Annotated in this window: 181 protein-coding genes, 1 tRNA gene and 1 pseudogene (1 of these 183 cut by a window edge); 77 read left to right on the plus strand and 106 right to left on the minus strand. The window is 51.7% G+C overall.

Annotated elements, in window-relative coordinates; translation table 11 throughout:
• Both Q4E93_RS05470 and Q4E93_RS05475 read left to right on the plus strand, forming a co-directional pair.
• On the plus strand, positions 1-1,878 hold a 1,878-nt coding region (locus Q4E93_RS05470; RefSeq protein ID WP_303583246.1), incomplete at its 5' end, for a T9SS type A sorting domain-containing protein.
• 112 nt (positions 1,879-1,990) lie between these two features.
• Complete coding sequence (locus Q4E93_RS05475) at positions 1,991-3,145, plus strand: T9SS type A sorting domain-containing protein (protein WP_303583247.1); 1,155 nt, start codon at positions 1,991-1,993, stop codon at positions 3,143-3,145.
• Positions 3,146-3,154: 9 nt separating this feature from the next.
• Here Q4E93_RS05475 and Q4E93_RS05480 read toward each other — a convergent pair whose 3' ends face one another.
• The 3 genes from Q4E93_RS05480 to Q4E93_RS05490 all read right to left on the minus strand — a co-directional run bounded on the left by Q4E93_RS05480 (position 3,155) and on the right by Q4E93_RS05490 (position 5,696).
• Complete coding sequence (locus Q4E93_RS05480; RefSeq protein WP_303583248.1) at positions 3,155-4,285, minus strand: amidohydrolase family protein; 1,131 nt, start codon at positions 4,283-4,285, stop codon at positions 3,155-3,157.
• 82 nt (positions 4,286-4,367) lie between these two features.
• The gene (locus Q4E93_RS05485; RefSeq protein ID WP_303583250.1) at positions 4,368-5,120 is read right to left on the minus strand and encodes a polysaccharide lyase family 7 protein; all 753 of its coding nucleotides are present in this window, start codon (positions 5,118-5,120) and stop codon (positions 4,368-4,370) included.
• 105 nt (positions 5,121-5,225) lie between these two features.
• Positions 5,226-5,696: a hypothetical protein gene (locus Q4E93_RS05490; RefSeq protein ID WP_303583252.1), complete on the minus strand. Its 471-nt coding sequence runs from the start codon at positions 5,694-5,696 to the stop codon at positions 5,226-5,228.
• Between the two features lie 185 nt (positions 5,697-5,881).
• Between Q4E93_RS05490 and Q4E93_RS05495 the strand changes: the two genes are divergently transcribed.
• From Q4E93_RS05495 to Q4E93_RS05530, 8 genes are all read left to right on the plus strand, one after another.
• Positions 5,882-6,532 (plus strand): alpha/beta hydrolase family protein, encoded by a 651-nt coding sequence (locus Q4E93_RS05495; protein WP_303583254.1) that lies wholly within the window; start codon positions 5,882-5,884, stop codon positions 6,530-6,532.
• A 146-nt stretch (positions 6,533-6,678) separates the two neighbouring features.
• Positions 6,679-7,587, plus strand: a complete 909-nt coding sequence (locus tag Q4E93_RS05500; RefSeq protein ID WP_303583256.1) for a hypothetical protein — start codon at positions 6,679-6,681, stop codon at positions 7,585-7,587.
• 35 nt (positions 7,588-7,622) lie between these two features.
• The gene (locus Q4E93_RS05505; protein WP_303583257.1) at positions 7,623-8,666 is read left to right on the plus strand and encodes a hypothetical protein; all 1,044 of its coding nucleotides are present in this window, start codon (positions 7,623-7,625) and stop codon (positions 8,664-8,666) included.
• A gap of 10 nt (positions 8,667-8,676) precedes the next feature.
• Positions 8,677-9,369 (plus strand): hypothetical protein, encoded by a 693-nt coding sequence (locus Q4E93_RS05510; protein WP_303583258.1) that lies wholly within the window; start codon positions 8,677-8,679, stop codon positions 9,367-9,369.
• A 209-nt stretch (positions 9,370-9,578) separates the two neighbouring features.
• Entirely contained in the window at positions 9,579-10,028 is a 450-nt protein-coding gene (locus tag Q4E93_RS05515; protein WP_303583259.1) for a cold-shock protein, read from the plus strand.
• Between the two features lie 32 nt (positions 10,029-10,060).
• Positions 10,061-10,567, plus strand: a complete 507-nt coding sequence (gene msrA, locus Q4E93_RS05520) for a peptide-methionine (S)-S-oxide reductase MsrA (protein ID WP_303583260.1) — start codon at positions 10,061-10,063, stop codon at positions 10,565-10,567.
• 244 nt (positions 10,568-10,811) lie between these two features.
• Positions 10,812-11,171: a hypothetical protein gene (locus Q4E93_RS05525; protein ID WP_303583261.1), complete on the plus strand. Its 360-nt coding sequence runs from the start codon at positions 10,812-10,814 to the stop codon at positions 11,169-11,171.
• A gap of 62 nt (positions 11,172-11,233) precedes the next feature.
• Positions 11,234-11,995, plus strand: a complete 762-nt coding sequence (locus Q4E93_RS05530; protein WP_303583263.1) for a rhomboid family intramembrane serine protease — start codon at positions 11,234-11,236, stop codon at positions 11,993-11,995.
• A gap of 14 nt (positions 11,996-12,009) precedes the next feature.
• On the opposite strand, the gene Q4E93_RS05535 is transcribed toward Q4E93_RS05530, so the two are convergent.
• Both Q4E93_RS05535 and Q4E93_RS05540 read right to left on the minus strand, forming a co-directional pair.
• Positions 12,010-14,034 (minus strand): tetratricopeptide repeat-containing sensor histidine kinase, encoded by a 2,025-nt coding sequence (locus tag Q4E93_RS05535; protein ID WP_303583264.1) that lies wholly within the window; start codon positions 14,032-14,034, stop codon positions 12,010-12,012.
• A 9-nt stretch (positions 14,035-14,043) separates the two neighbouring features.
• Positions 14,044-14,751, minus strand: a complete 708-nt coding sequence (locus tag Q4E93_RS05540) for a LytR/AlgR family response regulator transcription factor (protein WP_303583265.1) — start codon at positions 14,749-14,751, stop codon at positions 14,044-14,046.
• A 157-nt stretch (positions 14,752-14,908) separates the two neighbouring features.
• On the opposite strand from Q4E93_RS05540, the gene Q4E93_RS05545 reads away from it, so the two are divergent.
• From Q4E93_RS05545 to Q4E93_RS05555, 3 genes are read left to right on the plus strand one after another with little or no spacing between them, the layout of a single operon-like run.
• On the plus strand, positions 14,909-16,393 hold the full coding sequence (locus Q4E93_RS05545) for an IPT/TIG domain-containing protein (protein WP_303583266.1): 1,485 nt from the start codon (positions 14,909-14,911) through the stop codon (positions 16,391-16,393).
• A 23-nt stretch (positions 16,394-16,416) separates the two neighbouring features.
• Positions 16,417-17,862 (plus strand): tail fiber domain-containing protein, encoded by a 1,446-nt coding sequence (locus Q4E93_RS05550; protein WP_303583267.1) that lies wholly within the window; start codon positions 16,417-16,419, stop codon positions 17,860-17,862.
• A 5-nt stretch (positions 17,863-17,867) separates the two neighbouring features.
• Positions 17,868-19,247 carry a T9SS type A sorting domain-containing protein gene (locus tag Q4E93_RS05555; RefSeq protein ID WP_303583268.1) on the plus strand — a complete coding sequence of 460 codons (1,380 nt, stop codon included), beginning with the start codon at positions 17,868-17,870 and terminating at the stop codon, positions 19,245-19,247.
• Here the strand turns inward: Q4E93_RS05555 and Q4E93_RS05560 are convergent.
• Positions 19,244-21,232 carry a tetratricopeptide repeat protein gene (locus Q4E93_RS05560; protein WP_303583269.1) on the minus strand — a complete coding sequence of 663 codons (1,989 nt, stop codon included), beginning with the start codon at positions 21,230-21,232 and terminating at the stop codon, positions 19,244-19,246. The genes Q4E93_RS05555 and Q4E93_RS05560 overlap by 4 nt on opposite strands.
• Before the next feature lie 6 nt (positions 21,233-21,238).
• On the minus strand, positions 21,239-21,955 hold the full coding sequence (locus Q4E93_RS05565) for a LytR/AlgR family response regulator transcription factor (RefSeq protein WP_303583270.1): 717 nt from the start codon (positions 21,953-21,955) through the stop codon (positions 21,239-21,241).
• A gap of 176 nt (positions 21,956-22,131) precedes the next feature.
• Here Q4E93_RS05565 and Q4E93_RS05570 point away from each other — a divergent pair, with 176 nt between their 5' ends.
• The 7 genes from Q4E93_RS05570 to Q4E93_RS05600 all read left to right on the plus strand — a co-directional run bounded on the left by Q4E93_RS05570 (position 22,132) and on the right by Q4E93_RS05600 (position 33,625).
• Positions 22,132-22,773 carry a hypothetical protein gene (locus Q4E93_RS05570; protein WP_303583272.1) on the plus strand — a complete coding sequence of 214 codons (642 nt, stop codon included), beginning with the start codon at positions 22,132-22,134 and terminating at the stop codon, positions 22,771-22,773.
• 48 nt (positions 22,774-22,821) lie between these two features.
• The gene (locus Q4E93_RS05575; RefSeq protein ID WP_303583274.1) at positions 22,822-24,216 is read left to right on the plus strand and encodes an NHL domain-containing protein; all 1,395 of its coding nucleotides are present in this window, start codon (positions 22,822-22,824) and stop codon (positions 24,214-24,216) included.
• Between the two features lie 215 nt (positions 24,217-24,431).
• On the plus strand, positions 24,432-25,049 hold the full coding sequence (locus Q4E93_RS05580) for an RNA polymerase sigma factor (protein WP_303583275.1): 618 nt from the start codon (positions 24,432-24,434) through the stop codon (positions 25,047-25,049).
• A 51-nt stretch (positions 25,050-25,100) separates the two neighbouring features.
• Positions 25,101-26,303: a FecR family protein gene (locus tag Q4E93_RS05585; protein ID WP_303583276.1), complete on the plus strand. Its 1,203-nt coding sequence runs from the start codon at positions 25,101-25,103 to the stop codon at positions 26,301-26,303.
• A 167-nt stretch (positions 26,304-26,470) separates the two neighbouring features.
• On the plus strand, positions 26,471-29,773 hold the full coding sequence (locus Q4E93_RS05590; RefSeq protein ID WP_303583278.1) for a TonB-dependent receptor: 3,303 nt from the start codon (positions 26,471-26,473) through the stop codon (positions 29,771-29,773).
• Positions 29,774-29,855: 82 nt separating this feature from the next.
• Positions 29,856-31,412 (plus strand): RagB/SusD family nutrient uptake outer membrane protein, encoded by a 1,557-nt coding sequence (locus tag Q4E93_RS05595; RefSeq protein WP_303583279.1) that lies wholly within the window; start codon positions 29,856-29,858, stop codon positions 31,410-31,412.
• A 71-nt stretch (positions 31,413-31,483) separates the two neighbouring features.
• Positions 31,484-33,625: a hypothetical protein gene (locus tag Q4E93_RS05600; protein WP_303583281.1), complete on the plus strand. Its 2,142-nt coding sequence runs from the start codon at positions 31,484-31,486 to the stop codon at positions 33,623-33,625.
• Positions 33,626-33,642: 17 nt separating this feature from the next.
• Here Q4E93_RS05600 and Q4E93_RS05605 read toward each other — a convergent pair whose 3' ends face one another.
• The 11 genes from Q4E93_RS05605 to Q4E93_RS05655 form a co-directional block, all read right to left on the minus strand.
• On the minus strand, positions 33,643-34,224 hold the full coding sequence (locus Q4E93_RS05605) for a TetR/AcrR family transcriptional regulator (protein ID WP_303583283.1): 582 nt from the start codon (positions 34,222-34,224) through the stop codon (positions 33,643-33,645).
• Between the two features lie 63 nt (positions 34,225-34,287).
• A complete protein-coding gene (locus Q4E93_RS05610; protein ID WP_303583284.1) occupies positions 34,288-35,037 on the minus strand; it encodes an SDR family NAD(P)-dependent oxidoreductase in 750 nt (249 codons plus the stop codon).
• 198 nt (positions 35,038-35,235) lie between these two features.
• A complete protein-coding gene (locus Q4E93_RS05615) occupies positions 35,236-37,875 on the minus strand; it encodes a MutS-related protein (RefSeq protein ID WP_303583285.1) in 2,640 nt (879 codons plus the stop codon).
• Between the two features lie 9 nt (positions 37,876-37,884).
• Entirely contained in the window at positions 37,885-40,272 is a 2,388-nt protein-coding gene (locus tag Q4E93_RS05620; protein WP_303583286.1) for a Gldg family protein, read from the minus strand.
• 28 nt (positions 40,273-40,300) lie between these two features.
• Positions 40,301-41,221 (minus strand): ABC transporter ATP-binding protein, encoded by a 921-nt coding sequence (locus Q4E93_RS05625; protein WP_303583288.1) that lies wholly within the window; start codon positions 41,219-41,221, stop codon positions 40,301-40,303.
• Positions 41,222-41,243: 22 nt separating this feature from the next.
• Positions 41,244-42,743: a PKD-like family lipoprotein gene (locus Q4E93_RS05630; protein ID WP_303583290.1), complete on the minus strand. Its 1,500-nt coding sequence runs from the start codon at positions 42,741-42,743 to the stop codon at positions 41,244-41,246.
• A 32-nt stretch (positions 42,744-42,775) separates the two neighbouring features.
• On the minus strand, positions 42,776-43,531 hold the full coding sequence (locus Q4E93_RS05635) for a DUF4843 domain-containing protein (RefSeq protein WP_303583292.1): 756 nt from the start codon (positions 43,529-43,531) through the stop codon (positions 42,776-42,778).
• Positions 43,532-43,548: 17 nt separating this feature from the next.
• Positions 43,549-44,955, minus strand: a complete 1,407-nt coding sequence (locus Q4E93_RS05640; protein ID WP_303583294.1) for a RagB/SusD family nutrient uptake outer membrane protein — start codon at positions 44,953-44,955, stop codon at positions 43,549-43,551.
• A gap of 15 nt (positions 44,956-44,970) precedes the next feature.
• On the minus strand, positions 44,971-48,300 hold the full coding sequence (locus Q4E93_RS05645) for a SusC/RagA family TonB-linked outer membrane protein (RefSeq protein ID WP_303583296.1): 3,330 nt from the start codon (positions 48,298-48,300) through the stop codon (positions 44,971-44,973).
• Positions 48,301-48,353: 53 nt separating this feature from the next.
• The gene (locus Q4E93_RS05650; RefSeq protein WP_303583297.1) at positions 48,354-49,514 is read right to left on the minus strand and encodes a FecR family protein; all 1,161 of its coding nucleotides are present in this window, start codon (positions 49,512-49,514) and stop codon (positions 48,354-48,356) included.
• A complete protein-coding gene (locus Q4E93_RS05655; RefSeq protein WP_303583298.1) occupies positions 49,511-50,149 on the minus strand; it encodes an RNA polymerase sigma factor in 639 nt (212 codons plus the stop codon). The genes Q4E93_RS05650 and Q4E93_RS05655 overlap by 4 nt, the downstream gene beginning before the upstream one ends.
• A gap of 585 nt (positions 50,150-50,734) precedes the next feature.
• On the opposite strand from Q4E93_RS05655, the gene Q4E93_RS05660 reads away from it, so the two are divergent.
• Positions 50,735-51,832 (plus strand): baeRF3 domain-containing protein, encoded by a 1,098-nt coding sequence (locus Q4E93_RS05660; RefSeq protein ID WP_303583299.1) that lies wholly within the window; start codon positions 50,735-50,737, stop codon positions 51,830-51,832.
• A 19-nt stretch (positions 51,833-51,851) separates the two neighbouring features.
• On the opposite strand, the gene Q4E93_RS05665 is transcribed toward Q4E93_RS05660, so the two are convergent.
• Together Q4E93_RS05665 and Q4E93_RS05670 are read right to left on the minus strand one after the other, a co-directional pair.
• Positions 51,852-52,361, minus strand: coding sequence for a VOC family protein (locus Q4E93_RS05665; protein ID WP_303583301.1), 510 nt, complete (start codon positions 52,359-52,361; stop codon positions 51,852-51,854).
• An 87-nt stretch (positions 52,362-52,448) separates the two neighbouring features.
• A complete protein-coding gene (locus Q4E93_RS05670; protein ID WP_303583304.1) occupies positions 52,449-53,369 on the minus strand; it encodes an NADP-dependent oxidoreductase in 921 nt (306 codons plus the stop codon).
• Positions 53,370-53,597: 228 nt separating this feature from the next.
• Here Q4E93_RS05670 and Q4E93_RS05675 point away from each other — a divergent pair, with 228 nt between their 5' ends.
• Both Q4E93_RS05675 and Q4E93_RS05680 read left to right on the plus strand, forming a co-directional pair.
• A complete protein-coding gene (locus tag Q4E93_RS05675; protein ID WP_303583306.1) occupies positions 53,598-56,024 on the plus strand; it encodes an Ig-like domain-containing protein in 2,427 nt (808 codons plus the stop codon).
• A gap of 496 nt (positions 56,025-56,520) precedes the next feature.
• Positions 56,521-56,823: a hypothetical protein gene (locus Q4E93_RS05680; protein WP_303583308.1), complete on the plus strand. Its 303-nt coding sequence runs from the start codon at positions 56,521-56,523 to the stop codon at positions 56,821-56,823.
• Here Q4E93_RS05680 and Q4E93_RS05685 read toward each other — a convergent pair.
• The 11 genes from Q4E93_RS05685 to Q4E93_RS05735 form a co-directional block, all read right to left on the minus strand.
• The gene (locus Q4E93_RS05685; RefSeq protein WP_368501865.1) at positions 56,810-57,313 is read right to left on the minus strand and encodes an NAD(P)/FAD-dependent oxidoreductase; all 504 of its coding nucleotides are present in this window, start codon (positions 57,311-57,313) and stop codon (positions 56,810-56,812) included. The two genes, Q4E93_RS05680 and Q4E93_RS05685, sit on opposite strands and share 14 nt — an antisense overlap.
• On the minus strand, positions 57,306-58,628 hold the full coding sequence (locus Q4E93_RS05690) for a MutS-related protein (RefSeq protein WP_303583309.1): 1,323 nt from the start codon (positions 58,626-58,628) through the stop codon (positions 57,306-57,308). Before Q4E93_RS05690 ends, Q4E93_RS05685 begins: the two co-directional genes overlap by 8 nt.
• Before the next feature lie 4 nt (positions 58,629-58,632).
• Positions 58,633-59,760, minus strand: a complete 1,128-nt coding sequence (locus Q4E93_RS05695; protein ID WP_303583310.1) for a TlpA disulfide reductase family protein — start codon at positions 59,758-59,760, stop codon at positions 58,633-58,635.
• Entirely contained in the window at positions 59,757-61,055 is a 1,299-nt protein-coding gene (locus tag Q4E93_RS05700) for a MutS-related protein (protein WP_303583312.1), read from the minus strand. The genes Q4E93_RS05695 and Q4E93_RS05700 overlap by 4 nt, the downstream gene beginning before the upstream one ends.
• A gap of 9 nt (positions 61,056-61,064) precedes the next feature.
• Positions 61,065-63,425 carry an ABC transporter permease subunit gene (locus Q4E93_RS05705; protein ID WP_303583314.1) on the minus strand — a complete coding sequence of 787 codons (2,361 nt, stop codon included), beginning with the start codon at positions 63,423-63,425 and terminating at the stop codon, positions 61,065-61,067.
• Between the two features lie 11 nt (positions 63,426-63,436).
• On the minus strand, positions 63,437-64,357 hold the full coding sequence (locus Q4E93_RS05710; protein ID WP_303583316.1) for an ABC transporter ATP-binding protein: 921 nt from the start codon (positions 64,355-64,357) through the stop codon (positions 63,437-63,439).
• A gap of 19 nt (positions 64,358-64,376) precedes the next feature.
• Entirely contained in the window at positions 64,377-65,156 is a 780-nt protein-coding gene (locus Q4E93_RS05715) for a DUF4397 domain-containing protein (RefSeq protein ID WP_303583318.1), read from the minus strand.
• A 2-nt stretch (positions 65,157-65,158) separates the two neighbouring features.
• Entirely contained in the window at positions 65,159-66,583 is a 1,425-nt protein-coding gene (locus Q4E93_RS05720) for a RagB/SusD family nutrient uptake outer membrane protein (RefSeq protein WP_303583320.1), read from the minus strand.
• Positions 66,584-66,657: 74 nt separating this feature from the next.
• Positions 66,658-70,002 carry a SusC/RagA family TonB-linked outer membrane protein gene (locus tag Q4E93_RS05725; RefSeq protein WP_303583322.1) on the minus strand — a complete coding sequence of 1,115 codons (3,345 nt, stop codon included), beginning with the start codon at positions 70,000-70,002 and terminating at the stop codon, positions 66,658-66,660.
• Between the two features lie 128 nt (positions 70,003-70,130).
• A complete protein-coding gene (locus tag Q4E93_RS05730; RefSeq protein WP_303583324.1) occupies positions 70,131-71,318 on the minus strand; it encodes a FecR family protein in 1,188 nt (395 codons plus the stop codon).
• Positions 71,319-71,384: 66 nt separating this feature from the next.
• A complete protein-coding gene (locus Q4E93_RS05735; protein WP_303583326.1) occupies positions 71,385-71,981 on the minus strand; it encodes an RNA polymerase sigma-70 factor in 597 nt (198 codons plus the stop codon).
• Between the two features lie 117 nt (positions 71,982-72,098).
• Here Q4E93_RS05735 and Q4E93_RS05740 point away from each other — a divergent pair, with 117 nt between their 5' ends.
• The 3 genes from Q4E93_RS05740 to Q4E93_RS05750 all read left to right on the plus strand — a co-directional run bounded on the left by Q4E93_RS05740 (position 72,099) and on the right by Q4E93_RS05750 (position 74,148).
• On the plus strand, positions 72,099-72,620 hold the full coding sequence (locus Q4E93_RS05740) for a MepB family protein (RefSeq protein WP_303583328.1): 522 nt from the start codon (positions 72,099-72,101) through the stop codon (positions 72,618-72,620).
• 467 nt (positions 72,621-73,087) lie between these two features.
• Positions 73,088-73,330: a hypothetical protein gene (locus Q4E93_RS05745; protein ID WP_303583330.1), complete on the plus strand. Its 243-nt coding sequence runs from the start codon at positions 73,088-73,090 to the stop codon at positions 73,328-73,330.
• A 362-nt stretch (positions 73,331-73,692) separates the two neighbouring features.
• Complete coding sequence (locus Q4E93_RS05750) at positions 73,693-74,148, plus strand: OB-fold protein (protein WP_303583332.1); 456 nt, start codon at positions 73,693-73,695, stop codon at positions 74,146-74,148.
• A gap of 263 nt (positions 74,149-74,411) precedes the next feature.
• On the opposite strand, the gene Q4E93_RS05755 is transcribed toward Q4E93_RS05750, so the two are convergent.
• The 5 genes from Q4E93_RS05755 to Q4E93_RS05775 form a co-directional block, all read right to left on the minus strand.
• A complete protein-coding gene (locus tag Q4E93_RS05755) occupies positions 74,412-75,722 on the minus strand; it encodes an alpha-L-fucosidase (protein WP_303583334.1) in 1,311 nt (436 codons plus the stop codon).
• An 819-nt stretch (positions 75,723-76,541) separates the two neighbouring features.
• Entirely contained in the window at positions 76,542-77,369 is an 828-nt protein-coding gene (locus Q4E93_RS05760; RefSeq protein ID WP_303583336.1) for a KilA-N domain-containing protein, read from the minus strand.
• 455 nt (positions 77,370-77,824) lie between these two features.
• A tRNA-Arg gene (locus Q4E93_RS05765) sits at positions 77,825-77,898 on the minus strand.
• A gap of 129 nt (positions 77,899-78,027) precedes the next feature.
• On the minus strand, positions 78,028-79,155 hold the full coding sequence (locus Q4E93_RS05770) for a ScyD/ScyE family protein (protein WP_303583338.1): 1,128 nt from the start codon (positions 79,153-79,155) through the stop codon (positions 78,028-78,030).
• Between the two features lie 145 nt (positions 79,156-79,300).
• On the minus strand, positions 79,301-80,113 hold the full coding sequence (locus Q4E93_RS05775; protein WP_303583340.1) for a helix-turn-helix domain-containing protein: 813 nt from the start codon (positions 80,111-80,113) through the stop codon (positions 79,301-79,303).
• Between the two features lie 148 nt (positions 80,114-80,261).
• Between Q4E93_RS05775 and Q4E93_RS05780 the strand changes: the two genes are divergently transcribed.
• The 4 genes from Q4E93_RS05780 to Q4E93_RS05795 all read left to right on the plus strand — a co-directional run bounded on the left by Q4E93_RS05780 (position 80,262) and on the right by Q4E93_RS05795 (position 84,581).
• Entirely contained in the window at positions 80,262-82,406 is a 2,145-nt protein-coding gene (locus Q4E93_RS05780) for an elongation factor G (protein WP_303583342.1), read from the plus strand.
• A gap of 71 nt (positions 82,407-82,477) precedes the next feature.
• Positions 82,478-83,005 carry a DUF4833 domain-containing protein gene (locus Q4E93_RS05785; protein ID WP_303583344.1) on the plus strand — a complete coding sequence of 176 codons (528 nt, stop codon included), beginning with the start codon at positions 82,478-82,480 and terminating at the stop codon, positions 83,003-83,005.
• Positions 83,006-83,109: 104 nt separating this feature from the next.
• Positions 83,110-83,790 carry a uracil-DNA glycosylase gene (ung, locus tag Q4E93_RS05790; RefSeq protein WP_303583345.1) on the plus strand — a complete coding sequence of 227 codons (681 nt, stop codon included), beginning with the start codon at positions 83,110-83,112 and terminating at the stop codon, positions 83,788-83,790.
• On the plus strand, positions 83,787-84,581 hold the full coding sequence (locus Q4E93_RS05795; RefSeq protein ID WP_303583347.1) for a lysophospholipid acyltransferase family protein: 795 nt from the start codon (positions 83,787-83,789) through the stop codon (positions 84,579-84,581). The genes ung and Q4E93_RS05795 overlap by 4 nt, the downstream gene beginning before the upstream one ends.
• Here Q4E93_RS05795 and Q4E93_RS05800 read toward each other — a convergent pair.
• Positions 84,575-87,247: a putative LPS assembly protein LptD gene (locus tag Q4E93_RS05800; protein WP_303583349.1), complete on the minus strand. Its 2,673-nt coding sequence runs from the start codon at positions 87,245-87,247 to the stop codon at positions 84,575-84,577. The two genes, Q4E93_RS05795 and Q4E93_RS05800, sit on opposite strands and share 7 nt — an antisense overlap.
• A gap of 328 nt (positions 87,248-87,575) precedes the next feature.
• Here Q4E93_RS05800 and Q4E93_RS05805 point away from each other — a divergent pair, with 328 nt between their 5' ends.
• The 8 genes from Q4E93_RS05805 to Q4E93_RS05840 all read left to right on the plus strand — a co-directional run bounded on the left by Q4E93_RS05805 (position 87,576) and on the right by Q4E93_RS05840 (position 100,796).
• Positions 87,576-88,610: an N-acetylmuramoyl-L-alanine amidase family protein gene (locus Q4E93_RS05805; RefSeq protein WP_303583351.1), complete on the plus strand. Its 1,035-nt coding sequence runs from the start codon at positions 87,576-87,578 to the stop codon at positions 88,608-88,610.
• Positions 88,611-88,985: 375 nt separating this feature from the next.
• Complete coding sequence (locus Q4E93_RS05810) at positions 88,986-89,975, plus strand: MlaD family protein (protein ID WP_303583353.1); 990 nt, start codon at positions 88,986-88,988, stop codon at positions 89,973-89,975.
• Positions 89,976-89,983: 8 nt separating this feature from the next.
• Entirely contained in the window at positions 89,984-92,128 is a 2,145-nt protein-coding gene (locus Q4E93_RS05815; RefSeq protein WP_303583355.1) for an OstA-like protein, read from the plus strand.
• 173 nt (positions 92,129-92,301) lie between these two features.
• Entirely contained in the window at positions 92,302-92,760 is a 459-nt protein-coding gene (locus tag Q4E93_RS05820) for a hypothetical protein (protein WP_303583357.1), read from the plus strand.
• 186 nt (positions 92,761-92,946) lie between these two features.
• Complete coding sequence (locus tag Q4E93_RS05825; protein ID WP_303583359.1) at positions 92,947-94,887, plus strand: outer membrane protein assembly factor BamB family protein; 1,941 nt, start codon at positions 92,947-92,949, stop codon at positions 94,885-94,887.
• Positions 94,888-94,948: 61 nt separating this feature from the next.
• Positions 94,949-98,221, plus strand: coding sequence for a SusC/RagA family TonB-linked outer membrane protein (locus Q4E93_RS05830; RefSeq protein WP_303583362.1), 3,273 nt, complete (start codon positions 94,949-94,951; stop codon positions 98,219-98,221).
• Between the two features lie 33 nt (positions 98,222-98,254).
• Positions 98,255-99,949, plus strand: a complete 1,695-nt coding sequence (locus tag Q4E93_RS05835) for a RagB/SusD family nutrient uptake outer membrane protein (RefSeq protein ID WP_303583364.1) — start codon at positions 98,255-98,257, stop codon at positions 99,947-99,949.
• Between the two features lie 97 nt (positions 99,950-100,046).
• Positions 100,047-100,796 carry a DeoR/GlpR family DNA-binding transcription regulator gene (locus tag Q4E93_RS05840; RefSeq protein ID WP_303583366.1) on the plus strand — a complete coding sequence of 250 codons (750 nt, stop codon included), beginning with the start codon at positions 100,047-100,049 and terminating at the stop codon, positions 100,794-100,796.
• Between the two features lie 77 nt (positions 100,797-100,873).
• Here Q4E93_RS05840 and Q4E93_RS05845 read toward each other — a convergent pair whose 3' ends face one another.
• Positions 100,874-102,259, minus strand: coding sequence for a nucleoside recognition domain-containing protein (locus tag Q4E93_RS05845; RefSeq protein WP_303583368.1), 1,386 nt, complete (start codon positions 102,257-102,259; stop codon positions 100,874-100,876).
• Between the two features lie 161 nt (positions 102,260-102,420).
• Between Q4E93_RS05845 and ychF the strand changes: the two genes are divergently transcribed.
• Complete coding sequence (gene ychF / locus Q4E93_RS05850) at positions 102,421-103,521, plus strand: redox-regulated ATPase YchF (protein ID WP_303583369.1); 1,101 nt, start codon at positions 102,421-102,423, stop codon at positions 103,519-103,521.
• A gap of 93 nt (positions 103,522-103,614) precedes the next feature.
• On the opposite strand, the gene Q4E93_RS05855 is transcribed toward ychF, so the two are convergent.
• Positions 103,615-106,329, minus strand: a complete 2,715-nt coding sequence (locus Q4E93_RS05855) for a TonB-dependent receptor (protein ID WP_303583370.1) — start codon at positions 106,327-106,329, stop codon at positions 103,615-103,617.
• A 95-nt stretch (positions 106,330-106,424) separates the two neighbouring features.
• Here Q4E93_RS05855 and Q4E93_RS05860 point away from each other — a divergent pair, with 95 nt between their 5' ends.
• A complete protein-coding gene (locus Q4E93_RS05860) occupies positions 106,425-107,351 on the plus strand; it encodes a phosphoribosylaminoimidazolesuccinocarboxamide synthase (RefSeq protein ID WP_303583371.1) in 927 nt (308 codons plus the stop codon).
• A gap of 12 nt (positions 107,352-107,363) precedes the next feature.
• On the opposite strand, the gene Q4E93_RS05865 is transcribed toward Q4E93_RS05860, so the two are convergent.
• From Q4E93_RS05865 to Q4E93_RS05875, 3 genes are all read right to left on the minus strand, one after another.
• On the minus strand, positions 107,364-108,770 hold the full coding sequence (locus Q4E93_RS05865) for a sensor histidine kinase (RefSeq protein ID WP_303583372.1): 1,407 nt from the start codon (positions 108,768-108,770) through the stop codon (positions 107,364-107,366).
• Positions 108,771-108,971: 201 nt separating this feature from the next.
• Entirely contained in the window at positions 108,972-110,135 is a 1,164-nt protein-coding gene (gene trhO / locus Q4E93_RS05870) for an oxygen-dependent tRNA uridine(34) hydroxylase TrhO (RefSeq protein WP_303583373.1), read from the minus strand.
• The gene (locus Q4E93_RS05875) at positions 110,065-112,611 is read right to left on the minus strand and encodes a DUF5686 and carboxypeptidase regulatory-like domain-containing protein (RefSeq protein ID WP_303583374.1); all 2,547 of its coding nucleotides are present in this window, start codon (positions 112,609-112,611) and stop codon (positions 110,065-110,067) included. The genes trhO and Q4E93_RS05875 overlap by 71 nt, the downstream gene beginning before the upstream one ends.
• A gap of 138 nt (positions 112,612-112,749) precedes the next feature.
• Between Q4E93_RS05875 and Q4E93_RS05880 the strand changes: the two genes are divergently transcribed.
• A complete protein-coding gene (locus Q4E93_RS05880) occupies positions 112,750-114,678 on the plus strand; it encodes a tetratricopeptide repeat-containing sensor histidine kinase (protein ID WP_303583376.1) in 1,929 nt (642 codons plus the stop codon).
• Here the strand turns inward: Q4E93_RS05880 and Q4E93_RS05885 are convergent.
• The 3 genes from Q4E93_RS05885 to Q4E93_RS05895 all read right to left on the minus strand — a co-directional run bounded on the left by Q4E93_RS05885 (position 114,675) and on the right by Q4E93_RS05895 (position 118,852).
• Positions 114,675-115,025, minus strand: coding sequence for a hypothetical protein (locus tag Q4E93_RS05885; RefSeq protein WP_303583378.1), 351 nt, complete (start codon positions 115,023-115,025; stop codon positions 114,675-114,677). The genes Q4E93_RS05880 and Q4E93_RS05885 overlap by 4 nt on opposite strands.
• Positions 115,022-117,475 (minus strand): penicillin acylase family protein, encoded by a 2,454-nt coding sequence (locus tag Q4E93_RS05890; protein ID WP_303583379.1) that lies wholly within the window; start codon positions 117,473-117,475, stop codon positions 115,022-115,024. The genes Q4E93_RS05885 and Q4E93_RS05890 overlap by 4 nt, the downstream gene beginning before the upstream one ends.
• Before the next feature lie 234 nt (positions 117,476-117,709).
• On the minus strand, positions 117,710-118,852 hold the full coding sequence (locus tag Q4E93_RS05895; protein WP_303583380.1) for an aminotransferase class I/II-fold pyridoxal phosphate-dependent enzyme: 1,143 nt from the start codon (positions 118,850-118,852) through the stop codon (positions 117,710-117,712).
• Between the two features lie 39 nt (positions 118,853-118,891).
• Here Q4E93_RS05895 and Q4E93_RS05900 point away from each other — a divergent pair, with 39 nt between their 5' ends.
• The gene (locus Q4E93_RS05900) at positions 118,892-119,500 is read left to right on the plus strand and encodes a MiaE family protein (RefSeq protein ID WP_303583381.1); all 609 of its coding nucleotides are present in this window, start codon (positions 118,892-118,894) and stop codon (positions 119,498-119,500) included.
• Positions 119,501-119,505: 5 nt separating this feature from the next.
• On the opposite strand, the gene Q4E93_RS05905 is transcribed toward Q4E93_RS05900, so the two are convergent.
• From Q4E93_RS05905 to Q4E93_RS05915, 3 genes are read right to left on the minus strand one after another with little or no spacing between them, the layout of a single operon-like run.
• Positions 119,506-120,192 carry a uracil-DNA glycosylase family protein gene (locus Q4E93_RS05905; RefSeq protein ID WP_303583382.1) on the minus strand — a complete coding sequence of 229 codons (687 nt, stop codon included), beginning with the start codon at positions 120,190-120,192 and terminating at the stop codon, positions 119,506-119,508.
• 39 nt (positions 120,193-120,231) lie between these two features.
• Positions 120,232-121,260 (minus strand): GSCFA domain-containing protein, encoded by a 1,029-nt coding sequence (locus tag Q4E93_RS05910; RefSeq protein ID WP_303583383.1) that lies wholly within the window; start codon positions 121,258-121,260, stop codon positions 120,232-120,234.
• Positions 121,260-122,126, minus strand: coding sequence for a hydroxymethylglutaryl-CoA lyase (locus tag Q4E93_RS05915; RefSeq protein WP_303583385.1), 867 nt, complete (start codon positions 122,124-122,126; stop codon positions 121,260-121,262). The genes Q4E93_RS05910 and Q4E93_RS05915 overlap by 1 nt, the downstream gene beginning before the upstream one ends.
• A 41-nt stretch (positions 122,127-122,167) precedes the next feature.
• On the opposite strand from Q4E93_RS05915, the gene Q4E93_RS05920 reads away from it, so the two are divergent.
• From Q4E93_RS05920 to Q4E93_RS05930, 3 genes are all read left to right on the plus strand, one after another.
• Positions 122,168-123,202 carry a PrsW family intramembrane metalloprotease gene (locus tag Q4E93_RS05920; RefSeq protein ID WP_303583387.1) on the plus strand — a complete coding sequence of 345 codons (1,035 nt, stop codon included), beginning with the start codon at positions 122,168-122,170 and terminating at the stop codon, positions 123,200-123,202.
• Between the two features lie 111 nt (positions 123,203-123,313).
• The gene (locus Q4E93_RS05925; protein WP_303583388.1) at positions 123,314-123,556 is read left to right on the plus strand and encodes a hypothetical protein; all 243 of its coding nucleotides are present in this window, start codon (positions 123,314-123,316) and stop codon (positions 123,554-123,556) included.
• Positions 123,546-123,848 carry a type II toxin-antitoxin system RelE/ParE family toxin gene (locus tag Q4E93_RS05930; protein ID WP_303583390.1) on the plus strand — a complete coding sequence of 101 codons (303 nt, stop codon included), beginning with the start codon at positions 123,546-123,548 and terminating at the stop codon, positions 123,846-123,848. Before Q4E93_RS05925 ends, Q4E93_RS05930 begins: the two co-directional genes overlap by 11 nt.
• A gap of 40 nt (positions 123,849-123,888) precedes the next feature.
• Here the strand turns inward: Q4E93_RS05930 and Q4E93_RS05935 are convergent, their stop codons facing one another.
• From Q4E93_RS05935 to Q4E93_RS05955, 5 genes are all read right to left on the minus strand, one after another.
• Positions 123,889-124,290 (minus strand): hypothetical protein, encoded by a 402-nt coding sequence (locus tag Q4E93_RS05935; protein WP_303583391.1) that lies wholly within the window; start codon positions 124,288-124,290, stop codon positions 123,889-123,891.
• Positions 124,291-124,389: 99 nt separating this feature from the next.
• A complete protein-coding gene (gene rlmB / locus Q4E93_RS05940; protein ID WP_303583392.1) occupies positions 124,390-125,127 on the minus strand; it encodes a 23S rRNA (guanosine(2251)-2'-O)-methyltransferase RlmB in 738 nt (245 codons plus the stop codon).
• Positions 125,084-125,668: an NUDIX domain-containing protein gene (locus Q4E93_RS05945; protein ID WP_303583393.1), complete on the minus strand. Its 585-nt coding sequence runs from the start codon at positions 125,666-125,668 to the stop codon at positions 125,084-125,086. Before Q4E93_RS05945 ends, rlmB begins: the two co-directional genes overlap by 44 nt.
• Before the next feature lie 35 nt (positions 125,669-125,703).
• Entirely contained in the window at positions 125,704-126,957 is a 1,254-nt protein-coding gene (gene metK, locus Q4E93_RS05950; protein ID WP_303583394.1) for a methionine adenosyltransferase, read from the minus strand.
• Between the two features lie 117 nt (positions 126,958-127,074).
• Positions 127,075-127,887: a glycogen/starch synthase gene (locus tag Q4E93_RS05955; RefSeq protein ID WP_303583395.1), complete on the minus strand. Its 813-nt coding sequence runs from the start codon at positions 127,885-127,887 to the stop codon at positions 127,075-127,077.
• A gap of 132 nt (positions 127,888-128,019) precedes the next feature.
• On the opposite strand from Q4E93_RS05955, the gene panC reads away from it, so the two are divergent.
• The 5 genes from panC to Q4E93_RS05980 all read left to right on the plus strand — a co-directional run bounded on the left by panC (position 128,020) and on the right by Q4E93_RS05980 (position 131,681).
• Positions 128,020-128,892: a pantoate--beta-alanine ligase gene (gene panC / locus Q4E93_RS05960; protein ID WP_303583396.1), complete on the plus strand. Its 873-nt coding sequence runs from the start codon at positions 128,020-128,022 to the stop codon at positions 128,890-128,892.
• A 130-nt stretch (positions 128,893-129,022) separates the two neighbouring features.
• Positions 129,023-129,367 carry an aspartate 1-decarboxylase gene (gene panD / locus Q4E93_RS05965; RefSeq protein WP_303583398.1) on the plus strand — a complete coding sequence of 115 codons (345 nt, stop codon included), beginning with the start codon at positions 129,023-129,025 and terminating at the stop codon, positions 129,365-129,367.
• 11 nt (positions 129,368-129,378) lie between these two features.
• The gene (locus tag Q4E93_RS05970) at positions 129,379-130,416 is read left to right on the plus strand and encodes a lysylphosphatidylglycerol synthase transmembrane domain-containing protein (protein WP_303583400.1); all 1,038 of its coding nucleotides are present in this window, start codon (positions 129,379-129,381) and stop codon (positions 130,414-130,416) included.
• On the plus strand, positions 130,379-130,870 hold the full coding sequence (rfaE2, locus tag Q4E93_RS05975; protein ID WP_303583402.1) for a D-glycero-beta-D-manno-heptose 1-phosphate adenylyltransferase: 492 nt from the start codon (positions 130,379-130,381) through the stop codon (positions 130,868-130,870). The genes Q4E93_RS05970 and rfaE2 overlap by 38 nt, the downstream gene beginning before the upstream one ends.
• A 424-nt stretch (positions 130,871-131,294) precedes the next feature.
• The gene (locus tag Q4E93_RS05980; protein WP_303583404.1) at positions 131,295-131,681 is read left to right on the plus strand and encodes a hypothetical protein; all 387 of its coding nucleotides are present in this window, start codon (positions 131,295-131,297) and stop codon (positions 131,679-131,681) included.
• Between the two features lie 175 nt (positions 131,682-131,856).
• On the opposite strand, the gene Q4E93_RS05985 is transcribed toward Q4E93_RS05980, so the two are convergent.
• From Q4E93_RS05985 to Q4E93_RS06005, 5 genes are all read right to left on the minus strand, one after another.
• Positions 131,857-132,498 carry a DUF4294 domain-containing protein gene (locus Q4E93_RS05985; protein ID WP_303583406.1) on the minus strand — a complete coding sequence of 214 codons (642 nt, stop codon included), beginning with the start codon at positions 132,496-132,498 and terminating at the stop codon, positions 131,857-131,859.
• A gap of 78 nt (positions 132,499-132,576) precedes the next feature.
• Positions 132,577-135,018: a cytochrome c biogenesis protein CcsA gene (ccsA, locus tag Q4E93_RS05990; protein ID WP_303583407.1), complete on the minus strand. Its 2,442-nt coding sequence runs from the start codon at positions 135,016-135,018 to the stop codon at positions 132,577-132,579.
• Between the two features lie 9 nt (positions 135,019-135,027).
• Positions 135,028-135,441: a cytochrome c maturation protein CcmE domain-containing protein gene (locus Q4E93_RS05995; protein ID WP_303583409.1), complete on the minus strand. Its 414-nt coding sequence runs from the start codon at positions 135,439-135,441 to the stop codon at positions 135,028-135,030.
• 63 nt (positions 135,442-135,504) lie between these two features.
• Positions 135,505-136,764: a beta-ketoacyl-ACP synthase II gene (gene fabF / locus Q4E93_RS06000; protein ID WP_303583411.1), complete on the minus strand. Its 1,260-nt coding sequence runs from the start codon at positions 136,762-136,764 to the stop codon at positions 135,505-135,507.
• A 3-nt stretch (positions 136,765-136,767) separates the two neighbouring features.
• Positions 136,768-137,334: a TetR/AcrR family transcriptional regulator gene (locus Q4E93_RS06005; RefSeq protein WP_303583413.1), complete on the minus strand. Its 567-nt coding sequence runs from the start codon at positions 137,332-137,334 to the stop codon at positions 136,768-136,770.
• A 245-nt stretch (positions 137,335-137,579) separates the two neighbouring features.
• On the opposite strand from Q4E93_RS06005, the gene Q4E93_RS06010 reads away from it, so the two are divergent.
• The 6 genes from Q4E93_RS06010 (at position 137,580) to Q4E93_RS06035 (ending at position 142,161) form a co-directional block, all read left to right on the plus strand.
• On the plus strand, positions 137,580-138,623 hold the full coding sequence (locus Q4E93_RS06010) for an agmatinase family protein (protein ID WP_303583415.1): 1,044 nt from the start codon (positions 137,580-137,582) through the stop codon (positions 138,621-138,623).
• A 1-nt stretch (position 138,624) separates the two neighbouring features.
• On the plus strand, positions 138,625-139,212 hold the full coding sequence (locus Q4E93_RS06015) for a hypothetical protein (protein WP_303583417.1): 588 nt from the start codon (positions 138,625-138,627) through the stop codon (positions 139,210-139,212).
• Positions 139,213-139,272: 60 nt separating this feature from the next.
• Entirely contained in the window at positions 139,273-139,872 is a 600-nt protein-coding gene (locus tag Q4E93_RS06020) for a hypothetical protein (protein WP_303583419.1), read from the plus strand.
• Positions 139,845-141,161 (plus strand): radical SAM family protein, encoded by a 1,317-nt coding sequence (locus Q4E93_RS06025; protein ID WP_303583421.1) that lies wholly within the window; start codon positions 139,845-139,847, stop codon positions 141,159-141,161. The genes Q4E93_RS06020 and Q4E93_RS06025 overlap by 28 nt, the downstream gene beginning before the upstream one ends.
• Positions 141,162-141,219: 58 nt before the next feature.
• Complete coding sequence (locus tag Q4E93_RS06030; RefSeq protein ID WP_303583424.1) at positions 141,220-141,876, plus strand: SDR family NAD(P)-dependent oxidoreductase; 657 nt, start codon at positions 141,220-141,222, stop codon at positions 141,874-141,876.
• Between the two features lie 108 nt (positions 141,877-141,984).
• Positions 141,985-142,161: a hypothetical protein gene (locus tag Q4E93_RS06035; RefSeq protein ID WP_303583426.1), complete on the plus strand. Its 177-nt coding sequence runs from the start codon at positions 141,985-141,987 to the stop codon at positions 142,159-142,161.
• Positions 142,162-142,209: 48 nt separating this feature from the next.
• Here Q4E93_RS06035 and Q4E93_RS06040 read toward each other — a convergent pair whose 3' ends face one another.
• Entirely contained in the window at positions 142,210-142,665 is a 456-nt protein-coding gene (locus Q4E93_RS06040; protein WP_303583428.1) for a YbhB/YbcL family Raf kinase inhibitor-like protein, read from the minus strand.
• Positions 142,666-142,877: 212 nt separating this feature from the next.
• Here Q4E93_RS06040 and Q4E93_RS06045 point away from each other — a divergent pair, with 212 nt between their 5' ends.
• Together Q4E93_RS06045 and Q4E93_RS06050 are read left to right on the plus strand one after the other, a co-directional pair.
• Entirely contained in the window at positions 142,878-143,771 is an 894-nt protein-coding gene (locus Q4E93_RS06045) for a hypothetical protein (RefSeq protein WP_303583429.1), read from the plus strand.
• 25 nt (positions 143,772-143,796) lie between these two features.
• Positions 143,797-145,083: a bifunctional folylpolyglutamate synthase/dihydrofolate synthase gene (locus tag Q4E93_RS06050; protein WP_303583431.1), complete on the plus strand. Its 1,287-nt coding sequence runs from the start codon at positions 143,797-143,799 to the stop codon at positions 145,081-145,083.
• A gap of 19 nt (positions 145,084-145,102) precedes the next feature.
• Here the strand turns inward: Q4E93_RS06050 and Q4E93_RS06055 are convergent, their stop codons facing one another.
• The 5 genes from Q4E93_RS06055 to Q4E93_RS06075 all read right to left on the minus strand — a co-directional run bounded on the left by Q4E93_RS06055 (position 145,103) and on the right by Q4E93_RS06075 (position 150,136).
• Complete coding sequence (locus tag Q4E93_RS06055) at positions 145,103-147,499, minus strand: ABC transporter permease (protein ID WP_303583432.1); 2,397 nt, start codon at positions 147,497-147,499, stop codon at positions 145,103-145,105.
• A gap of 169 nt (positions 147,500-147,668) precedes the next feature.
• Positions 147,669-148,226: an NUDIX hydrolase gene (locus Q4E93_RS06060; RefSeq protein ID WP_303583434.1), complete on the minus strand. Its 558-nt coding sequence runs from the start codon at positions 148,224-148,226 to the stop codon at positions 147,669-147,671.
• 5 nt (positions 148,227-148,231) lie between these two features.
• The gene (locus tag Q4E93_RS06065; RefSeq protein WP_303583437.1) at positions 148,232-148,768 is read right to left on the minus strand and encodes a YfiT family bacillithiol transferase; all 537 of its coding nucleotides are present in this window, start codon (positions 148,766-148,768) and stop codon (positions 148,232-148,234) included.
• 24 nt (positions 148,769-148,792) lie between these two features.
• The gene (locus Q4E93_RS06070; protein ID WP_303583440.1) at positions 148,793-149,557 is read right to left on the minus strand and encodes an ABC transporter ATP-binding protein; all 765 of its coding nucleotides are present in this window, start codon (positions 149,555-149,557) and stop codon (positions 148,793-148,795) included.
• 42 nt (positions 149,558-149,599) lie between these two features.
• Positions 149,600-150,136 (minus strand): CAP domain-containing protein, encoded by a 537-nt coding sequence (locus tag Q4E93_RS06075; RefSeq protein WP_303583441.1) that lies wholly within the window; start codon positions 150,134-150,136, stop codon positions 149,600-149,602.
• 125 nt (positions 150,137-150,261) lie between these two features.
• Between Q4E93_RS06075 and Q4E93_RS06080 the strand changes: the two genes are divergently transcribed.
• The gene (locus tag Q4E93_RS06080) at positions 150,262-151,140 is read left to right on the plus strand and encodes an oxidoreductase (RefSeq protein ID WP_303583443.1); all 879 of its coding nucleotides are present in this window, start codon (positions 150,262-150,264) and stop codon (positions 151,138-151,140) included.
• Positions 151,141-151,171: 31 nt separating this feature from the next.
• Here the strand turns inward: Q4E93_RS06080 and fbp are convergent, their stop codons facing one another.
• Positions 151,172-152,182 carry a class 1 fructose-bisphosphatase gene (fbp, locus tag Q4E93_RS06085; protein ID WP_303583445.1) on the minus strand — a complete coding sequence of 337 codons (1,011 nt, stop codon included), beginning with the start codon at positions 152,180-152,182 and terminating at the stop codon, positions 151,172-151,174.
• Between the two features lie 259 nt (positions 152,183-152,441).
• On the opposite strand from fbp, the gene Q4E93_RS06090 reads away from it, so the two are divergent.
• Positions 152,442-153,737, plus strand: coding sequence for an aspartate kinase (locus Q4E93_RS06090; protein ID WP_303583447.1), 1,296 nt, complete (start codon positions 152,442-152,444; stop codon positions 153,735-153,737).
• A gap of 32 nt (positions 153,738-153,769) precedes the next feature.
• Here Q4E93_RS06090 and Q4E93_RS06095 read toward each other — a convergent pair whose 3' ends face one another.
• Both Q4E93_RS06095 and hppD read right to left on the minus strand, forming a co-directional pair.
• Positions 153,770-154,999 (minus strand): L,D-transpeptidase family protein, encoded by a 1,230-nt coding sequence (locus Q4E93_RS06095; protein ID WP_303583449.1) that lies wholly within the window; start codon positions 154,997-154,999, stop codon positions 153,770-153,772.
• 99 nt (positions 155,000-155,098) lie between these two features.
• Positions 155,099-156,232 carry a 4-hydroxyphenylpyruvate dioxygenase gene (hppD, locus tag Q4E93_RS06100; protein WP_303583451.1) on the minus strand — a complete coding sequence of 378 codons (1,134 nt, stop codon included), beginning with the start codon at positions 156,230-156,232 and terminating at the stop codon, positions 155,099-155,101.
• A 327-nt stretch (positions 156,233-156,559) separates the two neighbouring features.
• On the opposite strand from hppD, the gene Q4E93_RS06105 reads away from it, so the two are divergent.
• Positions 156,560-157,684: a 5-(carboxyamino)imidazole ribonucleotide synthase gene (locus Q4E93_RS06105; RefSeq protein ID WP_303583452.1), complete on the plus strand. Its 1,125-nt coding sequence runs from the start codon at positions 156,560-156,562 to the stop codon at positions 157,682-157,684.
• Between the two features lie 5 nt (positions 157,685-157,689).
• Positions 157,690-158,205 carry a 5-(carboxyamino)imidazole ribonucleotide mutase gene (purE, locus tag Q4E93_RS06110; protein WP_303583454.1) on the plus strand — a complete coding sequence of 172 codons (516 nt, stop codon included), beginning with the start codon at positions 157,690-157,692 and terminating at the stop codon, positions 158,203-158,205.
• Here the strand turns inward: purE and Q4E93_RS06115 are convergent.
• Together Q4E93_RS06115 and Q4E93_RS06120 are read right to left on the minus strand one after the other, a co-directional pair.
• Positions 158,202-158,861, minus strand: a complete 660-nt coding sequence (locus Q4E93_RS06115; protein WP_303583456.1) for a lytic transglycosylase domain-containing protein — start codon at positions 158,859-158,861, stop codon at positions 158,202-158,204. The two genes, purE and Q4E93_RS06115, sit on opposite strands and share 4 nt — an antisense overlap.
• 82 nt (positions 158,862-158,943) lie before the next feature.
• On the minus strand, positions 158,944-159,276 hold the full coding sequence (locus tag Q4E93_RS06120) for a hypothetical protein (protein ID WP_303583458.1): 333 nt from the start codon (positions 159,274-159,276) through the stop codon (positions 158,944-158,946).
• A gap of 208 nt (positions 159,277-159,484) precedes the next feature.
• On the opposite strand from Q4E93_RS06120, the gene Q4E93_RS06125 reads away from it, so the two are divergent.
• Positions 159,485-160,291 (plus strand): 3-keto-disaccharide hydrolase, encoded by an 807-nt coding sequence (locus tag Q4E93_RS06125; RefSeq protein ID WP_303583459.1) that lies wholly within the window; start codon positions 159,485-159,487, stop codon positions 160,289-160,291.
• A gap of 21 nt (positions 160,292-160,312) precedes the next feature.
• Here Q4E93_RS06125 and Q4E93_RS06130 read toward each other — a convergent pair whose 3' ends face one another.
• Entirely contained in the window at positions 160,313-162,151 is a 1,839-nt protein-coding gene (locus Q4E93_RS06130; protein WP_303583461.1) for a glycoside hydrolase family 9 protein, read from the minus strand.
• 134 nt (positions 162,152-162,285) lie between these two features.
• Here Q4E93_RS06130 and Q4E93_RS06135 point away from each other — a divergent pair, with 134 nt between their 5' ends.
• Positions 162,286-162,720, plus strand: coding sequence for a CBS domain-containing protein (locus tag Q4E93_RS06135; RefSeq protein WP_303583463.1), 435 nt, complete (start codon positions 162,286-162,288; stop codon positions 162,718-162,720).
• Positions 162,721-162,750: 30 nt separating this feature from the next.
• Here Q4E93_RS06135 and Q4E93_RS06140 read toward each other — a convergent pair whose 3' ends face one another.
• On the minus strand, positions 162,751-163,179 hold the full coding sequence (locus Q4E93_RS06140) for a response regulator (RefSeq protein WP_303583465.1): 429 nt from the start codon (positions 163,177-163,179) through the stop codon (positions 162,751-162,753).
• A 122-nt stretch (positions 163,180-163,301) separates the two neighbouring features.
• Between Q4E93_RS06140 and Q4E93_RS06145 the strand changes: the two genes are divergently transcribed.
• Complete coding sequence (locus Q4E93_RS06145) at positions 163,302-163,904, plus strand: TetR/AcrR family transcriptional regulator (protein ID WP_303583467.1); 603 nt, start codon at positions 163,302-163,304, stop codon at positions 163,902-163,904.
• Here Q4E93_RS06145 and Q4E93_RS06150 read toward each other — a convergent pair.
• From Q4E93_RS06150 to Q4E93_RS06205, 12 genes are all read right to left on the minus strand, one after another.
• The gene (locus Q4E93_RS06150; RefSeq protein WP_303583469.1) at positions 163,879-164,820 is read right to left on the minus strand and encodes a phosphatase PAP2 family protein; all 942 of its coding nucleotides are present in this window, start codon (positions 164,818-164,820) and stop codon (positions 163,879-163,881) included. The genes Q4E93_RS06145 and Q4E93_RS06150 overlap by 26 nt on opposite strands.
• A 5-nt stretch (positions 164,821-164,825) precedes the next feature.
• Positions 164,826-166,142: a DUF4833 domain-containing protein gene (locus Q4E93_RS06155; protein ID WP_303583471.1), complete on the minus strand. Its 1,317-nt coding sequence runs from the start codon at positions 166,140-166,142 to the stop codon at positions 164,826-164,828.
• Positions 166,143-166,151: 9 nt separating this feature from the next.
• Entirely contained in the window at positions 166,152-168,692 is a 2,541-nt protein-coding gene (locus Q4E93_RS06160) for a DUF5686 family protein (RefSeq protein ID WP_303583473.1), read from the minus strand.
• A gap of 15 nt (positions 168,693-168,707) precedes the next feature.
• Entirely contained in the window at positions 168,708-169,088 is a 381-nt protein-coding gene (locus Q4E93_RS06165; RefSeq protein WP_303583475.1) for a GtrA family protein, read from the minus strand.
• Positions 169,085-169,540: a phosphatidylglycerophosphatase A family protein gene (locus Q4E93_RS06170; RefSeq protein ID WP_303583477.1), complete on the minus strand. Its 456-nt coding sequence runs from the start codon at positions 169,538-169,540 to the stop codon at positions 169,085-169,087. Before Q4E93_RS06170 ends, Q4E93_RS06165 begins: the two co-directional genes overlap by 4 nt.
• On the minus strand, positions 169,540-170,856 hold the full coding sequence (locus Q4E93_RS06175; protein ID WP_303583479.1) for an inositol-3-phosphate synthase: 1,317 nt from the start codon (positions 170,854-170,856) through the stop codon (positions 169,540-169,542). The genes Q4E93_RS06170 and Q4E93_RS06175 overlap by 1 nt, the downstream gene beginning before the upstream one ends.
• Positions 170,857-171,120: 264 nt before the next feature.
• Positions 171,121-172,242: a D-TA family PLP-dependent enzyme gene (locus Q4E93_RS06180; protein ID WP_303583481.1), complete on the minus strand. Its 1,122-nt coding sequence runs from the start codon at positions 172,240-172,242 to the stop codon at positions 171,121-171,123.
• A gap of 10 nt (positions 172,243-172,252) precedes the next feature.
• A complete protein-coding gene (locus tag Q4E93_RS06185) occupies positions 172,253-172,723 on the minus strand; it encodes a RidA family protein (protein ID WP_303583482.1) in 471 nt (156 codons plus the stop codon).
• Positions 172,724-172,744: 21 nt separating this feature from the next.
• Complete coding sequence (locus Q4E93_RS06190) at positions 172,745-173,077, minus strand: hypothetical protein (RefSeq protein ID WP_303583483.1); 333 nt, start codon at positions 173,075-173,077, stop codon at positions 172,745-172,747.
• Positions 173,025-173,732, minus strand: a complete 708-nt coding sequence (locus Q4E93_RS06195) for a hypothetical protein (protein ID WP_303583484.1) — start codon at positions 173,730-173,732, stop codon at positions 173,025-173,027. The genes Q4E93_RS06190 and Q4E93_RS06195 overlap by 53 nt, the downstream gene beginning before the upstream one ends.
• Positions 173,677-174,390, minus strand: coding sequence for a hypothetical protein (locus tag Q4E93_RS06200; protein ID WP_303583485.1), 714 nt, complete (start codon positions 174,388-174,390; stop codon positions 173,677-173,679). Before Q4E93_RS06200 ends, Q4E93_RS06195 begins: the two co-directional genes overlap by 56 nt.
• A gap of 27 nt (positions 174,391-174,417) precedes the next feature.
• Positions 174,418-175,683 (minus strand): alkaline phosphatase family protein, encoded by a 1,266-nt coding sequence (locus Q4E93_RS06205; RefSeq protein WP_303583486.1) that lies wholly within the window; start codon positions 175,681-175,683, stop codon positions 174,418-174,420.
• A gap of 156 nt (positions 175,684-175,839) precedes the next feature.
• Between Q4E93_RS06205 and Q4E93_RS06210 the strand changes: the two genes are divergently transcribed.
• The gene (locus Q4E93_RS06210) at positions 175,840-178,224 is read left to right on the plus strand and encodes an ABC transporter permease (RefSeq protein WP_303583487.1); all 2,385 of its coding nucleotides are present in this window, start codon (positions 175,840-175,842) and stop codon (positions 178,222-178,224) included.
• Between the two features lie 118 nt (positions 178,225-178,342).
• Here Q4E93_RS06210 and Q4E93_RS06215 read toward each other — a convergent pair whose 3' ends face one another.
• The 3 genes from Q4E93_RS06215 to Q4E93_RS06225 all read right to left on the minus strand — a co-directional run bounded on the left by Q4E93_RS06215 (position 178,343) and on the right by Q4E93_RS06225 (position 182,702).
• Positions 178,343-180,454: an endonuclease MutS2 gene (locus Q4E93_RS06215; RefSeq protein ID WP_303583488.1), complete on the minus strand. Its 2,112-nt coding sequence runs from the start codon at positions 180,452-180,454 to the stop codon at positions 178,343-178,345.
• A gap of 380 nt (positions 180,455-180,834) precedes the next feature.
• Complete coding sequence (locus Q4E93_RS06220; RefSeq protein WP_303583490.1) at positions 180,835-182,160, minus strand: MFS transporter; 1,326 nt, start codon at positions 182,158-182,160, stop codon at positions 180,835-180,837.
• Between the two features lie 104 nt (positions 182,161-182,264).
• A complete protein-coding gene (locus Q4E93_RS06225; protein ID WP_303583492.1) occupies positions 182,265-182,702 on the minus strand; it encodes a MarR family winged helix-turn-helix transcriptional regulator in 438 nt (145 codons plus the stop codon).
• Between the two features lie 384 nt (positions 182,703-183,086).
• Between Q4E93_RS06225 and msrA (Q4E93_RS06230) the strand changes: the two genes are divergently transcribed.
• Entirely contained in the window at positions 183,087-183,659 is a 573-nt protein-coding gene (msrA, locus tag Q4E93_RS06230; protein WP_303583494.1) for a peptide-methionine (S)-S-oxide reductase MsrA, read from the plus strand.
• 6 nt (positions 183,660-183,665) lie between these two features.
• On the opposite strand, the gene Q4E93_RS06235 is transcribed toward msrA (Q4E93_RS06230), so the two are convergent.
• Together Q4E93_RS06235 and Q4E93_RS06240 are read right to left on the minus strand one after the other, a co-directional pair.
• Complete coding sequence (locus Q4E93_RS06235; protein WP_303583496.1) at positions 183,666-184,247, minus strand: hypothetical protein; 582 nt, start codon at positions 184,245-184,247, stop codon at positions 183,666-183,668.
• A gap of 40 nt (positions 184,248-184,287) precedes the next feature.
• Positions 184,288-186,042 (minus strand): ABC transporter substrate-binding protein, encoded by a 1,755-nt coding sequence (locus Q4E93_RS06240; RefSeq protein ID WP_303583498.1) that lies wholly within the window; start codon positions 186,040-186,042, stop codon positions 184,288-184,290.
• A gap of 29 nt (positions 186,043-186,071) precedes the next feature.
• On the opposite strand from Q4E93_RS06240, the gene Q4E93_RS06245 reads away from it, so the two are divergent.
• On the plus strand, positions 186,072-187,940 hold the full coding sequence (locus tag Q4E93_RS06245) for a M1 family metallopeptidase (RefSeq protein WP_303583500.1): 1,869 nt from the start codon (positions 186,072-186,074) through the stop codon (positions 187,938-187,940).
• Position 187,941: 1 nt separating this feature from the next.
• Here Q4E93_RS06245 and Q4E93_RS06250 read toward each other — a convergent pair whose 3' ends face one another.
• A complete protein-coding gene (locus tag Q4E93_RS06250) occupies positions 187,942-188,706 on the minus strand; it encodes a C40 family peptidase (RefSeq protein WP_303583502.1) in 765 nt (254 codons plus the stop codon).
• 161 nt (positions 188,707-188,867) lie between these two features.
• Here Q4E93_RS06250 and dnaE point away from each other — a divergent pair, with 161 nt between their 5' ends.
• The 3 genes and pseudogenes from dnaE (at position 188,868) to Q4E93_RS06265 (ending at position 193,625) form a co-directional block, all read left to right on the plus strand.
• Positions 188,868-192,503, plus strand: coding sequence for a DNA polymerase III subunit alpha (gene dnaE, locus Q4E93_RS06255; protein WP_303583503.1), 3,636 nt, complete (start codon positions 188,868-188,870; stop codon positions 192,501-192,503).
• 184 nt (positions 192,504-192,687) lie between these two features.
• A pseudogene (gene trxA, locus Q4E93_RS06260) lies at positions 192,688-193,020 on the plus strand (thioredoxin); the annotation flags it as partial.
• 176 nt (positions 193,021-193,196) lie between these two features.
• Entirely contained in the window at positions 193,197-193,625 is a 429-nt protein-coding gene (locus Q4E93_RS06265; RefSeq protein WP_303583504.1) for a hypothetical protein, read from the plus strand.
• Positions 193,626-193,645: 20 nt separating this feature from the next.
• Here the strand turns inward: Q4E93_RS06265 and Q4E93_RS06270 are convergent, their stop codons facing one another.
• Complete coding sequence (locus Q4E93_RS06270; RefSeq protein WP_303583506.1) at positions 193,646-194,899, minus strand: nucleoside permease; 1,254 nt, start codon at positions 194,897-194,899, stop codon at positions 193,646-193,648.
• A 96-nt stretch (positions 194,900-194,995) separates the two neighbouring features.
• Here Q4E93_RS06270 and mqnE point away from each other — a divergent pair, with 96 nt between their 5' ends.
• Positions 194,996-196,168 carry an aminofutalosine synthase MqnE gene (gene mqnE / locus Q4E93_RS06275; protein ID WP_303583508.1) on the plus strand — a complete coding sequence of 391 codons (1,173 nt, stop codon included), beginning with the start codon at positions 194,996-194,998 and terminating at the stop codon, positions 196,166-196,168.
• 21 nt (positions 196,169-196,189) lie between these two features.
• On the opposite strand, the gene Q4E93_RS06280 is transcribed toward mqnE, so the two are convergent.
• Positions 196,190-198,571, minus strand: coding sequence for an ABC transporter permease (locus Q4E93_RS06280; protein WP_303583510.1), 2,382 nt, complete (start codon positions 198,569-198,571; stop codon positions 196,190-196,192).
• A 157-nt stretch (positions 198,572-198,728) separates the two neighbouring features.
• Between Q4E93_RS06280 and Q4E93_RS06285 the strand changes: the two genes are divergently transcribed.
• A complete protein-coding gene (locus Q4E93_RS06285; protein ID WP_303583513.1) occupies positions 198,729-200,156 on the plus strand; it encodes an L-serine ammonia-lyase in 1,428 nt (475 codons plus the stop codon).
• A gap of 249 nt (positions 200,157-200,405) precedes the next feature.
• Here Q4E93_RS06285 and Q4E93_RS06290 read toward each other — a convergent pair whose 3' ends face one another.
• Positions 200,406-200,777 carry a hypothetical protein gene (locus tag Q4E93_RS06290; protein ID WP_303583514.1) on the minus strand — a complete coding sequence of 124 codons (372 nt, stop codon included), beginning with the start codon at positions 200,775-200,777 and terminating at the stop codon, positions 200,406-200,408.
• A gap of 83 nt (positions 200,778-200,860) precedes the next feature.
• Between Q4E93_RS06290 and Q4E93_RS06295 the strand changes: the two genes are divergently transcribed.
• Positions 200,861-201,808, plus strand: coding sequence for a hypothetical protein (locus Q4E93_RS06295; RefSeq protein WP_303583515.1), 948 nt, complete (start codon positions 200,861-200,863; stop codon positions 201,806-201,808).
• Positions 201,809-201,815: 7 nt separating this feature from the next.
• The gene (locus Q4E93_RS06300; RefSeq protein ID WP_303583516.1) at positions 201,816-202,397 is read left to right on the plus strand and encodes a cupin domain-containing protein; all 582 of its coding nucleotides are present in this window, start codon (positions 201,816-201,818) and stop codon (positions 202,395-202,397) included.
• Here Q4E93_RS06300 and Q4E93_RS06305 read toward each other — a convergent pair.
• Entirely contained in the window at positions 202,381-203,679 is a 1,299-nt protein-coding gene (locus tag Q4E93_RS06305; RefSeq protein ID WP_303583517.1) for a metal-dependent hydrolase family protein, read from the minus strand. The two genes, Q4E93_RS06300 and Q4E93_RS06305, sit on opposite strands and share 17 nt — an antisense overlap.
• Positions 203,680-203,697: 18 nt before the next feature.
• Positions 203,698-204,780: an aromatic ring-hydroxylating oxygenase subunit alpha gene (locus tag Q4E93_RS06310; protein ID WP_303583518.1), complete on the minus strand. Its 1,083-nt coding sequence runs from the start codon at positions 204,778-204,780 to the stop codon at positions 203,698-203,700.
• A 63-nt stretch (positions 204,781-204,843) separates the two neighbouring features.
• Between Q4E93_RS06310 and Q4E93_RS06315 the strand changes: the two genes are divergently transcribed.
• Together Q4E93_RS06315 and Q4E93_RS06320 are read left to right on the plus strand one after the other, a co-directional pair.
• Complete coding sequence (locus Q4E93_RS06315) at positions 204,844-205,329, plus strand: GAF domain-containing protein (RefSeq protein ID WP_303583519.1); 486 nt, start codon at positions 204,844-204,846, stop codon at positions 205,327-205,329.
• Positions 205,330-205,380: 51 nt separating this feature from the next.
• Positions 205,381-206,271: a polysaccharide deacetylase family protein gene (locus Q4E93_RS06320; RefSeq protein WP_303583521.1), complete on the plus strand. Its 891-nt coding sequence runs from the start codon at positions 205,381-205,383 to the stop codon at positions 206,269-206,271.
• Positions 206,272-206,278: 7 nt separating this feature from the next.
• Here Q4E93_RS06320 and Q4E93_RS06325 read toward each other — a convergent pair whose 3' ends face one another.
• The 12 genes from Q4E93_RS06325 to Q4E93_RS06380 all read right to left on the minus strand — a co-directional run.
• Positions 206,279-206,779, minus strand: a complete 501-nt coding sequence (locus tag Q4E93_RS06325) for a hypothetical protein (RefSeq protein ID WP_303583523.1) — start codon at positions 206,777-206,779, stop codon at positions 206,279-206,281.
• 146 nt (positions 206,780-206,925) lie between these two features.
• Positions 206,926-207,588, minus strand: coding sequence for a hypothetical protein (locus tag Q4E93_RS06330; protein WP_303583524.1), 663 nt, complete (start codon positions 207,586-207,588; stop codon positions 206,926-206,928).
• Positions 207,589-207,683: 95 nt separating this feature from the next.
• Positions 207,684-213,356 (minus strand): DUF8696 domain-containing protein, encoded by a 5,673-nt coding sequence (locus Q4E93_RS06335; RefSeq protein WP_303583525.1) that lies wholly within the window; start codon positions 213,354-213,356, stop codon positions 207,684-207,686.
• A gap of 120 nt (positions 213,357-213,476) precedes the next feature.
• Complete coding sequence (locus tag Q4E93_RS06340; RefSeq protein ID WP_303583526.1) at positions 213,477-216,533, minus strand: RHS repeat domain-containing protein; 3,057 nt, start codon at positions 216,531-216,533, stop codon at positions 213,477-213,479.
• Positions 216,534-216,553: 20 nt separating this feature from the next.
• On the minus strand, positions 216,554-217,882 hold the full coding sequence (locus Q4E93_RS06345) for a hypothetical protein (RefSeq protein ID WP_303583527.1): 1,329 nt from the start codon (positions 217,880-217,882) through the stop codon (positions 216,554-216,556).
• A 464-nt stretch (positions 217,883-218,346) separates the two neighbouring features.
• Positions 218,347-219,567 carry an ROK family protein gene (locus Q4E93_RS06350; RefSeq protein WP_303583528.1) on the minus strand — a complete coding sequence of 407 codons (1,221 nt, stop codon included), beginning with the start codon at positions 219,565-219,567 and terminating at the stop codon, positions 218,347-218,349.
• Positions 219,568-219,703: 136 nt separating this feature from the next.
• Positions 219,704-221,017, minus strand: coding sequence for a vanadium-dependent haloperoxidase (locus Q4E93_RS06355; RefSeq protein WP_303583529.1), 1,314 nt, complete (start codon positions 221,015-221,017; stop codon positions 219,704-219,706).
• A complete protein-coding gene (locus Q4E93_RS06360; RefSeq protein ID WP_303583530.1) occupies positions 221,014-224,403 on the minus strand; it encodes a VCBS repeat-containing protein in 3,390 nt (1,129 codons plus the stop codon). The genes Q4E93_RS06355 and Q4E93_RS06360 overlap by 4 nt, the downstream gene beginning before the upstream one ends.
• A 14-nt stretch (positions 224,404-224,417) precedes the next feature.
• Positions 224,418-225,731: a cytochrome c gene (locus Q4E93_RS06365; protein ID WP_303583531.1), complete on the minus strand. Its 1,314-nt coding sequence runs from the start codon at positions 225,729-225,731 to the stop codon at positions 224,418-224,420.
• Positions 225,732-225,739: 8 nt separating this feature from the next.
• Positions 225,740-226,339, minus strand: coding sequence for a thioredoxin domain-containing protein (locus Q4E93_RS06370; protein ID WP_303583533.1), 600 nt, complete (start codon positions 226,337-226,339; stop codon positions 225,740-225,742).
• Between the two features lie 64 nt (positions 226,340-226,403).
• On the minus strand, positions 226,404-228,011 hold the full coding sequence (locus Q4E93_RS06375; protein WP_303583535.1) for a SusD/RagB family nutrient-binding outer membrane lipoprotein: 1,608 nt from the start codon (positions 228,009-228,011) through the stop codon (positions 226,404-226,406).
• Between the two features lie 31 nt (positions 228,012-228,042).
• Positions 228,043-230,686, minus strand: the 3' portion of a protein-coding gene (locus Q4E93_RS06380) for a SusC/RagA family TonB-linked outer membrane protein (protein ID WP_303583537.1). 758 nt of this gene lie beyond the right edge of the window; only the last 2,644 of its 3,402 coding nucleotides appear in the window; the start codon falls outside the window, past its right edge — the gene reads right to left on this strand; it ends in the stop codon at positions 228,043-228,045.

Raw genomic sequence — 230,686 nt, forward strand, 5'->3', positions numbered from 1 at the left:
ATCGGCAGTGCAGTGAAGACCAGCTATAACGGCGCTGATCTCAGCTGTGCTACTTCCACAGATGGTAAGATCACGGTAACCGCATCGGGCGGAACCGGCACGTTACAATACTCGGATAACAATGGCTCGACCTTCCAGGCCGGCAATATATTCAGCGGACTGGGAGCGGGCTCTTACCAGATCGTGGTGAAAGATGCCAATGGTTGTATCAGCTCAGCAACTTCAGTGACCATCACGGCACCGGCGGCAGTAACCATCGGCAGTGCAGTGAAGACCAGCTATAACGGCGCTGATCTCAGCTGTGCTACTTCCACAGATGGTAAGATCACGGTGACTGCAAGCGGCGGAACCGGCACGCTACAATACTCGGATAACAATGGTTCGACTTTCCAGGCAGGCAATGTGTTCAGCGGACTGGGAGCGGGCACTTACCCGATCGTGGTGAAAGATGCCAATGGTTGCACCAGCTCAGCAACTTCGGTGACCATTACGGCGCCTGCTGCTGTGACGATCGGCAGCGCGGTGAAGGATTCTTACAACGGCGCCGATCTCAGCTGTGCTACTTCCACAGATGGTAAGATCACGGTGACTGCATCGGGCGGAACCGGCACGTTACAATACTCGGATGACAATGGTTCGACCTTCCAGGCCGGCAATGTGTTCAGCGGATTGGGAGCGGGCACTTATAAAATAGTAGTGAAAGATGCCAATGGTTGCACCAGCTCAGCCACTTCAGTGACCATCACGGCCCCGACGGCGGTGACGATCGGCAGTGCGGTGAAGACCAGCTATCACGGAGCCGATCTCAGCTGCGCCACATCAACAGACGGCAAGATCACCGTAACCGCATCGGGAGGAACCGGCACGCTGCAATACTCGGATGACAATGGTGCAACGTACCAGGCAGGCAATGTGTTCAGCAGTCTTGCCGCGGGAACCTATAAGATCGTAGTGAAGGATGTCAATGGATGCACCAGCACAGCGACGTCAGTGACCATCACGGCTCCGGCTGCATTAACTGCCATCTGTTCCAATAATAACAATGCGCTCTACTATGGCTATTCCGGCGATCAAACGTCAACGGTCACGGTGACACCTTCCGGTGGCGTAGGCCCATATAAAGTTACCATAACAATGAACCGACCCATGTTATGCAATCAGGTCAATGATGCCGGCGACGAATCCTGGATAGCCAGCGGAGGGACAACCGTTAACAACTCATGTCCTGTTAATCCCGGGCTGGCTACACTGATCCCTGCATCCACGGGTACCATCAGTTCGGGCTCGTATTCGACAACTGTTACGCTCATGGGAGATGCAGTTTTCACCTCGACCATCACCGATGCAAATGGATGTGTTACTACCTGCACCACCACGATCCAGGCTGAGGATGTTCGTTGCTTTGCAGGAACCAGCGGCGTTGCAAAAGTAACGTTGTGTCATAAGACGGGAAGCGCCAAGAATCCATGTGTGTCCATCTGTGTAGATCCGTCCGCCGTCCAGGAACACTTAGATCATGGAGATTTCTATGGCAAGTGTACTGCCAACTGCTTACCTCCTGCTTCGAGAACGATCACTGACCCAGGAACGGTGGGTGGGCAATCATCTTCGATAGGCAGCGTAACATCCGGCCGGCAGGTGATGACAGCCGATGTGATGCCTAATCCGACAGCGACCCATTTTACACTTCGCGTACAAAGCAGCAGCATGGAAGCTGTGGTAGTGAGAGTATTTGACATGGCGGGTCGCCAGGTCGAGCTCTTAAGAGGTGCAGCCGGTGGTTCATTCGAGTTCGGCAGCCGGCTGAAGCCAGGAATTTATATTGTTGAAGTTCACCAGGGAGATTATGCCAGGGTATTAAGGGTCGTAAAGATCTGAGAGGCCCACTCCCCATTTCGATAGTCTCTTCGGGTAAAACCAAAGGCTCGCAAACCTCAGTGTTTGCGGGCCTTGCCTATTGATCAGATCACACAATCTAAATCGTGTTGTTATGAGAAAGATCTTAAGATACGGGTTGGTGCTCCTTACACTCCCCTTTTTCCTACATTCTGCTCAAGGTCAGCCTGACCGTTTTGCCTATGCTGTCACAGCCCTTAACAAAGGGGGCAGCGAGTGGGTCGCCTTACGTAAACTGGATACCCAGACAGGGGAGTTCGGCGGCACATTGTTAAAAATGACTGACAGCAGTGTGGCGGCCATTGCTTACGACAGGAAGGCTCACCGGCTCTACTATGCTCCTATGAATACAGATCAGCTGCGCTGCATCGATCTCGCCACGATGAAGGTATATACTATCATGGAGCAATCCTTCAGCAAAGCAGGCAACTATAAATTTCAGCCTTCCAATCCTATCACACGGATGGTGATCGCTCCTGATGATTATGGATATACCATTACTAATGATGGGAATCACCTGATCCGATTTTCGACCCATGCCACCCCCACCCTCACTGACCTCGGAGAATTGCTGGACGATCCGCTGAATAAAGAAATGACCATACATAATCCCTGCGCCAACTCCGGCGGTGACATGGTTGCCGATGACGCCGGGCACCTGTATCTTATCAGCGCCAGCAACCGTGTATATAAGGTGGATATCGCCACCAGGATGACCACCTTTGTGGCAAGTATTTCCGGATTGCCGCAGCAATTTACCTCCAATGGCGCCGCTGTAGATGAGAATGGCAAATTGTTGATCAGCGGTTCGGGCTATGCGGATGCGTACTTTATCGTTGATCCTGCAACGTGGAATGCGTTGCCCTCTCCGCCAAATAGTAAGATCTATGGGAGCGCTGACCTTGCCAACAGCAATGTATTTCATACAAAAAACCCGACACCTCCTATTTTGATCTTAAATAAGTCATTGGACAGGCCCAGTAAGATCAAGGTCTTTCCGGACCCTGTCCTGTATGATGAAGTCAGCATTCAATTCAACGAGCTGCCGCCTGGCAATTACACCATCCAGCTGACCAATGTGTTGGGTAGAAAGGTAATACAACAAAAGGCCATCATCACCGAACCTGCACAGACCGAGATCATGTACATCCCGGGATATACGGCTCAGGGGCTTTACTATATTCGCGTCCTGAATGAAAACAATATCTTAGTGGGCACGCAAAAACTGGCGGTAACAAGAAGATGGTGACTTAATCTGCTATTGGGGGAAAGCAGATCTGTCCAGTCCGGGGATGATCCGGAGGGCATTCTTGTAATATACTTTTTTCAGCACTTCATCCGGCAGGGCCAGTCCGTACATCCGCCAAAAGGCATGGTACTTCTTATGGTAAGGAAAATATTCGTCGGCCGTCTCCAATACCCGGAAATAGGTGGCGTATTCCGAGGGTACCCAGGAATCCTTTCCGAAAAGGATCCTGTCCTGGTATTTAATAAAGAATTCCCTTGCCTGCCTGGGTTGTCTCCCCAGCTCTGCGATGATGGCGGCTATTTCGACATTTACATTCGGGCATTCATCCAACAATTTTCCCAATGAAGCGAGGTCACCCGCCAGCCAGCCGAAATGGGCGGCAATAAATATGGTATTCCGATGGGCCCTGAATACATGGTGTTGCTCTTCGATGATGGTCTTCCAGGAAGCAGGATCGGTATTTCCCCGTTTACGGTCGGGGTGGGTCTTCAGTTCCAGCCAGCGCTCGTTGTATTTGTCCATCGGATCCCAAAATGAGGCCGGGTCGGCGGAATGGATCAGTACCGGTATGTGAAGCGCCCCGCATTTTTCCCAAATCGGGTCCAGCCGGGGATCGTCCACAGGGATCCTTCTTCCCTGATCGTCTTTGAACTCCATGCCCAGGTCTTTATAGATCTTTAATCCTTTCGCTCCATTATGAACGTCTGCTTCCAGTTCCGCCAGGGCGTGTTCGATCCAACCTTTTTGCCCAAAATGTGCAAAGGAAATATTAGAGAACTGTATAAAGCGGCTGGGATAATGTGCCCGGATATTGGATTGCGCTTTCCTGAAATAAGTCGAATCCTGGACGTCAAAAAGGCCGTTGGTGTCTTTGTATCCCCTTCCGCTTAGGTTATTCATGACGGCCATATTGAGCTTATCCATTTCGCGGATCAACTCTGTCAGATCCTGTGACGGCATGCTCCACTGATGGTTATGGATGTCGACAAACGGGTACTTAGCACGTATAAGGACATGCGCAGGAACGACCAGCGTGGATCTCGGGTCATATTCTTCGAAATCCATTTTTTGTGCGGTAGACAGGATTGGCGCAAAACAGGTGAGAAAGAAAAATAAGTTCTTCTTTATGACATGTAGCATGGATTACTTTATTTGGCGGTAAATGTAACAAAAAACCCCTGGTATAACCCAGGGGTTTCATGACCGCAATGTCATTTGCCGATCATTGACCAACAGGACCGTTCTTCCAGTATTTTACGTTTTTCCAACGGGTCTCAGACCTGGAGCCTGAGATATTATACACGCCGCACTTGAAATAATGTGTTGCCTTGCCGCGATCCGCAAAGGTCCCTTTCAGTACGCTGTTCAGGTAGACATAGATCTTGCCATTGTCAGCATCATGCTGTACGTTCACGTGGATCCATTTATTATAGGCGCTCGTCATTAGTGTCTCGTTATCGTACCGTTTGATGGTGCCGCCGCTTGCCGAATGAATTGTAAGCAGGAGGGACGTCGCATTGGTTACACCGCCGAATACCTGCATAATGTCCGTTCCGTCAGAGCCTGAAACAACGTATACATCGCCTTCAAACTGATGCCTTCCGGTGGTATAGTCATTTTGCATACGTAATTCCGAACGGGGCCCGGTGGTGCAGCCTTCGAATTGACAGGCATCTCCCTGGAGGATCCAAAAATGATGCTCCCCTCCGGAAACGCTGTAGCGGCTGGATTGAGGCAGGTTCCATGGTGTTTGTATCGCATAGGTATAGGATGTTTGTGTCCATCCGCTGGTGGGGGCCGCAGCGGCGGCGCTTATTTGGGCGAAGCTGCTTTCTGAAGAAATCGGTTCGCTTCCCTGCAGTTGCGTTGCGTTCTTCCTGCAACTACCCACCAGAAGTGCGGGGAGCAAAAAAGCACATAAAATCCCCTGGGGGAGGAAAGGTCTCCCGCTGACATTTGATCGTAAGATTTTCATTTGACAAGTTTTAATGATTAATAGTGAATATCACCATCAAAACTTAGAAATTCCCGGAGTAGTAATAAGCCGGACTTTGGCATTCTATTCAATTAAATTACCCGATCAGCGAAGTGAGCAGTACATATCTATTTCTCCTGATAACTGCGTAGGCTTTCCGATGATCTGCCAATCAGCGTCCTTCCTTTCCACATACGCCAGCTTACCTTCAAAATGTCCTTTCACTCTCCTGGTCTTCCAGGGATTTCCCGCCTGCTGATCGTCAGTTACGGAGGTGATCACCAGCGACAATGGTTGCAGACCAAGCTTCGGCGCCAAATAGGCGGCTCTCGAGGTGCTGACAGGGGGCATCGGAACTTTAATATAGGGTCCAAAAAGTACCTCCTGTTGTTTTGTATCCATTCCATCCGCGCACTCCGAAGGATCTTTGCATGAGTATACCTGGTAGGTGCCGGCCTTAAGTTCCTTCATCAAACATGTTATGGCTAGCTGCAGGTCTTCTTTTTCGCTCATGACGCTCAGTGTCAGGTATTCCTGCCCCACATAGTTAAGGGACAGCACGGCGTCTTTGCCCATTGTGTAGTTTTTTCCGTCAACTGCAAGGGTTACCTTGTCCGGATTTTCGGCGCTTGCGCCAGATGTTGATTGGGAGCGTCCTTGTCCGCAATGGATACCTAGTATTGCCAAAACGCAAAAGAAAGCGATTGCACGATTTTTTTTCATTTTGTAAATATATCATGAATTGCGTATTTTTCTATTCCATGAACACACAATCCATACAGCTGGAGGTTTCTCCGTCCATTGGCAAGGTTTCAGCGGAGTACATCGTCCCTGAAGCAAGTAAATGCATCATGACGCTGGCCCACGGAGCTGGCGCAGGCATGCATCATTCATTTATGACGGCGCTGGCTGCCTCACTTTCGGATGTTGGCATTGCGACGCTGCGTTTCAATTTCCCCTTCACGGAGCACAAAAAAGGGAGACCCGATACGCCTGCGGTGGCGCATCAGACAATAGCTGCCGCGATCTCGGAGGCGCATCAAACGTTTCCTTCCCTGCCGGTCTTCGCCGCGGGTAAATCCTTTGGGGGGCGGATGACCTCGCAGTATATCGCGGCCAATCCCCCGCCGGAGGTCAAGGGTTTGGTTTTCTATGGATTTCCGTTGCACCCTGCCGGCAAGCCGTCTATCGACCGGGCTGCGCATTTAAAAGACGTAAAGGTGAGAATGCTTTTTTTACAGGGTACAAAAGATGATCTGGCGTCCTGGGACCTGATAGCATCGGTGTGTTCGTCGTTACCGAAAGCAAAATTGGTGAAGATAGAGGGAGCCAACCACATGTTCAAGGCCGGCAAAGTGGATACGATGGCCTTGCTGGTTAATGCGACCAATAATTGGATAGATAAAAAATGATAATCCAAATATCTTTAGATTTTCTGTTTCCCCTCCCCCATTGTTTCCCGACTTATTAGCAGGCAGTATGCAATCCCCGGCAGGCTGCACGGATGAGCAACGCACATCCGGCTTACGGAGTACTTTAACCATTAAAACTTGTTCTTATGGCCTTGACCCAGTTCTGCGATGTATTCGCGTCCTTTCACGAAAAAGGGTTCAATAACATTGTGACGGCCTTACAGCGTCAGCGGCCCTCCCTGTTTAATTACGGGACACAGGGGTATGTAAGCAATCCTTCCCTGTTGTGTTATAAGATCTTCCCGCAAAAAGTCGACCCCGAGGTCCTCACCCACCCCGATCCTGTGGTGAAGCTGCAGCAGCCCATCGCCATTCCCGGTTATGACGGTCCCTACGGACTCCAGTATTGCTTTCAGCTGGCCGAGCTGAGCATTGACTTTGCGCCCAATAACATCCACCACCTGCCCCCGGAATTAAACGGCCTGTTTGTGGATCAGTGTTTTTCCATCAAGGCCAGGGTTTGCGGCCAGATCAATTGCCCGGGATCAGATATCCTGACGAAGGTCACCCCTGATCTACCGGCCTATGCACCTTCGTTGCCCGGGTCGAAGACCGGCAGAGGGGATCAATACCCCGGCCAAAATCCCAACAACGATCCCGCCTACCATCCCGCCTCCGATCAGCCGAAGGCGTTGGTTCCCCTCATCCCCCTGCCCCTGAACAGGGAGAGCGACAATTGCTTTTGCGTGGATCTCTATGCCGTCTGCCGTCTGACGCGGGAAGGCAGCAGCGCAGATCCCGTGGTGGCCCTTTACCTCTCCGGCCTGGAGCTCGTGGATATCAAGCCGGACGGGCTGGAAAACAGCCTGGAATGTTTCCTGAAAACAACCCTGACCCTGGGTGTTTTCCCGAAAGTAAAGATCGCCATGAATGCCCTCGTGTTGCGGTTGAAGCATTTCCTGACCATCGAGCCTACGCCCATCAGCGTTAATGTGCCCCATAATCCCTCGATTGACAACGATCAGCTGAAGGTGTTTGTCACGCTTATACCATAATACTCACCCATTTTCCCATCTTAAAATTACTTCGTATGTCACATGTACAGGTAGCTGTCAACGAACGGGCCTTCAACAAGCTCGTCTACGGCGCTGCAAATGCGCTCTCGCACGTAGCTCCCCTCCATTTCAATGGAAGCCTCGGCCCCTTTTCGCTGGACCTGCTGGTTGGTTTCAAGCTGATCCCCGGCAATATTGTGGATCTTACTTCCGCCGGCACCGTAGTGATCAATAAACTGGAGATCGTCTACGATCCCCTGGTCATAACCTTCGGCATCGATATAGGCCCTGTGGTCATTCCTCCGTATTGTGCCGACATTTTGGGATGGGAGGTCTGTACGCCCGAGATCCCCATCATCCCTACGACTGTCCACATTCCTGTCCCCATCGACCTCAGCGGACTGGTGGTCAGCTCCTACAGCGGGGAGTTTTCTCTCAGTACCTCCCTGCAAACCCTGGCCGCCAGGGCCGGTATGGGAAATCACCGTGCCCACGCCACGACGGACACAACCAATGAGATACAGACCCATATCCTCTCTGTCCTTCAGAGCGCTACCTTCATTAGTTTATTACCTACTTCCACGCTCACCAGCATTGCCTCTCAATTAGCCGCCCTGGTGAAGAGCAATCTCGCGGATAAACAGCAGTTCTATTTGCACGAGATCCGGCAAAACATCAATCTCATCGATATCGGCGAGACGGTGAAGAACATCCTGAACGGCATCCTGGACAAGGTCCTGGACGCTATTTTCGGCTGGGTGCCTTCCAGTCTGCGGGACATTGCCAAAGCGCTCCTTGAACCCGTGATCGACGCCATTGGATTTGTGCTGGATCTTCCCAGTAACCTTACGTGGTGGCTGGAAGGGTTGCTGGGCACGAACCTGGGACTCTTAAATACGGTATTGGGCTTTGTAGAACAATTGCTGGGCGCCATCGTTCCCGTCTATCAATTCGAGAATCCCTATCCCGTCATCGAAGACAGCAGCGGTCTGATCCCTGTGCTGATCGGTGTCGAAAAGCTCTCCGCTGTCATCAACGACGATGAATTCGTCTTATCGACCAATATTAGTAATTCATAAAACATCAGTTATGCCCGCTTTATTAAATACCAGCCTGTTTATCCACCGGGAGGTCCGGACGAATGGATTTAACAACCTGATCTGCATTGCCCACCCTGTCGCAGCCCCCGGCATGTATCATGGCGACGTGTATCTGCAAAAAACTTTCCTGGGCCGATTTCACCTCCATTGCGAGGCTAATTCCGCCAACCGGCAGGTGAACATCGACCTCTCGCATTTCGATCCTTTGTTCCATCACCGTCATGCACATATGCGCCAGGGCATACCCGGGTATTCTTTGGCGCCAGGTGGTCCCCTGGTACTGCATGCCACAGAACACCACAATGGTCTCTATGTCGTGCTGGAAAAAGTTAAGGAAGAAAGAAACGCGAAGTCAGCAGGCGCGGCAGAGCGTACGCCAGTCCCAGTCTTCGATAGCCGAAAACTAATGAACAGGGACTACGTTATGCTGAGACCGGTGGCCACTGGTGATTTCCTGTTGCGCAGTGAGGCAGGTCAGCATCAGGTCCGGGTACATGTAAACACGGCAGATGAAGGGAAGTATTATCATCCTTCCAAACTCGACCCTGTGTGGTTGAGGCTATCCGCCGATGGGTTTAATGAGAGTTCGGTTTCCATTCAGCCTTTCCAGCTCATCCTGATAGCCATTGAAGTGAGTGATGCCCGGCTGGAGTTTACGGAAGTGCTGACATCCAGCCAGTAAACTGGAACAAAAACTGTCTTCTTGTCTTATATTTCGTTCTCACAGGCTATTTTGTCAAAACCCGAAAATCACCGAAATTAATGTAGCATTGACAATCAATGAGATGCGAAGAGGTGTTCCACCGAGACCCCGTCGTTAAAATCAGGTCGGTATTTTGCATTCATTCTGCAGGTTTATTTGAATTCTTAAACAAAAAGAGGAGAATAAAAATGTCAGAAACATGGAACAAAAGAGAACGGGAAAGAAACAAGCAGCAAAAGAAGAAAGAAAAGCTTGAAAGAAGACAGGAGAAGAGATTAGCCAATAAGGGCAAGCATGATCTGGAAAGCATGCTGGCTTATGTTGATGAAAATGGAAATCTCACTTCCAAGCCGGTGGATCCCAAAAAACGGGCATCTATCAATGCGGAGGACATCGACATCAGTATTGGCGGGCAGAGGGATTTGCATCCCGCCGATGCGGGTCAGGTCGGTGTTGTTACCCTTTTTAAGACCGATAAGGGCTATGGTTTTATCAAGAACCTGGAAACGCAGGAGAGCTATTTCTTCCACGTCAATTCACTGGCAGAGCCTGTGAAAGAAAATAATAAGGTTAGCTTTGAGGTCGAAAAAGGGCCCAAAGGTCTGAGCGCCATCAATGTGAGGATCGTCAGGGGTTAAAAAACAATTCTACTATTACTAAAAGGAAATCTATGAAGATCGAAAAAGCCATTCTTGCCGGAGGCTGCTTTTGGGGTGTCGAAGAACTTATACGTAGTGTTCCTGGTGTTATCTCGACCGTTGTCGGCTACACCGGGGGAGATGTACCCAACGCTACATACAGGAATCATGGTACGCATGCGGAGGGTATCGAGATCAGCTTTGATGCGGACAAACTTTCCTATCGTAAGCTGCTGGAGTTCTTCTTCCAGATACATGATCCGACCACCCGGAACAGGCAGGGCAATGATATCGGGACCTCGTATCGTTCAGCGATCTTTTACCTGAACGAAGAGCAGAAAGAAGTGGCCCTTGCGTTGATTGCCGAAATGACGGCATCTCGCGTCTGGCCGGGTCCGATCGTGACCGAGATAGTACCCGCAAAGGAGTTCTGGGTTGCAGAAGAAGAGCATCAGAACTATTTGCAGAAACATCCGTACGGCTATACGTGTCATTATGTACGGCCGGATTGGAAGCTAAGCGCAGAATCAAAAGTTTAACAGATACGGGTAACAGGAGAATCAGCCGGCCGGATTTTTCCGGCTGGCTATAATATTTTCCGGCTGGCTATAACAATGCGATGCATTCGACGGATACCAGGATGCCTGCAGGGAACGGCATGACCTGGGGGGTACTGCGAGCCGGCGCATTTGCACATGGAATTGATGGCAGAGAGGTAATATTTGACTGGGGCCAGATTTTAGCCCTTATCTTTGCAATTAAGGTAAAAATAGCCCACTGAATATGAAATATGAAGATCTGCTAAAAACACAATCGGCAGAAATAATCGAGCGATTACTGACAGACGTGCTGAGTAAGGATGCGGTAGAAGTGCACTTTAATTTTGAGGATGATGACCAGTGGTCGTTTGTTACTATGCATATATATGAGGAAGACAAAGAGTTTTCACTCAGGCTGCACCAGGATGGCCTGTATGACCTGCTTTTCGGCTACTATGATGAAGACGATGAATTTTTCGAGATCGTTCAGCCCCTCACCGAGGAAGAAAAAAAGATGATCCCGGAACGTCTCAAAAAAGTAATGGCAAAAGTGCTGGCAGATGAAAAGGGCATGCGGTTGCCTAAGGATTTCCTTTCCAGGTAGCGCCTGTCAGGCTGAGCTAGGCAAGAATTTGACCCGAGTATTTGCTTAACTTTAGAAGAAAAATGGTTCTTCCCATCGGTGACGATAACCGGGACAGGAAAACGACCCCTGTCGTAAATTACCTTCTTATAGCGTTAAACATTTTCGCTTTCATCTATTGGCAAAAATGGGGGCATGCCGAGGGTGTTACCTTTTCGTATGCTGCCGTCCCCGGCGAAATATTAACAGGACACGATATTGTCACCGATGCAAAGACCCTGGTAGACCCATACACCGGCCAACGGTTTGCGCTGCCGGGTTTGGGGATAACTCCTATCCCCGTTTTTCTTACTTTATTTACTTCCATGTTCATGCATGGAGGACTGTCGCACCTGGCCGGCAACATGTTGTTCCTGTTCCTTTTTGGCGACAATGTGGAGGATGCGATGGGACATGTAAAATACCTTATATTTTATCTCCTGTGCGGCGTGCTGGCCGGGTTAAGCCACGTTTTCAGCACGTTGTTCCTGGGGCAAAACCTGCTGATCCCCAGTTTGGGTGCATCCGGCGCTATTTCGGCTGTGATGGCTGCCTATATGAGATTATTCCCCGGCAAGAAGGTGTATTTATGGATCTTCCTGTTTATCGTTTCGGTACCCGCATTTGTCGCTGTTGGGCTATGGTTTGCGTTACAGGTTATAAATGGATTAGGCATGCTGGGCGGTGAAGAGGTCGGAGAAGTGGCTTATGCCGCCCACATAGGCGGCTTTATCTTTGGTTTGTTGTTGACTGGCCGGTTTGCCAAAGGCTATCTTTCCCGAAGGAAAGGTTCCAGAGGAAGGTGAGGGTTTAAGACGGGTCACAGACCTCTTTTGACTGGCATGCGCAGAACAAACTCCGCCCCCCCGCTGTTCCCCGGGTTGTAAGTCACCATGCATCCGATGGCTTTTGCCAGGTCCCTGATAATGTGCAGGCCCAGGCCAGTCCTCGCTCCGCTGGGGACGGATTCGTCGTATAGGGCTTTCAACTGTTCGTCGCTGGCGCCGGGGCCATTGTCCGAAATGGAGAGGAATACGTCACTCTGCTCCCGCCAGGCTTTCCAGGTGATTTGTCCACCTGTCTTCTGCCGGAGCGCCTTCGTGGCATTGGCCGTTAGATTGTACATGATGGTCTGGAGGTAGTGTTCGTCGGTCCGGAGATCCAGGTTATCGGCAGCAGAAAAACTAAGAACAATCTGATCCGTGTCCGGAAAGTTTTTCCGCAGGTAAGCAAAGAGGTTTTCCACCGGGACGACGGAAAGAGAAGGTTTAAAATGTTCCATCTGTCCCTTGCTCCACAGCAGCATAGCTTCCATCGTCTCCAGTAACAGGCTGGCAGAATCGGTGATCTTTTTTTCCCGGAGGGTAATCTGCTCTTCGCTCAGGAGTCCGGGCCGTCTCTTTTGCAACTGGAGGAAGTTGATGAGGTTGGCAATGGGGCTGCGCAAGTCATGACTGAGAATGCCGAAGAATTTTGCCTTCACTTTATTGGCTTCGTCCAGTTCATTGTTCAGCACGAGTAAAGTAGTATTGTTCCTTTTACGGATCAGACTTTGCCTGTACAGTAGTCCCCCGATGACGGCCAATAAGATCAGCCCGATGGTGAGAAATAATTCTTCTCTGTGCTGGTTGGTGATAGTCGCCTTATTCAACGCGATCTCGGTATTCTTCTTATCCAGTTCCAGCTTACTCATGGCCGCGGCAATCTTGTTCTTATTTTCCTGGGAGTAAACGGAGTCTTTGATCTCCTGGTAACTTTTATAATTTAAGTAAGCGTCCTTATAATTCCCTGATAGCGCATAAGCTTCCGCCAAAGAGGCCTGAAATTCAGATTGGGCAGTCTTAATACTTTTTGTCCCGCTCTTTTGTACGGCTTCTTCCAGGTAGGCGGTAGCCTGTTGCAGTAGTTTCTCCCGGCCATCGGGCGCCTGTTTTGCAAGTTGCAAATAGTAATAGCCGAGGATACCCATAGTATTGATGGCATCTTCACTCGAAGGTCCCGTTACATCCCATATTTTTTTGGCTTCGAGACCATATTTAATGGCATTGGGATAGTCCTGCCGGCCGGAATAATATTCTGCTATGGAGTTCAATATCGTTGCTTCCTTGAGCTTGTTCCCGCTGACCCTGGTGAGGGCCAGGGCTTTGCGATAGTAATAGATGGCCGAGTCGTCCTTATGCAGGTGCAGGTAAATATCTCCTATGATGCCCAGTGGCCCGGGAAGGTGGTCCTGGTTATCGCTCAGCGTGTCCAGCCTATAGCTCAGCGTATAGGCGGCAACGGATTGCCTGGCATAGTCCAGCCCTTTTGCGTAGTCTTCCTGGTATCTATACACCAGGCCCAGGTTCTCTGCGCCGAGGCCAATAAGAAAATTATCTTTGCGCGCCTTGCCTATTTCCAGGGTATTCATAAAGTACCGGGCAGCCGCGACAAAATCGCTTTTGGCCTTGGCAATGGTTCCCAGGTTATTATTGGAGGCGGCGATGTTGAAGCTATCGTTGATCTTTATAAAAAGGTCCAGCGCTTTGCGATGTCTGTTCAGGGCCGAATCAAGCTGTCCCCTGGTAGTGAAAATATTGGCATAATTTATATTGAAAACGGCGATACCCCTGGTCCAATTCATCCGGCTTGCTAATGCCATACCCATATCTGCGTATTTCAAGGCCGAGTCGGTATTTACGTCCTGGTAATAGATGCAGACCTTATTACAGATCCGGGCCCTCATCGAATCATTCGGGGCTTTGGACAGGACGGATACTTCCGAATCGACTAGTGCCTGCCCTTCTTTTTGAGCCTGAGCGAAAAGGCTATATAGCAAGAGGATAAGGAAAATTGTGTATCGCATCATTAGAGGTCAGGGCTTTAAGAAATTGAGTGAATCTTTATAATTCCTTCCCACGGGTAAAGGGACGTTTGCGACCAGGACCTCACCCGCGCTGACCTTTTCAATAAAGTGCTTATGTACCGCAAAGCTCCGGTGGATGCGGATGAAATTGCAGAACACCTCTTCTTTCAGGAGATTGCCCAGGGTGGACAGCACCGCATATTTCCGGCTGGTCGTCACGATGCTGGTATAATTGTTCAATGCCTCGAAGTAGATGATCTCATGGAGCTGCAGCTTTACCTGCTTCGTCCCGTCCTTTATGAAGATGGTATCGGCGCCCAATGTATGGTTCAGCAATTCCGCCTTCTGACGGATGGTAAAATAGTCTTGCAGCCTGGCCATGGTTTTTGCAAACCGTTTGGATGAAAAGGGTTTTACCAGGAAGTCCAGCGCGGCCATTTCAAAGCTTTCCAATGCATAATCGGGGTAGGAAGTGATAAAGATACAGGCGGGGATATGCAGCAATCGCTCTCTTAATTCCAACCCGCTCATCCCGGGCATGTCGATATCCAGGAAGAGTGCATCGGGCGCCTTTTGTTGGGCAGCGGCCAGGCCCGCCGCAGCGGATCCATATCTGCCTGTCACTTCTAAATAGGGATAGTCTTCCAGGAAAGAGATGATCGTATGCAGGTCCACCTCATCGTCATCTACTACCATGCAGGAAATTTTATCGGTCATTTGGTGCAGAATTGGGGTTGATGGGTTCCCTACAAATATAAATAATAATAATGCAAAAATGGTCGTTCACCAATTTAAATGGTCGTTGACCCATTCGCCCTTTTCCCGGGCATTCTTTGGAGTAGGTTTGTTCAAGCAATAAAAAATAAAGCTGCAAATGAAAACACCCCTACTATTACTGCAATGGCCTCTCGTATTAATATTACTGCTTTCGACAGGCTGCAAGAAGAACGACCCACCTGTAACGCCGAAGCCTACCATCACTGCTATAACACCCGTTTCGGGGAGTGCCGGCGCCACCGTTACGATAACGGGTACTGATTTTGGCGCCACCGCAGCGGACAATACGGTGAAATTCAATGGCACTGTTGCCAATATTACCAGTGCTACGGCCAGTTCCCTGGTAGTGGCCGCTCCCGCAGCCGGCACCACCGGGCCGGTGACCGTCACTACGAAAGGCGGTACCGCCAGTGGCCCCGTTTTCACTTATGTGGTCATACCGCCGCCACCCACCATCACTTCCATCTCTCCTGTATCGGGGAGCGCCGGGACGACGGTGACCATCAATGGCACCCATTTTAAAACCACCGCAATGGACAACACGGTGAAATTCAATGGCACTGCCGCAACGGTGCAGACGGCCACGGCGACGGCGCTTACCGTGCTGGCGCCTGCCTCCGGGACCACCGGAGCGGTAACGGTGACTACCAGTGACGGAACCGCGACGGGACCCGTCTTTACCTATGTGCCCGTGCCGGATGTTTATGTGGTAGGAACCTCCATTTACGGGCATTCTTACTGGAAGAATGGTGTACGAACCGATCTGCCTTCCGAATGCGTTGCCGTGAGGGGCATTTTTGTCGCCGGTACCGATGTGTATGTTGCCGGAGCAGATAATAACAATGCCCCTAAATACTGGAAGAATGGCGTTGGAGTGAGCCTGCCGATGACCACGGGCAATAATGGTGGGATCGCCAGCTCCATCTTTGTTTCGGGTACGGATGTGTACGTGGCTGGCTGGGACATGAACAATGGCTCCTACGCCGTCCCCAAATGCTGGAAAAATGGGGTGGCGTTGCCCATGACCTTTAGTGTGCTGGGCGCTGCGCATTCCGTGTGGGTCGATGGCAGCGACGTCTATGTCGCGGGCTCCGAGGGACCGGCAACCGGCAATTCTATCGCCACCGTTTGGAAGAACGGGAGCCCCACTACGCTGACGGATGGAACCACCGTGGCGGAAGCCACCGGGGTAACTGTTGCGGGTGGGGCAGTCTATGTCTCAGGATATATACAAGGGGCTGTCCAGCGCGTCTATTGGAAGAATAACATTGCCGTACCGTTGGCTACTCCCGGGTCGTATGACTGTTCTCAATGGGGTATTTACGTTTCGACTGCCGGAGACGTGTACGTATCCGGCGTATACCGGAACCTGGCCAAATACTGGAAGAATGGGGTAATGGTTGATCTGACCACGACCACACCCGGCAACGGCATCTACGAATCTGCCATGGCCATCACGGGCAGCGGGTCGGATGTGTATATAGCTGGTAATGCTATTTCCCTGGGAGCAGGCTATTGGAAGAACGGGGTGTTTACGTCACTGCCCGGGGCCGACCAGGTAAACGGCATTTTTGTTAAATAAAATTCATCGCACAATCATTCATTATGAACAAGACTTTATACCTGCCGGGAGCCGTGCTGGCTTTCTGCATGATCCAATCGGCAACTGCACAAAATGTGGGTATCGGCACCACCGCGCCTGTTGATAAGTTGACGGTGCGGACCAATTCCGCCAACTACGGCGTCTCGCATACGGACGGCAACATCGTCGTCGGAACCTATGTCGGCGGCGGCTATGGCTGGCTGGGGACCAAAAGCCCGCATCCGCTGGCCTTTTATACCGGTGGCGGCGGGGCCCAGATGACCATCGAGACCAACGGCAATGTGGGCATAGGTGCTCCAGGTGCGGTCAATCATTTGCAGATTGGCAGCACCCCATCTTTCAGTGGCAACGACCTGGCCATCGGCAACGGCGTCCAGGGCATGTCATTCTTCCAGACGGCGGGGGCCTCCACCTGGTATTCCAATGTCAATTTTGCCCTGATGCCCAATGGCAGCGCCGGCAATGTCGGCATCGGCACACAGACCCCTGTCAACAACCTGCAGATCGGCAGCGTAGGCGCTACGGGTATCGGCGGCAACCATATCGCCTTTGGCAATGGCGTCCAGGCTTCCGGCATCACGCAGACCGCCTCGGCCGCACAATGGTATTCCACCACGGATATCGTGCTGATGCCAAGGAGCAATGGCCATGGCCGGGTGGGGATCAATACGGCAAGTCCATTCTTTCCATTCGAGGTGGATGATTACGTTGACGCCCCCAGCGGAGGATTCGCTTACTTTACCAATGATGGGCAGGGTATTCATAAAATTTCTTCCCCGTCGCATATCTCGATATATGCCAAAAATGACGTGCTTGCAGATGGATTCGAAGCCATCTCCGATGCCAGAGTAAAGGACATCCTGGGTCTCAGTGATGCGGCCAAAGATCTGGAGACGCTCAGCAGGATCCGGGTGACCAACTATACGTTGAAAGACAAAGTAAATCACGGGAACAAGCCCTTTAAAAAAGTCATCGCCCAGCAGGTGGAAACCGTGTACCCACAAGTAGTCTCCACTCATATGGATTTTATTCCCAACGTTTACCAGGCGGCCAGCAAGATCACAAAGACGGACAAGGGCTACCTTCTGGATTTCGACAGTGCCCATCATATCAGCAGAGAAGCGACAAAATTAAAAGTTCTGGCATCCGACGACCATACGATGAACAATTATGCGATCCTGGCTCTTCCATCGGATAAGGAAGTGCTAATCGATGCCACCCAATTGAATGGCGACAAGGTCTTCGTGTATGGCGAGCAGGTAGATGATTTCCGGACGGTGGATTACGAGGGACTCACCACCCTGAATATTTCCGCCACCCAGGAATTGGGGAAGATAGTGAAGCGGCAGCAAGCGGCCATTCGGGCACAGCAGAAGAAAATAGTTGCCCTCAACGTGAAACTGGAAGCGCTGATGGAGGCATTGAAAGGCCATAAACCCTTAAACTAAGGATCATGCAGCTATTCATACAGCGCAGCAGGCTGGCATTGATCCTGCTGATATTCCCCGCCGCCATGGCACAGGCCCAGCTCACTGTCCAAAACGGCGCCGTAATAACTACAAATGGGAATGTCATCATTACGCTGCAGGACATCGATCTTATCATCGACGGCACCATCAGCCAGCAAGCGGGCGATGGGTCCTGGTACTTTACGGGCTCGGGCGATAATAGCATTTCCGGCAGCAGCAGTCCCTTTTTCGATAAGCTGCAAATAGCCAAAACGGGTTCGGCGAAGATCATCCTGTTGCAAAATATTACTATTGCGGGCAGCATCGCGTTCAATTCCGGGTTGATCGATCTGAACAACAACCATATGCTTCTCCAGCCCGGGGCGATGCTCAACGGCGAAAACGAGGTCAGCCGGATCACCGGCAACAATGGCGGGTATATAGAAGCTACCGCTGTCCTGAACGCTCCTATCAACGCCAATCCCGGGAACCTGGGAGCCTGGATCACCTCCGGTGAGAACCTGGGAAGCACGGTGATCCGGCGCGGGCATAGTTCGCAGACCAACGCAGGCGGGGCAGGGAGTTCCATCCTTCGTTATTATGATATCCTGCCTGCCAACAATACCGCATTGAATGCCACTTTGCGTATCAATTACCTGGACGCCGAACTGAATGGCCTGGATGAAAGCGCCCTGATGCTATGGAAAAGTACCGATCACCTTCATTGGACCAATGTGGGTTATACGGCCAGGAATGCCACGGCCAATTATGCGGAGGACTCGGCCATCGCCGACTTTTCGAGATGGACCTTATCCACCGTGAGCAATCCTTTGCCGATCGTAATCGCATCTTTTACCGTGGAATGTCTTGACGGATCTGCTCGTATAAACTGGAAAACGGCGCAGGAGCAGAACAGCAGCCGGTGGGACGTGGACAAAAGCTCAGACGGCATCCAATGGCAGACCATCGCCAGTCTTGCCGCCGCCGGCAACAGCCGCCTGGAAAGAAACTACTCTTATACGGATGCCAGCCCCATTGGCGGCACAACATTCTACCGGATAGCGGAGTTTGATATCGATGGTTCGGCAACCTATAGCACCATCGCTTCGGCCAACTGCGGGATTACTGACAACGACGCCAGTATGTACCCCAACCCCGTTAGGGACGTCCTTTGGGTTACGTTGCATACACCCGGGGCATCGTCCATGAAGATAGAAATATACGATGCGGGAGGAGCAAGGCGGCATATGCAAACAACCGCGTTGAACGAAGGTAATAACAGGGTTAGCATCGACATGCGGGCATTGCCTCCCGGGCTATATTTTGTACATCTTCAATGGGAAAATGGGCAGAGGACTAAAATCATGAAGATCGAAAAGGATTAGTTGTACTGCTGTAAAGTAAAAGTAGTGCCTATGCCCAGCCGCGACTGAATGGATATCTTATAGCGGATGGCTTTGGCAAGGTCTCTTACCAGGTGCAATCCAAATCCATTTTTCGCATTGGCCGTGATGCTATTGTCATTGAGGGCCAGGGCCTGTTCGTCGCTGATCCCGGGCCCATTATCCGTAATGGAAATGAGGGTATTTTTCCCGTCCCGCACAGCCTTCCATTCGATCATTGCGTTGGGTGTATCCTTTAGGGCCTTAATGGCATTAGCCGTGAGGTTCTGCATGATGATCCGCAGGTAGTTCTCATCCGCCGGGACCTCCATGCCGGGGTCGCAGCTGAAACGGATAGCAACCTGCGGGATTTGCGCGAAAAATTTTTGCAGGTAGTCAAAGAGATCGGAGATCAGCACATTCTTTATCTGGCACCTGAAGTTTTCCATTTGCTCCTTGCTCCATATTAGCATGAACTCCATCGTCTCCAGGAGGTTCTCCGCGGACTGGCTTATTTCCTGCCGGTGGAGGGAACCCTGTTCCTCGCTCAGCAAGTCGGGATCGTTCTTTTGCAGGTGCAGGAAATGAATAAGGTTGGCCACGGGGCTTCGCAGGTCATGACTAAGAATGGCGAAGAACTTCGCCTTTACTTTATTGGCCTCATCCAGCTGACTGTTCAGGACCATGAGTGTGGTATTGGTCTTTTTCCGGCTGCGGCTCTGCCAGTACAATAATGCCCCGATGACCCCAAGCAGGAGCAGTCCCGCGATCAGTCCGATCTGCGTTCTGCGCTGGTCGGCCAATTTTAATTGGTTAAGAGCGATCTCATTATCCTTTACCGCGATGTTATGTCTGCCTTCCAGTCCCGCGATCTCGTTTTTCTTGTCCTGGGAGAACAAGGAATCGTTGATGCTGGAATAGGTCTTATAATTTTCCAGCGCCGCCCGGTAATTGCCTCTTGTTTCTTCCAGGTTGGCCAGAGAAAGGCTCATCTTCCCCAGGTATTCGGGGTTGGAGGTTTGCCTGCTCAATGCTATTCCCCGTAAAAGCCACTTTTCCGCCTCTTTCAAATTGGCAGCTTTACCGGCCGGCGCGCTTTTCATGGCAAGATCATAATAGGTTTGTCCCAGATTGGCAATATTTCCTATCGAGCCTATGTAATAACCACCGATTGCATCATAGATGGCCTGCGCTCTCAGCATAATCGTTATTTGCCTTTGATGATCGGGATATTCCAGGTTGGCCAGATTCGCCAGCACGCCCGCCGTCTGCGGCTGATTGCCCATGTCCTCATAGACTTTCAGCGCCCTTTGAAAATATACTTTTGCGGCAGCGGAATCCTTTGTTTCCATTTTAATGACGCCAAGCTGGTCCAATGCCTTGCCGGTGTTGTCAGGGGATTTGGCCAATTCGCCGTGCTTCAGGGTCATTTCCGCATATTCAGTTGCTTTGGCATAATTACGCTGGGCGAGATAGGTAGCCGTAATATTGGTACCTACGAGGGAGATCTTATCGCTGCTCTTCATTTCCTCGGCTATTGTCAGGGCCTTGAAATAATATGCTATGGCCTGGGAATAGTCGGACTCCCTGTTATAGCTTCTGCCAATATTATTCAGGTTGTTGATCTGGTTGATCTTCGAATCCATTTCCTTGTTCAGCGCATAGCTTTGCCCGAAATGGACCCTTGCCAGGGCATTATTGCCCGTGTCCCCAATCATCAACCCCAGGTTATTATGGATATTGGCAATCCCTTTTTTCCATTGGATCTTCTCCGCCAGCTGCAGGGCATTTTCGGCATAAATGAACCCTTTGTTGGGATTGAAGAGCATGTAATTTTGGGCAATGAGGGCCAGGAACCTGACCTTATTGGAATCATCTTTCATTGCTGGCAGCTCTCCCACAAGGGAATCGACCAACGGCTGGCCTTTTTTCTGAGCAGATAAGTTACTGCCCAAAAATACCAGGCAGAAAAAAAGCGCGTATTTCATGTTATATCAGGTTAGCAGTTGATCTAAGGAATCTTTATAGGTCCGGCCGATGGGCAGCGACAAATTATTCACCATTACCTCTTTCGGCGTTATTTTGTGGATGAAATGTTTCTGCACGGCATAGCTGCGATGGATGCGGATGAATGACTTAAACGATTTTTCTTTCAGCAGGTGGCTCAGCGGGGTCAGCACGCAATATTTCTTTTGCGGCGTAACGATCCCCGTGTAATCTTTCAGGGCTTCCAGGTAAATGACGTCATGAAGCTGGAGCTTGATATGGTCGTGGCCATCCTTAATGAAAATAGTATCATCCCCCAGCGTATAATCCAATAATCCGGCTTTGTGGCGTATCTCCAAAAAGTCCTTCAACCTACCCATGCATTTTTCAAAACGATCGGACCTTACCGGCTTGACTAAAAAATCGAAGGCAGCGGCCTCGAAGCTTTCCAGGGCATATTCCGGATAAGAAGTAATAAATATACAGGCAGGAATCTGCTCCAGTTGCTTACGCAAATCCAGCCCGTTGATGCCGGGCATGTCGATATCCAGAAAGAGAACGTCCGGAGGATCCTTTCGAGCGAATTCCAGGGCCCTGGCGGAGGACTCGAATACGCCGGCAATATGGAGAAACAAGGCCCTCCGTGCGTGCGAAACGACGGTGAGCCGGTCTAATTCCCTGTCATCCACTATTATACAAGCGTATTTCTTACCCAGGCCATCCATTATTTCTCATTGAAATCCTGTCAATATACTGTTTTTGGGGGGCTTATCCTGTATTAAAATTTGTTTGCCTGCCCGGCGATCCTATCTCCTTCGTCTATTAAAATGGTTGTTCAGCGATTGCACTCCGCCACCGGCAATAAATGAGTTTAGGTTTGCAGAGAATTAAACATGTAATTATGAGAAAGAAAATAACCTTCACCGTAATCAGCATCCTGCTGGCGGCGATCAGTTTCAGCGGCTGCAAAAAGGATAATAAAACAGGGGACCAAAGTACTTCCGTTAAGAATACAGTCTGGACAGGTGAAATTAATTATGCAGGCAAGGCAGTGGAGCCGATAAGCATAGCGTTCGGCGATGGAACATTAACATGGTATGAATTGTCAGGCGAATACAACGGCACCTGGAAGATTGAAAATGGACTGCTCACGATAAGCATTGAAGGCGCAGTCTCCTTTAAGGCCAATATTTCCAGCGACAACAGTCTAACCAATATCAAAAGTTCCGACATGAGCGGCCGGATGCTGAATAACGCAACCCGGAATGGCAGTGACGATGCCGTATTGGATAACACCACCTGGACAGCTCCCAATGTAGTTTTTGCATTCAAGCCCGGCTCAAAAATCGATATGACCCTCGGAGGCGGCGCCGGAGTTACTTATGCTGATCTGAGCTATGTACGAAAAGGGAAATCCATCCGGTTTAACGCGCTGCCTACCTATAAATGGTTTCTTGTGACGAACAGCAGCACGAGCATGAACGGAGCCAATACTTTCGCCCCCGATCCGGTGGTCTATCCCTTCGTTGCCACCAAGCAATAATTTTCATCTGTCAAACCCAAATCATACCATCATTAAAGAACTACCGTTATGAAAAAGCTTCTGATCGTCATGACAGCCGTAGCTATTGGTTTTGCCGCCTGTAAAAAAAGTTCAGCTCCCACAAGTGACAGCGACAGGAAAATCACCCTCGCAGCAGACAACAACACTCCACCCACGGGCGCTAACATTACCTTTACGGTCATAGCAAGTAATAATGGACCAGCGGCCTCCACAGGCATTGTGGTAAGTATTATGCTGCCATCAGGCTATACTTTTGTATCGGCCGGGGCAACTACCGGCAGTTATGGAGCAGGGGCCTGGAGTGGCTTTGGTCTTGCCGACGGGGCGAGCGCCACCCTGACGATAACAGCTACGGTGAATGCCACCGGCAATTATGCCAGTACCGCCACCATAGCCGGCAAGGAAAACGACCCTGTGGCAGGCAACAACAGCGCAACGGTGACGATAACGCCCACAACGCCAAAAGGCCTGATGGTATCCACTCTGGCAGGCAGTGACAGAGGCGCTGTGGACGGCACGGGTACGGCTGCAAAATTCAGTACTCCAAGAGGCCTGGCGATGGATGCAGCAGGCAATATATATGTTGCAGACGCCAGTAACAATCGTATTCGGAAAATTACTCCCGCGGGGGTGGTAAGCACGCTGGCGGGAAGCACAGACGGTTACGCGGAAGGCACAGGTGCGGCTGCCAAATTCGGCTATCCGACGAATAGCGTAGCCGTGGATGCCTCGGGCAATGTTTACGTAGCGGACGGGGGCAACAATCGCGTCCGGAAAATTAGCCCTGCAGGAGTAGTGAGTACGCTGGCGGGAGATGGCGGTGTTTCCATATTCTATCAGCCATTGGGCGTGACAGTCGACGCCGCAGGCAATGTGTACGTCGCGGACTCCTATAATAATCGTATTTGCAAGATCACCCCTGGAGGGACCGTGAGCACATTGGCGGGAAGCGCAACGGGTGGCGCCGGCTCCGCGGGCTATACCGATGGAACGGGTACGGCTGCAAGATTCTGGACCCCCAATGGCGTAGTTATAGATGCTTCGGGGAATGTATATGTGACGGACGCCAGCAACTATGTCATCAGGAAAATTAGCCCTGCAGGAGTAGTGAGCACGCTGGCGGGAAGCGTGGAAGGGTTTGCCGATGGTACCGGGTCAGCCGCCAGGTTTGAACATCTGGCCGGGCCTGCCATAGATGCAGCGGGGAATATATATGTCGGTGACATAGGCAATAATCGCGTCCGCAAGATCACTCCGGCGGGAGTGGTAAGCACGGTGGCAGGAGGTGCGCCATTGGGATATGCCGACGGGCCGGTGGCAACCGCCCAGTTCTCGAATCCCTTTGCAGTGACCGTCGATGCAACAGGCAACCTATATGTTTCAGATGTAGATAACAATCGTATACGCAGGATAGGGTATTAGTTCATATTCCCCGGATCCGCCTGTATCGGAAGAATTCCTGGACAGACGCTATATGGCAAGTGCGAGGCCTAACCTTTAATGACGAATAAGAAATGAAAAGGGATACCCTGAAAGTATCCTTTTTTTATTTCATCGTTTCTTGCCGGAATAGGTTCTATTTGAAAAAGATTGTCTACTGAAATGTGTACCTTGCGCCCAGTTATTAACTGCTTAACTTGCCATTACAGCCGCATAACATAGAGAAGCATGCCCGGTTGCCCAATGAAGCGCTCTTGATGCGGCTCACCTCGGAAGGTGACAGGCTGGCTTATGGAAGGCTCTATAGTTTTTATTATCCTCAGCTGTATAACTCGCTAGCGTACATAAGTAAATCACCTGAGGAAGCTCAGGAAGTAATACAGGACGTTTTTCTAAAAATCTGGACAACGAAAGAATCGCTGATCATGGTCCGGTCTTTTGAGGATTATGTATTCATGCTTTCCAAAAATTTATTGATCGATCGGCTGCGTAGAAAAAAAAAGGGCCTGGAAATAATCCAATCCATATTGGATCAGTCTACTATAAGCCAAGGGCCCTCTCCGGAACAACACCTTGTATTTAAGCAGTACTACGCTACGGCATTAGCCGCCCTCGATCAATTATCGGATCAAAAAAAACAGATCTTTTTATTGAGAACACAGGAAGGCATGAAGCTTGCCCAGATCGCGGAACAAATGGGCATTTCCCGGCCAACGGTCAAAAAACATCTGTACAGCGCTACCGATTTTATAAAAGAATATCTTAGAAAACATGGTGAGGGCATCATCATCTTTCTTTTTCTCTGTTTTCTTTAAAAAAGTCATTTTTTAAGGCATCCATTTCATAACCCTAATCGTCATTCCCCTATGGCAGATAGTTTAAGCGACGAAGATATCATTCAATTGTTGGAAAGATATGGAGAAGGGACCCTTTCTCCAGACGAAGAAGCCATCTTTTTTCAGTGGTATCAGCAGGTGGGTTGGGAAGAATTCAGCCGGTTGTGGGCTCAATGTAAGACATTCCCGGAAGGAGGGATCATGCAGTCTCCAGAAATGTCCATCCTTCTAAGGGAGCAACTGGAAAGAGCTATCAACACCTTCGAGAACGGCGATGATCAATCTCTCTATCTTTTAAAAAAGCCCTGGATCCGGATGGCGGGGGTGGCTGCTGCGGTGATGGTGATCCTGGCTGCGGGAGGGTACTGGTGGTTACACCGGCAGAGCCCGGCACCGGCCATCGCAGTCAGGAAGTTGATTGACATCGCGGCTCCAATGACCAGCCGGGCTACCATTATCCTCGCGGGCGGGCAAAAAGTTTTTCTGGACAGCGTTGGCAACGGAACAGTGGCTGTACAAGGGAATGTTACCGTGATAAAGAAAGCCGATGGCCGGGTCGTGTATAATGGGTCAGCCCCGCAGGCGCCCGGCTCCCCTATCGGCAATAATACACTATCAAATCCCCGCGGCAGCAAGCCCGTTTCGCTGACCTTAAGCGACGGCACCAATGTGTGGCTTAATAGTGAAAGTTCACTGACCTATCCGGCAGCCTTTACTGGCAAAGCGCGTGAAGTAACGATCACCGGTGAAGCCTATTTTGAAGTGACAAAGAACGCAGCCATGCCATTTACAGTAACAAAGGGCGATATAACCATCATCGTTCTTGGCACAGATCTTAATATAAATGCGTACGCGGATGAAACAAATCTGAAAGTGACTTTGCTGGAAGGATCGGTGAAAGTGACGCGTGGAGAGGCATCGGATCTACTCAGGCCGGGTCAGCAGGCGCAGATCGGCCAGGGCATAAAAGTGATATCCGATGTGGATATGGACGAAGTGATGGCATGGAAAAACGGCAAATTCATTTTTGGAGAAAAAGCCAATATAGAGACCATTATGAACCAAATTGCCAGGTGGTATGATATGGATGTCGAGTACCAGAAAAAGGTGAATGTCCATTTTGGGGGTAGTATTTCCCGCCAGGTGAGTGCCTCAAAATTGCTGGAAAAATTGGAAATGACAGGAGACGTACATTTTAAGATAGAAGGAAAAAAAGTAATTGTTATGCCATAAAAAAACCGGAAGTGTTGGAACCACCTCCGGCGAGTATTCGGGTAACTGTTTAATCAATCATTCGAGGACTGCTTATTTTTTCACCCAAACTAAACAAAGTTATGCATTTCTGGGCTCTTTGTAAAAAACCCCCATTTCGGGGGGCCATCACCAAAACGCTGTTAATAATGAAGTTTGCAGCCATTTTTCTCATTTCGGCCTCTATGGCGGCAAGCGCCAACGGGTTCTCCCAACAGATCACCCTTGCGGGAAAAAACGTGCCATTGACACGGGTATTTAAAGAAATACAGAAGCAAAGCGGCTTCGATCTTATTTATACCTATGAGCTCGTCGAGCCCCTGGGTAATATTTCTGTCCATTTGCGCCATGCCTCCTTAAAAGAAGCGTTGGATGAATGTTTGAAAGACAAGCCACTCACCTACCGTATCGAGGACAAGACGGTGATCATCCAGCGGAAGGCGCAAGCGACCACGCTTCTCAAAGAGGAGGCTCCTTCCCCGGTGGAATTGAAAGGAAAAGTCACAGACGAGCAGGGCCGGCCTGTTCCCGGGGCGTCGGTGAAACTGAAAGCGTCAAACCTGGGGACTGCTACGAATACAGATGGCGAGTTTACGCTCAGCGTGCCGGACGAGCCGGGTATACTTATTTTTTCATCTATCGGGTATAAGACAAAAGAGGTTGGTATAGGAAGTAACAGGTTTATAAACGTATCCTTAGCTGCCGAGCCAGGAGGCTTAAACGAGGTGGTGGTCGTGGGGTATGGCACTCAAAAGAAAGCCACGTTAACGGGATCTGTGGCTGAAGTTAAAGGGGACGAAATTGTTAAAAGCCAGGCAATCAACGTAGCAGGATCACTTGCCGGACAATTGCCCGGCGTTATTATCAATTCGCCGTCAGGTGAGCCGGGAAGGAATGATCCCTCCATTTATATCAGGGGCATGAGCACCACCGGGAATAATTCCGTGCTGGTGGTTATAGACGGCGTTGAAAGAGGCGGCTTAGGACAGCTTAACCCGAATGACATAGAATCAATATCCGTATTAAAAGATGCATCCGCCGCCATATATGGGGCGCAGGCTGCCAACGGAGTGATATTGGTAACTACGAAAAAGGGCAGCCTGGGCTCCGCCCCCAAAGTCGATTTCTCGTATAACGAAGGATTAAGCCAACCGACGAGAAACCCTGTCATGGCCAATTCATATACTTTTGCACAGGTGTCCAATGAAATTAATGCGCAGCAGGGGCTGGCTCCGGCGTATTCGGCCACCGATCTGGAAAAATACAAAGCCGGGAATGACCCTGATCATCCCAATACAGACTGGTATAAATTTATTGTCAAGAACTGGACTCCGCAACATAGGGCCAATTTATCCGTATCAGGCGGTAATAATGGTACGACTTATTTCCTGTCGTTTGGCCAGGTTTACCAGGCCGGGCAGTATAAGTCCGGCACTGAAAATATAAAACAATATAATCTCAGGGCAAATATCGGGGTCCAGGTGTCAAAATACCTGAAGGTGGGAGTGAATCTGGCAGGCAGGGTGGATAATAACCATTTCCCTTATAATAGCGCCAACCAACTGAACAGTCATATCTTTCTTTACCAGCCTAACTGGCAGCCATACTGGCCGGGCACCAAAAATCCTCAACCGCTTAGAGGAAGCGAAAATATCGTCAACTGGGTAAGTGATAATGCGGGATACCGGACCCAAAAGGTAAATACGTTTCAAAGCACGGGATATATAAATTGGCAATTACCCTGGGTAAAAGGATTATCCGTAGAAGGCAGCGGCAGTTATGATCCCAATAGCACCTATGTTAAAACGTTTCGGGAACCGGATTTTGTCTACTACAAAGATCCTGGCACCGGCGTCTTAACGCGAGGACGTTCAGGAATGGGTACGGACCAGGCGACATTGAATGATAACATATCATTGGGCTCCTTGCTTTATCTGACCGCCAAGATGCATTATGAGCGAAAATTCGGACTGCATTATATAAAAGCATTATTAGGTTATGAACAAACCTCCACCTACAGCAACTTTGATGAGGCCTATAGAAGTAATTTTCCCTCTACGGTGTTACCGCAGATATTTGCCGGCAGCAGCGACCCCAACCAACAGTCCAACAATGGCTCCGCCTCGCAGACTGCCAGGCAAAACGAGTTTGGAAGGGTCAATTATGATTATGCCGGGAAATATTTAGCTGAATTTACCATGCGTCGCGATGGATCTCCCAATTTTCCCGCCAATAAACGATGGGGATATTTCCCAAGTGCGTCCGCCGGCTGGCGGTTATCGCAAGAGCGGTTTATGAAAAAATACACTTTCATCAATGAGCTGAAGATCCGTGCCTCCTACGGCGTGATGGGGAACGACCTGGTGGCCCCGTTTCAATATTTAACCAATTATGGATATGGAAATAACTACGTAATAGGCGGCAGTAACGTCATCGGCCTGGTACAAACGGGCGTTCCCAATCCCAATATTACCTGGGAGACGGCCAAAACAGGGAATGTTGGATTAGACGCGACCTTGTGGAACGGCCTTTTAGGTATTACATTTGATTATTTCCAAACCAGGAGATCTGATATTTTAACAACGGCGGCTTCAGTTGTCCCCGGTTATACCGGGTTAACACTTCCGGATGAAAACATTGGCATTGTCGACAACAAAGGATTTGAACTGGTGCTCAGCCATACCAACAACCGGCACAAGTTTCAATACAGTATTTCCGGGAATCTTGCTTTTGCCAGAAACAGGGTTATTTATGGCAATGCACAACCCGGATTAGAGCCTTATCAGCTCGCTAAAGGCCATCCAATCGGAGCAGGTTTGTACTATGAGGCCATGGGGATCTTCAAAGACCAGGCTGACATCGATTCCTACGCGCACATGCCAGGTACCGTACCGGGCGATATTAAATACAGAGATATCAATCATGACGCAAGCATTGACTCACGCGATCAAATCCTGAAAGATCAAACAAATATTCCGCAGATGACCTTTGGATTGAATTCCAACTTCAGATACAAGGGGTTTGAGCTATCCATACTCCTGCAGGGCCAGGCAAACGTCAAACAATATTTTGGAGGTTATTTCCCTGTGATGAGCTACTCATTGGGGAACTTTTTAAATTGGAGAGCTGATAACCGTTGGTCGCCTGCAAATACCAATGCGACAATGCCCAGGGCGAGTTATGAAAACTTTAATAACAATACCAATAACTCCACCCAATGGCTGATTGACGCAGGTTTCTTAAGAGTTAAGAATGTATCCTTCAGTTATAACTTACCGCAAAATATAGCCAATCACGCAGGCATGAAAAATTTGCGGTTCTCTGTCAACGCGAATAATCTATTCCTGATCTACGACCACATGAAAGCCCTGGGATTTGATCCGGAAACTACAGATTACTGGTATTATCCGCCACAACGTGTGATTAGTTTTGGAATTAATGCAACCTTTTAAAAGCAAAGACATGAAAAAGATCCTTTATATAGCAATTATTTTATTTATAGCAACGTCCTGTAATAAACTTGAATTGACCCCCTTGAATACAATATCTGATGCCAATACGTGGAGTAATCAGAATCTTATTCAGCTGTATGTTAATGCTCAGTATACGGCGCTGCTGCATGGATACCAGAATGAACTGCTGCCCGCGGCAGACGACGAAGCCTTCAATATCCATCAATACGGGAATTTGTATATGGTACAAACCGGTCAATTGACACAAGACAATGTAACCAATTTTTCAACAAAGATCAATTACTGGAGCTTTGCTTACGGCTATATCTACAGTATCAATGTTTTCTTTTCAAGGATAGACGCTGCCCCGGTGGATGCTGCTTTTAAAGCAGGCGCGATAGCAGAAATGAGATTTCTCAGAGCCTATATCTATGCCAATCTGATCTGGCGCTATGGCAGCGTACCCATTATTACCAAGGTTTTTGACCTGCATGACAATTTCCAGGTCACTCCGTCTTCCTACGACGATTGCGTAAAGTTCATCGATTCGGAATTGGATTCCGCAGCAGCCCAGCTGCCGCCTGACCAGCCGGCAAGCCAGGAAGGGAGAGCTTCTGCAAATGCCTGCCTGGCGCTGAAAGCCCGTGTGCTTCTATATGATGCCAGCCTGCTGAATAATCCCAATCATGATATCACTAAATGGCAGGCGGCTGCGGATGCATCGGCAGCGTTGCTAAACCTGGGATATTCATTAAATCCCGATTATCAGGGCACGTTCCTGGCAGAGAATAACGAGATTATTTTCGCAAGGCATTTTACCCAGGCAAACTCGAGCAATTTCTCACTGGAGGAAGGTCGTAACGGTTCTAATGGTTGGACCTCCCAAAACCCTTCTCAAAATCAGGTTAATGCTTATGAAATGGCCGCCACCGGCATGCTGCCCTATCTTGAGCAGCCCGATGGCAGCCTTGTGCTGAACCCAGGGTCAGGGTATGACCCAAACCATCCTTATGACGGCCGCGACCCCAGGCTGGACGCCTCCCTATTGCACGATGGGTCAGTTTGGCAAGGACGGGTAACGGAAACTTTTGACGGGGGATTGGACTCTCCCGGCAGCAGCATACAACCGTGGAATGCTTCGTTAACTTCTTATGCTTATAAAAAAGGCGTTGTCGAAGCTATCCCGCCTTCCGGGTCAACGGTAAAGCCAACCAACCCCTGGATATTTTTCCGCTATGCAGAGGTGCTGCTGAACTATGCTGAAGCGGAGTTTGAATTAGGTAATGAACCGGTGGCCCGTCAATATATCAATATGGTTCGTGCGCGTCCCAGTGTAAATATGCCCCCGGTGACTGAGGCCGGCGATGCATTACGGGCGAGGATCCAAAATGAACGCCGGGTTGAACTGGCGTTTGAAGAACTTCGTTTCTTTGATGTACGTCGCTGGAAGACAGCAGCTGTTACTGAAAATATTCCGATACTCCGCATGCACATAACCAAGCAGGCTGACGGAAGCAAGGTTTACCAGATACAAACGCTGGAGGCGAGGTCGTTCTTACCGCAACATTACCTGATGCCCATACCGCGTTCCGAAGTTGATAAAAGCCAGGGCTCTCTTACGCAGAACCCGGGGTATTGATGGCTGTCTTTTGTTTTCTTTTTAGCTACGGACAACGATCAGTTGTCCGTAGCTTTGAAATTATTGAGCATATGAATGTATCTATCCATCTGACAAAGCGAATTTTTCTTAGCAGTATTCTTCTGTCGCTGTTCTTTTACAGCCCGCCCGTCCGGGCGCAAGAAGTACCATACGGGACGATCGACCGGAAAGCGGTAGTTACCCGTCACAACCTGGTGCTGAAAGCGCCTTCATTCGCAGGTCCTACGCAAGTGGGGAATGGAGATTTTGCCTATGGCTTTGATATCACCGGAATGCAGACGTTTAACGATCAGTTTACAACGATGTCGCACTGGGGATGGCATAGCACTCAACCACCACAAGGACTTACTGCGGATTCGTTTAAACAAACGCTGGTCGAGACGCATGGCAGGATGGTTGGCTATGACCTACCCAATCCAAAGCAAGCTGCATTAACGCAATGGCTTGCCAGTAATCCGCACCGGTGTAACCTCGGAAGAATAGGGCTGCTGTTGAAAAAGGAGGATGGCAGCCTTGCGAAAATGAGTGATCTGCAGGACCCGGTGCAATACCTGGACCTTTGGACAGGTGTTGCGGAAAGTAATTTCACCATTGAGGGACAAAAGGTAAAAGTCATCACCGTATGTGATCCGGATAGGGATATTTTAGGTTTCAGGATCGAGTCTGATCTAATTCAAAAGGGAAGGATAGGGATCTCTGTAGCCTTTCCCTATCCAAGCTTACAATACTTTAGCAATGGTTCGGATTATACCAGCGCTTCGCTGCACCAAACGAACCTGAGGGTGATGAATGCCCATTCGGTGATATTTGACAGGCAACTCGACAGTACTATTTACCATGTGGCCTGCGCGTGGTCGGGACGGGGCAAGATCAACAAGCAAAAAGCCCACCGTTATGATCTTTATCCGGCATCTGATGGGGGATCCGTTGAGTATGTTTTTGCATTTTCCCCTTCGGGGATCGATGATCGCTTGCCCTCCTTTGCAGCAATCAGGGCCGGAAGCGGCATGCACTGGGCATCATTCTGGAAAAGCGGGGCAGCGCTGGATCTTTCCAAAAGCAGGGATCCCCGCTGGTTTGAGCTGGAAAGAAGGATCGTCCTGTCGCAATATGTGATGGCCATTAATGCGGCCGGCAATTATCCGCCACAGGAAACAGGGCTGGTAAACAATAGCTGGTACGGCAGGTTCCACTACGAGATGTACTGGTGGCATGCGGCACATTATGCCTTATGGGACAGATGGCCCCTTCTTCGAAACAGCCTGCATGTGTATGCGGATAATTTAAAGTTATCGGAGAAACGGGCCAGGCTTCAGGGATATGCGGGTGCAAGATGGGCGAAATGCACGGGCCCGGATGGCAGGGAATGGCCAGACTTTACCCACGCCTTCCTGATCTGGCAGCAACCCCACCCTATTTTTTTTGCCGAACTGGATTACCGAGCCCACCCGACTTTACAAACGTTGGAGAAATGGGATCAGATCGTTGAGCAAACGGCAAATTTTTTAGCTTCTTATGCTTTCCTGGATAGCAGCCGGGATGAATATATCCTGGGACCGCCCGTAAAAACGGTTCCGGAGAACAATGATCCTGTGACTACGCAGAATCCTGCATTTGAGCTGGCTTATTGGAGATTTGGTTTGCAGACAGCCCAACAATGGCGCAAAAGGCTGAAACTGGCGCCTAACCCCAAGTGGGATGATGTATTGAAAAGACTGGCTCCCTTGCCGGTGAAGGAAGGTTTGTATGAGCAATGGGAGCATATTGACAGCATGTGGACAAAATACAACTATGAGCATCCGGCGATGGCAGGAATCTGGGGGATGCTGCCGGGCTACGGCGCCGACCGTGGCATCATGGAAAGAACCTATCAAAAAGTTCAGTCCGCCTGGAGATATGACACTGGCTGGGGATGGGATTTCCCCCTGGTGGCAATGTGTGCGGCCAGGCTAAGACATCCGGAGCAGGCGGTGGACATGCTTTTACACGTATCCCCCAAATTTGTATTTGACCAGCATGGCCTCGTTGGCGGCGGCAATCCGTATCCTTATATCCCGTCGAACGGCGGCTTGTTATATGCCGTGGCGATGATGACTGCGGGCTGGGATGGCGATGATAACGTACCTCAGCCGGGCTGGCCAAATGACGGCTCCTGGGTAATCAAATGGGAGGGCTTTAAAAAAGCGCCCTGATAAATGGCAGCGAACGGCTAACCCAGGACGGACATGGTGAGATTGATGATGTCTTCAAAAGCAGCTTTGTCAATGGCTGATTTACCCGTGACGCGAAGGCCTGCGATGGTATTGAAAAGGAAGCGAGCGAGTGCCCTGGGGTTTTGCTTACTGGAAATTTCACGGTTGCTTTGCCCTCTTTTGATGACTTCATAAAAGGCGTTCTCCAATTGCACGTCATTCTCACAAATGATGGCGTTGGTGTCCTTGTCATGGGATGCGGTCTCGACTGCCGAGTTGATGAGGAAACAACCTTTGTGTTGCTTGTCGCGGATCATTTCAAAGATGATCAGGTCCAACAGTTGCCGGATGGCGACTTTTGCAGGAACGGATGCACTGAGGATCTGATCTCTTATAGCGGCCTGTGTCTGTCTGTAGCTTTCCAATGCCTTTAGATACAACTGGTGTTTGTCGCCGAAAGTATCGTACAGGCTGGAGCGGCTGATACCCAGGGTATCCACGAGGTCCTGCATTGAAGTGCCGTTGTATCCTTTTTGCCAGAATAATTCGATGGCTTTTGCCAACACTTCGGACTCATCAAAATCTTTTGTTCTTGCCATATAAAAAACAGCTTTGCCTACCGTAGGGCAAGCAAAGCTAATTATTTTGGTGGATATTGCCGCTTAGTGGACACCGCCACTGACAGTCACCATTTCGCCCGTCAGCCATCTGGAGTCGTCCGACGCGAGGAATACGGCGACCGATGAGATGTCTTCCGGCTGTCCTATACGGCCGAGCGGCGACTGGGAGGCCAGTTGCTTTTCAAAATCGCTGCCGATGAAACCGGCGGTATGTGTGCCTTCGGTCTCTACTATGCCGGGATTAAGCGAGTTGACCCTGATCTTTTTGGGTCCCAGTTCTTTGGCCAGGACGCCACTGATCGCGTCGACTGCGGCCTTAGTGGCCGAATAGACCGAACTGCCGGCGGGGGTCAGGCGAGTGGCAGCCGAGCCGATGTTGATGACGCTGCCGCCATTGGCGCCAAAGTTCTTCACCGCCTCCTGTGTCGTCAGCAGCAGGCCGAGGACGTTGGTATTGAACTGGCGGTGGAACTCTTCTTCCGTGATCTCTTCCAGCGTGGAGAACTTGTAGATACCGGCGTTATTTACCAGGATATCGAGGCTGCCGAAGGCCTTTTTGGTTTCGGCGAAGAGGCGTGTGATATCTGCTGCCCTGGACACGTCGCCTTGTATGGCAATTGCCTTGCCGCCCTTGCTTTTAATCTCAGCAACCACCTTATCGGCCCCTTCTTTCGAGGATGAGTAATTGACCACCACTGATGCGCCCTCGGCTGCGAGGCCTTTGGCAGTTTGTGCACCTATTCCTTTTGACGCGCCTGTTACTACAGCGACCTTGTTTGCTAATTTGTTCATGTTTGTAATTTTATTAATTTTGGACTAATCGTTCCACAAAGATAGTGTTTTTCCGGAACGCTCGTTCCATTATTATTGATTTTACCTTTCCGTGACAAATGTGCTGGTTGGGAAATATTTCAGGGCTCAGGCTGGAATTTGAGTGTACGTGATGCTTGGCAGGCTAATAGGAATGTCAGTCAAGACAACAATATTTTGCTATTCATAGATCGTGTTTATTATTTTTTCATTTTCGATGATGATCATACCATGCCTGTCGCTGGTGATCCCTTGGGTCAGGCGATAGGTATAGCGGGGCAGGGTGCCTTCCATTACGGTGGGCATGTATGCAAACTGAACGGGATGGTCTCCGTCGCGCAGCGCCTCCCCCACTTCTATAATATGGGTGCTGATAATAAAGAAGCAGTTCCGGTGTCTCTCGAAAGCGGTCGTGACATGCAGCGTGGCATCATATGCGTCTTTCACATTGGTTCCCTTGAACAGCTCATCGAATATGACCACCAGGTTCCTGCCCTGGCTGACCTGTTCCGCCACCGTCTTCACCCGCAGCACTTCGGCATAAAAATGACTGTATCCCCTGTTAAGGTCATCAGCCACATTGATGGAAGAGTAAAGCCCGTCCCGTACAGAGAATACCATATCGCGGGCGGCGACCGGGAAGCCCATATGCGCCAGGTAGATAGCAATGCCAAAGGATTTCATATAAGTCGACTTGCCGGCCATATTCGCCCCTGTGAGGAATAAGACGTTACTGTCTTTCGCGGTGGAAATAGGATTGGCCACCGCATTGTCGATGGCCGGATGCCACAGCGCCGATGCCTGAATAGTGCATTGGTCTGCCGGCAGCGCTTTTGCATAGGAGAGCTCATGCTTCCTGGCCACATTGCTGACTGCAATGTGGACATCCAACTGATAAAGACAATGCAGCAGTCCCCCTACTTCTTCCCGCATCGTATGGCGCAGCAGGACATCGTACTTCGATGTCTTCATAAGGGAAAGCTCCTGCACTCCTCTTTCCTGGTGTAGCCACGCCAGTCTCCTATCCGAAAGAATGGACCTTGCTTCCTCTACGAGCGGTGTATTCACCCTGGCCACCAGGTCCTTCAGCTTATTCAAGGCGTCGATGGTAGCGATCAGGCCGGCCTGCAGCTGCGCATATCGTTCGTCTCTCAGGAAAGTTCCCATCATCTTCAAACGCAGCATATTCGCAGCAGAAGTGATGGCATTGCCGGTCATTTCGGAGCTAATGTAATTCTCCACGACCATGAAGGGCCCGGGCTGAAACGGGAAATGCAGCGCCAGCTCCTGGAAGTAGCGGAATGACTGGCTCCGCCCGTTGATGGCCGCAGCATCGGTCATTGGGTGACGGAACATCTCCTCCAGCAGCCGCTGTCCGCCCCTGGTCTTTACCTTGTTAAAGAGGCTGTAAATGGAGTGGGGTTTGAATTTACCCAAGAGGTTCAGGTCATCCAGCGTTTGCTTATCGGCAGTAAAGCCGTCCTGCTGCTGCTGCTTTTTTATTCCCGCCCCCAGCAGGTGCAAAATCCCTTCATTCTCAATGATCACCATACCATGGCGGTCATCGGTAATCCCATTCTCCAGCCTGTAGGTATATTCGGGACGCGTCCCGGCCATTCGGGTAGGCAGATACAGGAAGCGTATATTGGAACAGGCTTTTTTCAATACCTCTCCGGACTCTATAATATGGGTAGAGATGACGAACAGGCTGCTCTTTTTTCCCGCGAAGGCTTTTGTAATGGCTATCGTCGCCTCATAAGCGTCTTTCACGTTAGTACCCCTGAACAGCTCGTCAAAGACTATAAAGATGTTCTTTCCCTGCTTCAGCTCGTTCGCCATCTTTTTGACCCGCAATACCTCCGCATAAAAATGACTCGCTCCGATGCCAAGATCATCCGGGAGATTGATCGTGGTGTAGATGCCGTCCAGCACGGAGAACTCCATCTGCTTTGCCGGGACAGGAAACCCCATGTGGGCAAGGAACATCGCTATGCTCAGCGACTTCATGAAGGTGGACTTGCCCGCCATATTCGCCCCTGTCAGGAAAATGACATTGCTCTCAGGAGCAATAGTGATATCATTGGGGACTGCATCCGGTACTTGTGGATGATATACCCCCTCCACCTTTACAATATGTTCGTGACGCGGCAGCGCTTTTGGGAAGGCAAAGCACCTATCTTTACCTACCCTGGCGATGGATATGTACACATCGAGGTAATAGATGTGCCGCAGCAGTTTTTCAATGGCGTCACGGTGAAGGAAGCGAAGCAGGACATCGAGCTCCGCGATGGCTGCATGGGACAGCCGGCCTTTGCTTTCGAGCGCCGGCATCAGGGCACTGTCGGATATGATGGCGCGGATGGCTTCCTGTTCAGTGCCGTACACGCTATTCCTGTGCTTATCCAGGGAGTTCAGAAAGGACCGAGCGCTTGCCAGTAATTGCACCAGCGCATGAACGCCTTTGTAAATAATGGCGGTGTCGGTGTCGGCGGCAATGGCCCTGCCGATCTTTTTGGCAACGGAAAGGTGCCGGGCGGTGAGCTTCGTACGTTCATCCGTATTGGCCAGGTAGGGGTCTATAGCATCGAAGAGCCCGCTGTCGAAAGGGAAAGGAATGTCACTTTCTGCAAATAGCCGGATGATGCCGCTGCGTTTATTGATGGCTTTATCATCTGAGAGCGGGTAACGGAACAGCTCTTCCAGCACCGCTGCTCCGCCCCTGGTATAGCAGCGGTTAAAAATATGGTAGATGGAATCCGCACCGTGCCTGCCGAAGATATTGAGATCCTCCAGCGTCTGCCTGTCTGTCGTAAACAACATCTTTTTCTCTTATTTTCTTTTTCGCCTTATCAGCAATACGGTACCAAAGACCAGTAGGATACCGGGTACTACCCATACATAGAACGTGCGAAGCATGCCGGCTTCTTTCAAGGTCACCTTTATCCGCTTATCGAGCGCAGGATCCCTGGTGGCAAGGATGGGAAATTCACCGCCGGTCAGCCAACTGAAGATGCCGGTGCTGAACATAAAGTTGGCAGTGCCGTCTCTGCCCATTTCTTTGGTGCTGAGGAAGTCGGCGTCGCTGGTAACAATGATGTGCTGCTCTTTGTTGTTGATCTTCCGGCTGAGGCTGACGGCAGTGGTGATGGGCCCCATTTTGTCTCCGTCTGCGGGTGAAAAGATCATCACACCCAGGTCTTTATTGCGGCCGGTGGCGGCACGGATCCGGACTTCTGCCTGGGTACTGGCTGTCGGATCTACACGGGCCGCGACCATCAACTCAGGATCATACGGTTTGATCCTGTTCCAGACAATACCGGGTTTTGTTCTCAGCAATGACTGCACGGTAAAGGCTCCGCTGTCTGTCCAGGTGAGACCTGCGGCGCCTGACATTGACACAGGCACGCTGTCCTCCACAAATCCGGCCAGCGGTCGGAACATATGGACGACAGACGAATCGAGATCCTGCATCAGCAGGGTCGGCGGTTCGTATTGGGTTTCGCCTATCAGCAGGCCATCCGTCATCTGTATGCCCAGCTCCTTAAGCAGGGGATTTATCAGCGCCTGCCTCCCAGGCTCTCCACATATCAGCAGGTTCCCTCCCCGGCTGATATACTGCATCAGCCGGGTCCTGGCGGCAGCGGTCAGCTCCTGCCTGGGATCGGCCAGCACCAATGCGGAGAGGTCTTCCGGGATCTCCTCTGTTTCAAGCACCACGGTTTGCACATCAAAACCCTGGTTGACCAACGAATGACGAGCGGGGGTATGATTGGTGAGCAATTTGTAATCACGTTCGTTCAATTTATCTATGTCCCGTTCGAGATCACCGGTGATAAAGCCTACTTTTGGCATGTGGGCTTTTTGTAACCGTTTCAGCACAACGGCCACTTCCGTTTCACTGGGCCATACCTGGGAATCGTCGAAGACACGAAGCCATGCTTTTTCCCCTCTCCATTTCACCTGCATCACGTAACGGTTCGATTCCGGTCTGAGATCTATCATCTTTTGGATCTGCTTCGGTGAAAGATAGTCTTCGAGCTCCATATCGTACTTTTTGGCATTTTGGTCGGCGATCTCTTTCAGATCTTTACCGGGATAGATCTGGAAAATCGCGGGAAAGTCCAGGGCGCTGTCGTAATAGCTGACCGTTTTCAGCCCGATATTGTCTTTGAAACGCAGATAATTGTCCCAGCGTCCCTGGTTTTGCTTGTAAGAGTCGGGATTGCCGAGAAAATAATGCGGTTCCACGAGGTTGGCGTAGGCTGTCACTTCCATCGGATCATCACCCAGGTCTTTTATGATCTGCTGCACGCGGGGTGTGATGGTATTTGCTTTTGTGTTGGTAGCGTCGTAATAACCGATAAAGCCAGGAACGGAGGTGATGTATCCCACCAGGAATGCAATGGCCAGCACGCCTGCATATCGCAGGGCTTTCACCGTCCACGGTTTGGATTCCATACCGCCTTTCAGCCGGAGCGTGCTGAAGCTTAAGAAGATAAAGACGATCATGATAAAATACACCACATCTTTTGTGGTGACGAGCCCCCCCAGCATTTTCTGTGTGCGGCCGCTGATCGACAGGAAGTAAGTGAGCTCACGTACAAATGCTATTCGTTGCCAGAGGTCACCGATGTAGCTGAGCACGCCTATCATGATGAACGAGGCAATGGCGGCTACTACCTGGTAGGTGGTGAGTGTCGACATGAACAGGCCAATGGCAGAATAGGCGCATAGCAGCAGGTAGAAGCCCAGCATGCCCGTCATGAGCATACCTGTTTCAGGGTGCTTGATATGGATGATGCCGGATATGACATATACGCCGACGATAGCCGCCAATAAAAGGCAGTATACCATCATGGCAAGGTATTTACCCAGTATGATCTCCCGCATCTTCACGGGTGAGGAATACAGCAGCTTAATGGTACCGCTGCCGGTCTCACGGCTGATAAGACTCATGGTGAGCAGCGGGATATACAGGTAAAGGGTCTGTATCACGGTGGGGAACAGCCCGGTAAAGCCACCGAATATCCCGCTGGTAAGCGTATTCAAAAGGTTGATCTCCATGCCGCCCAGCTCCTGTGTGCGTGCAATGCCTTTTATAGCGCCCATATACTTCAGGCCGCACTGAATAAAGAAGACGATCATTAAGAACCAGGCAATGGGGGAGTAGAACAGCGTTCGCAGCTCCGTCCTGGCCACTCTGAAAATTATTTTCATGAAAATTTATTTATCGGGAATGGTTGATTTAATGGGAGGATAGCTGTTTGAAAATTTCATCCACCGCGGTCTTGTCCAGACTGATCTCACGCAGGCGCCAGCCATGAAGGATACTGGCAGCTACTACCCGCTCAGCAATATCCTGGTCGCCGCTGAAGTGCAGGCGCACCTGCCGTTCCGTAAGGAAGTCTACTTTGGTGATCCCCTGGATTTGCTGCAGCTCTTCTGCCGCAGGCGGATTTTCCAGGTGCAGCAGCAGGCTGTGCGGTTCCACATAATTATTAAAAGCATCCATCGTATCGGAGAATACGATACGTCCGCTCTCGATCATTTTGATCTCTTTACAAAGAAGCTGTACTTCTGAAAGGATGTGCGAGGAAAAGACCACTACCCTGTCCTGCGCGATCTCTTTGATCAATGCCCTCACTTCGATGATCTGGTTAGGATCCAGGCCATTGGTAGGCTCATCCAGCACCACCACCCGGGGTTTATGCACAATAGCCTGCGCAATCCCCACCCGCTGCCGGTATCCCCCGGATAAATTGCGTATCAGGCGTGTACTGTAATGATCTACCCCGCAGCGTTCTTTGGCTTCCCTGATGGCGGACCTCATTTTATCTTTGCGCATCAGCCTCAATCCGGCACAATACTGAAGGTATTCATCCACAGTGAGGTCCATGTACAACGGTGGATTTTGAGGAAGGAACCCGATCTGTTTTTTAGCCTCCTCCGGGTGTTCCCGCATGCTGATGCCATTGATGTACACCTTTCCTTCCGTCTGGTTCAGCGCCCCGCACAGAATGTTCATAGTGGTGGACTTGCCTGCGCCATTGGAGCCCAGCAACCCCACGATACCCGCAGCATCGATCTGCATGTCGATGTCACGTATGGCCCAGGTACTGGTATACCGATGCGACAAGCCTTCTATCCTGACAATAGGTTCTTGCATTTTTATACTTTATGTGATTAAATCAATTTCTTTCCCTGTAGGACACACTGGTGATCCTGCCGAAACCGGTCCATGAGTTTTTCTTCTGTAATGGTTTGTTTACCGGTGGCACCACATATTGTTCGAGCGTGCCGTTGCTGCCCTCAGCGCCTGCCGGATTTAGTGTACCAACCGTCAGCAGGTTGCCGAACTGCGTATATTTATCATAGAAATTCGGGTTGAAGAATTTCTGGAACGCGATATAGGTAATCTCCTCATTGCCTTTATCCAGCATCAGGAAGCTCTGTTGCAGGAACGGATCGTATTCATACAGCTTGCCGCCGACACTGTAGAAGAGGTAACCCAGCTCGGGACTCGAGGCAAAACGAGTGGCCTTATCTATATCTGTCGCGACCATCGGCTCGAAATAGTCGGCAAAGGACCAGCCCGGGTAAAAGCGCAGCAGGTAATAATTGGCCGCACCGGGGTCTTTCATTACCGCAAAGCCCAGGCCGGTAGACTGCTGATCTTCCATATATACCATGTCTTTCCCTTCGGGAAATCCAACGCCTGGTGGCATATCGACGACGCTGACGCTGCCGAATGAACCGGTGGTAAATGTGCGCTTATCCATGTTGTATGCAACAAACATATCGTCATAGCACGTCACCTGTGGGAATGCTTTGAATGGTTTCGGCTCGCCGGCATAGATATTCACCGGCACATAAGGAAATACGATGCCTTCGTATACCCGCCTGTATATATTGTTGCCTTCCGTCATGAACGTGGTAGGCATAAAGGCATACTGCAGGCTGCCGGTGAGGCTTGATGGGTTGAAGCCACCCGGCAAGCTGCCCACCATTTCATACCGGAAGTCGTCAAGTGCATCGTATCCGAAAGTCTCCGGGTCGATCCTGAAGGTGCCGTTATCCGTAACGAGATAGATCCGGTAGGTCTGCGGCGTGATACGGAAAGCCTCTGTTTCCATACAGAACACCTGTCTCGGCTTACCCTGTAGCGGAGGCTCTGAGCCCAATTGTGAGAGCACGTCAGTGATCTGTTCAAATCTATCCTCCGTCCGAAAGTAGCTGAGCATATCGAGTCTTGTTTTTCCATTTACCTCGTTCATTACCAGGTAACCTTCAAAAACCTTCGTAATGACCAGCAGTTGGGTCCTGATGTGCGCCCGTATGCCCGTCTCCATATCTGTGGCTTTAAATTGCAGGGTATATTTACCGGGAGGCACCACCAGCTTCACCCGGAGGTTCTTTTCCGTGGAAAGGACAGAATCCTTCGCGCTCAAGTCAAGCGACCATTCGTAGGTATACTGTTTCCCGGTGCCGGCGGGATCCTGCGTGCCTTTCAGCTCAGGAGCTATGGCAAGCGTTTCACCCAATAATAAGGTATACCCATGGGCGGTATCGATGTTGGTAAAGCTTATTTCGTTGATGGCGTGGTAATTATAATTGCCCAAGTCTTTGTAACAGGATACAAAGGCGCAACAGAAGGTCATCAGCATGAAAAAGGTTGATATTTTGCGCATACAGATCGACATTTGAATGTTAGAAGTAAAGATCATTGATACCCGGCGCCCATCGTCATCGGCGCTCCATCTTCATCATATATGATATTTCCCTGTGCTGCCTGGTCGCTGAGATAGCGCGAAGTGGAGGAAGCATAGTAAGTGGCTGCCGCCCGGCGCTGGTTATCCGGGTATACCGACCAGAAGTCGAGCGGCATCCCCAGCAGGTCGTGTATAAATCTTACTTTCTTCAGGCTGAATGTACCGAAGAAGGCGGCATAGGAATCATTCCAGTATGGTCCTTCATCGAGGATATCGGACATAGTGATGGAAAAGGTCAGCACATCTGCGGAATCCCGGGCAACGTTATTGACTACCCTGTACTGCAGCTGTGTATTGAAGAACTCATTGGGTTGCAGGCGCAGGATCAGCTTTTTCACCCCGCTAGCCAGATCCACGGCCCGCTTGAGGTGCAGGCGCAGTGTGTCTTCCACCTTGCCGGCATGGATCACCGCCTCCGGCAGGTCATAATGGGTCCCGGCTACAGCGGTGGATGTCGGGTCGACCACGATATTACAGCGACGGTCGGTTGCGGCCGGCGGCCCTGTGACCCCCAACGGCACCAGCAGGATGGTGTCCTGCACACTGGCATCCCGGTAAGCAAAAGAAAAGTTGGTGCTGTCGACGTAGTAATTGGTGGTTATGGTGTATTTGAAATACACGTTGTCATCTATATTATAGGTGATCAGCGGATCCCTTTTGCAAGATGCGGCTGTCAGGATAATACTGATGTATAGTAATCTTTTCATGATGAGCTATTTTTGTATTAGCGGGGGGTGGTTTCAGACAAAGGCAGCGGCACCACGTATACGGGGACCCTGGACGCATTTGTCATGGCGTCAGGTATGGAAGGCGTATTGGTTCGCTTATAGTAAAAGAATAACTGACCCTCTCCGTAGAACTCCTTCCTGTATTCTTTCAAAAGCTCGGCAGGCATGGAGGCATTTGCAGCAAGACCCGGCAACCCCCTGTGGGTACGCACGGAATCGATATAGTTACGTGCTTTCACAGGATCCGTTTCTGTTTCGGCAAGAATGTAATAGAGTTCCGATTTTCGGATCATCGGCTGCAGGAATGCCCACGGCTGCGACAATGATACGTCTTCATATTTGAAAAAAGTACGGAAGGACCTGGTGGTCTGACGCCAGGTGGTGGGGTACCGCCAATCGTTCTCATTGTTCTCAAACGTAGTGCGAAGATTGGCCGCGTCGGGGGCCAGCAAGCGGGTGTCTGTCAGGGCGGGACTGAAGAAAGTCGCATAATTTTTATACAGGTTCCTGTTATATAGAGCAAACAGCAGCTCAGTAGAAAAGATCCGGTCCGGCGTGGAAGAATTGATGATAGAGGTATAAGGAAGCCAGGGGAACCACTGCTCGCCCTGGGTCAGCACAGCCAGGGCGGCATCATGCGCTTCCGTCGTCTTGTTGCCCCATAGATATACACGCGCCTTCAGCGCTTTTACGGCAAAATAGTTCATCCGCTGATTCCGGTGGCCTGTATAGAAATCGGGGTCATTTATAATCCCCGATCTTATGATGGCATCATCTGCCAGCAGACTTTCCGCGGCAGTCAGGTCCTGCACCACCCTTTCCACCCCTTCTGCCGATGTAAGGATGGGTTGCGCCGTTCCATCGGCAACGGTGTAGTATGGCACCGCTTGTTGGTTTTCACCCAGGCTGTACACGGGACCAAACAAACGCATCATATCGAAGTGCAGAAGCGCTCTGACTGCAAGCGCCTCGCCTTTCATCAATTTACCCTGATCTTCCGAAACCACGCGATCTTTTATAGATCCTTCGATCTTTTCAAGAAAAAGATTGGCGGACATTATTGTCTGGTAGGCGCTCTTCCAGATGGTGTTGAATACGTCTTGCGCCTGCTTGGCATTATAGTTGTTCTGTTGATATTGTTCATAAAAATTGACACCGTCCACCAGGGCCCTGTAACGCTGGGCCATCAGCTCTATATAGGTTTGGGTGAGCGCGGCCCCGTAAAGGTCGTTGCTGGCCAGGCCGATATAGAGGCCGTTCAGCGCCTGCTGCGCGGCTGACTTGTTAGAAAAGACCTGTACTTCCGTATAGGCGCCCGTTGGCTGCACCTGCAGGTATTTCTTACAGCCTGCACTAAGAAAGATACCGGCGAGCATTATATTGATGATCTGTTTTCGGTTCATTGTCCCCTGTTTTAATTAGAATGAAACATTGATGCTGAGACTGGCTGTCCGGGCGTATGGATAATCTATTCCCCGTTCTGTTTTTATCTTTTCAAGACGGAATATATCATTCATATACATGGTAATGGAAAGCGACTGCAGTTTGAGCTGTTGCAGCCATTTTGCATCGGTGCGCCAGCTCAGGCTGAACGATTCACCGATGAGGTGATTATCTTCCTGTATGAAGCGCGAGGTAAGGTTGGCGGCAGTACTTTTAATATCGGTGAACTGCGCGATATCGCCCGGCTTTTTCCAGCGATCGTACAGCGCTCGTTTGTCGAGGTTCTCGGGAGCGTATCCGACATTTTCAACTTTATTATACAATGCATTATTGAACACGTATCCGCCAATGCGATAACGCAGCGTGCTGTTCAACGAGAGGTTCTTGTAAGTAAAAGTAGTACTGATGCCGCCTTCTATCTTTGGCCGCGAATTGCCGACTTTTACAATGTCGTCGGTGGAATAGTCGAAAGAGATCGTGCCGTCTTTTTTCCCGAGCAGTTCCTTGCCGGTGGCGGGATCTACGCCGTGTGAAACTACCGCCCAGATATCGTCCGGGCTGTACCCATCTGTAAAGCGCAGCAGCCCCTGGCTTTTCGTTTGGTCTTCATTCAATTTAGCCAGTTTATCGGCAAGGCCACCATACAGGCTTTTGTAACGGCTTCCCATAATGCCTATGGACCATACAATGCCTTTGGATGGTATGTTTACCGGCTGTACCCGTATGTTCATGTTCCAGCCCTTAGTGCTGAGGTAGCCTGCATTTATTACATAATTACTGCCTGTTCCGACGGAAGAAGGTAATGTACCTTCGGCGCCAATGGTCAACGGATCCGTTTTCTTGTCGAAGTATTCTATATAGCCGCTGACCCTGTTGTTCCAGAAGCCGAGGTCGATGCCATAGCTCACCTGTAGCGTGCGTTGCCAGTCCACCGTCGGATTGCCCAGCGAGTATACGGTGATGCCCTGGCCGAAGGCGTTGTTGTTGCCGGTCTGGTAGCGATAGGTAGAGATAGAGCTGAACTGGCCAAGGTTCTCATTGCCTGTATAACCTGCATTGACACGTAGTTTAAGCAGGCTGAAGAACTGCATTTTTTTCAGGAATGCTTCCTGGTGCAGATTCCAGCCAAGGCCGCCGGAAAGGAATGGCTTAAATACGTGATCGGTACCAAATACGCTGGCCCCATCCAGGCGGTATACCGCATCGAACAGGAAGCGCCGGTCCCACGCATAGTTGAAGCTCGCGAGAAGGCCCGCGCTCCGGGCTTTGGCATTGCTGGCGGTGGGTGTGCCGAAGGGGGTATAGCTGTAGGCATAGATGGGATTGCCGTCGGAACCATAGGGAAAGCCCACGGCGGAAAATCCTCTCGATTCGCCTGTAACTTCCGACAGGTCGCCCCGGACAGTGGCGCTGAGTTGGTGTTTGCCGATTATTTCACCATAGCTAAGCATCGCATACCCGCGATAAGCATAATTTTCGTCATTTATTTGTGTATAGCTTCCTTTTTGCTGCAGATCTGCATTGTCGAACAACGTATTTTCCGGGGGCACGAACCCTACGTTCTTTGAATAAGCTTTCGAGAGCTGGATCCCGGCCTGGAGGCGGACCCTGGCAGAGAGCGTATAAACAGCATCGAGGTTGTCGAAGAAGGAAAATGATTTAGTCTCGTTGATGCCGGAAAATGACACGTTATACAACGGATTGATAATGGTCGGATCAAATTCCCCGTCAAGATATTTGCCGACCGTACCGTCCGGCAATGTTTTCCGGTAATATGGGATCGCCTCTGCAAATTTGGCAAAAGAGCCATAGGGCGACTCGTCAGCTTTGACGCCTGATAAAGACAGGGTATTGTACAGGTTCAGCCGGTCTTTGCGGTAAGAGACGCCGATATTGCCACCCCACGTCCCTCTGCCGGAACCTTTCATAACACCAATTTGTCTACCCATGGACAAGGAAGCGTTGAACATAAGATCGCTGTTACCACCTGCAAACTGGAGGGAATGTCTGTGCGAAAGGCCGGTGCGCAAGGGTTCGTTGAGCCAGTAAGTATTTACACCGCGTTTTATCTCCGCCAGGCGATGATTATATTTTTCCTCGTTACGCCATTGCGCGGGTCCTGTGGTGTCGTAAAAAAAGCCATGTAGCCGCTCGTACTCCAGCTTTTCCGCTGCATTCATCAGGTTGTAGCTATGAAGATCAGGTATTTCAAACGTAAGGTCGGCGGTGTAGGACATTTGCAGCTTGCCGGGAACTGCGCGCTTGGTTTCCACTACCACCACTCCATTGGCAGCCTTGGCGCCATAGAGCGCGGTGGAAGCGGCATCTTTCAGGATGGTGATGCTGGCCACGCGGTTCATATCCAGATCATGAATGATCTGTAAGGTGGTTTCGAATCCATCCAGGATAAAAAGGGGCTGGTTCGGGTCCTGGCTGAACTGTCCATTCAGCGTATTGGTATTAATGGTGGTTTGTCCCCTGATCTCAAATGTAGGCATCGTATTGGGATTCGAGCCCTGGAGGTTGTTTTCCACTTTGATAAAGGCGGGGTCGAGACTGCGGAGACTTTCCAGCACATTCCGGTTACCCACTGTTTTCAATTGTGCACCTGTGTATACCGTGGCCGCACCGGTGAAGCTAGCTTTGTCTCGTTTGATGATGCCGGTATTGATGACCACCTCCTCTATGCGCTCATCATCCGCGTCCAGCACGATATCCAGCAGATCGATCTTATTGGAAAGAATGCGTACCTCAGCCGTTTTGTACCCGATGTAGCTGACGACCAGTATTTGTCCTGGCTTCGCCTCGATCGTAAACCGGCCGGCGGGGTCAGTGGATGCGCCCTGCTTTGTTCCTTTCACCAACACGCTGGCCCCTACGAGCGGCCGGCCATCGCGTCCCCGTATAAGGCCCAGAATGGGGGGCCGTTGGGGGTTAGGGTCCGGGGGCTGTGCAGCAGGCGCGTTATGAGAAATATGGATCCCGGCAGGTGTTGCGCCCGCCTTCTTACTGACGATGATGGTTTTGTTCCTGATAGTATATTTGAGAGGAAGTTCGCTGAAAAGCTTATCAAGAAACTTATCGATATCCATATTACGGGCGTCGATAGAAACTGGTCCGACCTCATTGAGAATGTCCGAACTGCAGAAGAACACATAGCCTGTCTGTTTTTTAGCCACCGAAAAAACTGAGTCGATACGGCAGTTCTTTACAGAAATAGTAACAGTTTGGGAGATGCCTACGGCACATATGTGAAGGAGGCCGATGGTCACGAAAAGGCGGCCCCAACAAGAGAGAAAATTCATACTTGCAGTTGTTTTGGTAATTAAATAGCAGTCGAGGTAGCTATAGAGAAGGTTTAATGTGTTACGATCAAAGTGTGCCCTTCGATATTGCATTGGATACCGACCTCCCGAAGCGTTTCGATGACCTGAGATAATGTCAGGTCTCTTCCTACCTCACCGAAGAATTTTGCTTTCGGCGGGTCTCCGATATATCTTATTTTAATATCGTACCACCGTTCGAGCTGTTTCATGACCTCCTCCAACGATTCGTCCTGGAAATTAAAGAGCCCGTTCTTCCAGGCCATTATTTTCTGTATATCGGCGTTCCTTATCAGCTGAATTTCGCCATCCTGTTTTACCCGTGTTTGCTCTCCGGGTTTTAGGGGCTGCACATGGTCGGACGTATATAAGCGTACGGCCCCCGTCAATAAAGTAGTATTGATAGTCGCGTCGCCAGGATACGCTTTAACGTTGAAGCTTGTTCCCAGCACTTCGATCTCTGTCTTATCATTCACTTTTACTTTAAACGGTTTTGCCGGATCCCCGGCAATTTCGAAGTATACTTCGCCGGTGATAGTTACGGGACGCTCTTTACCGATGAATGCTGTAGGGTAAGTAATAGATGAAGCTGCGTTAAGCCAGGCTCTGGAGCCATCAGGCAGCCGGATACTGAATTGACGCCCATTTGGGGTAGTCATTGTATTGAAGGTCATTGCACTGGCATTGCTTGCATTGTAGGCAAGGCTGCCATCTTTCAACAAGACCTTCGTGCCCTTCTGTTCGGCCACCGTGCCATTGTCCATGCTGTCCAATTTCACCTGGGTTCCATCGGCGAGGGTAAGGATTGCCCCCTCATGGCCAGGGGCTATGTCTGTACTAACAGCCACGTCCTGGTGCTGCCTCTTACCGGAGGTCCAGAAGTAGGCGCCGATGGCAAATAAAATGATGACGGCTGCTGCATAGCGAACCCATGCCATTCTGAGAAAATGGATGCGATGTGCAGGCTTGGGGGCAGCAAAAACTGCGGTGTGTATATTTTGCCAGACCTTATCCGCTCTTTGCCCTTCGGCAATGGATGAAGCCCGCATTTGAGCCAATTCCATATGAAGGCGTTCGCCAATAAGCGACTCAAAACGCGGGTCTTCAGCGGCTTTTAGAAAAGAAAGCAGCTCTTCTTTAGACAGACGCCGGTGGTGAAATCCCTCTAACAGCCGTATGAATTGGTCTTCGGTCATATATATAAAGACGAATGATAAAGAATAGAGGGGGACAACAACTTAAAAAAAAGTAGAAAAAGTAGAAAATCGTCTGTCTGGCCGGTTTGGGACAGAAAAAATGCCCTGATCGATCGTATGGCCCGACCTATATGTTCTTTCACCGTGGACTTTTCGACTTTCATTTCCGTTGCGATCTCGTCATAGGTTAGTCCGTTTTCGCGGCTTAGCTTATATGCCATTCGTTGCTTTTCAGGCAAATTGCTGATGGCCTGATGGTAGATATTTGCATATTCCTTATTTGTCAGGATGGATTCCGGTGAGATGTCTGATTGATCGAACACCTCTTGTAAGTATTGTTGATATCGCCTGGAAAGTCTGCTCTTCCGGAAGCGATCCTGATATTCATTGCGGGCGGTGACAAAGAACCAGCTCATAGGATCTTCCATTTCATTAAATACCTGGCGTTTCTCCCAGGCCTTGACGAACACGGCCTGTACGATGTCTTCTGCATCGATGTTCCTATTGGTGTACTTGAACATAATAAGATACAACTGATCAAAATACCGCCGGAAGAATTCGGAGAACGCATCCTGGTCACCATCGGCAATACGTCGAAGCAGTTCGGTTTCATTATATGGTTGACCTGTAGACAATCAAGTATTTGTTGAATTGTTTTTGAAACTTGTAAAAGTCAAAAGAAGGAAAGGTTGGTGGTATTATGAAAAAGCCAGACGAGCGGCCGGCAGGGTGAAGGTAAAGAAAAAATAACTATATTTATTTTAAAATACGATCACCTATAAGGGTCAATGCGCGCGCACCAGATCAGGCCGGCCTCTTGTTTTTCGATGGTGGGACTACAGCTGAAACTTAGTCCCATACAACCCAATCCAAGGGCTGATAGTTCCGGTCAATTGACAAACATGCCCTCCGACAATTTAACAAGGCGATTCTTTATATATCCGAAGACTCCATTCAAAATGCCGAAAATGTCCAGGCGGAGATCCTTTGACAATCTGATATCAAGAATGTTTTCTCCAAGCTCCCTGCAATATACCAATGGACGTTTCCTGCGTCGATGTCGCGGGGAGCCGCCAGCCATTTTTATCTTTCCTGGAAAAGGGCGAACAAAAATAAAAAGGCATCCGGGCCGGAAAAATGATATTATTCAGGGCAATCGCTGATTCATATCATGCGTAAGGTTTTCCATTTCAACTAGCTTCCCTATTAAAATTATCAATATGAAAGCCCATCTTTCCAAACAAGAGCAAGAAGTATTTGGCGCAGTAAAATATCAGCCCGAGGTTTCCATCATTCTGCCGTTTGAGCCAGCCATTTCATTACAGACTGAGCTGCATCATCAACTGAAAATTGCAGTGGGGAAGGTCGAATCGCAATTATCAGCAAACTATCCTAAAGACAAGGCCATGCTTGTGATCGGCAAGCTTAGGGACCTTGTCCAAAACATTAAATTCGATGCCAGCAAAAAAGGGTTGGCTATATTTGTTTCGCCCCTCATAGAAAAGCTATTTTACTTCGATTTTCCTGTAAACGAAAAGATCGTTATCGGCGAAACATTTGCGATCCGGGACCTCATCTATTGCAAAAAGCAACTGATCCAATATCTGGTGCTTCAGCTGAGTGGCGAATCCTCAAAAATGTACCTGGACGATGGCACTAAGTTTGTTCTTCTTAAGTCCGACATCCCCCAGAATATTCATGCATTCGAAAGAGACATGCCGGAGAAAGTCGGGAAATTCTCCGATCCGGAAGACCATAAAGAAATTCTGATAGATAATTTCCTGCACCATTGCGATCAGGGGCTTACCCTGATCTTGAAATCATATCCACTGCCCGTGTTTGTAACTGGAACCGACAGGGTGCTGGGGCATTTTAAAAAGATAACCCGGAATCCAAAAAGCCTGGTCGAATTCATACCCGGGAGTTACCTGGCGGCTTCCGAAGCTGAGCTCCGGGAGGTGATTCAACCTTACCTAAAACACCGGCGGGAAATCAGGGAGAAGGCTTTACTGCTGCAAATAGAGGAAGCGCTCAGCGAGAAAAAGCTGGAATCCGGCATCAGGCAGGTGTGGCAAGCAGCCACTCATAAGAATTGCCGTTTGCTGCTGGTCGAAAAGGATTTCATGTATCCTGCTCGCCAGGGATCTCAACCCGATAGCATTTACAAGGAAGATGTCGGCTCGAATAGCCCATTTTACATAAAGGACGCTGTAGATGGTGTAATAGAGAAAGTGTTGGAGGCCGGGGGAGATGTTGAATTTGTCAGCAATGGAGCACTGAAGGATTATGAACGTATAGCCTTGATAAGGTTTTATTAGTCATTTTTTGAATGACTGGCTAACCGTAGGTAAGGTCGGTGCTTTGTCCTACTTCGATAATATAGCCGTCCGGATCACGGATGTAGCAGCGGATCTCGCCATACTTGGGTATCGGCTCCGTAATGAACTCGGCCCCTCTACTTTTCCATAATTCGTAGCATGCCTGAATATCCGCAACACGGATATTCATAAAACTGTTGATATTATCAGGTTGGGGAACGCTGAGTGTCACCGTCGGCTTGTCGGGAGTCGGCCCGCCTCCAACGTTCACAATGAGCCAGGTATTCGCGATCTGGAGATACGCAGGGGCGCCGCTGTTGTCGCCTTTGCTCAGCATACGGGCGCCGAAAACCTTTTCGTAGAACCGAGCCGATCTGTCGATGTCGGCAACGGTAAGGAAGTGTGCGACGGTGAACCCCTCCCGGGGAGGCATCTCATAGCTCTTCTGCTCCACCTGGACGGGATTTATTGATGATCCCAATTCCGATGCACGGTGTTCATCTGTTGATGCTGGTTCATTTGTATTCATACCTGCTGCCGATTAGTTGGTTAGATTGAGGAACAAAAAGAAGCGAGAATTGTTCGATGTATATAACCGCCCGACCTCCCCGAGTCCTTACGGGCGAACGCGGATGATCGTCTTACCCTTAATCCGCCTGGTCGGATTGAAGGTAGCAACGGCGTCGTCGAGGGTAGCCATGGCGCCGATGTGGGTCCGCAGGCGTCCTTCGCGCACCCGCTGGACGACCTCATTCAATTGCATGCGATCGGGCACGACAACGAAATCGACCGTTATGCCGTTAGCGGGCCGCGCTTCGGTCGGGCCGGCGATGGACACCAGCGTTCCTCCGGCGCGAATCAGGCCAGCAGAACGCTGCACAATGTCTCCGCCAAAGACATCCAAAACCAGATCGACTCCGCCCACGTCTTCCAGGGCATCGTGGTCGAGGTCGACGAACTCCTGCGCCCCGAAATCGAGCGCCGTCTGACGGGCGTCCGCGCGCCCAGTGCCGATGACGTATGCGCCAGCATCACGTGCAAGCTGTGTTGCCATCGAACCGACTACGCCGCCGGCACCGTGCACCAGGACGCTCTGCCCTGTACGAAGGCGGCCGTGCTCGAACAGCCCCTGCCAGGCGGTGAGTCCCGGCATCACCAGGGCCGCGCCAACCGTGAAGTCAACGTCGCCGGGCAGCGGCGCGAGGTTGCGTGCCTCTACCACTACATACTCTGCCAGCGTGCCGTCGCGGGTCCAGTCCGTGAGCCCGAATACCCGTTGTCCCACCGACAGACCCGTTGTGCCATAGCCAAGGGCGGTGACCACTCCGGCCACTTCGTGGCCAGGGATCGACGGCGTCCTGTCACGGCCGAGGCGATCGGTCCAGGTCGAGGGCCACGTCAGTTCATCCCCGGTGAATCCCGACGCATGAACCTGAACAATGACATCGCCGATCGCTGCGCCCTGGGGCTCTGGCCGCTCCGCTAATTTCATCCCGGCTGTTCCCGCAGCCTGATCTGTTACAATGATCGCCTTCATAGCACACCTCCCTTTTTATTTGATATTAGGATAAAATTAGATCTTAATTCGGTTACTATGATGGGCCAATTTCAAAATATACAGGGGGCCAGGCGCCTCCATTAGAATTTTCGGGTTCCCAATTCAGGTGCGTTTTTTCAAATGTTTGCAGACTAATTCGGCTATCTTTTACGTTTCAGAAAAGTATTCCTGCTGATCCAATATAGACTGTAAAAACCTTTTGTTGATATGACCGATCGCCGTGGCCAGGTATTCAAGGCCATTCTCACCGCTTTCCTTTTTCCGATCTCGTGCTGTTTTGGAGCCATCCGTTACGTCAATATAAATAACCCCACACCAGGAGCAGGAACATCCTGGGCGACCGCCTTCAATAATTTACAGTCGGCGTTGGCCGTGGCCGGTACTTTTGATCAGATATGGATCGCCCAGGGCACCTATAAGCCCGCCAGCCCTGCCGGCCGTTCGGCAACTTTCAGCATTCCGGGCGGTACTACGATATATGGCGGATTCAACGGAACAGAGACGGCCAACACACAGGCCAGCCCGACGCTGTATCCTACTATTCTCAGCGGCGATATCGGCATACCCGGCAATGCATCGGATAATTGCTATCACGTCGTTACATACAATGCCAATCTTTGGATCGGCAGCTTCCATGGGGTCACGATCCGGGATGGACAGGCAGATGCCGGCTCCAGTTCCCTTGCTCAGCCGGATAATACGGGTGGAGGGGTCGTCTTTCTTTCTGCCAATCCGGGGGATGCATCCGGTACAGATTTCTATAATTGTACATTTACGAACAACTATGCTTTTTATGGCGGCGCAATTGGCTCCTATGGGATTTCCGCCCTTCAGGTCAATTACGGTGCAATAAACTGCCTTTTTCACGACAACCAGGCCGTATATGGCGGCGCGGTGTACAATACGATCGTTGCGACAGACTATCTTTATGTTTTCGAAAACGACATCTTCTACAATAACACCACTTCATCGGGAGGCGCCAGCGTGTTTGGGAACGCTGTCACCAACGGCACATCTACGGAGTATCTACAAATGGAGAATTGCCTTTTTTATAATGAAGCCGCCCCCATATTTACCAACGATTTCAACAATTCCGCATTTAGCAGTATTCAATTTGATTACAATATTGTCTGGACGTCAGGGCCCCCTTATACCTCGGGATATTCGGGCGGCAATAAACCTCTCGCAATGTACAATTCTGATATTGATGGGACGTTTCCGCCCGGGAGTAACATCGATGCTGACCCGTTGTTTGTAAATGTCGCCGGATACGACTTTCACGTGTCTCCTTGTAGCCCTGTGATCGACCAAGGGTCAACTTTTGCGCAAACTACGACCGATGCTGGTGGAAATGCAAGAATGCAGGGACCTGCTGTAGACATAGGGCCATATGAAACGTTGAAAGGAACGGCAGCTGTCGCTCCAGGCGTCAATACCCCGATCGGTATTTGTCTCAATAGCACTCCGTCCGATCTGAGCGGCGATGTCACCGGCAGCAGCCTGCTCTGGTACACCTCCGCCACCGGTGGAACAGGCTCATCCATTGCCCCGACGCCTGTTACGACGGCTACAGGTACTACCCAATATTATGTTACTCAAACGCCTGCCGGCAGCTGTGAGAGCCCCCGCCAGGAAATAGACGTCACCGTCAACCCTCTGCCGGCTAACCCCACCTATACGGCCCCTCCTTCCTATTGTGTCAATTCCCAGGCGAATGCGCTTTCCGCCAATGGCACCAGTTTGCTCTGGTATACTACGGCTACCGGCGGCTCCGGCAGCCCGACCGCCCCAACACCCAGCACCACCTCCGCCGGAACAAACACTTATTATGTAACCCAGACGGTTAGCGGCTGCGAAAGTCCGCGTATGCCCATCCCGGTTACAGTCACGCCGCCGCCTGCCGCGCCTACGGCCGCGCCTCAATTCTATTGCGAGAACACTACGGCCACCCCGTTGACCGCTAACGGCACCGGCTTACTTTGGTACACCGCAGCTGCGGGCGGCACCGGCGCCTCCACCGCCCCAACCCCCAACACTACCAACCCCGGAACCACCACCTGGTATGTCTCGCAAACCATCGGCTGCGAAAGCGCCCGTACACCTGTAACAGCCACCGTCAATGCCAGTCCAGAAGTTTCAATCGATCCCGTCAATGATTCTGTGTGCGCCGGCGGTACCGTCAAACTCCAGGCGAATGGCGCCGAAAGTTACCAATGGAGCCCCGTCGCGGGTCTTTCCGATCCCTCCATAAGCGACCCCGTTGCAGTAATGAAATCGGATATCCTTTACACCGTCACCGGCACTACCGATCACTGTTCCACCTCAGCGCAAGTGGCTTTGACCGTTGGCACCGACTGTCTCGGCTATTATTTTCCCAACGCCTTTAGCCCCAACGGCGACGGTGCCAACGATCTCTTCCGTGTCAAGACCGGCGACGTGCCCAGGTCTTTCAATATGATCGTGTTCAACCGCTACGGAGGGAAGGTATTCGAAACCTCAGACATCCGCGCCGGCTGGAACGGAACCAGCGGAAGCAACCAGGCACCGGCAGGAGGCTATGTCTATACGGTGGTGCTCACGACGTCGACCGGAAATGTCATCAAGCGGCAGGGTACATTGATCCTGGTTCGTTAGCAAAAATAAAAGCAGACATTTCAAAGACCTTCGCTGTCCCGGATGAAAAGGAAAAAGAGGAGATTCGGGAATTGCATGTGGATTATATTCCCCAATTGCTTCAAATTCCATCTCGTTAACACCCAAACATATTAGGAATAATATTTGCCTTGATACCATTGGCTTTTAATAGGATATTGGATTTTAGCAACGGCCTGGATGTCTATCCGGGCTATTTTGTATAGCATGTAGCCGTCTTGGAAAACAGCTTTCTTTCCACCTTGAGCAAATCTCTCGTATCGCAAGCCGTTAATCTTAGGAAAAGCTTTGACCTGGAACAAAATTTGCGTTATATCTATGTTGCCCATCTTCCAGTTTGGCAATCTATTTTATCGCCTCCACCTATTATCCAATCCTGTACGATAGCCCCTCTTTTTTTCTGTCTTCGTTGATTTTACCCATACGAGCATGGCTTTATTATTATTTATATCATTATTCACATTTTAACCCGATTTAAATGAAAAAGATCTTTAGGAAGATTGCAATGGGTGCATTAATTCTGGCGCCGTTGATGTTTGCACCTCACATCAGCAAGGCCAATATCATTTCTGACCTTGTCCATTGGCTCAAGGGAGACAAGGATGACAAGGGAGACAAGGGTGACAAGAGAGAAAGGAAAGAAAAAGACAGAGACAGCTCCGGCAACAGCGTTCCTGTAAATGGTGGCGTAGTTTTCCTGGTAGTAGCCGGGTTGGGACTGGGCACCAAGATGCTGTACGACTACAACAAGAAAGGCAAAACCGAACCTACTTCGATATAGAAGGTAGCGCTATTGCCTCCACAGCACTCGCTCGCGCAAGATAACGATGCACTTGCCGGATCACGACGGAGCCTTCGCCGACCGCGGCAGCAACGCGTTTTGAAGATCCTGCTCTCACATCTCCAACAGCGAAGACACCGGGTTGTGAAGTTTCAAAAGGGGACATTGGATCGGTGACGATGTAGCCATTCGGATCCAACCGGATATAGCCCTTCAACCAGTCTGTATTGGGGACCGCCCCGATCATGACAAATATATTTCGAACGGGTTTGGTCCAGGAGCGCCCGTCAGCGCTTCGCCATCCCACCTTCTCAAGAGATTCATGCCCCGTAAGCGCTGTTAATTCCGTATCGAAATAAATTTGAACTTTCGGTGAGGCCTGCAGGCGTTCAATGAGATACGTGGACATTGTGCTGGAGAGGTCTTTTTGCTTGACCAACAGATGGACTTGAGCGGTGGTCTTGCTCAGCGCGGGCTTTATATTAACTATTCAACAGATCTAAAATCCCCTCATCCCTGATGATCATCATCCCTTGCCGGTCCTCCGTAATCCCCTCCTTCATTTTGTAAGTATACAGGGGATGGAGCCCATCCATCACCGTGGGCATGTAGCCAAAACGGATATTTGACCTCCCTTTCAGCGCCTCCCCCACTTCAATAATATGCGTAGAAACGATAAAAAGGCAATTCCTGTATTCCGAGAACCCTTCGGTCACCGCCAGCGTCCCGTCAAATGCGTCTTTCACGTTGGTCCCCTTAAACAGCTCGTCGAACATCAGCAATAGCCTCCTGCCTTTCGCTGCCGCTTCGGCGGCCCTCTTCACCCTCACCACTTCCGCATAAAAATGACTATAGCCCATCCCGATATTATCCGCGACGTTGATCGACGAATAGAGCCCCTCTCTCACCGAGAACTCCATCCTGCCGGCAGCAACCGGAAAACCCATATGCGCCAGGTACAAGCTTACGCCGATGGCCTTCATCAGGGTGGATTTACCCGCCATATTGGCCCCGGTGAGAAAGAGGACATTCTGATCCCGCCCCAATTCTATACTATTGCCCACCGCATTGCTGACGCAAGGGTGGAAAACATCGGTGACCGAGAAAATATTTGCTTTTTCCGGCAAGGCTTTGGCATAACAAAATCCCCTCCTTCCGGCAACTTCGCTTACTGCTATATTGACGTCCGTCTCGTAAACGAACGACAGGATGGATTCCATTTGCGGGTAAAGCTTTCCCTTCAGGACCGTATCAAAAAAAGCGATAGTCCGGGAGGTCAGGTCCTTATAGATATTCGTGTTGCGTATCTTTTCTATCGCCTTTTCCGAGAGGATCTTCTTTATCTCAGTTGACCTCATCCCAAATGAACAACCCTGGAAATCGTTCTTTTGCACAAAATCGAAGCACTTGTTCAGGAGCAGTATGGTGGCCTGCAGCCCCTGTATATTCCTTTTGAACTGCTCATCTCCCACAAGGGAAGAGAGCATCCTTTTAACCACGGTATTTGCATAAACCAACACCGGGTATTTCCCCGTCCTGGTATCGAGGTACTCGCGCATCAGGATTACCTGCTGTACATCGAACGGGAATTTCAGATCTGCCCGCTGAAAATGCTGGAAGACCGCGCTCCGATCGTTGATCGCGTCCGCGTCTGCCAGCGGGCGCCTGAACATATCATCGAGCAACCGCTCCCCTCCCCTTGTCCTGGTATTGCCGAACAGACCGTATACCGAACCGTTGCGGAACTTACCCAGCAGATTCAGTTCTTCCAGCGTCTGCTTGTCCATAGTAAACGAGGTACTCATAGTCTTATTTGGTAAAAATAGTTTCAAGTTTTTTATCCAGGTCTTCGCCTCTGAGACTCAATGCGATGATCCTGCCGGTGGGATCTATAAGAAAGTTCTCGGGGATGCTCTGGATCCCGTATAGCTGCGCCGCTTCGTTGTCCCCGCCCTTCAGATCGCTGACCTGTGTCCAGGACAAGCTGTCTTTCCTGATCGCCGTCAGCCACGCGTTCTTCCGGGACAAGTCATCCAGTGATACGCTGAGTATCTCCAGCCCCCTGGAATGATATTTTTTATACGCTTTCACCAGGTGGGGATTTTCGACTCTGCAGGGCATACACCAGCTGGCCCAAAAATCCAGCAGTACATATTTCCCTTTGAAGCCGGAGAGGCTGACCGGTGCTCCGCTGGTATCCGGCTGCGTAAATAGCCTGGCCGCTGCGCCTACGGACGTGGCCTGGAGCATTTCAATTTCTTTAGCCGTCTTTTTTCCCTGTCCGCTGGTCTGCAGGCCGGGGGATACCGTTTTGTACAACGCATCCACCCTTGCCGCATCTGCTTTGAGGAACACCAGGTTGGAAACCGCCAAAAGGCTGAAATAGGAAGAAGGATGCTGTCCGATATAGGTGGTCAACGCTCCCCTCAGCTCTTCCCGTGCATCCTTCATTTTCTGCTGCAGCGATGCCTGAACGCCGGGATCATTTTGCTGCTCCGCGGGAATAGCGGCGATCTGTGTCTGCAAGGCCGCCGATTTCTTTGTATTGCTCTGGATAAATGCGGTGTACCTGGCGCTCTCGTCATTGATAGCCGACCCGCTGATAACAGCTTTTTTTGCCGAGTCCGCCGATGAGAGCGTCATTACTTCGTTGTCCACGTAAAATTGGGTGAAGTCTGCGGTTTGTTGGTTCAGCCGGGATAGCCCTACGCCGCCCTGGTCGAGTATGAGCGTGGCAGATACGGGCTCGTCGACCGTCCCCTTGAACCCGAACTCCCCGTTGGTAAGCGCTGCCGAGTCGACCAGCGATCCAATAACGAGATAGACTTTGGCCGGCGCATTCCACTTGCCCAGCTTACCCTTTATTTCAAATCCCTTGCCCTGGGCCTGGAGGCAAAATGGAAGACCCATTAAGATCGAAAAGCAAATTTTTTTCATGAGACTTTATTTCCGTTTTTCAAAATTTCGAGTATCCCTTCATTTTTTATAATGATCATCCCGTGTCTGTCGTCGGTGACGCCTTTTTCCAGCTTGTAGGTATAGACGGGAACATTCCCCTGCATCCGTGTCGGAAGATAGTGAAAGGCGAAGCCGGCCGTTCGTTCCAGGTCCTTTGCCGCCTCTACAATATGAGAAGAGATGATGAACAGGCTATTCTTCCTGCGGGAGAACCCGGAAGCGACAGCCACTGTGGCTTCATGAGCGTCTTTTACGTTGGTGCCACGGAACAGCTCGTCAAACAAGATAAAAAAGGACTGGCCGGTGCTTAGTTCGGACGCTATTTTTTTCACCCGTAAGACTTCAACATAGAAATGGCTCGCCCCAATGCCCAGATTGTCTGGCAGATTTATCGTGGTGTAAATTCCATCCATTACCGAAAACTGCATCGACTTCGCAGGAACAGGGAACCCCATATGCGCCAGGTACAGCGCCGTACTGACCGACCGGAGAAACGTCGATTTTCCGGCCATATTCGCACCGCTGAGAAAAATGACATTGCGGGAACCGTTCATGGTAATGCTATTGGCAACCGGCGCCTTTATGCCGGGGTGGTAAACGCCGTCCAGATGAAGTTCTCCCCGGCCTTTTTCCAGCGTCGTGGGAAAAATAAAATTCATATCCCGGGCGATACGTGCTACTGAAATGTACACGTCGAGGAAGTACATATACTCCAACAGCTGTTGTATCTTATCCTGCTCGGCTAACCTGAACAGGCTGTCATAGGCGGTCAGGGCGCTGAAGCTCAGGCGATGCCCCGGCCGCTCCACAAAGACAGGTGCAAAAGCAGGGTCATCCAGCAGCCCGCACAGGTCGGCCCTTTCCCGGGAAAGGGCTGGAATGCCCCTCACCTCAGGAAGGTCCACAAAGGCCCTCGTTTTCTGAAAAATATCCAGTATGGCGCCTACGCCGCTTTGCATTTCTTTCTCTCCCATGAATGCAGGACCGCTCTCATTTTTGGCTTCCTGTCGCCTGTCGGTGAGATATTTCTCCGCGGCGTCCATCAGGGCAGCATCGTAGGGAAACCGGATATTGGACCTTGCAAAGCTCTCGATGATGCTGATCCGCCTGCTGATGGCATCCCTGTCGGACAGGGGTTTGCGGAACATTTCTTCCAATACTGCCGCGCCGCCCCGGCTGTTGACCCGGTGGAATAGCTCATAGATGCTGCCAGTGCCTTTGCTTCCAAAGATCCCCAGGTCGCTTATTGTTTGTTCGTCGGTTCTTAGTAGCATAGGTAAACGCTATTTTCTCTTTCTCCTTATCAGTATTATTGTCCCCGCCAGCAGGATCAGCGCCGGCACGATCCATATATAAACAATTCTTAGAGCAGCAGCCCCTTTTGGACCGATGTACAGTAAATTGTCTTCCGCGGACGGTCGCGGCGTATAGATAGGGAATTGGTTATCGCTGAGCCAACTGTAACAGGAAATAAGAAAGTACATACTTTGAGCTACCCGCATATTGCACATAAAGTCGACGTCGCCGAATACTAAAATGCGCTGTTCTTTATTGCTGATCTTTCTCGTAAGTTGCAGGCCCGTTGCAAAGCTCCCTCTCACGTCACCCTCCTCTGTGGCAAAGACGGGCGCCGCCGAATCCAATACCAGCTTGCCTTCTTTAAGCCACGATACGTTGTCGGAAGTCAACATTAAAGGGCTTATCCTGAACAGGCTGTCTTTGAATGACACTGCCGTCACGCCGGGCGTGCTTATCTTTAAGGTGTCGTCCGTATCATGGCTCAAAAGCAGGCGCTTAAATTTCGTCAGCGTTTTGTCTTCTGAAAGGTATGCAGCCGCAGGCGTAAGATAAGGCTGCACCTTTTCGGGTGTTTCATTGAATGACGGCTGTATGATCTGGCCCGGCATCAGCTGAATATTCAGCTCGCGCAGGAGGGGATTGAGCACTTGTTGCTTGCCTGGTTCACCATTGATCAGCATATTCCCACCACCCGCGATGTATTTTTTGAGTTTGACGATCTCCAAAGGCGTCAGGTCCACTTTCGGGTCTGCCAGCACCACCGTAGTTATATTGGACGGGATATCCTGGGTGGACAAATTGATGGTGTCTGAAACGAATCCTATGTTAATCAGCGCGACCCGTTCTGCTTTCGCCAGCGAATGCCTTTGGAATTCTCTTTCCCCCGTCTTGTAAATATTCCGTTCTAATCCACCCGTTACAAATGCTACCCTGGGTAGACTGGCCTGCAATAATCTCTTAAATGCGGCATTCAGGTTCACTTCACTCGGCCAGAAATCGGGGTCGTCGAAAGTACGCACAAACTCCGTTCTCCCCTTATACTTTAGCCTCATCACCAATCGGTAGCCCTCGGGGTCCAGGTCGATCTCTTTATGCATTTCTTCGGGCGATTTGAACAGAGATATATCCTGATCGGCGCCCGTGGCCATTTCCGAAGCAATTTCCTTTAAAGTCTTACCAGGGAAATTCTTATAGACCATACTGTCAGTGGTCCCCGCATAATAGTAATTGAAGACGGGATCATAATCGTAGTAGTATTCGTATTTGAATACTATATCGGGCTTAAAACGGAGGTATTGATCCCAAAGCTGCGATAAATAGAGATTGCGCGCTTCAGGCACTCCCCTGACAGCCGTGCCCATATCCAAAAGATTGGTGTACAACGTCACTTCAAGCGGGCCATCTTCCAGCTGTCGAAGTATATTCTGGGTACGCGGATGGATCGTGTTCACATTGCACGCAGTAGTGTCCCAGTACCCGGTGAGACGGGGGCGCGAGCTCACATAGCCGATCAATAGACCCGACACGGCGACCAGGGCATACCTCCCCGCCTTTATCCACCAGGGTCTTGTCTCCCTGTCCCCCTGCAGCCTCAGGATGGTAAAGGCCAAGAACATGCACATGATGATCAGAAAGTAAAAGACGTCTTTTGTCGTGATCAGACCGCCCACCATCTTCGCCGTGCGTCCCTGGAGCGACAGAAAATACGTCAGGTCCCTGACAAAATCATACTTTTGCCACAGGCTCCCTATATGTGAGAGTATGAATATAATGGTGAAGGTGCTGATGGCCGAAACGATCTGATAAGTCGTGAGGCTCGACATAAAGAGCCCGATCGCAGAATAGGCGCAAACCATCAGGTAAAACCCGAGCATGGCGGACAACAATAGTCCACCGTCTATCGATTTGACAGTGACCGCTGTGGTGGCGATGAACAGGCCCAGTACGGCTGCCAGCACCAGGTTATACACCAGCACCGCCAGAAATTTCCCAAAGACGACCTGTTTCAATTTTACCGGCGACGAATAGAGCAGCTTGATCGATCCATTATTGATCTCCCTGCTGATGAGTCCCATGGTCAGCAATGGGATGAACAGGTAAACATTCTGAAGAACATTGGCAAGCAGACCGTCCTGGCCCAAAAAGAAAGCCATTGTAAGGGACGTATCTCCAAAATTCTTCCACTTTGGATTATTCCTTAACAGAATATCCTGCCAGACCGCATAGGGTCCAAGAGCTGCCGAATAGTATATGGCACATTGTATAAGAAAGATCAGCGTCAGAAACCACGCTACCGGCGAATAGAACATGTTCCGCAATTCGTTCTTTGCTATTTTGAAAGTCATTATCAGTATTTTTATTTGGTCGTTTGTTGGGATATTAGTTTGAAAATGTCATCGAGCTCTCCTTTGTCGATGCTGATCTCCTGCAGGCGCCAGTTACCGGCAACACTGGCCGCTATTAGTTTCTCTGTGATCTCACTGCCGCCATCAAAATAGATGCGTAATTTTTTGTCCGTTATAAACTCCATGCCGGCGACACCCCGTACGCTGAATAGTTCCTCTTTCGAAGGCGGGTTTTCCATCCTGACGACCACCGATCTTGACTGGATATAACTATTGAATGAATCCATACTGTCGGAGAATACTACCCTGCCGGCCTCTATCATGATGATCTCTTTACAAAGCAGGTTGACTTCGGAAAGCACGTGTGACGACAACAGCACCGTATGTTCTTCGGCAATTTCCTTTATTAATTTCCTTGCTTCGATCAGCTGGTTGGGATCAAGCCCGTTGGTAGGCTCATCCATTACGATCAGCCTGGGACGATGGATGATGGCCTGGGCGATCCCCACCCGTTGACGGTAGCCGCCCGAAAGATTTTTGATGAGCCTCGAGCTCACCTGGGTGATGCCGCAGCGTTCTTTTACGTCACTCAGCGTCGGCCTAATTTTGTCTTTTGCCACCATCCGCAATTCCGCACAGTAGATAAGATATTCATCGACGGTGAGGTCGGTGTAGAGGGGTAAGGTCTGTGGCAGATAACCGATCTTTTTCTTGGCCTCTTCGGGATGTTTTCTCAGGTCTATGCCATCAATAAAGACATTTCCTTCGGTGGGGTTCAGTGTGCCGCAAATAATGTTCATGGTCGTCGACTTGCCTGCTCCGTTGGATCCTAAAAGTCCGATGATGCCGGTGCCTTCGATTTGGATCCCAATGTCATGTATAGCCCATGAACTGGTATATCTATGAGAAAGATGCTCCGTTGTTAGTATCATATTTTCTATATAAAATGTTTTAGTAGTTGTTGATCATCAGAACCGACAGCGCCTTGTCGCCGGACCCTCCCGGAACGCCCAGCAGCGCCAGCGTCGTGTTCCTGTTGCGCCAGATCTTTGTGGGATTAAACGGGTCTGATTCAGCATTGTTGATCCCGTCCGCCGTATAGGTCGCGAGTAAAGTTTCCGTGGCGGCGTCCCTGAACTCAAAACTGTAGCTGGCGATATCGTGCGTTGCAGGATAACTGGTGAACGCCGTGATCCCTTTGTAAGACAGAGTGGCCACTTCGCTGCCATTAGCCTTTCCAAGCAGGTTGATGCTGACGGGAGCGCTGTTGGGAGAAAGGTTGACAAACCGGATGGCTGCCACGCTGTCGGATACGGGATGAGGCGGCAGCTGGTCCGCGACAAACAAGGTGTCAGGCGCGTCGACCGTACCCGTCAGGAAAAGGCTGTTGATCGATCCCGCCGGCAGCGTAAGGGTCAGGTTGAACAACGGCTTAGCCTGCTGCAGCGTATCGGGGTACTGATACAGCGCCAGCTTCTGTATGCCGGAGTATGACGACAGCTGATTATTGTCGCCGTAATCGGCGGTACTAAAACTATTATATGCAATCTTATCGGCGCCCGAAAACCACGTGATGGCTCCTGTCCCCGAAAAATCGGTGACCAGCGGCGCGCTCCCCACCACTGCGTTGATGATCGTAAGGGAGGACGGCGACGCAGGCATTGGCTGTTTGGAGCAGGACGCGACACTTAGCGACAGCAAAGCGTACAGAAAGAGATCTTTAATTCGCATAATCAATAGCCGGTATTTTGAGTGAGATAATGGTCGTTGAGGATCTCCTGGGTAGGCAGTGGATAAAGCAGCTGATAGTCTCCCTTCCACGGCTGTTTTACGGCGATGGAAGAAAAGACGGCAGATGTCTGCCGGGTTCTTTTCAGATTGAACCAGCGATGGCCCCATTCACAAAAGAATTCCGTTTGCCATTCCTTTGCAATGGCGGTTGTAAGGTCGGACGCCGACAGATTGGCCGGCAGGCTGTTCAACCCGGCCCGGTGACGCAGGCTGTTCAGGTCGGCGATCGCCGCATTCGCCCCTCCCGGTCCGCCATTTGCCGCCGCCTCTGCCCGAATAAGGTATAGCTCTGCCAGTCTCAGTACCATATAGTATTCGGAAGCAGCTCCGCCCACCGAATAGTTATAGGTGCCCGTTTTATACTTATAAGGAAAATAATAGGTCGCAGCGGGAATACCGGGATCAGCCATATAATCTGTGCTGTCTATCCAGTTGGTTCTTCTCCTGTCACCGGGCTCAAATGCATTCAGCAGCTGACTGGTCAGCGAGGCAATAGGGGGCCTCCCGGTATGGAGAGGGTTTGGCAGCCAGAACGAACCCTCCGGCGTTGCGTTACCCAGATTGGGGATGGACGTATTTTGCTGTAGCTGCCAGATCGCTTCACTGCTGGTGGTCAGGAATACATTGTTAAGGTCCGGTTCCAGGTGATAGAGATCGACGTGGTCAATTACCGAGCCGGCCTGAGCCGATGCGTCGCTGTAGTCGCCGGTGTAGAGATAAACCCTTGCCAACAAGGCAGTAGCCGCCCATTTATTGGGTCTTACCCGTCCCCCTACACTGATATAATTGTCTGGCAAAGCGGCCTGAGCGTCTTTCAGGTCCTTTATGATCTGCGCATATACGTCGACTTGTTTGGCCCTGGCCAGGTTGGCCGTCTTATTAAAATCCGTGGTCAGCACCAACGGGATATCACCGTAAAAGTTGGTGAGATAGAAATGGCAGAAGGCTCGTATGCATTTAGCCTCACCCGTAAGCTGCCGTCTCGTACTGTCGGTCAGATCCGGAGAAGTGGAGGCAGCTATCCCCTCAAGGACTGCATTTGCGCCGTAGATGCCGATGGAATAGGCACTTGCCCATAAGGTCGGGATATAACTCTGGTCTGCCAGCTTCGCCGTTAGATTGTTTGCCGATAGCTGAAACAGCGCATTATTCGCTGTAGTCGTCTGCAGCTCATCGGCGGAGAGCCCCGCAAGGATCGTGGTTAATCCGTCACTGAATACATTGGTGGCGTAATTGCTGTTAGCTATGCCATACGTTCCGTTGATGAGCTGGGTATACACCCCAGCCATGGCCGATGAGGCGGTAGCGTCTGTGTCAAAGACTTTCGTGATGGTAATGCTGCTGGCCGGATCCGGGATCTGTATCATTTTTGAACAGGAAGACAGACACAGGGCCAAAAAAAGGACAATCGTTGATTTATTTTTTCGCATCGTTAATCCCGTTAAAAGTTAATAGATATATTTCCCGTGATGGTCCTGACGGGCGGCATGACCCCAAACCCGGAGGCGAGCGGGTCAGGGCCCCTGAATCCTGTTATGACGAAGACGTTTTGACCCTGTATCGAGAACGAGCATCCTTTTACTCCCATCTTCTTTATCACCGGCTGCGGCAGATCGTAGCCCAGCGAAACCGTGCCGAGCCGCAGATAGGAGGCATCGGCAATAACACCGTCGGAAGCCGCGAAATTATAGTCGGAACTTCCGGGAGCAGTCGTGAACCGGGCGTAGGCTGCGTGGTCTCCCGGCTTTTGCCAGTGATCGTTATAGACTACGGTCGAAATATTGGCGGGGGATCCCGCGCCCGAGCCCAATAGGGCGTTGTACGTTTTTTGCCGGGCATAAGTGAAAAACAGGCTAAGCCGAACACATTTATAATTCAATTGGGTGCCGAACCCTCCCGTATACCGGGGGGCATAATCTATGACGGCATTCCGGTCGTCATCTGCCGTCCCGGCTATGACAGAGCCATTGAAAGTTATCTTCCCGTCATGATTGAAGTCCTGGTAGGTGTACCGACCGGTGAGCGGGTCTACGCCCGTATAATGAAAGGCAAAGCTGACAGCAGTAGGCGCTCCCACCTTGTACAGCGTTGCATAGGGCGAGCTGGCCAGGTTTGGAAACGCCAGTAACCTGTTCCGGTTTATGGAAATATTGAAATCGACCGACCAGCTGAGCGTTTTCGTTTGAATAAGGACGGCGCGGATGAGACTCTCCCAACCGGAATTTTGAACCAGCGCAGGGAAGTTGGCTGTGACGCTGGGGAAACCGGTGAGGATCGGGGTGGTATAGGGCACCAGCTGATTGCCCGTGCGTTCGCGATAATAGGTGACCGTCAGGTTGATCCGGTTGCCATCAAAAAGGCCCAGCTCCAAAGATCCTTCCAGTTTCTTGTTGACCTGCCACTGAAACAGGGGATTGACAGCATGGATGCTGACCAGGGGAGAAGCACCGTCGTAGGCAGGGAGGCCGGACATGGAGGAGCTCGAGGAGCTCCACTGTGAGATGTATTGATAATCGTCCACGCCGTCGCTGCCCGTAACACCGTAGCTGCCGCGGAGCTTTAAATAATTTGTCCAGGAGGGCAGTATCTTTTTCAGCCATTTTTCTTCGGAGGCTATCCAGGCGAAGGCCGCAGAGCCAAAGTTCCCAAATTGTCTGCCCGGTCCAAATCGGGAGGAGCCGTCCCTTCTGGCGTTGAGCTCCAGGATATACCTGTCGTACAAATTATAATTTATGATGCCGAATACGCCGAGGATCTTTTTGAAACCGTCGGCATCATAGTCTGCAACGTTGGGGGCGGCAAGGATCGAACCCAGCAAAAGGTCGCTGGTGTATCCATAGCCCAACTGCCTTTTTACGTGGGTTGTAGTAGACTGAAACGTTCCGCCTGTCAGTAAGCTCAGCTTTCCGGGTCCTATAAGCGCAGTGTAGTCCAGCTGCGGTTCGATGAGCCAGTTTGAATTGTTCGTTGCACCGAAATAAGCCTGACCCGTAGGTTTTAACAACGGATTTTGTGCGGTGATCGGCGTAAGTGAACTTGCGCTTGTATGTGCATCGTTATACCCCAGCCTCGTCGAGAATACCAGGTTGTCGAGTATTCTGTATTTCAACACGAGATCCGTATTCAGGTTGATCGTTGACGAAGGGGTACGTTGCTGAAGGGCGCCAAAAGGAAAATTGATCAGCGGGAAAATGGGGTTCATTCCCTGGTTCCATCCATCCCAGTTCAGCGCTCCCGTCTTTGAAAATATCGGCGGCGCATTGGGCGGCAATGCGCTGGCGTTCGGGCCTGACGGAATGCCGATCACATTGATATCATTGTAGGCAAGATTAGAGGAAAACAACAGGTCCAGCTTCCTGTCGGCGCTATGGTAACCGATGGACGAGTTCAAAGTCGCTCTTTGCGTAGCGCCGGACTTTACCGTAATATCCGACACACGAAAATACCCGCCTCTGAGGCTGAACGTCGTTGGACCGCTGCCGCCGGATAGCGATGCCGATACCTGGGTGAACTTGCCTGTGCCGCCAAAAGCGGCCCTCTGCCAGTCGGTGTAGCGCGTGGTATCCCATACAAGCAGGTCAGGGGCCGTCAATGCCGAGGGGGTGATGGCGTCATTGCTGAATGCTTCCCGGCGCATCCGGAGATATTGGGGCGTATTCAGCATTTGCCAATAGCGGGTGATGGTATTTATCCCCTGCTCTACTCCAAGATTGAATTGCGTCCGCCCGGGTTGCCCTTTCTTTGTGGTGATCAGAATTACGCCCTTTGCCCCCCGTGAACCATATATGGCCGTGGCCCCTGCGTCTTTCAGCACTTCAATGCTTTCAATGTCCTTCGGATTGATGCTGAATAAAGGGCTTTGTCCATTTGTAAAACCCGGAACACCCTGGTTAAAACCGAGGGCGCCAAGGGCATAACCGCTGCCGCCCGAGACTTCGAGGACGGTGAGCGGAACTCCGTCTACCACATATAAAGGTTCGCCCGTAGAAGAAGGGTTCAGGTCGCTCCTCCCTCTCAATTCCACTTTTACAGGACTGCTGGCATACCCCGAGATCGGTGTGATCACCAGCCCTGGCACCCTGCCCTGCAGCGCGAGTAAGGGGTTGGAGACCGGTTGTTTTTCTATCTCCTCCGAAGTCACCCTTGCGATATCTCCCGTCGCCAGGCGCCTGCTCGTCCTGCCATAGGCCGTTTTAATCACCTCATCCATCTTGTCGACAGCGTCCTTCAGCACCACTTCAAGATAACCCGAACCGGGAACGGCCATCTGCTGGGTCCTATACCCGATCATGCTGATGGCAAGCGAGTCCTCCCGCCTGATCTTTCCCACTACGAACTCCCCTTTGGAATTGGTCAGGGCTCCGCTGTTTTTATGAATGATCATGACACTCGCCCCTTCCAGCGGTTGCCCAAGCTTGTTCCTGACCTGTCCCGATATCTTCACGAATGGGGATGATAAGAACATCGCACCCGGAGATTCGACTGGCCTCTTTATGGACAGTGTTATCAGCTTACCTACCAGCGTATACGTGAGCGGCTGGTCTTTGAACAGCAGCTCCAGGGCCTTTTCAAGAGGCATTTCCTTAACATCGATCGTTATTTTATTGGCCATGTTCAACAGGTCGGGATTATAAAAGAACGTGTAGCCCGTCTGCTTTTTTATCCGTGCAAACGCCGACTTTAATGAAGCATTGGTTGCCTTTAAGCTCACATTTTGCGAAAATCCGATGGTTGACCTGGTCAAAAATAACACGCCCATCAGGGAGGTGATCGTCAGCTTTCTCATTAGCCGGCGTCTTGCTGAAAATTTTTTGCAGAAGCTGGTTAGTACCATTTCTAGTTTTGGTTTTTGAATTGGCAATAGTTACCCGTCGTTCGGAACGTCAATAGCACAAGACACAGTAATAGGAGATACTAAGGCAGAACGGTTAGTTTTTTCCCTTGCAAATGGAAATGGACGTCATTTTTTTCCAAAACGCTCAGTACTTGTGAGATCATGGTATTCATAGGTATTTCACCTTCAAAATGCTTGTTTAACGGAGCTCCCGGCTCGTAGATCACCTCCAGGTCGTACCAGCGGGACAACTGCCGCATGACTGTCGGAAGATCGGCATCGCTGAAGTAGAATTCGTCGTTCTTCCAGGCCATTACGAGATCCATGTCTGTATTGTCGGTGACCCTGAAGTGCTCATCCTTCCCCCATCGGGCTTGTTGTCCCGGGGACAGCAATTGCTCGCTGCTCCCCTTTTTCAACCTGACGGACCCAGACAGGAGCGTCGTCTTTAAGAAATCTTCGTCGCTGTACGCGTTGATATTGAAATTTGTACCAAGCACCTCGATCATCATGCCATTGGCATTCACGACGAACGGCTTATTGGCATTCGCCGCCACTTCGAAATAGGCCTCTCCGGTGATCGATACGACTCTCTGCGCACCCAGAAATGTAGCGGGGTAGCTAACGGAAGAAGCCGCATTCAGCCACACCCTCGTACCGTCCGAAAGCGTCAGCTGATACTTGCGTCCCACAGGAGTTGTCATTGTATTAAGGGATGCTGCGGTTGATCCGTCATCCTTATGATAAGTCAGCCTTCCGCTGTTCAGCTCTATTCTTGCCCCATTCTGTTTAGCAATGACCCCATCACCCGTGCTGTCCAAGATCACCTGCCTGCCATTGTCGAGGGTAAGGATGGCGCCGTTCTTCCCGGGCATAAGGTCATTGACGATCCCCGCCCGCGTCGTTGTCCCGTCCGTTTTCCGGCTAACCAGGAAGAACAGGCCCCCCGTGACGATGGCGGCCAGGACGCAGGCAGCAGCAGCGATCCGGATCCACCTTACTTTCCGCCTGCCGATCCTTTCATAATCTATCTCCAGGCTCCTTCCTTTACGCATCATTTCCCCGAACAGGCTGTCCCAGTCCACATTCTCCGATGAATAGCGGGAACGCTTCTTCACTTCCCACAATTGCTTGATCTCTTCGGTAACCACATCATTTTCAGACAGTTCTCCCATCAATTGCCAAAACTCCTTCAGCTCGTCCGGCGAACAGATATTGTTGATGTACCGGTCGAAAAGGTATTGTAGCCGTATGGGATTACTTGACATGTCAGAAGGCTTATACTATAAAGACGATCGTGGTATTGCGCAACAGCTATCCGGCGTAAAAAAAGATTATTTCTGCAGCGTATACAGCAGGAAAGCAGTGACAGGTACATTGTTCCTGCTTAGGAACCCCCGTATGGATCTCAGGGCTTCCTTGGTATGATTGCTTACGGTATGTATGGAGAGATTGAGCTCTCTTGCAATTTCGTCATGGGTCATCCCCTTTTCCCGGCTCATGGTGTAGACCAGGCGCCGCTGAGGGGATAGTTGGCGTACGGCCTCCTGTATGATATGCTGGTAATCCTTCTCCAGCAGCTGCATTTCCAGGGAGCGGTCCACCTCGCCAGCCATTTCCCTGGCGATTATATGCTGTAACTTTTGGTTCCTGGCGGCATAACGGAGGAAATCGATCGCTTTGTTATAGGCTACCTTTTTGATAAAGGGTTCAATATGCTCAATATCGGCAATCCACTCCCGCCCAAGCCATAGTTTCAGAAAGATGTCCATGACAAGCTCTTCTGCCACCTGCCTGGATTTGACAATACCAATAAGATAGTCGAAAAGATTATTTTTGTAGAGGTCAAATAAGCTACGAAAAGCATTTTCGTCTCCCGCTGTAATCTTACGCAGTAGTTCGGGCGTAATATGTTCTTTTGCAGTTGCCATTAATCAAATCCCTGTGATGAAGATATTATTTTTTTTAAAAAAGAAAAAAATATCATCCCAGGCCTGGAATCAGTTGATTGTAGCGTGACATCAAACAGGAATAAAAAACCGTAAATTATGACACCTGAAAACGCTCTTCATAACGACCTTAGAATTGTGAAAGAATTGGTTTACGACAAATGTGGTTTCCGCCTGACAAATCTACAACTGAATGCAGAAAGTGTAGCATACGGCGCCTGTTCGTTTAAACTTGATGGACAGACCATTGAACATAGAGTTTCTAAAATCACACCGGCAAAAACAGGACAATTTGTGACTATCTGGCGACGAAACATGGAGGGAATAACAGCACCTTTTGACATTTTTGACGACATTGATCTTGTAGTAATAACATCAAGAACTGGCGACAACATTGGGCAATTTGTTTTTCCAACATCAGTTTTGGCCGAGAAAGGAATTATCTCTCAAAACGGAAAAGATGGAAAAAGAGGAATTCGGGTTTATCCACCGTGGGACACTGTAACCAATAGACAAGCAGAAAAAACTAAAAGTTGGCAGGCTGAATACTTTTTGACCATTAAAAGCGACCACTCTACCGATCTTGACTTGACAAGAAAATTATTTACTAAAAGAAAGTAAATGACGAAAAAACAACGAAGCGGCAAAATCGGTAGGGCAATAATGGAATGACGTGCAAAAAAGCAACTTCGGGCTTCGGAAAAATAACTTCTAAAGTGACTCGGATCGGATTGTATTATACTGACTTTCAACTAGTTGCATAGTTTGTCGATCGTTCTGACCGCAAAGAACTAAGGATTTCTTACCTGTTTTTATTCGGATAAATTTGATCTTATAAAGTTACAGAATTCGGTGTCTCCAGGATACATGTCTTGCTTCCTAATTCCGGATTAAAAAATTAAATTTGTAAAAACATCCATCGTGGGAGCACAGTCGTTAGATAAAGATTTTTTGCAGTATTGGATGCGCTTGTCAGTCGTGAAAAAGGAATCTCTTTCTCCAGGTGGTTAAACACTATGTTGAGCAGAAAACGCTAGAGCACTAATACGCATTTCGAACTTTAAATATTTCTAGCAAAACTTAAATTAATGACAATTTATGTTCCTGGAGCCATGTTCGCAGCGGGCATTGCCATCTATCTTTTCAATGAGTACAATCGCGTCAAAGAGGAAAAACAGAGAGAAAGGCGGGAAAGTCTCGATGACGTGCGGCAGCAATACCTCCATCAACTCATCGCGGCGAAGAGAAAGGAACACGGAGCTGTAGAAGATATGCCAACTACCGAACCGCATGAAGATGCTTCTGGAAGCGATGATTCAAATAGCCTTTAGGTCTTTAGCTCGAAAAGAGCAATACTTTCCCAAATAATCAGCACGATGCCATCGAAAGCCTAATCTATAAGAAGTTTTGCGTGTAGAAGCCCTTCTCCGGCTAGCCTACTGTGAACTACCATTCTAATTTGGTAGTGTCGAAGAGAAATTTCCTTCCGGCCAACAGCTTTAAATGATCGATCGCCGGAGCTCCGCCTATCGGAAATCATGTAATGTCTATCAATCATATATATACGTTTATTTTTTCCATATAGTCATTGCTTTTGAAGTGCGCTATTTTAAAATACAATTACAACAATATAGCATAACCGAACTTCGTTAAATTGACTGGCAAATGACTATAACCCCCTAAAATCAGATTCATGAAAAAAACATTAAAAGTTATCCTATTTGTTTTTCTAGGTCTTGTTGCCCTTGGTGTAATCTCCAGGCTGACTGGCGCCAAGGCCGCAGGCAAAGAGGCCGTAGCCCAAACTTCAAACAATGATTCCGCCGAAGCGGAACTAAAGAAAACCTATACCTATTCGGCCGAACAACTGATGGCCGAATACATGGGCAATGAAATAAGGGCGGACGAAACTTTTAAAGGGAAAGAATTCTGGGTCACCGGAACCATCAAGGACATCGGTAAAGACATTTTGGACAAATCCTATATTACGCTTAATTCGGCCGACCCTATCCGCAGCGTTCAATGCTATGTAAACGACAAGCAGGCATTGTCAGCTCTGGAGAAGGGAGCGAAGGTGACGGTGAAGGGTACCTGCAAAGGTCTGATGGTAAACGTGCTGATGAAAGACTGCAAAATAGTGCCCAACTAAACCGGCACCGAAACTGCGGCTGTTCCAAAAATAGTACAAACGAGTTCAGCATGCCCTTCAAAACGGGGCATGCTTTTCTCATAAATACCATTTTGAAGGTATTTAAATTTAAGCAATTGAAAGGTTTAACATTTTTCAAGAATCCTCATTTGGATGGTCTGAAAACAAGTAGCTTCTAATCGACAGTGGATGCTTGAAACATAATATAGACCCGTTTGCCGGCTATAAGTGATCGACTCCGGGATAAGATCGGCGAAAAGTAGCTATTTCAAAGTTGCCTTCAAAATAATATCTGTTTTGTTTTCTTTATTGGAGATACCGTCCAATACGATGTCGCCCTCACTTTGTTTAAAGCCTACATTTACATTGGTGCCGAGATATTTTACAGAAGTGATTTTTTTTGATACAGAGGGCAGAATAATTCTCCCATTTGTGGGGACTCTTAGAACATGAACATAGATCTCATTATCGGTGAAAGTCGTTCCTCCCCAATTTGCATCCCAAACTCCTCCTCTTGTGTTATAAATACTTTCTCCATATTTGGAAAGAAAATCTCCCATCTCTTTCAATCGCTGCACTTGCGCAGGTTCAATTTCGCCATCGGCTTTCGGACCTACATTCAACAACAAATTTCCATCCTGGCATACGACAGCGACTAACAACCGGATGCAACTGTCCAACGTCATCATATTGTCTTTCGCGGAAGGAGTCCACCCCCAGGCGGCATTGCTTAGATTGGTGCATAATTCCCAGGGCCTGTTTTCCCTTCCCCTCAATCTTACCTCCTGTGTATTGAAATCACCCATCCAGCCGCTACGGGGATTGATCACGACCTTTGGTTGTAATTCTCTAACCATTGTATTAAGCTTAATAGGTTCCCAGCTGAACTTTCCCCTATAAGGCTTGTCCATACCACGTGTGTACCAACCTTTACCTCCATCCCACATCAAACCTGCAAAGCCCAGCCAGGAGTCTTCGCCTCCATCGTACCATAAAATATCGATCTTACCATAGTTGCTTAATAACTCACGAACCTGTGTGTAAGTTTGCTTTTTCATCTCGAGCGCATTGGAATAATACAGGTCGGGGAAAAAGAAACCAGGGTACCGCCAATCAAGTGGAGAATAATAAATGCCTACTTTCATCCCCGCATTATGCGCCGCATCAACATATTCTTTTATCAGATCTTTTTTTGCAGGCGTGTTCATTGAATTGTAGTTACCAAAGCTGGTGTTGAATAAACTAAAGCCATCATGATGCCTTGATGTGACTACCATATACTTGCAACCGGCCTGCTTTGCAACGTCTACCCAATTTTTTCCGGAGAACTTTGAAACAGTGAAGGAGTCTTTTAGTTTTCCATATTCAGATGTGTCCATTCGTCTCTCAAACATAGCCCATTCACCTTGTCCCAAAACGGAGTATAATCCAAAATGAATGAACAATCCGAATTTGGCTCCCTTCCACCATTGTATGTCTTTTTGTGAAAGCAACAGTGAGGAATCTACAACTACCTGCCCAAAAGAATTATGTGCGACGATAATAAGCGAAAGGATTAAAAAGTATTTTCTCATTGAATTTGTATTGGCATATAATAAATGACAAATATAATTTTTTTGAATTATAAAGTTATCAACATTAAATGTTTTAATACATCTGGTAAATCATTTTTGTAGTGTGTCAGTTTGAACTTTGATGCGCGAGCGAATAAGCACAAGGTTTTGTATTTTTGTATCATAGCAAAGAAAAGTGGAAGCTACAATATGAAAGGAACCGCTGAAGCTGTTATTTGTTATATAGCACCAAACATAGGTTCTAATTTTTCCAGCTTTAAATAAAACTTCAAATGAAATTTTCAGCCATCTTATGCCTTCTCATCATATTCGTGTGTGGATACGCTTGCAACAACGCGCAGACGAACCTTTTAAGTGAGCAAAAGTTACTTAAGGATAGCGCTAATAACATAAGGGAAAGGGTAGCTGGCTGTAATTACAAAGGCCTTTACGACAGCGCAGAGGCGCAACTTGGAGCCGTTCATGCTCGATTGATAGCTATCCAATCTTCAATTGACAGCCTCGCAAACGTGAAATAATAGTTGCAGAATATCATACTGAGACACGACCCCTCAGCTTTGCTGAGGGGTCGTTGTGAACCGGGCGGGATTAGCTCCGCCGATCCCGATAACCCTTCGAGGGCCTTACCCAAGGCCGACCATCCCGCCATCGCGGGATGCGGCTTTTCCGTTTTTCGCTTTAGCAAACAAGTTTGCCCCGCTCCCAAAACGAAAAAGGCCGGCCAGACTTCGTCTGGTCGGCCTTGTGACCCGGATTGGACGGATTTCAAACCGGGTTAAGGAAGATTTGGAGCTTTTATCGGCTTTTAGTTGGCTTTCATCATTTTGAAAGTCTTTTAATGGTGGGGCTGGTCAGGAGGGATTTCATTTGCTGAATTGCGGCTTGGTTAAGTTTTTGCAGCCTTTCAGTTTGTGTAAGCCCTTGATGCAGCAAAAGGGCATTGATACTTTCCATGTTAGACAATACGACCAATTGTTCCAGCGTGGCCTCGTCCCGGATATTACCTGGCTTACCCGGATTATGTTCCCTCCATTGTTTGGCTGTACTTCCAAACAATGCCACATTCAGCATGTCAGCTTCGGTGGCATATATCGTAGCAATTTGGTCTTTTGTAACAGCAGGGGGAATCAACGCTTCCTTAATAGCATCCGTGTGGATGCGATAATTAATCTTGGATAAGGTGCGCTGAAAATCCCACTCCAGTCTCTTACTGCTGCTTTCCTCGTCCTTCAGGCGTTGGAATTCTTTAATCATATACAGCTTGAACTCGGCGCTTAACCAGGATCCAAATTCAAAGGCGATATCTTTATGGGCGTACGTGCCACTATTAAAACGGCCGGCTCTGGCAATCAGCCCAATACCATTGGTCTTTTCCACCCATTTCTTGACAGACAGAGTAAACCTGTTGAGGCCTGCTTCGAGCATAATTCCCCCGAATTCGAGGGAATTAAAATTAGCGTTATTGATTTTCTTCCAAATCCCTAAAAATTCGACGGTATTTTTATTCCGAAGCCATCTCTCAATCAACGCCAATCCGTCTTCGAAATTCTTGACCATATCAGTCAATGAAATATAGTCTGCTTGATTGACGTGGATTATGGTAATGGTGGTACCTTTTACTTCAATTGTTTGCTTTTTATCAGGCATAGAATAATGTATTATTGGCATTGGCATGCATATCAGCAAATGCCGATTATTAACAATAAAAACCAGTAATGGAGAATGGGTGGAAACGCAGGAGTTGTGCAAATGTAGAAAAAATAGTACCTCAAATTTTAAAAAACGTTGCTGACGGCAGCAATCACCCCGTCAGGATTCAAACCTTAAAATTATTAATAATGAATTGCTTATATTAATCGGAAGTAAGGCGCTGACGAATTCAAACACAAAGAACCCGCTGCCAGAGCGGGTTCTAAAAATTGAATGTTGGTTAATGACCCGGAATGGATTGCCTCCGGCGATCCGTACTCCTGCGAGGGCCTTACCCGAAGCCTCCCGGTCCGCTATCGCGGCCCGCGGCTTTTTTGCTTGTCCGCGCCTGCGAGCGAGCTCGCGCGCTCCCAAACAAAAAAAGCCGGCCAGACTTCGTCTGGTCGGCCTTGTGACCCGGATTGGATTCAAACCAATGACCTGCTGCTTAGAAGGCAGCTGCTCTATTCAGCTGAGCTACCGGGTCGAAATTTCCGCCGTAAGGTTAATTGCCAACGGCCGAAACGGCTGCAAAGCTAAAAAAAAAGCCGCAAGCGGCCAAACTGTTTTACCAGTCCGGACGCGTACGGCTGACGCCACATTTCTCTGTACCCCTTTATTTATTTTTCGATTGATGGTTGTTGGAACAGGTGATATCGATCTGCAGCACCTCCCCTCCTCCGGGGCCTTTCCCAAAACCCCAATTGGAAACATATAATTTCTCGTCGGGCCCGAAGGTCATGGCAGTCGGCAAGTTCAATCCGGTGACGATGGCTTTTCTGCCTCCGCGGGGGTCAAGCCGGATGATATCGCCTGTGCCGGGCGTGGGGAAGGGATTGCCTGTCGTATTTTCCAACACGTACAGCGCGCCGGCCTTATCGATGGCGATACCCAGGATCGTGGAGAACCCGGTGTCCACGATATGAATGTCACCGGCCATGGAGATCTTGTAAATTTTGGACTTCCCTGTTATAGGGAATACGTCCAGGTTGCCGACATAAAAGAAGCCGTTGTGAAATACCATTGCCGTAGGAACGACGTGTCCCTGGCTGGCGGAGATGTCGACCACCCGGCGGACATCGCCTGATCTAGAGATCCTGTCCAGCTCTCCGTGGTTGGGTTCAATTGCAAAGAGATCCCCTCCTACTGTCACCATACTATACCAGGTGCCGTCCGGCTCGAAATCTTCCTCTTCGGGCGCTTTCACGGGATGGCTCATCTGGAAAGCGCTGAGATCGGCAAACGTCTTCCAGGACCGGTCGGGGTTGATCTTTATGACACCGTTGGGTATAGAGGGAACCCCGTGTGAACAACCGGCGCCTGCCAGCAGCGCATAAAGCGTGTTGTTGAAAAAAGACACATCCGCCACCCCTAAGATATCGCCTAACGCGTTTATGCTGGAAGGCAGGCTGTCCACATAAGTGGTACGGACTCCGTCCCAATTGACCCTGGATATGCGGGCTCCGGTGGGGCTGCCCCTATAAGGACCGACGGGGGGTATGACCTGCGCACAGCCCATGCTGCTGTCCATACCTCCAATGCCGGCCTCGGCGACATACAGATATCCGTCGGGACCGAACTTGAGGCCTCTTGGATTATTGAACCCGGTGGAGAATACCGAGGCTGTACCGACAACATCCTCCGGCTTACAATCGCAAAATGATGGTAAATTTTTTCTGCAGGAAGATAACATAAGTGTGAGGGCGAAGAAGATGCTCACTCTGGAGTATAACGATGTTTCCATAAACAATTTTTTAGTTTTGCTTAATGATAGGAGTTGATAACAAATTATACTTTGCAAAGATGGCGTGGGAGAGATAAGCCAATCATGATCGGGCGGCTAAGCTATCTAAAATAAAGAGGAACCTATTGTATAAATGCGCCATTTTTTATCCGGCATAGAGAAAATGATCAAAGACAGTGATGGACCGGAAATATTCCCCTGGCGTCTTTCCCGTAAATTTTTTGAATTCGTGGAAGAAATGAGCCTGATCGGCGTATTCCAGCTTTTGAGCAATATCTTTCCAGGCAGATATGGGCTGATGGATGATCAGCTCCAATACATTTTTGATGCGGGCAATGCATGAAAAGCTCTTGGGTGATAGTCCTACCTGACCGATGAAATGACGCTCCAGATTCCTTTTACTCATGTTCACCTCCCTGGCCAATTGATTCACCGTGAGATTTCCGCCCTGGCTGAGCATAAGCCGGCTTGCATATTCGATGCGGTCGGCATACTGCACCGGATGCTGTGGAAGTTTTTCCAGCAGCAAGGCTTCAATGGCTGCGATCCTTTTTTCCGTCGTATCGCTGCAGAAAACGTTGCGAACGGCCACTTCATCCTGCTGGCTGCAGAGCAGCTCGAAATCAATGCTCCTGTCGGCAAAGAGCTGCATAGGAATTCCAAAGAGCCGGTACATTCCCGTGGCCTTAAATAAGACGGTGATCAGATCGAGATCCTCTTTGAAATGGACGGCGACCGGCTTTTGCAGCTGCCCCAGCACAAAGCTCCTGATCGTCGAAGCATCGGGAACCAGGGAAGACTGTATGCTGCCACCAAAGATAAAACCAAGGCCCTGGATATTGCCAGGAACAAGCTGCTGCTGCCAGTGAGCGCACCGGCTGCCTTTCATATGTAAATAACAATTCACATAAGGCTCCAAGGCAATGCAAGGGGTATAAGCGCGAAATTCGTATCTCATTGCTACTCCATTTACCGTCTACCTTGTATACCAGCGAGGTTTATATACCTAAATTTAAATATATTTATTGATGCACCATTATTTATTCTGTTAGGCCGCCGTCCGATCAACGAATATTTTCCGTAACTTAATAGGAAATTCGCTTGCCATGACTAGCTTCGACACCTCTCACGTCAAGAACATAGTCCTGTTAGGCCATGCCGGCTCCGGCAAGTCTACCCTCGCCGAATGCATGCTCTTTGAAGCAGGACTTCTCACCCGCCGCGGCACCATCGAAGAAAAGAACACTGTCAGTGACTTTTACGAGCTGGAACAGCAACGCGGCAACTCCATTTTCTCCAAACTCCTCCATACCCAATGGCGGGGCTACAAGATCAACATCCTCGACACGCCCGGCTATGACGATTTCGTGGGGGAGGTGGTATCGGCCCTGCGTGTGGCGGACACCGGGGTCTTGTTGCTCAACGCCGTTTTCGGAGTGGAAGTAGGCGCCGACCTCATCTGGGAATATACGGAGCGGTTCAAAACCCCCATCCTGCTGGCTGTCAATAAGCTGGACCAGGACAAGGCGGATTTCGACGCCACGGTCAACCAGGCCCGGGACCATTTCGGTCCCAATGTCGTCGTCGTGCAATACCCTTTGAACCAGGGGCTGGGGTTCGACTCCATCATCGATGTCCTCCGGATGACCCAATACAAATTCCCCGGAGAGGGGGGCAAGCCGGAAAAGCTGCCGATACCCGATGAAGAGCGGGAAAAAGCAGACCGTCTTCACAAGGAATTGATCGAGGCCATCGCGGGCAACGACGAGACCCTCATGGAAAAATACTTCGACAAAGGAGAGCTGGATGAGGATGAAATGCGGGAAGGGCTGAAAAAAGCCATGATCAACCATGACCTGTTCCCTCTTTTCTGTCTCTCCGCCAAAAGGAATATGGGCAGCGGCCGTATCATGGGCTTTATCGACAATGTATGTCCCTGCCCTGCTGAAATGCCGCCACAGCAAACACTGGGCGGAGACCTCCTGCCCTGTGATCCCGAAGGACCTCCCTGCATCTTTATCTATAAGACCATGTCGGAAGCGCACATCGGGGATATGAGCTTTTTCAAGGTCTTTTCCGGCACGGTGAAATCCGGGATGGAGCTGGTGAACGAATCCAATGGCGTCACCGAAAAGCTCAACCAGCTCTTTGTCGTGGAAGGCAGCAAACGGACGGCCGTCAACCAGCTGACTGCCGGGGACATCGGCGCCACCATCAAGCTGAAACATACCCATGTCAATAATACTCTCCATGCCCGGGGGAAGAACTACGAGCTTGCCCCCATCGCTTTCCCTCCTCCCCTGTTGAGCATTGCCATCGAGCCGGCACAAAAAGGAGACGAAGAGAAGCTTTCCATGGCCCTTCACCAGGTGCGGGAAGAGGATCCCACGGTCATCGTGGAAGTCTCCCAGGAGCTCAGGCAGACCCTTTTGCATTGCCAGGGAGAGCTGCATCTTTCCGTCATCAAGTGGAAGCTGGAACATATCTCCAAAAACCTGCACGTAAATTTCGGCAAGCCCCGCATCCCTTACCGGGAGACCATCCGGAAGATGGTGCAGTCCAGCTATCGTCACAAGAAACAATCCGGCGGCGCGGGGCAGTTCGGGGAAGTATACATGCAGGTGGAGCCCTGGTATGAAGGCATGCCTGATCCCAAAGGGCTCTCCGTACGCGGGAGAGAGGAATATATCCTGGACTGGGGGGGCAAGCTGGTATTCCTCAACTGCATCGTGGGAGGAGCCATCGACACCAGATTCCTCCCCTCCATCCTGAAAGGCGTCATGGAAAAAATGCATGAAGGCCCCCTGACAGGATCCTATGTCCGGGATGTGCGGGTGATCGTCTACGATGGGAAGATGCATCCCGTGGACTCCAATGACATCTCCTTTAAAATTGCGGGGCTCATGGCCTTTAAGCAGGCATTCCAACAAGCCGACCCGCAGATCCTGGAGCCTATCTATACCGTGACGGTGCTGTGTCCCGATGACCAGACGGGAGGCATCATCAGCGACCTGCAGAGCCGCCGCGCCCTCATTGAAGGCATGGATGCCGAAGGGCATTTCACCAAGATCATCGGGCGGGTGCCCCTGGCAGAGATGCACGACTTCTCCTCTTCGCTCCGGAGCCTTACACAGGGCAGGGCCAGGTATAGAATGGAATTCCTGGAATACGCTGCCATGCCTCCCGACATGCAGCGGAGGCTGATCGACGAATACAGTAAGGTCACTGCGCATCACCATCAGGAAGCGTAGATGGGTCACCGGTCTGCCGCCAGGCCCCGGTGGGACTTTATTGGAAGCGATTGCGTAGATTTACGGTTAATATGAAAGTCCTGTTCTTTGCCTTGGTACTACTATCTGCCGTTTGTACGTATGGGCAGACCGGCTACCCTGTCCCTCCCAACAGCGATACCAGGTTGTTCTATATCCAGCACAGCGATAACTATAACACGTACGTGTATGACGCCAGAATGAAAGACACCACTATCCTGACGGATGACCCCCTGGATATTTACAGGATCGTCTATACGGAAGGCGGGAAAAAGAAACCTTTATCCGGCATCCAAAGAAAAATGGCCTATGGAATGGAGGTGAAATACCTGGCCCGGAATTCATATGAGATGAACCTGGCGGCTTCCAAAAGACTAAAATTCTATCTTATTCTGGATAGCCATGCCAGGCCTGTGGTTTACATCCAGGTAAATAACAGGAAAATGTATCTCGACAAAATGTTCATCAAAATTAAAGACGGGTCGTTGGGTTTAAGTGTAAAGGCTGAATATGTCCTGTTCACCGGCAAGGACTTTTCCACCGGGGAGCCCGTGACGGAGAAAGTCATTCCGAAAGGCTGATGACCAGGACATGCGCCATCAGGAGGACATGCGTGGTCGGGAGGACATGCGCCATCAGGAGGATTAGGAAGATTATCCTATCTTAGGCCCCTAAACATCCATGCATGGACGTAAAAATAGAAGAAAGCTGGAAAGAGGTGCTTAAGCAGGAGTTTACCAAACCCTATTTCCTGCAGGCCACCACCCATCTTAAGTCGGAAAGAATGGCCGGCAGGACGATCTACCCGCCGGGGAGTCTAATCTTCAATGCGTTTAATACTACTCCATTCGATGAGCTGAAGGTTGTCATACTGGGGCAGGACCCCTATCATGGACCCGGACAGGCCCATGGGCTCAGCTTCTCCGTTCAGAAAGGCATTCCACCGCCCCCTTCTCTTGTCAATATTTTTAAGGAATTGAGGAACGACCTGGGGATACCTATCCCCAATCACGGCAACCTGACCCACTGGGCGGAACAGGGCGTCATGCTGTTGAATGCGTCCCTCACCGTCCGGGCCAATGAACCAATGAGCCATGCGGGCATCGGCTGGGCCGAATTCACCAATGCCGTCATCCAAAAGATCTCCGACATGAAAGACCACTGCGTATTCATGTTATGGGGAAAATTCGCGCAGGAAAAGCAAAGCCTGGTGGATGAGACGAAGCACCTGGTGCTGAAAGCCGCGCACCCCTCCCCTTTCTCTGCGGATAAGGGGTTCTTTGGCTGCAAACATTTTTCCAAGGCCAATGCCTGGCTGGAGGACAAAGGTATCACCCCCATCGACTGGAAGCTGGAAAACATATGACTGATAAAGACCAACAGAAAAAAAACTTCGAAGGCGGCCGTATCCAACAGTCGGGCCCTGGTGACTTCATCTGGAGCCTGTGGGCCGTCTGGGTCATCATTATCTTCGTCGTCACGATGCTGCTGTTCCTGATCCCCTTCCTGCTCTTCTGCTATTTCAGAAAGGACCCGCAAAAGACACGAAGCTTCATCCGTATGTCACGGGTATGGATGAATGTTTTTCTGCCGCTGGCCGGCTGCCCGTTGCGGGTGAAAGGAAGAGAAAATTTCCGGAAAGGCGAGACCTATATTGTCGTTTGCAACCACAATGCCCTGGTAGACGTCCCGGTCTCTACTCCCTTTATTCCCGGCGGCAATAAGACGATCGCGAAAATAGAAATGGCGAAGGTTCCCATTTTTGGCCTCATGTACAGGACCGGCAGCGTGCTGGTGGACCGTAAAGATGAGAACAGCCGAAGGGACAGCTTTGCCAGAATGAAAGAAGTGCTGGAGATGGGCCTCCACATGTGTCTCTACCCCGAAGGGACCCGTAATAAGACGGATCAGCCCCTGAAAGAATTCCACAATGGCGCCTTCCGGCTGGCCCTGCACACGGGCAAGGCTATCATCCCCGCCCTTATCTTCAACAGCCGGAAGATCATGCCGGCAGGCAAGACCTTTTATTTCCGCCCCCACCGGCTGGCGATGCATTTTCTACCCCCTGTGGTCCCCGCGCCGGGGGAGACGGTGGAGAGCCTCAAACAGCGGGTGTTCGAGATCATGAAGGATTATTATTTGCAGCATGCTTACTGAGCGTAGAAGTATTTCGTCCGATTGATCTTCAGGTCCTGCAGGATACCTGACTTGGGACTGATGGTAAAGCTGAAGAAATGGTTGTAGCCCACGGGGGTCACGTTGATCGACATCTGCCAGCAGTGCATATCCCGGGAAATGGATGCGGTGAGCGTCTGCATCTTTGCATATTTGACGTCATAGTAGCCCGTGAGCCCTATCTTCCATTTTTCCGTGAGGTTGAAATCCCCGCTCCAGTTGATGGAAGAAGATATCGTCTTATCATAGCCGCTGTAGTCGGCCCGTCTTGTCGTGGAATAGTTAAGCGAAAAAGACAGATTGAGGGACCAGGGAATATTGAAATCCGCGAATTGACCGGGGTTTTGACGGATATAGTTCAGCTGGGCCTGCTGCTCTTCCATGGTCATGGGTATCTGGTCCTTCTCGAGGGCCTGCTTGTCCTTTTCCAGCTTATCATCCTTGGGCTTGCTTTTAAAGCTGGTGGAGATAGCCAGGTTGCCACCCGTGATGCGGCCTATGGACTGTCCTCTTGTCCAGGCATAATATTTCGTGGGCCGGCCGGCGGAGTCTGCGTATGGATTCAGCGTAGCGCCGCCAGTGATATTGATCTTCTGCAGGAGGGTGCTACGGAAATAAAAAGTAATGGGGGACAGCTTCATGGAATCGGCCAGGTAGTTGTAGCTGCCGTTGAAGCCGAATCCGTCGATGATGGTGATCTTTTTGATACCGGCGTCTGAGGTATCCTTCTTCGAGCGGGTCTTTATTTCGATGTGGTTGTCCAGTCCAAAGGATATACCGCCGAAAACGCCTTCTCCGAAAGGACTATACGTGGCGCCTTTGTAAAAAGTTTCGCGCGTCATGCCTGTTTCATGCGTGGAACTGTCCGTCCAGGGAGTCTTCAGGTCGTAATAGCCGCTGCGGGCAAGGTCCGGTGTATAGCTGAAGCTGACCGTGGGCCGGATGACATGACGGATACCCATCAGGGAACTTTTCTTGCCGAAATTCTGGAAGGTACCGAAGATGGCGGTGCTCAGGCTAAGGCTGAAGGAAACATTCTCCATGGAATAGATACCTTTCTGGATCGTCACCGTGTCCACTTTATTCTTAGCCGAATCATATACCTGGATCAGTCTCCGGGAAAAGATCTTATTGGCAAAGCTCATACCGGGCGTGACCTGGATGGGGCCTTTCAGCGGCAGGGCCAGGCTGATGGGCACGCTGTTCTGGGCGCCCCACTGGAAGGTGTCGATGATCTTCTTAAAATTAGCGGCCGAATCATAGAAGGTTACGCCACCCGAGATATTCGTGGTCAGGCCGACGCCCAGCTTTTCATACCATTTGGGCGTGCCGACAAAGTCCTTCTTCTGTAAAGGATAGATCGTAGGCGCGGTGAACGCCAGGTTAGGCAAGCTGACCTGGATCTGCTTGCTTTGGTTGTTCTGGCTGTGGGTAGCGCCCACCGTCAGGTTGTACTTCCCGTCCCAGGTCTTGGAATAGGTGATGGAAGACCCCAGCTGGTTGTTATAATTGGCGGTGGGATTATTCGGAAGATAAGAATTGTACTTCGTGGACATCACGTTGACATTCGCGGAAAAGTTGGTGCCTGGTCTTGCCTTGGCGTCCACTGTATGACCCCAGTTAAGGCTCCATGTCCTGCTGTTGGTATATTCATCTTTGCCTGAGCTGGTCAATAAACGCGTGTTCTGCAGGGCGAAATTCAACTGGCCGCTGTACCGGTACCGCTTTCGATAGGTGGGCGTGACGTAGATATTCCACCCTCCGTAGGAATAAAGGTTGGTCCTCAGTGTAACGTCGAAATAATCGTTGATCACCTTGTAATAGCCCAGTCCTTCCAGACCAATCCCCGCCTGGTCGCTGGTGGTGAACTGGGGAGGGAGCAATCCGGAATGACGGCCGGTGGAGATCGGGAAGAAGCCAAACGGGATATAGATCGGGATGGGCACGCCTTCGAACTCCGGATGGATGGGTCCCGTAATGGCAAACTTCTTATTGATCAGCTTCATCTTGTTGGTGCGGAAGGCAAAGTGGGGCGTGTCGAGGTTACATGTGGTGAAAATGCCCCGGTAAGCGTAATATTCTTCGGGGCTGATCTTCTTCATTTTTTCCGCATGCACGAACATATCGGATCCGGCCGTGGTATAGGTGTGCTGGGTAAGCCCTTTCTGGCTCTTGATATTGTATAGTATGGTATCGGACGTCATTGTATTCTCCGCCTGCACCATTTTGGGCATGCCGATGACAGTGCCTGCCGTGTCTTTGGTGGGTGTGGCGGTCACCAGGTTACGCTGCTGATCATACTCGATCTTGTAAGCTGTGAGGTCCGCATCCTTATATTTGGCATTCGCTTTATTATATAATGTGATATTCTTAGTGGGGATATCCATGACGACGGAGTCGGATGCCTTATAGTCGATGGCCGCCTCCATGGTGTCCTTGCTGATCTTATAATCCGGCGTATCCACCACCTGACGGCGCAGCGAATCGGGGATGGTGTCGCTGCCCAGCCTGAGCAGGTTGGCCCCTGCGGTATCACCTGCCTTTAAGAGCGAGTCGAGCCGCGATGAGTCCAAACGGGAGGGAACAGTATCCTTATCCTTCCGGAACGGGGCACGGGGCTGCAGAAAGCCGGGTTTGATGGTGTCCACGCAAGGTGTGAATATTTTGTAAAAACGTGTAGTGGACGAATAATTTGCAGGACTATTGAACGTTACTGAAAAGAATATAGCAGTAAAAATCAATGTCAGTGGATATTTTGAGCTAATTTTGCGTCCGTTCATATTCATACAACCGGGGGTTCGTCCTGTTGGCGGACGCACAAAAATAGCTATTACAGCCATAAGAATATGTGAAGATTCCGGAGAAAAATGCGAACAACTGGATTTTCACATAAAATTTAATCCAATTGTTCGGAATATTTGATGTCGGGCCTTCGGCCATCGAACCTTTGGTCCGATCTGTAAATTAACAATGACTATGATGAAAAAGGTGACCAGTTTATTCGTTCTAGCGGGAATTATATGCTCTATCAGTGCATTCGATACTCGTCCTGGACAGAAGCCGGTGCTGCGTACTATCATCATCGATCCAGGTCATGGCGGCTTTGACCCGGGCACGGAAGGACTTTTTTCCAAGGAAAAGAACGTAGCCCTGGCCATCTCGCTTAAACTCGGCAAGGCCATCGAAGAAGAATTTCCCGATATAAAGCTGGTATATACCCGCACCACGGATATCATGCCGGGCAATATGCCTACCAAGAACCAGGGTTTACACTACAGGGCCGAGCTGGCCAACAAATCCAGAGGCGATCTCTTTATCTGTATCCATGCCAACAATGACGGCCATACCCCGGGCACATACGCTGTCAGGGATGTCGTGGGGCATAAGATGGTGGGCAAGGGGAAAAGGCGCAGAAGGGTACCCATCTACCAGACCCGATATGTGAAGAACACCAGGATCGGTACGGGCACGTATATCTGGAAAGCGGACCGGAACGTATTCAAAGGGGCCGCCATCAGCCAGCGGGAAGGCGGTGATGTCGAGGGCGGAATGGGAGACAGCACGGAAGCGGCTTTTGACATGAATACCCCCGAGGCGAAGATCAAGGCCCAACTCTACGAGAAAAAATATTTTGCCAACAGCGCTCTGTTCGCCACCCTGGTGGAAGATGAATTCGTGAAGGCCGGCCGCAAGAGTGACGGGGTCATGCAGCGGGACGAAGGTATCCAGGTGCTGCAGGCGACGGGCATGCCCAGTGTACTGATCGAGACCGGCTTCCTCAGCAATAAGGAAGAGGAGATCTACCTCAACAGCGACGAAGGGCAGGAAGAGATCGTGCGAGACATTATCCGTGCGCTGAAGAAATACAAAGACACCCTGGAAGGACATGCCGCCACCGGAGATGGCAGCGGGGCGATGGTCACGCAGGCCAGGACCGCCGCACTGGCGGCAGAGCTCCGGAAAAAACCAACGGTCAAGCCCCGGGCTATCATGACGACGGCCCGCCGGTGAGCGAGCAAGACGGAACGTTGGTGAGCTAAAATGACGGACCGTGGGTGAGCAAGAATGACGGACCGTTGGCGAGCTGAAATGACGGACCGTTGGCGAGCTGAAATGACGGACCGTTGGCGAGCAAGAATGACGGCTCGCATATGAGCGAGGCGCCCTGCCCCTAATCTTAACTTTCTCTATAAGGCAGGAGACGGCAATTTCACTACATTTACCTTGTAATAATGTCTTTTCAATGGTGAAGGTGAACCTAGCCTACGGATGGCCACATTCGGCAGCGACGCTGACCATACGTCCGTTCTTTGTGAATCGGGCATATTGGTGTAGGTTTGCGTGCACCGGAGACTAAACATAACTTATACTGATCAAATTTTACAGATGAAAATTTCCAACGAATTTAAGATCGGAGTAATGGCCGTGGTGGCTGTTGCAGGGCTCATAATAGGATTTAACTGGCTGAAGGGCAGCAGTCTTTTCCAACATTCGAAAAAGATCTATGCCATATTCGACAATGTAGAAGGTATGGAAGTCTCCAACCAGGTGCTGATCAATGGGCTGTCCATCGGCTCCGTGGCCGCTATCAACGAGGCGGATAAGGACCTGGCGCGAGGGATCATTGTGACCATCAGCCTGAAAAAGGACGTTCATATCCCCAAAAACTCCGTTGGCGTCATCAATTCGGGACTCATCAGCTCTGCATCCATCGTCATCAGTAAAGGGGATGCTCCCGAATTCCTGGCCGATGGGGATACGTTGCTCACCAAGCAGAAGTCCAATCTCCTCTCACAGGTGCAGGCCAGTGTAAATCCCGTGATCCTGAAGCTGGGGGGTACGCTGCAATCCCTGGATTCGCTGATACAGGCCGTTGGCGCCATGTTCGATCCCCGGCTAAAGAACAATTTCAGCGCCATCGCCGCCAACCTGGCGGCGTCTACGGCCCAGATTCAGATCCTGTTGAATGCCCAAACGGGCGCCCTGGCCCAGTCGCTGCGGAATGTCAACACTTTCACCGCCAACCTGGCGAAGAACAATGACCATATCACTCATACGCTGGAGAATGTGGAGAAGACCACGTCCAACCTGGCAACGGCCAAGATACCGGAAACCGTGGAGAGCCTTCAGTCCACTGTCAATGAGCTGAAAGGAGTGATCGGGAAGATGAACAGCAATAATGGATCTCTGGGCCTTCTGCTCAACGATAAAAAGCTCTACCAAAACCTGGAAAGCACTTCCCGCAGCCTCAACATCCTGCTGGACGACGTTCGGGTACACCCGAAAAGGTATGTCAATATCTCCGTATTCGGCCGTAAGGACAAGAGCGGCCCCCTGATGGCCCCGGTGGACTCGGTGAAACCCGCTAATAAATAAAAATTAAGATGAGCACGAGGGCGTTTATCCATGCCTTGCTGGTCCTTTTTGGTCTTTTCGCCGGGGGGAAAGCCTTTTCGCAGCAGCCACAAATGAACGGCATTCCATTCCGGAAGCCAGGCAGCGACTCGATGAAGGTGGTACAGATCCTGCATGCGCAGACCTATAAAATGACGACGGTGGATTCTGCCACACAGCTGACCACCCTGGTGGGGGATGTGCGCATCAAAGAAGAAAAGACGCTGATCAAATGCGACAGCATGATCATGAACCCCAGCGCCAACTATATCGAATCCTTCGGTCACGTCCATATCAATGACGAGGATTCAACGGACATCTATTCCGACTATATGAAATACGAGGTCGATAAAAAGATCGTCCATTTTCAGAAAAACGTAAAGATGACGGATGGCAAGGGCGTCCTTACCACCGAAGAGCTCCAGTATGACCTCAATGAGAAGGTAGGCACTTACGAGCATGGCGGTAAGATCGTCAATAATGGCTCCGTGCTCACCAGTGAGAGCGGGATCTATTACGAAGAGACGAAGGATGTGATCTTCAAGAGGAATGTCGTGCTGCGGGACCCGCAATACGATCTGTCGTCCGACTCGCTCCTGTACAACACCAACACGCAGGTCTCCACTTTTATCACGGAGACCTTTATCCTGTTCAAGGACAGCACGCACCGGACGGTGCGGACCAGGTCGGGTTTCTATGACCTGCGGAATAAAAAAGCGGAATTCGGTCTGCGGCCCACCATTACCGACGGCTCGCAGAAGCTGACGGGGGACAGTGTCGTCGTCAATGACAGCACGGGCATCAGCACGGCCGTGGGCAATGCCGTTTACCGGGATACGGCGCAAGGTGTCGCCATCATTGCCGGCAACATGATCAACAACCAGAAGAAGCATACTTTCCTGGCGACGATCAAGCCCCTGATGATCATCCGGCAGGATAAGGATTCGCTTTATCTTACGGCCGACACGTTGTATTCGGCCAGGCTGATCGACAGGCCCGTGATCCAAAAGAATGTCGATGTCCTGGACAGTTTACACCGGCAATATGTCGACTCATTATATAAGTCTTCTGCGGATAGCCTCCACCGGAGGGCCATTGACGGCGTGAATGCGCGGGACACGCTGCTGGTCTCCAGCCCCGACAGCACCCATCCGATGGTGGTGAAAGTGAGGGGGGACAGCCTGATGCGGAAGGATAGCGTGGTTAAAATCAGGGTGGACAGCCTGGTGAAGAACGATAGCCTGGTGAGGACAGACAGTTTGGTGAGGACGGATAGTCTGGCGAGGACGGATAGTCTGGTGAAAGCTTCACTCCGGGACACTACGATGAAGGACAGGCGCCCGGTGCTGGCCGCCCGCCCGGGACTCAAGCCCCCTCCTTCCGTGCGCCCCGGAATGAGACTTCCTGCCGGGCAGAAACCGCCGCCCGGACTGGTTGTACCCCCGGGCGACAGTGCAAGAGCCGGCGCTCCGGTGCAGGCGGCCCGCCCGCCCGCGCGGGACCTGGACCATGAAAAATTTACGGACACATCCAATGCGCCCATCACTGACAGCAGCCTGCGCTATATACTGGCCTATCATCATGTGCGTATCTTCTCGGACTCGCTGCAAGCCGTAGCCGACAGTCTTTACTATTCGGGCCAGGATTCCATCTTCCGGCTCTTCTATAATCCCATTGCCTGGGGCAATGGCAACTACCAGATCACGGGTGATACGATGTATGTCTATACGAAGAATAAAAAGGCCAATCGCCTTTATGTGTTTGAAAACGCGCTGGCCATCAATAAAGTCGGCAAAGCTTTCTTCAACCAGATCAAGGGCACTACCATCAACACCTACTTCAAGGAGGGGCAGGTGGATTATATGCGGGCGAAAGGCAACGCTGAAAGCATCTATTATGTCCAGGACGACTACAAGGCCTATACAGGTGTAAACAAGGCGCATGCCGACATCATCGATATGATCTTCGGGCAGAAAACGGACTCCGGCAGGGAGCTGCGGAAGGTGGTCATGCGCAATGATGTGGAAGGCAGCATGATCCCTTTCCGAAAAGTCAACTTCGACGAAATGCGCCTGCGCGGCTTCAAATGGATGGAAGCGCGGCGGCCCAAGTCCAAGGAAGAATTGTTTGAATAGCCTGCCCACGCAAAAAGATGCCACAGGCATCTTGGCCGAAGGCCCGTCATAAGAGATATGCGTGCACCGGGTTATATTGCTTGCGAACCCGGTGCACGCATTTTAAGAAAGTTCTAACAGAGTGCCATCAATACTTTTGTGCCTTTCACCGTTCAAAGGTGATAAAATCTATTATGAGAGCATTCACCCTTTGCCTGGTACTCATGGCAGGTGCCGGCCTGTACAATCATTTGTCAGCACAGGATTATAAGGTGGCGATCGGTGTCCGATTCAGCTCATCGGCTCCCACATTGAATAATGCTGTCAGCGTGAAATACTTTATGAATGAGACCAGCGCCGTGGAAGGTTTGATCTCCTTCGGCAACAGCCGCTTTGGCCTGGGCGGTTTATATGAAAAGCATCAGCTCATCGGCGGCACGCCGGCCTTTACCTGGTTCTATGGCGCCGGCGGCTACATCGGCTTTGAAGACCGGACTACTTTCCTGGGACCTACGGGCGTCGTGGGGTTGGATTATAAGTTTCAAAATGCCCCCCTCAACCTGTCCCTGGACTGGAAGCCGGAGCTGGACATCATTCCCAGCATCAATTTTGTGCCGGACGCCTTTGCGCTGACCGCCCGATTTACCTTCTAGCTGCATCTGACCTGGCGGGCGAATAAACCCGCATAAAAACGCATTTCCTTTCCATTTTCGCGGCCAACACGTAGTTCTACGGATTAAAATCCTGTTAGAATTACGTGTTTTTTCTGTTATTTTTTTGTTTCTGCATCTTTTTGCGGCTTTTTGCATTAATTTCATCCAGCTTTAACCAGAACTATCATGCAAAAACCGGCAACACTGGGTTCTTTGGCGGGTACAATAACTGCCTGCTTCCGGGTTTTCTATCCAAGCCTTTTAATCTCATTCCTTCTCACAGGCTTTTCCAACCAGGTTTTTTCACAACAGACCGATGATGGCAGGGGGTTGCGCATTGCCTTTCTGACGGACATCCATGTATCGCCCGGCGCCGTCAGCGAGCCGAACCTGGAAAACATCGTTTCGGAGATCAATGAAGGGGATTATGACTTTGCCGTGGTGACCGGCGATGTGACCAACAGCGGATTGGATACGGAGCTGGTCACTGTCCATCGCATCCTGGGCGGGCTGAAGATCCCCCTCCATATCGTCCCGGGCAACCATGAGACGAATTGGTCGGAAAGCGCCTGTCAGACCTTTTCCCGCCTGTGGGGTAGCGACCGGTGCTTCTTTTCAGCCGGCAAGTACCTGTTCATCGGCAGCAATACCGGTCCTTTCATGAAGATGGGCGACGGCCATGTAAAGGAGGAAGATGTCCGCTGGCTGCGGCAGACACTGGCCAGGGAGGCCGGCGCCGGAAAGACGGTGGTCTCTCTCTCCCACTATCCCCTGGGCGATGGACTGGACAACTGGTGGGAGGTGACGGATATTCTTAAGCAATACAATACCCGGCTGGTGCTTTGCGGGCATGGCCACCGGCTGTCCCTCCATAATTTCGACGGATTGCCCGGGGTGATGGGACGTTCGGCCCTGATCACCGGCTCCAATGTCCCCGGCTACAATATCCTGGTGCTACGGCATGACAGCGCCTATGTTTATGAAAAAAGATGGCATGAACAGGCAGGCGAACCCTTTGTGGCCTTTTCACTGGCGGACCCGTCCCCTGTGGTCCATAACCGGGTGTCCTTCCCCAGGCCGGATACTTCCATCAATGCCGCCTATCCGCGGGCTGTCATTCCTTTCCGGATGCATGACAGCGCTTCCATCTTTACCGGCGTGCTGCCTGTGGACCGGCATACGATCGTGTATGGCAATTCCCGGGGGCAGGTGCAGGCGCTCGATCCCATTACGAAAAGACTCCTCTGGCGAAACCAGTATGGCGGCTCCATCTATTGTACGCCCGTCTATGGGCAGGGTATCGTGGCTTTCAGCACCGTGGATGGTATTATCCATGGCGTGGAGGTAAGGACCGGCAAGAAAAAATGGAACCTATCCACGGGTGAGCCGGGTATCAGCGAAGGGCTGGTGAAGGACGAAGCGCTCTACATCGGCACGGGACGTCATTTCTTTAAGATCGGCATTAAGGACGGCAGGTTGATCTGGAAGAACGATTCGCCTGACAACCAGCTGCAGGCAAAACCCATTTTATCGCCTGCGGGGGATGCCGTCCTCTTCGGCGCGTGGGACCGTCATCTCTATTGTCTCGACGCGGGCACGGGTCAGCTGAAATGGAAATGGGATAACGGCAAGGCCAACCCGCTTTATTCGCCGGGTAATACGGTGCCTGCCATCGCAGGAGGGAAAGTGTACCTCGTAGCCCCCGACCGCTGTATGACGGCCATCGACCTGGCCAGCGGCAGGACCATCTGGAGGGACAATACCCGGCATGTCCGGGAGTCCATGGGGATCTCCGCCGACGGCCGACAGGTGTACGCCAAGCTGATGAACGACACGATCATCGCCGTCTCTACCAGGACAGACACTTTCCACCTGGAGTGGGAGACCAATGCCGGATTCGGCTATGAGCACAACCCCTGCCCTATCCTGGAATGTAACGGCGTGGTGTATGCGGGAACGAAGAATGGGATACTCGTCGCCCTGGATGCCTTAACGGGAAAAGTGCTACGCGAGCATAAGGCGGGGAATTCCTCCGTCAATAAGATCGTGGCCGATGGGGAGGGCAATATCTGGGTGAGCCTGATAGAAGGGAGCATCATGCAATACAAGGGCCTGGAACCAAAGTAAGCAAACTGTTTATCATTATACAAACTCAACTTCAACCGGGAAAAACTAAAATTTACACGTTATGAGAAATTACAAAGCACTGTCATTGTTCGGACTGCTTTGCTGGTGTACCAGCTATGCGTTCGGGCAGCAGATCAAGGGTGAGGTCTATGACAAGAACAGCCACACCCCCCTCGCCGGGGCGAGCATTAAGCTCCCAGGCGCCAAAGGCGTCGCCTCGGATGCCGAAGGCAAATTTACATTCGATGCCAATGGCGCTAAATCTTTTGTCGTCTCCTCTGTGGGATACAAGCCCAGGACTGTGGCCATCACCGATGCTGTCTTTTACCAGGTGGACCTGGAAGGCTCCAACCAGGCGCTGGACCAGGTGGTGGTGGTGGGATACGGCACGCAGAAGAAGGCGGACCTCACAGGTGCAGTCGCTACCGTCGATGTAACGAGGACTTTTGGCAGCAAGCCGATCAACGATCCTACCAAAGCCTTGCAGGGTGTCGTGCCCGGCCTTACGATCCAGTATGGCAATGGCGGCCTGACGGCGGGTGCGGATATCAAGATACGCGGGATCGGATCTATCAATGGTTCCAGCCGGCCCCTCATCCTGGTGGACAATGTACAGACCGACGATCTCTCCGTCATCAACCCGCAGGACATCGAAAGCATCTCCGTTCTGAAGGATGCGGCATCCGCTTCCATTTATGGCGCCCGGGCCGCCTTTGGGGTGGTGCTGATCAAGACCAAGACAGGCCGGAAGAATCAGAAGTCCGTCATATCCTATAATAATAACTTCTCCGCAAATACGCCTACTGTATTACCGGATTTCGCCGATCCGGAATTCGAGCTACAGGCTTTGAACGATGCCGGGGTGCGCAGCAACGTCGCTTCTCCGGAGACTTTCGGCATGAACATGCTCAAGCTAAAGGCCGGCATCATCAACTGGAAGCAGCAATACAAAGGCAAGAATGGGAAGGAAATGGTGAAAGGAGAGGACTGGAACATCGATCCCACCGATGGCCGTACTTATTTTTACAAAGTATGGGATCCTAAAAAAGAGATGCTGAATAAGTATACGTTGTCCCATCAGCACAACCTGAGCATATCAGGCGGCAGCGAAAAGATCTCCTATTACCTGTCCGGCGGATACAGCTATGACGGTGGCATTTTCAAGATGAACCCGGATGACGTAAAAAAATACAATATCACTGCATCCGTCAACGCCAATGTCACGTCCTGGCTGGATGTCAACGTCAAAACGCTCTTCCGCAATTATCAATACGACTATCCCTACCAATACCAGGACTACTGGTACTATTTCTGGCGCTGGGGCGCTTACTTTCCCTACGGCACTTACCAGGGCAAGTATTTTCGTGTGAACTCCGCTTACATGGATGCAGCCAGCAAGGCTAACCTGACCAGTAACTATTCCCGCATCGACCTTGGCGCCACGGTCAAGATCCTGAAGAACCTCAATTTCCGTGCAGACTATACTATCGGCAGGGACAACCTGCTCCGGCATGAATCCGGCGGTCCCGTGCAGGCCTGGGATTTCTGGACGGCGGGTGCACTGAACCTGACCAATATCGCCACTGCCGGCCAGGATTTTACCCAGTATACTTCGGGAAGGATGCTGGTCAACACCTTCAACGGTTATTTCACCTGGCAGCCCAACATTATAGAAGACCATCATTTTAAGCTCATCGGAGGCGTCAACGCGGAAAGAGACGAGAACATCAACTTTTACGCCGCCCGCCAGGGTCTTTTAGATCCCACCCAGCCCGAGCTTGGCCTGACGCCCGGAACACAGACCAGCGGCCCTACCTCATCCGGCGTACCAACGGGGTGGAGCACGAAGGGACATGGCAAGAAAGCTTTTGCCGGCTATTTCGGCAGGATCAATTACGACTATAAGGATAAATACCTGCTGGAAGTGAATGGCCGATATGACGGTTCCAATTACTTTCCTCCGGCCGATCGCTGGGCTTTCTTCGGCTCGGCCTCTGCCGGCTATCGCATCAGCGAGGAGTCCTTTATGCAGCGCCTGAAACCAACACTGTCCGACCTGAAGGTCCGCGCCTCTTACGGCGAGCTGGGTAACCAGGATGTTACTGCTGATGGCAGCAGCCCCTATCTTCCCATCATGAACGGCATTCCCACTGCCTGGGTAAGCAATGCCGGCACCATCGCGCAAAGTGTGAGCCAGCCGGGAGCGATCGCTCAATCCCTCAAATGGGAAAGAGTAGGAACGCTGGACTTCGGGATGGATGCAAGGATACTGGATAACCATATTGGCTTCAGCTTCGACTGGTATCAACGGGATACCAAGGGCATGATCCAGGCCACCAGTGTGCCGGCCACTTTCGGGACGGGTGGTCCCAGCATCAATGCGGGCAACTTCCGTTCCCGCGGCTATGAGCTGAGCATCGATGCCAATTACACCATCGGCAAGGATCTGCAGGTATATGGAACCATCGGCTTTTCCGATGCCAAGACCGTATTCACGAAATGGAGCAACCCCAATCTTTCCCTTGCCACGGATCAAAATTATAAGGGAAAGACCTATGGAGAGATCTGGGGCTTCGAAACGGAGCGTTATTTCACCGCGGACGACTTCAACCCGGACGGCACTTATAAAGCCGGCGTGGCTAAGCAGACGGGGCTGGTATCGAGCGGTAATTTCAAATACGGTCCCGGCGATATTAAATACAAGGACCTCACCGGACCCAATGGCCATCCGGACGACAGCATCAGCTATGGCAACCTCACCCTTAACAACCATGGGGACCTGAAGAAGATAGGCAATAACCAGCCCCGTTATCTGTACAACCTTCGCCTGGGCGGCAGCTGGAAGGGCTTCGACCTGGATATCTTTATCCAGGGCGTAGGTAAACGCGACTGGTGGGGTACGGGACAGACCGTTCTTCCCCTGTGGCAGAGCATCGATATCCTGTATGCCAATCAAATGAACTTCTGGACGCCGGATCATCCCAATGCCAAATATCCAAGGCCTTACCCGGGCAATACAACGGGAGTCATTGCCGGCTTATACAGAGGAGGAAATAACTTCTATCCTCAGACGAAATACCTGTTGAATATGGCTTATTGCCGGCTGAAGAACGTGACGGTGGGGTATGCAGTGAGCAATAGGGTACTGACAAGGGCTGGCATCACAAAACTCCGCTTTTATCTCAGCGGCCAGAACCTGGCTACCATCTCCCATGTCGGCGTCCCCATCGATCCGGAGATCACGGACGGCTCGGTATCCGGCGGTATAAGCTTTACAGGCAGGACCTATCCTTTCGACAGAAGCTATTCGGCGGGGCTGCAACTAACCTTTTAAAACAGCAATTCTTAATCAGCATAATTTCTGAATATGAAATCAATAATAAGATATCTGCCGATGGCCTTCTTTGTGATGACCATGGGTACGGCCTGTAAAAAGTACATCGATGTCACCAATCCAGACACGCTGGTGGACCCTACTTTCTGGAAGACGGAGAACAGCGTACGCACCTATGCCTGGGAATTTTATAATTCATTCCCCGGCTTTGGCAACAATTCGAACACTAACGGTGACTTTTATTTTCCCACATTGTCGGATGATCAGGCCTCTCCGAGCCTGGCGCAATTTCCGTCGAACCCTCCTGTCACCAATGCAGACTGGACGGTGAACACCACCTACCTTGTGGGAAGCACGTGGACCTATGCTTTCGTATCCTTCGGATATGTCCGCAAGGCGAATATCATGCTGGAGCGGGTGGACCTGGTGCCGATGGCTGATGAAGCCAAAAATCACTGGAAAGGAGTAGCCTGTTTTTTCCGGGCCCTGCAGTATTTCAAAATGGTGCAGGAATTTGGCGGCGTTCCCTGGTACGGTCATTCCACGACGATCAGTGACTCGGGGCAGATCTACAAGCCCCGCGATCCCCGCCAGCTGGTGATGGACAGCGTGCTTGCGGATCTCAATTATGCCGTAGCCAACCTGCGCCAGGCAGACCAGCCGAACACCATCAACAAAGACGTTGCGTTGGCGCTGAAGGCGCGTGTTTGCCTGTACGAAGGCACTTACCGGAAATATCATACGGAGCTTGGCCTGCCGGATGCGGACAAATATCTGACCGAAGCGAAGAATGCCGCCCAGACGCTTATCAGCAGTCCTTCCTATGCGCTTGACAAAAGCTACCAGACGGCATATAACAGTGAAAACCTGTCGGGGGACAAAGAGATCATCCTTTATAAACGATATGAGGCCACCTTCCTTCAGCATTCACTCATCTCTTATCTATATAGCAGCACGGCTATGAACGGCCCTACCAAGTCCGCCGTGGAATCTTATCTGTGCAAGGATGGCCTGCCCATCGGCCTTTCGCCGCTGTACAAGGGCGATGCCACCGTGAGTGACGTAATGGCCAACCGGGACAGCCGGCTGGGTATTACCATCGACAGCAGTTATTACTATTACATCGGGCATGTAAAGAACAGCCTTTCGTCCAGCACAGGGTACCGGCCCATCAAGTATCTGCCGGACACCAGCAGACTGAAATCCATCCCCACGTCGATCAATACCTCCACTACGGACGCTCCCCTGTTCTGGCTGGCCGAAGTGTACCTGAACTACGCGGAAGCAGCAGCCGAGCTGGGCACCATTACCCAGGCAGACCTGGACAATACCATTAACAAACTGCGGGACAGGGCTAATGTAGCGCATCTCACCCTGGACCCGGGATTTACCGACCCCAGGAAAGACGCCGATGTCAGCTCGCTTATATGGGAGATCCGCAGGGAAAGACGCGCAGAGCTGATGATGGATGGATTCCGGTTCCAGGACCTGATGCGATGGAAAAAAGGCTACTACATGGACTATACGGCCAACCCGGATGCCTATTTAGGCGCCAAGGTACCGTCCAATGGCACTGTGAAGCTGAATCCAAATGGTTATATCACCCCCTATAAGCTTCCTGTGACCAGGACATTCGCTGACAGGAATTACCTGTCGCCGATACCTACGTCCCAGCTTGCGCTTTATCCGAAGGATATTGCAGATCACATGCAAAATCCCGGATGGTAATGAATGTCGTGAAACCTTTAATAACTGTCCCTGGGACAACGAACCTGCGGTTCGTTTTGAAAAAAAACATTATTTTAGGGTGAGAATCAGACTAACTATGCTAAAACAGGAAAGGCAGGCTTACATTTTGCACCAGGTAAATCTTCATAACCAGGTGCTATCCGCCAACCTCAGCCTCGACCTCAACGTATCGGAAGACACCGTCCGGCGCGATCTGCAGGAATTGGCCGACAACGGCAAGATCATCAAAGTCCACGGCGGCGCCCTGTCCTTGTCTTTCAATGATTTTCATTACCCCTCCACGAACGTGTATGCCCATCCGCAGAAAAAGCTGATCGCACGTAAGGCTATTCCTTTGATCGATAAGGATATGTTCGTGATGACGACGGGCGGCACTACCCTGATCGAGCTGGCCAAAGCACTCCCCCAATCCCTGAAGGCCACGTTTATTTCGGGCTCTATTCCTGTCGTTATGGAATATACGCACCATCCGAATATAGAAGTAATACTCATAGGGGACAAGGTTTCGAAAAACTCGAAAATAACCGTTGGGGGTGAGGCTATCGCCAAGATCAAGCAGATAAAAGCCGATCTCTGCTTCCTGGGGGTCAATGCCATCGACGCCGAGCATGGTATTACGGACAATGACTGGGATGTGGTACAGATCAAGAAGGCTATGATCGAATCTTCGAAAAAGGTGGTGTGCCTTTCCATTGCCGAAAAGATCAATTCCTGCCAGCCCTTTCATGTTTGCCCGATCGAAGACATTGATATACTGATCACGGAATTACGCCCGGACGATCCCATGCTGGAGCCTTACCGGAAAAAAGGTATTCAGATTTTGTGACATATACACATGAGAGAACAACCACCATCGAAACTGCCTCACTGATCGTGAGGTAGTTTCATTTTAAGCCGTAATTTTTAGCCGAAAAAGAGATAGCAGAGGGAGATCGATACGATGATGCTTACCAGGTCCGCCAGCAGCATCGCCCCGATGGAATAGCGAGTGTCCTTCACCGATACCGCCCCGAAGTAGACGGCGATGATATAGAACGTGGCGTCGGAAGAGCCCTGCAGTATGCCGGAAAGACGAGCCGCAAAGCTGTTGGGATCAGCTGCCATTGTGCTTACCATCATGCCCCGGGCCCCAGCCGCGCTGAGCGGTTTGATCAATGCCGTAGGCAGCCCATCGACAAAGCGGGTGTCCACTCCTATTTTGGTGAAAATATAGCGAAGACCGTCGATCACGGCGCCGAAGGCCCCGCTGTTGCGGAGAAGGCTGATGGCGACCAGCATGCCCACCAGGTAGGGTATGATCCGAACGGCCGTTTCGAAACCTCCTTTCGCCCCTTCTACAAAGGCGTCGAAGATGTTGATCTTCTTGTACACCGCCCCGCCGATGATCAGCAGGAAGATCAGCAGGATCAGCCCGTTGCCCAGCGCCCGGGAGAAGGATTGGACGCCGTCCGAGTCCAGCGTCCTCAGGTAGACGACGATGGTCCCGATGAGCAGGGAAAGTCCTCCCAGCCAGACCAGGATGGCCGGCTGAAAGATATTGATCCGTTGTTTGAACGAGACGATCAGCAGGGAAGCCAGCGTGGCGGCGAAAGTGGCGATGACGATGGGAATGAATACGTCAGTGGGATTAGCGGCCTTCATGGAAGCCCGCAGGGCGATGATGCTCACGGGTACCAGCTGCAGCCCCGACTGATGCAGGCAAAGGAACATGATCTGGGAATTGGAGGCCCGGTCCTTGTCGGGATTGATCTCCTGGAGGCTGGTCATGGCTTTGAGCGCAAAAGGCGTAGCGGCATTATCGAGTCCCAGGAAATTCGCGGAAAAGTTCATCAGCATATGTCCCATGGCGGGATGTCCCGGGGGCAACTCGGGGAAAAGCTTTGAAAAGAAAGGACCGATGATGCGGGAAAGCAATTGGATCCCTCCGGCCCGCTCGGCTATGCTCATCAGGCCCATAAAGAAGCCCATGATCCCGATGAGTCCCAGGGACAGATTGACGGCGGATTTGCAGGTCTCGATCACGCCATCGGCTTCCTGGAGCCTGTAGGAGGCGGGATTGGACGCCGGAACGGGAGACGGGGTGGCCGTTGAAGCGGGGGGCGTTGAGGGGGTGACCGTTGAAGGGGCGGCCGTTGGAGGAAGCGGCTGGGCGACCCGGATGGTGTCTTTTGCCTTACCGATCACCATGGCAGCGAAAATGTCTTTGTCCGCGGGTGAAGTAACGTATTTTATGCCCGCCACGAGCACGGAAATAATGATGAAGGCGGCCCATATCCTGCTTAATGCCATGCGATAAAAATAGCATTAATTGCCTATAAATTAGCTACCTTCGCGGCCGAAAAATATACGGAAAACCGGTGATCGTAAAAAATAACCTGTTTTCCGGAAGGATATTATGTCTGTCCCATTGGGACGCGGGCCTCTGGTCCGTTTCAAAAAAAAAGAATATAATGGGTTTACAAGCAGGGATCGTAGGATTACCCAACGTAGGGAAATCGACTTTATTCAATGCCGTCAGCAACAGCGCCAAAGCGCAGGCCAGCAATTACCGGTTCTGCACGATCGAGCCCAATACGGGGCTGGTGGATGTACCCGACGAACGGCTGCACAAGCTATCGGACCTGGTGAAGCCCCACCGCATCGTCCCCACCCAGCTGGGGATCGTAGACATCGCCGGCCTGGTGAGAGGCGCCAGCAAGGGGGAAGGATTGGGCAATAAGTTCCTGGCCAATATCCGGGAAGTGGATGCCATCGTACACGTGATCCGCTGTTTCGAGGACGAGAATATCCTCCGGGACGAAGGGGCCATCAACCCCGTCGGCGACAAGGAGATCATCGACACGGAGCTGCAGCTGAAGGACCTGGAAAGTGTGGAAAAGAAATTCAGCCGCACGGAGAAGTTGCTGAAGACGGCCGACCCCAAAGTAAAGGCGGAATATGAGGTCTTAAAACGTTGTAAGGAGCACCTGGAAAAAGGCAGGAGCATCCGGGAGCTGGACCTGGCGAAAGAGGACCGTCCGGCCATTGCGGACCTTTTCCTGCTGACGGAAAAACCGGTGCTGTATGTAGCCAATGTGGACGAGGCGTCGATGCACACGGGCAATAAATACTCCGAAGCGCTGCAAGCTGCCGTTGCCGGGGAAAACGCCCAGGTCATCATCATGAACAACTCCATCGAAGCGCAGATCGCGGAAATGGAAGACCCCGCGGACAGGGAACTCTTCATGGAAGAGTACAAAATGAAGGAGCCTGCCCTGAATAAGCTGATCCGCAGCGCCTATAAGCTGCTGAACCTGGCTACGTATTTTACGGCGGGCGTGCAGGAAGTAAGGGCCTGGACGATCCATGAAGGTTGGAAGGCGCCGCAGGCTGCCAGCGTGATCCATACGGATTTTGAGAAAGGGTTTATCAAGGCGGAAGTGATCGCTTATAATGATTTCATCCAGTACGGGTCGGAAGCTGCGGCAAGGGACAATGGGAAGCTAAGGATAGAAGGGAAGGAATATGTGGTGAAGGATGGGGACGTGATGCATTTTAGATTCAACGTATAGATGCAAGAAAAGCCCGGCTCACGCCGGGCTTTTCTTGTGGGGCCGAAAAAGGGTTGGCGTTGCCAACCCTTTTTCGGCCTTTTTTTTGGCGGATTATTTGATCATTTCGTCGAAGGTCAACGACAAATAGTATACGGCCCCTACTTTAGGATTGCCAAAGGAAGTCTGGTAATAGTGATTGGTGATATTGGATCCGCCCAGCTTGATGATCGTCTTCACTGCTGGCAGCTTGTAGCTCACCTGTGCGTCCACGGTGCCGAAGGCAGCTACGTTGCCAGTAGCAAAGCTGGAGTTCCATAAGAAAGCGTCCTGCCAGCGATAGGTGACGTTGAACCCTATATTCTTATATACGTTCCTGTTGGACAGGCCCAGGTTATACCGGTATTTCGGGGAGTTGAAGCTATTGGCCAGTCCCTCGTCCTTCGTGATGTCGTTGTAGGAGAAATTCCCGGATACGGCCCAGTTGTCCATCAGGTAATCCAGTCCCAGCGCCGCGCCCTGCGTAGTCACCTTGTTGGGGTTGTTGACATAGGTAGCGAAGATATTGGGATTGGCCAGGCCCGCACTGCCGGGCTGGATCAGGACGAGGTAGGAAAGGAAGTCCTTGTAACGATCGTAATAATAATACGCGTCTATCAGCAGCCTGTTCGCTATGAGGCCCTTGTACCCTATCTCGTAGGCGTCCACGGTCTCCGGCTTGAACTTTCCGAAAGTATATTGCTGCAGGTCCGCCGGATTTCCGGTCGTCTGGTATTTAGCGAGGCTCTCCTGGGTATAGCCTTTGTTGGTATTCAGATGATATTTATCATTGATGATCGCGGGCAGTCCACCGATCAGGCGGGTGTTGGCCCGGATGGGCAGGTCGATCCACTGGTCCTGGTTGGTGGGATTGCGATAGCCCGTCTGGTAAGACAGGCGGATATTGTGCTGCGGAGCCACTGTGAACACAGCCGCAATACGGGGGGTGGCCCTGCCGTCGAAATTCTCGTTCTTGTCATACCGGATGGAGCCGATGAGGTGGATACGGTCGTTCACCAGTTTCTTTCCCACCTGCAGGAAGCCGCCGATCTCGTCGGTGCCGATGCGGCCGGCGCTGTCGGCGAAGATCGTGCCGTTGGACCCGAGGGAGTAGTGACGGAAGCTGCCTCCGACCTGCAGTTCCAGCACCTTTATATGATCGGTGAAATCATACATGCCTTCGTATTGATAGAGGTTGGTCTTGTCATTGAACTTGGCGCCATTGCGGCCTGCGCCAAACCCGATGTAGTTGCTGGTGATGGTGTTCTTTGTCGTGTTGAATGGCGCGCTGCCGGGCTGCAGCCTGTCCCTGTCCGCATAGGCGCGGGCGGACGCATGCGCCTGGGCGTCAGATGCTCCGCCGGCTCTCGCCGTGTTGTATACAAAGGCATATTCCGCGAACCAGCCCCCGATGACGTTGCCTGCGTTGTCATACTTTGCACTGGGGTTATACGCCTCATTTAGCAGCGTGCCCAATGCCGTGGCGTTATAGGCTTCTCCGGAACGTTCCTGGGTAGTATAGACCCTTACATAGAATCTTTTCCCCCGCACTTCCAGCTTATACTGGCCTATGTTGAAGTTCCGCAGGGAATAGCGGTCAGAACCGGTGTACACGGTGGTGCCCGAGCCATAGTTACCCTGGAGGATGGCCTCTGTGTTATCGGTCAGGCGGTAGTGAATAGCCGCCGTCCCTTTAAAATTCTTGGTCCTGTAATCCACCAGGTCGGCCTCTTTGTAGCCCGTGCGGCTGACGGTGACGCCATTCAGCGCTCCGCCTGTAGGGCCAAAAGTGGTATTGATCTCATCGCCGTATACGTTGACGCCGTCATAGCCTGGGTCGGCCGTGTGGTTGAAACCGGGCTTGGTCTTCAGCATCAGCCGGTTGAAATTAGTGGAATCATTCGCCTGCCAGTCATCGGCCTGCAGCCAGCTGACGCTGAGCTTGAAAGCAAACTTTCCAAAGGCTTTGGCATAACGGGCGGACAGGTCCGGAATAAAACCCAGGCTGGACTGCTGCTTTTTCCCCACATGGTTGACGCCGCCCTGCAGCTTGACGCTGAGCCCCTGGTATTCGAAGGGGCTTTTGCTCGTCACCAGCAGGGTACCATTCATACCGCCGGCGCCGTAAAGTGCGGAACTGGCGCCGGGCAGCAGCTCCACGGTGGCCACATCCAGGTCGGAAGGGCCTACGATATTGGCGACGGAAAAATTCAGACCGGGGGCCTGGTTGTCCATCCCGTCAATGAACTGGTTGAAACGGGTGTTGCCATTGGCATTGAACCCTCGTGTCGTCACTCCGCGGAAGGTGAGGCTTTGTACGCTGGTCTCCACCCCTTTCAGGGAGGGCAGCGCATCATAGAATGTAGGAGCCGCTATCTGACGGATAGCCGTGGCATTTAGTTTCTCGATGGAAACAGGAGAGGCAAGTATGCTTTCCTGTACGCGGCTGGCGGAGACTACTACTTCCGTCCCCAGGATGGAGCCGGGTGTAAGGTCTACATTGATCTCGGAAGTGCCTGTGACTGTCACCTCTTTTGATTCAAACCCCACGGAAGTAAATACCAGCACAAACGGCGGCTGCCGGGTAGTCGTCAGTTTAAAATTCCCCTTGTCATCGGTGGTGGTGCCGGCACCTGATCCTTTGAGGGAGACAGATACCGCGGGGATCCTTTCTTTGGTTTGCGAATTTTGAATGTGGCCGGTGATGGTGACAGAGGTCTGGGCAAAAGTAATAAAACAGGAAAAGACGGCTACCAGTAAAGTGCCGGCTTTGGTCAAATATTTTCCCATAGCGCAAGTTTTCGTGATAAGATTTGAAACGTATGACTAAAATACTGATTGTAATGTAGGAATGAAAATTTAATTTTGGGCCCTAATTACGATAAATGAAGCAACTGCAGTTCCCTCATCAGACGAATTTCTATCGCGGCAAAGTAAGAGATGTCTATACCATTGCCGACAATTGGCTGGTAATGATCGCATCGGACCGTATCTCCGCATTCGACGTCATCCTTCCCCGCCCCATCCCTTATAAAGGACAGGTATTAAATCAAATCGCTGCATATATGCTAAAGGCTACCAGCGATATTTGTCCCAACTGGCTGGTGGATACCCCGGCTCCCAACGTTGCCATCGGCCGTAAATGCGACCCTTTTCGGGTAGAGATGGTCGTAAGGGGCAACCTGACGGGGCATGCCTGGAGGACCTACCATTCCGGCAAAAGGGAGCTTTGCGGCGTGGCCCTGCCCGAGGGCATGAAAGAAAATGACTATTTCCCCTCCCCTATCATTACGCCTTCCACCAAGGCAGAGGTGGGGCATGACGAGGACATTTCCCGCAGCGAGATCATTAGCCGGGGACTGGTGAACGAGGCGGATTACAGCCAGCTGGAGAAATATACGCTGGCCCTGTTCCAACGGGGAAAAGAGATCGCCGCCAAACAAGGGTTGATCCTCGTGGATACGAAATATGAATTTGGAAAGATAGGCGACACTGTCTACCTGATGGATGAGATCCATACGCCTGACAGCTCCCGTTATTTTTATGCGGAGGGCTTCGAAGAGCGTCAGCAGAAGGGCGAACGGCAGCAGCAGCTGAGCAAGGAGTTCGTCCGGGAATGGCTGATCGCAAATAATTTCATGGGCAAGGAAGGACAAACTGTCCCGGAAATGAGCGACGAATGGGTGAAAACCATTAGTGGCAGGTATATTGAACTGTATGAAAAAGTGATTGGCCAGCCCTTCAAGCCGCAGGCGCTGAGTGATGAGGAGACATACCAGCGTGCGTTGCTTTCTTTAAGCAATCTCAGCTGAAGGCGCCTTGATTCATGCGATCCCGGAAGCTGACTCTTCCCCTTTCGGCAATGTGAAAGAAAAAATGCTGCCCTTGCCGGGCTCGCTCTGGACGTGCATGCGGCCTCCATTCTTGGAAAGGAATTCCTTACACAGCATCAGGCCCAGGCCCGTGCCGGCTTCGCCATCCGTCCCTTTGGTGGTGTAATAGATGTCTTCCACCATCAGCTTCTGAATGACCTCTTCCGAGATGCCCATACCTGTATCCTGAACATACACTTCGATGTGGCTGCGCATTTCCCGGGCCTCGATGGAAATGGTGCCCTTGTCGGGCGTAAACTTGATGGCATTGGACAACAGGTTGCGCAGGACCAGGTTGATCATATCCTTGTCGGCATAGACAAAAACCGGCCGCTCCAGCTTGCTGCGGATATAAATATTTTTTGCCTCCGCCTGCAGACGGAGCAATTGCAATACTTCATGTGTGATCTTGGAAATGTCCAGCATCTGTGGCTTTACCGCCTCTGCGTACATCTGGCTTTTTGCCCATTGCAGTAAGTTCTCCATCAATCCCGTCGTATAGCTCAGCTCGTTGACCATATCGGGCACCAGCATCTTGATCTCATCCCCGGGCAGGTCATACCGCTGGATATTCCGGAAAAGATTACGGAGGGCATAGAGGGGGTTCTTCAGGTCATGGGCAATGATGGAAAACAGCTTGTTCTTGAGGGTATTCAGCTCCGTCAGCTGCTGGGTCTGCTCCTGCAACAGGGCGGCTTTCTCCGCGATGTCCGCCTTGTGCCGCAGGATCTTGAGGTTGCTGCGGCGCAGCTGGAAATTCTTCTCATGGCTCTCCTGCTGGAACCTGCTGTTCTCGTTCTTGATCAGCAGCAGACCGGAGAAAATGAATAAAAGCGCCAGCAGGTGGTTGAAGATAAAGAAGTAATAATGCGTTTCTTCCAGGCGATAGATATAGGTATTCCAGAACGTGTTCTCTGAAAAATAGCAGGCCATGGATAAGGTGAAGCAAAAGATGATATTGTATAGCTTCCGGAGGAAGAAGACCGATAAGACGCCGTAAAGGACAAAAAAGAACTCGATGCCCAGGTCGATATGGACGGCATACACCACGCAGGTCATCACGGGGTACAGCGTGAAAAAACAGGTACGGCCCAGCTCATGTTGCTGATGATGGGTGAGGGTCATCACCAGCAGGCTGATGAGCGTAGGACTACAGGCGATGAGCCAGGCGTAGGCCGGCATATTCTCCTTGTTCAGCAGGATGACGATGGGAATGATGACACCTGATAGCAGCCCGACAAAATTCATGAGGTTGAAGATCCCCAGCTTCCTTTTTTCATAGCTCCCAAGAGAGGGCTTGTATCCAATGTTTTTAACATAGGACTGAAAAACGGTGATCTTCTTTACAGCCGTGTGCATGGTATCAGAGCCTTAAGGGTTTTGCGCTAATCAGATAAGTGATTAAACGTACAAATTACAGTTTTATTTAGATTGACCACTACGAAAAAATAAAGCATGCGCATTTAAATGCCGAAGCCCCTTAATATTATCATACGAAATAATATATCCGCGGAAATAGGACAAAAATTCCTCTCGTATAGAAATTTCACGAATGTGTTGTCAAGATTGGAGGGGTTCTTCCCCCGACGAAGGCGGGGCCAGGGACGGACGCAAGCGGGCTTTTGACTTATTGAAGAAATGCGCGCCTTTATCGATGCCTTTCCGCCGCACCTTTTGCTCAGCCTCGGGAAGGTGGATGGTCTCCTGGCAGGACGGGCTGCAGCAGCCGTCGTAGCGGGCGGCGCAATCGGCACATTGAATAAATAAAAGGTGACAGCCCTCATTCCGGCAGTTGGTATGGGTGTCGGCGGGCTGGCCGCACTGGTGGCAGCGGGCAATGATCTCATCGCTGATGCGTTCTCCCAGGCGGCCGTCGAAGACAAAATTCTTGCCCCTGAACTTGTTTTCCAGCCCCTTTTCCTTTACGGTGTTGGCATAATGAATGATGCCACCTTCCAGGTGGAAGACATTGTTGAAGCCTTTATGGAGCAGGTAAGCGCTGGCTTTTTCACAGCGGATGCCTCCCGTACAGTACATGATGATGTTCTTTTCCTTATGCTCCTCCAGCATGCCGGCGGACATGGGGAGCTGGTCCCTGAAGGTATCGGAAGGCACTTCCAGCGCTTTGTCGAAATGACCGACCTCGTATTCATAATGGTTCCGCATGTCGATGACGATGGTGTCCGGGTCGTCCGTCAGCCGGTTGAACTGCTCCGCATCCACATATCTACCTTTCTTTCCCATATCGAAAGATGGATCGTCGATCCCGTCGGCCACGATCTTTTCCCGTACTTTTATCTTCAGCACCCAGAACGACCTGCCATCGTCATCCACCGCAATGTTGAGGCGAAGGTCTTCCAGTCCGGCGAGGCCGCGCAGGTAGGCGGCCAGGCTGTCGAAATTGGACCGGGGCACGCTGATCTGGGCGTTGATCCCTTCGGCGGCGACGTAGATCCGGCCAAAGACTTTTTTATCCTCCAGGGCTATATACAGCTCGTCGCGGAACTTCGGGGGGTCAGCAACGGGAAAATAACGGTAAAAAGAGAGGGTAATGCGGGGTTCGGTCTCCTGGTATAATCGTGCTTTCAGCTCCTTTTGGGAAACTCTGTTGTGTAAAGCGGCGGCCATGCCGCGAAGATACGAAATTTCGAATTTACCGTCTCCTGGCCCGGAAGGCTGATCCCAGGAGTCCACCCAGCCCCAGCCGCACGCCCGTCTGCCCATAATGACCATTGAGAAAGGACGCCACCACATCCACCCGGAAAAGCTTGAGGATATTCTCCAGCCCGCCGAAGACTTCCGTATAGTTGTTATCCTGGTTGACATAAAAGGCATTGGAGCCTGCCACGAGATACCAGTTCAGCCGGCGGAAAAGGGGGATCTTATTGGTCAGCAAGCCATTGAAATGATGCTCGATATGCCCTGTGGCATAAAATGCGGCCGTCGTGCTGTTGCCATAATATGGGGCCAGCTGAAAGCCGTTGAGATATTGATTGGCAATGATGGTCTGGTTGCCATTGAAATGCTGGTAATCCTGGATAAAAACACTGCGGTCATTGATGAATCCGCCGATCCCCAGGTTATACCGTAGCAGACCTTTTAGCCTGAAATTCACATCATCCCACACGGAGAACTGCCATTTGTCAAAATTGACGTCGCTGCCCAGCAGACCGCTCCAGCCCTTTTGATAAGCGAGGGAGAAGGTGGGGTATTTGCTTCCAATCGCAACCCTGCGGCCGGGGAATTCGATGAAGCGCTGCCCGGGCTGGTATTCGACCTCCACCCCGGACAGGACGGCCTGGTGTCTTGGGAACTGGCTGCTGAGCTTTTCAAAGGGGTAGTTGGGCGTAAATTCCCTGTCCTTGTATTTAATGAGCGAATAGCCCGTGGTATTATTGATGGGCAGCCGGTCCTCATAGGCGGCGTTCGCTTTTATCACCAGCCCGTTGTCCATGTGTACGGTGTAGTCCAGCCGGCCAAACCACTGCTCATAGATCTTCATGTAATTGCGCCTGAATAAGAGGGTATACAGGCTGTTGACGTATTCGTAAATAGGTCGATGGGGGTTGAACTGTTCGACACGCCGGCCCCCGGAGAGGCTCCAGGTCTGGCCCAGCGAGGAGAGGTCGTCTCCTTCTCCTATGACGGACCGCCGGCGCAGTGAAAGGGCGGCCCAGGCATTCAGGCGCGTGTTGTGGAAACCATACCGGATATGAGGGTCCAAAGCCAGCACACTTGCGCCTTTATTGAAAGATCTGGACAAGGAACCATCGATGTTGGCATTGATCCCCTCCACCGTATTGTATCCCATGTTCGGCAGTAATGGCTGCATTTCATATCGGAAAGGAAAGGGTTGGCGGAAATTGCTGCGATTGAAGCCTTTGGTGAGGATCTGGTTGAGCTTTACGGGCCCCTGCCGGGTCAGCATGGAATCGCGGTTCCTTTTCGACCCCGCGGAGTCCAGGCCGCTCCTGTAGATGCTGTCCCGGATCGTATAGTTGGTGGCCTCCTCCGGCTCCAGGGGCACAGGGCGGATGGAATCCCAGTAAGCCCGGGTCTTCTTATTGGCCGCCGTATCGTACTTCATCAGGACGTTGTTGAACCATCTTTTGCGCCAGCGGGGGGCGACGTCATAGTTATTGTATACGTTGAGAAAATTACCTACGGCGTCGAAGCCCATGATATTGAAAGTAAAATACACCACCTGGTCCTTCACCTGCCAGACGTTGTCCCCGATGGGCGCATGGATCTGGCGGATGGACAGGGTATCCAGCATTTCCAGCTGTGATTCCTTCACCAGCAGCAGATCAAGGCCATGGATCCTCCACTCTCCTTCTATGATGTCGATGGTGCCGGAGAACAGGGGTTCATATTTCCGGCGGGGGATCACCTGGATCTTATTGACCTCTTTGCCGTCTTCGAAAAAAGAGCCGAGGTACTTATAGCGGTAGTAATGAAGGGCGGATTCGGCGATGGGTGAGATGAAGCCCCGGGGGTTCAGCTGCCGGGGCAGCACATAGACATTGTTATTATAGAAGCTGATGAACGTAGGGACGCTGAAGCCATAGCCGTTGGAGCCGCTCTCCCTACCGGAAAGCACTTCCAGCTTGATCTTTTCAGGTCTCCGCTTGTAGGACAGCTTTGTCAGGGATTCAGAGAGATAGATGATCCCCTTGCCGGCCGAGTCGACGCCCATCTCCTGCTTGTCCTTTTCCTCTATTTTCTGGCCAAATACTCTTTTTGGGACCTTCCGGCTTTTGACCAGGGTCTTGATATAGGCTTCGCAGGTGAAGGAGTCCAGTGGCGCTTCATAATCCTTCCGTTTTTTGATGGCGTGCCGGATGATCTCGTAGGCCGGGTCTTCTCCGCCGGGGCGGACGACAACATCCGCCATGCTGAGCTGCTGAAGGGAGAGGCTGAAGTCAACCTTTTGGCTTTCCTGCCCTACGGTGATCTTCTTTTCCTGGCGGGTATACCCTACGTACTGGCATACCAGCGTATAGGCGCCGGGGGAAAGGTCCAGGAAATATTTGCCCTCATTATTGGCCGTGACGCCGCGGGTGCTGCCTTTAACCAGGATGGACGCATAAGCCAGGAAATTGCCTTTATCGTCCGTCACGGATCCGGAGATCCGGACTGCGCGGGCATCGGGAAGCACAGTACAATAACACAGTAGTAGCAGGATCAGGGACTTTTGCATGGGCGGGTTCAGCGTTATCGGGCGAATATAAGCAACCCCTTGCGAACGTATGCCGAAATTGTCTTTACGGCATATTTTATACAAATATGGTTACTACTTATTAAGATAATTTCATATTTTACGACAAATCCAAACACGTTGTACCCCCGAATCCCTACCCTTATTTACATACTGCTGCTGGTGTGCCCCTTCCTTTCAATGGCGCAGCCTTTCGACATTCATAGCCTGCTGGTGAAATTGCAGGCTGCACAGCAAGATACCGACAGGGTGAATCTCAGCTACGCAGTTTCCCGGTACTATTGGAATAAAGATCCTGACAGCGCCCTGTTGATGGGATCGCAGGCGCTGGCGACTGCTGAAAAGGCGCATTATGAGAAAGGGATGGCCCTTGCCTACCTCACCGAAGGCGTCGCGCTCGGCACGAAAGGACAATACCCCGAAGCCCTGCAGTGCCACCTGCAGGCGCTGAGGATCAGCGAAAAGCTGCATATGGAAGGGCTTACAGGGAATAATTATTCGAATATCGGTATTGTATATGCGGCCATGAAAGATTACCCCAGGGCGCTGCAATATTTCCGGATGGCCTTGCAGATAGCCGAACATGACAAAGCCGACACGACCCGGACAGGGGTAGCTGTTATGCTCATCAATATGGGCGACGTCTTCAAAAACGACCATAAGTTCGACTCGGCCCTGGATTATAATGAACGTGCCCGCCGGCTCGTCGAGCAGGCGCATGATTCGATGAACCTTTCGGTGGTCCTGCTCAATATGGGGGATGATTACCTCAACCTGCATCAGACCGGCAAGGCTTTGAGCTGCCTGACGCAGGCACTGCAAATTTCGGAGAAGCTGGGAGACGAGGAAGGGATCGCCTGGGTATATAATTCCCTTGCACAGGTGTATTACCAATCCGGGGGATACGAAGCCAGCATCCGGAGTGCGGCCATGAGCCTGGAGAAAGCGCAGGACCTGCATCTGCCCGAAATCATTAAAGAATCCTGTCACAGTCTGTATGCCGGGTATAAGGCGCTTAAAAGATCCGATCTGGCCCTTTATTACCGGAATCGCGAGATCGCCGTGAACGACAGCCTTTACACACTGGAAAAAGAAAAGCAGGTGAAAAGCCTGCAATCGGGCTATGAGCTGGAGAAAAAACAGCACCAGATCGACCTGTTGAACAAGGACAGGATCATCCGGGAAAATGAGCTGGCCCGGGACAGCGTAAAGCGTTTCCTGTACCTTACCCTCGCCGTCGTCCTGGGGCTCGGCTGTTTTTTCCTGTACAGAAGCAATTTCCAGAAGCAGCGGCTCAACCGGATGCTGAAAAGCCGCAATGAAGAGATCCGGAAGAAGAACATGCAGCTGGAAGAGATCAACCATGTCAAGAATAAATTGCTGTCCATCATCGGCCATGACCTGAGAAGCCCTATCGCCACCCTGCAGGGCTTCGTCGATCTGCTGCAGCAGTCGGCACTTTCGCAGGAGCAGATCCTCCATTTCAGCGGGAAGATGAGTGAAAGCCTGGTGGGCACCTCACAGCTGTTGAACAACCTGCTGCACTGGGCCAAAAGCCAGATGGAGGGCATGCAGGTGAATGCCCGTGACATCGATGTGCGCACCCTCATCGGGCAAAATAAACGCCTGGCGCAAGGCCGGGCCGAGAAAAAGCAGGTGGTGCTGCTGTCGGAAGAAGCGACGTCCCCAGTGATGGCATTTGCGGATGAGGTCATGGTGGACCTGGTCATCCGCAACCTGGTGGAGAATGCAATCAAATTTTGCGGGCCGGCGGATACGATCAGTCTATCCACCCTTGCCGGCGAAGCGAACGTTGCGGTGACAATAAAGGACACCGGGCAGGGAATAGCGGCAGCGGACCACGATAAGATATTTAACCAATCCGTCTCCTATACTACCGCGGGCACTGCCCGGGAAAAAGGCAGCGGCCTGGGGCTATTCCTCTGCAAGGAGCTGGTGGAGAAGAACGGAGGCAGGATCTGGTTCGAGAGTGAGCCTGGCAAAGGCACCTCCTTCACATTCACCCTGCCCGCCGCAGATCCGCGCTAAGCGGAACGCCTGCGATGGATATAGCTTCCCGTGAGGGCGGCCCCTCCGCCTACCAGCGCCCCTACCAGGGCAGTAATAAGGATCAGCAGGACCGTAGAGCCACCCAGGGGGAGGAGTACGGCGATCTTCTTCGAAAGAATGCTGTTGTTTGGCGCGTCCATCGCCCAGGAAAGCAGCGTCCACAACAGGAAAAGGCCCAGGAAGCCGGCGAGGAAGGAGATGCCAGGCCGTTGAGGTATCAGGGCGCTGACAAGAAAGGCGGCCAGCGCAAAGCCCCACCAGGGCAGGTAAAGTCCGCAGACAAAGCTCAGCAATGCGATCAGGAGTGTCGTTATAATGAATTTCATTGGTTACCGGGTTTTAAGTGCAAGGTCCATTTGATCCTTTTATCTCTAATCTCGCTCATATCCATCACCCAAAGGGGGTAGTATTTACCGGAAGCCCAGCTGTCGATGAACGTGTCGTAATAGGGGCTGCCGGGGTTGCCACTCTGACCACCCGGATATACTCCATAGGCTTCCGTTTTGTTGGTCAGCTGTACGATCATGCGCCAGCTGGGGCCGTGGAATTGTTTGGCGGCATTGATGCAATGGGTGCCACCGCCGATGTTCAGGTGCGTACGGCTCAGCGCCGGCAAGCGTAGCAGGTGGCGGGCCCAGGTGTCCTTGAATTTACTCCAGGTGGCTTTGTTATGCTGACCGACCGCCACCAGATCGGGAACGGACTTCAGAAAGGCGGCGGTGACCACCTGCTGAAGGGTTTCTTTTTCGGCCGTATTGATATTATCGATAAAGGGGTAGGTGGAATCTTTCAGCAAAGCTTCCAGCAGGGCACTTTCGAAAGGGCGCATCAGGGGCAGCGTATATTTTGCAAACTCGTCGTCATAGATCTCTTTCTGCAGATGATCCCACCAGCATTTGAAGATCACGGGCCCTTGTTCATCGGGGTCGTTGCGGAGCTTCCACAGCTTGAACTGGTTGAGATAGCCTTTCCCTGTCTCGTCCAATTGCGATTCCTGTATATTGCGCAGGAGGAGGGGTTTGGCCATTTCCGCGAATACGTCATAGTTCTCCGTCTGCAGCTTCATCATATCGGCTGGGGTGATGGAGCTCATCTGGTTCAGCATGCGATTGATCAGCAGGCCCCGGTAGGGAGGGAAATCGCTGCCAAGAAAGTAAGGATAGCTTGTATCCACGGGCACCTGGTTCGCACTGCTGACGAACCCCCTGTCAGGGTCGATCATGTTGGGGTTCCTGTCGGCGGGGATCGTATCCTTCCACATATAGGAGCTGTCCTCCCCGGGCATCACATATAGACCCTGTCCTTTCCATTTCCCGGGGAATTCACCCTGCTGCCAGATGGCGACCTGGCCGTTCTTGGCGGCAAAGACGAAATTCTGTCCGGGGCATTTGAAATGAGCCAGCGCATTTTTGTAGTCGTCGTAGTTGGCGGCGCCCTGCAGCCGTCCGAAGGTGGCCAGCTCGTTGGAAGGGATGTCGGCCTGCCAGTGTACTGCGTAGCTGCCGGTCGGGGCCGTGTTGGCAAAACCATTGAACGTCGGGTCGTACATCACGGGGCCGAAGACCGTGCTGACCACCGTATCGTAGAAATCCGGCATTCCTTTGATCCTGATGGTATCGACCCGGCTCTCCACGGTTCGCCAGGCGCTGTCGAACCAGTATTCCCTTCTTTTATCATCCTTGAACTTAATGCGGTAATAGTCACGGACATCCCTACCTGCATTGGTGACGCCCCACGCGCAGCTGTCATTGAAGCCAATGACGATGTAGGGCGCGCCCGGGAATGACACGCCATAGACATTGTAGTTAGGCGTCCTTATCTGCATCTGGTACCAGATGGCTGGCAGATTCGTGCTCAAATGCGGATCGTTGCAAAGGATGGGGCTCCCGCTGAGGGTCTTCTTTCCACTCACGGCCCAGTTGTTGCTGCCATTGCTTTTCTCCGGCTTCATTTCCATGGCGGTGACAGTGTCCTTGTTATTGAAATAAAGCGAGTCGGCCGTTGCAGGCGGCCTGGGCAGCTTCAGGGGAGGCAGGAAATGTGTGCCTTTGGGAATAATGGGATCGGCGCTGTCTATGACGGCGGGATAGAGCTTAGCGAGGTCTTCCTTACTGAAAATGCTTTTGGCATTGGTCATTTCGAAATCGTTGTCCCTGCTTGCCAGGTCGAAGGCCATGTATTTGACGAAGAGGGCGATCTTCAGGTTGCTCCAGGGTTCCGGCCGGTAGTTCAGCAGCTTGTATTCCAGGGGCAGCTCGCCCGCCTTCATATTACTGATGTAGTCGTTGACGCCGGCCGTATAGGCATCGCAATCTTTTTTGGTGGTGCTGTCCTTCTCCATTTCTTCCACGGCTTTTTTGGCGGCCTCCACCATCCCCAGCCTGCGCATGCTGCGGTCGTATTTCAGGATATTGTCGTTCTCTCCGGACCCTAATACTTCACTCAGCCTTCCTGCGGCAGCAAAGGTCTGAAACTCCATTTGCCAGAGCCGGAACTTTGCGTGCAGGTAACCTTGTATGTAACAGGCGTCGGACTCGCTGTTGGCATATACGTGGGGAACCAGGTATTGGTCGAAGTAGACGCTGGCCCTGTCTTTTAGCCCGGGCAGCGCCAGGTCGCCCGTAAAGCTTTTGTCCACGTCCTCTGCATTCTGCCAGAAACCATGCTGTGGACTGAGGAATTTGCCCAGGGGTGGCAGCTTGCCCCACTGGTTGTCGAGAAAGAAGATAAGGGCTGTGGTTAACAGCAAAGAAAGTAGGAAAGGGATTATACGCATAACCTAAAAGTAGTATTTTTTTGAATTAGGTATGTGTATACGCCGGAAAAGTGTTACCACCTAGTGGTAATACCACAAAATGGTATTGTACATGTGGGTGTGATTATGAAAATTTGCATTCACAAACGCGCCGTACCAGTACTAACGCAAGCCCCTCATACCCTACTCTAAATTCAGTTCAGGTGGTTCAGGTAGATAATAGGCCGGACTCAGTGGTGAGCCGGCTTATTTTTTTTATGTCTTCGTAGCATTTTGCAGTACGGCGATCAGCTGATCCACTTCCGCAACGGTATTGAATGCATGCAGCACGATGCGTAGCCGCTCGCCCCCCCTGGGGACGCTGGGATAAAGGATCGGCCGGACGTCCAGCCCTTCGTCCTGCAATGCCGTCGCCATAGATCTTGCGGCTTCGTTGCCCGGAGTGATGATCCCCTGAATGGGTGTGGAGCTGTTTAATTTTTCAAAAGGAAGGGTAGCTCCCTGCAGGCGGCTGATGATGGTCTGGAGATGCAAGCGTTCCTGCTGCATATCCGGAAAGAGGCTATAGGCTTCTTGGATCGCCAGGATGGCGGATGGCGGCAAAGCGGTGGTATAGATAAAGGGGCGCGAGAAATTAATGAGATAGTCCCGTAACCGATGGCTCCCTAATATGACGGCCCCGTGGCAGCCCACTGCCTTGCCGAAAGTATGCACACGGGCGAAGCAGGCTTTTTGCAGGTGCAGGTGTTGGACCAGTCCTTCGCCTTTTTGCCCGATGATGCCTGTAGCGTGGGCTTCGTCCACGATGAGGTGCGCGTCATGACGCTGGCAAAGGTCGGCCATTTCGGCCAGGGGCGCCAGGTGTCCGTCCATGGAAAAGACGGATTCGGTCACGACGAACAGGGTGCCGCCCTGCCGGGCCGCCTGCAGGCGTTGTTCCAGGTCCTGGAGGTCGTTGTGACCGAAAGAGAAGGCACGGGCAAAGGACAGGCGAATGCCATCCCGGATGGAGGCATGGCTCAGCTGGTCGTAGAGGATGGTGTCCCCTCTTTGCGGCAGACAGCTCAGCAGACCCAGGTTAGCGTCATAACCGGAGTTGAAGATGAGTCCCGCTTCTGCGGCGTGAAAGGTAGCCAGCTCTCTTTCCGTCTCTTCGATGAGCGGATAGTTGCCGGCCAGCAGGCGGGAGCCGCCGCTGCCGTGAGGGGCGCCGGGTTGGCTGTTGGCGCCGGCTGGGTTTGGCTGGGCGGCCAATGCTTTTTCGATCAGCCTGTTGGTGGCGATGCCCAGGTAATCGTTGGAGCAGAGGTCAGTTGCGCCATCTGGCAGTCGCAGGCGGCGGAAAGCGTGCTGGTCTTTTCTTTCCTGCAGCTTCTTATCGAGGAAGTCTTCGTTCAAAGGTTTCCAATTTCCGGCAAACCTACATAATTTCGCCACATGCAATCGCTCTCTCAACAGAAGAATATCCTGGGACTACAGTTGCCCACGGACCCCCGCTGGGTAGATCTGGCCAGTTTGTCATTGGAAGACATCCTCACGGATCATGCCTGGTGTGAGCAGAAGGCCGCCACCAGCTGCATCTCCCTGATCCAGCGTTATTCCGCCAAAGAGAAGCTGGTGCAGGAGCTGTCGCCCCTCGTAACGGAAGAATGGGGACATTTCCGGCTGGTGCTGGCTGAATTGAGCAAAAGAGGCCTGAAGCTGGGCCGCCAGCGAAAGGACCAATATGTGAACAAGCTGATGGAATTCGAGCTTAGGGGTGGCAGTGAAGAGCAACGGTTCCTGGACAGGCTGCTGATCTTCGCTCTCATCGAGGCCCGCAGCTGCGAGCGTTTCAAGCGGCTGAGCGAAGGGCTGGATGACGAGTACCTGCGGCAGTTCTACCGGCGCTTTATGGAAAGTGAGGCCGGTCATTACCATCTTTTCATCGAGCTGGCGGAGACATACGTAGATAAGGAAGCGGTGCGCCGGCGATGGAAGGAATGGCTGGACTATGAGGCAGGGGTAATGGAGTCGCAGGAGATACGGGGGGACAGGATCCACTAATAATACTAATGCACCGATAGTTTTTCTACGTACACTGCGGTAAACTCTTCCATTTTCTTTCTCCTGTATTGCATGACCCAACGGGGATGCGGCAGCGGGATGATCTCCCCGAAAAACCCGTGCTTGTCATTGATCCGCCGGAACTGCTTGTAATTCTCTCCTTCTCCCAGGCAAAAGCAATTGTCCGTGGTGGTGGGGATCGTCTCCAGCTGCTGGCGGATGCATTGTACGATGAAAGGTTCGGAGGATCTTAACAATTCCTTATCGTCATAATAGTTGAGGTTCTTCCCATTCCAGGTGAAGGCCAGCGGGAAGAGCGCGGTGATGAAATAATCCCCATAGAATTGCTTTACCCCTCCGTATTTATCGATCATTGCATAGATGAACTGAGAAGACAGCTCGGGCAGCTTTTTCAGGTTGCTGGGAATGCCGCATTTCTCTTCCAGCCGGATGGGATCCGTAAAAGGGACGCCTGTGACGCCTGCTCCGAAGCGGCCGGGATTGATGCCGAAGATAAATTTCCGGGGACGGGTGTCGGAATAGAACTTTTCATAGAAGGTTTTTGCCAGGCGCCATGCCTGGGGATCAAGAAAGGGATTCATGATCTCTATGCCGGACGGCATGGAGAAGGATGGATCGAGCTTTTTATAGAAGTCCAGGATAGCTTTTGCCTGCGTGGTTGTTTTTGACATGTGATATGCTAAGGTCGCACGTAAATCCCTATGAATTTGTTAATGTGCGCCGGCGAACCAGGCCAGCTCTTCAGACAGATCGAGAAAAGGGTAGCGCCGGGCGAGGTCTTCCGTCTTTTGCAGATGGTCCCAGAGGAATCGTTTATGCGCCTGCGTGGCGGGTTGGAAAGCCTTATGCCGGCGGGCCGTGACGATCTTTTTCACTTCCGCCATAATGCCCTGGGATTCGGCGCCGATGTAATGACGGGTAAATTCTTCCAGGACGAATTGGGTAGCGGCATAATTCGGATGGACCATGTCGATGTCATAGAACCGGTAGTCGCGGAGCACGTCGATCACCAGCTCGTAAGCGGGAAAGTAATACAGCCGGCCGAACTTATTCACCAGGTGATGGACGGACTCGATAAGCCGGGCCTTGCTCCTGTTGTTCTCCACTACCCCATCCCGGATATGGCGCACGGGGCTAACAGTGAAGATTATCCGCAATGCCGGGTTGAACTGGAAGAGCCTGTAGAGGCAGGTATCCAGGGCTACGATGATCTCTTCGATGGTCATTAAATGCTTTCGGAATATCTGACCCGGGGCGCGGTGGCAATTGGCGACGGGGGCTCCGCCTGCATCGGCCGGGTTATAGCGCCCCGGCAGGAACTGTGCCGGGGCTTCCGGCAGCAGCCTGTATGAAAATGCGCTGCCCAGGGTGATGATAAGCCATTTGGTCTCTTTCAGGAAGGCATGCGCCCGGGCAAGGGAATCATTGATACCTTGCAGGGCCTCGTCTTTGTCCATACGCGAGAACTGGCTGTGATGCTGCCAGCTTTGCCACAGCTCGTTGAAATAGACGAGGTCTTTTTCTTCGAAGGGGCGTCCATCCATATACGATGTAATGGAGGAAGCCACGCTGGCGGGATCGAATAGAATACCATTAGGGTTTTGCAGCGTATCGAATTTCCAGTCGCTGAGGGCGTTGCCGATGTGCTCGGTAAAGCAGCTGCCTGTCAGCATGATCTTATCGGGGTAGCCGATGGGCTGCGGCAGCGGGTCGATCTGTATGGGAAGCTGAAGGTCCATTATACGAAAATTTCTGAAGCCAGTTGTAAGGATGCGGTCAGTGCGGTGTGATCTATGCCGGTGGTGAGACCCTTGTGTTCGAAGTAGGGGATCATGAGGGCGCTGTCCATATTGCCTACCAGGTGGTCGCCCGCCATGGGGCAGCCGCCGATGCCTTTTAAGGCGCCGTCGAAGCGACGGCAGCCGGCCTGCAGGGCGGCATCGATCTTGGCTTTCCAGTGGGTGGCGGTGGAGTGCAGATGCACGCCAATGGTATGGTCCGGCAGCTGTCGCACCAGGTAGTCCGTCACGGAAAACACCTGTTCGGGCGTGGCCAGTCCTACCGTGTCTGCAAGGGAAATGATACGGATACCCAGGCGGGTGAGCGTGTCCACCCATTGGAAAACGATCTCCTCCGACCAGGGGTCGCCGTAAGGATTGCCGAAGCCCATGGATATATATACGACCAGCTCTTTTTGTCTTTTCACGCAGAGGTCCTGGATCTCCTCGACTGTGGCGATGGAGCCTTCCACTGTTTTGTTGGCATTGCGGAGCTGGAAGGTCTCCGACACGGAGAAAGGGAAACCCAGGCAGGTGATCTCGTCGAAGGCGGCGGCCTCTTCCGCGCCCCGGAAATTGGCGACGATGGCCAGTAGCTTCGTGGAATTGCCATGCAGCTGCAGTCCGGCCAGCACCTGCGCAGTGTCGGCCATCTGCGGGATGGCCCTGGCTGACACAAAGCTCCCGAAGTCGAGGGTATCAAAGCCTGCTTTCAACAGGGAATTGATGTATTCGATCTTTTTTTCCGTGGGGATGATGTGGGGCCAGCCTTGCATGGCGTCCCGGGGGCATTCGACGAGGGTGACCTTTCCGTTGTGACGTGTCATTAGGCAAATTTAGCTAAATTACCCTTCTAAACTGATAGCAGATGCCTGAGGATATGCCTCCCTCCCATCCCAACAACAGCCTGGGTGACAAGTTCAGCGACCTGATAGGGCTGGAAGAGCTGCAGGATTTCCGCCTCTCGCATATCTTCTCGGAAGTGTTCAAAAAACATACGGCAGAAGAAATGGAAGAGCAGCTGATCACGGGGACGATCCGGCATACGCCGTCCCTGGCAGAGCTGGACGTGAAATGGGCAAGGCCCTGGCTTTTTGCAAGACTGCTCGCAGGCAGTTCTATATTGGCCGCCGTCCTTTACCTGGCATTCGAGCAGTTTGAAAATATCAACCTGATCCCGGGGATGATCTTCGTAGGCTCTTTTGCCGTGCCCGTCTCCACGCTGATCTTCTTCCTGGAGATGAATGTCCCCCGCAATATTTCGATCTTCAAAGTGACGCAACTATTATTCGTAGGTGGTATTGCCTCGTTGATACTGGCCCTCGTGTTCTTCAGCAACTTCGAGCTGTTCACCAGTTTCCTGGGCGCCTCGGCTGCCGGCATCATCGAAGAGACGGCCAAGCTGTTGATCGTGGCCTGGCTGGTGGGACGGCAGCTGCGTTATAAATGGATACTGAACGGGCTTCTCCTGGGCGCTGCCGTGGGTACCGGCTTTGCCGCTTTCGAGAGCGCAGGGTATGCATTCCGTTTTATATTGGGAGGAGGTGTCGCCGTGGGCGGAGAGATCATTATGCTCCGGGGTCTGCTGGCGCCTTTTATGCATATCGTGTGGACGGCGAATGCGGCGGCGGCGCTGTGGATGGTAAAGGGCGAAAGGCCTTTTAGCTGGGAGATGTTACAGGCGCCTGCCTTTCTGCGTGTTTTTCTGGCGATGGTCATCCTGCATATGATCTGGAATGCGCCTTTCGGATTGGTGGCGTTGCCTGTGGTGCAGGACCTGAAGTTCGTGCTGCTGGGCATATTGGGATGGATCATCTGTTTCCGGCTGGTGCAGGCGGGATTGCGGCAGCTGAATAAGGCGAGGCAGGAGCTGCAGTTGCCGGCGATACAGGAGGGGTTGTGACGTTGTAGATAAGGGAAGGAGTCTGGCAAACCAACTGCCTAAGTATCAGTATTTTGAATGATTTCCTAACCACGATTATATAATCTAAATTTGTTGAAAAGGAATATAGCGATGGAACCATCCAGCATAAAACAGAAACTTCACCACTATATAGATGTGGCAGACGAGAAAAAACTACAGGCCATATATACCATCCTGGAAGATGAGATAGAAGGCGAGTATTTTTATACCCAGGATGAGATAAGGATGTTCTATGAGCGTAGGCAGAAACACCTGAATGGCGAAGGCAAGACCTATACAGTAGAAGAAACCTTAAATCTGGTCCGCCAGAATAGAAAATCAAATGGTCTATAAGGTAATAGTTAGAGACTTGGCTAAAGAAGATACTCAGGCTGCATACGATCACTATGAAGATGAAAGACAGGGTTTAGGGGAGGAATTTTTGGAAGAGCTACTAAAGAAGTTTGATGATCTCACCAGTAAACCTCATAACTATGGGTATATAGATGATCAAGCTATCATTCTCAATGTGAAAATAGACAGATTCCCTTATGTGATCGTTTTTGAGATAATCGAAGATAACGTGGTTGTTTACTCGGTGCATGGCACCTCTCGCCATCCCAAAAGAAGACTGAGGAAAATATAACACCCAGAACAGAGACCACCAGCTATTCACAGGGCCCACTTTAATTATAAACCACACCCTCATTATACTGATACCAGATCTTCGCCAGCTTTCCGCCGTCAAAATACAATCTCACTGTATATAACCCACGAACTTCGGAAGACACCACCGTTGCAATGGAGAACCCCCATTCGCCATAGGTCGTCATATCCGGATCGAAGGTTTTATCCAATGGCTTATCCGGCAGAATGATCCGATACCCGCCATATCCGGGCAACTGATAGATGGCCAGCAATTTTGCATAAATTCCGCTGACAGGATCGCCGACATGAATGGTCGCTGCATCCGGTGCGCCGGAAGGCCATTGGGTGATGTCGTCGGGAAGGGGGAACTCGAAAAGGACCGCCGCGGGCGAGCTGCCGATGCGGATGCCCCATTTACTCCCGCTGGTAATGGTCTCCACGGACGGGAGGTTTTTGCTTTTTATGCATGAGAATAGTAATAGCGCTGGAAAGGCCAGTAAGAAGATACGCTTCAAATAATGTTCCGTTAAGAGTCTTTCCTAACCCAACCGGTGCTTCAGCGCTTCATATAAGATGATCCCCGCGGCAACGGATACGTTGAGTGAATCGAAATCACCTGCCATCGGGATGGAGAAATGTTCATCAGCCGCCTTGCGTATATAGGATTGTACGCCCTTGTCCTCACTGCCCATCACGATGCAACAGGGTTCGGTGAATGACAATTCGAACACCTTTTTCTTTGCATTCATTTCACTGGTGAATACTTTGATCCCATTGAGGTGCAGGCTATCCACGGCTTTGAGCAGGCTGTTGACACGACAGATGTTGATACGTTCCAGGGCGCCCGCAGAGGATTTCATCGCCTCTTCGTTGAGGGCGCCGACGCCTTTGTCGGGGATGATCAGCGCCTGGGCGCCGCAGCAGAGGGCGGAGCGGGCGATGGCGCCGATGTTACGGACATCCGTAACGCCGTCCAGCATGACGAATAAAGGGGTCTGCCCCATGGACACCACATGATCGATCACTTCCTGCAGATCGAGGTATTGGACCAACCCGGCAAAGGCCAGGACTCCCTGGTGATTGGCCCGGGTGAGGGAATTCAGCTTTTCGGGCGGCACCATCTGGATGGGAATAGCGTGCGCTTTCGCCAGCTGGCGGATCTCGCCGATGGACTCGCCACTGGTGTTGCGGCCAAAAAGGATCTTATCGACGGCCCTCCCTGCGCGGATGGCCTCAATGAGAGGCTGCCGGCCGATGATGAGGGATGATTGCTTCATGCAGCATTATTTTTACTTTCAGGATGGCCGCCACGGACATGGAGTCCGTGATGATGCCTTGTTCCACCATGCGATAGGCTTCCGCAAAAGGCAATTTACGGACGACCAATTGTTCCGTCTCTTCAGGCTCCGGCTCGCGTTGCTCCAATTGCCGGGCAAGGTACAGAATCGCTTTTTCGTCGCTGACGGAATTGGAGAGATGCATTTCCATGATGGGCGTCCATTCTTTGGCCACCAGCCCCGTCTCTTCCAGCAGCTCCCTCTGGGCGGATGCCACCGGAGGGACCGCGGGGTCGCCTCCCCCTTCGGGAATCTCCCAGCTGTATTGGTCCAGGGGGAAGCGGTACTGGCCTACCAGCCAGGTGTTGAGGTCTTCGTCCAGGGGCAGGACACCGATGGCGATGTTCTTAAAATGGACCTTACCGTAGATGCCTTTTCCCCCTCCCGGGTTGATGACATCGTATTCCGTCAGTCCGATCCATTGATTGTCGTAGACGGGACGTTCGGAAAGAATGGTCCATGGATTGTGCGATTCGTTCATATTTAAATGAAAAACCTCCCTTACGGGAGGTCTTTTTATTTAAGACCGAAAGCTTTTTTTACTTTCGGAACATAGTCCAGTTTTTCCCAGGTGAACAGCTCCACCTTTTTCTTCAGCTCCTTGCCGTCGGGAGAGGTGAAGGTCTTTTCCACCGTCTCGGATTTACGGCCCATATGACCATAAGCCGCAGTTTCGCTGTAGATGGGGTTGCGCAGCTTCAGGCGGGTTTCGATGAAGTAAGGCCGCATATCGAACAGCTCCATTACTTTCCTGGCGATCTGGCCGTCTGTCAGCTGGACCTTGGCAGTGCCGTAGGTATTTACGTTGATGCTGGTAGGCTGTGCTACGCCGATGGCATAGGACACCTGTACCAGGATCTCGTCGGCTACGCCGGCGGCTACCAGGTTCTTGGCAATGTGACGGGTGGCATATGCAGCTGAACGGTCGACCTTGGAAGGATCTTTTCCGCTGAAAGCACCGCCGCCATGTGCGCCCTTGCCACCGTAGGTATCCACGATGATCTTACGGCCAGTGAGACCGGTGTCCCCGTGGGGACCGCCGATGACGAATTTGCCGGTGGGGTTGATATGATATTTGATCTGGTCGTTGAAAAGCTTTGCGTATTTCTTATATTTTGCCTTTACGCGGGGGATCAGGATCTCGATGATGTCCTTTTTGATCTTCGCCTGCATTTTGGATTCCGTGTCGAAATCATCGTGCTGTGTGGAAACCACGATGGCGTCGATGCGTACGGGCTTGTTGTTGTCGTCATATTCCAGGGTCACCTGGCTTTTCGCGTCCGGGCGAAGATATTTGATAGCCTTGTTCTCCCTTCTCAGGACAGCCAGCTCCAGGAGGATCTTATGAGCCAGGTCCAGCGCCAGGGGCATATAGTCCTCTGTCTCGTTGCTGGCATAGCCAAACATCATTCCCTGGTCGCCTGCTCCCTGCTCTTCCTTCTTCTTCCTGTCAACACCCTGGTTGATATCGGAAGATTGCTCGTGAATAGCGGAGAAGATGCCGCAGGAGTTGGCTTCGAACATGTATTCGCTCTTGGTGTAGCCGATCTTACGGATCACACCGCGGGCAATTTCCTGTACATCCAGGTAGGCCTTAGACTTTACTTCACCGGCAAGTACCACCTGGCCTGTGGTTACCAGGGTCTCGCAGGCTACTTTTGACTGGGGGTCAAAAGCCAGGAAATTATCAATCAGCGCATCGGATATCTGGTCGGCCACTTTATCGGGATGGCCTTCAGAAACGCTCTCGGAAGTAAATAAATAAGGCATGGTGCGTTTAAAAGATTTAAAATAGTATTAATGGGTTTCTCTTACGAGCGCAAAGATAATAATTGCGTTCTAAGCAGAATCGTTAATTTCTGCCTATTTATTATATGGCCGGCTAAGTTATTTGCTTAGGTCCGTATAGAGCTGCAAATAATCGCTCAGATCGGATTCGGCGTTGAAGGACAGGACCTTCTTACCCCTGATCTTACCAAACTCCTCGACGAGCTTCTTATCAACCTTCTCAGCTCCGAAGGTTATAGCGTCGGCATAGGTGGCGCCTCCCCGGAAAAGACCGGTGTTGTTGCCTTCCTTATAAGGCTCCAGGTCCTTTTCCTTGATGTTGGCGTGTATATTGGCGATTTTGAGGAAATCATTGCCCAATTTCTCCTTGAAAGTGTTCTGCCCGATGGTGAAAACGCATTTGCTATGGGCAAAAACGGGCTCTTTCTTATAAACTGTCTTAAGATACAAAGGGATCAGGCCCGTCATCCAGCCGCTGCAATGAATGACGTCAGGGGGCCATCCGAACTTTTTCACGGTCTCCAGGGCGCCTTTGCAATAGAAGACGGTGCGCAGACCGTTGTCGTCGAACCACTTCTCCTCCTCGTCGTGAAAGATGAACTTCCGCTTGAAAAGGTCCTCATTATCCAGGAAATACACCTGCAACCGGGCATTGGGCAGGCTGGCCACCTTGATCTGTAAAGGAAAATCGTCATTATCCACCGCTACATTGATCCCGGACAAGCGTACTACCTCATGAAGACGGTGCCTGCGCTCGTTGACCACCCCAAAGCGCGGCATAATGCAACGCACTTCAAACCCACTTTCATTTGATTTAATTGCCAGCTTGTTCACGATCTCTGCAAATTCTGTCAGCTCTAAATAAGGCGACATTTCGTTGGCAATAAATAAAATTCGCTTTTTTTGTAGCATTATTTGAATTGATTAATGAGACGAACCTTAACCAATTGATCACATAAGGCGACCAATTTGGTTTGCAAAATTAAGCATTTTTATTGTAAAATCGTTGCTGTGGCCCATCCCCGCGGCATTAAAAGCTGACAAATGATCTTATTAAAGAAAGTGGAGGATCTCTCCCGATGGCTTGGAAAACAACGGCTGGCGGGTGAATCCATTGGTTTCGTACCTACGATGGGCGCCTTGCATGAAGGACATATATCACTTATTGATATATCTAAAAAAACCGCCGGGTTCACGGTTTGCAGCATTTTTGTAAATCCAACCCAGTTCAATGATCCTAAGGACTTTCAAAAATATCCTATCACGATTGAGAAGGATATTCAGATGCTGGAAAAAGCGGGTACGGATGTCCTTTTCCTCCCTGAAGTGAATGAGATCTATCCCCAGGGGATAAGCGGATTGGAAAAATATGACCTCGGAAGGCTGGAATCACTACTGGAGGGCGCTTTTCGTCCGGGGCATTTCCAGGGGGTTTGCCAGGTGATGCGGCGGCTCCTGGAAGCCGTAAGGGCGGACCACCTGTTCATGGGGCAGAAAGATTACCAGCAATGTATGGTGGTTCGGAGGCTGCTGGAGATCATCGGGCTCCCTACCCTGTTACATCCCTGCCCCATTGTACGGGAGGCGGATGGTCTGGCTATGAGCAGTCGTAATTTGCGATTGTCTGACGAGCAGCGGAAAAAGTCCGTTGCGATCTACCAGGCGCTGGCCCGGATGAAGGAAGGCTGGGGAGAAGGGATCTGGGACGAAGGCGTGGCGGACATCAGCGGGAAAATCGAGGAGCTTACCTGGGAAGCGTTGTCTTTTCTGGAGGCCCATGATCTCAGGGTGGACTATGTGGCCATTGCCGATCCTGTCACGCTGGAGCCATTGGCCCCCGGCCAACGCGACGCCATCGCGCTGGTGGCAGCATTCATGGGTGAGGTCCGGCTGATCGACAATATGTCTTTGTCGTAATGTCCGGAATACGGATTTTTCAAAAATTTAATCCGTCGGCCGGAAAAATCTAATATCTGACCTTCGGACAACGAACCTCCGGCTCGTTTTGTGAACTTTACATACGGCGGAAGTGTTATCTTGCCAAATTATGAACATAGAAATCCTCAAATCAAAAGTACACCGGGCCGTCATTACGGAGGCGAACCTGAACTACGTCGGCAGTCTTACACTGGATGAAGACCTGATGGACGCCGCCAACATGATCGAGAACGAGAAAGTGCAGATCGTCAATGTCAACAACGGCAGTCGCATCGAAACCTATCTCATCAAGGGCAAAAGAGGCTCGGGCACCTGCTGTCTCAATGGACCGGCTGCAAGGCAGGGTGCGGTGGGCGACATTGTCATCGTCATCTCTTATGCACATATGGACTTCGAAGAAGCCAAGCGTTTCACTCCGCGGATAGTATTTCCAAAAGAAGGAAATAAGCTGTAATTTGGCATTGTATGAAGAAGAAACTCCTGGCGATACTTCAATATCTTTTCTTCGCTGCGTTGGCAGCGTTTTTTGTGTGGCTGAGCCTGAAGGATATGAATGCTGAGAATTGGGCAAAATTGAAGGATGCGCTCCATCGGGCAAACTACTGGTTGCTGGTGCCTGTTCTTCTTCTCCTGCTGGCGAGCCATTACCTGCGGGCCCTTCGCTGGCGGCAGCTGATGGAGCCATTGGGCTATAAGCCATCCAGGATCAATGTTTTTTTGGGGGTCATGATCGGCTATTTTGTCAACCTGGGCGCCCCGCGCGTGGGAGAAGTGGTGAAATGCACTGTCCTGGCCCGTTATGAAAAGATACCGGCCGACAAGCTGGTGGGAACGATCGTAGCGGAGCGTGCTTTCGATGTCATCTGTCTGCTGGCGGTGTTCAGCCTGACACTTGTCTTCCAGTTCGACGTCATCCATTCCCTCACCGCCGATAAGTTCAACGTCCTTTTCCACAATGCAAGCGGACAGGTGTCCTATATCAAGATCCTGGCCCTGGTGGCCGGCCTGCTGATCCTGTTTTTTATCACGCGCTTTTTCCTGCGCCGGTTTGCCCATGTCAACCTCGTGCAGAAGGTCAAGGCAATTGCGGTCAATATCTGGCATGGCCTCACCAGCGTAAAGGACCTGAAGAATAAGCCATTGTTCTTCGTATATACGGTGGGGATCTGGACCCTCTACCTGCTCAGCACCTGGTTTGGATTTTTCGCCATCAGCGAGACCAGGCATCTGACCCTCGTGGACGCCCTGAGCGTGCTGGCCATGGGCAGTGTGGGGATGATCGTATCTCCGGGCGGTATCGGAGCCTATGCATTATTGGTGGAAAAGACCGTCGCCTTCTATGGTGTGGCGGGCAATCCATACGGGGAAGCACTGGGCTGGCTCCTTTGGTTCGGGCAATTGCTGAGCTTTATCCTGTTCGGCGTAGCCAGCTTTATCCTCCTGCCCAGAGTAAACAGAAGAAAAAATGAAGCAACCACAAATTATTCAACAGAAAATATTTGACCTGCCGGGGCTGCTCCACCAGTTGCGACGCTGGAGGCTTCTTGGCAAGACCATCTCTTTCACCAACGGATGCTTTGACATCCTCCACAAGGGACATATCGCGTCTTTGTCCGATGCGGCCAGGGAAGCCGACTTCCTCGTAGTAGGCGTCAATTCGGATGCCTCGACCCGGCGGCTGAAGGGCGATGGCCGTCCTGTGAATGACCAGGATGCCAGGGCGACCCTGCTGGCTTCGTTGCTGATGGTGGATGCCGTGATCATTTTTGACGAGGACACGCCATTTGAGCTCATCAGCGCTGTGCAGCCGGATGTGCTGGTGAAGGGGGGTGATTACACGGTTGACCAGATAGTAGGTGCGAAGGAAGTGATCGCTGCCGGCGGGCGTGTAGTGATCAATCCGATCGTAGAAGGTTTTTCTACGACGGGGATTATTGGGAAGATTTGCAAATTATAGATATTGTTTCTTTATGTGCTTGATGACTGCAGCTAGGCGCCTTTAGTTGCAGGGTTACTATAATGCATTTCCCGACAGCTATGTGCCTTCCGTCGCTGTACATTGGGTACTTCAATGCAATTCCCGACAGCTATGTGCCTTCCGTCGCTGTAAATTCGGCACCACTGGACTTTTATTCATCCATCAACAGGAAGTGCTATTGGGCTGTGGTGCCTGAATGCCCTAACCCGAATTTAAGGCTCCTACAGGCCATAGCTGGTCGGATGCCCGTGGATGGGGCGAGGGGGGATTTGATAAATGAGGCGAGTTTGAAGGGATTAAGGCTGGGGCTTGCAATTCAGGGGTGTGAGGTCGACCCTGCCGTGGAGTCCGCCTTACCTTTCCTACGGTTGAGATTTGTGAAAATGTTTGATAAAAGTTATCGTTGAAAAAAAAACTTCCATTGATCGGAGATGGAAAGTACAGCGGCGGAACGGTTAGGGCCGCCGAAAGTGCGGAGGAGAAACAAACCTCAGGCGCTGTAAGTTTTCATTTTGCAATTCCCGACAGCTATGTGCCTTCCGTCGCTGTAAATTCGGCACCACTGGACTTTTATTCATCCATCAACAGGAAGTGCTATTGGGCTGTGGTGCCTGAATGCCCTAACCCGAATTTAAGGCTCCTACAGGCCATAGCTGGTCGGATGCCCGTGGATGGGGCGAGGGGGGATTTGACAAATGAGGCGAGTTTGAAGGGATTAAGGCTGGGGCTTGCAATTCAGGGGTGTGAGGTCGACCCTGCCGTGGAGTCCGCCTTACCTTTCCTACGGTAGGGATATATGTTGGAGCCCGGCTATAGCCATCGTTGATTGTAGTAATGTTTTTTATCGGAGATTGAAAGTACAGCGGCGGAACGGTTAGGGTCGCCGGCAAAGCGGAAGAGAGGTCGCCGAAAGTGCGGAGAAGGGGTCGCCGACCAAACGGGAAAGAAACGAATATAGTGGCGGTCTAGCCGTGATACATGCGTTCCACTTCCATGACGATGTTTTCGATGGTCTGGTCATCGCCTTTCGGGTCATAGGGCTGCTTGAGGTTGCTGCCGAAGAAGAAGGCCACTGTCTGGTAGAACCTGGCCGTAAACCCACCCTTATATTCCTTGATAAGATTGTAGCAGTTGTTGCCGGTCTGCCGGTTGATCAGCTTCATCAGCACCTTTCCCTGGTATACAGAGAGTTTTTCCAGGGGATCTGAAAATTCCTTTTTCAATTCCTTCTCCCGGGATTCCAGGTAGGCTTTCCTGTCCCCGGGCTTGTCCAGCAGCGCCAGCCTGGCGTTCATCTCGTTGATGATCATTCCTGCCCGGCGTGCATAGGGATAGGTGACATAGACGGCATTGCGCAACCGCGTCCATTCTTCCCATTTTTTCCGGGAAGCCGCCGTCATCCTGGCCGTCACCCATGTCATTTCCTGGGTACGGGCGGCGATGAGCTCCCCATTATATATTTTGGCAGGCACCATGATAGTGTCGTAAGGGCCCAGCTCCGGGCGGGGAATATTGCTTGTATCCGCTTGTGCAGACGCGCCTAGCGCCGCCATCAGGAGTACGAGGACAGTCAGAGATGGCAGATATTTCCGGTTGCGATGGGCCATGAGCGTCTTAAAATTAGTAAAAAGAGGTCATAGTTGATACCCTTTAAGAGCCTATTGTAACCCTGTGGAAATGTTAAATTATTGCGCGCGCAGGGCACGGGCCTGGCGCCTTCTCCATACCATGCTCATAATGAAGCCAATGATCATAATAATGGTCCCGATCCACAGAATATTGATCTGCGGGAATTCATAAACTTTTAATGCTACGAAGGGGACCATGGCGGCGGATTCCTTTATTCCCAGGTCTATTTTCCGGCCTGCGGACAGCCCGTTGAAGCGGAGGGCCAGGTTCTGGGCAAAGACCGTGTCATGGATATATTGCGCCTGGTTGTCTTTGACGTAATAAACAGGTGTGGCCGTATAGTGCATACTATCCTTACTGATGATAGTGAGCTTGGCCATCAGGGCCGTATCGCCTTTGCCAAAATGATATTTTTCAGGGTTTACCACGATGGAGTCGAGGATGATGATGCCCTTGGAATAAAATACGGTGTCGTGCAGGGCGACCGGATTGCTCTTGAACCGGACGGTGTCGTCGCGGCGTTGTTCCGGATTGTCGGCAGCGGTGATATAGCTGAAGATGTCCCTGTCAAAGTAGTGATACTTGTCCGGGTTGGCCGAGATCTGCTGCTGTCCCTTGTTGGACTTTAGCCAATGCGGATAGAGATCGAAATTCTTGGTGCCGTCCTTTTTCTCAAAGCGGATGTGGAAGTATTGCGCCTTGCTGCGGGGCTCTATCGAGTCGCCGTCGATGAAGGTAGTCCAGTATTTCCCCATGTCGGTGCGCACGCCTTTCAGCAAGGTGATGTTCTCCGTTGGGTCCTGCTTGGCCTCGGGATCGAAGGTAAGCATGATGCCCGTCGTATTATGAGAGAGCACCTCCTTCTTCGCCGAGGAGAACAGGATACCCACCAGCATAAGCCCGAAGCCGACATGCGCAATGGAAGCGCCGGCGGCCTTCAGCTTGCCGCGCATGCCACTGTAGATATACGCTGCGTTGGCCACGACGGAATAGATGGCGGCAAACATGGCCAGGTGAATGGCTACCATGAAGCCGGCGCCATACTTATCGTAGTTGATGCCTCCAAAAACGCTGACGAGGATGGATATGGTAAGCGCTACAATGGTAGGGACTGCTATCTTTTTGATGAGATGGTCCTTTGCGGTCACTTTGTATTTCAGGTACTGTGTCACCGCCGTAAAAAGGCCCAGCAGGACGGCGATGAAGATCTCCACGCGGTTGTACGCGAAAGTGGGATCGTCGCCGGTGGTCAGCTTTTCTTTTCTGAAAAGGTTCATCACAGGCAGGGAGGTGGACACGATAATAAAGAGAGCCGACAGGAAGAGCACGAGTGAGCCGATGAACATCCAGAATTCCCGGGAGCTCGTCTGCTCCTCTTTTGCGATGAAAGGAATTTTTTTATAACGGGCGATGAAGAGCCCATAGGCCGGAATGAAGAATACGGCTACAAAAAGGCCCAGCTGCACGTTCATGCCCGAGTCCACAAAAGCGTGCACAGAGGTGTCTCCCAGCACGCCGCTGCGGGTGAGGAAGGTGGAATAAAGGATAAAGATAAACTGGGTGATCAGGAAAAAGTAGGTGGCGCGGAGGGAGTGCCCCGTAGCATTGTATACTACCTGCGTATGCAGGCCTGCCACCATCACGAGCCAGGGCACCAGGGAGGCGTTCTCCACAGGATCCCATGCCCAATAGCCGGCGAAGCTGAGGGATTCATAGGCCCAGGCGGCGCCCATCATGATGCCGGTGCCCAGCACGGCCGCGGAGAACAGGGTCCAGGGCAGTGCGGTCTTTGTCCAGTCGCCGTATTGTTTTTTCCAAAGCCCGGCAATGGCATAGGCGAAGGGGACTATCGTCGAGGCAAAGCCGAGAAATAAGATGGGCGGATGGATCACCATCCAATAATTCTGCAGCAGGGCGGCCAGTCCCTGGCCATCTTTCATCTGCGGGAAGCTGAGATAATCCGCACGGCTGAAGATGGGTGCGCCGGTCATCTTTTCCCTCAAAAGGATGAAAGGGTTGATACCGATGTTATGGCCAAATACATAGATCCCCAGGATCATGGTGGCCACGCAAAAGAGGGCAAAGGACATTACTGTCATCACCGGGGCTTCCCACTTGCCGGCTTTTTTTATCAGGATGGCGCCCAGCACACAAAGCCAGATGGTCCACAAGAGGAAACTACCCTCTTGTGCTTCCCATATACAGGCCAGCAGGTAATTGAGAGGGAGGCTTCTGCTGGAGTGCTCCCAGGCGAAGTTGTATTCAAAAAGACGGTTGGATACGATGTAGATGATGGTGAACAGTACGGCGAACACGGCCAGGACGTCTATTCCGAAAGCGATCCTTCCCATTTTCCGCCAGCTTTGCGCTTCATCGGGCGTCTTTGCGTTGGTGGCTTTGAAATAGGAGATCAGTGCGATAAGACTGGCGGCCAGTGAAAGAACAGCGAAGAAGTGCCCGATCTTCCCGGGCAAAAGATGTTCACCAATATATTCCATGATCGGACATTAATTTTGAGTCAGTTCTTTCTTAGCCGCATTCGGATCATCCTTGTATTTGGAGGGACATTTCAGGAGGATGCCGTCCTTGCGGGAAATTTCAAATACGTCCCCGTTCATCCTCCCTTTCAGGGTGATCCTTTCAGCCTTTTCCAGGTCATAGGGCTTCTCGAAGTGATAGACCACTTTTGCCGTATTGCCCAAAGTATCGCTGATGTGAAAACTGACGAAGTTGGGGTTCTTCACCGGATCGTACTCTATTGGCAGCTTGTTGTCCAGGTGAGCGATGATCGTGACGGTCTTGCCGGGCTTTTGCCGGGCGGAAGCGATGGTCTCATACGTGGACAGGTTGCCCATAAAGCTGATGAGGATGGCTACGGCTGCGGCGATCGCTACCAGTATAACGATTTGTACTTTCTTCATATCTGGTTGTAAAATTACGTCAGGAATCGATAATAATATAAAGAGATTGGGATGAACTGCAGGTCATATCTTTTTAAATACGACGATGCCATTGTGTCCCCCGAACCCAAAAGTATTGCTCATGGCTACTTTTACGGGATGATCGATGGCTTCTCCCAATAAAATGTTAAGACTGCGCGGAATGGCCGGATCCACCTCTTTTGTATTGATGGTAGGAGGAATTACGCCGTCCCTTATGCTGAGGATACTGGCAATGGCCTCGATGGCGCCCGCGGCGCCCAGCAGGTGGCCTGTCATGGATTTGGTGGCGCTGATGATCAGTCCTTTTGGCGCCTGTCCGAACAGGCGCGTGATGGCGTTGATCTCGCTGAGATCGCCCACGGGAGTGGAAGTCGCATGTGCGTTGAGATAGTCCACCTGTTCTTTGTTCACTTCCGCATCTTTCAGGGCGTCTTCCATGGCCCGCCGGGCCCCTGCCCCTTCCGGGTGGGTGGAAGTCATGTGATAGGCGTCGGCGGTCATGGCCGCGCCGCCCAGTTCGGCGTAAATGTGCGCTCCCCTTGCCCGGGCATGCTCATATTCTTCCAGGACCAGGGCCCCTGCCCCTTCGCCCATAACAAAGCCGTCGCGGCTAGCATCAAAAGGACGGGAGGCGCCGGTGGGATCATCATTGCGGGTGGAGAGGGCTTTCATGGCATTGAAGCCACCGATGGAAGCCTCTGTCACAGGCGCTTCGGAGCCGCCCGAGATAATGACCTTAGCTTTGCCCAGCCGGATATAGTTGAGTGCGTCCATAAAGGCCGTATTGGAAGTGCTGCAGGCAGACACGGTGGTATAGTTGATGCCCATCAGTCCGTATTTGATGGAGATCATGCCGGAAGCCATATTGGCAATGAGCTTGGGTACGAAAAAGGGGCTGAAACGGGGTTGGAGCTCGCCTGTGGGAGTAGTCGGGCCCGTGGCGTATTCCCTCACCTGTTCTTCGAAGGTCGCCATACCGCCCTGACCGCTGCCCCAGATGACGCCGGTGTCGAAGGGGTCCATTTTACTGAAGTCCAGGCCGGAATCTTTGATGGCCTGGCTGGCTGAAGCCAGCGCATATTGGGTGAACAAGTCTGTACGTTTGATCTCGTTACGGTCCAGCGCGCCCGTGGGGTCGAAGTTCTTCACCTCGCAGGCAAAATGGGTCCTGAAAGCAGCTGAATTGAAATGGGTGATCGGACCCGCGCCGCTGGCGCCTGCCTTCAATTGCTCCCAGAAAGAGGCAGGATCGTTCCCCAGCGGGGTGATAGCGCCCATACCTGTAACAACTACTCGTTTCATGATCTATTGATTTAAAGATTTTAATTCGATGTCCTTCAATAGCTGGCCGACCGTCCTGTCAAATATTTCCCTCCCTAATACGCGTGACAGCAACAATGATGACAGCAAGGCTGACATTACCAGGAGCGCCCTGTCGGCGGCCGCGCCTTCGAACCGCATGCAACCTTCCTTTCGACCTTTTTCCAGGCATTCCGTCATCCACTCGAGTATGGTCCGGCACATGGTCTCCACCTTCTTTTGCAGGGGCTCAGGTAGGGTGAGATAATCGGGGGTCAGGGAGCCGTTCAGGCAGATCCATCCTTTCCGGCCGGATGCATAAAAGAACTCTACCACATTTCTCAGCTGCTGGTCGGCCGGCAAGGTAAAGCATTCTGCCCGGCTATGGGCAATCTTTTCCAATTCCCTGTCTACCACGCTGATGCCAAGGTCTGTCTTGGAGGGAAAATGGTAGTGGATGGCTGCATTGCGAATGTGCAGGACAGCGGAGATATCCCCATAGCTGAAGGCGTTGTAGCCCCTGGTGCGGATGAGGTCTTCCGCCAGGCCGATGATATTTTCGCGGGTGCTCATTTGCGGGTGCAAGATACTTACTAATTAGTAAGGAAGCAAGGGGTTTTGTAAAGAAGATAAGTTTTAGTGGTTGCTCCGCTTACGGACGCTGAAGCGTCCTGGACGGGGCCTATGATGGAGACCTTCGCTTTTGCTCGGTTACGGCCGGCCATTCGGCGTTTAAACATTCTTTTTCTGCACATATTTTGAGTATATCTAATACTGTACTAACTTGCGCTGCGTTTCTGTAAACAGACTCTACGACCATGACAGATCTATCGCATTTTGATGCAAACGGAGCCAGCAATCCCAAGAACAACATTTTTGGGCTCCCCACTTCTGAAGAGGATGCCCGATTAGTGATCTTACCCGTTCCCTGGGAGGTGACCGTCAGCTATGGCGCGGGCACGGCCAGGGCGGCGGAGCATGTTTTCCAGGCCAGCATGCAGGTGGACCTTTTGGATATTGAGACAGGGGATGCCTGGAAGAAAGGGTTCTTCATGCGGCAGCCGGACAGGAAAGTATTGATGAAGAGCGATTATTTGCGTAAGGAAGCCGAGCTTTATATCGACTACACTTCAAAAGGGGAGATCCTGGAGAAGAACAGCTTTATGTGCAAATCCCTGAAAGAGATCAACGAGGGCAGCGCCAATATGGTCAAGTGGGTGTATGAGCAGACCCGCACCTTGCTGGAGAATGGCAAGCTGGTGGCTTTACTGGGAGGCGATCACAGCACGCCCCTGGGATATTTCAAGGCGATTGCAGAAAAATACGGCGATTTCGGTATCCTGCAGGTGGATGCGCACTGCGACCTTCGCAAGTCGTATGAGAATTTCGTGTACAGCCACGCCAGCATCATGTATAACGCATTGCAGGAGATCCCGCAACTGAAGCGGCTGGTGCAGGTGGGCGTAAGGGACTTTTGCCAGGAGGAGTGGGATTATATCCGCAACAGCGATTACCAGGTCATCACCTATTTCGACAAGGACATCAAGGAGCGTACGTTCGAGGGGCAAAGCTGGAAACAGATCGCCGACGAGATCGTATCGCATCTTCCCGATAAAGTATATATCAGCTTCGACATCGACGGACTGGACCCTAAATTATGTCCGCACACCGGCACGCCAGTGCAGGGAGGATTTGAAACGGAGCAGATCTTCTATCTTATCAAAAAGATCGTCCAGAGCGGTCGCAAATTCATCGGCTTCGACCTGGATGAGATCGGCGTCGGCGAAACGGATTGGGATGCCAATGTGGGCGCACGCATTTTATGGAAACTTTGTAACTTGCTGGTAGCAAGCAATCCCTAACATGCATTACCAGTATGTGGTCATTTTAAAACGAGAAAGCGAGCGTACCACCGACGTGCTGAGCTTTTTGCTTTGTCTTTTATCCTCCATTTTATTCCTGTATTCCGCGGCTGTCCCCGTATTGAATTCCGGCAATGCCGGCGGGCAGAGCTATTTCCTGGGAGGGATCGCCGTGGTCCTGCTGGCCGGCGTGATCTTCAACCTGGCGAACAGAAAGGCGGGGCGTGCGCGCATCCGTTATCGTTACCTGCTGCTGCTGGCGACGCTGGGGTGGCTGGCCATGCCCGTGCTGCCCTGGCTGGCGGGATTGTTCGTGGTGCTGGCTTTTTTGGAATATCAGACCAAACGGCCCCTGGAGATCGGGTTTGATAGCGACCGGGTAGTGATCAATTCATTGATACGCCGGCAGTATGACTGGTCGGATTTCACTAATATCGTTCTACGGGACGGCTTGCTTACCATGGACTTTTCAAACAACCGGCTCCTGCAAAAAGAGGTGGTGGATGAGGAGGGGGACGATGACGACGTGGAGGAAAAAGAATTTAACGACTACTGTCAGGCCCGACTGCAGGATGCGGCGCGGCTATAAGTTCTCCGGATTTCCTTATGGAAAGTCCCGCTTGCCGCATCCTATGATAAATACTGCCGCATGGATTCGATATCACTCCCTGTCGTCCATCCAACGCATGAGAAATTAAGACATTCCGGGAGGTGGCTGCATGCCGCCGCCGGCCTACTTATCCTGACCCACGCCCTTAGTCATTTCCACCGCCAGGAGTCTCCTCCGCTCTATTTCTGGTGCCAACTGCTGATCTCCCTGGACATTTTCATACTCGTGATGGCCGGCCAGGACCTGCTGCTCCAGCCGAGGGTGAATCTTTTTTTCCGGCTGGTGGAGATCATTTTCTTCCTGGGCATCGGCCTGATCATGCTGCTGGCAGGCAACTGGCTGACAGCCATCGTCCATCTTTCGTTGAGCGTTGCCTATAGCTACCTGTTCTACTGTGAAAGGGGCCTGCGCAGACAGGCGCTGCTGTCCCTGCACCATATCGGCATCACCGTCCCCGGAATGCCGGAAAGCCGCTTCTTCCTGTGGACGCATATCAATGATATAGAAGCCTGTTACGACTCGATCCGCATCAGCACTGCCGACCGCCAGGAACTGGACTTTCCCCTGCAGAAAAATCTAACATTCGCTGAACTGGAACAAATTCACGAATTTTGCAGGCATTACTTAGGAAAATGCTGAAAAAATCGCCTTACATTCTTTATTCCGACGGGAAGGGGAACATATTTGAAGACACGAGCTTATACGCCACGGGCCGCAGTGGATGGGATGCCCTGCCCGTCCCGGAGGAGGATTGGATAGAATTGCCGGAGGGCGGCTCGCTTTATGAGCTGCCCGGCAGGAAAGGCATCGGCATCGATGTGGAGACGGGAGCGATGCGTCTTTGCGAAAAGGGATGGGCGGTGGCCGCCTTTATTCCTCCGGCGCATACGGGACTCTATCTGGCAGCTTATGAGACGGAAAAGGACGCTCCTACCCTGCCCTTGTTCTGCTATACGGCGGCTGCCTGGCAGGATGGCGTATTTTACGTCCCCGCTGTCCGGATCGAGCAGGACATCCGGCAGGACTGTGCGGGTTATGACTGGGATGTGATCAACAGCGGCGTGGAGCATATCCTCAAAGCCTATCCACAGAACAGGCTTATCAACCACCTGGCCAATAACTGTGCGCTGACCTATCATTGCCCGGCTGCCCGGAACTATTTCATGGGACGGTGGGAATGCCCCGTGCCCAGCTCACCTGCCTGCAATGCCAACTGTATCGGCTGTATCTCCTTCCAGCCCCAGGAAGAATCCATCGTATCCACGCAGGACAGGCTGACCTTTAAGCCTACGGCGGAGGAGATCGTGGAATTCACGGTCCCTCACCTCCAGACGGCCCCCTATCCCATTGTCAGCTTTGGGCAGGGTTGCGAAGGCGAACCGCTGCTGATGTGGGAGACCATCCGGGCTTCCATCCTTGAAATGCGGAAGCATACTGACCGGGGCAGCATCAATATCAATACGAATGGCAGCAAGCCGGCCGCAGTGCGCGCCTTGTGTGAGGCGGGGCTGGACTCCATCCGCGTAAGCACGAATTCCGCCCGGGCTTCCATTTATGAGGCCTACTATCGTCCCAATAACTATCGTTTTGAAGACATCGTGGAAAGCCTGAAGGTGGTCCGCAGCTTTGGCGGCTGGGCTTCCATCAACTATTTCGCTTTCCCGGGCATGACGGACAGTGTGGAGGAGTACGAGGCGCTCCGCAAGCTCATCCGTGAAACGGACCTCACCATGATCCAATGGCGGAATTTCAACATCGATCCCGACTGGTATATGGGCCGTATCGGCGTCTCGGAGACCGGTGAGTTCCTGGGGATCAAACAGCTGATGGAACTGATCAGGGAAGAATTCCCCCAGGTGAAATTCGGATATTTCAATCCTCCCATGGAGCGGATCAAGGGTCGATTTGAGGCTGATTTCGCCCATTAAACAGCGCGGAGATATATTACACCACCGGGATCAGCCAGAATCCCTATATTGTCCCGGTATGCAAAAGATCATCATCATCGGCGCCACTTCCGGTATCGGAAGGGAACTCGCGCGGATCTATGCGGGCGAAGGAAACCTGGTAGGTGTCTCGGGCCGCCGGCAGGACCTGTTGTATTCCCTGCAGCTGGAGTTTCCCAATCATATCGTGACGGAATGTTTTGACGTTACGACCCCGCAGAGCATCACGCATGTGCAATCCCTGATCCGGAAGCTGGGCGGACTGGACCTACTGATCTACAATGCCGGCTATGGCGATGTCAGCGATGCGCTGGATTGGGAGATCGACAGGCAGACCGTCGAGATCAATGTCAACGGCTTTATCAGCATCGTCCATTATACCTTTCAATATTTCGTGGCCCATGGGGGGGGACAGCTGGCTACCACTTCTTCCATTGCCAGTATCCGGGGTAATAGCCAGGCGCCGGCGTATAGTGCCAGCAAGGCCTTCCAGAGCGTTTATTTCGAGGGGCTCTATATGAAGGCGAAAAAAGCGGGCTGGCCCATTTATGTTTCCGACATACAGCCAGGGTTCGTGGATACGAAAATGGCCAAGGGGGAAGGGAAGTTCTGGGTGGCCTCGCCGGAGAAAGCCGCCCACCAGATCGCGGAGGCGCTGCGCAAGAAAAAGTGGAGGGCCTACATTACGCGTCGCTAGTGGTTGGTGGCCAAGCTGGCTAAATGGATGCCGGATTTTGTATATCATAGGATTGGATGAGTTTTTTGGCATTTTGATTGTAATAGTGGTACCATAAAAGCGCACTATATGAATAAAAAGCAACTTATCGCCTTAGCAACTGTCACGACCCTTGTAGCCGGCGCAGCCACCATCTATCTCCTGACCAAAAGAAAGCGTGCAAAAAGGCTGGCCGTCATATCGAATGCCGGATACGAAATGGCTTATGATGTGCATTATCCCATCAGATATAAGAAAAGATCATAGGTGAGCCGGCGAGGGGAGCACCATCAATGACAATTCCCCCGGCATTAGTTATTTTTTCTGATATAACCCCATCAGGTCTGCCCGTGCCAGTATATGCCCTTGCATGGCATCCAGCATATCTTTTTTGGAGGAGCCCGGGGGAAGGTTTAGTTCGTCATCGAGCGCATAGACATGAAAAAAATACCGATGCTTGCCCTTGGGGGGGCAAGGACCTCCATAGCCATTATTTCCAAAACTGTTGCGACCGTAAACGCCGGGAACATCATTCTCTTGAATGGCTTCATCCGGCCGTATATTCCACACCAGCCAATGATCGAATACGCCATGGCCCGTGTCAGGATCTTCCATGATGATCGCCAGGGACCCGGTTTGCCGGGGGAACCCTTTTATTTCAAAAGAAGGATTCACATTTTCCCCATCGCAGGTGTATTTCGATGGAATGTCCTCTCCATTCCTGAATGCGGGACTCAGGATCCGCAAGTCTGTGTCGGTGATGGTAGCCATAAGAATGCATTTTATCCCATAGCCTAAAAAAATATGCCCGGTGGCCTATGACCCTGCCGGAATAGCCGCCGGGGAAACTTCAGGACAATGGGGAGCTTTTGTCCCATCCCGCCCAGGAAGGTCAGAATATTAACATTTTATGTAAGATTGCTGCGGCAATTAGCCTGTAATTTGATACGTTATTAAGTTATTAGGGAATAGTGTATTTTCGTATGCAGAACCACAGCAATATGGCCGATAATTTCGAATCACAGAAGAATATCAAAGCTTCGGGATATACCCTGGGGATCTGCATCCTACTGGTGATCCTTTTTTTTGCCATCAGCTGGACCCTGCCGGTGCAAGTTCCTCCTACCGTTGAGGAAGGGATCGAGGTTAACCTGGGCAACAGCGATCAGGGACTGGGAACGGATCAGCCCTATCTTCCGGGCAAGCCGTCCGCGGACGACCATGAAAAATATACGCCACCCAAACAGGCGGTGGTAGAAAAGGAACCAGCCAAGGATGTGGAGACGAATGATAACGATAAAGAAGAGGCCCCTGTGGTCAAAAAGGCGGTGGTGACCAAACCCAATGCAACAAAGATCCCCGATAAGGAAGTGGTAAAGACGCCGGCCAGGCCTGTTAAGCAGCCGGAGACTATGCCTACGCCACCGAAGCCAAAGCCTAAAGCGCAGATGCATGGCATCAATGGCACGGGTACGGGTGGCAACGACGCCGACGATTATAAGCCGGGCAGTAACCAGGGTATTGCGGGCGGTCACGGCGACCAGGGCGCTCCGGGCGGCAATCCCAATTCCAATAATTACACGGGCGGGGGAAGGGGCAATTCAGGCGTTGCGATTTCGAGGGGGCTTAATGGACGCCATATCACCGGATTGCCATCCTTTACCGATGACTTTAATGAAAATGCAAAAGTGGCTGTCGATATTCATGTAGACGGGAACGGTAATGTAACGGACGCTTCCTATCAGCCCCGTGGCTCCACGACCTCAGATGCTTCCATGAAGGCCATCGCCATCCGTAAAGCCAGGCAGGTGAAATTTAATGGCGGCGCGGATGAATCCGTGGGTACGCTTGTCTTCAACTTTAAGGTGCATAATTAAGCTCCCCGTATCTTTGCGTCCTATTATGGACTACCAGCAAACATTAGCCTATCTTTTTACCCGGCTACCGCTGTTCAGCCGGGTCGGCGCGGCGGCCTACCGGAGCGATCTTACCAATACCATCGCACTGAGCGAGTTCCTTGGCAGGCCGGAGCGGCGCTTCCCTTCCATACATGTGGCAGGCACCAACGGGAAAGGGTCCACCAGTCATATGCTGGCCGCGATCTTCCAATCGGCGGGCTATAAGACGGGCCTCTATACTTCACCTCATCTGAAAGATTTCAGGGAAAGGATAAAAGTGAACGGACAGATGATCCGAGAAGCGTTTGTCGTAGACTTTGTACAGCGTATCCGTCCGCTGTCCGAGACCATGGATCCTTCTTTCTTTGAAATGACGGTGGCCATGGCCTTTGAATATTTTGCCGTGGAGCAAGTGGATATCGCCATCGTGGAAGTAGGGCTGGGCGGCAGGCTGGACAGCACCAATATCATTATTCCGGAACTGTCCGTCATCACGAATATCGGGTATGATCATATGAACATGCTGGGAGAGACCTTGCCGCTGATAGCCTTTGAGAAGGCTGGCATTATCAAGCAGGGCATTCCTGTTGTCGTGGGCGAGCATCACCCCGAGACGGCTCCCGTGTTCGAAAAAAAGGCTGCCGAAGCACAGGCGGCGCTTACGTTTGCGGATCAGCAACGATCCGTCTATGACTGGAATTATCAACGGCATCACCTGGTGGCGGAGGTTGCCGCCAGCCCCCTTGCGGATGACAAGGAATTTTACCAGCTGGACCTGCCCGGCATCTACCAGACAAAGAACCTGCTGACAGTGCTGGAAGCCGTGCACGTATTACGCCTGCGGGGCTGGAAACTGGAGCAGGCGGCCGTCCTTCAGGGATTGCAGCATGTGAAGAAGCTAACGGGACTCCATGGACGCTGGGAGCTGATACACGAACATCCTGACGTCGTACTGGATGTTGCGCACAATGAGGATGGCATGCGGCAGCTGGTGCAGCAGATAGAGGTCACCGATCATGAAGCGCTGTACATCGTCCTGGGCATGGTGGGCGACAAGGACATCCAGCGGGCGCTGGCCCTGCTTCCCCGTGCCGCACGTTATTATTTCACCCGCGCGGATATCCCAAGGGCCCTGCCGGAAGAGAAGCTGGCGGAACAGGCCCGGCGATATGGACTGGAAGGCAATACTTACCCTACTGTCGCCGAGGCCCTGAAAGCAGCCCGGTCCCAAGCAAAGGCCCGGGACCTGGTCGTCGTCTGTGGCAGTGTCTTTGTCGTGGGAGAGGTGTGAGCTCCCTTTTTGAAGCCGGCTATTCTGTCCTCAAATTTTTTACGGGATTGGCCCTTGCCGCCCTGAAGGCCTGCACGCCAATGGTCAGCGCAGCTATACCCAGCGCCGCCACGGCCGTGGCGCCAAATACCCACCATCCTATATCGATGCGATAGGCGAACTGCTGCAGCCATTTGTTCATGAAATACCAGGCCAGGAGCGATGCTATTACGGAAGCCAGCAACACCAGCCGGAGAAAGCCACCCGTCAGCAGCTGTACGATCTCCAGGATGGAAGCGCCCAGCACTTTCCGGATACCGATCTCCTTTATCCTGTTGACGGCCGTCAGCGCGGCCAGTCCAAACAGGCCCAGGCAAGCCAGGAAGATAGAAATACCCCCTGCCCAGCCGATGATGTCCCGCCAACGCGCCTCCGCCTTGTACCAGCGGTCCAGGTCTTCGTCCAGGAAGCTATAGCGGAACGGCAGATCGGGTACGGCGGACTTCCAGGCGGCCGCCATGGCGGCGATGGCAGCCGTAGGGTCACCGGCCTGTATGCGAACGAAGATCCTTTCCGGCCGGAGGTCGGCCGGCATAAAGAAGAGCTGCGCACGTACATGGCGATCCAGTTTCTCGAAGTTGAAATCCTTCACTACCCCGATGATCGTCTTATATTGATTGCCTTTGAAGGTCCTGAACTGCTTGCCTACGGCTTCGGCGGGCGTGAGCCCTAATTCATTTCCTGCAAGGGTTTCGTTCACGATGACGGCCCCGGCAGTGTCCATTCCCCTGCTGGCGCTGAAATTACGCCCGGCGAGCATGCGTATGCCCAAGACCTTTATGAACGCCGTATCCACGGGATATTCGATGGCGCCCCCACTCTTCCCATTGAAGTCATATCCTCCCCCCATCTGTCCCTGCCCCTCGCCCAGCCCTATCTGCGAAGCGCCGATGCCCAGGATCTCTTTATTTTTTTGGAGGGCCTGGGTAAAAAGCGGGTAGATCTTTTTTCCATCGGCATCGGCCGAGTTGACGACAATGGTATTCTCTTTTATGAGCCCGAGGTCCTTGCCGCGCATATAATTCACCTGCCGCAGGATGATGAAGGTGGCGATGATCAGCCCTATGGACAACACGAACTGAAAGGTCACCAGGCTTCGAGTGAAAAAATTCTCACCGCCCAGCCTGATCTTATTTTTTAAGACCTCCACCGCGTTGAACCCTGACAACACCAGCGCCGGATAGCTTCCAGCCATCAGTCCTACCAGTAATATCAGCCCGGCCAGCATCCATCCCAGCTGCGGCCATCGCCCGAAGGAGAGCGACAGCTCCTTCCCCGAGAGATGGTTGAAAAATGGCAACAGCGCATAGGCCAGCAACAGCCCCAGTAAGGCCGACACGATCGTGAGCAATACCGACTCGGTGAGAAACTGGAGGATCAGCTGACCCTTTCCGCCACCGATGACCTTCCTTACGCCCACTTCCCGGGCCCTTCCTGCCGACCTTGCGATCGCCAGGGTAGTGAAATTGATGGAGGCGATCAGTACGATGCCACCGGCAATGGCCAGCAGTATCCAGATATTCTTCGGGTCAGTGGTCGTGCCCGGGGGACCGGCATCGATGCGGGAATTGGTATGTAATTCTTTTATGGATTGCAGGCCGAAGCTGGTTTTTGCATCCTTTTCGTCCGGATAGTATTTATGACGGAATTTCAATAGTCTTTGCGGGTCGGCGGGCAATTTGCTGCCTTCTCTCAATAACACATAGGTCTCGTCGCCGAAGGTGGCATGCCAGTCATTGGCGGCATTCTTTCTCTCGCCTGTCATCAGGAGCTCATAGCTGCCCAGGGCATCGAAATGCAGGGAAGAGTTGGCGGGAATGTTCTCCATGATGCCTGTGACGGTATAAGGTATGTATGTGCTGTCCTTTTTTATCTCCAGTGTTCGTCCTGTAATATCGAGGCTGCCGAAAAGCTGGAGGGCACGATCCTTCGTCAGGACGAGGGAATGCGGTTCTTTCAGGACGGTGGCGGGATTGCCTTTTACCAGCGGGAATGAGAAAAGGTCGAAGAGTTGCGGGTCGGCGTATCCCACCGGTATGCGGGTGAGCTGTCCGTCGACACGGATCACCTGATCGTCCGGCATACTGATGCGTACGAAGTTCTCCACGTCGGGGAATTCTTTTTTTATAGCGGGTCCCAGGGGGACGTAGAGGCCTGCCATGCCTTGCTCGATGTCGTCGCGCATGAACACCTCGTTGACCCTGTACAGCCTGTCGGCATGGGCGTGCCAGCTGTCATAACTGAGTTCGCTGACCGCGTACAGTATGAAGAGTGTGCAGCAGGCAAGCCCCAGGGAGAGACCGACGATATTGATCGACGTGAGGAGCTTTTGTTTGGAGAGGTGGCGGATGGCCAGCCGGATGTAATGTTTGAGCATGCATGGTAGGTTTTGTTTTTTTAAGAGCTAAATGAATGCCGGATTTGTATGGGTTTGACGGTCAGGCATTAATGTACGAACACTATCGTAGAAGTGTGCGGTTGTGATACATTTTGTGTACGGTTAAACTAAATAAAGAAAATTGAGAAAGTGAATCTGAAAGAATAGATCAATACTTCAACTCCCCCAGTCTCGCCAGTCCGTAAAAGATGGCTGTGACGTGCATGCTCTGGATGATCTTATTCTCACGCAGCAGCTGTTTGAGCTCATCGATGGTGAAAAGATAGATCTCGATCTCTTCATTTTGATCCAGGTGCTGCGCCTGCACCTTTCGTCCTCCGGTGGCCAGGTAGATATGCATCCAGTTGTTGTTGGTGGAGGGATTGGAAGAGGTCTTTCCCAGGTATTCGTATTTTTCGAAGCTATAGCCTGTCTCTTCCAAAAGCTCGCGCCGGATGGCGGCTTCCAGGTCCGGGTCGGTGTCGTCTACGCAGCCGCCGGGGATCTCGTAATTGGTTTCGGCCAGGGCATGGCGGTATTGTCTTTCCATAACGACCTTCCCATCTTCCGTCAGGGCCAGGGCGGTGACCCAGGTAGGGAATTCGTATACGTAATAAGGAGTGACGATCTGTCCGTCCTGCCGCTGGGCAGTTTCTTTTCGGATGGTGAACCAGGTGTCTTTGTACAGGTATTCGGAGGAAAGTGTTTTCCAGCTAAGGTCTTGCATAATTTTTACCACTCGTTTCGTTCGCGTAAGGAGGTGATATGGGCCACGTGATGTTTGCCATGCCAGGCATAGTTGCCTAAAAGGTACCAGAGGGTCATCTCCTTATTGTGCTCAGGATGCATTACTTTCCGTTGCCAATCCTGGAGGGTGAGATCGCTGATTGCGGAATGCCAACGGGTATGCAGGGCATATAGCAAGGTGATGGAAATATTCACGGGTATGTTCTCCACGTCGGCCATATCGGCCCAAAGTTTTTCTTCGTATGGCTTGATGGTGGGATTGTCTTCAGTGAGGCCCAGCTTGTGCCGGATATAGCCATTCATATGGCTGTCGGCCACGTGGTGCACTACCTGCTGTATGGTCCATCCACCTTCTCGGTAGGGGGTCTGCAGCTGCGACTCATCCAGGTTGAGGATCGCATTCTCCAGCAATTGCGGCAGGAATTTGATATCATTCAGCCAATCTTCCTTCAATTTTTCCGAGAATGGCTGCGGCTCATACTTGCCGATGGGGTAACGAAGGTCGGTGGTTAACTGGCTCATGGTGGATGGTTTAATTGTGGTTTGCTAATTTTGTTCCCGGAGCGCATGTCCCGTGAGGTTGATGAAAACATCTTCCAGGTTGGCTTTTTTGACTTCTTTCGGTCGCTCGAACCCGGTGGCGACCAGCTTGTCGATCAATTTGTCCGGGGAGTCCAGGGCGATGATCTTTCCTGCATCCACGATGGCTACCCTGTCGCACAGGACCTCTGCTTCTTCCATGTAGTGGGTGGTGATGATGATGGTGGCGCCTTTGTCCCTGATGTTCCTGATCAACTCCCACAGATTGCGTCTGGCCTGTGGGTCGAGGCCTGTGGTGGGTTCGTCCAGGAAGATGATCCTGGGTTGGTTGATCAGCGTGGTAGCGATGGAGAACCGTTGTTTCTGGCCGCCGCTGAGGTCTTTGTACTTTGCTTTGGCTTTGTCACGGAGATTGACGGCGTCCAGCAGGTCAGCCGGACGGACCCTGCGATTGTAGAGGCCGCCGAACAGCTCCAGCAGCTCCGACAGGTTGAGCCCCGGATAATAGCCGGAGGTCTGCAGCTGTACGCCGATGATCTTTTTTATTTCTCCCGGATCCTTGTCCAGGTGGAATCCGTCGACGATGACGGTGCCGGAGGTCTTATCCCGGAGGGTTTCGATGATCTCCAGCGTAGTGGATTTTCCGGCGCCATTAGGTCCCAGCAGGCCAAAGACCTCTCCTTCCCGCACGTCGAAGCTGATGCCTTTTACGGCTTCGAAATCACCATATTTTTTCCAGAGGTCTTTGACGGAAATGATCGTTCCCTTCATGATGTGAAAATACGAAAAATATGTATGCGCTGCCTGAGATCATCAACGCACGAATATCTGCGTAAAATAGATCACCCCGTCGCGCCGCGTCGCCAGCCCGATGCCGGTGAGCTTGAAGTCACCTTCGATATTCTTGCGATGCCCGGGGCTATGCAGCCATCCATTTACCACTTCGCGGGCGCTCATAGGGCCTGAGGCGACGTTCTCCGCGCCGATGCGGACAGGTCCCAGGCGATTGCCGATGCGTTCGATACGCTGCCGCAATCCGTCATGTCCGAAGCGGGTCTTCCCCGAGAGCATGTTGCGGCTATGTTCAAGCGCAACGGAGGAGATGAAGGAGTTGGCCTGAAGGGATTTGAGTCCGATGGAGCGGCGGTGGTCGTTGACGTAGCGCAGGATGTCGGAAGACATGGAGGCGGCAGATGTCTGGATATGCGATGGATGGTGTGATGACAGGGCGGTGTTGGCAGGTGGGGAGTAGGCAGGCGCGGTGTTGGCAAACGCAGGGTTGGCAAGGGAAAGCAGGGGCAGCATCAGGGTCATGCCGCAAAAACGGCAAAGCAGGACGGATAGCTTCATTTTTTTAGGAATTATGGTGCCTTAGAGTAGTCAAATATAGCGCCAATGTTGGTTAAATGGAAGGTAATAAATGACAACCAAATCGGTGGCACGGCTGTTGTTGAGGCATAATAAACTTGAATTTTATGGCAAAGGTTTGGTTTATAACGGGCAGTTCCAGGGGACTGGGGCGGAGTCTTACGGAAGCGGTGCTGGCAGCAGGGGATAAAGTGGCGGCGACGGCCCGGAAGCCGCAGCAGCTGGACGATCTGGCGGCGAAGTACAAGGATCAGCTGTTGGCGGTGGAGCTGGATGTGACGGACCGCGCAGCGGTGTATAAGTCAGTGGCGGACACCGTGAAACATTTTGGCCGGATCGACGTGCTGGTGAACAATGCCGGCTTTGGCGTTATCGGGGCGGCGGAAGCCTATACGGATGAGCAGTTCCGCAGTCAGCTGGACACCAATTTATATGCACCCATCGAAGTGACGCGGGCCGTGCTGCCCTATATGCGCCGGCAGCGTTCGGGGTTCATCATGCAGATCAGCTCTGTCGGCGGCCGGGTCGGTAATGCGGGACTGACGATGTACCAGGCGGCCAAGTTTGGCCTTGGCGGATTCAGCGAAGCGCTGGCGAAAGAGGTGGCGCCATTGGGCATACGGGTGACCTGCGTTGAGCCAGGAGGATTCAGGACCGATTGGGCCGGGGCGTCCATGAGCTATGCGCCGGCAGTGGAAGGCTATGAGGAGACGGTGGGGAAGAGAATCGCTCTTTTCCAGGGCGGCACCTATATTCCGGTGGGAGATCCGGACAAGGCGGCAAAGGTGATGGTAGCGTTGGCGGACGAAGCGCAGCCCCCTGTGCACCTGGTGCTGGGGAGCGAGGCCATCGCCATTTTGGAAAAGGCCAATGCCATACGGGATGAGGAGCTGGCAAAGTGGACGCCGGTGAGCTTGTCCACGGATGCGGACGATGCCGATGCGGAAAAATTCCTGTCGACGGGCTTTGGGAAAAGCTATAGATAAATGCCGGGCGGGGGTGGGCGTCGGGCGCGGGCTATTGGTTGAGATAGGTATCCAGCTCGTCCATCATGTTCTTACTGCCGATGAAGAGAGAGGACCGCTGATGCAGCTCGGTGGGCTGTATATCCAGTATCCGCTGCTTCCCGTTGGTGGCGCGCCCGCCGGCCACTTCCACGATGAAGGCGAAGGGATTGCATTCGTACAACAGCCGCAGCTTGCCTTTGGGCTTGTCGATGGTAGTGGGGTACATGAAGATGCCGCCCTTGATCAGGTTGCGATGCACATCGGCCACCATGCTGCCGATGTAACGCTGTGTATAAGGTCCGCCATTGTCCCTGTTCTTTTTCTGACAGGCGTCGATGTAAGCTTTCACCCTATCCTCGTATTGGAAGAAATTACCGTGGTTGACGGAGTAGACCTTACCGGATTCAGGACATTTGATATCCGGATGGCTGAGGGTGAACTCCCCGATGGAAGGGTCCAGCGTAAATCCATTGACGCCCCGGCGGGTGGCATAGACCATCATGGTGGAGGAGCCGTAGACGATGTAGCCGGCGGCCACCTGCTTGCGGCCGGGCTGGAGGAAGTCTTCTTTCGTGCAGGGCTTGCCTCTTTCACTGACCCGGCGGTAAACGGAGAAGATCGTGCCGATGGAAACATTGACGTCGATGTTACCGCTGCCGTCGAGCGGGTCGAAAAGGCAGACGTATTTGGAATTATTACTGATCTCATCGTCGAATACGACAAATTCATCCATCTCCTCGCTGCCAATGCCTGCGCAGCTGATGCCATGCCTCAATACACCCATGAATTGATTGTTGGCGAAGATGTCCAGCTTTTTTACGTCCTCTCCCTGGACATTGATCGTGCCGGCGTCACCCAGGATGTCCACCAACCCCGCCTTATTGACCTCTACATTGACCCTTTTGGCGGCGAGCCCCATGTCACGGAGGAGGTTGCTCAGTTCGCCCGTGGCGTTGGGGAACATACGTAGCTGCTGGATGGTGAATTCGTCGAGCGTGAGTACTTTCCTGTTCACATTCATAGCGCGTTTTTTTTAGCTACAAGCTGCAAGCTGCAAGCTTTGAGCGGCGAGCTGTGAGCTTTGAGCTGCGAGCTGTGAGCTTTGGGCTTTGAGTTGCAAGCCGGGCGAAGATATATAAAAAAAATCAGAGCTAAGCTTTGAGCGTTGAACTGCGAGCCGGGCTATTATGTATTACAGACACATAAAAAAAGCCTGGCTTGCGGCTTGCGGCTTGCAGCTTGCCGCTATCTTTGCACCCATGATGAATTACGAAGTAATCATGAACACCACTAAAAAGACAAATAATTCCGTGAATAAAGTTTTCAAATTCGGTGGCGCCAGCGCAGCCAGCATCGAAAGGATCCAAAAGTTGCCCGGTATCCTGCGTTCCTACAGCGAGGACAATATACTGGTGGTCATATCTGCGATGGGAAAGACCACCAATGCGCTGGAAAAAGTAGTGGAAGCCTTTTATGGCGGACATCGTGAAGAAGCGTTACAACTCTTTCAGCAGGTGAAGGACAGTCATCTTACGACGGCCAAATACCTGCTGGTGAGCAACTACCTGGCCGCCGAGGCGCAGCTGAAGGATTTTTTTACGGAGGTGGAGTGGCTGCTGCATGACAAGCCGGTGCGGGATTACGACTATTATTATGACCAGGTGGTCTGTGTGGGCGAACTGCTGTCCACCTCCATCATCAGCGCCTACCTGGCGGAATCTGGCATCGACAACCAATGGGTCGATGTACGGGATATCTTTCGCACCGACGATAATTTCCGGGATGCGGCCATCGACTGGGCTTTTACGCAATCAAGGGTGCAGACGGAAGTGCTGCCCCTGTTCAATGAGACCCGGCTGGTGATCACGCAGGGATTCATCGGGTCGACGTCGGAGAACGAGAGCACTACCCTGGGAAGGGAAGGCAGCGACTATACGGCGGCCGTCTTTGCCAATATGCTGGATGCCGAAAGCCAGACCATCTGGAAGGATGTGGAGGGGGTAATGAACGCGGACCCCAAGGAATTCCCCGATGCGCAGCTCATCGGCGAGCTGGGATATGACGAGGTGATCGAGATGGCTTATTACGGCGCCCAGGTGATCCACCCAAAGACCATCAAGCCTTTGCAGAATAAAGGCATCCCGCTGTATGTAAAATGTTTTCTCAACCCCGCGCTGCCGGGCACCGTCATCAATAGCCATACGGCGAAAGGCCTCCCCCCCATCATTGTCCTCAAACAGGGGCAGGTGCTGGTACACCTGCATTCGAAGGATTTTTCATTCGTGGGAGAGAAAGGGACGGCGGCGCTTTACCAATTGTTCGAGGAGCTGCGTATCAAGCCCAACCTGATGCAAAGCGGCGCGGTCAGCCTGCAGGTCTGCCTGGACGACCGTGCCGACAAGATCGAGAAGCTGGCGTTGACGGCGGCAGATCTCTTCGATGTACAACTGGAGAAAGGGCTGACGCTGCTGACGATCCGGCATTACAATGCGGAGGTGCTGGAGAGACTGACAGCGGGAAAAACGGCGGTGTTGCGGCAACAGACGCCGGAAACGGTGCAGGTGCTGATGCGCTGATGCAGCTTAATCGCGGGAGACCGGCGGCGGGGCTAATCCGCCCCGATCATGATGGTTTGTTTGAGGCGGATCGCCACATTCTTCCCCGAGCGGCTGGCCGGGGACCATTGCGGCATGGCGAGGAAGGCATCCTCTATCTTTTCATTTATATTTTCGTTGCCACCACGGATCACTTTTGCGTAGACGGGCTTGCCTTCGGAATCGATGACATATTCCACCATGACGAATGTCTTTGTCTGGCCTTCATCGAGGTCTTTGAGACCATCCTTGCTCAGCCTGTTGAGAAAATCCTGGAAAGCGCCGTTGCCTCCGGGATACAAGGGCAGCTTGTCCACCACCTTGGCCAGATCGTCCTCTTTAACGGGGCTGATCCTTTGCGGACGGGGGGCGCGCGTTGACTGCGCCTTTTTCTGGGATTCCACGGGCCTCGCGTTCGCGATCTTTACTTCCGCCTCGGGCGCTACTTCTTCCGTCACATATTCGCCCTTGCCGTTGACCATGACAAACGGCACTTCCCGGTATTTTTCAAAATAGTAGAAAGCGCTGCGCATGCTTTTGGCGAAGGGGGTATATTCCGCAAAGGTCTGCAGGTATTTATTGAGATAGTCGACGCTGCGGGCATTGTTGAAATTCACGGGGAAGATATGCACAGGAATAAAGTCCTCTCCCATGTCCTTCGCATGAGCCGCCAGGATGTAGAGCTCCTCTATCTGGGCGTCAGTGATCGGGATGCAGCCCGTGGTGACACAGCTGCCGTGGATGTAGATGTCCCCGCCCGGCTGACTGGAATCGCTGAGGATCCTGTCGGAAGCGTTGGGGTAATTGAGGCCCAGGGACAAGTGATATTCGCTACGCGGCTTGAACTCGTTGATATAGTAAAAACCTTCCGGCACCTGGTAGTCGCCTGCCATCCGCTTGGGACCGAGGGTTCCCGCCAGCGCGCATACTTTGTAAGATTTGAACAGCTTGTATTTTTCATCCCGGGTATTCTTTACCCAAACTTCCAGCTGGCTGTCATATTTGAATGACCGGATGTATACGTACCTGGCCGGCCAGGAAAGGTTCTTTTCCCTGAATTGCTTCATCAACGTGTCTTCCTTGCGATTGAGCAGCTCGCTGATCTTGGGGATGGAACGTTGATAATCGATGAAATGGATGGTAGATACCGAGGTCTGGGCGGATACGCGGTCCTGGACAGAAAAAAGAAATATTCCCATCAACGACGCGATGCAATGGCTGACTATTCTGGTCTTTTTCAACATGATAGAAATAGGGTACCATAAATAAACAAAAAACCTGCCATATATACTAATATGCACAGGTCTTTATAACTAAAAATTGGCTTTTATATAGAGGTTTCCCTAAAGGTTGCCCCTGGCGGACTGCTCGCGCTCTATCGCCTCGAAAAGGGCCTTAAAATTACCTTTCCCAAAGCTTTGAGCCCCTTTTCGTTGAATGATCTCGAAAAAGAGTGTGGGGCGGTCCTCCACAGGCTTGGTAAAAATCTGTAATAAGTAGCCTTCGTCGTCCCTGTCCACGAGGATGCCCAATTCTTTCAGGGGCTGGACGTCTTCGTCGATGGTCCCTACCCGGCTAAGCAGGTCGTCATAATAAGAGGATGGCACCTGGAGGAATTCCACTCCCCTATCCCTCAGTTGGGTGACGGTGTCCACGATGTTCGGGGTGGCAAGGGCCACATGCTGCACGCCTTCCCCTCTGTAGAAATCCAGGTATTCTTCTATCTGTGATTTTTTCTTGCCTTCGGCCGGCTCGTTGATGGGGAATTTCACATAGCCATTGCCGTTGCTCATTACTTTACTCATCAGGGCCGAATATTCCGTGGAAATATCGTTGTCGTCGAAAGACAGGATGTTGCGGAAGCCCATCACCTCCTCGTAAAATTTTACCCAGCGGTCCATCTGGTGCCAGCCCACATTGCCTACGCAATGATCTACATATTGCAGGCCTGTGGAAGGGGGATTATAAGCTGTCTTCCACTCTGAAAAGCCGGGCATGAAAGGCCCACTGTAATTATTCCTTTCCACGAAAAGATGAATGGTATCCCCATAGGTATGGATACCGCTGAGGACGACTTCCCCCCATTTATCGGTCAGAATAGTAGGTTCCATGGCGCTTTTGCCCCCCCGGGCCGTGGTCTCGTTCCATGCGCTGGCGGCATTGTCCACGCGAAGGGCCAATATATTGACGCCGTCGCCATGGACCTGCACATGCTGTGCGATGGGATGATTGGGATGAAGGGCCGTGGTGAAGACGAAGGTCAGCTTGTTTTGCCGGACGACGTAGCTCACTTTGTCCTTACTGCCTGTTTCGGGGCCGGAATAGGCCAGGGATTGGAAACCGAAGGCTGACTTATAAAAATGGGCCGCCTGTTTGGCGTTGCCCACATAAAATTCCACATAATCCGTGCCCTGCAGCGGCAGGAAATCGGCGCCGGAGTCCGGCTTGCGCGTGGTGGCTGCTGGTGAAGTTGACATACACTTAATTTTTTGAAAGGCAATTAATAAAGCTGCAAGCGACAAGCCTCAAGCTGCGAGCTTAGATTTTTTAGGGGTTGGGGGGATTTTGAGCTGCAAGCGACAAGCTGCAAGCTTCAAGTGAGGCTTAAATAAGTCAGGCTTGTAGCTAATAGCTTGAAGCTTGGGGCTGCTTCAGGCGTCCATGGCCAGCGCTTCCATCAGGAGGAAGTAATGCAAACGCTTGTCGTCGAAAATTTTATGGATATAGTCGGGCCGCATATGATTTAAGTTGCTAAGATAGTTTTTATTTTGGTAAAAGCTATATCTTCGGCTCAAATAACCAGCATGTTACGAGTAGGAATTTTAGGAGGCGGTCAGCTAGGAAGGATGCTATTGCAGGCAGCGGCGAATTATCCGGTGGAAACCTATGTCTTGGAAAATGACGAAGCATGTCCTGCGGCACTGCTGTGCCGTCATTTTGTAAAAGGTGATATCCGGAATTTCGATGACGTATATAATTTCGGAAAAGGGCTGGATGCATTGACCATTGAAATAGAATCCGTCAATGAAGATGCCCTGGAGAAGCTGGAAGCGGAAGGCGTGAAAGTCTATCCCAGGACGGCGGCATTGCGTACGATCAAGAATAAGATCACCCAAAAACAATTCTATTCCGGCAACGGCATTCCCACTGCCGAATACCTGGTGACGGAGAACCTGAATGACCTGCGGAGCAAAGACCATTTCCTTCCGGCCGTGCATAAGATCGGCCAGGGGGGCTATGACGGTCGTGGCGTGCAGCTGATGCACAAAAAAGAAGACCTTGAAAAAGGGTTTGATGCCCCGGGCGTATTGGAAAAGATGGTGAATGTGGACAAGGAGATCGCCATGCTGGTGGCCATCGGCGGAAAAGGCGAGACGGTGGTCTACCCTCCCGTGGATATGGTATTCGACAACCGGCTGAACCTGCTGGATTACCAGATCAGCCCGGCTGACCTGCAGCAACAGACATTATGGAAGATAGAGGCCATCGCCATGCGGGTGGTGAAAGAATTGAAAAGCCCCGGCATTTTCGCCGTAGAGCTCTTCGTCAACAGGGGCGGGGATGTCTTTGTCAACGAGACGGCGCCCCGGGTGCATAACAGCGGGCATCATACCATTGAAGGCAACTACAGCTCCCAGTTCGATATGTTGTGGCGCATCATCCTGGGCTATCCCCTGGGCAATACGGATGCCATCCTGCCTGCGGCTATTGTCAATTTATTAGGCGAAGAAGGGCATAGCGGCGAAGCGCACTATGAAGGACTGGACGAAGTGCTGCAAATGGATAATGCGTTCGTGCATATCTACGGCAAGCGGGAGACCAGGCCTGGCAGGAAGATGGGGCATGTCACCATTCTCAGTAAGGAAAAGCACGACCTGGTGTACAAGGCGCATAAGATCAAGAACACATTGAAAGTCGTTTCTAAATAGTCAGCATGTATAAGATAATGGTTGGTATCATCATGGGCAGTGACAGTGATCTTCCCGTCATGCAGGCGGCGGCCGACGTGCTGAAGGAATTCGACATCCCTTTCGAGCTCACGGTGGTGTCCGCGCACCGCACTCCCCAGCGGATGGTGGATTATGCCAGTAAGGCCGAGGGGCGGGGATTGAAGGTCATCATTGCGGGTGCGGGCGGCGCCGCTCATTTGCCGGGCATGGTGGCGTCCATTACTTCCCTGCCTGTGATCGGCGTACCTATCAAGTCATCCAACTCTATCGACGGATGGGATTCCGTGCTGTCCATCTTACAGATGCCGGGTGGTATTCCGGTGGCGACGGTAGCGCTGAACGGCGCAAAGAATGCAGGGATCCTGGCGGCTTCTATCCTGGGCGCCTTCGATCCGCTGATAGGCGTTAAGGTGGCGGCTTTTAAAAGCAAGATGGAGAAGGACGTTCTCAGGAAAGTCGATCTGCTGAAAAGGGCTGGTTGGGCGAATGGGTTCGACTAAAGCATCGCCACGCTGCTGATCCCTTCAAAGTAATAATGCGAAGCGATAAACCGCTTTACGTGCCCCCTGCTCTCGGCAGGGAGATATTTTTCCAGGGTCCAGAAATCACGGCTGCCGGATCTGTGGATGGCGCGATAAACAGGAGCGGGTCCTCCGTTGTAAGCGGCCAGGACGAGGTACCAGTCGCCGAACTCACTGTACAGGTCTTTTAAATATTTTGCCGCGGCAACTGTGCTTTTATAATAATGCGTGCGTTCATCGTGCAGGGAATCTATCTTTAATCCCAGCTGCATAGCGGTGGCAGGCATGAACTGCCAGGGGCCTTTTGCACCGACGCGGGAGACTGCCGTAGTTTTCAGATCGGATTCTATCACTGCCAGGTATTTCATTTCCTTTGGCAGGCCATAGCGGCTGAATACCGAATCGATCAGCCTGAAGGGGCGGGCGCTCCTTTGTTTTACGGCGGCAAGGGCCTCCCAATTCTCCTGGATATAATGATTGACGAACTGACGAACGTGGATGTTCAGGACGATGCCTGTCTTTTCCGCGTCGTTGTCCTTATTAGCAATGACGGGCTTATTATCGATGGTGCTGCCGGAAAGAACGGCGATCGATAAAAAGAGCATACACCTGTAGAATTTTGCGCGTGTCAACATGTTAATAGTTTTCAGGTACGATGTAATCCGCCGGGTAATTCCAATCGGGGTGCCAGATTATAAATACATGAAAACTATAAGCTTACAGGGTATGGGAAGGTTCGATCCTTTCCCAATTATGGACAAAATGCTCCCTGGTGGAGAGATTCTCCACCACCAGGGTACAGGATGAAAAGGGCAGCTGTCTGACCACCGCCTCTATATCGGCGACGATATCGTCAGGATCATCCGTATCGAGTATGATGGAAAAGCTCATGTTAGGATTTTCTTCCGTTGGCCCGTCCTGCACCATCCTGGATGGGTTGAAACATTGCCATAAATAATCGCTCCTTCTTTTCGACATTATTTCGATCGCAGCATCGACCTTCTCACGCAAAAAGCTGATATAGCCAAAAAATACCCTGTTGTTGCTCATTTTTTAATGTGGATACTGATTATCAATTTCTAAGTATCTTCCCCGGCGAGATGCATTCCGGTAAGACCCATAGCTGCATGGTTTATGGAAGGTAAGATCGGGAAAGTTTTTTGTGTGCCAGAGGGCCACAAGCTATCATAATAAATGAATAACGCCAAAAAATAGTCTTTGCAAATTTTGTTTTAAATTGTATCCTCAATAAATCACCATGAGAATGATCCAAATTGCTTGTCCTTCTGCAACAAGAGTATTGATACTTTCCGCTATGGGTTTTTTTGCCGGTGTTACGGCTGTACGTGCCCAGGCCGATTCGCTGGACGATCATAAGCTGACAGAAATATACAGCCCGGTACCGCCCGTGGTGACGCCCGGCGCACAGGCGGGGGACGCGCCTTCCGATGCGGTCGTCCTTTTTGATGGTAAGAACCTGGACAAATGGGTGATGGTGAGCGATGGCAGCGCCGCGAAGTGGATCGTCGACAACGGCGTGATGACCGTGAATAAAAAAGTGGGCAATATCCAGACTAAAGAATCTTTTTCCAACTACCAGCTGCACATTGAATACAGGATCCCGGCCAACATCACCGGATCTGACCAGGCCAGGGGCAACAGCGGTATTTTCCTCGCCAGCACGGGCAAGGGCGATGACGGCTATGAGCTGCAGGTATTGGACAATTACAACAACAAGACCTATGTCAACGGGCAGGTAGGCAGCATTTACAAGCAAGCCGTTCCGCTGGCCAATGCCTGCCGCAAGCCGGGCGAATGGCAGACCTATGACATCATCTGGACGGCGCCTGTATTCCATACGGACGGCTCGTTGGCGTCTCCCGCGAAGGTAACGGTGCTGCACAATGGCGTGCTGGTGGAAAATGATTTTGAGCTGAAAGGTCAGACGCGCTATCGCGGCAAACCATATTACAAGGCGCATGGCCCCTCTCCTATCAAATTGCAGGCGCATGGCGATCCCAGCGAGCCCATCAGCTACCGCAATATCTGGATCAGGCCATTGTAATACTTCATTTACAGAATGGGTTCAATGTAATGCCTCTATGGCTCCCGCCAGGTAGACCAGGGGCGCATTCCAGTTGATGGCTATTTCATTGGAAGCATATGCCTTGTCATCATCCAGGTAAGCCAATTCAGCCTCGGAGGAAGGATACGTCTGTCTGTCCTGCCGTCCGGGGTTGGGGCCGCCTGCCAACAAGCCGGGTATGGGGGGTGTGATGCCGTCCGCAACGGAGGGGCGGTGGTGCGGATGAAGGGGTGAACGGCTGCCCATCCCTGTTATAAAGCAATAGCCGGTGGCGTTGCGGCCCAGCAGGTAGTCCAGGTTGGCCGTGGCGTAATCGACGTACTTCCTTTCCTTTGTCAGGAGCCATGCATTGATGAGCAGGATGCCCTGGTTGGCGGCTACCGCGCTGCTGCCCCAGACAAAGTCACGGGTGGAGGTACCCATCACCGTGTGGAATGCATTGTTTTGGGCAAGGGCGACGTAATGGTCCGCCATCCGGAGAACACGTTGTCTCAGGCGGGCGATGGTATCCTGCGGAAGGGAGGCCGCATGGCGGAGAAGGCTATATTCACCCAGCATATGGACGTTGCTCCAGGTGGGCAGGGTGGCCGGGTCGTTGATCCTTTCGTACAAGACTTTCCTGTATCTCTCCTCCCCTGTCGTGACCGTCAGTTCGGCGGCTGCCCAGCACCATTCATCTCTCATGTCCTTGTCGCCATACGCGCCCGTGGTGACGGCCGGAGCATATAATTTATTCATCGCGGGCTGGTCGTAGATCCGGGAAGGATTGGCCAGCGCCCATTGCCAGGCTTTTTCCGCGGCATGAAGACAGCTGTCTGCCAGACCGGGCAGCTGGCGGTCATATTTCCGGAAGACGCGGGCTGCCTGTGCCGTGACGGCGGCGAGGTCCAGCGTGGCGGCCGTCCCTTTTTGCACCACATAGCGGGGCGTCTTTGTAACACCCGGCATGACCATGCTGTCGAATGCCGCGTTGGTACATTTATGATATACGCCTCCGTCATTGGGGTCCTGCATGGTCAGCATCCACCGGAGGTTGTACAGGCATTCGTTGAGCAGGTCGGGCACCCCATGCACCGGTGGTATATTGGTATGGAGCGTATCGAAGAGTGCGGAAAAATCCTCGTAGGCGGACAAGAGCGTGCCCATGGTGATGCCGGAATTGACGATGTATTTATTATAGTCGCCCGCATCATACCAGCCTCCGGGTGACGAGATAACGGTACCCGCAGGCCGAAGATCCGAAGCCGCGGAAGGATGTATGAGCACCAGGGTATCCGGGTGGCCGGGAGGGCGGCTCCATACGCCGGCGTATGCCTTGTCCAGTGGCATGGCGGAGCGTTGGTAGTAAAAGCCTTTCAATGCTGCGCGGACAACCGGGGCTGCCATGTGGCGGCCGATGCGGAAAGTATATGAGCTTCCCAGGCCCGGGACAAGGATCCTGAAGGCGCCTTCTTTTGTGAAGGAGGAAAAATCAGCTGTCCGGCACCGTAAGGACGAATTGGCGCTGGCAGTTTCGGGCCCAAGGGGACCTGAATAGACGGTGTCGCCGGGGTGGAAGTCGGCGTTGTCGGGGTGGAAGTTGGCGTTGTGGCCCGGGTGTACGGCGTTGTCGCCGGAGTGGAAGTTGACGGTGTCGTCAGGCCGGGCCGCGACGATGTAGAATACGGCTGCCTGCGGCTGCCCGGTGATGATGGCCAGTTTTGGAGCGTGGGGATAAAAACCCAGCTGGTTTAACAAAATGGGGGTCCCATCGGGAGTGCGGGTGAGCTGTTCTTCCGCATTCGTGCAGATGGCACACAAGCACAAGGCGATGATCAGGGAAGTCCATTTCGCAGGCATAGTAAATTGTTTTACAGGCTGCAAGCTACATATAAAAATTTTTGCCCCCCTGGCTGCCGACGATTAATGAAAAAAAATCCGTATATTGTAATATCCACTAATTTAAAACGATTGTTCATCCCAAAACTTGATGTATGAAAAAGGTAGCTGATATTCTTTCGCACAAAGGCAGCAGGATCACTTCTGTCAGTCCCGAGACCACTGTCCTGGATGCATTGCGGATCATGGCCGATCAGAATATTGGCTCGGTGTTAGTCCTGGAGGGCCGGCAGTACAAGGGGATCATGACGGAGCGTGACTATTCCAGGAAAGTGATCCTCAAAGGCAAGTCCTCCACGGACACCAGGGTGTCGGAGATCATGACCAACGATCTTCCGCATGTAAAGCCGCAAGATACGATTGAGTTCTGCATGCAGCTGTTGTCGGACAAAAATATCCGGTACCTGCCGGTGTTCGACAATGACGAACTTTGTGGCATCATCTCGATCAATGATGTGGTAAAAGAGACGATCCTCACGCAGGAGGAGACCATTTCCCATCTCAAGGATTATCTGCATTCCGGGATATAGATCACGGGCTGTACAAGCGCAATGCTGCGCTTATAGTCTTTCCGGAAAGTAATTTTTCAGCACTTCCATTAACCGGTCGATCCTGAGCGGTTTGTGCTCGAAGCCGTCTATTTCCGGGATTGTCCCGGCGCGCAGCTGATCGTCGGGGTTGAGGGAGGTCGTCAGCATGATCATGACGATGCTGGCTTTTTGTGCTGGCGGCAGCTGGCGATACTTTTCCAGGAACTCCCAACCATCCATGGCCGGCATATTGATATCCAGGAAAATCAGTTCGGGGTGCGGGCAATGGGGGGCCTGTTCGTATTTGCCCTGGTGCATAAGGAAGTCCAGGGCTTCCTGTCCGCTCTGGACGGTCTGTACGGTGTGCGCGCAGTCTGCCTGCTCCAGGGTGATGCGGTTCAGGAAATTGGTAGGTTCGTCATCGTCGATGAGGAGGATACAGTTCAGCTTGTGTTGCATGATGGCAGGCAATTAGTTATTTAAAGTTAGGGCAAAGCTTGCTGACCGACAAGATTCACGAACCATTAACCAAAGAATGGGCCGGAAAATGCGTAAATTTGTGCTGTTAAAGTCGTCAACGCATGGCCGAAATGCTTCAAAAGGATGAGATCGTAGTCAGGGATATCATTGACACTGCCAGAACCCTTTTCAAAAAGACCGGGTTTAAGAAGACGACCATGGGCGATATCGCCCGGAGTCTGGGCAAGGCCAAGAGTTCCCTGTATTACTATTATCCCAGCAAGGAAGACATTTTCGAAGCCGTCCTCCATGCAGAAATGGACGAATTACTGGATCAGATCCATGAATCCATCGGGCAGGCTGCCACGTCGAAGGAAAAGCTGATCAACTATTGCCGGTGCCGCCTCCATAAGCTAAGCCAGCTATGCAATCTCAGCGATGCGCTGAAGAGCGAGATCGCGGACCTTCATTGTGTCATGACGGACCTGAAGAGCAGGTTTGACACGACGCATGTGGCATTGGTGAAAGGCATTCTGGAGGAAGGGGTCCGCAACGGGGAATTCAAGAAGCTCAATAACGACAACATCGAATTAGTGGCTTACCTGATGGTGAGCAGTTTCCGGGGACTGGCCATGCCGCTGATGCTTACAGGCGCGCAATGTCCCCGCATGGACCTGCAGATCGACTCCATCGTGGATATCATGGTCGAGGGGATAGGACGATAGCGCAACGGTCCACCCAACGGCGGAATCCGCCCATCTTCCCATAAAGATAATTGAACAGTACGATGCCGGTGCATCCGCAGGTGATGCCGGCCAATACGTCCAGCACATAGTGGTGGCTGGAATAGACGGCGGCAAACCAGATCCCTGCCATGATGGAGCCGAAAAGGAGGTTGATCCATCCCTGTTTTGTACGAATACCGTAATACAGCACGATCAGGGGATAGCTGGCGTGCAGGGAAGGCATCGCAGCAAATACATTGGAGCTTTTGGCGTACAGGCCGGCAAAGACCGAAACATGCAGGAGGCTGTCGAAGCGGCCCAGTCCCGCCGTATTGCCCGGAGTATGCGGATTGAACTGGAATCCGTATTGCTGCACATACCATGGCGGCGCGGCGGGATAAGCGTAATAAATGACGAAGCCCAGCAGGTTTACCAATAAGAAAGTGAGGGAGAATTTTAAAAAGGCTGTTTTGTCCTTATAGAAAAGATAGCCTGCAAAGGCCAGTGGGACAGGAATCCAGCAGAGATAGAAAATGCCGGTGAGCAGATCGAGCAAACTGTTGGTATGGGCGGCCCAATATTCGTTGGGCGTCTGCCCGTGGATGCCAAAGAGATTTTTTTCCGCAAGGTACAGGCTTTCAATATGCACGACATTGTACCTGTAGTTGGGGAAGGCCTTCATGGAGTCAAAGATGATCCAGAACACGATGAAGACAGAAAAGCCCAGGATAAAACGGCGGGTGGGGCCAGAAAGATAAAATAAGGTATTGAACAGCAGCACGAGGAAGACCTGATCGGACTTATAGCCAATCAGCCAGGCTGCCAGCAGCAGGTAAGCGACCGAGATGGCGGTGACTTTCAGGACCATTTTATAAGTGAGAGGCGTCCTCGCAGGGGCGACGCTGGTTGAATCCATTTCCACTAGATTTTTATACGTTGCATCATCTCTTTACCATTGTCCGGATCGATGCCTCTGAATTCGAGGTACTCGACATTCGGCGACCAGAAGCTGCCGCCCGGGTTGATCTTGATAAAGACCCTGTTCAGCAAGATTTGTTTGTTATCGATGGTGACATAGACGTGATGGAGGTTGTCCAGGGGTGACCTCCGCAGGTACATGGGTATCTTTTTATAGGATACGAAACGCAGCTCGTAATTGCCGTTGCCCAATGGCTGGGCTTTGATACCATAGGCAAAATGGCGCTGTATAAAGTTCAGCTCCTGCCGTTGTTTCTGCTCTGTGTAGCGGATCCAGAGCACATGGACGGGTTCGTCGGGATCGGGAACCCCATTCTTTTCGTTGAGCTCGCAGATGATGGTATTGATATTCGGCGTACGCTGCAGGTAGAATAGTGAATTGTTCCGATGAGGGGGGATGGGAAAGCTGTCCGGCGCGGCGTTGACGGGCGTAACGGTGACGCCGACCTTTTGTTTCTGTGCCAGGGCGGATGTAGCCAGGGTGGATGCCAGGATGAGCCAGAGGAAGATGCTGGCCTTTTTCACGGGGCTGGAGGGGGAACTGGCGGTACCGGTCTTTTGTTTTTCCTGTTCTTCCAGGGCTTTTTTGGCGTCGCGCAGGCGGCCGATGGCCGTTGCGTTGGCCAGGATAGCCATTACCGTTAGCGGGAGCGTGAAGATGGAAATGGTCTCGAACATGGGGAAGGAGGAATTGGGCCAATGGACCTTATAGTTCCCGCCCATCCACCTGGAGGCGATGCCGCAGGCCAGTGCGGAGACGCCGATGAGGATGACCCTTTCCGGGCGCTGCATCAATCCATCTTTGCATTCGATGCCTAATCCTTCGGCGCGCGCCCTGGTGTAGCTGACCATGAGGCTGCCGATCATACCGATGAAGGCCACCAGGCTGCTGAGAAAATAGTGATGGGCCACCAGGTAGTAGCATATACCCAGGAACAGGATCAATTCGCTATAGCGGTCCAGTACGGAGTCATACAGGGCCCCGAAGCGGGAACTCATATTACCCAGGCGGGCCACCTGTCCGTCCAGCATATCGAACAGGCCTGCGAACAGGATGAGCGCTCCGGCCCAGCCCACGTAGGAAAGGTCGCCGCGATTGCCTTTCTCTGCTCCTTCTATAAAGATGATGGAAACCCCGATGTTCAGCACCAGTCCGATGGTCGTCACCATGTTGGGGGTAAGACCCGCCCGGATCAGCAACCGGACGAATGGATTGATGACCTTGTATATTCCTTGTTGTAGTTGATTGCGAATGCTCATGTCCTCAGATCAAAAGTCAAATTTAGCCCTGGCCCGGATGCCCCAGGTAGGGATCTCCGGATGTTCCAGGTAGGTGAAACGTTTGATAAAATCTATTCTCACCAGCTTGAAAATATTAGCGATGGCAAAACCAGCCTCCAAATAAGGCCGGTGGTCGAGGGTAAAGGTCTCTCCTATCCCATTTGTCAGGGGGAACTGCACGAGCTCCGGGTGTTTTGTCGGATCGTTCTCATTCCTCATCCCTCCATATACCAGCTTGGCCTCGATGACCTCTCTCCATTTCAGCTTTTTCAACAGGGGGATCTTATTGAAGAAAAACCCATTGAAATAGTGGTCGATATATACGGCGGCAGAGTGATCTGTGATAAACTCCATGAAGTTCATCAGGTTGAAGCTCTGCAGCTGATAGGCAAAGGTTTGGTTGGCGTGCTGGATATTCAGCAGCGGCCAGGGAATCTTACCCAGCGTATAATTTCCATCGATGGTAATATCCGTGTATCCCAGATAGGAGAGATAAAACCGCTTGAAAAACTCCGCTCCGAAATTATGATAGTTGTACTCTCCGCCAAACAATCCCTTCACCCCTGTCGAATACCTGAGTGTAAATATCGGATATTTATTAAAAATAGGCACTCTGTACAGCTTGCCTATATAAAACTGTTCGTGGGGCGCCCAGCGGAATTCGGTGGATAATTCGCTGGTGGTGATCGTCTGCAGGGTATCCGCTCCCCCGCTTTTTACATAGGAGATGGTGCCTGCGGGCGTTTGCTTCCACCATTTTAGTCCAAATGCATAGGAGAAATGATCTCCGAACTCATGCTTGTAGTCCAGCCGGAAGATATTGTTATAAAGCCATTTGTCGTTGTTACCCCGTTTGAATGACAGCAGGAAGTTGTCTTCCTGTACGAACTGGAGCTCCTGTCCGGGGATCTTCGTATCCTTCTGGTAGCTGGCCCGGATATAATTCTGGGGGAAGCCGTAGATACTTTTATTGTTGAGGGAATAGGTGCCGCTGATGAAATACTTCCACTTCTGGTCCTTGAAACCATAGGCGGCATAGGCTTCGGAGTAATATCGTGTGCTGAGCTTGGTGGTGGTCCTGCCTCCGAAGCGGAGACGGAAGCCTTCCACGGGGTTGAAGCTGTAGAAAGTGCTGGCGGGGCCTATTTCGAAGATCCCGGCCTGTTTGTAGCCGGCGAGCAGCAGGGTGCCCCAGTCCATCAGGCGGCGGAAGGATTTCATGTGCTGGAGGCTATCGATGTTGGCGTAAACCTTTGATTCCGCCTTTGTCAGGGTGTCATGGCGGTAGGCGACCCAAAAGCTGTCCCGCTGGGTTTCCGCGCTGTCAAGGACCACTTCTGCAGGGCCCCGGAAAACGCTGTCGTCCACGGGGACATTGGTCTTAAAGTCCTTGAACGAGACCGTTCGTTCCCCGAATAGCCCTGTCCCCGACTTATTGATACCGAAGTCGCCCAGGACATCGCTTTTCTGGAGCAGATATCGACCGTCGGGCATCCGCTGGAAGTCCTGGTCGATCTTCATCTCCCGGACGAAGTTGAAGTTGATGCTTTTGCTCACCAGGAGGCGCAGCTTCTGGATCGCATAATTCCCGTCGAGCGTGATCCACATGGTACCCCTGAAAAGCAGGTCGTTGGGGTTCCTGGGGCGGAAGGACAGCCGCACCAGCTTCTGGGTATCCACCGTCACTGTATCGTCGATGAAATACATGTAGAAAGTGGGCCCCATATCCGCGATGGGGCTGAGAAAGAGGTTGGTAAAGACGGAAATATTATTATCGTATACGTTGAAATCCTGGTATAAGCGATTGAGGTACATGCTGATGCCCTGCATGTCCACAAATTCGCCGAAGTCTACCTTTCTTTTGCCTTTTACGACCGTCTTGGTCTTCTCGGGATTCTTCCGGTAATAAACATCCGACAGCGCTTCCTCCAGGTATACGGGAGAAAGGACGCGGCCTTCCAGCTTGGTGGTATCCCCGTTCTCCACCAGGAAGTGGTAGGGTTTCAGCAATTTGTTCTTGCCCAGCTTCGTCTCGTTGGCCTTGTTGACGGAGACCTGCAGCTTCTCGTATTTCTCATAGGTGGCATAGTTGTAAGATTCCATCCTGTTGGCATTCTTATGGTCGATGACCTGGCGGATCAGCTCGACAGCGGGATTGCCTTTGTTGCGGTATTTCTGCTTCTTGTTCCTCACCGTGGCCTTGCCCAGCTCCTTGAACTGCCGGGTGAGCGTCAGCTGGATATCCAGGGTGGGCAATGAGTCCAGGTGGATGGTGTAGGGGTCGTAGCCTACAATGGTGACGACGATGTCGATGGGGAATTTTTCCGCGGGGAGGCGGAACCTGCCGTCGGCATTGGTCCGGGCGCCGCCATGCTGGCCTCTGATCGATACGCTGGCATTGGATAATGGGGTGCTGGTAGCGGCGTCCCTGACATATCCTGTCACGGTCTGCGCCATGCTGTTGAGAGTGAATGCTAATGCCAATATCGTTGCGATACCGGCGGTCATAATGCTTGTCTTAAGGTTCATCCTGTCTTATTAGTCTTATTTAAATACATATCTTTTCTGCAATACGTAATTGTAAAATACAGCCACTGCTATTGAAACTATGATCTTGGCAAGCAAATAATTCATCGTTGTGAAATGGGTCAGCAGGTAAAAACCGGATACGTTGAGGACCAGGTTGCCTATCCAGACCAGCATATAACGGGTGAGCTGGGCGGTCCATTTGCTCTCCTGCGCGCTGAAGACCCAGTTCCGGCTGATCGAAAAATGTGTCACTCCTCCGCAAATGCTTCCCGTGGCGCTGCCTGCGACTTTGGGGACCCCAAGGCCCTGCACCAGGGCATAGGTAACCAGGAAATCGACCCCTGTAGCCAGCAGCGAAACCAACTGCGCCTTTGAGAAAGTTATCATCCTCTTCATATCTTCGTCAGCACAATTAGTTGTAATACAATATTGGAGTAAATTCCCGCCAGCACGTCGTCCATCATAACACCCCAGCCGCCATTTAGTTTTTCCATTCTTCGGATATATAATGGCTTAGCAATGTCAAAAAACCGGAAAAGCGCCAGGCCCACCAGCACATAGTGCCATCTAACAGGGATCAGCAGCAGGGTGATACACATACCTGCCACTTCATCTATGACAACTTTGGAGCTGTCCTTCCCCCATTCTTCCTCCACTTTATTTGCGCTCCAGATACCCAGGGTAAGGATGGCCAATGTCACGGTGACTTCTATAAAAACAGACTCATTTCCACCCGCCCCGGCAACATACCAGACTATACAGCAGGCGACGGCAGCCACTGTGCCGCCTCCTTTTGGTGTATAACCTATTCCAAGACAAGTAGAAATGAGTCGATGGAATCGTCCCATCAGGCCGTTATTTCTTCCTCCGCATAGGTCAGGCCCTCACCATTGACCAGCTCTTCGCCCATAAGTTTACGCAGGGCGTTCTGAAGATTATGCAGCTGCTTGAAAATATCGTGTTCTGTCCGGAAGCCGGGGATGGTCTGGGGGGACTTGAAATAGAAAGACAACCATTCCTGTATCCCACTGAGACCGGATCTTTTGGCCAGATCGCCAAATAAGGCCAGGTCCAGCACCAGCGGGGCAGCCAGGATACTGTCGCGGCATAAGAAGTTGATCTTGATCTGCATCGAGTAACCCAGCCAGCCGAAAATATCAATATTGTCCCAGCTCTCCTTGTTATCGCCATGAGGGGGATAGTAATTGATCCGGATCTTATGGTACAGCTCGCTATACAATTCCGGGCTCAGATCCGGGCGGAGGATGTCCTCCAGGACGCTGAGCTTGGAAACCTCCTTGGTACGGAAATTATCCGGTTCGTCCAGCACATAGCCGTCGCGGTTACCTAAAATATTGGTAGAGAACCAACCTTTTACGCCAAGGGCGCGGGCCTGCAGGCCGGGGGCGAGGATGGTCTTCATTAACGTCTGTCCTGTCTTGAAATCCTTGCCGGCGATGGGGGTCTCTGTCTGCTTGGCCAGCTCCGTGAGCGCGGGGATATCACAGGTGAGGTTGGGCGCGCCATTGAGGAAGGGGACGCCCAGCTTGATAGCGGCATAGGCATAGATCATGCTGGGGGCGATGCGGGGATCATTTTCGCGGAGCCCTTTTTCGAAAGCTTCCAGGGTTTCATGCACATCGGATACTTCCGTATATTTCTCGGTACTGCCGCACCATACCATCACCAGGCGATCGCAGTCGCGGGAATCCTGGAACTGGGCGATGTCGTCCATCAGGGCTTCGGCCAGCTTCATTTTATTGGCGCCCGTCTTGATGTGGGTACCATCGAGGTTCTTGATATAAGCTTTGTCAAACACCGCCTTCATGGGCTTCAGGGCTTCCAGTTCGGGGCGGAGCGCCTGTAAGAGTCCGGGTTCCAGCACTTTGGCCCTGCTGGCGGCTTCGTATACATTGTCCTCGTATACGTCCCAGCCGCCGAAAACCAGGTCCTGGAGGTTGGCCAATGGAACGAAATCTTTTATTTTAGGATAATTGTTCCCGGATTTCCGGTTGAGGTGAATATTTCCCATCTGTGTGATAGATCCAATTGGTTGCGCTAATCCTTTCTTTATTGCTTCAACGCCTGCAATCAAAGTAGTTGCTACGGCGCCTAAACCGGGGATCAACACTCCCAGCCTGCCAGTCGGTTCTTTTACTTCCATGGTTGTATGGTTTTGTAGTGATTAAAATGCAATCGCAAAATTATCGAAATAATAATTTTTCGAACAAAATAGTTTTCTGGTCGAAAAAAACGCATATGGGTGACACTGAGCCTCTTATAACCTATGCTAAAATTGTCTGATCTGATAAAAATAACTCCTTATACGTTAAAAGAAGGTGAATCTCGGCGAACAGGGGGTTTTGGGTGGTCAAATACGGTATTCGTCGGTCGGGAAGGCCGGTGAGGCAGGATCGGCCGGGCAAAATTACACGCTGATCTTTTTATCCCTGGCGGTGTTCCTCCATTCTCCCGTGAGCCGGCCCTCCTCGATGGTATAAACACGCTCATACAGATTGACGGTGGGGCAGATATGCATGGGCAATCCATACACTATGTCTCCGGGATGGTGTCCGTGCTCTTCGCTGGCGGATACCACCAGGTGCTCTTCGCTTTGTCCTGTGGCAATCCAGTCGGGAGCGTTGAGAAAGCTTACCCGGCGGGGCAGCTCATTTTCGGCGGCAATGGATTTATGTCCCAGGTCCAGGCAAAGTCTGCCGGGGGCCGGCAGAGAGATGACGCGGCTCACCACGAGTGCGGCGGGCAGGAATCCCTGTTCCGGGCATGTGTCACTGTAACCCTTATCCCAATAGACAAAAGTGCCGGGACTGCATTCCACGTCCGGTCTTTTGCAGTGAACGGAAAAGGTAGGGCTGCCTCCTGCGATGACGATGGGATCGGCGAAACCTGCCTGTATCAGGGCTTGCTTCAGGGCCGCGACCGCGGCAAAAGCGTCATCGCATTTCTGCTTCCGCGCGTCGAATTCCACGTCGCGGATATGACCGTCATAGGCGTGCAGGCCGATGGGAGTGACGCCGGCGGTCGATGCGGCTGTCCGGTAGAGTTGGAAGGCGGCCGCGCCCGGTGGGATGCCTGTACGGTTCATCCCAATGTTCAAATCGAGGTAGACGGAGATATTCAGGCCGGCGGATGCAAAAGCGGCGCCCATCGCTGTCAATGCTTCTTCGTTGTCCGACAGGCAGGAGCATTTCGCTGCCGGGTATTTGCGGACAAGTGAAATGAAGCGCTGCAGTTTGGGACCTATCGGCTGATAGGCCAGGAGGATGTCCGTAGCGCCGGCGATGGCCAGCATCTCGGCTTCGGCGATGGTGGCGCATTTGAATTTATGGATACCGGCGTCCAGCAACAGCCGGGTGACATCGGGAGATTTATGCGTCTTGACATGCGGGCGCAGGCGGGCGGGGTGGCCGGCCATTTCGACGGCCAAAGCTATATTGGCTTTTACGCGATGGGGATAGACCACCAGTGCAGGTGAATCTATTTGGTCCACCGTCTCTATGCGGTACCATTCAGGCGCGATGGGTATCATCTGAGCATATTTAATATAATTCAAATAAGGCTTCTATCTCCACGGGGATATTGTCGGGCAGCGAGCCCATGCCTACTGCGCTGCGGACACCTACGCCATTCTCTTCTCCCCAGACGGAGGCAAACAATTCGCTGCAGCCATTGATCACATAGGGATGCCGGTCGAATTCCGGCGTGCAGCCCACCATGCCCAATACTTTTATCACTCTTTTCACTTTGTCGAGGCTACCCAGATTGGACTGTATAGTGGCAAGGATCGCCAGTCCCGTCTGCCGGGCGGCCAGTCTGGCCTCTTCTATGTCCAGGTCGGCGCCTACGCGACCGATGATGAGGGTCCTGTCCTCTTTCAGAGGACCATGACCGGATACATAAAGATATTTTCCATCTATCAGGCAAGGTTTGTACACGCCCAGGGGCGTCGGGGCGGGCGGCAATTGCAATCCCAGTGCGGCGAAATTCATTTCAGGAGTTTGATCGGGCATATTTGTATTTAACAGGATAAATCAGGGGGCCGAAGTTACGGGATTTTTTTGTCCATCTTCCCGGCGCAATGCCTTAAAGCAGGCGATAAAGCCGCCGTCCATGAAAGTATTGGCGACGCTGCTGCACACCAGGAAATACCGGGGGATCCCTTCCGGATGTTGGGAAGACAGCTGTGGGATATAATGAAGGACGAATATACTGCTGTAAAACAACATGCCGGAAGCCAGCCAAAAATCGGGCCGGGCGGAAAGGGACTTGTCCGAATTATTCAGCAGGACATCGGCGAGGGCGGCCACCCATTCAAACCCCATGCCGTACAGGAGGTAGGTCACGAACATTATTTTCTCCAGCATGAGTTTGTCGTTTTAAGGTAACAAAGCAAGCGATGAAGCCGCCGTACATGAACGCGTTGGCGACGGTGCTGCATGCCATAAAATACCAGCCTACCAGGGCGGCCGATCTGAAGAAGATCTCGGCGATATAGATAAGCGTGAATATGCTGCAATAGAAGAGCATGCCGGCGCTCAGCCAGAAAGCGGGTTGCGCGGACAAGGGAGTATCGGATGTGTTTACCAGGATATCGATGAGGGCCGCGCAGGTGGTGATCAGCTGTATGAACATGGTGAACAGCTGGAATGAAGGATTCAAATCGTTCAATGGCGGTCCCCAGATATAATTTGCGGCCGAGCCCAGGGTCAGTACGATCAGCATTGCCGTGAGCAGGCGTTTTGCCCATCTCCGCGACAACAGGCGGAGCTGAATGTAGACGATGCCTCCCGTCTCGCAGTAAGCCCAGATATTATATAAAGAATGGGCTTTGATGTGCAGCGGGATGGCGAACTGGTCGGACGTCTCCACTACCACCGTCGCCCAGCATAAGACGACCAGCCATTTATAGGCGTCCTGCCAGGCAGCCCGTCGGTTGCGCTGGCCGATGATGGCGGCGGCCCATTCAATTCCCAGAAGGTACACTGTGTAGGTCAGGTACACTACCAGCCGTAGGACCATAAGGTTGTTTTTTTAAGGTGAGGAAGCAGGCGATAAAGCCGCCGTACATAAAAGTATTGGCGATGAGGCTGCATACTAGAAAAAACCAGCCTATCGGACCAGGCGATCTGAAGAACAGCAGGAAGATATAGTTAAGGACGAATACGCTGCAATAAAAGAGCATACCGGCGTTCATCCAGAAAGCGGGCTGTGCGGACAAAGGGACAGCGGTCGTTTTGTCGCCCAGTATATCGATGAGAGCCGCGCAGGTGCCTATCAGCTGGATGAACAGGGTGAACAGCTGGAAGGGGGGATTTAAATCGTTCAATGGCGGACCCCAGACATAATTTGCGGCCGTGCCGATGGTCAGCAGGATAAGCATTGCCGTGAGCAGGTGTTTTGTCCATTGCTGCTTCAGCAGGCGGCGCTGAATGAAGATAATGCCGCCCGTCTCGAAATAGCCCCATATATTATAGAAAATATGGTGTTGGACGCGCAGCAGGATGAAGCAGTGGTCGGTCATCTCCACTACCACCGTCACCCAGCATAAGATGACCAGCCACTTGTAGGCATCCTGCCAGGCAGCCCTTTTGCAACGCTGGCCGACGATGGCTGCAGCCCATTCAAAGCCGAGGCAGTACACTGTGTAGACAAGGTATAATATCACCCGCAGGAGCATAAGGTTGTTTTTTTATTGACAATGGCATCAGCGCAGTCCTTCTTTCAATACTTTCAGATCGCCGTCGATATCCGGCGGCGGGGTGAGCCCCAGGATATGCGCTATCAACGGATATACGTTCACATTTTCGAAAGCCGGTATCGTGAGGCCCTGTTTGAACGCGGGGCCCCAGGCGTAGAAGGTGGCGCCCATCTGGGAGATGGCGTTGTCGAAACCGTGTTCGCCTGGAATGAGCCTGTTATTCTTTAAAAAGAACATCCGGGGATATTTGGTCACCAGCAGGATGTCCCCCATCCGGCGGTAGCGGTCATCCTTAGACGTATAATGCCACCGGGACGGCGTTTCATCGGGGAGGTAGACGTCGAAATCCTTTGCTTCTTTTTTCAGGGCTTCGTAAGCGGCAGGGATATCTTTCCTGTCGCGCGCATACAGGTGCCGCAGGGTCTCGCTGCCCGCGACGATGAATTTTGTCGTGTCGATGGAAGCAGGAACGGCGACGCCGTGCAGGGTGTCGATGGGCGCCATGCCATGGTCCGAAACGAAAATGTAATTCACCGGCAGGTGCAGTGAATCCACCATGCGCGTCATTTTTCCGACGACATCATCCACCAGGTGAACGGCTTCATCCGCCTCTTTCGAATCGGGTCCGTAGATATGCTCCGCGTGATCCACCTGGGACATGTAGAAAAGGATCAGGTGCGGGCGTTGCGGCTCCGGCAGGCTGAGCCAGCTCTTTACGGCCCGCAGGCGGGTGTCCATGGATATTTTATCATTGAAATAATAGTAGTGGGTGGGGCGGACACCGGCGACGGCCGCCTCGGAGCCTACCCAGAAAAGACTGGCCGTCACCATCTGCTGCTGTTCGGCCAGCGCCCAGATAGGAATGCCCCCGTACCAGGAGCTGTCACGGACGGCGGTGCGATCGCTGATCCTGTACCCTCTACCCTTTTGGGGATCGTAAAAAGTGTTGTCCACGATGCCATGGTGGGAGGGATAAAGACCGGTGGCCAGGCTGTAATGGTTCGGGAAAGTGACGGAAGGATAGGAAGGGATCATCTTTTCTGCGGCCACTCCGCCCGCACGCAGCGCCAGCAGGTGGGAGGCATGGTATTTTTCAGCAAGGTCCCAGCGAAACCCGTCGGCGGAGATCATGATCACGTATGGCTTTTGCAGCTGTACGGGACTGTTGGACCGTCCGGGCATGACTATCTCGGCGGTGTCCGGGGCCGTTTGAGCAGAGCCATTTGAAGTAAACAGGGATGCGACAATCAGGAAAAGGACAGGTCTTCTCATATTGGTTGGTATTCGGTGGTGAAATTAAAGTATTTAGGTTGATCATCCGCGAACAACGACTGTATCGAATACGAACAACGTCGCGGGCTATCCGTGTATTATCAATTGATTTATAAGAAGATGCAATAGTGGCATTTTTTTGGTTGCGGGAGACACATGATAAGAAACTATTTCAAGGTTGCCATACGGAATCTCCTGCGCAACAAGTACTTTTCTTTCATCAATATCATGGGGCTGGCAGTGGGGATGACGGCCTGTTTCCTGATCTTCCGGTATGTAAGGTTTGAACTGAGCTATGATGATTTTCATGCCAAGGCGGACCGGATCTATCGTGTGGCGGGCGATGTCGTCACGCCCACCAAAACCGTTCACGCAGGGGTCAGCGTCGGGCCCGTGGCCATCCTGCTTAAAAAAGAATTCCCGGAAGTAGAAGACGCCGTCCGCCTATACAGGGACGGTTTTCTTGTGACCAAAGGGAACATAAAATTCCAGGAAAAGACCTCGGTAATGGCCGACAGCTCGCTCTTCCGCATCTTTGACTTTCCCTTGATCGCAGGCGACGCGCGTACGGCGCTGAGAGACCCAATGAGTGTTGTATTGTCAAAGAGCGCCGCCAAAAAATATTTCGGAGACGCCAACCCGCTGGGGCAGCATGTACTGCTCACCGGGGGCGCCATCGATGCCACCGTCACCGGCATCATGAAGGACATCCCGGAGAATTCACAGATCCGGACCGACATGTTTGTTTCCCTATCGTCCTGGGAACAGATCTATGGCTTCCCCAAGCAGGACAGCCAGTGGACTGCGCACAATTACTACACCTATATCCTGATGCGGCCTCACACGGATGCCGCCTCTCTGGAGAAAAAGCTCCCGGCATTTATGGAGTTCCACCACGGCGCCGACGCCCGGAAGTCGCAGATGTCCGAAACCCTGTTGCTGGAGCCGCTGATGGATGTTTATTTAAGGTCCCCGCGGGATGGATTCGTAACAGGGAATATTCAAAATGTCCGCATCTTCTCCATCATCGGCGTCTTTATCCTCATCATTGCCTGCATCAATTTTATCAATCTGACAACAGCCCGCAGCACGGTGCGGGCAAAAGAGGTGGGCGTACGGAAAGTGATTGGCGCAGCCCGGGGCCAGGTAGCGGCACAGTTCATGGGAGAATCAGTGATCATTTGCTGGGTGGCGTTTGCGCTGACCCTTTTGGCAGGCTCGCTGATGATGCCCTGGCTCAACCATCTTGCCGGGAAAGACATCGGTTCCTATTTCTTAAGCGGGCCAGCGGATCTTGCGATGTTGTTCTTATTGTCCACTGCGATCGGCCTCGTTGCCGGCATCTATCCTTCCCTGGTGCTGTCCTCCTTTAAGGCCGTCAGTGTGCTGAAAGGCCGGTGGGCGACGGGAACCCAGGGGCTGCTGCTACGGAAAGGCCTGGTGGTTTTCCAGTTCACTATCTCCATTGTATTTGTCCTGGGGACCATCGTCGTCTTCAAACAGCTGCGTTACATGCGCAGCCAGGAGCTCGGCTTCAGCAGGGAACAGGAAATGATCATCGAAACGAATTTCGATAAGAACCGGGACGTTTTTAAACAATCCTTAGCTTCCATACCCGGCGTACTGTCAACCGCCTATTCTTCAGGGGTGCCAGGTCAGGCTATTCTGCAGGTGTATACGGTCCTGGAGAACAGGGAAGGTGAAATGCAAAAAACAATTGTGGGCAGGGACTGCGTCGACCCCGACTTTATCACTCAATATGACCTGAAGGTCGTAGCCGGGAGGGCCTTTTTGAAAGGTTTATCCACCGACAGCACCCAGGCTATGATGATCAATGAAAGTGCGGTCGAATTGCTGGGCTATCATTCGCCGCAGGAGGCGCTTGGCCGGAAATGGGAGCAACGGGGCGCCCGGGGGACGATCATCGGTGTATTAAAAAACTTCCATTACCGATCGCTGCAGGAGAGCATTCAACCGCTGGTCCTGCGTATAAACCCCAACGAGTTCGGGACCATTTCGATCAAGCTGTCGGCAGCCGGCCCGGGTGCGACGATCAGGGCCATTGAAGACCACTGGAGGCAGGCAATACCCAATCGACCCTTCGAGTTTACTTTTTTGGATGAGCTGTTCGATAGCCAGTACCGGGCGGAGGACAAATTCGGGGACCTGTTCCTGCATTTCGCCGTGCTGGCCATCTTTATCTCCTGCCTGGGGTTGCTGGGACTGGCATCCTACAGCAATTTCCTTCGTACAAAGGAGATAGGTGTACGGAAAGTATTAGGCGCCAGCGTTTCCCATATCGTGCACCTGCTGTCCGTGGATTTTGTCAAACTGGTGTTGATCGCTTTTCTTATCGCATCGCCCGTCGGATGGTATGCCATGCACCAATGGCTGGGCGGATTTGCTTACAGCACGACTATTTCCTGGCAGGTGTTTGCCCTGTCGGGGGGAGCGGCTATCCTGATGGTGATACTAACGATCAGCTACCAGGCTGTCAGGGCGGCGGTGGCCAATCCGGTGAAGAGTTTGAGGACGGAATAGCTGTGAGCGGCGAGCTGTGAGCTGTGAGCGGCGAGCTGCGAGCTACAAGCTGCAAGCTGCAAGCTTCAAGCCAGGGTTTAGATAAGCGCACTTGTAGCTTGTAGCTTGAAGCTGATGGCTAAGAAGGTTCTTCCTGTGGTTTGTCGCGGACGCCGATGAGATCGGCGGTATCCACCGTGATGGGTATCAGCCCCACCTGCACCACGGCTTTTTTGCCGCGCAGCTCCCTGACCGTACCCACCTGGTGATTCTTCTTCATCATCACTTTCTGTCCCAGCTGAATGTCGCCGCCGACCTCTTCGTAGCGGGCGTCGAACTTCTTTCGCACTTTCTCGTTGACCTGCTTTTCTTTTTGTTTGAACAACAGGGCCTGCATTTGTTTGATCACCTCGTTCTTGTCCTCCGCCTTGCGCCAGTCGAAGATGATCTGCCGGAGCTTGCGTTCCATTTCTTTCAGATAGGTTATCCGTTCTTCGGTGATCTTGTTCTGATGTTTCAGCAGCTCCACCTGCTGGGTATGTTTTTCCTTATGGATGAAGGCTTCCATTTCCTTCTTCAGCTTTTCGTTCTCCTTCATCAGCTTGTGGAGCTCTTTTTCTTTTTGCTCCAGCTGCCTTAGGTCCTGTTCGGTCCGGTTCAGCAGCTTATCCAGGCGGAAATGGTCTTCGTCCACCAAGCTGCGGGCCCGCTGGATGAGTCGCGGCTCCAGGCCAATGCGTTCGGCGATGGAGAAGGTATAGGAGCTGCCGGGCTTGCCGATGATCAGCTTGTACATGGGCATCAGGTTCGTCTCGTCGAAGGCCATGGCCCCGTTGATGATGCCGGATGTCTTGTTGGCCATCACTTTCAGGTTCAGATAGTGCGTGGTGACGATGCCGAAAGAATGTCGCTTCACCAGCTCTTCCAGGATCACCTCCGCGAAGGCCCCGCCCAGGTTGGGGTCGCTGCCGCTGCCCAGCTCGTCAATGAAGAAGAGGGTCCTGCCGTTGGCATTCTCCATGAAGTAACGCATGTTCTTCAGGTGGGAGCTATAGGTGCTCAGCTCGAACTCCAGGCTTTGTGTGTCGCCGATGTGGATCATCAGCTGCTTGAAGATCCCCATTTCGGAATCGGGATGCACGGGGACCAGCAGGCCGCTTTGCAACATCAGCTGCAGCAGACCTACCGTTTTCAGGGTCACTGTCTTTCCGCCCGCGTTGGGACCTGAGATGACGAGGATCCTGTCTTTTTCATTCAGCGAGATATTCGTAGGGATGGTGGGCTTTTGGTTCTTCCGGTTGTACAGGTACAGCAGGGGATGATAGGCCTGGCGGAGATGAACATGCGCTTTATCCATCAGCTGCGGATAGTTGGCGTTCATTTCCCCTGCCAGCCGGGCCTTGGCCCGGATGAAATCGAATTCGCCCAGTACGTCATGCCATATGGTCAATAAGGGTGCGTGGCCGGATAGCCGTTGGGTCAGCTCCCGGAGGATGCGATTGACCTCCCTGCTTTCCGCATGTTCCAGGGAGAAGACCTCGTTATTCAGCTCGATGGTCTCTTCCGGCTCGACGAAGGAAGTACGGCGGGTGTCGCTTTCTCCGTGGAGGATGCCTTTCACCTGCCGTTTGTGTTCGGCATAGATAGCCACTACCCTTCTGCCATTGAGAAAAGATTCCTCGATGTCGGCGACATAGCCGGACTTGGCCAGCTTGGACAGGATCCTGTCGAATACGCGCCTCAGCTCATTGCGTTTACGGTAAAGGCTCAACCGGATATTGGCCAGTTCTTCGGAGGCATTGTCCCGTACGACGCCGGATTCATCCAGCACTTCGTCTATGGCGGCGATGATGCTTTTCTCGTATTGCGTATGAGCGATGACCCTGGACAGCGCCGGATAAGCAATTTTTCTTTCCGCATCGAACCAGCGGAAGATGCTTTGCATGCCTTCCGCCAGCCGGCGGATCTGCATGAACTGCTCGCCCGTGAGGGTGGCGCCGGGAATGCCCAGGAGCTTCAGCTCCCTGGAAAGATTTAATGTATGGTCATTGGGGAAATACTGGCCGGCGCTGGTCAAGAATTTGAATTCATGGGTTTGCCGCAGCTCCAGCTCGATGAATTCCTTGCGGGTATGAATGCGGAGATCGCCGGCCTTCGCCCGGGCGTATTCTGTGTTGCACTGTTCTGTTAAAAGGGCCTTTATCTTGTCAAATTCCAACTGGACCAAGGCTGACTCCGGAAAAATTTTCATACCACCCTCCGCCTGCGGGCGGATCCTTTGATTTTTTGAGCAGCGAAGGTACGGCTTTTTGAGGTGCGAGCTTCAAGCTGCAAGCTGCAAGCTGCAAGCTGCAAGCGGAGAGCGGTGAGCGGTGAGCTACGAGCTGGGAGCTGCAAGCTACAAGCTGCAAGCTACAAGCTGCAAGCGGTGAGCGGTGAGCTGCGAGCGGTGAGCTGCGAGCGGTGAGTTGTGAGCTGTGAGCTGTGAGCTGCAAGCTACAAGCTGCAAGCGGTGAGCTGCGAGCTGCGAGCGGTGAGCGGTGAGCTGCGAGCTGGGAGCTGGGAGCGGCGAGCTGCAAGCTGCAAGCGGTGAGCCTTGAGCGGCAAGCTAAGGTTCTTATAAGTGTCTGGCTAGTAGCTAGTAGCTTGTGGCTTGTGGCTAGGAATAACAGGCATGGCGGGCAATTCCTCGTCGGCAGGAAGGCTGCCATCCTCGATATGGACGGAGTCGCTGCGGGTTTGTTGTGCCTGGGGCTCTTTTTCGCGCAAGTATTTCCAGAAGATGCCGACGATGGCCAGGGCTGCCAGGCCTTCCGCCAACAGGGTGGCGGGAGCGCCGATGTATTGCGATACGGCCCCGATGAGCAGGCTGCCCAGCGGCTGCAGACCGAAGTAGGCCATGGCAAAATAGCTGATGACCCGTCCCCGCATCGCAGGCGCCACCGTTGTCTGGATGATGGTATTGGAGATGGTGGTCTGTGCCATCATACCGAAGCCCGAAAGCATGGCGAAGATCATGGCCAGGGGGAACCAGGTGGTGTGGGAGAAGAGCATCAGCCCTACGCCAAATAAGACCGTATTGGTCCAGAGGATCTTTTTCCTGTCCACGGAGGCGGGTAAAGAGGCCAGGAACAGCGCACCTGTCACGGCCCCCAGCCCAATGAAGCTGTCGATGTATCCAAAAGTAGTGGCGTCCCCTTTAAAGATCTCTTTGGCATACACGGGCATCATGGTGGCGTAAGGGATCACCAGCAGGCTCATGGCGGCCAGCATAAGGATCACTTTTGCGATGGAAGGGGTCTGTTTGAGATAAGTGAAGCCTTCCCGCATCTCTGTGAATACTTTTTTGTCATTGGCTTTAGGCTGGTACGCGGGGAGCCGCATTCTCAGCAGGGAGATAATGACGGCTATAAAGCTGGCGGCATTCAGGATGAAGCAGGCGCCCGCCCCCAGCTTTTCGAGGACCACGCCGGCGAAAGCGGGGCCGATGAGCCGGGCCAGGTTGACCATCGAAGAGTTCAGCGCCAGGGCATTGGGAATATCCCTTTTGTCTTCCACCATGTCATAGACGAGGGATTGCCGGGCGGGGACGTCAAAGGCGTTGATACAACCCAGGATTACGCTGAGGGCGAGCAGCTCCCAGACCTTATAGTGACCCGTGATAATGATGACGGCAAGCGCGGAGGCTTGCAGCAGGGAAGCAAATTGCGTAGCCAGCAGCACCCGGAACCTGTCGTAGCGATCGGATACCACGCCGCCAAACAAAGACAGCATGAAAGAGGGGAACTGGCCTGCGAAGAAAGTAAGTCCCAGGAGAAAAGCGGAGTGCGTCATCGTGTAGATCACCCAGCTGACAGCCGTGCGCTGCATCCAGGTGCCTATGAGGGATACGAATTGTCCGTAGAAATACAACCGGTAGTTACGGCTGTGTAATGCGTTGAATGTGGTTAACTTCATGATTTTGGGTCCTTTTAATCGTCTGTTGGTTCATATGGTTGGTTGTGTCAGGTGTTGCTGGTTTGGTTAGGTGTTGTTGGTCCAGTCAGGTGTTCGTAGTCCGGTCAATCGTCGATCAACCTGGCCAGTATGGTCATTGCTTCGGAAAGCACTTCCTTTTCCTGGGGGGTGACCTTCTCGTGCAGGGCGCGGGCCAGCCATTCCTGCTTTTCCTGGCGGAGGCGTTCGATGTATGTTTTGCCTGCGGCCGTGAGAGAGAGGTACATTTTTCGTTTGTCGTTCTCGGAGGGCGTCTTGTGAATAAAGGCAATTTCAAAAAGATGGGCGATCACCTGGGACATGGATTGGGTGGTGACCTTTTCCATCTGGGCGAGCTCCGTCGGCAGGAGCCGGCCGTGCTTTGAGAGCAGGCCCAGGGTGGAGCGTTCCGTAAGCGAGAGCATCTCTTCATTATGCGTTTGCCTGCGGAGAACCTTTACCAGGCGATGGATCACTTCGCGCAGGTTGCCCGCGATCTCTATGTCCTTTTGGGATGCGTTCATAATGCAAAGGTAAACTACTAAGTTTACTTTATCAAGTGGATTTATAAGTTTAACTACTTATTAATAGGTATTGGGCGTGTGGAGCGCTGTTAACGAACTTTTAAAACCGATTATTTGTCATATAGCGTACATAATAGGGGGTATGGGTGAAAGTACCTTTGGGAAGCAGGAAAAAATTTAAATAACGCATCAATGCAAAGAGCCATGACAGAACGGAACGAAGTTTCGTTGGCCGAAGGCCAGACATTAGATCTTTCCGGAAAACGGGTTACATTTTTCAGAAGACCCGTTTTCCGGACATTTTTATCATTCTTGACTACATTAGCCATATTTTCGGCGGCCTGTGAGCCGTCCACTAAACAACCCGTCAATAAAAGCAATATTATGAGCGAGGACAACGCTATCCCGGCAGGAAAAAAGACAGACACGGCCACATTTGGAACAGGATGCTTCTGGTGTACGGAAGCCGTCTTCCAGGAGCTGAAAGGTGTTTTGAAAGCGACGTCCGGCTATACGGGAGGCCATGTCGCCAACCCGTCCTATGAAGAAGTGTGCACGGGGACTACGGGCCATGCCGAAGCGCTTCAGATCATTTATGATCCTGCGGTCATCACCTATGACGAGCTGCTGGAAGTATTCTGGGAAGCGCACGATCCCACCAGTCTGAACAAGCAAGGTAATGACGTGGGTACGCAATACCGCAGCGCCATTTTCTACCACAATGCCGAACAGAAAGAAAAAGCCGAGCATTATAAGGCGGAGCTGAATAAGAGTGGCGCGTATGATAAGCCTATCGTTACGGAGATAACGGGGTTTACCAAGTTCTATCCCGCGGAGGATTATCACCAGAATTACTACAATACGCATGGATCGCAGCCTTACTGTTACCTGGTGATCAGGCCGAAGGTGGAGAAGTTTGAAAAGGTGTTTAAGAATAAGCTGAAGAAGAATAATTAATATCACCTACCAAGGCTGCTGTCTGAAATTCATGATCCCCACAGCCGTCTTATAACTTCCTTTGAACAAAGGGACGTCATTCTGCAGGATCACATAATCCGTAGTCGGCGCCGAGGTGTCGGCAACGGCTTTATTGAGCTTAGCTGTGTCGCCCGCGGCCTCTGCATCGACGATGCTATTGCCCAATTTGATCGTGGTCAACTGATTGTTGTCCGGTATGAGGAAAGTGGCTTCACGAATGCCTTTTTTCCCGTCAAACATAGCGGCTGGCGTGAGAACGGGCCCGTCTCCTTCTCCCGTGGCCGGGGGCACCCCGATCCAGGCGGCTAGTATGCGCACGGTATCTCCGCTGCCTTTTTCTTTGCCGATGAACTGGCTGTAATAAACATCGCCTTTCCTGCCATCTTTTCCCCCGGAAAAGCCGAGGATCTCTATTTCCGTACCGGAGCTGAGCCTGGCAGGAACATACCTGTATTCTTTCAGCAGGATGGTGCTGTATCCATCGGATCCGGAACCTGATGATCTGCAGGAAGAGCATAAGAAAGGGACGAGCAAGGCGATTGGGGCAAGCAAATATTGGTTCTTCATTCCCATAAGATACTGCCTGTTCAGCGCTGAACCAATATTACTATTGGTTAATATTTACTGTCCGCAATTCCAATAAATTAAGTGCGTTGGGTCGAAAACCTTTCACCCGGGGATCCACCATCCTTATCACTTCGTCATACCACAGGGGGACAACCGGCGCGGCGTCGATGAGCCGCTGGTCCATTTTGCGATAGAGGGCATACCTTGCCGTATCATTATTTTCCAGGAGCGCCTGTTCGTACAACTGGTCGAAGATGGCATCGTGGTAACGGGTATAGTTAGGCGGAGCGGGGTTCCTGGAATAAAAGACGCTCAGGTAATTTTCGGCATCGGGGTAGTCGGCGATCCAGCTGCCCCGGAAGAACAGGGCTTTCGACTGGGCTGTCTGCTCCAGCAGCAGGCTTTTCTGCACGACCTCCACCTGGATCTTCAGGCCGACGTCCTCCAGCTCCCGGACGATGAAGCTGGCAAAATCCGCATAGTCGGAGATGGTGAGCAGATGGATGGAAGGTAGTCCCCTACCCTCCGGATAGCCCGCGTCCGCCAGCAGCTTGCGTGCTTTTGCCGGATCGTAATGGTACCCTTTCACCAGGGCGGAGTCAAATGACGGCAGTCCGGCCGGAACAAAACCGCTTTCGGCCGGCGTACCCAGGGAGTTGCGCAGGTAGAGCATCATCTTCCGTCGATCGAACCCGTAGTTGATGGCCTGTCGCACGGCGCGCAGCTTCAGCGGGGAATTTTGCACCAGTGGGTTGGCCGTGTCGATGAGTATGCCCAGGTATTCCGTATTAAGATAGGGATGGGTCGACAGGATGATCTTCCCCTTCCATTGTGGCTTCAGCTCCCCTCTCTTACTCAGCACTTCGTCCTTGAAGGAAGGATCGATCTCGTTTATGAAGTCCAGCTTTCCCTGCCGGAACAGGAGGAACTCGGTGGCTTTCTCATCGAAGAAGCTGATCTTCACCGCATCCAGGTAAGGGAGGGAATGGCCGGCGCTGTCCTTTTCAAAATAGCGCTCATTCTTCAGGAAGATGAGCGCCTGGCCTTCTTCCCATGATTTAAAGCGGAAAGGTCCCGTGCCGCAGGGGTGGCTCCGGAAATCCTTTCCATACAATTGCACCACCTCTTTCGGGACGACGGAGCAGTATTCCATGCTGAGGATGCCCAATATGGGGTTGAAGGGATTAACCAGCTTCAGCTGGAAAGTACTGTCATCAATGGCTGTAAACGGCGCGGAGGGTGCGATGCGTTCGTTAAAGATCCAGGCCCCGCTGCTGGCGGTGCTTTTGTCGATGATCCGGCTAAAGCTGTAGACCACGTCGCCGGCGACCATGCGCCGGCCTTTACCGCCGGGAAAGGCCTCATTGTCATGAAAAAAAACGTCTGTCCGCAGGTGAAAGGTCCAGGTCCTCTTGTCCGGCGATACTTCCCAGCTGCGGGCCAGGGCGGGTACGATGCGGAGGTCGTCATCCGCCTCTACCAGGGTGTTATACAGCTGGTGGATGGGCCACATGATGCTCCTGTTCTTTGCGAATGCCGGGTCCAGGCTGGCGATGCCGTCCTTTTCATTGTACCGGAAGACAGTCCTTTTTTCAACCCCGGGGCTGGAGCAGGCGGCGAGCAGGAAGCTGCAAGCTGCAAGCTTCAAGCTACAAGCGGTGAGCTGGGAGCGGTGGGCGGTGAGCCGGGAGCGGTGGGCTGCAAGCCACAAGCTGCAAGCTGCAAGCCAGGGACTTAAATAAGCGTACTTGTAGCTTGTGGCTTGCAGCTTATAGCTGTTTTTATGTATCTTCATTTTTTCCAGCAAAAAATTAAAATTAAGCAATGAGACGCGTAATCCTGCTTGCCCTCGGATGTTACTTTTTTATCCTGCCCTATTGCCCTGCGCAGCTACCCCAGGGAGATAAAGAGAAGTTTACCCATGCAGACACGTTACGCGGCACCATCACTCCGGAAAGGGCCTGGTGGGATGTGCTGTATTATGACATCCACGTCACGCCGGATTATGAAAAACGATCCATCAAAGGAACTACGGGTATTCGCCTGGCCGCGCTCAAGCCGGGGCGACGGCTGCAGCTGGACCTGCAGCAACCGATGAAGGTCGTCTCCATCCTATGGGGGAAAACTTCCCTGAAATATAAAAGAGAGGGCAATGCCTTTCATGTGAGCTTCCCCCGTGAGATAAAGAAAGGCAGTATCGAGACCCTTACCGTACAATTCGAAGGCATTCCCCGGCCTGCGGTCCGTCCACCCTGGGACGGTGGCTGGATCTGGACGAAGGACAAACAAGGGCGGCCCTGGATGAGCGTAGCCTGCCAGGGACTGGGGGCCAGCGTCTGGTACCCTTGCAAGGACCACCAAAGCGATGAGCCGGACAGCGGCGCCGCCCTGCATATCACGGTGCCGGATACCCTCATGGCAGTGGGAAATGGCAGGATGCAGGAAGTGAAGCAAAATGGCAACGGCACCAATACCTATACCTGGCGGGTCGTCAATCCGATCAATAACTATGACATCATTCCCTATATCGGCAAATATGTCAACTTCCATGTGGACCTGCAGGGAGAAAAGGGCCTCCTGGACTGTAATTATTGGGTGCTGGACTATAACCTTGATATTGCCCGGCAACAATTCAAACAGGCTGACACCATGCTGCATTGTTTTGAATCCTGGATGGGTCCCTATCCTTTTTACGAGGACGGGTATAAGCTGGTGGAAGCCCCTCATTTAGGAATGGAGCACCAAAGCGCCGTAGCTTACGGCAATCATTTCGCCAATGGCTACCTGGGGCGGGACCTCTCCGGTACGGGCTGGGGCATGAAATGGGACTTTATCATCGTGCATGAGAGCGGGCATGAATGGTTCGGGAACAGCATCACCACCAACGACCTGGCCGATATGTGGGTCCATGAAGGCTTCACCAACTATACGGAGACCCTTTACACCACCTGCCAGGACGGAGTGGAAGCCGGCAATGACTATTGCATCGGCAGCCGCAGGAATATCCGTAATGACAAACCCATTATCGGAGCCTATGGCGTCAACAATGAGGGTTCGGGCGACATGTATTGTAAAGGAGGCAATATGCTGCACATGATCCGGCAGATGCTGGGGGACTCCAGCTTCCGGGGGCTGCTGCATGGGCTGACGAGCACCTTCTACCATAAGACCGTCACCTCCCAGGAGATCGAGTCGTATATCAGCCAGTTTGCGAAAAAAGACCTGTCGAAAGTTTTTAACCAGTATTTACGGACCACCCAGGTACCGGAGCTGGAATATAAGTTCAACAGCGGAACGATGCTGTCCTATCATTGGACGAAGTGCGTGTCCGGGTTCAATATGCCCGTGAAGGTTTCCGTGGCAGGGCAGGCGGAGCAGTGGATCGAGCCGTCGACGGAATGGAAGACATTGAATTTTGGCGGCTCGGGGGCGGCAGCCGATTCAACGAAGGCGGCTGGGGTGGACTCGGCGAGGGCCGGGAAGGTTGATTCCACCAGGGTGGCGGGTGTGGATTCGGCAAAAGTTGCGGGCGTGGATTCAGCCAGGGCTGTGGGTGTGGATTCGTCCAGGGCTGTGGGTGTGGATTCTGTCAGAGCGGCGGGTGTGGATTCGACCCGGACAGGAGGGGGAATAGCGCAGCAGGGCCTGGTGGTCAACAGGAATTTTTATGTGACGGTAAAACAACTGAATTAGATCAAGAGCCCGAGCCGGACTGGGTGAAAGTCTGCGTCGGCGGCTGTACGGCTGGCTGGACGGAGGACTGCTGGTCGATGACACGGCCGGCCCCGATGAAGTGCCTGTCATAATAGCCATCGTTCATATCGCTGATCATCACGCCGGAGACGCTGGCATGGATGAACTTATTATTCCGCAGGTAGACGCCTACATGGGTGACGGCCCTGCGTTTGCCCAGGGTATGGAAAAATACAAGGTCGCCTTCCTTCAATTCATCCCGCCGGATGTGGTGGGTCGCTCCATATTGCTCTTTGGAGGTGCGGGGCAATGCCGCAACGCCATATACGGAGGACATCAATAAAAAAGCAAAGGCGGAGCAGTCGATGCCGTCCCGGCCCGTACCCCCGTAATGATAGGGCGTGCCGTACCAATCATCCATGAATGCCAATAACTTAGGATTATCCAGCTCTTCCACGGAAGCATTTTCCAGGATGGCATATTTGAATTGAAGCGCGGGATAGTTCTCGATGGCGGCTGCGGAAGCATAATTCGTATGGCTGCCGGCGACGGTCGTGGTGGAAATGGAGCTGGCGGTCTTATCCTGGTGCGCGTCGGGCTTGATCGCAATATTGCTGATGAACTGGATATTATCGCCGGAACCGGCCTGCCTGGACGCACTGGCGCCGGCGGACGGGGCAGCGCTGCGTGAAGCGCTGGGTTTCAAACTGCTGCAGCTGGCTGCAAGGCAGGCTAGGGTCAGTATGAATATGAGATTTTTCAACATATTTTCCACTTTTGAGGATATTGGCACGGGTAAAGATAGGTAAAATTGGCAAAAATGAAGCCAAAAATGCCCAGCTCCTATTCAGGCAGGTTGTGGATAGAATGTGCTTCCCATAAACGAACTTTGTTAGTTAATTGCATGTTTATTTTCGGAGGCATTCTATGAGCAAATTCTCTCATTTACATACACATACACAATTCTCTCTCCTGGACGGCGCCGCCTCGATCCAAAGCCTTTACAAGAAGGCCATCAAGGACGGTATGCCGGCGCTCGCCATCACGGATCACGGCAATATGTTCGGGGCTTTCGAGTTCGTCTCGGAAGCTTACAAGCACAAGAACGAGGACGGGACCCTGAAGGTAAAACCCATCGTAGGTTGCGAGTTTTATGTCGTGGCGGACAGGCACCGCAAGACATTCAGCAAAGAGGTGAAGGACGAGCGTTACCACCAGGTGCTGCTGGCGAAGAACAAGGTGGGCTATCAGAACCTGATCAAGCTGACCTCATTGGGATACACGGAAGGGCTGTACAGCAAGTACCCCAGGATCGATAAGGAGCTGATAGAAAAATATCATGAAGGGCTGATCGCCACCACCTGCTGCATCGGCGCCTATGTTCCCCAGACCATTTTGCATGACGGGGAGGAAAAGGCTGAAAAGGAATTCAAATGGTGGCTGGACATCTTCGGGGACGATTATATCATCGAGCTGCAGCGGCATAATATCAAGGAGCAGGAGATCATCAACCAGGTGCTGCTGAAATTCGCCGCCAAATACAACGTGCCTGTGATCGCCACCAACGACAGCCATTATACGGACCGTGACGATTACAATGCGCATGATATCCTGCTCTGTATCAATACAGGCGAGAAGCAAAGCACGCCAGGCTTCGACGACTTCGTCAATGATGACGCCAATATCAAGAACAGGCGGTTTAAGTTCCCCAACGACCAATTCTATTTCAAGACGACGGAAGAGATGTCGAAGCTCTTTTCGGATATACCCCAGGCCATCGACAATACGAACCTGGTGGCGGACAAGGTGGAGGTGCTGAACCTGAAAAAAGATATCCTGCTGCCTAATTTCCCTATTCCGAAGGAATTCCAGATCCATAATGAGAGCAACCTGGACCAATGGGAATACCTGAAATACCTTACCCAGGAGGGGGCCAAGCTGCGGTATAGCGACCTTACGCCCGAGATACAGGAAAGGCTGGATTTCGAGCTCTTTACCATCAAGACGATGGGATTTGCCGGTTACTTCCTCATCGTGAGCGACTTCATCAAAGCGGGCAGGGATATGGGGGTCTTTATCGGCCCTGGCCGTGGATCGGCTGCGGGATCAGTGGTGGCCTATTGCATCGGCATCACCAATATCGATCCTATCAAATATAATTTGCTGTTCGAAAGGTTCCTTAACCCGGACCGTAAGTCGATGCCCGATATCGATACGGACTTCGATGATGAGGGCCGTCAGCGGGTGATCGAGTATGTGGTGGAAAAATATGGCAAGAACCAGGTGGCGCAGATCGTCACCTATGGTACGATGGCGGCGAAGATGAGCATCAAGGACGTAGCGCGTGCGCTGGACCTGCCGCTGCCCGAGTCGAATGCCCTGGCCAAGCTGGTGCCGGAAAGGCCTGGTATCGAGCTGAGGCGGGTGCTGAAGGCGCCCATGACGCCGAAAGACGGGGAGAAATCCCTGGAAGAGAAGGACGGTCTGACCCCGGATGATATGGAGAACGTGAAGAAGATCCGGGAAATATATAATGGCGACGATATCCGCAGCCGGGTACTGCATGAGGCCGAAAGGCTGGAAGGGTCCGTGCGCAATACGGGCCTCCATGCGGCGGGCATCATCATTGCTCCGGAGGACCTGATGAATATCATCCCTGTCTGTACGGCCAGGGACTCTCCCCTGCTGGTGACCCAGATCGAAGGCAGCATCATCGAGGATGCCGGCGTCATCAAGATGGACTTTCTGGGCCTGAAGACGCTGAACATCCTGAAGACGGGCCTGGAGCTGATCAAAGAAAATCATGGGGTGGATATCAACCTCGATACCATTCCGCTGGACGACGTCAAGACATACGAGCTGTATCAAAAAGCGGAGACCATCGGTACATTCCAGTTTGAAAGTCCCGGTATGCAGAAATACCTGAAGGACCTCAAGCCGGATAAGTTCGATGACCTTATCGCGATGAACGCCCTGTACCGCCCAGGTCCTATCGCTTACATCCCCAACTACATCGATCGTAAGCACGGAAGGGAGGAGATCATCTTCGATCTGCCGGAGATGGAGGAATACCTGAAGGATACGTATGGCATTACGGTGTACCAGGAACAGGTGATGCTGCTGGCGCAGAAGCTGGCCGGCTTCAGCAAGGGCGACGCCGACGTGCTTCGCAAGGCCATGGGAAAAAAGCAGAAGTCGGTGCTGGATAAGATGAAGAGCCAGTTCATCAAAGGAGCTACGGCCAAGGGGCTGGCGGCCGACAAGCTGGAGAAGGTGTGGACGGACTGGGAAGCCTTTGCGCAATACGCCTTCAACAAGTCGCACTCTACCTGCTACGCCTATGTGGCTTATCATACCGCTTATTTAAAGGCGCACTACCCCTCTGAATATATGGCGGCGGTGCTGAACCATGCGGGCAGCATTGAAAAGATCACCTTCTTTATGGAAGAGTGCAAGCGGATGGGGTTGAAAGTACTGGGGCCGGATGTCAATGAATCGAAGAAAGGGTTCTCCGTCAATATGAAAGGCGAGATCCGTGTTGGACTGGGCGGTCTGAAAGGCGTGGGTGAAGCTGCCGTGGAAAGCATGATCGCCGAAAGGACCAAAGACGGGCCTTTTCTCACCATCTTCGACATGATCAAAAGGATCAACCAGCGCACCGTGAATAAAAAGACATTGGAAAGCCTGGCGTATGCCGGCGCTTTTGACTGCTTTAACGGGTTTCACCGGGCGCAATTCTTCTTCACGCCGCCGGGGGATACCTCTACCGGGCTGGAGAAGATCATCAAGTTCGGGAATGTATACCAGACGAATGCCACCCAGACCACCAACAGCCTGTTCGGGGATCTGGCCATGCCGGAGATCGCCGTCCCGAAGCTGCCCAGCTGCGAGCCCTGGACCCTGACAGAATTATTGGAACATGAGAAGGACGTAACAGGTATGTTCATGAGCGGGCATCCCCTGGACCATTTTAAGTTCGAGATCACCCACTACGGCATCACGCAGCTGGGGGAATACAACGAGGCTAAAGATGCGTTGGGGCTGCAGGCCAATCCCGGCAAAACCTACCGGCTGGCGGGGCTGGTAACGGACGCGCAGCACCGGGTGAGCAAGACCGGCAAACAATTCGGGTCCTTTACCATCGAGGATTACACCGGCAAAACGGAGTTCATGCTTTGGAGCGAGGATTATGCCCGCTATTCCAACTATCTGGAGAAAGGTAAGAACCTGTTCATTACGGGGGCCTTCCGGCTGCGTTTTAACAAAACGGAATACGAGTTCAAGATCGAGCGGATGATGCTGCTGGAAAGCATTAAGCCCATTCTTACCAAACAGGTGATCATGGATGTGGAAGCGCGATTCGTCAGCGAGGAGATGGTGCTTTTCATGGAAAAGAACCTTAAGAAATATCCTGGCAAATCACAGCTGAAATTCAACATATTAGAACCTAAGAGCCGATCGAGGATCTCTATGTTCACCATGGGAACGGGCTTTGAAATGAATGACGAAATGGCTGCTTTTCTGGCTGAAAAGCCGGAGCTGGAGGTACAAGTTGTCACTTGACAGCTATTAGCTGCAAGCTACCAGCTTCAAGCTGCAAGCTTCAAGCTACAAGCTTAGACTTTATAAGACATACTTGCAGCTAGTAGCTTGTGGCTTGAAGCTTGTATAAGTATGTCAGGTGAGCGACCAATTAATTGGAAAACAATCCGGACATTTGTGAAAGTAAAAAACAAACACATCACATAAAAAAACACTAATTATGGCTTTAGAATTAACAGATACCAATTTCCAGGACAAAGTAATCTCCTCCGATAAACTGACCATCGTAGATTTTTGGGCCGAATGGTGTGGTCCTTGTCGCGCTATCGGGCCTGTGATCGAAGAATTGTCTAAAGAATATGACGGCAAGATCAATGTAGGTAAGGTCAATGTGGACCATAATCCTCAGCTGTCTGTCAACTATGGCATCACCAGTATCCCTGCGATCCTGTTCATCAAGGGCGGCAAGGTGGTAGATAAGCTGGTAGGCGCACAGCCCAAATCGAATTTTGTGAAGAAGATCGAATCTCACATTTAACATATTTCTTTTGAAAAGCCCGTGCTTGCGCACGGGCTTTTTTTTTACTATTTTGCGCGAATGCGGCGTATCTTTTTATCGTGCCTGTATCTTTTTCCCATCTTTTCTGCTATAGGTCAGTCTTCTGAAAGCAAAGCGAACGATGCTTACCTGGTCTCCCGGATGGTGTGAAGGCAATGAACGACAAGAAAGTAAATGATATGGAGCAGGCGCGCAGCGCATTGCTCAATTTTGCCAATGAGGGGTTGAAGGCGCTGGATACCGTAAAGCCTTTCGAGAATGATCCATCCCTGGTCGCCGCCTGCCGGAAGACGCTGCAATTCTACCAGCAGACCGCCAGTAAGGATATCCCCAAGCTGACGGATTTCTATGTGAAGTCGGAGGAGTTCGACAAGCTAAAGAAATCCTTTGAAGGGAAGAGCGGATCCTCCCGGACCCAGGCGGACGTGGATACCTATAATAAGGCGGTGAACGACATCAATGCCGCGGTGAAAGGATTCAACCAGACGAACCAAAAGATCAATACGGCCAGGGCGCAGGCCGTAAATGAATGGAATGATGCAGAGAAGCGCTTTGCGGATGAGCATATGCCGCATTATAAATGATGCAGCTGCTTTCCAGGGCGTCAATGCAATACGGCCTGCGCATGCGCAGTTTCCGCCGTGTGCTTGTACCTGAATACAAGGGGGAAGACAAGACCGAGTATGAGCGCATAGGCGGCAAAAGTAAACCAGATGTTCTGCCAGTTCTTCACCCCGCCGACCGTGAAATAGTCCACTACCCGGCCGCTGATATAGGTTCCGAGAAAAGCCCCGAACCCATTGGTCATCAGCATGAATAAGCCTTGTGCACTGGCCCTGATCTTTATATCGGCTTCTTTTTCGACGAACAGTGAGCCGGAGATGTTGAAAAAGTCGAAGGCCATTCCATATATGATCATGGAAAGTATGAGGAGGAACAGGCCGCTGCCAGGATTGCCGATCCCGAACAGACCGAAACGGAATACCCAGGCAAAAATACTGATCATGATCACCTGCTTGATCCCGAATCGCCGTAAAAAAAATGGGATCGTCAGGATAAACAGCGTTTCGGATATCTGAGAGATGGAGAGCAATAAATTCGAGTGCACTACCCCAAATGAATGGACATATTGGGGAGACTTTGAAAAATCACTCATGAAGGCGCTGCCAAAGGCGTTGGTGATCTGCAGCGCTGCGCCCAGCAGCAGGGAAAACAGGAAGAAAATCAGCATCTTCCTTCTTTTGAACAATACAAATGCGTCCAGGCCCAGGGAAGCCCAGATGTTCGGTTTCGGACCCGTCCGCACCGGGAAACAGGCCGGCAGCGTAAAGGCATAGACCCCCAGCAGCAGACCCGCCCCTGCACTGACATACAATTGAAAGGCATTCTCTTTCCAGCCGCACAGGTCCACTGTCCACATGGCGGCGATGAAGCCCACCGTTCCCCATACGCGGATGGGCGGAAAATCCTTTACGATGTTAAAGTCCCTTCTTTCGAGAATGATATAAGACACGGTATTGTTCAATGCGATGGTGGGCATGAAGAAGAACGAATTGAACAGCATGGCGACATAAAACATACTAAAATCGGTGAGCGTCGAGGCCCATAACAACATGCAAGCGCCCAGGATATGGCACAGGCCCAATACCCTTTCGGCATTCAGCCATCGGTCCGCAACGATGCCAAACAAGGCAGGAGTTACAAGGGATGCTACCCCCATCGTCCCGTAGATGCTTCCTACCTGTACGCCGGAAAAATGAAGCACATTGAACATATAGGCGCCCAACGATATCAGCCAGGCCCCCCAGACGAAAAATTCCAGAAAATTCATGACAATGAGACGGAACTTAATACCCACTATGTTGTTATTTTGGTTTATGTTAGGTTATGATTATGGAAGATACTCAAATATCGCACAATCCGTAACTTTACACACCGAATAAAAGGAATCGATATGAGCACAAATCTGCAGGTGGAGACGATCATCAAAACGACGGATAAGGAATTGAGACGCATCGGCGAAAAGATCCTCGCCGGGGAAAGGATCACGCCGGAGGAAGGGCTGACACTTTTTGAAAAGGGGACCCTACCCTACCTGGGCGCGCTGGCCAATCATGTCCGGGAACGCCGGCATGGCAACAAGACCTATTTCAACCGCAATTTCCATATCGAACCTACGAATGTCTGTGTGTTCTCCTGTCACTTTTGCGCTTATTCGCGTGTCTATGCGCACCGGGATGAAGGCTGGGAGCTGAGCCAGGAGCAGATGCTGAACATCGTAAAAAGCTATGACGGAAAGCCGGTGACGGAAGTGCATATCGTGGGGGGCGTACACCCGAAAATGAACCTGGAGTTCTTTATCGAGCTGCTGCAGAAGATCAAGGCCCACCGGCCCGACCTGCATATCAAAGGGTTCACGGCGGTGGAGCTGGACTATATGTTCCGCAAGGCGAAGCTGAGCGTGGAAGAGGGGATGAAGCAATTGCATGCGGCGGGACTGGACTCCATGCCGGGCGGAGGTGCGGAGATCTTCCATCCGGAGGTGCGCAATGTGATCTGCGCCGACAAGGTGGATGCGGAAGGATGGCTGAAGATCCACGAGACGGCCCACCGGGAAGGGATGCATACCAATGCCACCATGCTATATGGTCATATCGAAACCTATGCGCACCGCATCGACCATATGGAGCGGCTGCGCCAACTGCAGGACCGTACGGGCGGATTCAATACATTCATCCCGCTGAAGTTCCGGAATAAGGACAATGACATGAGCCACGTGGCGGAGTCGACGATCGTGGAGGATATGAAACTATATGCTGTAGCGCGATTGTATATGGATAATTTTCCGCATATCAAAGCCTACTGGCCCATGCTGGGGAGGCAGAATGCCCAGCTGACCCTCTCCTTCGGAGTCAATGACCTGGACGGCACCATCGACGACACCACGAAGATCTATTCGATGGCAGGCAGCGAGGAGCAGACCCCCAGTCTCTCCACGGCGCAATTGGTATCCCTGATCAGGCAGGTGGGAAGGGAGCCGGTGGAAAGGGATACCTTATATAATGAGATCAATAATTTTAAGGATGTGGATTTGACGATGATTGGACAGGATCCGTCGCTTAATTAGGCGGAGGCGGTCCAATCAGGCTTATTCAGATTTCAGGCTTTTGACCGGATTGGCCAGGGCTGCTTTAATAGACTGAAAGCTCACTGTGGAGAGCGCGACCAGCAGGGCGCCTGCTCCCACCAGGGCGAAAAGGCTCCCCGAGATCCTGATCCTATAGTCGAACTGCTGCAGCCATTTATCCAGGAAATGCCAGGTCAGGGGAATGGCGATGCAGCAGGACAGCAGCACCAGCAGGACGAATTCTTTCGACAGCATTCTCCAGAGAATAAAGACGGAGGCCCCCAGCACTTTGCGGATGCCTATTTCCTTTGTGCGCTGTTCGGCCATGAAGGAGGCGAGGCCGAACAAACCCAGGCAGCTGATAACAATGGCCAGGGTGGCGAAGACGGCCGCCAGCCGGGCGATGCGTTCCTCGTCCCCGAACTTCTTTGCAAACTCTTCGTCTGCAAATTTAAAGATGAAGGGTGCGGCGGGATTGTATCGCTCGAACACCGCCTGGATCTTTTTCATCGCGGCGGCGGCGCTGACATTGGGCGCTATTTTGACGTTGACGAAATTGCCCGGTTCGGACAGCACATAGAATAGGGTAGGCTGCACCGGTGCATAGGGGGATTGCATGATCACGTCCTTTACCACACCTACGATGGTATAGGTCTTTTTTTCCAGGCGGATGATCTCGCCTACCGGATCTTTCAATCCCATGACCTTTACGGCTGCCTGGTTCAGGATGACCTTGCTGCTGTCAGCCGGGAATTCCGTGGAGAAGTCCCTGCCGGCCGTCAGCTCCCATCCGATGGTCTTTCCATAGCCGATGGTACCGCCGACGACCGCAAAGCCCGGATTATTGTTGGGGTCCTTTCCCTTCCACTCCACGTCGTTGTTTCCCACCCAATTGTCCGTGAGCGGCCCTTGCGACTCGCTGACCTCTGTCACCAGGCGGCTGGCCACCAGCTCATTGCGGATGGTGTTATAGTTGGCATAAATATCTCCGGTGGTCATAGGGACCGAGAGCAGGCCTTTGCGTTCGAACCCTACCGGCCTGTCCTTGGCATATTGGATCTGCCGGAAGACAATAACGGTACCGCCTACCAGCAATACGGAGACGGTGAATTGCAGCACTACCAGGATCCTCCGTGGCAAGGCGGCATATCTACCCGCCTTGAACTCGCCTTTCAGCACTTTTACGGGACGGAAAGAAGACAGATAGAAGGCAGGATAGCTGCCTGCAATGATGCCCGTCACCAGGCTGAACCCAATGCCCATCGCCCAGAACCAGGGATTGGCCCAGGGAATGAACATGTGCTTTCCGGCGATCTCATTGAATAAAGGAAGCGTGGAATGAACGATCACGATCGCTATCATGAAGGCAAGCAGGGCCACCAGGGTGGATTCGCTGAGGAACTGGACGATCAGCTGCCGGCGGACCGAGCCGATGGCTTTGCGGATGCCCACTTCTTTTGCCCTTTTCTCGCTGCGCGCCGTGCTGAGGTTCATAAAATTGATACAGGCCAGGAGCAGCACGAAGATCCCGATGGCGCCGAAAAGCCGGACATATTTGATCTGCCCATCCGAGTTAACGCCATTGTCCTCAAAGTGCGCATAGAGATGCCACCGGGACATGGGAAAGAGGAACAGTTCCTGTTTTACCTTGGGATCGGGGTTGAATTGTTCTCTCAGGCCTTTAATTTCTTCCGATACTTTTTCCATGTCGGCATGGGGCGCCAGCTGCACCAGGGCCCCGAATGCGTTGAAGCTCCAGTTGTCCCTGGCATCATGCACCCATTTCCATTCGGAGGTGAAGAGGTCCCAGGGAAGGATGAACGCCATATCACTATATTCGGAGTTGACGGGGATGTCTTCGTATACGCCCGTCACCTTCACCCCCACCCGATTGTCGATCTTCACCGTCTGGCCCATAGGGTCTGTGCCGCCGAACAACGCCCGCGCCATCTTATCGGACAACAGGATGGAGTAAGGGTCTTTCAGGCCGCCCCGGGCGCCTTTTTCCATTTGCAACGTGAGCATCTCGGGCGCCTCCTGCCCCATGAAGCTGCCATACTGGAAGAATTTCTTGTCGCCGGCGGAGATATTATGCTGGCCATTGCCCGAGGTCATGGCGATGTGGCTGAATTTGCCGCCATAATACTGGCGGAGGCCTTCGCCCAGCGGCGGGGGCATGGAGCCCTGGATGGAAACATGACCGTCACCCGAGTTGCGCTGGAGCACCATGGCTATGTTCTCATAGTTGCGGTGATATTTATTAAAGGAGAGCTCGTCCCAGACCCAGAGACCAATGACGAGCGTAATGGCCATGCCCATGGACAGGCCCAGGATGTTGACGAAGGAATAGATCCTGTTCTTACGGAGGTTGCGTCCGGCGATCTTTATGTAGCTGATCAGCATGGGGAATGGTTATGACCAGGTTTTGTCCAAAATAATGCCGGACAGGTAAAGGACTGAAATTCAGCCGGGTCTGGGTTAGGTACCCCCTGGAAATGTACGCTTATGATACAGGGAGTGTACGGAGGATTTATATACCTTTGTCAAAATCTCATCACCCTTGCCACACGAATCCATCTCCGTATTCGACATGTTCAAGATCGGTATAGGCCCTTCCAGCTCGCATACGCTGGGACCCTGGAGAGCGGCACAACGTTTTATCGCTTCTCTTCAGCAGCAGCAAGACCTTTCCCAACTGACCTATGTCAGCGTCCTGCTGTATGGCTCGCTGGCCAAAACAGGCAAGGGGCATGGAACGGATATCGCCATCCAGCTGGGGCTGGCAGGGGAAGATCCTGTAACTTTCGATGTCGGAGCCATTGTGCCTGCCATCGAATCCATCAGCCGGGATAAGAAATTGATCATCAATGGTCAAAAAGCCATCGATTTTGACCCCGACATCGACATTTCTTTTCTCTATACGGAGAGCCTGCCCTTTCATCCGAACGCCATGACCTTTATGGCCACTTTTCATGACGGGCAACAGCTGGCTGAGACCTGGTATTCCATCGGCGGAGGGTTTGTCCGGAGGGAAGGCGAAGAGCCCGGGGGAAATGCTTCCGTCCAATTGCCTTTTCCTATCAACACAGCGGATGAGCTGTTGCACTGGTGCCGTAAGACGGGGATGAGCATTCATGAAGTGGTGATGGAGAATGAGTCGGCGTGGCGACCGGAAAAAGACACCCGTAAGGGGGTGCTGGACATCTGGCGGGTGATGCGGGAGTGTATTTACCGGGGATGTCATTCCGAAGGGATGCTGCCGGGCGGGCTCAACGTAAAAAGGCGGGCCTCGGCGCTCAGCAAGAAGCTGATCGGCGGAAGGCCGTATGAAAATTTCGACACGTGGGTTGCCGCCATCCGGGCAGGGGGGCATGACTTTAAATATATATTAGACTGGGTGAGCTGCTTTGCCCTGGCCGTCAACGAGGAAAATGCGTCTTTTGGCAGAGTGGTGACGGCCCCGACCAATGGGGCGGCCGGTGTGATCCCGGCGGTCCTGCTGTACTACGTCATTTTCTGCGATGGCCTGGACGAGGAAAAAATATTACAATTTGTCCTTACCGCTTCCGAAATCGGCAGCATTTTCAAGAAGGGCGCTACAATCTCGGCGGCGATGGGCGGATGCCAGGCGGAGATCGGCGTATCCTCCGCCATGGCGGCGGCGGCCCTGACAGAATCAGTCGGCGGCTCGCAAAGACAGGCAATGATGGCGGCGGAGATCGCCATGGAGCATCACCTGGGCCTTACCTGCGACCCGATCGGCGGACTCGTGCAAATACCCTGTATCGAAAGAAATACCATGGGGGCGATCAAGGCCATTACCGCCTCACAGCTGGCTCTCCAAAGTACCCCCGACTTTGCGAAGGTGTCCCTGGACGCTGTCATCAGCACCATGTGGAGCACAGCGCAGGATATGAACAGTAAGTACAAAGAAACTTCAGATGGAGGGCTGGCTATGCAAATTCCGCTGGGATTGAAGGAGTGCTGATAAAAAAAAAGCCTCCGTTGAAAGGAGGCTGTTAGCAGGTAGTTCATGGTTACTGCACATCAAGCAGATGTATATCAAAATTTAGGATAGAATAAGTTTGTAATTGATAACCAGACGATTATTCTTAAAATCATCTCTCAGTCAGTGGTTGGGTAAGCTAGATTGAAAACGGAAAAAAGCGCGAAAAATAGTTCCTGTATAATTAGACAGCCGGTGAATCGAAATTGCTGCAAGCGTTTCAAAAAAAATTCAAGATTTTTTAATTTCAGTGGGTGAGGGGTCATTGGCAATCGGTGAAGAGGGCTCTTTTTCCTTTTTGGCCAGCAGTTCGCGGTAACGCTGTTCGTATTGATCCCACCTGTATTTCTGGTAAAAGATGGCTACAAACCCTATGATCAGGAGCAGGGCGACCATCAGCACCATTACCTGGGATTTCTTAAAAGCGACGCTTGTCTCCTGGAGGGCCTTTACATCCCAGCCTGAAAGGAGGTTGACCAGGATGGGAATGGCAAAAGCCAGTCCCACGGGGATACCCACGAGGAATTGCCGGAACACTTTCTTCTGCCGGGAACGATTCTCTTCCCAATACCGGATAAATGCCTCTTCCTGCCCTGTCAACATGGGTATATTTTGTACGCAAAGGTACAAGTGAGTGAATTACTAATAAGTTTTTTTATCTTTAACCGACTCAAAATCCATATGTTTTGAAATTACCTTTACTACTGTCGCAGTTCCTGTATCAAACCAAGAAGCTGGATCTTCCCGGGATTGGCAGCTTTACGCTGGACCCGAATGCAGTGATCCCGGAAGCTTCAGACCGAAATACGCAATCACCCGCCGAGGGCATTACCTTCAAGAATATCCAGATTGTCAACCCGGACGATGCCTTGATCCAGTTCATCAAGGATCATACGGGTAAGATGAAGCCATTGGCTGCCGCCGACCTGGATTTTTTCCTTACCACGGGCAAACAGCTGTTGAACATCGGCAAACCATTCTACCTGGATGGGATCGGCACGCTGATGAAGAACAATCAGGGTAAGCTGGATTTTACGCCGGGTGAATACAGCACTGTAAAGCTGGAGGACATGGCGGCTGACAAGAGAAAGGTAGCTGCGCAGTCCTTCGAGGAGGCGCCCAGGGAATATGAGCCTAAGTCCAATAATGTCCGGCAGGGCTTATTGCTGGTGGCCCTTATCGGGGGGCTGATCCTCATCGGCTGGGGAGGATACTATCTCTACAAGCGCAATACCTATGTCGAGCCGCCTCCCGCTGAAAACCACGTGACCGTCGTCCAGGATTCCACACCGCCCGTGAAGGCCGACAGTGTCAAACCCCAGGTGACGACTCCCCCCGGCGCGGGACCGACGGCCGTCAAGCCGGCAGATTCGCCTGCTCCTGCTGTGGCTGCCGCTCCGCCACCGCCAGGGTCCAGCCTCTATAAGTTCGTCATCCTGGAAACGACGAAAAAGGGCCGGGCTTTGCGCAGATACAATCAATTAATTGGCTTTCAATTGAATATAAAAATGGATCAGAAAGATAGCGCTTACTTCAAGCTTTATTTCCCCATCTATTCCCGCATCCGTGATACCACTCATATCAAGGACTCGCTGGAGGACGTCTATGCTGCCCATGTGACCATCGAACAATAGACTATTTATGCGACCGAATGCCGACTTTTGGATTCAACAATTGCAGCTGACCTCCCATGTCGAGGGTGGCGCTTTCCGGGAAGTTTATCGCTCCGAGCTGACCATCGCTCAAAAAGCCCTGCCTGTCTTCTTCCAGGGCAGCCGCAACATTTCCACCAGCATTTATTTCCTGCTGGCCAGGGGACAATTTTCCGCTTTTCATCGGATTGCGTCGGACGAGCTCTGGCATTTCTATTATGGAGATACGCTGCTCATTTATGAAATAGGCCATGCGGGCGGACTCACCGTTCACCGGCTGGGGTCGCGGATCGAGCAGGGGGAAAGCTTCCAGGTTGTGGTAAAAGCCGGGAGCTGGTTTGCCAGCGTCCCCGCCGAAGGGAGTGAATATGCGCTGGTGGGCTGCACGGTGTCGCCGGGCTTCGACTTCACGGAGTTCGAACTGGCCGACCGGGATGTGCTGACGAGGCAATACCCTGAATTTGCGGAATTGATCCGGCAGCTGACGCGACAGGCTCCGGCTATGGATCACGTTCGGGCTGTGGATGATGTTCCGGCTAAGGATAATGTTCCCGCTAAGGATAATAGATAAGGCCTTCTTTCATCACCCACCGGACCTTTCTTACCAGGGAAATATTTTGCGATGGATCCCCATCTACGACCAGCAGGTCTGCCAACAGTCCGGGCCTCACCCTTCCCACTTCATCGCTGATCCTGAAGACGTCGGCATTCACCGAGGTGGCGGAGCGGAGCACCTCCAACGGTCGCATCCCATAATCCACCATCGCCTCCATCTCGCGGGCATTGTCCCCATGGGTAAACACGCCGACATCGCCTCCCATGCAAATAGTGACGCCGGAGGCCAGGGCCGCCGAGAAACTTTGCCGCTTGCTTTTGATCCGATCGGGTTCGGGGTCCACTCCTTTTTTCCATCCTCCATATTGTTCAACGGCGTCGCCGGCTGCCAGTGTCGGACATAGCGCTATGCCTTTTTTCTTCATCAGGGCGAAGATCTCCGGGGTGCCTTCGTCCCCATGCTCGATGGTGGCCACGCCCGCCTCGATGGACCGGCGCATGCCCTCTTCCGTTGACGCATGAACGACGACGACGCGGCCACTGCTGCCCGCTGCTTCCACGGCTTTCTTCAATTCATCCACTGTGAACGTGGGCGCCGCCTTTTTATGGAGCCCCCACCTGTAATCCGCGTAGACCTTGATCAGGTCCGCCCCCTTCCCTATCTGCGTCCTTACCTCCCTGACGAGGGCGTCCATCCCGTCGGCTTCGGCCGCACCTTTGACGGGAGATTCCACGTCATAGCTCAGGTCCTTCGGGCCATAGCTGCCCGTCGCTACAATGGCCCTGGTAGCCACCAGCATATGGGGACCCGGAATGATGCCTTTTTCAATGGCCAGCTTCAGGCCGACGTCATCATAGCCGGCCCCTTCGGTGCCCAAGTCGCGAACGGTGGTAAATCCTGCCAGCAATGTTCTGCGGGCATGCACGGTGGCCCTTGCCAGCCGCTCAGCCCGGGACTCTTTCAGCACCTGGTCGTTCCAGTCAACTTCATTATACGGGTGAAGAAAGAGATGACTATGTCCTTCGATCAGGCCTGGCAGCAGCGTCGTGCCTTTCAGGTCCATGATAATTGCGCCGGGTGGAACTTTTATGGTTGCGGGAGCGCCTGCGGCCTCGATGAGATGATTGTGCACCAGCACCTGCCAGCCTGCCTGCATCTGCTCGCCGTCGAACACCCTGTCCGGGCGCAGGAGATAGAACGTGTCCTGTACCGGCCGGCCCCTGGGATGGCGGGTCAACTGAGCAGACAGGGGGTGGATGTTTACCAATAGCGTCAGTAAGAATGTAAGTTTTCTCATGCGTTAGGGGTTTCAATTTTATCCTATCCATTCCGCCAGCATCCGATGAAAATGGTGGGTCCCCTGCTCCCTCGTCACCGAATAGCGTCCATAAGAATAAAAACGGCTGCGGACACCCTTTTGTACGGCCTCCACCACCTCTTCGTCCTCTATCTCCACCGTGTCGAGCCCGGAGCCGGCCCCTGAGTTGTATTTCTTTTCGTCGCACACATAGGTGAGAAAGGAAACGCGGGTCTCGGACAGGCTGACGGGTTTGACAATATTGACCGAAAGTCCCCAGGGATAAAAATTCAACATCAGGTTTGGGAAGACAAAGAAATAATAGGCCGCTACTTTCTTTCCATGATCGGGTGAGGAAGGCGGCAGGTCGAAACAGGCCTCGTCGTCTTTGGCAATACCCAATTGAAGGTTGGAATATTTAAACAGTTCGGTCGTATAGTTGCCGAAGTCTATCACTGCATTGAGGCCTGCATGGACAAAAGGGATGTGAAAGCCTTCCAGGTAATTCTCGCAGTAAAGGGCCCAGTTGGCGCGGACGGTGAAATCCCGGGACAGCTCTGGCCGGAAACTAAAGTCATCGAAGGGCAGCCAATGCAGCCTGTCCATTATCTCCTGCAGAAAGCTGGCGGCCGGCGGTTGGTTCCCCAGGGAAGTAAAGAGCCATTTCCCCCATTGAAAGAGGGGCAGCTCCGCCAGGTCATCGTTCTTTCCCGGGAAGTCTTTTACCTCTTTGAACTCCGGCATCGAGTGGAATTTACCATCCGGGTGAAAAAGCCGGCCATGGTACCGGCACCGGAGATGGTTGACCTTGCAAGGCTCGTGGACGAGGATATTCCCCCGGTGCGTGCAGACATTGGACAGGAGCCGGATCTTGCCGGCTTTATCTTTTGTCAGCACCAGCGGCTCATCGATGTAATGCTCCAGCAGGGTGAGCGGGCAGGCGTCCCCGGGCTCTTTTACCAGGTCTGTGCTGCCTATGAACTGCCAGGATGCGGCGAACAACCGCTCTTTTGCCAATTCGAATAAAGCGGGATCGGTGTACAGGCCAGTATCCGGTGTTTTTGCGCGGGCGATATCGGGATCGATGACGAATCTGGGCATAAAAATGGGCGTTGTGCATGTAATTTAACACCGTACCTTTGCACCCGCAAGAAAATTACGTCTATGTCTGAAGATCTTACCATCGTCGCAGGCACCAAGGCTGAACGTTATGCCTCTCTCCTACCCCAGGTACGGGCGGTGATCGAAGGCGAACAGGACGCCGTAGCCAACCTGGCGAATATCGCCGCCGCGCTGAAAGAGCAATTTGGGTGGCTGTGGGTGGGCTTTTATATGGTGAAGGACGGGGAGCTGGTGGTCGGCCCTTTCCAGGGGCCGGTGGCCTGTACCCGCATTCGGAAAGGCAAGGGCGTCTGCGGCGCCAGCTGGCAGGAAGCCCGGACGCTGATCGTCCCCGACGTGGAAGCCTTCCCGGGGCATATCGCCTGCAGCAGCCTGTCCAGGAGCGAGATCGTAGTGCCTGTTTTTTCAGGTGGAGATGTGATCGGGGTGCTGGATGTGGACAGCGTAGAGCTGGGTGCTTTCGATGAAGAAGACCAGCGGTGGCTGGAAGAGCTGGTGAAGGCAATACCGGGCGTGAATGTTCGTTAAGTTGAAATAATTTTAATATAAGCTTCGTTAAGTAATTCTATTTTAAAGTCTATGACAAAGAATCTTGTTGGTCTCTGCCTGGGAGTTTTATGTTTTGTCCTGTCGGCCTGCGGGTCTTCCCCTGATCCGAAAAATGGGCCGGCGCCTGCTGGTAAGGCGGATGCTACGGCGGCGACGCCCACCGGCGGAGCGAACACTTCCGGCGTATCCACGTTCGTACCGGGCGGCAAGATCCCCCCTCCGTCCGTCATCCTGGGCCGGCAGCAGGTGCCTATTCTCTGCTACCACCAGATACGCGACTGGAAGCCTACGGATTCCAAGATGGCCAAGGATTATATCATGCCGATAGCTGATTTCCGCGCGCAGCTGAAAATGCTGCACGACAGCGGCTACCACACGATATTGCCGGATCAACTGTATGCCTATCTGACCAAGGGCGCCGCACTCCCCAGCAAGCCCGTGATGCTTACTTTCGACGACAACGACGAAGACCAGTATACCATCGCTTTCCCTGAAATGAAGAAGTATGGCTACAAGGGCGTTTTCTTTATTATGACTATTACGCTGGGAAAGCTGCCTCATTATATGAGCAAGGAGCAGGTGAAGGAACTATATGATGCCGGCAACGTCATCGGCAGTCATACCTGGGATCATCACAATGTGAAGAAGTACCAGGGTAAGGATTGGGAGATCCAGATCGATAAGCCGACGAAGCAGCTGGAAGCGATTACGGGGACCCCTATCCGGTATTTTGCCTATCCTTTCGGGTTATGGAACGCGCAGGCTTTTCCGGAGCTGAGGAAGAGAGGGTTCATCGCTGCTTTTGGGTTGGCCGATAAGAGGGATCAAAATGATCCGCTGATGTGTATACGCCGGATTATTGTCGGCGGCGGATGGGGGTTGAAGACGTTTAGTAATGCGATGCATCAGAGTTTTAAGTGAGCGGTTGCTATTGCTTAGATATTTTAAATTTATAAAAGTCTTTTGCACTCCCCCCACTATGATGTATAATGAGAAACTCCTTGTCATAAAATGTTACCATTTCAATGTCATAGGGGTATTTACTCCAAAACAAATTGGTGGAGGTAATTCCACCAGGATTGCCGGCAGCTAATTTATGAGAAGGTTTGCCTAAATACGTTTTTATTTTCCCAAAATATCTATTATCTCTTCCAGAAACTATAACAATTGAAGTAACCTTCCGATTGCTGTCAATGTTAAAATTGAAAGACCTGGCCGAATCGATTGGCTCAGGATAAAACCTATACCTTGTCGAAAAAGGGATATACAAATTGAGCTGATCTTTCCTGTTTTCAAAGTATTTGCATTTAATAGAATCTAAAGATTCTCCGGGGTGAACCTTTATTCTCAAATGAGTCAATATATTATTTTGGCCCTTAGAAAAAATAGGCAATAATGTAATAAGAAATATATATCGCACTTGATTCATATAATTCCATCACTGTATGAGGAGAGCAATGCTTTCCAAATCAGGCATTCTCCGGCTCCTGAAATCCTGATCTTTCTCTATTTCTTCGTTGACGAAAAAAGCCTTCTTAATTAAACTCCAATATTTATTTGCATCATCCATCTTTTTTATTTCATTCCAAACTTTTTATACATTTCCATATCTTTTTTTCGTTTGACCAATATTTGCATAAAGGAGCCTAATCCCAGAATTAATGTAATGGGCAAAGGCTTAGAGTTATATAAGAGATGAAGGATAATAGCGATCAAGAACAGGGCAGACAAGCCGACTATAAAGACAATACCACCTTTGGTAGCAAGAAATGCCGGTGAAAAATTAATGGGCTTATCTCTTGAGGCAGCAGCATTATATGAAGAAATTATTTCATACAACTTATCACTGATAACATTTTTTTCCGGCTTACCGGATTTATCACTTTCCCCCTGCATGGTCATCGCAAGTTTATTTCCTCCTTTGAAATACAGTTTCAGCGTAGTATACTCGATTGTGGGAAATGTTACCCCGTACGCATCTATATCATCCCATTTGAAATCATTCATCTCTTCCTGACTAGTTGTTTTAATATTAAAAACAGCCATGGAAAAATGATCTGCGTAAAAGTCCAGGCGAATCTTTTTCGTGAAAAGTTTTCTTATCCGTTTTAGAAAAAGGAAAGGAATGATAAAAATAAAAAAGCCAAAAAAAGCAATTAATGGCTTTTTTGTTTCAAATGCCAGCAATGATATCACAGCCAAGAGGAATATGAATATTGGTACGACGAAAAGAGCCATACGTTTCCTGTTAACCAGAAGCCTTTCGTAAACAAAAATTGGTATCTCGTCCATTTTTTAAGTTGATCGTCTAAATTAGTAAATATTCCTATACGCTATTTGAGTTTCGCAGCGTTGTATATATCTAAGCCAATGGATGAAGTTGCAATGACGCCATCAGCCACTTCCCCGATGCCTATGAATTCAGAAGCCAGTCCCAAGCCTGCCAATCCGACTCCCGCCCAATCCGTCCAACTCCCGATCTCACCCTTACTCCAACTTTTAGCAAGGTTGTAAAGACTGAATCCGCCTCCAACGATAGCGCCCGCTACTGTACCGGTTCTGGAGAGGCCTTTCAATGCTGCTTTGGTATCCTCAGCCAATATTTTAGTAGCGGTGACTGCTGCATTATGAAAATCTATCGCCATCCCCGTAGCCGTAGCAGATTTTTCAAGGTCGATGCCACTTTCACCACTTTCACCGCTCTCTGTATTGTGGTTAGAACGCAAGGTGACTGAAGTTCCTGTAAACAGGTAATCTTCGCCATCCTGATGCGAGGTGAGACCATGGTAATCCCCTGTCACATAACTACCTCTGTCATTTGTATAATTATATTTCGTATTTACGATGGAAAGCCCCAGCGCCGACAAGGCATAGGTGTCCCCCGACGCTGCATTGTACAATTGATTAATGGTATTTGACAAAACCTGATTTTGATAGGCGGCGTCGGCCTCCTTCTGGGCTTCTGCAAACTCTCCCTGTATCTGTGCGTCTGTTTCCTGCTGGGATCTTTCCATATCATTCCACAAATCGGAGGAGGAAGAGAAGGATGAAAAAAGCCATAGGTCGTTGGGACTCGGGGTTGGTCCCCCTGGACCGATAACAGTCCCGTTGGGGCCAGCCCGAAGCCCGTCCGGATCAAGCATGGATACCGGGTTGTCGTTCGCGAAACTATACGGACTAACGGAGTGATAAGCGTCTGCGATCGGGTCTATCTGGCCAAATCTCCCCAACTGGGGGTCGAGCATCCTGTGTTGCGCATCGTAAAGTTCCAGTCCGCTGCCATCGTTGAACTCTTTATTCTGTAGTTCATTGCCTCCATTGTATCTGAATTTGTTCTCCGTGTAGTTGGGTTTCATCGCTTTGTCGCTAATAGCCGCCATGGTCAGACCGAATGGATAATAATGTGTTTCTTCCAACATCGGCCCGCTGTATTGCTTCACGCTCAGATTATCAAAGAATGCATCCCAACCGGGCGTCTCATTGCTGACATAAACATATAAGTAACCACTTTTTGTAATGGGAATACCTGTATATCCCAGCGCGTTGACCTGGTTGGCAGTGCCTACCGGCACAGCTCCGCTCTGGGGGTAACTGCTGACATATTTGAATTGGTCATCCAGAAGTATCCAGTTAAGATAGGCTTTGGGTTTGCCGGAGGGCGCCGGGTTATTAGCTCCCTGAAAGCTGTTGATAGCCGCATAGACTGGACTGGTTGTCGTGTTATTCAGCTCGGTAAGGCCGCCATGTGTCCCACCAGTCATGGATACGATCCCCGTAGCCAGGGACGCCAGCACATCGTTTATGGATGGGCTGGGGCCGGCAGTATCGGTAATATTGTTATAATACGATTGGACGCCAATATCTACCTTATCTCCGCTCATTACTTTCAATATAATACCGGGACCTACCTTATTTCCATTCCCGTTGACGCGGGCAAGGCTGTCGTTGGGGTTTGTTATGGTTGTGTCTACCGGGTAGCCGCTGACCATATTACGGGCATATCCCGTATTGGTCAGATTGTAGAATAGTTTGCTTTCCGTATTGCGATACGCCGCCTCCATTGTTGCAAGGTATTGTGAAGTGTCCTTTTGCTGGGTCAAGAGTATCCGGGTATTGCCGAGTTGGTCTTTCTCAAAGAAATCGTACTCCCATCCGTACACGAGCGTTCCATTCACCCGTCGGTGGAGAGCCCAACGGATCCGACCTTCTTCATGGCCAACGAATTGAAGCGTATCAACGCCACCACCGGGAGAGGTAATTGTGTCCGTTTGCTGATAGACGAAGCCGGCTACGTACAAAGTAGTCGTCGTGTGACGGGAAACACTATCCACCGTCAGTTTCATCAGCTTGCTGCCACTGGCATCATAGGTATATTGAATGTTCCCCTCCCCTTTCATATGAATGAGCTGCGGCAAGCCGAGATAGTTATAGGCGATCGTATCGATGTTCTTATTATTGTCTGCCAGGATACTGCCATTCCCATCATACCTGTAATCTACGGCCGCCTTTGTGGCAGGATTGTAATGGAAGTCGCCCAGTTTCGAATTGGCATCGTTCACAGCATCTGTCACTTGCAAAAGCCTGTTATATTGATATGAATAGTTCAGTTGGTCTATCAAGGAAGATCCACCCACCTTGAACCCGCTTCTGTTCAATCCAAGGATATTCCCGTTGGCATCGTACCTGATATTGCTAATTGAAAAGTTGATATAGCTACTATCCCATGTTGATCCTACTGTATTCTGCATGAAACCGGCCGCTGTCAGCCTGTTAGAATTATCATAAGTGTATTCGTATTTCCTGCCAACGCCATCACCCGCACTTTTCCAAACCGTGCCGGCTATGTTGCCATCGTATAAAGCTCGCGAATAGCTGGTAGTTCCAATGGCGGAAACGGTCTTGTCATAGGCCAACTCCACTCCAAAATAATGTGTAGCGGTGCCGGCAAGGTAATTTTTATTGATCCCGGTGAGCCATCCACGTAGGTTGTAATCAAACACCAGGCTATCCAGGCCGTTGCCCAGGTACTTAGCTTTGAGCTGCCCCAGTTCATTATATTGAAGGCTATCGATCAGTTGATCACCTGTGGCGTTGTCGATATTCTTCCAGATATGCCTTAGCCGAAGCGATGCGTCGTAGTCCAATTTGGTAGACACAATATGATTCTGCACTGTGTTGCCGGCCTTTTTATGTCCTATTAATGTACGTAACAAATTACCATTGAATCCGTATTGCATTGTGGCCGTATCGGTGGCGCCGGTTTGGTTAGTGCTATGCTTCTGGATCACACGCCGGTGATCATCATAAAAGCATACTTCATAGAGGTATTGATTGGAGGTTCCCACCACTTTGATCCTGGCTCCGGTGGCCAGTCCCCGCGTCTGGTAATTGGGGGTCATGGCTGCAGCATATGCCGGTGATACACCGAAACTGGTGATAAAATAATTGCTGTTGCTTGTAATATTTGTCGCCATTGTAGCAGCGAGTGTAGTGCCGCTGCCACCAACCCAGGTATAGTCATCATAGTAAGTAGCATTGAGTAGCTCGAAATTGCTGGCTGTCGACGGATATCCAGTGGTATTGTATGCCAGATTTTGATGATAGGCTCTATTGTTACTGTCAGATAAAAGCCCGGAAGAATCCATTCTGTTTTGATTGTCATATTTAGCCACCATCCATTTTTTCAATGCCCTCATATTACTATCCTGCGTCATTACCAATCTGTCCCGGGAGTCGTATACCATATCTATCTCTCCGGCACCCGGGCTCTTTTTGACGATTGGCCGGCCCTTTCCGTCGAATTCGTACCGGAAACATAGTTCATTGGCCATGGTTTGCGTAACAGACCAGCTGCCATTAATGGAGTCCACTGCTTTTGGTTGAATAATAAACCGCAGATGCTGCAACGTGTCATACACATAGTAGGTGCAGAGCCAACCGGCATGGCCGGAGCCGGGATTATTGGACAACTGGGTCTTTTTCAGGATGGTCATCCCCATCGGATTCTTATATTCCATTACCTGGTGCGCGGATTGGTCCGTCACAACAGTCTTGTAGAGGGTACCGGAGGCACAGGCTGCAACCCGGACAGGCAAGCTGCCTACAGCGGAATTAATGGTCCAATTCTGAACACTATCATTCAACGTATTAAACAAGTATTGTATACTATCACCCCTTGTCGAACCCAGCCAATTCTGGCCAGGCGCAAAGGTAGCCTGCGGGCTGTTTACCCCGGAAGATTCAAATACTTTTTGTCCATAATAATAATGCTCGCCCGGATATTGGGATACGTTGAAGGAACTTTGCTCACCCATAGGATTTATCTTGAAGTTCCCGTCACCGGAAGAAGATGTATAAGGCAGATATTGAGACGATTCCCTCCCAAAAAAATCATAGACATGAATACTTACGACATCCTTTTGTAGGGGGCTGGCTTGTTTTTGTACGTCTTCCAGCGGCCTGCCAAGACCGTCTACATAGGTGGTGGATTGGTGCACATCCGTTGGAGAGGACAAGGCATTGGCAGTAGCTGTGTCCGTAATACCCGGCGCCATAATTATGCGTTGGCGGATATAATTAACATCAGGGGCAGTTCCATTGATAAGGACGCGGCATGAATTAGTATACGCGATCTGGGTGCCGCAGGTAACCTTACGACGATAGAATGTCTTCACGCTGATATTCCCCGGGTCATAATATAAAAGAGTCGCTCCGGATATGTCGGAGAAATGAGTACTGTCCGTACCGCTTTGCCATTGGTAGGAATAACTTCCGCTGCAGGCGCCTCCAGAGGCCGGTAGCGCAGAGAGTATCCCCGGGGTCGTATTTGTTGCCGCAAGCGTAATACTTGCAGGGGTGATCACACCTCCAAATAGTTGTGGGTTGACGTTTATCACTGCAATGGTGCTATAGGACGTAGCCCCATTGCTGGTGACTGCCACCCGGTAATATCTTTTATTGAGAGGCCCTGCAAATAAGGTGGTATCAAAAAGATTATATCCTGCAAATTCGTTGGTCGGACTACTAAAAGAGGAGTCTGGCGAGCTTTGCCATTGAGAGGTATAAGTACCATTTCCACCTGAATATCCCCTTAATATTATCGTTGTATAGCTGCCATAATCGATCGTTTGTGTAGCAGGGTTCAGCGTACCTGCCTGCAATTGTGGGTAAACGGTAACTGTCGCCGTATTGCTGGTAGCCGTCGCGCCATTGCTGGCGACAATATATCGATAGTACGTTGTAGCAGTCAAGGGCCCTGGAGCATATGAACTGTTCGTAGCGCCTGTTATCAATGTCCAACTAGTGCCATCCGGGGAGCTGTACCATTGGTATGTGTAAGTTCCATTACCACCTGTGGAAGCGGTGGTGGTCAATCCTGAAGGAGATGTATTATAGTTGATCGATTGGCTGGATGGAGATACCGTGCCACTCACCAATTGAGGGTATACTGTCACCGTCGCTGTGGTAGACGCAGTGGATCCGCTGCAGGTCACCACCCTTTTGAAATAAGTGGTAACCGTAAGCGCTCCCGGTTGATAGCTCACGCCGGTGGCACCTGAAATAGTTGTAAAATTGATGTTATCTGCGGAAGTATACCATTGATAGGTATAGCTTGTACCACAGCTGCCCCCTGTAGCCGCAGTACCGTTCAGCAATGCAGGAATAGCATTGTAATTAATGCTCTGGCTGGAATTAATTATGCTGCCACCATTGAGAGGTTGCGTTTCGGTTACCGTAAGCGTCGCCAGTGCCGTGCTCCCCTGCCAGGCGGTGATGACCGGACTTGTGCAACCAAGACTGCTGAAATAAATATTAACATGTGAAGAAGTTGGGCCCTGTACCGTTCCACAACTTACAGTCCAGCTGGTGGCGGAACCTGAACAAGCGGCGCTGAGCTGATAAGTTTGTGTAGAACCTGCCGTGACGGTGGTAGGTCCCTGGACACTACAAATGACACAGGGCTTTTCTTTTTTGCCTAAGACAGTTCCAATACATGTTAAAAGCAAGAACAATATTAATCCAATGTTGCGGAAAGCAGATAAGGTTTTCAGAAAAATCCCGGAGATATTTCTCATAACGCGGTCTTAAGGGGTTAACATTCTGTTTTACTGAGTCAATTAGTGCGATTATTGACCTTGATAATGATATTCCAGTGTTTTGATGATATTTCCATCCTGGTCTTTTATGACTTTCAGCCGGCCGAATCCGTCATAGATGTAGTAGCTGATCCGGTTACCAGCGTCACATTCACTTGTCTTGCCGACAGAAGGCTGATAAGTGCAGGTGGACATTTGAGCATCCTTGGGGTAAAGGCGCAACTCATCTATGCTGCCGGCGCCACTGACCGTCACGCTGGTGGTGCCTGTCACCACATGTTCGTAGTAGGTCCAGCCATTGGCGGTTTTGCCTGTAATAGTGCCCGTACTGCCTGTAATACTATAAGCTCCGTTCCGGCTCCAATATGAGACGATATAGGTGGTAGTACTGGTCAATCCTGTCCGGCTGATGTTCCCATTAGCCAGACTATAGCAGCTGTTGCCCGTAATTGCCTTGGTCATATCCCTGGCCGAAGAGGGTATATTCCAACTGCCGGCGCCATCCGCCTCGAAACTGGTATAAGCTGCCTGATCCGGAGTGGCATTTTTTATCTCAGCGATCGGAAAAACATGAATATAATCCCAGATAAAGCCCATGTTCATGTCGTTGACCTTACTCAGCTGTTTTATATTGTCGTTGGCGTCATAATACACTTGTTGCCGGAGCGCATATCGCGTATCACTGAGCAAGGTATTGTACAGTCCTCCAGTCATTGTCTGATTATTGAGACTATAGAGAGGAGTAGCGGTCTCCATCTGATAGATAGAGACAGGCTTGAATATGGTCTGATCAAAGGCGGTGACCTGTCCTCTTATCAGGCTGGATTGACCGGTGCCTCCGGGACTCTTTAACCAGGTCTGCTGTTCGATCACCGGGCTTAATACCCTGTTGGTAACCATATTCCCGGTGAGCGCACTGGTGTAATTCTCCGGGTATTTATACGTCTTGATAATGGAACTACCGTCCGAAAGGTAGTCTTGTATTGAGCTGAGATTTCGCGCGCCATCATAGTAATACTTTGTTGAAGTATTCATGCTGTTGCCGGCTGCGTCATAATGTTTAATCGACGTCGAATCCAGCCGGGTCCAGTATGCCTGGGCTGAACTGGAGGTGAAGCCATACGTATAAATAGGAATACATTGATTGCAGTTTGTAGTAAACGTGTAGGATTGCATATAGACGGTCCCAAAAAGGAATGAAGTGTCCAGCACGCCGACATATGTATTTGTCAATATTTTAGACTGCTTAAAACTGCCGTCAACGGCAGTAAATCGATAGTCAATACTAGTCCCCAGCCTGATATCAGTAAAAAGCGTTCCCGAATAATTGTTGAAATAATAATCTGTTTTATGTTTTTCGCCTCCGGCGGCTGCAGTCTCGGTAACTTTAGTATAATAAAAACCAGGATTTTGACCACCAACGCCTGCGCTGGCAGTCGTAGCCATATAGGCTGTATAGCTATTGGAATTGGCGCTAAAAGAGGGACCTGTAAAGTTGGGGTAATTCGAAAGCCTTCCAGAACTGGTTTGCCCATCGTCTTTTAAATAGGTGTAAAATTTTTGGGTGGTTGGCGTATCTCCGCGGGTGGCAAAATCTCTGATGCTATTAACACGTATGCCAGGTCCGCCATTCATACTTCCGTTGGCGTCGCTGTATGTGTTCGGCTCATACTGATAGACAGTAAAGCCTCCGGTTGGATAGAAAAGGGTGTCTAAAGCGCCGTCCAAAGCAGCCCCATCTGGCGTTCTATCTGCTATAGGAACCGTCCAATTGGCCGGCGGCATTGGATTATAAAATCCAAGCGCCGGAGCGGGCAACCCTTCCTGATTTGCATCGTGCCCATTGTAAAAACCCCAATAATCTGTCCCGGTGGTGCCTTTTGAGGGCGAACCATCAATGTATTTAAAGGCATACGTCTGCACATCAGACGGCTGTCCCGGATTGACATTTTGGAACTTCAATAACCTTAATCTTCTGCCGGAAGTCGAAGTATCATTGCTGTTGGTGAAATAGTCATAGGTAAAAACATTCTTTTTCACTACTGCAGAGGAAGCATTGTCGATCACGTCTATCTCCTTTAGTTTAGGGGAGCTACCCAATACGTCTGTCCGAAGGGCCGCATCCGGGATAAAATTAACCGTAGTATTCCTGCAGGTGATGGACTGTAGGATCTTGGTTTGTATCGAGGGAGTCATGAGGAAATCATCGGAAGGCCCCAAGTCTGCCTGACCAACGGAATTACTTGTAACATATGTGTATTGAGCCGGCACCTGTGCCTGCTGCCAGGAGTAGTTCGCATAGTTGAATAAGATGGTATCCTTTTTATCCGCAGACACCATACTGGTGAGGAACCAGGCTGAAATATATGTACGAATGATCTTGTGCCCCTGCCAGCTTTGATTGGAAGTCGTCGACTCCTGTGCCCCGAAGACACAGGTCACACCATCTGCTGTAGTGATCGTAATATTGCTACTGGGAGAAGGCCAGCTCACTCCCAAATCTTTATTATAAGAGAATATATATGCCTTTCCTTTATTCCAGAAAAATTTCCCTGAGATGCCGTTGAACTCACAATCAAATATGTCTAAGGCAAGGTCGTAGGAGTTATACGCATAATTGTTATAAGCAAGCCCCATGAATGTGTTGTTAGCCGGCTGAAGGCTGTCCACGATGCTGTATTCTCCATAATTATACCCGGTTTGTTCTGATCCGTCGATATTTCCTTCCGGAATACGTGTTATTACGCCACCGGCATTTAAGTTCCATCCAAGTCCTACCCAGCTGGGATCCTGCAAAGGGACCATCCCGCTATAATTATAGTTTAAAGAAATAGGCACTGATAATGACCCGCATCTTACTTCGTAAATGGGCATACCAATGTTTGGCAGTCCGGTGTATAATGCCACAGGCGTATTGCCGTAAGTTTGAAAGCCCTGTGCATTGGGGGATGGAGGAATAAGGCTTTGGTTCAGGGAAGCTGCCGGATAAGGGATGCTTTGTGAAAATCCCTGGACGATGCTGAGCGAAATTATTGCAATCAAAAGCAAGGAGCGGTTCACTAGCATGTTCAATACTTTCTTTGTCATACGATTTGACTGTTAGGGGTCTAAAAATTATAACCTATGCGGAAGATGATGGGTTGTGTTTTGGGGATCTGCTGATAGCTGAGTAAGTCCCAAAATAATTGCAACTTAGTTTTTTTGAACACGCGGCTCTTCACTGATACGGTTTTGCTAATACCAACCAGACAGCTGCGCGTCCAATAAGTCAGATGGCTTATTTGCTGAAAGGACCTAAAAGGTGTGGTGTAATTGTATTCAAACCCACCTGTCGCAGAGAAGCTACCTTTAATTTTGATATCAATGAATGAGCGCAGCCCCACTCCCTGGCTGGATAACGCGATATGCTGTATCCCATTCCCCCAGCCCAGTTTGTAACTCGCACCTACGCCTACTGTGCTACCTTCGCTTAATTTATACCCTATCGACAAGCCCAGATCCGACACTGTTGGAAATAAATAGTTATTTCGGGTGGTCTGAAAGTTCGCTCCATATTCCAACCTTCGCCAGAAAGTCTTTGTTTTCTGATTGTTGGGTTTAAAGTCCGGCATATCGATATCGCCGCTGCCAGCACCGAGTTTGTTCAATTTGTCCTTATAACCATCCAATTGTGATTGGGCTGACTGAAGATTCGACTGCAGGGCTGCTTGTCCGCCTGGGCCACCGGCGGCCACCTGCTGCTGGATCAACGCAGCTACCTGGTCGCGGGTTTGTAAGCCGGCCAGCCCTTCAGGAGAACCGTAATTTCCCGGAAGGTTGAACAGCCCTGCCAGCTGGGAATTTTGTTTCATGAAAGCCTGGAAGGCGGGAAATTTTTGAAGAGTGGACAAAGCCTGGCGTTCCAATTTATCCGGGCTGTTCAGCATTTCTTTATACTGGCGCACCTGTTGAGCGTAGTAATAGGCTTCCTGGTTCAAGGCAGCATATTGATGTCCTAGCAAACCACTCAGGTTAATATGCTGTTTGATATAATCTCCAATTTGTTGTTTCCGCTGCTGAATAAAAGCCTTCGCCTGATCTGCATCCTGCATTTTTGCCTGTAGGACTTCCCATTGACGTGCAGCGTCGGGCAGACCGGAAAGCGCCTGCCGACCGGGTACTCCTTGTTTCATAAACTTCAGGATGCCGCCGAGCGAGTCTATGTAAGGTTGGTATTCTCCACTAAGGTCAACGGCCCGCCCGGATGTATCCTTCCTGATCTTCTGCGCCAAAGCAAGATATTGCTTAGTGGAATTGCCAAAAAGGTTGTTTGCAGCCGTAGAATCGACTTTCGCCAATTTCTTTTGAAGTCTGGCTTCACGATGGGCCATCCGTTGCAAATATTTTTCCGTTTGGCGGGTGAGCTGCTGATCGAGGTCAGCTGTCTTGCTTTGCATCCTGTGTAAGAAACGAGAAGGGAAGTGGACAATATCCGGCCCATCAGCGAGTTGATCCTGGGCATAACAGGGATAAAATAAGGAATTAAACAGCAATAGGATTGCCGTCCGTAGTAGCCTCATGTGCAGTCAGTTTATGGTTTGATCAGGGTTAAATCAAAGGAAACAAAAAATTTCGTAGCACTGTGCACAATTCCATAGCCGTGTCGATTCGCCAATAGACGTGTCAAATTGGGCTATAACCGTGTAAGCGGCTTGAACTGTATGAGCTTGAAATCTTGTAAATCCTTATGTAAAAATGAGGGCAGGATTATTTCGGAGATGAAAGTATAAAGTTTGCATCAATTCGACATACCACTTTGTGGTAATATGCCGCAGTTTTCCAAAATACCGTCTTTTTACGTGGTATAATCCGGATGTTTTAACAACGCTCGTTATTTCAATGTTAATGATGATGAATTCTATCAGGAGTTGACTGGAATTCCCTTCTTGGAAATATTAGTCTTTTCATTTCGCAGATAATTTTCCATTACGAGCGCACCGGCGCCTGTCAATTCCGCGTTGTATCCCAGCTGTGATATTTCGATGCTGGCATTGGCGGCCAGGCGAGGGATGCAGTGTTCGTTCAGGGCCTGTTGAATGGGTGTCTGCCATATTTTTCCGGCGGAAGAGCCTCTGCCGCTGAGGACGATGGCTTCCGGATTGAGCAGGTGGATGAGGATGGCTACGCCTCTGCCGATGTTGTAGCCGGCCTCCGAAAGTAATTCCACGGCGAACTTATCGCCTCTTTCCGCGGCGGAGATGACGGCCCAGCAAGCCTGGTCCACGTTCTCTGCAGGCAGCAGCTGGTCCAGCAGGGTGAGGCGGCCATTGCGAATGCCTTCTTCGGCCTTGCCGACTACGACGAGTAATGAAGCTTCCGTTTCCAGGCAACCACTCTTGCCGCAGCTGCAGAGCTTGTTGTTTGTAAATAGGGGCAGGTGGCTAAACTCGCCGGCAAATCCATTGTGTCCACGGAAGATCTCGCCGTTGAGGATCATGCCGAGGCCGATGCCCCAACCCAGGTTGATCACCATGGCGGAGCGTTTGTTGCGGGCAGCGCCAAACCGGAACTCGGCCAGGGCGATGAGGCTGGAATCGTTCTCAATGAAAGTTTGTACGCCGGTGCCCGTGGTAATATACCGGGTCAGCGGCATCTCGCCCGTGTCCAGGAAGGAATAGTTCACGCCTTTCTTAGCATCCACGAATCCCGGCATGCCTATCCCGATGCCCGCGATGTCTTCTTTCGCGATGCCTGATCCCTGGATACATTCATTGATGCTTTGCACCAATCTGGCGGCAGCAGATCCATTGTTGACCAGGGGCAACTCCACTTCCCTTATCACGGTGACGTGTCTGCGCTGCATATCCATGATGACGATGCGGGTGAACAGCTGGTCCATGGCAACGGCAACCACATAAAGCACATTTGACCGGAGGGAATATAGTAAAGGGCGTCTACCGCCTGTAGAAGGAGCAAAGCCCGTCTCCACAATGACATTCTCTTCCATCAATTCGTTTAGCATTTTAGCAGCCAGCGGCAGGCTGATGTCGATGCGAGTGGAAAGGTCTGAACAGCTAAGGTTGTGGGCGAAGTACAGCTCTCTTATGATCTTCTTCTTATAGAGTACATTCTTATCAGTCATAGGATCTTTTAGCAAAAAAGATTAACAAACAGGTTATTTCCATACGCAAGGTACCAAAAAAAGTGCCCTTTTTCTATGCCACTATCAGCCAGTGGTTTACATTACCATATGGATTATAAACTGTTCGCTTATGATACTACTCCTGTATCAGTTTGATCTTTTGCAGCACCCACTGCCCTATTTGTGCGCCGGAGGTTTGTCCTGTCTCTATCGCTGCCCTGTAGTGTATGCCGCCATAAAACCTGGAGATGGCGGCTTCCTCTGCGGCCTGCTGAAAGGATTCAAAGTGCCTGGATGGCAGTCCGAATTCCACCTCAGTGTCGTCGTCAAAGGCGCAATGGTTGCCAAACTGGCGGGACAAGACAGTGGCACATGTTGTAGAAATGATGCTATGCCCGCTGGTGTATTCGGGGAAAGGCGGCGTTTGCAGCAACGGACGCCAGCCTTCGTCGATGTTTGCATCGATATAGGTTTCCGGCCGGATGACATTGCTGCGGTATTTTTCATCCCAGCAACTGATGAACGCATCGAACATTGCGATGGCGGTGATCGTGTATGCGGCGGATGATTCCATTATCGTACGATGCTGTTGCGCGCATACCCTGCCGATGATGGAGATCCAATGACCGCCCGGGGAGATCTTTTTTGTCGCATAGTTAAGGTGTCCCTCCATGGTCACTGCAAAAGGGTTGCAGTCCCAAAAACTGGCAATGGTTTTCTGCTCTTCCGTCAGCTGCAGCCCTGTCGTGTATACATCATACGCCTGTTTGTAGAAAAGGCTATTGGTGTCTGTACTGAAAGCGGGCGCCGGGGCGGGCCTGAACTGGCTGCCCGAATCCAGGGTCACGGGCCTGATCCTGCCCCAATGGGGTTCGACAGCGGCCATATACGCGGGGGGCGTGGGGATCCATTTTCCTTTGGCGCCGGAAAGGCGATAGCGCGGTAGACTGCGTGTCTCCTTATACCTATCCTTATCCGCCCAGGCGATGATGGAATCGGCTACCTGCCGGCCATATCGCAGGGATCGTTCGTATGCTGTACTCACGGGCACCTGTGACCGGTACCATCGAAGGATATTCCGGATGGAGTCATCCATTACAGGCTCTGAAAAGATCAGCCTTCTGCCAACGAGTAAAAAGGCATAGGCAGCAGCGAGCGGGGCTGATATTTTTTCTTTTGGACCCGGGATGGCGGGAAATCCTTTCACCTGGGGGTGGAGTGAAATATAGCGTGATGGTGCGGCTTTAACCAACGTCTCATAGGCTGCCACATTCGTATACAGGTAAATTCTGCTGGCGACCGGGGGTGAAAAAATATCATGCACCATGACATCCGTCACTGTTTTCTCGACCCGGTGCAAAAGCGCAGCGTCCCTGGCGGCGCCGGACGATTGTGCGCGTCCCGGACAGGACAGGATCAGGCCTGTTATAAAAATAATTCCGTGCTTCATTTATCGTTGGCTTTTAGGATCTGTACCAGATCGTCATTTTTTGCGACAATGATCCATTTTTCCCCGGCGCCATTTCTGACCTCCGTCATTCCCCGCACGTCCCCCCCGATGTAACATCCGCTGATCCCGGGATCGACGGCACGGTATTGTCCCTCCGCACCGGCGCTGCCTTTCAGCAGGACGCCGATGCTGGCGTCGCAACGTCCCAGCTGCGTCTTATAAGGATAAAAATTGCCGGCGAGCAGGATGTCTTTCGTGCCATCGCCATCAAAGTCATCCACCACGGCACCAAATACTTTTGAGAATTGCGCCGTCAGGGGCAGCGGGCTGAATGCAAACTGGCCGTTGCCGTGATTGTACAGGACGCCGGAAGCCAGCTGGTCACAGCGGAACACTTTTGCCTGTGCGATCTTCTCCCATGGAAAAATAGATTCCATGGTGGCGTCCGCATAGCTGAGGTAGTTGACGAATTTCTTCTTCAGTGACACCATCTGATCCAGCAGCTCATCGCGGGAAGCCATGGGATAACTTTTGCCTTGTATGTAATAGCACATGATGGGATCCAGAGTGCCATTGTTATCAAAATCCGCCAGGTATAAGGTCATGGGTTGAGCGGGAGAAGCTTTGAACTGGTCGTTATAGCCGCAGTTACCCAGGATGAAGTCCGTATCTCCGTCACCGTCCACATCGGCAGCCGTAATGGATGACCACATGCCGCTCAAATTGTTTAATCCCGCCGCGGCCGAGACATCCGACAATTTGCCCTGTGCGTTGTGGAATAGCTTCACGGGCATCCAGTCTCCGGCGATCAGCAATTCCGGGTAAGCGTCATTGTCCAGATCGGCAAATACCGCAGCGGTGACCATTCCCGGCAGGCGAAGCGCTGCGCACACTTCATCGGTGACGTCGGTGAAATGCACCTGTCCTCCCTTTGAATCGTTGCGCAGGATATAGCTCTTCGAAGGCAGCGGAAATGAGCCGGGTATTCCCCTGCCACCGACAAAGAGGTCCAGGTCGCCGTCGTGATCGATGTCACCGGCGGCGATGGCGAATTTGCTGCTCAGCATCGGCGGAAGGGCATCGGCGGACGCCTTGCTGAAATTTCCCTTTCCATCATTGATGTATAGCTGATCCTGGAAGCCTTCGGATTGGTCGGCGTATTCATTGCCGCCACTGACGATGTACAGGTCCTTGTCACCGTCGCCATCGGCGTCGAAGAACAGCGCGTTGACCTGCTCATACACCGAATCTCCGGCCCAGGCCTGGGATGGAGCGGGCGCAAAGCCGCCGGCTGCCGTCTGCAGGTATAATCGCCCCGGCGCACCGATGGCGCCGCCGATGAAGAGGTCCTCCAGTCCGTCGCCATTGACATCGGCCTTTGCGAGGGCCGGACCCTGCCGGGAAAGCTGGTAGGGCAGCAGCACTTCGTCCTTGAAGTCAATGAAGTTATCTTCTTTGTGGCGATGTGCGATCCCCGAGCGGGCCGTGATGTCCGTGAAGATCTTTTTTGGGTGCGGCGGAGGGGTGGGCGCAGCGATGGCTGCTTCCTGCTCTTTTACCGAGAGCGTCTGATCCGAAGCGGGCGCCTGGAGCACCGTTATTTTATCATCGGGCCAGCTGATCGTGATGTCCCGGATGGATTTGTCCTTGGGGAATCCGAAAAAAAGTTCCGGCGCCATGCTGGATTGATAGCCTCTCACCGGGTAGAGCTCCTGGTACTGCAAGGCCCCGTCCGTAGTAACCAGGGTTGCCTTAGCGCCGAATGCTTTTGTGTTCAAACCTGCTCCCGTCAGCCGTAAAACGATGTAATGATTTTTTTTCAGTTCGTTCTCCTCATTGCGATAGACCATCGCGGTTTCGTTGTTGTTGCACACGACCAGGTCCAGGTCGCCGTCATTATCCAGGTCGGCATAGGCTGCGGCATTGGAGATGGTGGGCTTGTAGAGGCCCCAGTCGCGCGTAACATTGGTGAATTGCAGGTTGGCATCGTTGTGGAAGACATAGTTGCTGATCTTATTGGAAGGCATCTTCTTTACCAGCTCGTAAGTGGAAAAGTGCTGGTTGCCCTGGCGGGCGGCTGCCATCCTGGCGTCGGGAGCCGTATATTTCAGGAAGTCCATGTCCGTGTAATCACGGAGGTACCCATTGCTGATGAAAAGATCTTTCCATCCATCGTTGTCAAAGTCGGCGAAAAGACCGGCCCAGCTCCAGTCGGTGTTGGAAACGCCGGCCAGCTGACCGATCTCGCTGAACCGGAGATGCCCCTGCTCATCCGTGCCCTGGTTCAGCTGCAGCATATTCCGCATTTGCTGATGATAGTATCCGCTGTCCAGCAGCAAATGATATTGATCGTATTCGTCGGGGCCTTTCAGCAATTTCTGCCTGTGATTGTCTTCCGGCAGCATATCGAGGGTCAGCACGTCGGGACGGCCGTCATTATTGTAGTCGGCGATGTCGGCGCCCATGGCATATTTCGAGATATGGGTAAAGGATTGTTCCAGCGATTCCGTGAAGGTCCCGTCGTGGTTGTTGATATAGAAGCAATCTTTTTCCGAGTAGTCGCTGGTGGTATAAATATCGGGCCATCCGTCCCTGTTGACGTCGCTGACGGTGGCGCTAAGCCCGAAGTTCAGGGGATTATTGACGATGCCGGCCCCGAAGGTCACATCCGTAAAATGAATGTTGCCGCTGGCATCCCTGTCCTGACGGAAGAGGCGGTTGCCGAAATGGAGATCCGGAGTGGCTCTAGTCTTCCTGGTATTGAGAAAGGGATTGTACGTGTGGTTACTGTGGTTCAGCAGGAACATATCCAGGTCTCCGTCCCTGTCATAATCGAAAAAGACGGCTTGCGTGGACTGGGCGCCCGGCACGTCCAGGCCATAAGATCTGGCCATGTCCTTAAAGACGGGAATACCGTCGACTATTCCCTGGCAAATAAACAGCTCATGGCTTAGCTGCATGCTGTCGGCGTATTTGCCGGAATGGCATACATAGATGTCCATCAGACCGTCCCCGTTGACATCGGCGATGCTGACACCTGTGCTCCAGGTGCCATTGCCGGCCACATGGGCCTGCTTCGTGACGTCCTGGAAAGTGAAGTGACCTTTATTCAAAAAAAGTTTGCAGGGACCTGTATTGCCGGAGAAAAAGATATCGTTCAGCCCGTCGTTGTTGAAGTCAGCGATCCCCACGCCGGCCCCATTATAGAGATATTCATACCGCATGACATTCAGCGAGTCGTCCTCTTCTATCTTATTCAGGAAATTAATGCCCGACTGCTTTGCGCTGACAGGCGTAAACAAGGGAGTGGCCGATTGAGCCAGGAGCAGGGAAGGCAGCAGGCAGGGCACCCACCGCAACAGGGCTTTTAATGAAGGTGCGGGCATAGGTTCATTTTGACTTATTCGAGACTGATCTTTTCATCGCCTTCCTTATAGGGAAGGAATCCCATCATCATGGTCATCATTTCGTCTTTGGTCTTCATATCTCCCATGGAGAATACCGCCTTAGGGGGACTGTTAGGATTGAATGGATTATTGGCCGTATTGTCATAGGTGCATTCCAGATGGATGACGGAACCTTTAGGCACTTTCACGGGATGAGGGAAGCGATAGATCTCCTGCCAGCGGAAATCCCATTCAGGAATATGGACGAGGCGGATGGTGTCGCCGGCTGGGGTGGTGATGAATGCTTTGTATTCCTTGCCCAGCAGGTGCATGTGGGGCCATACGTAGAGCAGGGATTGATCCTGGCTGGGATTGGTGACTTCCAGCCGGAAGGTCTGTACTGCATTGGGCTTGATATAAAAGATCGGTTCGATCTGGCCCTCTCCTATTCCGCCGGAGCCGAAGCTGACCACTTTCATCACCCGGGTGATGGGTGTTTTTTTGAAGAAAAGGTTGACGCCGCAAATGCTGGCTTCGTCGGTGGCCGAGGGGGCATAGTGCACCGTCAGCAAGATAACGCCCCGCCGGGGCATGACCCAACCGAATTCTTTTGGAAAATATTCGAAGCTGGTGCCGGGAATGTATCCGCCATAATAGGACATGATCTTCCTATAGGGCATGTACTGGTCTACTTTGGTGCGATCGTCATCCGTCAGGTTGACATAGGAATATCCGCCTTTGATGGCGATGTTTTCATCGGGGACGGCCTGTACGGCGTAATTCGCGTGGTGGATCAGCTTCTTATTGTTGCAGAAGAATTCGATGGCTTCCACGTTGGCGGAGTCCTTCAGCTCGAAGGGGATCTTAAAGATGACAAAGCGTTCGCCGTTGTCTCCGATGAGATGAAAAGAATCGGAGGTGGATAATACCAGGTCGGGGGCGCGGTTGTACAGGGTCCCCTGCACCGGCTTGTTGGCGGGGGGATGATAATCCGAGGGTTTGCCTTGCGGCGTTTTAATATCGATCCAGCGGGTGATGAGGGCGATCTCATTGTCGCTGAGGCCCCGCTCATTGGCAAAGTGGACATATTGCCTGTCCGCCCGCCAGGGGGGCATATAGCGGCCTTGTATAACTTTTTTTATAAAGGAGGCTCTTTTAGCCACGTCCTCCCAGGTGAGGAGGGAAAAGGGGCCGGCTTCCCCCGGGCGGTGACAGGGCGCGCATTTTGACTGGATGATCGGGGCAATATCCTTATAGTAAGAGGGGTCCTGTGCATGCACGCACAGCACGTCCAGCAGGATGCCGCATATAATAAAGAATTTTCTCATAGTAGCCGTTAAAAATCGTTGATCAGGCAGCCTACGGCCGTGGTCCTTTTGATCGAGGGCGGTTGATGCCGGGAAGACGCTTCAATCGCATCCCGGAGATAATGTGCTGTAGCCCGTGCACCAGCTTTGCCCAGGGTCTTATACCAGTTGTCGATGGCGCCTTTGTATACCAGTTGGTTTTCCGTATCCAGGAGGATGGCCTCCGGTGTAACGGATGCTTTCAAATAATGGGAAAGGTCGAGTAATGGGTCTATGAATAAAGGATAGGCTATCTTATATTTTTTTATAAAGCTGTCCACTTCCGCCTGTCGGTATGTTTTACCGGGGATGATGCCCACCATTTGCAAATCGGCGGCGTATGCCGCATACAGTTGATTCAGCACGCCGGAGTAATTCTGGCTAAGCGGGCATTCCGGGGACAGGAAGATAAAAAGGCGCAGCTTCCCTGCGGAAGAGGCTGGCAGGTGCGTTGACGGCCCGGAGCCCATGCCAGTGAGCCAGAAAGCGGAGAGACGGCCGGCATTGAAAACAGAGTCATTCTGCGCATGGGATGGCAGCCAAAGGGCGCCAAGCAGCAGTATGAGGATATATTTTCTTATCGCGGACATCTATTATTAAAAATACTAAACTCCGGGCCAATGGTGGCCCGGAGTTTAGCTGATTGAAACAATATTATTGATCCCACCAGATACGGCCTGTGAAATCGTCCAGGGACGCGCCGAAGCCGGGCTGTGCCAGCATCGCATCATACGCTGCCTTTTGGTTGGCGTAGTTGGCGTCTGCCGCAGAGTACGGCGTGAACACTGGTCTGCGCGCCAAAACGACATCGGCGCCGTTGGCTTTTAACGGTGACCACGCAACGACGGAAGTCGTATTGGGGAAGCCGGTCCGTTTCCACCAGGCCCAGGCCTCGGCGGGTTGACGGAAAAAGTCCAGGTAGGCCTGGCAGGCGATCTGTTCGGTGGCTGTGGCGGCATTGAAAGCGATGCCTGGCTGGTTTAAATAAACTGTGATATCCCCATCAGCAACAGCAGCATAGTCGCTGATCTTGGCATCCTTGGCTCTTGCATCGTAGAACTTGATGGAAGCCGTTACGCCTTTATTATACCAATCAGAAGCGACGTCCGAGGTATAGCCCCTTGCAGCGAGGTCTGCGCGGATAAAGCAGTATTCCGCATAGGTCAGTACAGGAAAGAACCCGATGCCTGATCCAGTGCCTTGTCCATCTGCTTCATCATAATTGGGTGTAAACAGACGGTGCTGGAGAGAGGAGAAAGGATTATTGGGCGATGTGTACAGCGCCTGGTTGGCGGGTAATGCGCATATATCCGGGCTGGTAGGGCTGCCTACATATAAGCCGGCGCCATTTTTCCGATAGTAGAAAGGTAACCGGGGATCGCTGTACGCATTCATGAAGTCGATCATCGGTTTAGCCGCCAGGAAACCAGTAGGATTATAGTTGCCGAGCTGATCCGCATAGGTGGGTCCTACGAGCAATACCCAGGAATCGCCGATGGAGCTCATCTGATTCGCATCAGCCAATACATCCTGCGCTATGGATTTCAGCTTATTGGGATCCCGCTTCATCAAGCGCATGGCGATCTTCAGACGGAGGGCGTTTGCTGCCTTGATCCAATTGTTGACATAAGCCGCCGTATCTGAGTTTGTAAAAAATGGGTCATACGTCTTATAATAGATCTGTCCGACACTCTGCTTGGTCTCCAGGGTAGTAACGGCGGCCTTGATCTGAGCATCCAGTGTATCGAAGATCTTTTGCTGCACATCGTACGTCGGCGTCAATGTTCCGCCATAACGGGCCTGGAAGCCCTGGCCGTATACAATGCTGCCGTTGATATCGCTGCAATAGAAGGTAGCCTGTGCCAGGTAAATGCTCGCAATAGCGCCTTCATAAACCCGTGCCGCCTTGTCTGCATCGCTCATCTTTGCGATGATGTGCTGGATATCTACCAGGGGCGTGCCGATATTGTTGTAATAATTTCCGTAACGATAGTTGAAGTTGCCTCCGGGCCTGTTGAAACCGGCGCTATTTCCTGTATTACCCGTGGTATACTGCATCCAGGCATTGATATCCCTCAGGATATCATAGTAGTATTCGAAGTCATTCGGGAAGGACCGGGCTGCATACAGGAACTGGGCGCCGGGATCCACGTTCACCAATGTAGAAGGGTTGATATTGGTCTCTACAAAGGCCGATTTTTTACACGATACCAGCACTGTCAAAGGCAGCACCAGCAGCAGGGAATATTTATAAAGCTTCATAATTATAAAATTATTTAGGTGTATGACAATGTTAGAATGTGGCATTTAAGGTTGCACCCATGCTTCTGATCAACGGCAAACCACCACCTTCTGCAAAGGCGCTGGCCTGGTTGTTATAGAGCCCTTCGGGGTTCACACCATCTTTAGCATTCTTCCAGATATAGAAGAGGTTGCGACCCGTGAGGGTGAACTTCAATCCATTCAGGTGCGCTTTTCTGTAGATGGAAGCAGGCAGGCTATAGCCGATGGCTACCTGGCGGAGCGCTACCCAGGAGTTGTCGAAGATAGACTGTTCCCTGATGCCCGTGGACCACTGTGTCAGATTCTCATAATAAGCATAAGCGGGAATCGGCGTCAGGTATTTACCTGCTACCGCTTCGGCATAGGTCATACCACCCAGGTCCGTGCCGTTGACGATGGTACCGTCAGCGATGACGCCTTTCGGGATGATACCATCATTGCGGGAAACGTTGTTGCCATCGGTGAATGCGATGCCACCCAGTGCGGCGTTACGACCAGGCAGCGAATTTTTCATTACACCTGTTTCGGAACCATATTGTGAAGTAGAGGAAGCCATCAGACCGCCAACTTTGGAATCCACCTGGATACCCAAAGAGAAGTTCTTGTAAGTCACTGTCTGGTAAGTACCCCACAGGAACCTTGGCATGATGTTGCCCAGGGTCTTGATGGAGCCGCCGTTGTAGTTCTGACTACGCAGGTAGGTCAGGTAACCGCCCGTGGCAGAGCCGTTGGTGCCAATAACCCTTTGTCCTTTCGCTGAGGCGTTCTTACCATCATAGGTAGCGAAAGCATATCCCGTCTGTACCACGCCATAATCAGCGCCTGCGATGGCATTGGCCGCTACGTCGGCGCCGAATGCGATCTGAAGCTCTTTCTTTGTAACACCCGGATAAAGCTCGATGATCTTATTTTTGTTGCGGGTGAAATTGACAGTCATGTCCCAGGTGAGGTCCTTTGACCTGATCGGGCTGGCTGTGAGCAATACTTCAATACCCTGGTTCTGGATATTGCCGGCGTTGATGGTCCTGGCGGAGATGCCGCTTTCGATGTCGGCAGCCAGGGGAAGGATCTGGTTGAAAGAGTTCTTTTTGTAATAGGTGACATCGATACCGATGCGGTTGTTCAGGAAGCGCAGGTCGGCGCCAAATTCAATTTCGCGTGCCAGCTCATTTTTAAGATGTTGATTGCCCAGGGTGAGGTCGAACCCGCCATTGCCATTGCTGAACGAATTCAGCACCTGGTTGTTACCATTTTGATTATTGAAAGTACCTACATAGCCATACAGACCTGTAACGTTGGTAGACCAGGGATCTGCACTGTAACCCGTCCATCCGATGCTGGCTCTCAGCTTGCCATAAGACAGCACGGAATTGCTGTTCTTAAACACCGGCAGCTCGGTGAAAGTCCATGCCAGCCCCACGCTGGGATAAGCGTAGGTGTATTTGCCATGGCCGTCGGCATAGGTTAATGCAGAAGACCAGTCATTGCGGACGCTGAAATTCAAGCTCAGCATTTCCTTCCAGGTGAGGTCGCCATAAGCATAGACGGCATCCGTCCTGTAAGATTTATTGTAGCCCTGAGCAAACGTATATGGAGCTACGGAGTTCGAGAGAAAATAAAGTCCGGGGGTATTCAGACCGCCATTGCTGTAGGCCCTGTTATTGGGACCGCCCAGGTTCTTGTTTGTCTCTCCCCCGATGGTAGCGCTTAAAGCGAAGTCCTGACCGAGCTGTCTGTTAGCTGTCAACAAGCCCTGTACACGAATACTTCTATAGGCGCTCTGGTCTATTTCATAGTAACCGTTGGAACCGCTGAAGTTGGCGCCTGTACCAAGGTTCTTGGTCTCTGTCTGGTCGTTGTAGTTCAATACATTGCCGCGCACGATGGCCGTCAGCCAGGGTGTGAGCTTGGCATTCAGGTCCAGGTTGGCCAACAGTACGTTCTCCTGCCTTGTTGTATTATTTTCAATCATCGGCCAGATGAGGTGGGCGATGTAGTAAGGATCGCCGGAGATACCTGTGACGATGCCCCCTTGTGCTTTGTTGACATAATTGTTCCGTTGTTTGTAAAAAGCGATCGGTGCATTCCTCGGCATGAAGTAGGTAAATCCGCCTACTGGATTGGAGGTCCCACCACCGCCCTGAATAACAGGGTTTTTTACATTTGTATTGGTATAGCTGACGCTTGCTTCGAGCGAGAACATATTGTTCAGCTTTTGCGTACCATGGAAGTTATAGCTGTTCTTGATCAGCTTGTTGTTGGGCACTACGCTGGAGTTGTTCAGATTCGTATAGGAAAGACGGAACGTACCGTTCTCGTTGCCTCCTTCAGCCGCCACATTGGTATTGATGAACTGTCCTGTGACAAAAAAGTCTTTCAGGGGGTTGTTGGCTTTCCAGGGAACCATACGGCCATCCAGGTCTTTTACCAGGTGTCCGTCCAGCGCAGGACCGTAAGAATATCCACCGTTGGGGTTATTGCCATTCCAGGGGCTGGCGGAAATATCCACCACGTCATTTCCCTGGCCATCTTTAGCGAATGTGGAGCTAAGACCCCCGCCAAATTGATTTTGAAGGTCAGCCATTTTATATGCTTTGTCGAAAGAAGCTGTCTGGTTCCAGGTTACGCCTATGCCTTTCCTGGCCCTACCTTTC

This window comes from Flavitalea plasmicola (assembly GCF_030546645.1).
Classification (GTDB): domain Bacteria; phylum Bacteroidota; class Bacteroidia; order Chitinophagales; family Chitinophagaceae; genus Puia.

What these genes read in the sequence shown, in the direction of transcription:
- Q4E93_RS05475 (WP_303583247.1), top strand. Translation starts at nt 1,991, where the DNA reads ATGAGAAAGATCTTAAGATACGGGTTGGTGCTCCTTACACTCCCCTTT.
- Q4E93_RS05480 (WP_303583248.1), bottom strand. Translation starts at nt 4,285, where the DNA reads ATGCTACATGTCATAAAGAAGAACTTATTTTTCTTTCTCACCTGTTTT.
- Q4E93_RS05485 (WP_303583250.1), bottom strand. Translation starts at nt 5,120, where the DNA reads ATGAAAATCTTACGATCAAATGTCAGCGGGAGACCTTTCCTCCCCCAG.
- Q4E93_RS05490 (WP_303583252.1), bottom strand. Translation starts at nt 5,696, where the DNA reads ATGGGCAAAGACGCCGTGCTGTCCCTTAACTATGTGGGGCAGGAATAC.
- Q4E93_RS05495 (WP_303583254.1), top strand. Translation starts at nt 5,882, where the DNA reads ATGAACACACAATCCATACAGCTGGAGGTTTCTCCGTCCATTGGCAAG.
- Q4E93_RS05500 (WP_303583256.1), top strand. Translation starts at nt 6,679, where the DNA reads ATGGCCTTGACCCAGTTCTGCGATGTATTCGCGTCCTTTCACGAAAAA.
- Q4E93_RS05505 (WP_303583257.1), top strand. Translation starts at nt 7,623, where the DNA reads ATGTCACATGTACAGGTAGCTGTCAACGAACGGGCCTTCAACAAGCTC.
- Q4E93_RS05510 (WP_303583258.1), top strand. Translation starts at nt 8,677, where the DNA reads ATGCCCGCTTTATTAAATACCAGCCTGTTTATCCACCGGGAGGTCCGG.
- Q4E93_RS05515 (WP_303583259.1), top strand. Translation starts at nt 9,579, where the DNA reads ATGTCAGAAACATGGAACAAAAGAGAACGGGAAAGAAACAAGCAGCAA.
- msrA (WP_303583260.1), top strand. Translation starts at nt 10,061, where the DNA reads ATGAAGATCGAAAAAGCCATTCTTGCCGGAGGCTGCTTTTGGGGTGTC.
- Q4E93_RS05525 (WP_303583261.1), top strand. Translation starts at nt 10,812, where the DNA reads ATGAAATATGAAGATCTGCTAAAAACACAATCGGCAGAAATAATCGAG.
- Q4E93_RS05530 (WP_303583263.1), top strand. Translation starts at nt 11,234, where the DNA reads ATGGTTCTTCCCATCGGTGACGATAACCGGGACAGGAAAACGACCCCT.
- Q4E93_RS05535 (WP_303583264.1), bottom strand. Translation starts at nt 14,034, where the DNA reads ATGCGATACACAATTTTCCTTATCCTCTTGCTATATAGCCTTTTCGCT.
- Q4E93_RS05540 (WP_303583265.1), bottom strand. Translation starts at nt 14,751, where the DNA reads ATGACCGATAAAATTTCCTGCATGGTAGTAGATGACGATGAGGTGGAC.
- Q4E93_RS05545 (WP_303583266.1), top strand. Translation starts at nt 14,909, where the DNA reads ATGAAAACACCCCTACTATTACTGCAATGGCCTCTCGTATTAATATTA.
- Q4E93_RS05550 (WP_303583267.1), top strand. Translation starts at nt 16,417, where the DNA reads ATGAACAAGACTTTATACCTGCCGGGAGCCGTGCTGGCTTTCTGCATG.
- Q4E93_RS05555 (WP_303583268.1), top strand. Translation starts at nt 17,868, where the DNA reads ATGCAGCTATTCATACAGCGCAGCAGGCTGGCATTGATCCTGCTGATA.
- Q4E93_RS05560 (WP_303583269.1), bottom strand. Translation starts at nt 21,232, where the DNA reads ATGAAATACGCGCTTTTTTTCTGCCTGGTATTTTTGGGCAGTAACTTA.
- Q4E93_RS05565 (WP_303583270.1), bottom strand. Translation starts at nt 21,955, where the DNA reads ATGGATGGCCTGGGTAAGAAATACGCTTGTATAATAGTGGATGACAGG.
- Q4E93_RS05570 (WP_303583272.1), top strand. Translation starts at nt 22,132, where the DNA reads ATGAGAAAGAAAATAACCTTCACCGTAATCAGCATCCTGCTGGCGGCG.
- Q4E93_RS05575 (WP_303583274.1), top strand. Translation starts at nt 22,822, where the DNA reads ATGAAAAAGCTTCTGATCGTCATGACAGCCGTAGCTATTGGTTTTGCC.
- Q4E93_RS05585 (WP_303583276.1), top strand. Translation starts at nt 25,101, where the DNA reads ATGGCAGATAGTTTAAGCGACGAAGATATCATTCAATTGTTGGAAAGA.
- Q4E93_RS05590 (WP_303583278.1), top strand. Translation starts at nt 26,471, where the DNA reads ATGAAGTTTGCAGCCATTTTTCTCATTTCGGCCTCTATGGCGGCAAGC.
- Q4E93_RS05600 (WP_303583281.1), top strand. Translation starts at nt 31,484, where the DNA reads ATGAATGTATCTATCCATCTGACAAAGCGAATTTTTCTTAGCAGTATT.
- Q4E93_RS05605 (WP_303583283.1), bottom strand. Translation starts at nt 34,224, where the DNA reads ATGGCAAGAACAAAAGATTTTGATGAGTCCGAAGTGTTGGCAAAAGCC.
- Q4E93_RS05610 (WP_303583284.1), bottom strand. Translation starts at nt 35,037, where the DNA reads ATGAACAAATTAGCAAACAAGGTCGCTGTAGTAACAGGCGCGTCAAAA.
- Q4E93_RS05615 (WP_303583285.1), bottom strand. Translation starts at nt 37,875, where the DNA reads ATGTTGTTTACGACAGACAGGCAGACGCTGGAGGATCTCAATATCTTC.
- Q4E93_RS05620 (WP_303583286.1), bottom strand. Translation starts at nt 40,272, where the DNA reads ATGAAAATAATTTTCAGAGTGGCCAGGACGGAGCTGCGAACGCTGTTC.
- Q4E93_RS05625 (WP_303583288.1), bottom strand. Translation starts at nt 41,221, where the DNA reads ATGCAAGAACCTATTGTCAGGATAGAAGGCTTGTCGCATCGGTATACC.
- Q4E93_RS05630 (WP_303583290.1), bottom strand. Translation starts at nt 42,743, where the DNA reads ATGCGCAAAATATCAACCTTTTTCATGCTGATGACCTTCTGTTGCGCC.
- Q4E93_RS05635 (WP_303583292.1), bottom strand. Translation starts at nt 43,531, where the DNA reads ATGAAAAGATTACTATACATCAGTATTATCCTGACAGCCGCATCTTGC.
- Q4E93_RS05640 (WP_303583294.1), bottom strand. Translation starts at nt 44,955, where the DNA reads ATGAACCGAAAACAGATCATCAATATAATGCTCGCCGGTATCTTTCTT.
- Q4E93_RS05645 (WP_303583296.1), bottom strand. Translation starts at nt 48,300, where the DNA reads ATGAATTTTCTCTCTTGTTGGGGCCGCCTTTTCGTGACCATCGGCCTC.
- Q4E93_RS05650 (WP_303583297.1), bottom strand. Translation starts at nt 49,514, where the DNA reads ATGACCGAAGACCAATTCATACGGCTGTTAGAGGGATTTCACCACCGG.
- Q4E93_RS05660 (WP_303583299.1), top strand. Translation starts at nt 50,735, where the DNA reads ATGAAAGCCCATCTTTCCAAACAAGAGCAAGAAGTATTTGGCGCAGTA.
- Q4E93_RS05665 (WP_303583301.1), bottom strand. Translation starts at nt 52,361, where the DNA reads ATGAATACAAATGAACCAGCATCAACAGATGAACACCGTGCATCGGAA.
- Q4E93_RS05670 (WP_303583304.1), bottom strand. Translation starts at nt 53,369, where the DNA reads ATGAAGGCGATCATTGTAACAGATCAGGCTGCGGGAACAGCCGGGATG.
- Q4E93_RS05675 (WP_303583306.1), top strand. Translation starts at nt 53,598, where the DNA reads ATGACCGATCGCCGTGGCCAGGTATTCAAGGCCATTCTCACCGCTTTC.
- Q4E93_RS05680 (WP_303583308.1), top strand. Translation starts at nt 56,521, where the DNA reads ATGAAAAAGATCTTTAGGAAGATTGCAATGGGTGCATTAATTCTGGCG.
- Q4E93_RS05690 (WP_303583309.1), bottom strand. Translation starts at nt 58,628, where the DNA reads ATGAGTACCTCGTTTACTATGGACAAGCAGACGCTGGAAGAACTGAAT.
- Q4E93_RS05695 (WP_303583310.1), bottom strand. Translation starts at nt 59,760, where the DNA reads ATGAAAAAAATTTGCTTTTCGATCTTAATGGGTCTTCCATTTTGCCTC.
- Q4E93_RS05700 (WP_303583312.1), bottom strand. Translation starts at nt 61,055, where the DNA reads ATGCTACTAAGAACCGACGAACAAACAATAAGCGACCTGGGGATCTTT.
- Q4E93_RS05705 (WP_303583314.1), bottom strand. Translation starts at nt 63,425, where the DNA reads ATGACTTTCAAAATAGCAAAGAACGAATTGCGGAACATGTTCTATTCG.
- Q4E93_RS05710 (WP_303583316.1), bottom strand. Translation starts at nt 64,357, where the DNA reads ATGATACTAACAACGGAGCATCTTTCTCATAGATATACCAGTTCATGG.
- Q4E93_RS05715 (WP_303583318.1), bottom strand. Translation starts at nt 65,156, where the DNA reads ATGCGAATTAAAGATCTCTTTCTGTACGCTTTGCTGTCGCTAAGTGTC.
- Q4E93_RS05720 (WP_303583320.1), bottom strand. Translation starts at nt 66,583, where the DNA reads ATGATACAGATCCCGGATCCGGCCAGCAGCATTACCATCACGAAAGTC.
- Q4E93_RS05725 (WP_303583322.1), bottom strand. Translation starts at nt 70,002, where the DNA reads ATGAGAAAGCTGACGATCACCTCCCTGATGGGCGTGTTATTTTTGACC.
- Q4E93_RS05730 (WP_303583324.1), bottom strand. Translation starts at nt 71,318, where the DNA reads ATGTCAAGTAATCCCATACGGCTACAATACCTTTTCGACCGGTACATC.
- Q4E93_RS05735 (WP_303583326.1), bottom strand. Translation starts at nt 71,981, where the DNA reads ATGGCAACTGCAAAAGAACATATTACGCCCGAACTACTGCGTAAGATT.
- Q4E93_RS05740 (WP_303583328.1), top strand. Translation starts at nt 72,099, where the DNA reads ATGACACCTGAAAACGCTCTTCATAACGACCTTAGAATTGTGAAAGAA.
- Q4E93_RS05745 (WP_303583330.1), top strand. Translation starts at nt 73,088, where the DNA reads ATGACAATTTATGTTCCTGGAGCCATGTTCGCAGCGGGCATTGCCATC.
- Q4E93_RS05750 (WP_303583332.1), top strand. Translation starts at nt 73,693, where the DNA reads ATGAAAAAAACATTAAAAGTTATCCTATTTGTTTTTCTAGGTCTTGTT.
- Q4E93_RS05755 (WP_303583334.1), bottom strand. Translation starts at nt 75,722, where the DNA reads ATGAGAAAATACTTTTTAATCCTTTCGCTTATTATCGTCGCACATAAT.
- Q4E93_RS05760 (WP_303583336.1), bottom strand. Translation starts at nt 77,369, where the DNA reads ATGCCTGATAAAAAGCAAACAATTGAAGTAAAAGGTACCACCATTACC.
- Q4E93_RS05770 (WP_303583338.1), bottom strand. Translation starts at nt 79,155, where the DNA reads ATGGAAACATCGTTATACTCCAGAGTGAGCATCTTCTTCGCCCTCACA.
- Q4E93_RS05775 (WP_303583340.1), bottom strand. Translation starts at nt 80,113, where the DNA reads ATGAGATACGAATTTCGCGCTTATACCCCTTGCATTGCCTTGGAGCCT.
- Q4E93_RS05780 (WP_303583342.1), top strand. Translation starts at nt 80,262, where the DNA reads ATGACTAGCTTCGACACCTCTCACGTCAAGAACATAGTCCTGTTAGGC.
- Q4E93_RS05785 (WP_303583344.1), top strand. Translation starts at nt 82,478, where the DNA reads ATGAAAGTCCTGTTCTTTGCCTTGGTACTACTATCTGCCGTTTGTACG.
- ung (WP_303583345.1), top strand. Translation starts at nt 83,110, where the DNA reads ATGGACGTAAAAATAGAAGAAAGCTGGAAAGAGGTGCTTAAGCAGGAG.
- Q4E93_RS05795 (WP_303583347.1), top strand. Translation starts at nt 83,787, where the DNA reads ATGACTGATAAAGACCAACAGAAAAAAAACTTCGAAGGCGGCCGTATC.
- Q4E93_RS05805 (WP_303583351.1), top strand. Translation starts at nt 87,576, where the DNA reads ATGATGAAAAAGGTGACCAGTTTATTCGTTCTAGCGGGAATTATATGC.
- Q4E93_RS05810 (WP_303583353.1), top strand. Translation starts at nt 88,986, where the DNA reads ATGAAAATTTCCAACGAATTTAAGATCGGAGTAATGGCCGTGGTGGCT.
- Q4E93_RS05815 (WP_303583355.1), top strand. Translation starts at nt 89,984, where the DNA reads ATGAGCACGAGGGCGTTTATCCATGCCTTGCTGGTCCTTTTTGGTCTT.
- Q4E93_RS05820 (WP_303583357.1), top strand. Translation starts at nt 92,302, where the DNA reads ATGAGAGCATTCACCCTTTGCCTGGTACTCATGGCAGGTGCCGGCCTG.
- Q4E93_RS05825 (WP_303583359.1), top strand. Translation starts at nt 92,947, where the DNA reads ATGCAAAAACCGGCAACACTGGGTTCTTTGGCGGGTACAATAACTGCC.
- Q4E93_RS05830 (WP_303583362.1), top strand. Translation starts at nt 94,949, where the DNA reads ATGAGAAATTACAAAGCACTGTCATTGTTCGGACTGCTTTGCTGGTGT.
- Q4E93_RS05835 (WP_303583364.1), top strand. Translation starts at nt 98,255, where the DNA reads ATGAAATCAATAATAAGATATCTGCCGATGGCCTTCTTTGTGATGACC.
- Q4E93_RS05840 (WP_303583366.1), top strand. Translation starts at nt 100,047, where the DNA reads ATGCTAAAACAGGAAAGGCAGGCTTACATTTTGCACCAGGTAAATCTT.
- Q4E93_RS05845 (WP_303583368.1), bottom strand. Translation starts at nt 102,259, where the DNA reads ATGGCATTAAGCAGGATATGGGCCGCCTTCATCATTATTTCCGTGCTC.
- ychF (WP_303583369.1), top strand. Translation starts at nt 102,421, where the DNA reads ATGGGTTTACAAGCAGGGATCGTAGGATTACCCAACGTAGGGAAATCG.
- Q4E93_RS05855 (WP_303583370.1), bottom strand. Translation starts at nt 106,329, where the DNA reads ATGGGAAAATATTTGACCAAAGCCGGCACTTTACTGGTAGCCGTCTTT.
- Q4E93_RS05860 (WP_303583371.1), top strand. Translation starts at nt 106,425, where the DNA reads ATGAAGCAACTGCAGTTCCCTCATCAGACGAATTTCTATCGCGGCAAA.
- Q4E93_RS05865 (WP_303583372.1), bottom strand. Translation starts at nt 108,770, where the DNA reads ATGCACACGGCTGTAAAGAAGATCACCGTTTTTCAGTCCTATGTTAAA.
- trhO (WP_303583373.1), bottom strand. Translation starts at nt 110,135, where the DNA reads ATGGGCAGACGGGCGTGCGGCTGGGGCTGGGTGGACTCCTGGGATCAG.
- Q4E93_RS05875 (WP_303583374.1), bottom strand. Translation starts at nt 112,611, where the DNA reads ATGCAAAAGTCCCTGATCCTGCTACTACTGTGTTATTGTACTGTGCTT.
- Q4E93_RS05885 (WP_303583378.1), bottom strand. Translation starts at nt 115,025, where the DNA reads ATGAAATTCATTATAACGACACTCCTGATCGCATTGCTGAGCTTTGTC.
- Q4E93_RS05890 (WP_303583379.1), bottom strand. Translation starts at nt 117,475, where the DNA reads ATGCGTATAATCCCTTTCCTACTTTCTTTGCTGTTAACCACAGCCCTT.
- Q4E93_RS05900 (WP_303583381.1), top strand. Translation starts at nt 118,892, where the DNA reads ATGCAATCGCTCTCTCAACAGAAGAATATCCTGGGACTACAGTTGCCC.
- Q4E93_RS05905 (WP_303583382.1), bottom strand. Translation starts at nt 120,192, where the DNA reads ATGTCAAAAACAACCACGCAGGCAAAAGCTATCCTGGACTTCTATAAA.
- Q4E93_RS05910 (WP_303583383.1), bottom strand. Translation starts at nt 121,260, where the DNA reads ATGGACCTTCAGCTTCCCATACAGATCGACCCGCTGCCGCAGCCCATC.
- Q4E93_RS05915 (WP_303583385.1), bottom strand. Translation starts at nt 122,126, where the DNA reads ATGACACGTCACAACGGAAAGGTCACCCTCGTCGAATGCCCCCGGGAC.
- Q4E93_RS05920 (WP_303583387.1), top strand. Translation starts at nt 122,168, where the DNA reads ATGCCTGAGGATATGCCTCCCTCCCATCCCAACAACAGCCTGGGTGAC.
- Q4E93_RS05925 (WP_303583388.1), top strand. Translation starts at nt 123,314, where the DNA reads ATGGAACCATCCAGCATAAAACAGAAACTTCACCACTATATAGATGTG.
- Q4E93_RS05930 (WP_303583390.1), top strand. Translation starts at nt 123,546, where the DNA reads ATGGTCTATAAGGTAATAGTTAGAGACTTGGCTAAAGAAGATACTCAG.
- rlmB (WP_303583392.1), bottom strand. Translation starts at nt 125,127, where the DNA reads ATGAAGCAATCATCCCTCATCATCGGCCGGCAGCCTCTCATTGAGGCC.
- Q4E93_RS05945 (WP_303583393.1), bottom strand. Translation starts at nt 125,668, where the DNA reads ATGAACGAATCGCACAATCCATGGACCATTCTTTCCGAACGTCCCGTC.
- metK (WP_303583394.1), bottom strand. Translation starts at nt 126,957, where the DNA reads ATGCCTTATTTATTTACTTCCGAGAGCGTTTCTGAAGGCCATCCCGAT.
- Q4E93_RS05955 (WP_303583395.1), bottom strand. Translation starts at nt 127,887, where the DNA reads ATGCTACAAAAAAAGCGAATTTTATTTATTGCCAACGAAATGTCGCCT.
- panC (WP_303583396.1), top strand. Translation starts at nt 128,020, where the DNA reads ATGATCTTATTAAAGAAAGTGGAGGATCTCTCCCGATGGCTTGGAAAA.
- panD (WP_303583398.1), top strand. Translation starts at nt 129,023, where the DNA reads ATGAACATAGAAATCCTCAAATCAAAAGTACACCGGGCCGTCATTACG.
- Q4E93_RS05970 (WP_303583400.1), top strand. Translation starts at nt 129,379, where the DNA reads ATGAAGAAGAAACTCCTGGCGATACTTCAATATCTTTTCTTCGCTGCG.
- rfaE2 (WP_303583402.1), top strand. Translation starts at nt 130,379, where the DNA reads ATGAAGCAACCACAAATTATTCAACAGAAAATATTTGACCTGCCGGGG.
- Q4E93_RS05985 (WP_303583406.1), bottom strand. Translation starts at nt 132,498, where the DNA reads ATGGCCCATCGCAACCGGAAATATCTGCCATCTCTGACTGTCCTCGTA.
- ccsA (WP_303583407.1), bottom strand. Translation starts at nt 135,018, where the DNA reads ATGGAATATATTGGTGAACATCTTTTGCCCGGGAAGATCGGGCACTTC.
- Q4E93_RS05995 (WP_303583409.1), bottom strand. Translation starts at nt 135,441, where the DNA reads ATGAAGAAAGTACAAATCGTTATACTGGTAGCGATCGCCGCAGCCGTA.
- fabF (WP_303583411.1), bottom strand. Translation starts at nt 136,764, where the DNA reads ATGAAACGAGTAGTTGTTACAGGTATGGGCGCTATCACCCCGCTGGGG.
- Q4E93_RS06005 (WP_303583413.1), bottom strand. Translation starts at nt 137,334, where the DNA reads ATGAGCACCCGCGAAAATATCATCGGCCTGGCGGAAGACCTCATCCGC.
- Q4E93_RS06010 (WP_303583415.1), top strand. Translation starts at nt 137,580, where the DNA reads ATGACAGATCTATCGCATTTTGATGCAAACGGAGCCAGCAATCCCAAG.
- Q4E93_RS06015 (WP_303583417.1), top strand. Translation starts at nt 138,625, where the DNA reads ATGCATTACCAGTATGTGGTCATTTTAAAACGAGAAAGCGAGCGTACC.
- Q4E93_RS06020 (WP_303583419.1), top strand. Translation starts at nt 139,273, where the DNA reads ATGGATTCGATATCACTCCCTGTCGTCCATCCAACGCATGAGAAATTA.
- Q4E93_RS06030 (WP_303583424.1), top strand. Translation starts at nt 141,220, where the DNA reads ATGCAAAAGATCATCATCATCGGCGCCACTTCCGGTATCGGAAGGGAA.
- Q4E93_RS06035 (WP_303583426.1), top strand. Translation starts at nt 141,985, where the DNA reads ATGAATAAAAAGCAACTTATCGCCTTAGCAACTGTCACGACCCTTGTA.
- Q4E93_RS06040 (WP_303583428.1), bottom strand. Translation starts at nt 142,665, where the DNA reads ATGGCTACCATCACCGACACAGACTTGCGGATCCTGAGTCCCGCATTC.
- Q4E93_RS06045 (WP_303583429.1), top strand. Translation starts at nt 142,878, where the DNA reads ATGCAGAACCACAGCAATATGGCCGATAATTTCGAATCACAGAAGAAT.
- Q4E93_RS06050 (WP_303583431.1), top strand. Translation starts at nt 143,797, where the DNA reads ATGGACTACCAGCAAACATTAGCCTATCTTTTTACCCGGCTACCGCTG.
- Q4E93_RS06055 (WP_303583432.1), bottom strand. Translation starts at nt 147,499, where the DNA reads ATGCTCAAACATTACATCCGGCTGGCCATCCGCCACCTCTCCAAACAA.
- Q4E93_RS06060 (WP_303583434.1), bottom strand. Translation starts at nt 148,226, where the DNA reads ATGCAAGACCTTAGCTGGAAAACACTTTCCTCCGAATACCTGTACAAA.
- Q4E93_RS06065 (WP_303583437.1), bottom strand. Translation starts at nt 148,768, where the DNA reads ATGAGCCAGTTAACCACCGACCTTCGTTACCCCATCGGCAAGTATGAG.
- Q4E93_RS06070 (WP_303583440.1), bottom strand. Translation starts at nt 149,557, where the DNA reads ATGAAGGGAACGATCATTTCCGTCAAAGACCTCTGGAAAAAATATGGT.
- Q4E93_RS06075 (WP_303583441.1), bottom strand. Translation starts at nt 150,136, where the DNA reads ATGAAGCTATCCGTCCTGCTTTGCCGTTTTTGCGGCATGACCCTGATG.
- Q4E93_RS06080 (WP_303583443.1), top strand. Translation starts at nt 150,262, where the DNA reads ATGGCAAAGGTTTGGTTTATAACGGGCAGTTCCAGGGGACTGGGGCGG.
- fbp (WP_303583445.1), bottom strand. Translation starts at nt 152,182, where the DNA reads ATGAATGTGAACAGGAAAGTACTCACGCTCGACGAATTCACCATCCAG.
- Q4E93_RS06090 (WP_303583447.1), top strand. Translation starts at nt 152,442, where the DNA reads ATGAACACCACTAAAAAGACAAATAATTCCGTGAATAAAGTTTTCAAA.
- Q4E93_RS06095 (WP_303583449.1), bottom strand. Translation starts at nt 154,999, where the DNA reads ATGTTGAAAAAGACCAGAATAGTCAGCCATTGCATCGCGTCGTTGATG.
- hppD (WP_303583451.1), bottom strand. Translation starts at nt 156,232, where the DNA reads ATGTCAACTTCACCAGCAGCCACCACGCGCAAGCCGGACTCCGGCGCC.
- Q4E93_RS06105 (WP_303583452.1), top strand. Translation starts at nt 156,560, where the DNA reads ATGTTACGAGTAGGAATTTTAGGAGGCGGTCAGCTAGGAAGGATGCTA.
- purE (WP_303583454.1), top strand. Translation starts at nt 157,690, where the DNA reads ATGTATAAGATAATGGTTGGTATCATCATGGGCAGTGACAGTGATCTT.
- Q4E93_RS06115 (WP_303583456.1), bottom strand. Translation starts at nt 158,861, where the DNA reads ATGTTGACACGCGCAAAATTCTACAGGTGTATGCTCTTTTTATCGATC.
- Q4E93_RS06120 (WP_303583458.1), bottom strand. Translation starts at nt 159,276, where the DNA reads ATGAGCAACAACAGGGTATTTTTTGGCTATATCAGCTTTTTGCGTGAG.
- Q4E93_RS06125 (WP_303583459.1), top strand. Translation starts at nt 159,485, where the DNA reads ATGAGAATGATCCAAATTGCTTGTCCTTCTGCAACAAGAGTATTGATA.
- Q4E93_RS06130 (WP_303583461.1), bottom strand. Translation starts at nt 162,151, where the DNA reads ATGCCTGCGAAATGGACTTCCCTGATCATCGCCTTGTGCTTGTGTGCC.
- Q4E93_RS06135 (WP_303583463.1), top strand. Translation starts at nt 162,286, where the DNA reads ATGAAAAAGGTAGCTGATATTCTTTCGCACAAAGGCAGCAGGATCACT.
- Q4E93_RS06140 (WP_303583465.1), bottom strand. Translation starts at nt 163,179, where the DNA reads ATGCAACACAAGCTGAACTGTATCCTCCTCATCGACGATGACGAACCT.
- Q4E93_RS06145 (WP_303583467.1), top strand. Translation starts at nt 163,302, where the DNA reads ATGGCCGAAATGCTTCAAAAGGATGAGATCGTAGTCAGGGATATCATT.
- Q4E93_RS06150 (WP_303583469.1), bottom strand. Translation starts at nt 164,820, where the DNA reads ATGGATTCAACCAGCGTCGCCCCTGCGAGGACGCCTCTCACTTATAAA.
- Q4E93_RS06155 (WP_303583471.1), bottom strand. Translation starts at nt 166,142, where the DNA reads ATGAGCATTCGCAATCAACTACAACAAGGAATATACAAGGTCATCAAT.
- Q4E93_RS06160 (WP_303583473.1), bottom strand. Translation starts at nt 168,692, where the DNA reads ATGAACCTTAAGACAAGCATTATGACCGCCGGTATCGCAACGATATTG.
- Q4E93_RS06165 (WP_303583475.1), bottom strand. Translation starts at nt 169,088, where the DNA reads ATGAAGAGGATGATAACTTTCTCAAAGGCGCAGTTGGTTTCGCTGCTG.
- Q4E93_RS06170 (WP_303583477.1), bottom strand. Translation starts at nt 169,540, where the DNA reads ATGGGACGATTCCATCGACTCATTTCTACTTGTCTTGGAATAGGTTAT.
- Q4E93_RS06175 (WP_303583479.1), bottom strand. Translation starts at nt 170,856, where the DNA reads ATGGAAGTAAAAGAACCGACTGGCAGGCTGGGAGTGTTGATCCCCGGT.
- Q4E93_RS06180 (WP_303583481.1), bottom strand. Translation starts at nt 172,242, where the DNA reads ATGATACCCATCGCGCCTGAATGGTACCGCATAGAGACGGTGGACCAA.
- Q4E93_RS06185 (WP_303583482.1), bottom strand. Translation starts at nt 172,723, where the DNA reads ATGCCCGATCAAACTCCTGAAATGAATTTCGCCGCACTGGGATTGCAA.
- Q4E93_RS06190 (WP_303583483.1), bottom strand. Translation starts at nt 173,077, where the DNA reads ATGCTGGAGAAAATAATGTTCGTGACCTACCTCCTGTACGGCATGGGG.
- Q4E93_RS06195 (WP_303583484.1), bottom strand. Translation starts at nt 173,732, where the DNA reads ATGGTCCTACGGCTGGTAGTGTACCTGACCTACACAGTGTACCTTCTG.
- Q4E93_RS06200 (WP_303583485.1), bottom strand. Translation starts at nt 174,390, where the DNA reads ATGCTCCTGCGGGTGATATTATACCTTGTCTACACAGTGTACTGCCTC.
- Q4E93_RS06205 (WP_303583486.1), bottom strand. Translation starts at nt 175,683, where the DNA reads ATGAGAAGACCTGTCCTTTTCCTGATTGTCGCATCCCTGTTTACTTCA.
- Q4E93_RS06210 (WP_303583487.1), top strand. Translation starts at nt 175,840, where the DNA reads ATGATAAGAAACTATTTCAAGGTTGCCATACGGAATCTCCTGCGCAAC.
- Q4E93_RS06215 (WP_303583488.1), bottom strand. Translation starts at nt 180,454, where the DNA reads ATGAAAATTTTTCCGGAGTCAGCCTTGGTCCAGTTGGAATTTGACAAG.
- Q4E93_RS06220 (WP_303583490.1), bottom strand. Translation starts at nt 182,160, where the DNA reads ATGAAGTTAACCACATTCAACGCATTACACAGCCGTAACTACCGGTTG.
- Q4E93_RS06225 (WP_303583492.1), bottom strand. Translation starts at nt 182,702, where the DNA reads ATGAACGCATCCCAAAAGGACATAGAGATCGCGGGCAACCTGCGCGAA.
- msrA (WP_303583494.1), top strand. Translation starts at nt 183,087, where the DNA reads ATGAGCGAGGACAACGCTATCCCGGCAGGAAAAAAGACAGACACGGCC.
- Q4E93_RS06235 (WP_303583496.1), bottom strand. Translation starts at nt 184,247, where the DNA reads ATGAAGAACCAATATTTGCTTGCCCCAATCGCCTTGCTCGTCCCTTTC.
- Q4E93_RS06240 (WP_303583498.1), bottom strand. Translation starts at nt 186,042, where the DNA reads ATGAAGATACATAAAAACAGCTATAAGCTGCAAGCCACAAGCTACAAG.
- Q4E93_RS06245 (WP_303583500.1), top strand. Translation starts at nt 186,072, where the DNA reads ATGAGACGCGTAATCCTGCTTGCCCTCGGATGTTACTTTTTTATCCTG.
- Q4E93_RS06250 (WP_303583502.1), bottom strand. Translation starts at nt 188,706, where the DNA reads ATGTTGAAAAATCTCATATTCATACTGACCCTAGCCTGCCTTGCAGCC.
- dnaE (WP_303583503.1), top strand. Translation starts at nt 188,868, where the DNA reads ATGAGCAAATTCTCTCATTTACATACACATACACAATTCTCTCTCCTG.
- Q4E93_RS06265 (WP_303583504.1), top strand. Translation starts at nt 193,197, where the DNA reads ATGAACGACAAGAAAGTAAATGATATGGAGCAGGCGCGCAGCGCATTG.
- mqnE (WP_303583508.1), top strand. Translation starts at nt 194,996, where the DNA reads ATGAGCACAAATCTGCAGGTGGAGACGATCATCAAAACGACGGATAAG.
- Q4E93_RS06280 (WP_303583510.1), bottom strand. Translation starts at nt 198,571, where the DNA reads ATGCTGATCAGCTACATAAAGATCGCCGGACGCAACCTCCGTAAGAAC.
- Q4E93_RS06290 (WP_303583514.1), bottom strand. Translation starts at nt 200,777, where the DNA reads ATGTTGACAGGGCAGGAAGAGGCATTTATCCGGTATTGGGAAGAGAAT.
- Q4E93_RS06300 (WP_303583516.1), top strand. Translation starts at nt 201,816, where the DNA reads ATGCGACCGAATGCCGACTTTTGGATTCAACAATTGCAGCTGACCTCC.
- Q4E93_RS06305 (WP_303583517.1), bottom strand. Translation starts at nt 203,679, where the DNA reads ATGAGAAAACTTACATTCTTACTGACGCTATTGGTAAACATCCACCCC.
- Q4E93_RS06310 (WP_303583518.1), bottom strand. Translation starts at nt 204,780, where the DNA reads ATGCCCAGATTCGTCATCGATCCCGATATCGCCCGCGCAAAAACACCG.
- Q4E93_RS06315 (WP_303583519.1), top strand. Translation starts at nt 204,844, where the DNA reads ATGTCTGAAGATCTTACCATCGTCGCAGGCACCAAGGCTGAACGTTAT.
- Q4E93_RS06320 (WP_303583521.1), top strand. Translation starts at nt 205,381, where the DNA reads ATGACAAAGAATCTTGTTGGTCTCTGCCTGGGAGTTTTATGTTTTGTC.
- Q4E93_RS06325 (WP_303583523.1), bottom strand. Translation starts at nt 206,779, where the DNA reads ATGAATCAAGTGCGATATATATTTCTTATTACATTATTGCCTATTTTT.
- Q4E93_RS06330 (WP_303583524.1), bottom strand. Translation starts at nt 207,588, where the DNA reads ATGGCTCTTTTCGTCGTACCAATATTCATATTCCTCTTGGCTGTGATA.
- Q4E93_RS06340 (WP_303583526.1), bottom strand. Translation starts at nt 216,533, where the DNA reads ATGACAAAGAAAGTATTGAACATGCTAGTGAACCGCTCCTTGCTTTTG.
- Q4E93_RS06345 (WP_303583527.1), bottom strand. Translation starts at nt 217,882, where the DNA reads ATGCAAAGCAAGACAGCTGACCTCGATCAGCAGCTCACCCGCCAAACG.
- Q4E93_RS06350 (WP_303583528.1), bottom strand. Translation starts at nt 219,567, where the DNA reads ATGACTGATAAGAATGTACTCTATAAGAAGAAGATCATAAGAGAGCTG.
- Q4E93_RS06355 (WP_303583529.1), bottom strand. Translation starts at nt 221,017, where the DNA reads ATGAAGCACGGAATTATTTTTATAACAGGCCTGATCCTGTCCTGTCCG.
- Q4E93_RS06360 (WP_303583530.1), bottom strand. Translation starts at nt 224,403, where the DNA reads ATGCCCGCACCTTCATTAAAAGCCCTGTTGCGGTGGGTGCCCTGCCTG.
- Q4E93_RS06365 (WP_303583531.1), bottom strand. Translation starts at nt 225,731, where the DNA reads ATGAGAAAATTCTTTATTATATGCGGCATCCTGCTGGACGTGCTGTGC.
- Q4E93_RS06370 (WP_303583533.1), bottom strand. Translation starts at nt 226,339, where the DNA reads ATGTCCGCGATAAGAAAATATATCCTCATACTGCTGCTTGGCGCCCTT.
- Q4E93_RS06375 (WP_303583535.1), bottom strand. Translation starts at nt 228,011, where the DNA reads ATGAAGCTTTATAAATATTCCCTGCTGCTGGTGCTGCCTTTGACAGTG.